This window comes from Mycobacterium sp. IDUB_28 (assembly GCF_055419285.1).
The window spans coordinates 196,767-360,441 of sequence record NZ_JBVAXK010000002.1; the positions used below are offsets into that span (position 1 = coordinate 196,767).

Here is a 163,675-nt window from a genome sequence, read left to right on the forward strand (position 1 = left end):
CGACTTCTCCCGGGCCGCATCGTCACATCGCGCCGACGTGGCCCGCACGATCCGCGGTTGCGGCGCATCGGTGATGACGCTGCGCACCGACCGCGACTGGATCGCCGACATCGTTCGTTTCGTGTCCAATCGCCGACGCGGGGCTGTGGCGGGGCGCCGGTGAACCACACCCATCCCGCGACGGCCACATACTCCACGACGGGTTTGTTATGAGATTGCCCCTGCTCGGGCCGATGAGCCTGTCCGGCTTCGAACACTCCTGGTTCTTCCTGTTCCTGCTGGCCGTGGTCGGCCTGGTTGCGTTGTACGTGCTGTTGCAGCTGGCACGGCAGCGGCGCATGTTGCGGTTCGCCAACATGGAGTTGCTGGAAAGCGTTGCGCCCAAACGGCCTTCGAAGTGGCGGCACGTCCCGGCGATCCTGCTGGTGTGTGCCCTGGTGTTGCTGACCATCGCGATGGCCGGGCCCACCAACGACGTCCGTATCCCGCGTAACCGCGCGGTGGTGATGTTGGTGATCGACGTGTCGCAGTCGATGCGGGCCACCGACGTCGAACCCAACCGGATGGTCGCCGCGCAGGAGGCCGCCAAGCAGTTCGCCGACGAGCTGACCCCGGGTATCAACCTCGGTCTGATCGCCTACGCGGGTACCGCCACGGTGCTGGTGTCGCCGACCACCAACCGGGACGCCACCAAGGCCGCGCTGGACAAGTTGCAGTTCGCCGACCGCACCGCCACCGGGGAGGCGATCTTCACCGCCCTGCAGGCCATCGCCACCGTCGGCGCGGTGATCGGCGGCGGGGACACGCCCCCGCCGGCCCGCGTGGTGTTGTTCTCCGACGGCAAGGAGACGATGCCGACCAATCCGGACAACCCGAAGGGCGCCTTCACCGCGGCGCGCACCGCGAAGGATCAGGGTGTGCCGATCTCCACGATTTCCTTCGGCACCCCCTACGGATTCGTCGAGATCAACGACCAGCGCCAGCCGGTGCCCGTCGACGACGCGACGCTGAAGAAAGTCGCCCAGCTCTCCGGCGGCAACTCCTACAACGCCGCCACGCTGGCCGAATTGAAGGCGGTCTACGCCTCGCTGCAGCAGCAGATCGGCTACGAGACCATCAAGGGCGACGCCAGTGTGGGCTGGTTGCGGCTGGGCGCGCTGGTCCTGACGTTGGCCGCGTTGGCGGCGCTGCTGATCAACCGACGGCTGCCTACTTGAGCTTCAGTTCAACGCGATGACCGCCGACGGCGGGTACGACGCCGGGATCGGGTTGATGTTCTGCACGATCGGCGAGCCCGGTGGCGGCGGCAACACCCGGCTCAGCGTGAAGCGCGCGCCGTCGGCCAATTCCTGACGGGTGCACATGAACTCCTCGGTGGTCCGCAGCCGCCAGCGGTCCTGACCCAGACAGGCGCGGTTGCCGTCGCGGGTGACGGCAAGCGCCATCGCCAGTGCGTCGGCCCACGATTCGTCGGTTCGGGTCTCCAGCACCACCGGGCGGCCGTGCGCGTGGGCGGCGATATAACTGAGCGCTGCCGGCACCCCGGCCAGTTCGTCGCGGTCCCGCCGCAATGCGGGCGTGCTGAGCGCGAGCGTCACCCCGACCGTCAGACCCAGGGCCGCCGCGGCGACCGGCAGTCGGCGTACCCAGCCCTGGTCGCGGGCCGTGGCCAGCAGCACCAGCGCCACCGCGCCCAGCATCAGCAGCGCCAGCGGCAGCGCGTAGGAGAAGATGCCGATGTAGGACGCGAAGAGTTGGTCCACCCCGTACCAGCAGTACAGGCCGAACAGTGCGGTGGCCACGGCGGTCACCCGCAGCAGCTGACGGCAGAAGTCGTGCGGGGTGCCGTCGGGCAGCGTGGCGAGCGCACGGACCAGCAGGACGTTCCCGACGAACAAGACGACCAGGATCACCGCGCCGGCCGCCGGGTTCGGCCCCCAGAACTGCACCAGGAACCGCGCCGTGTCGAGCAGCGGGTTCGGCGTCCGGTGGCCGTAGGAGATGTACTTCGCGATCTCCCCGGGCCAGTGCAGCATCTCGTTGAGCACGATGGGCAGCAGGAACACCGCCAGCACGACCGCGGCGATAAGCAGGTCGCGGCGGTGTGCGAGCAGGTTGCGCCGCTGCGGGAGCAGCGCCGCCAGGGCCAGCAGCGGGACCAGTGCCAGGAACTCGGCGTGCCCGTGCACCAGCAACCCGCCGGCGAGCACCATGATCCACAGGTGGCGCAGCCGGCCGGCCGCGACCGAGGCGACCGCGAACAGATACAGCAGGAAAGGCGCGAAGCAGGCGTGCGGGATCCAGGTCGAGCAGACCAGCTGGGTGTGCTTGGCCAGGAAGATCAGCAGGACGCCGAACGCGGTGAGCACCGCGGGCACCGAACGCACCCAGGTGTAGAGGATGGTCAGCGCCAGCCCGAGCAGCGTCGCATTGAGCGCCATGATCGTCATCACCTGCCCGTTGTAAGGCGCCGGAACCAGGTGAGTCACGTCGTGCAGCAGCCACTCGCCGAAGGCCTGCAGGTAGAAGTAGGCCGGGCCGGGGTGATGGAAGCCGACCCGGGAATAGTGCCCGGTCAACAGGTCGAAGTGCTTGGCCTGGATGGTCAGCATCGAATTCGACGCGGGATCGCCGGCCTCGTAGATGGCCTGGGTGAACAGGTCGGTATTGCGCAGCAGCAGCAGGATGAACAAAGCGCCGCCGCAAGCGGCGAAGATCGCTCGGGCGGGCGGGGTCCGGGAACGGGTCGACGGGTCGGCCATGCGGCCCTGATCCTATGCAGCCGCGTGGCCGCCAGGGTTTGTCGGGGGCACCGGGTTTCGGGCCGGCCGCGGTGAGGCGATAGGTTGACGGGGTGACTGGTGCAGCCACTGAAATTGCCTTCGAACCTCCGGCCGACGGCGGCAAACCGCCGTTCGTGTCGCGATCAGTCCTGGTCACCGGCGGAAACCGGGGTATCGGACTGGCCATCGCCCAGCGGCTGGCCGCCGACGGGCACAAAGTGGCCGTCACCCACCGCGGCTCCGGCGCGCCCGAGGGGTTGTTCGGCGTCGAGTGCGACGTCACCGACAACGCCGCCGTGGATCGTGCCTTCACCGAGGTCGAGCAGCATCAGGGGGCGGTCGAGGTGCTGGTGTCCAACGCCGGCATCTCCGCGGACGCCTTCCTGATCCGGATGACCGAGGAGCGGTTCCAGAAGGTCATCGACGCCAATCTCACCGGCGCGTTCCGGGTGACCCAGCGGGCCTCGCGCAGTATGCAGAAGAAGCGCTTCGGCCGGATCATCTACGTGGGCTCGGTCTCCGGCAGCTGGGGGATCGGCAACCAGGCCAACTACGCGGCCTCCAAGGCCGGCCTGATCGGCATGGCCCGCTCGATCTCCCGGGAACTGTCCAAGGCCGGGGTGACGGCGAACGTGGTGGCTCCCGGGTACATCGACACCGAGATGACCCGCGCGCTGGACGAACGGATTCAGGCCGGGGCGCTGGATTTCATCCCCGCCAAGCGGGTCGGTACCGCCGAGGAGGTGGCCGGAGTGGTCAGCTTCCTGGCGTCCGAGGACGCGAGTTACATCGCCGGCGCGGTCATCCCGGTCGACGGCGGCATGGGCATGGGCCACTAGGTAAAGGACGGACATGGCAGGCTTGCTCGACGGCAAACGGATCCTGGTCTCCGGGATCATCACCGACTCATCGATCGCGTTCCACATCGCCCGGGTCGCTCAGGAGCAGGGCGCTCAGCTCGTGCTGACCGGGTTCGACCGGCTGCGGCTGATCCAGCGCATCGCCGACCGGCTGCCGGAGAAGGCGCCGCTGATCGAACTCGACGTGCAGAACGAGGAGCATCTGGCCAGCCTGGCCGAGCGGGTCAAAGCCGAGATCGGCGAGGACAACAACCTCGACGGCGTGGTGCACTCCATCGGGTTCATGCCGCAGACTGGGATGGGCATCAACCCGTTCTTCGACGCTCCCTACGAGGACGTGTCCAAAGGCATTCACATTTCGGCGTATTCGTACGCGTCATTGGCAAAGGCGTTGCTGCCGATCATGAATCGCGGTGGCTGCATCGTCGGGATGGACTTCGACCCCACCCGGGCGATGCCGGCCTACAACTGGATGACGGTTGCCAAGAGCGCTCTGGAATCGGTCAACCGGTTCGTCGCGCGCGAGGCCGGCAAGGTCGGCGTCCGCTCGAATCTTGTTGCGGCCGGGCCGATTCGGACGTTGGCGATGAGCGCGATCGTGGGTGGCGCGCTCGGCGAGGAAGCCGGCGCACAGATGAAGCTGCTCGAGGACGGCTGGGACCAGCGCGCCCCGATCGGTTGGAACATGAAGGACCCGACGCCGGTCGCCAAGACGGTGTGCGCTCTGCTCTCCGACTGGCTGCCGGCCACGACGGGTGACATCATCTACGCCGACGGCGGCGCCCACACGCAGCTGTTGTAATGGATTTCGACGCGCTCCTGCTGCTGTCCTTTGGTGGTCCGGAAGGGCCGGAGCAGGTGCGGCCGTTCCTGGAGAACGTCACCCGGGGACGCAACGTGCCCCCGGAGCGGCTCGACGACGTCGCCGAGCACTACCTGCATTTCGGCGGGGTCTCACCGATCAACGGAATCAACCGGGCGCTGATCGCCGAGTTGCAGGACCAGCAGGGTCTGCCGGTCTACTTCGGCAACCGCAACTGGCAGCCCTACGTGGAAGACACCGTTGCGACGATGCGCGACAATGGGATTCGCCGGGCGGCGGTATTCACCACCTCGGCGTGGAGTGGCTACTCCAGTTGTACGCAGTACGTCGAGGACATCGCCCGGGCCCGGGCGGCGGCCGGCCCGGATGCGCCCGAACTCGTCAAATTGCGAACATACTTCGACCATCCGCTGTTCGTGGAGATGTTCGCTGAGGCGGTCGCTGCCGCGGCCGGCACCGTGCCCGACGATGCACGGTTGATCTTCACCGCGCACTCCATTCCGATCGCCGCCGATCAACGCTGCGGTCCGAATCTGTACAGCCGCCAAGTGGCTTACGCCGCACGGTTGGTGGCGTCGGCGGCGGGGTACCGCGACTTCGACGTGGTGTGGCAGTCGCGGTCCGGGCCGCCGCAGGTGCCGTGGCTGGAGCCCGACGTCGGCGACCATCTGGCATCGTTGGCGGACAAGGCCGTAATCGTCTGTCCCATCGGCTTTGTCGCCGACCACATCGAAGTGGTCTGGGATCTGGACCACGAGTTACGGCTGCAGGCTGCAGATCTCGGCGTTGCATTCGCCCGCGCCGCCACCTTCAACGCCGACGCCCGGTTCGCCCGGCTGGCCATCGATCTGATCGACGAACTGCGCGACGGCCGCGCGCCGGCACGGGTGTCCGGCTCCCGTCCGGTGCCCGGTTGTCTCGCCAGTGCCAACGGCCAGGCATGCCTGCCGCCGCACTGTGCCCGCGAAATCGCGTAGGGCAGGTTCGGCTGCCGCGCCCCAAGCCGTTTTGGCGGCGGTGACTCCGTTGCCCTGAGCAATCGCGCGACCATCCCCCGGATGGTGACGGATGGGGCGCGCGTGGTCAGGCTGCGCCGATAGTAAGCATGCCGCGACCGGGTCTGACACCGCTACCCGTCGGCGCAGAATTCAGTCGGCCCACGCGGACTGCAGGATCGCGGTGACCGCGGCCATGCGCGCCGAGCGGACCACCGCGCTGAGCGGCCGCAGGGCATTGGAAGCGAGCTGCGTTTCCGAAGAAGATTGCGTACCAGTCAATTCCGGTGCGGCGGTACGGTCGGGCAACCGGCTCAGCCCGGCGCTGACCGCGATGATCGCATCGACATGCGCGGCGTTCTCCAGCACCCGCAGCGCGCGGGTGGGCGCGTGGTCGGGAATCCGGTGTTGCCGTGCGGATTCCAGTATCTGCTCGACGAGCCCGCGCGGATTGTCAACGCCGCTGGCCGATTCCAATCCCATCACGCTCAACGCATCGGCAGCCGACCGCACTGCCGAACGCAGTGTGTATTCGGCGTCGCCCAGTTCGTGGTGGTCGAACACCGGGACGCCGGGCAACGAGTACACCATCCACGTCAGCGCGCACAGTTCGGGTTCGTCGGCTTCGTCGTCGTCGCTGTAGGCGTACTCGGGCACCAGTCCGATCGCGCTGCGCGCATCGTCGGGGTTGGTGACGATCACCGCCTCGCCGGCAGCCAACGCGTCGCGTTCGAACTGGGTGCCGGCGCACAACCCGCGCACATCGCCGGGCACCGGGATCACCACGTTGATGGTGCCGCGCGGACGGTCGGGCGTCTGACGACCGACTGCCGCCCGCAGCGTCTGCAGCAGCGACACCGTCCCGGCGTCGCTCACATCGGGCCACGGCAGTCCGGTGTGGCCCGCCGCGACGGCGTCGTAGGCCGCAACGGATTGCCTTGGCGCCCAGAGGGATAACGCATCAAGGACGTCGTCGGGCGCGGCCTTGCCTGCGAGCCAGGCGTTGGCCCACATCGACAGTGAGACACTGGGGCACCACATGGTCTCGCAGTGTAGTGGCTCGCCGCCACGGGCGTGGATTGTCGGAGATCACGCGTATTCTGTGCCCATGCCCGTCGCACTGATCTGGCTCATCGGAGCTCTGGTGCTGGTCGGTGCGGAGGCCCTCACCGGCGACATGTTCCTGCTGATGCTCGGCGGCGGCGCGTTGGCCGCCGCGGGGGTCAGCTGGCTGACGGACCTGCCGGTCTGGGCGGACGGAGTGGTGTTCCTGGTCGTGTCGGTGCTGTTGCTCACCCTGGTGCGGCCGCAACTTCGCCGGCGGATGACCCCGCAGACCGCGCTGCGGACCGGCGCGGAGGCGCTGGAAGGCAAGCACGCGGTGGTGCTGGATCGGGTCGCCCACGACGCCGGGCAGGTCAAGCTGGACGGTCAGGTATGGACGGCGCGCCCGCTCAACGACGGCGACGTCTACGAACCCGGCCAGTCCGTCACCGTCGTGCACATCGACGGGGCCACCGCCGTGGTGTTCAACAACGCATAGCGACCGACTGAAGGAGTTCCGGTGGAAGGTGCGGTGACCGGCCTGGTCCTGCTGGCCGTCCTGGTGGTATTCGCCATCATCATCGTGGCCAAATCGGTGGCCCTAATACCGCAGGCCGAGGCTGCGGTCATCGAGCGACTGGGCCGGTACAGCCGCACGGTCAGCGGCCAGCTGACGTTGCTGGTGCCGTTCATCGACCGCATCCGGGCCCGCATCGACCTGCGTGAACGGGTGGTGTCCTTTCCGCCGCAACCGGTCATCACCGAGGACAACCTGACGCTGAACATCGACACCGTCGTCTACTTCCAGGTCACCGTCCCGCAGGCGGCGGTCTACGAGATCAGCAACTACATCGTCGGTGTCGAGCAGCTGACCACCACCACGCTGCGCAACGTGGTCGGCGGCATGACCCTCGAGCAGACCCTGACCTCCCGCGACCAGATCAACGCCCAGCTGCGCGGCGTGCTGGACGAGGCGACCGGCCGCTGGGGGCTGCGGGTGGCGCGGGTGGAGCTGCGCAGCATCGATCCGCCGCCGTCGATCCAGGCGTCGATGGAAAAGCAGATGAAGGCCGACCGGGAAAAGCGCGCGATGATCCTGACGGCCGAGGGCACCCGGCAGGCGGCGGTAATGCAGGCCGAGGGGCAGAAGGCGGCGCAGATCCTGGCCGCCGAGGGTGCCAAGCAGGCCGCGATCCTCACCGCTGAGGCCGATCGGCAGTCCCGGGTGCTGCGCGCCCAGGGTGAACGCGCCGCCGCCTATCTGCGGGCGCAGGGGCAGGCCAAGGCCATCGAGAAGACGTTCGCCGCGATCAAAGCCGGCCGACCGACCCCGGAGATGCTGGCCTACCAGTATCTGCAGACGTTGCCGGAGATGGCGCGCGGCGACGCCAACAAGGTGTGGGTGGTGCCCAGCGACTTCAACGCTGCGCTGCAGGGCTTCACCAGGTTGCTCGGCAAACAGGGCGAGGATGGGGTGTTCCGGTTCGAGCCGTCCCCGGTCGACGACGCGCCGCGGCACTCCGCGGACGACGACGACGCAGAGGTGGCGGACTGGTTCACCACCGGCAGCGATCCGGCGATTTCCCAGACGCGCGCCGCCACCGATGTCCTGCCGCTGCAGCCCGGCCAACGCCCGGTGGATGGGCCGCCGGAGCTGCGTCAATAGGATTGCCGGATGAGCACTCTGACTTCACCGAAGACCTACGCCGGACTGGCTGCGTTCCACGCCCTGGACGCGGTGTTGTGCGCGGTCGAGGCGCCGCCCATCAAGAAGGCGCTGGACACCGTCCAATGCCCGGAGAACGTGCGCCCGGTGTTGCCGGTGGTGAAGGTGGCCGCCGCCGTCGGCCTGGCGTCGGTGAACCGGTTTCCGGCGCTGGCCCGGCTGACCACGGCGATGCTGACGCTGTATTTCACGTTGGCGGTGGGCGCGCACCTGCGGGTGCGGGACACGGTGGCCAACACGTTGCCGGCCGCGTCGTTCCTGGCGTTGGTCCTGGCGATGACGGTCAAGGGGCCGGACACCGCCGACGCTTCGTAGCCTCGCGGTGTCCGCGCCCGCGACCGAAAGCCGTGCTAGCGCGGAGCAGTCGGCGATGCGCTGGGCCCCGCGGAAGGCGATGCCGGTGGCTGACCCGGCCCCGGTGGCTGCTGCCCGGCCGGCCCACCCGGCCCAGCAGGTCCCATTGGGGGCGGCCCGCCCGGGAACGGCGGCGGCAGCATGCCGTGCGGACCGCCCATCGGGCCTTTACCGCCGGCCATCGGACCGCCCGGTCCGCCGGGACCAGGGAAACCCATGTGCGCTGCGCCGGGTGGCGGTCCGAAGCCTGGTGGCGGCGGTGGAGGTCCGAAGAAGGTGATCGCCAGCACGGCGGCTCCCGCGGTGAACATCGAACCGATCAGTCCACCCAGCAGTCCGGCGCCGAACAGCGCGCCGAGGGGAAAGCGCCGTTTCTGCGCCGCCGTCGGAGCAGCAGCGGGCGGCGGAGCGACGACTGCCTCGTCGCTCGGTGTCGTGGTGTGGTCGGAGGTCATGGGGACTCCTCGGGTCGTTGGTGCGTTGCTGGACGCGACGGTAGGAGCCGAACTTGAAGCAAAGCTGAAGATTGCCGGAGCCGGCCCGGCGCAGTCCGGACCAAGCAGCGTCGTGTGAACAATGGGGGGCATGACTCGCGCCGATCGCACCGGTAGCAGGACCGGCCAATTCAGCGTCGGCACCCCGCGGGTGTTGGTGGTCGAGGACTCCGAAACGATTCGGGAGATGGTCAGCGAGGCGCTGTCCGACGTCGGCTATCACACCGACACCCGTTGTGACGGAAACGGATTGGAAGAGGTGCTGGAAGGTCTGCGGCCCGATCTGGTGGTGCTTGACGTGATGTTGCCGGGCCGGGACGGATTCGAACTCATCGACGTCGTGCGGCAGTGGGGCGACATCGGCATCGTCTTGATCACCGCCCGTGACGGCCTGCCGGACCGGTTGCGCGGCCTGGACGGGGGCGCTGACGACTACGTGGTCAAACCTTTCGAACTGGCCGAGCTCGTCTCTCGGGTCGGGGCGGTGTTACGGCGACGGGGACGGCTGCCCACCGTGGTCCAGTTCGGTGACGTGATCCTCGACGTCGACGCAGGCGTTGCGGCGCGCGACGGTCACCCGCTGGACCTCACCGCCACCGAGCTGCGGCTGCTGACCTTCCTGGTGGAGCAGCGGGGGCGGATCGTCAACGCCAACCAGATACTCAGTGCGGTGTGGGGATACGACGCCTACGACCCGAATCTGGTGCAGGTGCACGTCAGCGGGCTGCGGCGCAAACTCGAGGCGCACGGCCCGCGGATTCTACAGACCGTTCGCGGCATCGGTTACCGCCTGCAGCCACCGCAATCGTGACGGGCACGGTCACGCCCACCCCGTCGCTGCGGCGACGGGTGGTGCTGCTCGTCGTGGCGCTGCTGGCGGTGCTGCTGGTCGTGCTGGGCGTGACGGTCGATATCAGCCTGCGCGTCCAGGCGCGGCACAACCTGAACGAACGGCTGCTCGCTGCGACATCGCGAGCTGATGCTCTGGTCGCCGCCCACACCGCGCCGGATCTGATGGCCGCGCAGTTGAATGGTGGCAGCGTGCGCGCATTGATCGTGACGGCTGATGGTGTCACCTATGGCGATCCGGGCATCAGCCCCGACACCAGAGCGGGTTCTACTGTGCCGCCGCCCTTTCCGCCGCCGCCGGTGCACCGGCCGGGGCCGCCGCCGTCGGGCAGGCCGCCGCTGCCGCCGGGCATGTTGCCGCCGCCGCCACCGCCTAGCGGCACCCCTGCTGACGCGAGTGCGACCGTGGTGGTGCACCCGCTGCCCGACGGCGCCCGCTTGATCCTGGTCGCCGACACCACCCAAACCACGCAGGTGACCCGTCAGCTGCGCCAGCTGATGATCGGCGCCGGACTGGCGACGCTGGTGTTGGCTGCACTGTTGCTGGTCGTCGTCAGCCGGACCGCGCTGCGGCCGCTGGACGGGTTGACTGCGCTGGCCAAGGACATCACCACCGGTGACCGCGGCCGGCGGCTGCGGCCGTCGCGCACCGATACCGAATTAGGCCGCGCTGCAGACGCTTTCGATGGGATGCTGGATGCGCTGGAGGATTCTGAGTTGCGCGCCCGGCAGGCCGCCGAGGCCGCGCAGCGCGCCGAAACGGCGACGCGGCAGTTCCTTGCCGACGCCGCGCACGAGTTGCGCACCCCGATCGCGGGCATCCAAGCCGCCGCCGAGCAACTCGCCGCCCACGAGACCGGCTCGGAGTCCAGCGCGCAGCTCCGGCGGGCCGCCTTGTTGCAGTCCGATGCCCGACGGGCCGGTCGGCTGGTTGCCGACATGCTGGATCTGAGCCGCATCGACGCCGGCTTGACGCTGGACGTCCGGGAAGCCGATCTGGCCGCGATCGTCGAGTCCGAAGTGCAGCGCGCCGCCATGTTGGCGCCGGCGGTCTCGGTGCGGCGCACCGGGGTATCCGAGCTCAACGTGACGGCGGACCCGACCCGGGTGGCGCAGATCCTGTCCAACCTGCTGGACAACGCGCGGCGGCACACGCCGGCGGGTGGCTCGATCACCGTCGAACTCGGTGCCGATCCGAGCGCGGCGACGGCGACCGTCACCGATACCGGGCCCGGCGTTCCCGACGACGAGCGGAACCGTATCTTCGAGCGTCTGGTCCGGCTGGATGCCGACCGTGCCCGCGACCACGGCGGGGCGGGACTGGGACTGTCGATCGCCCGCGCGCTGGCCCGGGCCCACGGCGGCGACCTGGTGTGCCTGCCCCACGACGGGGGTGCACAGTTCCGGCTCAGCTTGCCGAATTACTTTGTCAGGTCGGAAAATTCAGGTAACCGGGCGGCTATCTGATCCCATGTCAATTGGTTGCCCGCTATCGCAACCACGAATTGCTCGGCGGCATCGACATCCAGGTCAGTCGAAACCCGATAGCCGTTCAGGCCGAGGAGGAGCCAGCAGGCCGCCCAACCAGTGCGCTTGTTCCCGTCGGCCAACGATTGTGTGGTCACCAGTGAGTGCAGCAGCGCTGCCGCTTTATCCCAGACCGACGGATATGCATCTGTACCGAAAACCGTTGCCGCAGGGCGCATCAGACTGGATTCGAACAGACCGGGATCACGCACCAACGGCCGAAAGCCGCAGGCGTACTCCGCTGCGATCAAGACCTCGTCGGTGCTCGGGAAGTCCGTCACGCCAAGCGGCGGTTCAGTTCAGCGGAGCGCTGAGCTATCTCCTGACTCAGAGCACGTATCCGGCCTTCGCGATCGACCGCCTTGGCCAGGATCGCCTGTTTCGCGAACGCCCGCATGGAGGTCCCTGTGCTGCTTGCCGCCGCACGTACGGTTGCCAGTTCCTCTTCGGAGAATTCGACATTCAACGCTGGCATGGTTGACCCCCAATTACTTGGTACTACAAAGGTACCAGATTTGGTACCAAGGCAACGAGCGGCCAAATGGGGGGCTCCAGGCATGGACGGCAGCGGTGGCGCGGGTGGCCAGGGCGGCGCGGGCGGAGCGTTTGCCAGCGGCGGCGCCAATGGAGCGGTGCTCGGCAACGGCGGCATCGGCGGAATGGGTGGCGCCGGTGGCAACGCCGGCTATCTGTTCGGCCACGGTGGGAATGGTGGTGTCGGCGGTGCTGGGGGTGGCGGTTCGGCTGGCGAGGGTACTGGCGGCACCGGTGGCGCGGGAGGTCTGTCCGGGCTCTTTGGTGACGGTGGCGTCGGGGGAAGCGGGGGAACGGCGTTCAGCGTTGCCGGCACGGGAGGCACCGGAGGCAACGGCTGCAACGCTCAGCTGCTAGGCAACGGCGGCAATGCGGGCACCGGACTCTGCCGTCGGGCTCCGGGAGTCGGCGGCAGCGCCGGGCTGCTGTTCGGGATGGCTGGGATCAGTGGCAGCTGACATCGGTTCCCGCTGCCTGCAGCCAGTTAGAGCTGCACCCACTCGCCGCGAGCTGCAGAAGTCAGCACCGCCTCGGTGAGAACCGCTGCGCGATAACCATCTTCGAACGTCGGCAGCCCGTCCGGCGCCCCGCCCCGAATGGCCGAGTGCACGTCGGCGACGAAAGCGTCGAAGCAGTCCTGATATCCCTGCGGGTGGCCGGCCGGAACCGTCGAGAGCCGCACCGCGTCGGCGGCGGAGAAACCGGCGCCGCGCTCCAGCAGCGTCGAACCCTCGGCTCCGCCGACCCAAAGCCGGTCGGATCGCTCCTGCTCGAAGCCGAAGGCAGCGCGTTCGGTGTCGACGTACAACTCGAGTCGGTTCTTGCGACCCCAGGACACCTGGCTGACGTTCATCGATCCGATCGCGCCGTCGGCCGTGCGGAACAGCAGTGCTGCAAGATCTTCCGTCGGCTGCGACGCCTGGCGGTCGTGGACCGTTGACGTCATAGCCGACAACGCGACGATGCGGTCGCCGGTGACGAACTCGGCAAGATCGCACCAGTGGACTCCGATGTCGGCAAACGCCCGCGAGGGTCCCCCCGATGCCGGATCGACGCGCCAGTTGGACGCCCCCGCATCGCCCAGCCAATCCTGCAGGTACCCACCGTGGATGAGAAAGATGCGTCCGCTGTCGCGCAACCTGGCGCGCATTTCCCGCACCGACGGGTAGAACCGATACGCGAACGGCACCGCGTGCACCACCCGTCGCGCCTTCGCCTCGGCAAGCATGGCGGCGGCTTGCGCAGTGGAAACGCCGATGGGTTTCTCGCAGATCACGTTGGCGCCGGCGGCCAGAGCAGATGAAACCTGTTGGGCGTGAACGGCATTCGGGGTGCAGACGTGTACTAGGTCGGCATCGCCGAGTAGGTCGTGCGGCGACGACGACGATGCGGCCACACCCCACGCGTCGGCGGCACGGGCCGCGCCCTCTTCGGTGCGACCCACCACCCCGACGACGACGCCGCCGGCCCGGCGCACCGCCCTGGCGTGAACGGCGCCGATGAACCCGGTCCCGATGATCACCGAACGCAGCATCGAGGCGATACTACGGATGTGCTTGATGCCCGTCCGGTCGTAGTCCTTTCGGCTGCGCCGCGAGCGATCGATCAGCTTTTCCGGCCGGGCAGGTTCGAGGCGCTCGAGGCGGATTTCGAAGTCATTGTCGACGATGGCTTTACCCGGCTCGACGAGTTGCTGCCCGAGGTTTTCGCGATCGTCGGTCAGCCCGACCTGCCCCGGGAACGGCTGGTCCGCGCCGAGAAGTTGCGGGCACTGGTGAACGTCGAGGGGAATTTCTTTCCCAATGTGGACTACCCGGTGTGTTTTGCGCGCGGGATTCGGGTGCTGGGGTGTGGTCCGGTGTACGCGCAGCCCGTCGCCGAGTACGCGCTGGGTCTGGCGCTGGATTTGTGTCGGGGAATCAGCCGGGAGGACCGCGCTTTGCGGGCCGGCACGGAAAGCTGGAGTGCCGAGAGCACCGCGGACTCGATCCTGCTGTCCGGTGCGGACGTCGGCCTGATCGGTTTCGGCTTTCTCGGTCGCGCACTGCGCGCGCTGCTGGTTCCGTTCCATCCGGTGCTGCGCTGCTTCGATCCGTGGTTGCCCGACAGTGTGATCCGCGAGCATCAGATGATTCCGGCCGAGCTGAACGAGGTGCTGGCGCGCAGTCAGGTCATCGTCGTGCTGGCCACGGTCACCAGCGAGAGCGAACATCTGCTCGGCGCGGCGGAGTTGGACACCATTTCGCCAGGTGCCCGGGTCGTGCTGGTCAGCCGCGCCGCCGTCGTCGACCTCGACGCGCTGCTGGACCGCGTGGCGGACCAGCGGTTCCTCGCCGCCGTCGACGTGTGGCCCGACGAGCCGCTACCAGCCGACCACCGCGCCCGCGGCATCGAAGGGCTGGTGCTGTCCGCACACCGTGCGGGCGGGATCGCCAGCGCCTTTCATGACATCGGCGAACTGGTCATCGACGACCTGCGGCTGATCAAGGCCGGCCTGCCGCCGGTACGGTCGCAGCTCGCCGCACCGGAGTTGGTGGGCCGGTACCGCAACCGCCCGGTGGGTTGAGTCTCAGCCCGTCACCACACTGAGACCCCACTGCGCCAGCCACGGCCGCACCAATTCGGCCACCGAAAACGTTGCCGGCGTCGAACATCCGGGATTGGGGTCGTTCTGCCGTCCGCCGCGGATGTGGATGCCGACCGCCGCTGCGCCGTCCCGACGAATGAGGTAGACCGGGCCGCCGGAGTCGCCGCACTGACTGGCGGCCAGGAACACCACCTTGCTGTCGGTGACATCGGTGATCTGTCCGCATTCCACCCGGCCGGTCTTCATGCCGAATTTGCACAGCTGCTGGCCGAGCTGCAGTTCGTCGGCGACGCCACTGACCGGCATCGAGGCGGTGATCGCCGCCGTCTGTGGCACCTTGTCGGCTTCGAGGGTGATCAGCCCGATGTCATGGTCTTCGCCGCGGGTACCTTCGCTGACCGTCTGGGTGAACGTGCCCACGGCCACGTACGACTCGGCGGCGGAATTGATGCTGACTTTGCTTGTCTCGCCGGGCTTGTTGCAGTGACCGGCGGTGAGCAACGCCCGCTGGCCGGTGTTGGTGTGCACCAAAAATCCTGCGGTACAGGCCATTCCGCCGGTGCCGTCGGCGTAGCTGACCGCGATCGCGGTGCCCGGGCCGACGGTGGCTGCGGCCGGCAGCGGGAACGGGATGCGGATGGGCGGCTCGGATGCCCGGAGGATCGGTGTCCTGGGGCCGGGCAGGAACATCGCGCACACGAACGAGGCGGCGCTGAGGAGCGCGAAGAACGACAGTCGCCAGCTGTGGAAGCGCCGGTCGCGGGTATGGCGCCAGGAGGCCAGCACCGGCCAGGCCGCCACCACCAGGCACAGTGATGCTCCGGCGGCGAGAGCGATGGTGCGCACCAGCGATGCCTGTGGTGACAGGTTCGCGAAGGCACCGACCATGACGTCGATCTTTCAGGTAAAGCCGAGCGTGCTCAAACCGAGCGCACCGGCTCCGCGTCGACGGCGGGCGGCGGCGTTTCGAACGCCGGCCCGGGGTGCGCGGCATGCTGCTGGCGGTATTTGCGCACCTCATAGATCAGCCCGCACATGCCCAACGCCCCCGTGCACACCGACACCAGCACCAACAGTGGGTTGCCGTCGCCGGCGAATGCGTTGCCCAGGATCACCACGGCGGCGGTGCCGGGCAACAGCCCGGCGACGGTGGCCCAGGTGTAGGGCAGCACCCGTACCGCGGAGGCGCCGGCGGCATAGTTGATCGCCGCGAACGGCACGGCGGGGATGAACCGCAACGACAGGATGGCCAGCCAGCCTCGTTCGCGCAGGCGCTCATCGAGTCGCGCGATCGCCCGCCGGTGATCCAGCCGCTTCAGCCGCCACCCGGTGGCCCGCACCAGCAGCAGCGCCAGCACAGCGCTGGCGGTGCTGGCGCTCACCGCGATGGCCACCCCGAGCGCCGTCCCGAACAGCAGTCCAGCCGCGATGGTGAACGCGGTGCGGGGAAACGGCGCCACGGTCACGACGGTGTGCACGAGCAGGAAGGCGAGCGGAAACCACGGCCCCACCGATCGCGCCCAGTCGCGCATTTCCAGCGCGGTGGGCAGCGGAACCAGCAACGCCACGGCCACCAGGGCTGTGATTCCCACCACGGTGAAAATCAGCCGCAGCCGCGAGGTCTGCCGCACCGCCTCAGCCATCGCCGTCGCGACACCGCGCACGGTATCGACGGTTTTGCAGATGAGGGGGGCCGGCATGATTTCCAAGGGTACGGGGCGCAGGTGAATACCGAGTTGCCCTCGGCTGGCGTTTCGCGGCACACCGCGGTGCAGATAGTCGCACCACGATTCCTCTTTTGCGGTGCAAATCAACTAGCGTAATTTGCGAGTTGCACCCCCTCAGACAACCCCAACAGTGCTGGGAAAACAGGAGCAATCGGTGTCCATTGACGTACCCGAGCTGGCGGACCTGGAACAGGTTCGCGGCCGTTGGCGCAGTGCCGTCGCCGGTGTGCTCTCCAAGAGCACCCGCACCGACCCGGCCGAGCTGGGTGACGAGCCCGAACAGCGCCTGGAAACACCCACCTACGACGGTTTCGTGATCCGGCCGCTCTACACCGCCTTTGATGAGCTTCCGGAACCGCCGCTGCCCGGACAGTGGCCGTTTCTGCGCGGCGGCGACCCGACCCGCGACGTCAAGTCCGGGTGGAAGGTCGCCGAGGCCTTCCCGCTGCCCGGCCTGGCCGTCGAGGAGGCCAACTCGGCGCTGCTGGCCGCGCTCGGCGAAGGGGTCAGCGCGCTGCTGATCCGGCTGGGGGAGTCGGGGGTGGCTCCGGACCAGCTCGAAGCGCTGCTCGACGGTGTGTACCTGAGCATGGCGCCGGTGATCCTGGACGCGGGGGCTGATTTCGTTGCCGCCGCCGACGTGATGTTGCGACTGGTGGATGCGGTCGACGAGGACCAGCGCGCCACCGTGTCGGTGGATCTGGGCGCCGACCCGCTGACCGCGACGCTCAGCGACCGCACCGCCCCGCCGATCCAGGACGTCGTCACGGTTGCTGGGTGGGCTGCTGGCAAACCCGGGGTGCGGGCCGTCACGGTTGACGGCCCCGCCTTCAACAACGCGGGCGCGACCGCGGCCTGGGAGCTCGCGGCCACCATCGCTGCTGCGGTGGCCTATCTGCGTTTGCTCACCGAATCCGGCCTGTCGGTCCCAGATGCGTTGCGGCAGATCAGCTTCCGGCTCGCCGCCGACGACGACCAGTTCATGACGCTGGCCAAGATGCGCGCCGTGCGTCAATTGTGGGCGCGGGTGGCCGAGGTCGCCGGCGATCCGGACGGAGGCGCGGCGGTGGTGCACGCCGAAACGTCGCTGCCGATGATGACCCAGCGCGATCCGTGGGTGAACATGCTGCGCAGCACGTTGGCGGCCTTCGGCGCGGGTGTGGGTGGGGCGGACACCGTACTGGTGTACGCATTCGACGTGGCCATCCCGGGCGGCTGGCCGGGCACCGCCACCAGCTTCGCGCGCCGCATCGCCCGCAACACCCAGTTGCTGCTGCTCGAGGAATCGCACGTCGGCCGGGTGCTGGACCCCGCCGGCGGGTCCTGGTTCGTCGAAGACCTCACCCAGCAGCTGGCCGAGCGGGCCTGGCAGCACTTCCGGTCTATCGAGTCCGAGGGCGGATTCGTCGACGCCCAGGATTTCCTCAAAGGTCAGTTGGACGAGCTCGCCGCAAAACGGGCCGACGACGTCGCGCACCGCCGCATCGCGATCACCGGCGTCAACGAGTTCCCGAACCTCGGTGAAGCGCCGCTGCCGCAAGGTGACTCGCTGGGGCGCGCCGGTCATGTCGTGCGTTACGCGGCCGAATTCGAGGCATTGCGGGATCGTTCCGACGTTTACTTCGCCGAGCACGAGGTGCGGCCACAGGTGCTGTTGCTGCCGCTGGGGCCGCTGGCCGAACACAACATCCGCACCACCTTCGCCGCCAACCTGCTGGCCTCCGGCGGCATCGAGGCGGTCAATCCGGGACCGCTGGATGCGGCCGGGGTCGCGGGAGCCGTTCAGGAAGTGGGTTCGCTGAAGGCGGTGGTGATCTGCGGCACCGACAAGCGCTACGCCGACGAGGCATCCGAGGTGGTGGCCGCCGCGCGCGACGCCGGCGTCGAGCGGGTGTATCTGGCCGGGCCGGATAAGGCGGTGGCCGAGGCCGAGCACCGACCGGATGAGTTTTTGACTCTGAAAATAAATGCGGTGCAGACACTTTCGGATCTGCTGACTCGATTGGGGGCTTAGCATGACCACGACGGTTCCCTCGATTGGCAGCTTCGCCGACGTCCCACTGGAAGGCGATAAGGACGTACCGAAACCCACCGCGGAGGCGGTGGACGAGTACGTCGAAGCGGCCGCCAAAGCGCACTGGTACACCCCCGACCAACTGCAGTGGCAGACGCCGGAAGGCATCGACGTCAAGCCCGTCTACATCGCTGAGGACCGCCGGGAGGCCGGGGAGGCCGGCTACCCGCTCAACAGCTTCCCCGGTGAGCCGCCATTTGTGCGCGGGCCGTACCCGACGATGTACGTCAACCAGCCGTGGACCATCCGCCAGTACGCCGGCTTCTCCACTGCGGCGGAGTCCAACGCGTTCTACCGGCGCAACCTGGCAGCCGGCCAAAAAGGTTTGTCCGTCGCCTTCGACCTGGCCACCCACCGCGGGTACGACTCCGACCACCCGCGCGTGCAGGGTGACGTCGGAATGGCCGGTGTGGCAATCGATTCCATTCTCGACATGCGGCAGTTGTTCGACGGCATCGACCTGTCGACGGTGTCGGTGTCGATGACCATGAACGGTGCGGTGCTGCCGATCCTGGCGTTGTATGTGGTGGCCGCCGAGGAGCAGGGGGTGCCGCCGGAGAAGCTGGCCGGCACCATCCAGAACGACATCCTCAAAGAGTTCATGGTGCGCAATACCTACATCTATCCGCCCAAGCCGTCCATGCGGATCATCTCCGACATCTTCGCCTACACCAGCGCCAAGATGCCGAAGTTCAACTCCATCTCGATCTCCGGCTACCACATCCAAGAGGCCGGGGCCACCGCCGATTTGGAGCTGGCCTACACGCTGGCCGACGGCGTCGAGTACATCAAGGCAGGCCTGGACGCTGGGCTGGACATCGACAAGTTCGCCCCGCGGCTGTCCTTCTTCTGGGGCATCGGGATGAACTTCTTCATGGAGGTGGCCAAGCTGCGGGCCGGGCGGCTGCTGTGGAGCGAACTGGTCGCCAAGTTCGACCCGAAGAGCGCCAAATCGCTGTCGCTGCGCACCCATTCGCAGACCTCGGGCTGGTCGCTGACGGCGCAGGACGTGTTCAACAACGTGGCTCGCACCTGTATCGAGGCAATGGCCGCCACCCAGGGCCACACCCAGTCGCTGCACACCAACGCCCTGGACGAGGCACTGGCGCTGCCCACCGACTTCTCCGCGCGCATCGCCCGCAATACCCAGCTGGTGCTGCAGCAGGAGTCGGGCACCACCCGGCCGATCGACCCGTGGGCAGGTTCGTACTACGTGGAGTGGCTGACCCATCAGCTCGCGCAGCAGGCCCGTGCCCACATCGAAGAAGTTGCCGAGCACGGCGGCATGGCCCAGGCGATCGGCGAAGGCATCCCCAAGCTGCGCATCGAGGAAGCCGCCGCGCGAACCCAGGCCCGCATCGACTCCGGCCAGCAGCCGGTGATCGGGGTGAACAAATACCAGGTAGAAGAGGACCAGGAGATCGAGGTCCTCAAGGTGGAAAACAGCCGGGTGCGTTCGGAGCAGCTAGCGAAGTTGAAGGATCTGCGGGCGAACCGGGACGCTGAGGCGGTCGAGGCGGCACTGGCCGAGCTGACCCGGGCGGCGTCGGCGTCCGGACCTGCGGGTGAGGACGGGTTGGGCAACAACCTCATGGCACTGGCGATCAACGCGGCCCGGCACAAGGCCACCGTGGGGGAGATCTCCGACGCCCTGGAGAAGGTCTACGGGCGCCACCAGGCTGAGATTCGCACCATCGCGGGGGTCTACCGCGACGAAGTTGGAAAGGCGCCCAACATCGCTGAAGCCACTGAACTCGTCGAAAAGTTCGCCGAGGCCGACGGCCGCCGGCCCAGGATCCTGATCGCCAAAATGGGCCAGGACGGCCACGACCGCGGACAGAAAGTGATCGCCACCGCGTTCGCCGACATCGGGTTCGACGTCGACGTGGGTTCGCTGTTCTCCACCCCCGAAGAAGTGGCCCGGCAGGCTGCCGACAACGACGTGCACGTGGTCGGGGTGTCCTCGCTGGCTGCGGGACACCTGACGCTGGTGCCGGCGCTGCGCGACGCGCTGGCCGAGGTGGGGCGCTCCGACATCATGGTGGTGGTCGGCGGGGTGATCCCGCCCGGAGATTTCGACGAGCTGTACGAGGCCGGGGCTGCGGCGATCTTCCCGCCGGGGACGGTGATCGCGGACGCGGCAATCGGGTTGCTGCAGAAGCTGGGCGAACGCCTGGGATACGAACTAAGCGAATGACCTGAGGATTCCGCTTCGCGCGGTGGCTGGAAGGTGCACTGCCACTTGAGTTTTGGCGAAATTCATACTGGCTCCAGGCAAAGGCGCGCCGAGCGTAACAAGTCGGTCGACGCAGACCGAGCTTGCGCTCTGGACTAGAGCGGGTTTGATATGCGGCGGAGCTGCTTTGACAGCCTGTGCCCACTGTCCGATTCGCGCATGGAATCGCCCACTTGAAGGCCGTTGGTCAATTAGATTGGCTGAATGCGTGCTGCCTTCACCCGCGTCAGCAGGCAGCGCGGAATTGTCGGTGCCGCCGATGGATGCGCGTCGGGGAACCCGACATTGGAAGGCTGCGAGCCTGGTCCGGATGCCACGAGGACGGCGAAGTGGAGACAGCGTGTATTCATACTTCTGACGCTGTGGGTGCTAGCCTGCACAACTTTCCACGTGTTTGTTGTGATGTCGGTCTATTCCAATGTAGTCGTATTGCTGCAGTACTATGCTATCAATTATAAATACGGATTTGTACGCCGTGGTTTAGCCGGTGAGTTGATCCGAATATTTCCTGAGCACAACTACTTTGATGTCGCATATGCGATTCTGTGGGCTTCAGCGATAACGTGGCTGATCTGCTTGGCGTTCTTCGTCTGGCTTGTCTTGAAGCCCAACCCAGGCTCAGAGCGGCGGAGGATGCTGGCTCTACTGGTTCCCGTCCTGCCCTTCTCGGTTTCCTACCTGGTATATAACGCGCATCCCGAAATATGGGGCATGTCTGCTCTCGTGATGTTCAGTATCGCCGTTCGAAGTGCTGGCAGCCGCCGGTCGAGGGTCATCTACTGCGTGATCTACGGTGCGACCGGAGCAGTCTTCACCTTGATCCATGAAGCCATGGCGGTGCAGTTCGCCCTCGGCGCAGTCCTTGCGATAACCGTTCTTGCGAAAGACACTACGAGCGCGGCCAAGCGCCTACTCAGTCTATTAGCCGTAGGACCAGGCCTGTTGGCGCTGATTTTTGTGGCGATGCTGGGTCGTCGTGATACCGCGACGTCTTTGTGTACTCAAATTCCACATGGACTGGTTGATGATCCCGTAGGGACATACGATGCCCCCCATCGAAGCCTGAGTTTTTTATTCGGTCAGTTTCAACATCAGTCGGATTTCCACGACTGGGTGTGTACGAAGACCATGCCGTTTTTTTACATGGATATTTTTGACGGTGCTAGGGTGGTGGCGTCCTATGGACTGCCTAAGCTTTTCGCTTCACTGGTCCTTGGTATCGCTATATTGTTTCTGACATTGTCGGCTGTCCGCTATGTATGCGGAGTTTCTGCCCGTTCATTTGCCCAAGAAATTTGCAATGATCGTCGGATGGTGTTGCTCAGCATAGCACTCCTGCTTTCGCTTTTCGTGACCGCCGTTGATTGGACGCGTTGGTATACCGTCATTGCTCTGGACATAACCACTGTTTATATTCTTTATGCGATTGAGAGACCTGAAATCGATCAGAGGGTGACCCGACGTGACTGGCAGGTATTCGTCGCAGCTGTCGTCGTCTTTGCGGCCATACCTTTCGGCAACCTTAACAACGTTGGCTCGTAGTCAGGCTCAGTGCTCGTAGCTTGTGGCGGGCAGTCTGGGGATCGCACGTGCCCACCCCGGGATGGCCGTCCCGAACCAGCCTCGCGATATGGGATTCTGGAGAACCGACAAGAACCCGTCCAGGCAGTCAGCCGTCGTGGGAAGGCTAAACCGTGACCGTTCCCCATCTCGCTAGCGTCCCGGCAAGTAAGTGATGTCGCCAACTGGCAGCTCCGTGACGGAGCTATCCGAAGCGATCCGAGGAGGCGACCGCGCAGCCCTGCCGCGGGCCATCACACTGCTGGAATCGACGCGCGCCGACCATCGAGAGCGGGCGCAACAACTGCTGCTGGAACTGCTGCCCGATTCCGGCAATGCCCATCGGGTCGGCATCACCGGCGTGCCGGGGGTGGGTAAGTCCACCAGCATCGAAGCCCTAGGCATGCATTTGATTGGACAGGGCCACAAAGTGGCGGTGTTGGCTGTCGACCCGTCCTCAACGCGGACCGGTGGCTCAATTCTGGGCGACAAGACCAGGATGGCGCGCCTGGCAGTGCACCCCGATGCCTACATCCGGCCGTCTCCCACGTCGGGGACTCTGGGCGGCGTGGCAAAGGCGACCCGGGAAACGGTTGTGTTGTTGGAGGCAGCCGGTTTTGACGTGATCCTGATCGAAACCGTGGGCGTCGGCCAGTCCGAGGTCGCAGTGTCTAACATGGTCGACACGTTCGTGTTGCTGACGCTGGCGCGAAGTGGGGATCAGTTGCAAGGCATCAAAAAAGGCGTGCTGGAGCTGGCCGATATCGTGGTGGTCAACAAAGCCGACGGTGCCCACCTCAAGGATGCGCGGATGGCCGCGCGCGAACTCTCCGGAGCCATCAGGCTGATCTATCCGCGCGAAACCCTGTGGCGGCCACCGGTTCTGACCATGAGTGCGATGGAGGAAACCGGCCTGGCCGAGTTGTGGCAGACCGTGGAGAAGCACCGCGACGTACTCACCGAGGCCGGCAAGTTCGAGGCGCGTCGTCGCGACCAGCAGGTGGACTGGACCTGGCAGATGGTGCGGGACACGGTGCTGGACCGGGTTTTGTCCAACCCGGAGGTGCGCAGGATCCGCCCCGACGTCGAGCGGCAGGTGCGCGACGGTGAGCTGACCCCCGCTCTAGCCGCCCAGCAAATACTTGAGATCGCGACGACTTAACAGATCGGTAAATATGTCCGGGTTTGCCGGTGGGCAGTTAGACGGGTGAAGTAAATTCAGATTCGTGACGGTAGACATCGGAGTCGATCGACGCGCTGTTCCTTCCCACGATGCCCCTGACGCAGGGCATGGTGTGTTCGGCGCCGCGGACTCCCACTTCGGATGCGTCGTTCGTGCTTTCTCTACCATGTGGCCCGGTCACCGCTTCGGCGGCGGCGCGTTGGCGGTCTATTTGGACGGGCAACCCGTCGTCGACGTGTGGAAGGGCTGGGCGGACCGGGACGGCAAGGTGCCGTGGTCGGCTGACACCGCGCCGATGGTGTTCTCGGCCACCAAAGGCATGGCCGCCACCGTCATCCACCGACTCGCTGACCGCGGCCTGATCGACTACGAGGCACCGGTCGCCGAGTACTGGCACTCGTTCGGCGCCAACGGCAAGGCCGACATGACGGTTCGCGAGGTGATGAAGCACACCGCCGGCCTGTCGGGCCTGCGCGGAGCCACCCAGGCGAACATCTTCAATCATGTCGAGATGGAGGAACGGCTCGCAGCGGCGGCGCCGGGACGGCTGCTGGGTCAACCGGCCTACCACGCGTTGACCTTCGGTTGGCTGATGTCGGGACTGGCCCGCGCAGTCACCGGCAAGGACATGCGGGCGCTGTTCCGCGAGGAACTCGCCGAACCGCTCGGTACCGACGGCTTTCACCTGGGCCGTCCGCCGGCCGGCTCACCCACCCGGGCCGCCGAAATCATCATGCCCCAGGACATCGCCGGCGCCCCGATCGTCAACTGGGGGATTCAGAAGATCGCCAATCACTTCTCCGGCGGGTACCGCTCCATGTATTTCCCGGGAGTCATCGCCTCGGTGTCGGGGAACATGTCGATGCTGGACGCCGAGATCCCGGCTGCCAACGGCGTGGTCACCGCACGAGCTCTCGCCCGGATGTACGGTGCGATCGCCAACGGGGGAGAGGTCGACGGCACCCGGTTCCTGTCCCGGCGGCTGGTCGCCGGGCTCACTGGTGAGCGGGTCGTGCAGCGGGACCGGAACATCTTCGTGCCCATGGCATTTCACCTTGGATATCACGCACTGCCGATCGGCAACGTGATGCCGGGCTTCGGCCACGTGGGCCTGGGAGGGTCAGTCGGTTGGGCCGACCCGGAATCGGGTCTGGCGATCTCGGTGGTGCACAACCGTCTGCTCACGCCATTGGTGTTGACCGACCACGCTGCGTTCGTCGCTCTGGCGGCGCTGATTCGTCAAGGTGCTGCGAAGGCACGCAAGCGGGGGTATCGGCCGGTGCACGGGTTGGGCGCTCCGTATTCGGAGCCGGGTGCGGTCGCGGGGTAGGGCTACCCGAGGTTTTCGAAGGCGCCGATCTGCTCCAGGGTCACCACAAGCGGGTCGGCGCCGTCGTGTACGCGGCGCTCCCAGTCGATAGTCCAGCCGACAGCGTCGTGGAAGCGGAGCCGGTTGCGCCAGCCGAGTTCGCGCTGCGCCTTGGTCGCGTCGAGGGCCAGCAGATTCGCTTCGTGCGGATGTTCCCCGGGCTGGTTGTCCCAGTGGGCGCCGCCGCCCCACAGTTCGGCGGCGAGGGTCGCAACCTGGCCGACTTCGACGAAGCTGTCCCGGCCGGGGCCGATGTTCCATTGGTCCTGGCCCTTTGCGCCGTCGGACAGCAGGGCATCCGCGATGACCAGGTAGCCATCGAGGCAGTCCAGGACGTGCTGCCAAGGCCGCACTGCCTGGGGGAAACGCAGCAGGGGTGGTCGTCCGCCCGCGTAGGCGCGCACCAGGTCCGGCATCAGCCGTTCGGGGCTGACGTCGCCGCCACCGATTACGTTGCCGCCGCGAGCGATAGCCGTAGGGCAACCGGGATAGCTGCGGACCCATGACTGCGTGAGCAGGTCGGCCATCGCCTTGGAGGCGCTGTACGGGTCATCGCCGCCGAGTGGGTCGGTCTCGACGTAGCCGGCCTCCTGGTTGATGTTGCGGTAGACCTTGTCGGTGGTGACGACGACATGAGCGCGCACCGACGGCGTTTTCGTCACTGCCTCAAGCACGTTGAGGGTGCCCATCGCGTTGGTCTCGTAGGTGTAGCGCGGGTCCCGATAGGACTCGCGCACCTGCGATTGAGCGGCCATGTGTATGACGACATCGGGGGCGGTGGATCGGATCGCGGCGGTGGTTGCCTGCGCATCGCGGATGTCGACTCGGTGATCGGTGAGCAGCTGCCTGGTCAGCGCGGCCTGCTCGAAGAGGCCGCCTGGGGGGGCGTCGAGAGCCAGGCCGGAGACCGTATGGCCGCGGTTGCGCAGCAACAGGATCAGCCATGGACCTTTGAAGCCGGTGTGACCCGTGATCAGGTAGTGCATGCCAGCGAGTCAGCGCCGAGACAAGGACATTGCTGGAGCCTGAGGCGAGGCATCGCGTGGGAATCTGCCTGAATCGGGCATTGCTTGTCTAGAGGTGGCGGATCCTGAAATGACGTTGCCTCCTAAGCACGCTCGTTCACCGTCGCGGACCTACATAGTAGGCGGGCACGGTTGCGGACGAACATCCGATCGGAATTGAAATGCGGCCTCGGGCAAACCTGTGGTATTTGGGCGAAAGGCCGATGCGCAAGGGGTCAATCTCGTACGCTCGTCCCATAGATCTCACCCTGGCTGTTGGGGATGGTCTGGTCTCTCCAGCTGTGGACGAGATCGGGATTTCGGGGAGGTGGCGGTTCGCGTGGTGGCTAAGACTGATAAACGAATCTGCATCGTCGGAGGTGCCGGCCATGTGGGCTTGCCGCTGGCGCTGGTATTGGCGGATGAGGGCTACACCGTCGATATTTTGGATACGAATGCCTTGGCACTGAAGACCATCATGGCCGGCAAGATGCCGTTCATCGAAAATGGAGCCGAGGAACTGCTTAAGCGGCTCTTGCCGACCGGGCGGATATCGGCAAGCACTGATTCCTGGATCGTAAGAAATGCCGACATTGTGATCTGCGTCGTCGGTACACCGGTCGACGAGTTCCTGACGCCCCAAGCCCATACGTTTTTCCGGATCATCAATGAGATCAGCCCGTACTTTCACGACGAGCAGACTCTCGTTCTCAGGAGCACCGTATACCCAGGGCTCACCCAGCGGGTGCACGATATGTTCCAAGAACGTGGCATAGGGGTTCACGTCACGTTCTGTCCTGAGCGCATCGCGCAGGGACACTCGATTCGCGAGTTGCGGATTATTCCGCAGATCATCAGCGGATTCGACGACGAAGGTCGTCGAGTGGTTCGGGAGCTGTTCTCCGGGATCACCACCGACATCATCGAGGTCGAACCGCAGGAAGCCGAGTTGGCGAAGCTGTTCTGCAACAGCTACCGCTACATTCAGTTCGCGGTGGCTAATCAATTTTATCTGCTGAGCCGGGAGGCCGGTGTCGACTACAACCGGGTCCACCACGCTGCGACTTTCAAAAACAGTCGAGTCGACAGCCTGCCGCGAGCCGGGCTGGCAGCCGGCCCGTGCTTGCTCAAAGACACCATGCAGCTGGCCGCTTTCAGCAACAACAATTTCATGCTGGGGCACTCGGCCATGCTGGTCAACGAGGGTCAGCCGCAGTTCATCGTCAACATGCTCAAGCGTCGAGTTGACCTGCGCGACAAGACGGTCGGAATTCTCGGCATGACCTTCAAAGCCGACTGCGATGACACACGCGACTCGTTAAGTTTCAAGCTCCGCCATCTGCTGATGTTGGAGTCCAAAGAAGTGATTCGGCACGACCCGTTCCTGGACGGCCCGGATTACTTCCCGTTAGACACAGTCCTGGAGCGAGCCGACGTCATCGTGGTTGGTGTACCTCACTCTGAGTACCGAGGTCTGCGAATCCCGGAGGGCAAAATCGTCGAGGACGTCTGGGGATGTGTGGAGGTCGGCGACTTCAACGGTCGTGCGCTGGATGAAGCTGAGGTTATGGCGCTTCCAATCGGAGCTGCGGCTCAGTGAGAGTTCTCGTAACCGGCAGTGCGGGCTTCATCAATGGTTATGTCGTCGAGGAGTTGCTGAGCGCCGGGCACGAAGTCGTAGGAATCGACAACTACTCGAAGTACGGCCCGGTTAGGAAGTCCTACGACGATCACCCGAACTACCACTTCGTCGAGGGTGACGTCAAAGATGTCGACTTGATGCTGCGCCTCGTTGAGGGCTGCGAACAGATGGTGGCCAGCGCAGCGCGTATCGGTGGGATCACCTACTTCCACGAATACGCTTACGACCTGTTGGCCGAGAACGAGCGCATTGCTGCGGCCCACTTTGACGCGGCGATCCACGCCTTCAAAAAGGGCTGGCTGAAGAAGATCAACGTGATCAGTTCCTCGATGGTGTTCGAAAACGCGACCATTTTCCCGACGCCGGAGAAGCACATCACCGAATGTCCGCCGCCGACAAGCACTTACGGGTTTCAGAAGCTGGCTTGCGAGTACTTCGCACATGGGGCCTACGAGCAATATGGACTGCCCTACACCATCATCCGCCCCTTCAATTGTGTGGGTACTGGTGAGCAACGCGCGCTCGGAGGTCGTGAAATTCCAAGCGGTAACGTGAAACTCGCGATGAGTCATGTCGTTCCAGACCTGGTTCAGAAGGTAGCGAAGGGTCAAGATCCGCTGCATATTTTGGGAGACGGGACTCAGGTGCGCCACTACACCTACGGCGGCGATCTGGCACGAGGCATCCGCACATGTATGGAGCACCCTGCCGCTTTAAATGACGATTTCAACCTCTCGACTCCCGAAGCAACAACCGTGTTGGAACTGGCTGAGGCAATCTGGCGCAAGATGCGCCCAGACGCACCATTCCGCTTTGAAAGTGATCCGCCGTTCGAGCACGATGTGCAGTTGCGAACCCCAGATGTGACCAAGGCCGCCGAGATGCTCGGTTACTCAGCAACGACGTCACTCGACACCATGCTCGATGAGGTCATACCCTGGATCGTCAACGCCGTCGACGAAGGCACCATCTGAACTGCTTCGTGGCAACTCACAAGGACAATATGCGGATCGCGGGTGATACCGACCTACAGCAGCTGTACCGCAACCGATTCGGTCACGACCGCGAGTCGCGATCAGCACTCTGGGAAGTGCTCGTCCGAGACTTCTTCCAAGCAAGGATCAGACGCAGCGATACCGTTCTGGACCTGGGTTGTGGCTACGGTGAGTTCTTAAATCACGTCATAGCTGAACGCAGAATAGGTGTCGACCCCAATCCGGACAGTGTCGAGATGTTGAGCTCGGACATCGAGTTCTACCCCGGCCGCGCCGACAGCCTGGATTTTTTGGAAGACGATTCAATTGATGTCGTCTTCAGCAGCAACGTACTCGAGCATCTAGAAAGCAAGGCCGAGGTTGAGCGCGCTATCTCCGAGGTGCGGCGGGTGCTGAAACCGGGCGGCCATTTCATCGCCTTGGGCCCGAATATCCGGTTCCTACCAGGCGAGTACTGGGACTTCTGGGACCACGCCGTTCCAATCAGCGATCGCTCACTCAGTGAATTGCTGGAAATCAATCAACTCCACGTCATCGAGGCCTACGAGCGATTCTTGCCGTACTCGACCTACTCGGCATTGCCGAAAACGCCTATCCTTGTCCGGCTGTATCTGCGTTCACGCCTTGCCTGGCCAGTGTTGGGAAAGCAATTTCTGGTCCGTGCGCGAAAAGAGATTTCGTCGGTTGAAGAACGCCAGTTGATCAGCGTCGTCATCCCTGTCTACAACGAAGGGGACAACATTCAGGTCTGCATCCGGCGGCTGACCGAGACGCTGGCCAGCACCGAACATGAACTGATTGTGTGCTACGACTTCGACGAAGACTCGACGCTGCCGGCGATAGCGGCCATGCCAGATTGTCCAGCCACGGTCCGGTTGGTTAAGAACTCGTTGGGTAAAGGCGTTGCCAATGCACTGATTGCGGGTTTCGCGGCGGCGGCCGGTGATGTGATTGTCACTAGCATGGCGGACCTTTCCGATCCACCGGAGGTTATTCCGCTGATGGCGAGGAAGATTCGAGACGAAGGAGTAGATGTCGTCAGCGGCTCACGGTATATGCCTGGCGGCTCGCAGCAAGGCGGACCACGGTTGAAGACGCTGATGTCTCGAACGGCGGGTCTCAGCCTGCGCTACGTGGGTGGCCTGCCTACCCACGATGCGACGACGAACTTCCGTGGCTATAGTCGTCGATTTCTCCGAGATGTCGCGGTGGAGAGCGCACGGGGTTTCGAGGTGGGGCTGGAATTGACCACCAAGGCGCATCTGTTGGGTTACCGCGTCGACGAGGTGCCAAGCAGTTGGCAGGACCGCACCGCTGGCACGAGCAAATTCGATCTGGTCGGCTGGCTGCCGGCGTACCTACGCTGGTATGGGCTGGCGATGCGTCGTCCACTTATTCGGTGGACTGGTGGAGGACTCGCCTCGTTAGGTGGGTTGCGCCTCCTCCGGCGATATCGACGCGCGGACGGGCACACTTTTCGTATTTGAAAGGCGTTGTCTTACAATGAGTTACGCCGATAGGGACGCGGCAATGAATGTCTGAGCAAGAGGAATCCGAAGAGTCTCACGGTGACGGGACCAGTCCAATGCGGGCTGGCCACGTCGCGCCCGATGGCCGCACGGCTTCAACGCCCTCGTTGAAATCACTCCCGGACGATCTGCCGCGCCGGAATGGCGCATTCATATTGCTGACCGCTGTTGCTTGTGTAATTCTCGGCGCCAAGCTGGTCACCCTTTCAGCCCTCAGTTCGCCGATGCCGCTCTTAGACCAATGGGACGGTGAGGCCGGAAATCTATACGTCCCGTATCTGCGCGATGGGTTGTCGTTCGCCGACCTCTTCGCCCGGCACAACGAGCATCGGATCGTAATTTTCCGCCTTCTTGCTCTGATGCATTTGGAATTAGCCGGCGAATGGAACCCGCGCCTCGAGATGATACTTGGTGCAATCGTTCACGTTGCTGCCATTACCTTGCTGGTTGGATTGCTCCTTCCGCTCATCCCAGAACCACGCCGTCTGATTTTCGCATGTTTCGTAGCTTTCGTCTTTGCGTTGCCTATTGGATACGAAAACCTGCTGTGGGGTTTCCAAAGCCAGGTGTATTTATCATTGCTCTTCGGCTTGGCGACCCTCGGTGCTCTGTTGCCTGCGCAACCGTTCTCGCCTCGATGGTTCGGTGGGCTATTTGCTGCCGTGCTGAGCTACTTTTCCTTCGCGACTGGAGTCGCCGCGATTCTAACTGCCGGAATCCTTATTGGCCTGCAGTTGGGGACGGGTGGCAGGAAGCGTTGTCTACGCGAATACGCTGGTCTAATCGGCATAGCCTTCCTTGCGCTTGTAATGGTTCTTTGGGCAGTGTCACGTGCAAGCACAACAACCACCGTCTGGAAGTTTGTAGTCGGCTTCGTAGTACTCGCCGGTCCGACTGTCGTAGCGGCCATTATTATTCAGGCACCCACGATCTGGTTTTGTGTGCACACGGTGGCGAAACGCCCTGCCATCTCAGATCGCGTCTGGGTGGCAGTCGGGATCGCCGTATGGGTGATCCTTCAGCTCGCCTTAATCGCCTACGGTCGTGGGGATGTGTTCGGCGTTCGGTATCTGGATATCCTATTGCCCGTATACCCGGTAGCTTTGCTTGCTGTATTCACATTTGTGGATAAACCCAGAGAGACGAAACATCAGCGGCGCGTGAGACTGGGCGGTGTTGCATGGGTGTTCACAATCGTCACCGCCATTGGGCTACTAGGTTATTACGCCTCTATCCTCCAAGCCATCGATTGGTCTCGATCGGCACACCAGCAGATGTCAAAGGCGCAGGCGTATTTAGCAACCGGAGACGTAAATCGGCTACGACCAAAAGTGGGAGGTGATAATAAGGTAGACGTTTCTTTTCCGAATCACCAAGTATTCGGCTTGATTCTGGAGAATCGCGACGTAAGATCGATCCTGCCACCCGATCTGCGGCCTGCGAGCGCTAACAATTCTGAGGCACGAAAAAGTTTGGCGCTCAAAGGAAGACTGGCGGATGCCACTGCTGCGGCGGTTCGGGTTCTTCTATCTGCGGGGCCAGCATTTCTCGCTCTCGGGGTCGGATTAATTTTTGCTGTTGGCGCACGAGAAAGCATGTGGACGAAAGATGAGAAATAATCAATCGCGATGCATGACATATGCTATGGCCGAGTCGGCCTCGTTGACGCGCTGGTGAGTCCCTGATATTGAATCCACCCGGTCTAGAGCCAGGTTGTCGTAGTTATGGATTCAGTTGATCTCGCAGGCGATGGCGTAGTGGTCATGGCGCAGGCCGCAGCGATACTCGGCCGGCGTGCGGTAGCCCAGGGCCGAATGCCGGTGCCGTGTGTTGTGTTCGTCCTTGAAGTCGCCGATCACCACCCGCGCCTCGAGCAGGGTGTTTTAGTGGTTGCTGTAGAGGCGCTCCTTCCGTAGTTGGTTGTTGAACGATTCGATGTATCCGTTGTTTCACGGGGTGCCGGGTGAGTCTGTCAAGTTTGATCGGACCCATAAGGACACGATTGATTGGCCCCAGCTCGGCGCGTGTTCAGCCGCTTGAGTTCTAGACTCGCTGGGCTCCTGCGTCCCCGGGGACGGTGGGAATCAGGGTCGGTGTTCACCGGTGACGTAAGCGTCGACCTCGATCTCAACCTTGAGGTCAGGGGCAATTAGTGCCGATACCTCGACCATGGTCGCAACCGGGCGGACGTCGCCGAACATCGCGGCGTGCACCGCGCCTATCTCCTGCCACTGTGAGATGTCAGTGACGTACATCCGAGTGCGTATCACGTCGCTGAGTTCAGCCCCTACCTCACGCAACGCGATCTCGATGCGATGCAACGCTTCTCGAGTCTGCGCGGCGACGTCACTACCGCCACCAGTGGTCCCCGCGACCACCACGTGGGGACCGACCCGGATGGCGCGCGAATACCCCACCACCGACTCAAAGTCAGAACTCGACGACACATTGATACGACGTGCGCTCACAGCAGCCAAGTATCGGCTGCAACAGCCACCTAGGCCAGTTCGTACACGACTGAGTTGCACTAATCAGCCGAAACGCTGCCGACCCGAAGTGGTTGAATCGGTCCGTGGTCGCCGAGGAGCGGTCGACGTTAGCGGGACTGCACGAGATTCGCCGCGCTCGTAGCAGCCGGATCGCGGGTTGGATAACACCGGTGGCGTACGCAGTCGGGTTTCGGTGCGGCCAGGACTGGGTTTTCCCATATATCAACCTGCCGGGTGGGACACATGGGTTGCCGGCAGTGATTCTGGCCGAAGTGCTCGGGTACTCCACGGAACGCGTGAAATACCCCTTTCTGCAGCATGTCTGGACCAGGCGATAACCGCGTTGGAACCGGCTGAGGCGGCGACCGATGTGGATCACCCCAATCTGGCAGCGTGGCGCACCATCGCGGCGGCCGATGCGCGCGAGATAGTCGCGATATTCATTGGCTCCCTTGGTGATCCGGCCGCAGGACCAGCCGATGCTGCCCTGCGTACACGGATATCTGCAGGAATTGCCTGATGAGGCCGGGTCGTTTGTCGCGCTGAGCCTTGCGCGGATTCAGGTCGTGGAGGTGTGGGCGGCCTTGGTGTGGGCGAGTCGATAAGATTGGGTGCCGGTTTCGATGATGTTGCCGCCGAACGTGAGTCGGTCCACGATCGCTGCGCATAGGCGTGGGTCGGTGAATGTTTTGGTCCATCCTGAGAACGACTCGTTGGAGGCGATGGCGACCGAGTTCTTTTCCTCGCGCTCAGTCAAAACCTGAAATAGCAGCTCGGCGCCGCGCCGGTCAAGCTCCATGTAGCCCAATTCGTCAACGCAGATGAGATCCACTCTGCCGTAACGGGCGATCGTTTTGGCCAGGATCTTCTCATCGGCGGCTTCGACGAGTTCGTTGACTAGTTTGGTCGCCAGGGTGTATTTCACTCGGAACCCGGCCTCGGCAGCTGCGGTGCCCAACGCGATCAGCAGATGGCTCTTGCCGGTGCCGGAGTCCCCGATCAAACACAGCGGTTGCCCGGCACGAACCCAGGCGCTGGTGGCCAGGGTGTGGATGGTGGCCGGGTTGATGTTCGGGTTGGCCTCAAAGTCGAAGTCGCCCAGCCATTTTTCGCGTGGGAAGCCAGCGGCTTTGACGCGGCGTACTGAGCGTCGTCGGGCCCGGTCATCGCACTCGGCTAGCAGCAGTTCCGCCAAGAACCCTTGGTAGGTGAGTTGGTCTTTTTCCGCGGTGCTCACCATATCGGCGAACAGCGTACGCACCGAAGGCAACCGCAGTTGCCGGCAAGCCTGATCCACCGCCGCATCAGCGGCCTGAGCGCTCAAGCCGCGCCGCCGCCGGCTCGGCGCGCCCATCAGCGGACCCCTCCAGTCACAGACAGCGGTTGCCGCGCGGTTCTCAAGGTGCGGCGAGTGAGCAGCTCGTCGTAGCCGGCCAGCGAGGGCAGCGGCCGGGTATCGGCCGGCAGTCCGGCGATGACCGCGTCGGGGTCGGTGAGTCGCCGTTCGGTCAGGCTGATCACTGGTCGCTGCTGATCAACGGCCTCAGCATCATCGTCACCGGGGCAGGTGTCATGGCCGCGGTGGTGAGCGGTCAGGCGCGCTTCTACGGCTACCACATCAGCACTGGTGGACCCGACTTTTAATGCGGCGGCCAATCCGGCGATGACATGGTCATGGCGCATGTGCCGGTGCAGCAACAGCACGTCGATCAGCGCCCGGGTACCCGCGGCATCGCCGTGCGCTCGACGCGCTGCGGCCCAGAACGCTTCATGGGTGGCGGTGAAGGTGCCGGCCGCGCGTGCCTGCACTAATGCGGTGGCCCCCGGCAGCGCGCCGGGTTTGATCTTCAGCACCTCCAGGTAGTGGTCGAGTTCGAGGATTTGGGCGCCTTTACGAATCGAGCGCTGGTGATGCGCAATCAGGGCGGTGCCGTCGAAGATCAGCAGCTCGTTGGAGCGCAACCGCACCCGCACGCGGCGGCCGATGAACCGCGCCGGCACCGAATACTGGCTGCTGCGCACCATGATTCGCCCGTGCCGATCCACCCGAGGCTCCAGCATCAGGCCCGGTTCGAACCGTTCAGGCGGCAACGGTCGCAGCAGCGGCTGCTCAAGAGCGAAGTCTTCACCGACGGTGCGGATACGGTGCCCTATCCGGCGGGAGTCGTCATCGCGGTCGGCCTCAGCCAGCCGCTCGTTGAGCTCGGTAAGGGACGCCACTTTCGGAACCGGAACGAGGTGGTTGCGCCGAAAGCGTCCGCCCTCGCCCTCGACACCGCCTTTTTCGTGGGCTCCGGCGATGCCGGGGATGCAGTAGAACGCCTCGAAGCCCTGGTGTGATCGGAACAAGACCCAGCGTTGGTTTTCGATCCGGCCGCGATCACCGAACAACACCCGCGTCACCGCGGACTTCAAGTTGTCGTAGCGGATATGGCCGGTGGGGATGCCGCCGAATTCGTCGAACGCCGCCAGATGCCCTTCCAGGAACGCCTCCTGGGACTGGGTCGCATACACCCGGTGCACCGCCTTGCCCGACATCGACAGCCGCATCGTGAACAGAAAGCACTTCGTGCGCCCCTCGGGCAGATCGACATACAGTTCCGCGAAATCGACCTCGGCCTCACGCCCCGGTTCATGGGTTTGCGGCACGAACGCCTCAACGAGGTGATCACCTGTCTCAGCGGCGATTTCGGGCCGCCGCCAGGCTACGTAGTCGCGCAGCGTCGAATACGACAGCAGGCCTGAGGCGTCGTGTTCGTCGATCAGCCGGGCCAGAATCCGGCGGACAGTATGTCGCTGCTTGCGCGGGGCATCACGATCAGCCCGCAACATGTCATCGATTGCGGCGGTGAACGGATCAATCTTGCGGGAGCGCCACCGCCGTGGCGCCGGCGCGGGTGGCTGCGCCGAAGTCAACGCCTGCCGAACGGTACGACGATGCACCCGATGCCGCTTGGCCAGCGCCCGCACCGACAACCCATCCACCCGGCAATCGCGTCGGATCTGTTCGAACAATTCCACCCTGAACCCCACTCTGGCTCCTGTCGTCGTCCCATGACGGCGACGATGAAGTGGGGCCACTCAAACCTGACAGAACCTGCCCGGCGAGTCGCGGTGGAGCCAACCAAACCTGACACTCGGCGATCAAACGGGGCCAACCAAACCTGACAAACTCAGCCGGGCAGGATGTAAGACATTCCGACCTTGTTCTCGCAGAACGGTTGTAGCGCATGAGAAACGAACTCAGGACCGTTGTCCATCCGCAACACCCGCGGCGCGCCGCCGGCAGCGGCGAACACCTTCTTGAGTTCGCCGACGAGCCGCTCGGCGGTGATCGGGCGCTCCACCAGATGCAGCAGCGACTACCGGGTGTGTTCGTCGACCATCGACGCGATCTTGACGGCCTGCCGTCAGTGGTGGAGTCGAACTGGAAGTCGATCGCCAAACCACCTTCGGTGCATCGGCGATCACCTCCGGGAGCACCGAGGACGTCCCGGTCCGCTTACGCGGGCTGTGGATCCGCCGCTGCAGTCCCTCTGCGCACCACAGCCGGTGCACTTTTCACGTTGATCACGGCCCTCATCGTGCCGCCACGCCGTCCACGCACGCCCGAAAACCGTGGCACTGGTGTTTGACGGCGTAGGCGCGTAGCCAGGCCCGCAGATTGGCGTCAGGATCCGCCGGCGTCGTTGCCACAGGCGGGGGCGTGTCTCATTGACTGTGTAAGGGGTTGGGCCTAAGTGGTGGTCAGGCATACTGACTGCCGGACAGGAGTGAGCGTTGTCCAGATCTGATTCACGTCATGAAACCGCAAAGACCCACGCGTCAAGCATCAATGTTTGTAGCATTATCGATTTGTGGTATCGCATCACAGCACTGTGTAGCTACACGGTGACCTGATGGATCGTGGTCGTTGGTCCTAAGGCCCATCAAAGCCGGAGTCGAGGTGGATCCTCGAAGTCTGGTCACGCGCCTTGGTCTGTGAAGCGCGCAAATCCCGATTCCGGATCTGCAGGGCGTGTTTGAGCTCACGAAACGGCGCAATGATGAGGGTTCGCGTGCGTAGCAGCCTGTCCGGCCCGTACAACGCAACCTGGCAGCCGAGCCTGAACCATGCAGGAAACCACCATATTCCGGCGGCCAGGCGAGTCGCGTGGGGTGACATGGGATCCACGATCATCCACGTGAGGACGCGTAGTTGATCGAGCCACCACTTTCGCGAAGCCAGGATGCGTTTGGTTTCTGTCTTCGGGGTGTGGGTGCGAACTGAAAACGGCTGAGTCAGGAAACATACCGACGATCTAAGCATCAAGCGCAGCCAAAGATCCAAATCGACGAGCTGATAGATATCGGTTCGAAATCCTCCAGCCCTCAATGCTAGTTCGCGACGGAACATTACACATGTCGGTTCGCCTACCCAGTTATCCAATCCCCTCCCTCGCAAAATCATCTGCTTGGTTAGTGAGGGCCCGTTATTGTACTCCGTAAGCTGTCGGAAATGATGATGAAGCGTCCCGAATCGCCGCTGCCATTCAGCGTCGTCGCTCTCGACGTGCCGAGGAGAAAATGCCATGCCTACGGCAGGATCGTCGAAGTAGCTGCTGAGCGCGCTCAGTGCTCCAGGGAGTAACCAATCATCGCCGTGTACGAATTGGATGCAAATTCCTCGGGCCAAGCTCAAACATTTGTTGTGATTCTCGTTCAGGCCCAAGCGGCTCGTATTGCGGACAAGTCGGTCTCCCGATCTCAGCAACCTTGCGGCGATAGCGGCACTGTCATCGGAAGAAGCATCGTCGACCACGACGATCTCGAACACAACTCCTTCTTGTTGCAAGATGCTTTCAAGACATCGAAGGATCGTGGCTTCGTTGTTGTACATTGGTACGCATACCGAAACCTGTGGCTCGCTTAGCGATCCTTGGACTTCCTGATGGTTCACCGCTGAGCACTCTCCTACTCTCATGGCATTCGGCCGACCCAACCATAGCGTTTCGTCGGTTGGTAGAAATGAAGTATATGAGGTTCGCCGGACTTGTCAGAAACCCTCTCGACAACCACAATTTTGCTCTTGTCAAAGGAGCGCCATGCGTCGTTGAGGAATGCGCGTGGCCAGTGCACTGAGCGCCATGCTGGTCATGTCCCCAAATCCATGTTGTCGAGCGAAATCCGTGCCGGTGGATTCGTTTTCAATTATAACTCTGTCAGATCTATGGATAAGTTTGACGCTAATGCAACTGTGCCGGAAATTATAATCTTTGCTGGCGTCGTCACTGGGCCATCTACTTGGACGCATGCGTTGAAATCTTGATGACAAATGATTTCGAAATTGCAAGTGTGCTGACTGATGAGCTGATTCGTGGCATAACAATTGGTTAGTTGTCGCGCCGGCAAGATTCGACACCAGATGCTCCGCGAAGTTGAGACGCGATTAGTTGCTCGTCGACGGCTCAGCATATCTGAATCCGCCATCAGGACAGCCACAACCTGTACCGTAATGTTGTGTCATTACTGATCGCCGTGCCGGTCTACGGCCAGCACGAGTACACGCACGCTCTCATCGCCGATCTCGAGTGCGAGGGTGCCGACTACCTCATCATCGACAATCGCGGCGACTATCCGAAGATCGGCAGCGAACGGGTCGTCACACCCGGTGAGAATCTTGGTTGGGCCAAGGGCAGCGACCTGGGCTTCCGCACCGCGTTCGACGAGGGCTACACCCATGCGATGACGCTTAACAATGACACGCGCTTGTCGAAAGGGTTCGCGGCCGGCCTGCTCGATCCAAGCCTGCCAAAGGATGCGGGGATTGTCGGCCCGATGATCGACCAAGGCTTTCCCTGCGCAATACCGGACCTACAGCCGGCCGCCGCGGATTACGTCCCGCGACCGCGATATCGCGCCGTTCCCGCGGTGGAGGGTACGGCGTTGATGATGTCCCGCGAGTGCTGGGATGCGCTGGGCGGCATGGATTTACACAGTTTTGGTCGCTACGGGTGGGGGATCGACCTGGATCTGGCTCTGCGTGCCCGTAACGCCGGATACGGCGTGTACGTCACCGAAATGGCCTACATCAACCACTTCGGTGGCAAAACAGCCAAGGCTAATTTCGGCAGCTGGCGATACGAGTGGAACGCCAATTACGCGCTGGTGCGCGGATTGGGCCGCGTGCATGGTCGCAAGTGGCGCGACAAGTTCGACGGCGCGCTGATGGGCGGCGGCCCGGGCCCCTCCGGATGGCGCGCCAGGGCCTTGCTGACAGCGGCAATGGCCGGTGAGGCGGGTGCCTTCGTCGACCGTCGCAGAAGCAAATCAGGGAAGCGGTAACCGCGCCCTCGAAGCTTTGACATACTCACCCAGTGAGTCTTCGCGCGCGAGTGAGATCCAGCCCGTTCGTCATGAAAGCCGTAGCGAAATACGGCTATCCGATAGGGACCCGCCTGATGGGTCGTGACGAGATGCTGTTCATCAACTTCGCCTACGAAGAAGACCCGCCGTTGGGAATTCCTTTGTCGGATACCGACGAACCCGACCGGTACTGCATCCAGCTCTACCACCAGACCGCGATCCAAGTGGACCTCACCGGAAAGCGGGTGTTGGAAGTCAGTTGCGGCCACGGTGGCGGCGCCTCGTACATCACCAGGACTTTCAAACCGGCCGCGTACACCGGCCTGGACCTCAACTCGGCTGGTATCGCGTTCTGCCGCAAGCGGCATCAACTGCCTGGACTCGACTTCGTACACGGTGACGCCGAGAATCTGCCCTTCGACGACGAATCTTTCGACGCCGTAATCAATGTCGAGGCCTCTCATCACTATCCGCACCTGCCGCGCTTTTTTAACGAGGTGACCCGCGTACTGCGTCCGGGAGGGCACCTTCTCTACACGGATTTCCGCGTGTCTCACCTGGTGGATGAGTGGGAGGCGGTGCTCGCCGACATCCCGCTGCGGCTCGTCTCCAAGAGGGTGATTGACGAGGAAGTCAAGCGGGGGATGAAGGAGCGTTCTCCGCGCATCGAAGCGGTGATCAGTCGCCGTCTGCCGGGGTTCCTACAGCGCTACGCGCGCGACCAGGCCGGCATCCCCGGGGGAAGCCTCTACGACTGGGCACAGGCCGGGGTGTTATCCTACCGCATCTATTGCTTCGTCAAAGACTGAGCACTGTTAACACGATTGTTGTTTTTGTCCTGCGTGCTTACGTACAAGTCATCGGTAAGTTGGTGACGATGTAGACCGTGTGATTCACGGCGGCAGTGGATGTAGCGGTTCATACTTAACGCGCGAAACAGCCTTTGGGAAAATTCTTTATAGATCGGACGGGAAGACCGCGGAGATGTCATCAAGAAAACTAGCGGATTCCTTAGCGATAGCCTCACGGTAAGAATCGAAACGAACTTGTTGTTGATGAAAATCGCGCATCAGCAGTCGAATCTTTTCCACGGCCACATGTTCAAACCCGTCGAGTCGATCGTCGATCTTGAATTCTTCTGCGATCGCCACGTCGATTGAGTTACCGGCGCTACCCCGGCGATTTACAAGAACGCACGCGCCGAGCGCCGCGGCTTCGCGCGGTATCCTGTCCTTTCCGGGATGCTCTCCGAAATCGATATATACCTTCGCTCGCCTTAAAGTGTCTCGCACCTGATCAGGTCGCATATTTTGTATGGGGACGATACTAGGCGCAGGCCCGTCACTGTCGCTGAGCAGTTTTATAATTGGCTCTGTCCGACTGAAACCCTTCACCGGATTGTAGACAAGAAGATCTTCTCGAGTGTCGTTGTTTGGTCTTGCGATTGCTTCCAAGAATACGTCTGCGAGGTTATCCGACAGCTTGCATGCTGGTCCGAGATGTGCGCTATCCAGAAATTGACGGGCATAGTCGCTTTGATACAAGTGTTTATCGACTCGGCGACGCAACGCTCGAAGTTGTATTTTCGCTGCGCGCTGTGTCCCTAGTAATCTTCCCAACTGAGTATTTCCCACGCTGACAAAGAAGTTGTCTACGCTTAGCCACCAAAAGTATATGTGCGCTTTCGGGAAGAATTTCATTAGCGGGCCATAGACTTCTGGAAGGACCACTATAGACCCTGGGTCGATATCGCGCAGGCGCGCCACGCGAACATTATATTTCTGGTAGGGCTGTGGGATTTCGTATTCCTGATCGAATGAGTGGTACAGCATAAATGCGCGCTCAACATCCTGATTTAGAATATGCGCAAGCTGATGACAAAGTTCGGGGCCGCCCGTTGTAATGTCGCCAGGGGCAGCGATAAATATCTTTTTCATAAGTCATCCAACGAGTAGTGAGAGAGTGTTTGGGGGTTGGGAGTGCGAAAATCGAATGTAGAAGACGGATGCCACTGACGTGCTCGGACGCGCGACCAAGTGCGTGGGGCAGGTTTCAGTGTGCGAGAAGCAGCTGTGTAGGGGCCGTTACAAACTCTGAACGGCTCCCCAAGTGGACTGAAGTCAGCGCACCCGCGGAAGCAAAGAGGTCCCGCTCGCAACGCGGAGGCCCCCCTAACTCACGCGCTGCACTCAGCGGCAACCCGGTAACCGCGCACCGCAAGCGGAATGAAGAGCCCGATCAACGCGATCGCCCAGCCGAGCGTCAGCGCCAAGGGCAGCAGGACGGGGCCTTCGTGGGCCAGAGCGCGCATGACTTCGATCGGCGGTGACATGGGCTGCACCCGAACCACCGGCTGGATCCAGTGTGGAAACAGCGCGACAGGGGTGGTCCCTGAGCTGATGAACACCAGCGAGGTGATCGCAGCGGCCAGGTACGTCACGATGGCGCGTCCGTTGCTGCGCACCGCCAGGGTCAGCACCAGAGCGGTGAAGCCGACCACCACGAGCGGCGGAATGACGATGTACGCCAGCGCGGTGTGCCAACCGTGCGCAAAGCGCAGCCCCATCGCCGTTCCGACGGCAGTGATCAGGATCGTGCCCATCAGTGCGCGTGCCGCTTCGGCGATCAACCGTCCGCCGATCGCGCTGGCCCGGTGCACCGGCAGCACCCACATGCGGCTGAGCAACCCCGACGACCGCTCCATCGGGATGCCGACGGCGCCACCCAACGCACCGAACATCCCGGCCAGAACCGCGCACATCGGGACCAGGCCGTAGATGCTGTCGACGCCGGTGACTTTATGGATCTGCTCACCGAGCACGGCCTTGTAGACCACTAGCAGGCAGATCGGCAGAATCACCGTCGCCAGCACCGCCGCTGGTTCGCGACGCCACCGGATCATGATCCGACCGGCGTGCAGCCAGCTCTGACTCAACAGAGCATTCAACGAGCCGACCTGCGAGCTCATCGTCCACGCCTCTGCATCCGCAGGGTGATTGCGCCGAAAATCAAGAACATGCCCAAACACCATCCCAAGGCCGCCTTCGCATGGTCGACAGGTACTTGTCCGCTCGCCAACCCGCGCAGCGTTTCCGCGGTCTGGGACACCGGCTGGTTGCGCACGAACGGCCGCACCCACTCGGGGAAAGTCTTCTCCGGTGCCACTCCAGTAGACAGCAGAATCAGCATCAACTGGGGGATCAGCAGCAGTTGACTCGTTGTTTCGATGCTGCCCCCGCTGGACCCCAAGGCGTCAGCACCCAAGGACACGGCCAGGCAAAGGACCAGGGCGAGCAGGATGAAAGCCAGTCCATAGACAGGTCCGCCGGCCATCCGGAAGCCGAATGCATATCCGGCGATCATGGTCGCGGTGAGGGCTATCGACGCCCGCACCAGCGTGGCTGTGATGCGCGCGCCAACCGGTGCCATGGCGGTGATCGGCATAGTCCGCAACCGTGTGCCCAGCCCGAACCAGCGATCGCGGCCCGCACGGTCTGCGGTGAGCGCTGCGGCCATGATCATCGACTGAACCACCACTGCGGGTAACACGTACTGCGGGTAGGTCAGACGCCCGGTATCGATGAGGCCGTGGGTGGCCATCGTCAGCCCGACCAGGCTGATGATGGGCACGAATATCTCGAAGATGATTCCGGCATCGCGCAGCGTAGTGCGCAGAGATCGCTCGGTGAGGGCAACCAGCGCTGTCATGATTGCGGGACGGTCTGATTGGTCAGGTGCAGGAATGCTTCATCGAGCGAAGGCTTGCGAAGCGAGATGTCGGCGATCTCGATTCCGATCGAGTCGAGCCGGCGAAATACCTCGCCCAGAGTGGCCACGCCATCGCGGGCAAGCACTGACACCGAGTTGTTATCGGCATCGAGGTCGATGCCGTCGAGCCCGGCCAGCGCCTCAGCAACCTGGGGCAGATCAGAGGGGTTGGCGGGCGTCACCTCGCAGTAGCTCATGCCCACCTGGCGCTTGAGTTCCGCGGCGGTCCCATTGGCGATCACCTGTCCGTGGTCGAAAACCACGATGGAATCGCTCAACACGTCGGCCTCTTCGAGGTACTGCGTGGTGAGCAGCACCGTGACATCCTGCTCGGCCAGCGAACTGACGATGCTCCACACGTCGCGCCTGCTACGGGGGTCAAGGCCCGTGGTGGGCTCGTCGAGGAACAGCACTTTGGGTGTGACCACCAACGCACTGGCCAAGTCGACACGTCGCCACATGCCGCCGGAGAAGGTCGATACCCGCCGGTCGGCAGCCGCGACGAGGTCGAATTGACCGATCAGCTCGTCAGCGCGGGCTTTGGCTTGCTTACGGCCGAGTCCCCGCATCCTGCCGAACAGAACCAGGTTCTCCCGGGCGGTCAACATCGGGTCCACCGCGGTGAACTGCCCGGTGATCCCGATCTCCGAGCGCACCTTGGCCGCCTGCCGGGCGACGTCGTACCCGGCGACCATTGCGCGGCCCGATGAGGGACGCAGCAGCGTGCACAGGATGTTCAGGGTAGTTGTCTTGCCGGCGCCGTTATGGCCCAGGATCGCGCACACCGACCCCGCGGGAACGGAGAAATCCACCCCACGCAGCGCGTAGGCGTTACCTCCGAATGTCTTTGTGAGGCCATCGACCTCGACCGCAAGTTGGCCCACCGGCCGAGTATTTCATGACCGGTAGTCCCACGCTGGATTATCGCCACAATCGTCAAAATTCCGGCCGTCCCGCAGGTCGGCGGTATCGCTGGCCAGCGGGGCGGGGAAAAGTTGCACGCTAGTGCCTGAAATCGCCCTGCCACCAGCGGCTGGACTGATACTCTACGACCTTCACTGCCCAGCGAATGGAACGACATGACCGCGCTGCAACGCTCTTTCACCGAGGATGGTCCGCGGCTGGACCGCCGCGCCAGATTGCGACGCGCCGGGCGGCGAGCGCAGGCCACACTCATGCCGTGGTCCCCTCGGGTGCTGGGAAAGCGGCTGGAAAGCCAGGCCCGGACGCTGGGTGACCACATCAACCGGGGCGACACGGTCCTGGACGTCGGATGCGAGACGGGGCACCTGTGCAAATACCTCGCAGAGATGCACGGGGCGACCGCATCCGGCATCGACGTCCACGACGCGACGACGATCCCGATCGACTTCAGTGTGTTCGACGGCAGATCAATACCTTTCGAGGACAATGCGTTTGACCACGTTGTGCTCAGTTTCGTGCTGCACCACGCAAACGACCCGATGGCGTTGATCAAGGAATGCCGGCGAGTGGCACGACGCAGCATCATCGCGTTTGAGGATCTGCCCGAGACGAGGGTGGAAAAACTGCTGACCAAAGGCCATATCGGCTTGTTCAGAGTGGCTTACCGACTGGAAGCTGCCGGCGACTACCGCACAGCGCTCGAGTGGATCGAAAAAAACGCCCTCGAAGTCTCCGAAACGCCGCTGCCGCTGGACTGGTTCGACGTGCTGTACCGGGTTCCGCACGTCATGCTGGTCTACAAACTTGCGAATGACTGAAGGACGATGAGATTCGTCCTTGCCAGCTGCGGGACGCGGGGCGACGTCGAGCCCTGCGCAGCGGTGGGTCTTGAGCTGCTGCGTCGAGGGCATGACGTCGTGATGGCCACTCCGCCTGATCAAGTCGGCTTCGTTCAGAAAATGGGGCTGGCCGCGGTTCCCATGGGTCCGCCCACTGGGGACATACCAGATGTTTTCGTCACCCCGTGGTCTGTCAAAGACCCCATCAAACCCGTTCGCGATGCGATGGAACACATCCACCAGCGGTGGGCCGATGTGAGTGAGACATTGAAATCGCTGGCCGCCGGGGCCGACCTGATCTTCACCGGTGTCTCTTATCAGGAATCCGCCGCCAACGTCGCTGAGTATTACGACATTCCGGTTGCTGCATGGCATCACGTCCCGATGCGGCCCAATGGCCACCTGATCTCTGTGGTGCCGGCGCCGTTGCTCAGATCCGCGATGCGGGTGACCGATTGGGCGCAGTGGCGCTTGATCAAACGCCCAGAGGATGCGCAACGGCGCGACCTCGGCCTACCGCACACCACCGCGCCAGCATCACGGCGGATGGCGCAGCGCGGATCGCTGGAGATACAGGCTTACGACGCGCTGTGTTTTCCCGGCCTGAGTGAGGAATGGACTGCACAGCGCCCGTTTGTCGGGGCACTTACCGCAGAGTTGCCAACGGACTCGGACGACGAGACGCTGGCGTGGATTGCCTCGGGCACCCCACCGATCTACTTCGGATTCGGCAGCATGCCAGTGGAATCGCCGGCCGACATGGTGCGCATGATCACCACGGCCTGCGCGGAACTCCACCAGCGCGCTCTAATCTGTTCTGGCGCAACCGATTACACCGACCTGCCCAATTCGGATCGGGTCAAGGTCGTACGCGGTGTGAGCCATAGCGTCGTTTTCCCCAAATGCCGGGCAGTAGTCCATCACGGCGGCGCCGGCACTACCGCTGCGGGACTGCGCGCCGGAGTGCCGACCCTGATCCTGTGGGTTGCTTCTGACCAACCGATATGGGCGACGGTGGTGCGGCGGCTCAAAGTTGGTAAAGCTCGCCGCTTTTCACGCACGACCGCGAAAACTCTGACGAAAGATCTGCGGCGGGTCCTGAGCGCGCAGCCGGTTGGCCGAGCCCGCGACGTTGCCGCAGAGCTGACGAAAGCCACTACCAGCGTCGTGACTGCGGCCGACCTGCTCGAGCAGGCCGGTCGTGGTAAACGATTCCGCTGATATGAGTCCCGTATCCGTTCCGCTCGGTCTGCTATGCCGGCCCGGAGTGGTTACCGTCAATGTACGGTTGCTGGCGTGTCGGTTCTGATCACCGTCCCGGTCTTTGGGCAACACGAGTACACGCACGCCTTGGTAGGCGATCTGGAACGCGAAGGCGCCGACTACTTGATCGTCGACAATCGAGGCGATTACCCCCGGATCGGCAACGAACGCGTAGACACACCCGGGGAGAATCTCGGCTGGACGGGCGGTAGTGAATACGGCTTTCGAATTGCCTTCTCAGAGGGTTACTCCCATGCGATGACCCTCAATAACGACACCCGGATCTCGAAGGGCTTCGTCGCCGGCTTGCTCGATCCGAGGCTGCCCGACGACGCCGGGATCGTCGGCCCGATGTTCGACCACGGGTACCCGTACGCGATGGACGAGCAGAAGCCCCACGCCGCGGATTACCGGCCGCGGCCGCAATATCGCGTAGTGCCCTCCGTGGAGGGAACCGCCCTGGTGGTCTCCCGCGAATGCTGGGAGGAAACCGGCGGTATGAACCTGGTGGACTTCAAGCAGTACGGGTGGGGGCCCGACCTCGACCTCGCGTTCCGGGCACGCCGGGCCGGATTCGGGGTGTACACCACGGAAATGGCCTATATCAACCACTTTGGACGCAAGACCGCAAACGCGCACTACGGCGCGTGGCGGTATGAGTTGTGGGCAAATATTGCGATGCTGCAAGGGTTGCGGCGGCTGCACGGCTCGGGCGCTGCGCTTAATATCATGCGCCAGATCGGCCTGGCTCACGATCGCAAATGGCATAGACCAATCCCGCTGAGTAACCCCACTGGCCAGGCGGCCGACTGATCTGGATACCTTGACGGTTCCTGAACGGAAACCAACGGGTCGAAGGTAACGTGATGTCCGTGGTTGAGTCCTCCCTTCCCGGCGTGCTGCGTGAGCGCGCCAGTCTGCAGCCCAACGACACGGCGTTCACATATGTGGATTACGAGCAGGACTGGGACGGCGTTCGTACCTCGTTGACGTGGGCGCAGTTGTACCGGCGAGTGTCGAACCTGGCCGAAGATCTCAAGGCTTACGGTTCGACGGGCGATCGGGCTCTCATTCTGGCGCCACAGGGGCTTGAGTACCTCGTCAGTTTCTTGGCTGCGATGCAGGCAAACCTGATCGCGGTTCCGCTGTCGGTACCTTACGGCGGTGCCCACGACGAGCGGACCGTTTCGGTTCTGGCCGACACCTCGCCGGCCGTCATCTTGACGACCTCAACCGTGGCGGAGAACGTCCGAGAGGTGGTGGAGGCAAACGGACCGGCTACCAAACCGGCGATTGTCGAGGTTGACGGGCTGGACTTGGATTCACGGCGGAGACCTTCGGGGCCACGGTCACGGTCCGCGCGGAATGAACAACCGGATTTTCTTTACCTGCAATACACGTCCGGATCGACCCGTACGCCTGCCGGCGTCATGGTCAACAACCGAAACGTCTTCGCCAACTATGAGCAGATCATCGGGGACTTCTTCAAGGCTCGGGGCGGTGTCGCGCCCCCGGGCCTGACGATTGTGTCCTGGTTGCCCATGTATCACGACATGGGACTGCTGCTGGGGATCGTCATGCCGATCCTGGGTGGCTTCACAACGGTGCTTTCCAGCCCGGTGGGCTTCCTGCAACGGCCGCTGCGTTGGTTGCAGCTCATGGCCGAGCCTGAGTGCACCGTCTCGGCAGGCCCCAACTTTGCCTTCGAACTAGCCGTGCGCAAGACGAGGAACGAGGACCTGTCCGGACTCGATCTCGGGGGACTGCACAGCATTCTCAATGGCAGCGAACGGGTGCAACCGGCGACGCTCAAGCGATTCACGGACCGATTCGCACCGTTCAATTTTCCGCCGGAGGCACACCGTCCGTCTTATGGGATGGCCGAAGCCACCGTGTACATCGCCACCCGCGAACCTGGAAATCCGCCAGAAATCGGCTACTTCGACAGCGACAAGTTGCCCGAGGGTACCGCGGTCCGGTGTGAGATCGGGTCGGGCACACCATTGGTGAGCTACGGTTCACCCCAATCCATGGACGTTCGCATTGTGGACGCCGACACCGGTCGGGAATGCCCAGAGGGAACCGTCGGTGAAATCTGGGCGTCCGGCGACAATGTCGCAGCCGGATACTGGCAGAAACCTGAAGAGACACAACGTGTTTTCGCGGCAAAGATCGTTGACCCGGCACCGGAAACGCGCGAAGGTCCCTGGCTGCGGACCGGCGACTCCGGGTTCGTCTCTGACGGTGAGCTTTTCATCATTGGCCGCATCAAGGATCTGCTGATCGTCTACGGCCGCAATCATTCTCCCGATGACATCGAAGCGACCATCCAGGAGATCACCTCGGGCCGCTGCGCCGCGATAGCCGTTCCCGACAAGGGCATCGAGAAGCTGGTTGCCATCATCGAACTCAAGAAGCGCGACGACAGCGCGGAATCGGTGGACCGCCTGCACGACGTCAAACGTGAGGTAACATCAGCGATTTCGAAGTCTCATGGACTGAAGGTCTCGGACCTGGTGCTGGTGTCGCCCGGCTCGATTCCGATCACCACAAGCGGCAAGATCCGGCGATCCCAATGCGTCGAGTTGTACCAACAGGACGTATTCGCCCGCCTGGATGCCTAGCCGGCATTACGTCAGAGGCGCGCTTCCGCTGCCATTCGATTCGCCGTTGCCGGCGCCATTGCCCACCGTCGCTGCGACGACCGGTTGTTGGGGGATAACGCTGTAGCCGAACAGCGGCAGTGAATGACCGAGGAATTCGTCCTCGTGCTTCTTTTTCTTCTTGCCATTGGAATTGACCGGGGCTGAAGCTCCCCACTGCAGATCATCGGTGAGTTGTTTGCGCACCCCGGTGAGGTCGAACAGCGGAAGCGAGTGGCTGGGTTCGAAGTGCCCCGGCCGGCGGTTCTTGGTAGCGGCGCCCGCCGGTCGCTTCCGCCGGTTGGCGGGCGCGGTGGCGCGGGTGCGTGTTTTCGGCGGCGGTCTCCGCTTGGCCGGGTCCGGAATCAAATGAAGCCTGATCAGATGGGGGGAGATCTTCTTCCACGTCTGCTGCAGCTTCTCGTTGAGCACGTCGTTTCCGGAGCCGTCCAATTTCGACGGCCACCAGTTTTTCTGACCGATCATGGCGGCCAAGGCCGGTACGGTAATGGTCCGCACCAAGAAGGTGTCGATCACAATGCCGATGCCGATGATGAAGCCGGCTTCCTGCATGGTGCTGATGCTGGCGGACAGCAGGCCGAACATCGATGCCGCGAAGATCAGCCCTGCCGAGGTGATCACGCCACCAGTGGTTCCCACGGTGCGGATGACGCCGAAGCGCACCCCGTGCGGCGACTCGTCGCGTATTCGCGAGATCAGCAACATGTTGTAATCCGCACCGACGGCGACGAGCAGGATGAACGAGAGCCCGGGCAGACTCCAGTGCAGTTCCTTACCCAGTAGGAACTGGAATACCAGAACGCCGATGCCCAACGCCGACATATACGAAAGCAGCACTGAGGCAATCAGATACAGCGGTGCGACAATAGCGCGCAGCAGAAGCACCAAGATCAGGAACACGATGACGATGGTGGCGATGATGATGAAGTTCATGTCGGCGTTGTAATAGTCGCGAGTGTCCCGAAGTCCCGTCGGAACTCCCGCGACCATGATTTTCGCGTCCGACAACTCGGTGTTCGGTGTCGCTGCGCGCGCTGCCTTCTCGATCGCGGTGATCTGGTCCATCGCGGCAGTGCTGAACGGACTGAGCCCGCTTTGAATGAAGTATCGCGCCGCGTGACCGTCAGGCGAGATGAACAGCTGGGCGCCCTTCTTGTACTCCTCCCTGGTCGTGATCTGCGGGGGGAGGTGGAAGCCCGCCATGGACGGCTTGCTGGCGTCGTGCTTCATCTCCAGCAGGAACCCGGACGCTTCATTCAGACCCGACCCGATCCGTCGGGTCTGATCTACCAGCTCCTTGACTCCGAAGGCCAAGGCACGGCTACCGTCTGCGAGGGCATTGGAACCTGCTTGGGCCTGGTTCATGGTGGACTGCAGGTTCTTGATGGTCTTGAGGGCGTCGGAGGCTTGAGTCAGCATCTGCTGAATCTTGGCCAGCGTTTGACCAATAGTCGAAGCTTGTTCCGCCGCTTGCAGATTGCGCGCCATCGCCTTGATGGACAGCAATGTTCCGTTGTCATCGGCGGAAACCATTGCCGCCAGGCCGGCGCGTGAATTCACACACGCCGGATCGATATTGCAATCGGGGCTGGCATAGAGCGCTCGGACCATCGGTCCGGCCCAAGCGGCCACGTTCTCCGCATTCGTGGTCGAGGCGTTCAAGCTGTCGCTGAGGTTCTTCATCTGACCGGTGAACCGTGCGCCCTGCTCCAGCGCGCTGATGGCTTTGTCGCCGCCCAGCATCTGCTCCATGGCGGTCAGTGCCGCGACTGTTCCGCTGAGGCTGGAGACGGCGCCGGTGACTTGGTCGCGAAGCTGGGAGAGAGCGTCCGCCAATTGGTTCGCGCCGCCGACCAACCGGTCCAGGTCACCCCCGTGATTCTCGATCTGGTTGGAAGCTTCGTCGAGTTTGCCACCGACTTCACCGGCCTGCCACGACACCTTCATCTGTTCCAGCGGTTCCCCATTGGGCCGCGTCAGGCCGCGCACCATCGTGATGTCCGGGACTTGACTGACCCGACCGGCCACCTGCTCCAGATCCGCCAGCGCCGACGGTGTCCGCAAGTCGTGGGATGACTGGATGAACAACATCATCGGAGTCATCGCGTTCATCGGGTAGTGCTTGTTCATCGCCTCGTAGCCCTTGGAGCTGTCGACCTCGTCCGGCAACGATTTGAGGTCGTCGTAGTTGTAACGCACGGCTCCCATGCAGGCGGCGAGGGCAATGAGCACGACAAGACTGGCGGCCAGATGGATGCGCGGCTTGCGCACGATGCGGATTCCCGAGCGCCGCCACAGTTGGGTGGTGAGGTCGCGGCGCGGCTTGATCCAGCCACGCCTGCCCGCGAGTACCAGCACGGCGGGCAGGAACGTCACTGCCGCCAGCAGCGACACCACGATCGAGATCGAAATTGCCGGACCGATCGCGGAGAACACTTCGAGTTTGGTGAACACCATCGCCAGGAAGGTGACCGCGACGGTGGCGGCGGACGCGGCGATCACTTTGCCGATCGACATCAACGCCTTCTTGACCGCGATGTCGGAATCGTCGCCGTGCCTCAAATAGTCGTGATACCGACTGATGAGGAAGACGGCGTAGTCCGTTCCGGCGCCCATCATGACCGCGGTCATGAAGACGATGACCTGCAAATTGGTGTCCAGGCCGAGTTCAGCCGCGCCAGAGAGCACGCCCTGGGCGGTGGCCAGCGAAATGCCGATCGTCGCAAGCGGAATGAACATCGTCACGATGTTCCGATAGATCACGATCAGGATGATCAGCACACTGAGGACGGTGGCGATCTCGATGAAGTGAATATCTTCCTGACCGATGTCGGTGATGTCGGAGATGGTGGCCAACGGCCCGCTGAGGTCGGCGTGCAGTGTCGTGCCGGCCACGGTTTGTTTGACGATCGCAGCTACCCGCTTGTAGGTGGCCAGGGTGGCCGGATCGTTCTGGTCCCCAGGAACATTCACCGGCAGGATGAACGCTTTGCCGTCCTTGGCGACCAATAGCTTGCGCATCTCCGGGTCGTCGAGGGCGTTCTGCACGGACATCTTGTCCTGCGTGTCTTCGTTGAGTTTGGTGACGAGTTTTCGGTAGGTGGCGTCGTCGTCGGGGGTCAGACCCTTCTCGTTGGTCAAGACAACCATCAGCAGGGCAGTGGGCGTCGCCGCTGCGGCGGTCGAATCGCTTTTCTCTTCTTGCTTGCCGTCGGGTGTCGTGCTCCACGCCTTGGCCATCTCTCTGGCGACGACCATCGTCGGGGCATCGTCAGGGAACGGACTGGGCGGGTGTTTTCCCGCTTGTACCTGCAGCGGCGGGAAGGAAAGGAAGAGCACCACCGCCACGGCGATCCATGCTCCGATGGTGAGCCACGGATACCGCACCACGAACTGACCTAGGCGGTCGTAGATCCCCCCGACCTTGGCAGCCTCACTAGAACCGCTCGACACCCCTACAAACCTACAAGGTCATTCCGGTCTCGGTGGGGTAACGAGGTGCCGCCGTCAATCGTGACGTTAGCGTTACACCTGTCGCGGTCATGAGAGCTTTCCGCTCCCGCGTACTGGTACTGCCGAGCCAGATTGACGAACCTTCTCCTCGATCAGATCCGCGGCCTTCTGCACGCTGACCGCTGTCGGGGTCATGCGTTTCGCCATCTCGCGAGCGCGATTGACGTACTTGGGCTCGAGAATTTTGCGCAGATCTTTCAGCAGTGATTGTTTGGTGACGCCGGCGAATCGTCGCGCTTTGCCGATCCTGAGCTTGACCACCTGGGCTGCCCACAGGGGCTGTTCGGCGCTGATCCAGAGCACCAGGGTGGGCACGCCGGCTTTCATCCCGGCCGCGAGAGTGCCGGGGCCACCGTGGTGAACAACGGCGCGACACTTCGGAAAGACGGCGGCGTGGTTGGCGTCGGCGACGAGTTTGACGTTGTCGGGAACCGGGATGTCACCCAGATCGGTGACACCGCCGCAAATCAGAGCGCGAGTGCCCAATTCGGCACAGACTTCGCTGATCAAAGCGACTGTGTTCTCGGGGGTTTCCACCCGCATACTGCCGAAGCCGAAGTAGATCGGTGGTGTGCCGTCGGCGATCCAGGACAGGACTTCGTCGTCGGAGGAGGTCGGCAACTCCAGCGTCAGCGCGCCGACGAACGGACGCTGGTCACCCCACTCTTCCTTGAGCCCGGGAAAGAACACGTCGTCGTAGCCCTGGATCTCCAACCATCCGTGCCGGCCGATCCGCTTCGCGGACGACACCTTGGTGGTCGGCATGCCCAGCGCGCGGCGCTGCTCGTTCTCGGGCCCCTTGGTCATCAACCAGTACAGGCCGTAGACCCCTCGCATCACGGTGCGGATTGCCGGCGGCGGAAGCAACGGAAGGATGTGTCCGTGTACGCGCTGCGGAAAGTAGTGCAGTGCGGCCAACGGGATATCGAGGTATTCGCAGACGTTCGCCGGAACACCCTGATAAGTCTGGCCCGAGACGATGACGTCGGCATCCTTGGCCAGTGCCACCAAGGTTTCGCCCATCTCAGCCCAGCCCCGGGTGAGGTACTCCGCGCCCGGACGTAGCACACCGAGCGGATTGCGGACCCGCCAGAAGCTGCGGAAGATCTCTTCCTCTAACTGCGCATGCGAATCCGGGCCATAGGCAACGGCTTTCAGGCCCGCCGACTCGACGAAGCGAACGAGATTCGGCGGCACCGCCATCTGCACTTCGTGCCCCCGACGCTGAAGCTCTGCACCGACCGCAGCGCAGGGTTCAACGTCGCCGCGGGTGCCATGGACGGCGAGGACAGCTTTCATTGCCGGTAATCAACTCCGTTAAATCTCTTCGCGTAGCGAAGGTGAGCCGTGTCGACTCTATTGCGCCACCCGAACGGGAGTGTTCGCCAACGTGCCGGCCACCACCCGCTGGAACACCGACTTCAGCTGGTCGGTGAAGCGGGTCACCGATTCCCGCGCGATCGGGTTGTTCGGGTAGGACACCATGATCGAGACCTCGTCGAACAGGCGGAACACCGTCGAGTACTTGTACGCCGGGCTGCGTCCGTCGGTGTATGCCGCTGCGTTCACCCCGTCCAGCGCGGTCGCGACGATGCCGGACAGCGGCGGCAGGCCGGCATCCATGTAGCTCATCATCGTGAACTGCGGGCCGGGCTTGCGCAGCCACGGGGCCAATTCCAGGACGCGATCGAAGGGCACCTCTTTGACGTTCATGTTGGCGTCGAAGGATGCCTGGGCGGCGCGCGCCGTCTCCTCGAAAGAGTTCGGGTCGATCGGCACGGTGAAGGGCACGATCCCGGTGAACCAGCCAACCGTCATGTACTCCGCCGGAGTCTTGCGCTTGTCGGTGGGGGTGAGCCCGTAATACGTGAGCTCGCCGGTCATTTCGTAGTACGCCAGGGCGGCGCACGCGAACAGCCCGCCGCTGAACCGGGCATCTGCCTGGCGGCACATGTCCTCGAACTTCGCCGTCTGGTCGGCGGCCAGCAACTGCTCCACGCGGACGTCACCGCCGCACGCGATCGACTGGTCGCCCAAGGGCAGCGGGAAGTCGGGCAGCGTCCCACCGTTGGCTTCGGCGAACTCGACCCAGGTCCGCACCTCCGGCGACTCCAGCGTCATGGACGCAATGGTTTCGGCTTCGCGGATGCAGAAATCGTCGTAACTCGCCGCCGGCGGCATGGTCATCGGGGCTCGGCCCTCGACCAGCGCGTTGTAGTTCATCACGATCTCCACGTACAACCCGGCGATCAGCATCGGATCGCAGTGCAGGTGGTCCACCACCGCGTACAACGCGAATTTGTCTTCGTATTGAATGATGCCGTACCGGAAGCAGTCCCACTGCAACGGATCCGGGGTGGCCATCACGTGGGCTTCCCAGTCGGGCTGCGTCATCGTGCCGTACGTCTTGGCGACGAAGTTGATGTCACGCGGGTTCTTCAGGGTGTGGCGGACGATGTTGTCCGGATCCTTGAACTCGAACCAGCTGTGGTACGTGCCGTGGCGGCGCAGGTGCGTGTTGATGACGTACGTCATGGCGCGAATGTCGCAGCGCCCGGGCACTTCCCACGAGCCCATGATCGCGCGCGAGTAGTCGAGCCCCTTGTCGCGGAACTCGACGTAACCGCGAAGGTGACCCGCCTGCATGCAGCTCGGAGGCACAGGAGTAGCTGGAGCTTGCTGTGCCTTCGCGAGGCACCCGGCAGTCGGCTCCCACGCGATGACGGTGCCCTGACCCGGGTCCCAGTCGTACGCGTTACCGACACGCAAGCTGTCGTGCTCAGACCCTCCGCCTATGAACACGCTTCCTCCTATGTTAGAAGTCCTGCAGGACAAGTCATTTCGCGATCACATCAAGTCATGCGGACACACCTTCTTTGGGTGCCATCTTGTCGACCAGGTGATCCGCCAATCCTCGGACGGTGGTGATGTCCGCGGAGGTGATGCGTACGCCGGTCTGAGCCTCGATGTGCGTGCGCAACTCGAGATTGCCCAGCGAGTCGAGGCCGTACTCCGACAACGGGTGATCGGGGTCGATGTTGCGACGCAGGATCAGCCCGATCTGCTCGGACAGCAGCCGGCGCAACCGGCCGGCCCATTCCTCCAGCGGCAGCTCGGACAACTCGGCGCGCAACTTGCTCGAGCCAGAACGCTTGTCGCCCGCGGTCTTGAACATCTCGAGGAACTTGCTCCGCGCAGCGAACGACGCGATCCACGGTGTCCCGATGAGCGGGGTGTAGCCCGAGTACGCCCGGTCGTGGCGCAGCAGCGCCTCGAACGCGTAGGCACCCTCATCCGGAGCGATCGCGGCGCCGCTGTCCTCGGCGAAGTCCGCGCCGCGGCCGATCTCACCCCACGCGCCCCAAGCGATCGCGGTGGCGGGCAGGCCCTGTGCGCGCCGCCAGGCGGTGAACGCGTCCAACCAGCTGTTGGCCGCCGCGTACGCGCCCTGACCCGGCGAGCCCAGCAACGCGGCCGCTGAGGAGAACGAGCAGAACCAGTCCAGCTCCGCCGTGGCGCACGCCTCGTGCAAGTTCCACGCGCCGTACACCTTGGGAGCCCAGTCCCGGTCGATCAGCTCATCGGTGATGTTGGTCAGCACGGCGTCCTCGACCACCGCGGCGCCGTGCAACACGCCACGCAACGGCAGCCCGGTGGCCGTCGCTGTCGCCACCAACTTGTGGGCCGTGTCGAGCTGCGCGATGTCGCCGCACATCACCACCACGTCGGATCCGATCGAACGGATGAGTTCGATTGTCTCCAAAGCCTTTCGCGTCGGCTGCGACCGCGAGCTCAGCACGATCCGGCCGGCTCCGGCCGCGGCCATCTTCTCGGCCAGGAACAATCCCAGACCGCCCAGGCCACCGGTGATGATGTACGAGGCGTCCCGCAGGAACGTCGGCGCCTGCTCCGGGGGCAGGACCACGCTGCTGCGTCCGGCCTGCGGAATGTCCAGGATCAGCTTGCCGGTGTGTTGCGCACCGCTCATCACCCGGATCGCCGTTGCCGCCTCGGCCAGCGGGTAGTGGGTGGCCTCGGGCATCGGCAACTTGCCCTCGGCGGTCAACCGGTACACCGTGCTCAGAATCTCGCTGACCTGCTGCGGGTGGCTGACGGACATGATGCCCACATCCACACCCCAGAACGCCAGGTTCCGGCGGAACGGGAACAGGCCCAGCTTGGTGTCGCCGTAGATGTCACGCTTGCCGATCTCGACGAACCGCCCGCCCAGCGCCAACAGCTTGAGGCCGGCGAGTTGAGCTGCCCCGAACACCGAGTTGAGCACGATGTCGACGCCGTAGCCGTCGGTGTCGCGCCGGATCTGCTCGGCGAAGTCGATGGTGCGGGAGTCGTACACATGCTCGATTCCCATGTCACGCAACAGCTGTCGACGCTGCTCGCTGCCGGCGGTCGCGAAGATTTCCGCACCGGCCATCCGGGCGATCGCGATCGCGGCCTGCCCCACACCGCCGGTCCCCGAGTGGATCAGCACCTTGTCGCCGGCCTTGATGCGGGCCAGGTCGTTCAAGCCGTACCAGGCGGTGGCGTGGGCGGTGGTCACAGCCGCGGCCTGCGCATCGGTCATCCCGGCCGGCAGTTTGGTGGCCAGGCGCGCATCGCAGGTGACGAAGGTGGCCCAGCAGCCGTGCGGAGACATGCCACCGACGTGGTCACCGACCTGGTGGTTGGTGACGCCGGGGCCAACCGCGGTCACCACACCCGCGAAGTCGGTGCCCAGCGCCGGCAGGATCCCGTCGAGGCTCTGGTAGCGGCCGAAAGCGTTCAGCACGTCGGCGAAGTTGATGCTCGACGCGGTGACCGCGACCTCGATCTGCCCGGGCTCCGGGGGAACCCGGTCGAAGGCGGCGAACTCCAGCGTCTGCAGATCACCCGGCGTGCGGATCTGCATGCGCACCCCGTCGCTCTGATGAGACGCGACGGTGGTCTGCCGCTCCTCGGGGCGCAGCGGCGCGGGGCACAGGCGAGCGGTGTACCACTCGTCGTTACGCCACGCCGTCTCGTCTTCGTCGGTGCCGGCCAGCAGCAACTGACGCACGACCTGCTCGGCGTCGGTCTGCTCGTCGATGTCGATGTGGGTGGTGTGCAGGTGCGGGTGCTCGGCGCCGATGACCCGCAGCAACCCGCGCAATCCGCCCTGCTCGAGGTTCGGGACGTCTTCGGTGAGCACGATCTGCGCACCCCGGGTGACGACGAACAGCCGCGGCGCCTCACCCTGGACCTCCGCCAGCTCCGTCGCGATGCGAACCAGGTGGTGGACGTAATCGCTACCGCGGCGCGGTGATTCGCTGTCCGGGGTGCCGTTGCGCGGCGCGGTCAGCACCACCAGTCCGGTGAAGCCGCCACGGTTGAGCTGGTCGCGCAGCCGCTCGGCCATCGCGGCGTGGTCGCCATCCAGATGCCAGGACAACGTCGTCGACTCCGCCTCGTGCAGCTTCATCGTGTCGGTGAGCGACGTCGCCATCAGATCGGCGGCTTCAGAGGTGCTGACGATCAGCCACGAGCCAGGCTCGGTGGCGGCCACGTCAGGCAGTTGCCGCTGTTGCCATTCGACGGTGAGCAGCCGCTCGCCCAGCACGCGAGCCCGCTCGCCACTGGCCGATACACCGGTGCCCATCTGCAGTCCACGGACGGTCAGCACCACGGCGCCGTGCTTGTCGAGCAGGTCGAGGTCGGCCTCGACCGCTCCGCCGGTCGCCGAAGTCACCCGGGAGTGGCAGTACTTGGCGGTGTGGACGGGTCCGTGCAGCCGGAGCTCACGAACGCCCAGGGGAAGCAGCAAACCGCCGAGACTGGCGATCGCGACGCTGGGGTGCGCGGCCACCGACTGGAAGCACGCGTCGAGCAGTGCCGGGTGCACCCCGTAGTTGGTCTGCTGGGTGCGGATGACGCTGGGCAGGGAGATCTCGGCCAGCACCGAGGTGCCGGTTTCTTCCGCGGTGTGTGCGACCGACAGGCCGGTGAAGGCGGGCCCGTACTGGATGCCGCACAGGTCCAGGGCGTCGCGCAGGTCGCCGCCCTGCACGGCACTCGGGTGCACCGACTGCAGGGCCTCGATGTCCTGCGGTGCCGGCGCGGGGTTTTCGTCGGCGGCGTGCAGCACGGCGGAAGCCCGGCGCGCCGAGACGCCGTCCTCGTTGGTCTCGACAGCGAAGTTCAGCTCGTCGGGCACCTCGGCCGTCGCGGTGAGGGTGACCTGAGTTTCCTCGTCGAGCAGCAACATCTGCTCGAACCGGATGTCGCGCACCACGGCGCCGTCGCCGAAGATGGTGCGGGCCGCGGCCAGCGCCATTTCGCAGTAGGCGGCACCGGGCAGGGTGGCGGTGCCGTGCACCTGGTGGTCGCCCAGCCACGGCAGCGCGTCGGTGCCGATCTCGGCCTGCCAGACGTGTCGCTCGGGGTCCTCCGGCAGCCGCACGTGCTGACCCATCAGCGGGTGCACGGCGACGCTTGAACTCAGCGCGCGCGAGCTGTGCCCGTCGCGGCTCAGCAGCAGCGTGCGGTGAGTCCACGCGGGCAGCGGAGCATCGATGAGGTGGCCGTAGGGGTACACGACGGAAAAGTCGACGGTCGCACCCGTCGCGAACAGGTCGCCGACGAAGCTGCGCAAGCCGAACGGCAGCGGCTGCTCGCGCCGCATGGCGGCCAGCGCTGCGGCCGTCATGTCGAGGCTGCGTGCGGTCTGGTCCACGGCGTGGGTCAGCAGCGGGTGCGGCGACAATTCACCGAAGACGCGGTAACCGTCCTCGAGCGCCGCCTGCACCGCCGCCGAGAACCGGACGGTGTGGCGCAGGTTGTCCACCCAGTAGTTGGCGTCGCAGTACGGCTCCTCGCGCGGGTCGAAGGAGGTCGCGGAGTAGTAGGGGATCTCCGGGGTCAACGGCTCGATGTCGGCCAGCGCGTCGTACAGGTCATCCAGAATCGGATCGACCTGTGGCGAGTGCGACGCCACGTCGACGGCCACTTCGCGGGCCATCACGTCGCGGTCCTCCCACGTTGCGATCATCTCGCGAACGCTCTCGGTGGCACCGCCGATCACGGTGGACTCCGGCGAAGCAACCACCGCGACCACCGCGTCGTTGATGCCACGGGCCATCAGCTCGGAAAGCACCTGCTGGGCAGGCAACTCCACCGACGCCATGGCTCCGGAACCGGAGATCTTGGTCATCAGCCGGGACCGGCGGCAGATTACGCGTGTGGCGTCTTCCAGGGACAGCGCCCCGGCGACAACGGCCGCCGCGCACTCGCCCATCGAATGGCCGACGACTGCAGCCGGGTTCACACCGTAGGACTTCATCGTCGCCGCCAGCGCCACCTGCATGGTGAACAGGGTCGGCTGCACGCGGTCGATGCCGGTCACCTTGTCCGGCGCGGTCATCGCTTCGGTCACCGAGAAACCGGACTCGGCGGCGATCAACGGCTCGATCTCGGCGACCTTCGCCGCGAAGACCGGCTCGTTCGCCAGCAGATCCGCACCCATGGCGGCCCACTGGGATCCCTGACCGGAGAAGACCCAGACCGGACCGCGTTCCTCCTGACCCACCACTTCTGGGTAGAGCGCTTCGCTGTCGGCGACCTCGCGCAGCGCGGTCACCATCTCCACGGTGTTCCGGGCCAGCACGGTGGTCCGCACCGAACGGTGACCACGGCGGCGCGCCAGGGTGTATGCCAAGTCCCGCGCGGCGAATTCGGTCGCGTGCGCCTCGACCCAGTCGGCCAGCCGCGAAGCGGTCTGGCGCAGGCCGTCTGCAGAGGAAGACGACAGGGGGAGCAGCAGGGTGTCATCGCCGGCCGGGGTGGTGGCGATGCCATTGGGCGAGGTCGGAGCGGGTGCCTGCTCCACGATGGCGTGCACGTTGGTGCCGGAGATTCCCCACGCCGACACGCCTGCGCGGCGCGGACCATCGCCGGCCAGCGGCCACTCGGTGTTTTCCACCGGCAGGAAGAGGTTGGTGTCGATCTGCGCCAGCTCGTCCGACAGCGACTCGAAGTGCAGGTTCTTCGGCACGATGCCGTGCTGAAGGGCGAGGACCGTCTTCATCATCCCGAGTGCGCCGGCAGCCGCCTGGGTGTGCCCGAAGTTGGTCTTGGACGCGCCGATGGCGACCCTGTTGTCTTTGGCGTACACCTTCGAGAGGCTGGTGTACTCGATCGGGTCACCGACCGGTGTGCCGGTTCCGTGCGACTCGACCATGCCGATGCTGCCGGCGTCGACACCCGCGGCCTGCAATGTCGTCTGGTACAGCGCTGCCTGCGCTTCCCCGGAGGGCATGGTGATGTTCGGGGTGCGGCCGTCCTGGTTGGCCGCCGTCGCGCGAATGACAGCCAAGATCCGGTCCCCGTCGCGCTGCGCATCCGAAAGACGCTTGAGCAGCAACAGCACGCAACCCTCGCCGGAAACGAAACCGTCGGCGTTGGCATCGAAGGCGTGGCAACGCCCGGTCCCGGACAGCATGCCGCCCGCTGAGGCCGATGCCGACCTGCGCGGCTCCAGCATCACGTTGACGCCGCCCGCGAACGTCATGTCGCTCTCGCCGTCGCTGATGCTGCGGCAAGCCTGGTGAATTGCGAACAATCCGGAAGAACACGCAGTATCGATCGTGGATGCAGGCCCTGCGAGGCCCAGGGCATGGGAGATGCGCCCGGATGCCATGCTGAACAGCGATCCCGGGTTTCCGTACGGACCGTCGAAGGCGTCCGAGGCCATCTGAACTTGCTGATAGTCGGCATAATTCACGCCGACGAAGACACCGGTCTGTTTGGCGATGGTGTCCTTGGTGAGGCCGGCATGCTCCATTGCTTCCCACGCGGTCTCCAGCAGCAGGCGGTGCTGCGGGTCCATCGCAGTGGCTTCTTTTTCACTGATGCCGAAGAATTCGGGATCGAAATCGCCGACGTCTTTCAGGAACGAGCCCCACTTGCAGACCGAGCGTCCGGGCACTCCCGGCTCGGGGTCGTAATAGTAGTCGTTATCCCAACGGTCGGCAGGAATCTCGGTGACGAAGTCGTCGCCGCGGAGCAGTGCGTCCCACAGCAGGTCTGGTGAATTGATGCCCCCCGGCATCCGGCAGGCCATCCCAATGACAGCTACCGGAGTGACGCCCGTCCTAGCCACTAACCCTCCACCTCTCTGCCTATCCCCAAGTTCCTATCACCGCCGCACGCTCTTATCAGCGCTTCGGTAAATTTCGCTGGACCTTTAATGGGCCTGCAACATTGCAGTGCCGCAATCCAGCCACCTATCGACCCCCGCAGCGAAGCAGCCTGAAGAACTTGATGCGTCCAAAGCGTAGCTGGTTCGTTGCGCACGCGTGGAAAAATCGTGCGATCGTACAAAAATTTTATGTTGCAGTGCACGTGGGCACCTGACCTTCGTCCGGATCTGGACGCTTCTCGGCGGCCTGTCGCCGGCCAGGTGCGGACATCGACCGGCTGAGCTGGGGCTTTCATACTTGTTGTGCGACAGTGCAGTACGGCGTGTGTACAGGTCAGCGCGCTCGAGAACCGGGATTTGGGCCCGCAGGTGGGGTGGCGGACGCTCACCAGCCCAGACATGTGATCTACAACACATCGTAATGAGGAAGGCCGCATACGCCGAGTTTGCTCGGACCCGGGCGGCCGACTGGTTCGCCCCCAGCGGAGGGGCTGCGGGCTACAGCGGGTTGAGCGCCGTAGAGGTGCAGTCGGTGAGGCCATATTAGGCGTTGTTGCAACAGCGTGTGCGGCTTTTGGAAGATTTTCATCGGCTATCTGCGGGGAGGTGAAGAGGGCGAAGACAGGGCGCTAAATCCAGATCAAGCTTTGCCCTCCCCGGCCAAATCATCACGGTATCGTCGAGCCGTGTTCGAGCCCTCCATCCCCGTTCTGCTGCGCGAATATGCCGAACTGCGGCCCGACGAGCCGGCGTTCACTTTCGTGGATTACGAGCAGGACCCGGAAGGCAGCCCAGAAACTCTGACCTGGTCGCAGTTGTATCGGCGGATCCGCAATGTCGCGCGGATCTTGCGGACCTATGGGGCGACCGGCGATCGCGCGGTGGTGTTGGCGCCGCAGGGAATGCATTACGTCGTCGCGTTTCTCGGCGCACTGGAAGCCGGTCAGATCGCGGTACCGCTGTCGGCTCCGCAAGGTGGCGCCAGCGACGAGCGGGCCAGTTCGGTCCTGGGCGACGCGTCGCCGACTGCGATTCTGACCACGTCCTCGGTGGCCGGCAGCATCGCCGAACACGTCGAGCCGGGGGACACCGCTCCGGCAATGATCGAACTCGATTTGCTGGATCTCGACACCGCTGATCCAGCCCCACACGAGATCCCCGATCTGCCCGACATCGCCTATCTGCAATACACCTCCGGATCCACCCGCACCCCGGCGGGCGTCGTGATTTCGCACCAGAACATGGTGGTCAACACCCAACAGATCATCGCCAGCTACTACCGGGAGGACGGCGGGATTGCGCCGCCGGATACGACGGTCGTGTCGTGGCTGCCGTTCTTCCACGACATGGGTTTGATTGTGGGCATTAGCATTCCGATCGTTGCCGGGGTGCACGGTGTGCTCTCCAGCCCGCCCGCGTTCCTGCAGCGACCGGCACGCTGGATGCAGTTGTTGGCTACCCACACCCAGCCATTCACCGCGGGCCCCAACATCGCTTTTGAATTGGCGGCGGCGAAGACGTCGGACGACGACCTGGCGGGACTCGACCTGGGTCACGTGCGCAACATCCTCAACGGCGCCGAACGCGTGCAGCCTGCCACGCTGCAACGCTTTGCTGAACGATTTGCCCGATTCAATCTGCAGCCCAAGGCGCTGCGGCCGTCCTACGGTCTTGCCGAGGCCACCGTGTACGTGGCGACCCGTGAAGCAGTCGGGCCGCCGGAAATCGTGTATTTCGAGTCCGAACAACTGACGGCCGGTGTTGCGAAGCGCTGCGCACCCGGCGAGGGCACGCCGCTGGTCAGTTACGGCACGCCCCAGTCGCCGATCGTGCGCATCGTGGACCCCGAGACCGGCATCGAATGTCCGGCGGAAACGGTCGGGGAAATCTGGACGCACGGCGAGAACGTCGCCGACGGTTATTGGCAGAAGCCCGACGAGTCGGCACGCACGTTCGGTGCAACACTGATCGACGCCGCCGCCGGCACCCCGGCCGGACCCTGGCTGCGGACCGGGGACCTGGGCTTCTTCTCCGGTGGCGAGATGTTCATCATCGGCCGCATCAAGGATCTGCTGATCGTCTACGGGCGTAACCACTCTCCCGACGACATCGAGGCGACGATCCAGGAGATCACCGCCGGTCGCTGCGTTGCGATCTCGGTCACCGGCGATGACGGCGTCGAGAAACTGGTCACCATCGTCGAGTTCAAAGTGCGCCCGGATGCCGAAGACGCCGCCGCGCGGGTGGGGGCCGTCCGACGCAAAATCACGTCGGCAATAGCAAAAGCGCACGGTCTGAGTGTGGCCGATCTCGTTCTGGTGCCGCCTCATTCCATTCCGCTGACCACGAGCGGCAAGGTCAGGCGGAGGGAGTGCGTGCAGCGTTACGGGCGCGATGATTTCACCCGCTGGGACGCGCTGATCGCACGTCCGGAGCCGCACCCGGCCGCCGAGACTGACGTGCGCCCCGCCGCGGACGCGGGTTTGCCGCAACGGCTGCGCGCGCTGCGACATCAGCAGCACGAGCTGCTGGTGGGGCTGGTCTGCGAGCAGGCGGCTGCGGTACTGGGTCATTCCAGCACCAGCGACATCGATGCCGAATCCGCTTTTCAGGACCTCGGCTTCGACTCGGTGAAAGCTACTTATCTGCTGGACCGCCTCAAAGCCGTCACCGAGTTGCCGTTGTCACCCACCCTGGCCTTCGACTATCCGACCCCGGCGGCGTTGGGCGCCTACCTCGGGCAGCTGTTCGGCGGTTCGGTCGCGGCGGGTTCGCCGGTGCCCGCGCAGACGGCGTCGGACGAGCCGATAGCAGTGGTAGGCATGGCCTGCCGGTTTCCCGGGGGAGTGGACTCGGCCGAGGCGTTGTGGGAGCTGGTGGCTGGCGGCACCGACGCAATGGTGGGTTTCCCGACCGACCGCGGTTGGAATCTGACGGATTTGTTCGACTCCGATCCCGACGCCGTCGGCAAGACCTATACCCGTGCCGGCGGGTTCCTGGCCGGGGCGGCCGGATTCGACGCGGAGTTTTTCGGCATCTCGCCGCGCGAGGCCCAGGCCATGGATCCCCAGCAACGGTTGCTGCTGGAAGTGTGTTGGGAGGCCCTGGAAACCGCCCGACTCGACCCGGCCTCGTTGGTTCGTTCGCAAACCGGCGTGTTCGTCGGCACCTGGTCGCAGCCGTACGGCGCGGAGGCTGCCGGCGGCGCGGAGGGGTACGCGTTGACCGGCCAGTCCACCAGTGTCGCGTCCGGGCGAGTGGCCTACGCACTGGGTCTGCAGGGTCCGGCCATCACGGTGGACACCGCGTGCTCCTCGTCGCTGGTCGCCACCCATCTGGCGTGCCAGTCGCTGCGCAACGGCGAGAGCACTCTGGCGCTGGCGGGTGGGGTCACGGTGATGACGACGCCGCTGATCTTCACCGAGTTCGCCCGGCAACGGGGCTTGGCGGTGGACGGGCGATGCAAAGCGTTCTCCGCCGACGCCGACGGCACGGGCTGGGGTGAAGGCGCAGCGGTCCTGGTCTTGGAGCGGCTCAGCGACGCCCGACTCAACAACCATCCGGTGCTGGCGGTGATCGCGGGATCTGCCATCAACCAGGACGGCGCCTCCAACGGCCTGACCGCACCCAACGGTCCCGCGCAGCAGAACGTGATCCGCCAGGCGGGCGCCAACGCCGGCATCGGCTTGGATCAGGTCGACGTCGTGGAGGCCCACGGTACCGGCACCACCCTCGGCGATCCGATCGAGGCGGGCGCACTGATAGCCACCTACGGTGCCGGCCGCGACCCCGAGCGTCCGCTGTGGCTGGGGTCGATCAAGTCCAACATCGGGCACACTCAGGCCGCGGCGGGCGCCGCCGGGCTGATCAAAATGGTTCAGGCGCTCAATCACGACGTACTGCCCGAGACGCTGCACGTCGATCAACCCAATCCACGTGTCGACTGGTCCGGTGGAGCGGTCCGGCTGCTGACCGAGGCGGTGCCATGGCCGGTCACGGATCATCCCCGTACGGCTGCGGTGTCCTCCTTCGGCATCAGCGGCACCAACGCGCACGTCATCGTGCAGCAGGCCCCTGACGCCGCAATAGAATCCGACGCGTCGGCCAGTGCGGCACCCCCGGTACTGGTGTGGCCGGTCTCGGCGCGCAGTCCGCGGGCACTGGCCGGTCAAGCCCACCGGTTGCGCGACTACCTGCACGATCACCCCGAAACCGGACTGACCGATCTCGGCTTCAGCCTGGCCACCACCCGTACCCACCACCCGTACCGGGCCGCCATCACCGCAAGTGGCCTGGGCGGAGATCCCCGCCGCGAACTGGTGGAGGGCCTGGAAGCGCTGATTGCCGACCTGCCCCATCCGCACGTGTCGCGCCACCACCTCGCCGCGCACCACCAACCGCCGGAGACGGTGTTCGTTTTTCCCGGCCAAGGCGCCCAGTACGCCGGCATGGGCTTGGAGCTGTACCACCATCACCGCGAATTCGCGCGCAGCCTCGACGAGTGCGATGCAGCTCTGCGCCCCGCCACCGGGTGGTCGGTGCTCGGCGTCTTGCGTGAGGAGCCCGACGCGCCGTCGCTGCAGCGGGTGGACGTTGTCCAACCCGTCCTGTTCGCGATCATGGTGTCGCTGGCCGAATTGCTGAAGTCCTACGGGATCGTTCCGGATGCGGTAGTGGGGCATTCGCAGGGCGAGATCGCGGCGGCCTACGTTGCCGGTGCGTTGTCGCTTGCCGACGCTGCCAAGATCGCGGCGCTGCGCAGCCAGGCGCTCACCACACTGTCCGGCAGTGGCGGGATGGTCTCCATTGTGCTTCCCGCGCAAGAGCTTCAGCCCCGGCTGCAACGTTGGGACGGAGCTGTCAGCATCGCCGCGATCAACGGGCCGTCGCACACCATTGTCAGTGGCGACCCCGTCGCACTCGAGCAACTCACTGCGGCGTGTGAACGTGACAATATTCAAATCCGTTCCATCGCAGTGGATTACGCGTCGCACGGCAGCCAGGTGGAGCGGCTGCGGGACCATCTGTTGACGGAGCTGGCCGGGGTGTCCGCGTCGCCGGCACGCATCCCGCTGTATTCCACCGTGGACAGCGCGCGATCGGGTCAGCCGCTCGACACCACCGAGATGAACGCCGACTACTGGTATCGCAATCTGCGGGAGCCGGTTCGGTTCCACGACGTGGTCGCCGAGTTGCTGGGCCAGCGCGAGCGCTTGTTTGTGGAATTGTCGCCGCACCCGGTGCTGGCTGCGGCGATCACCGACACACTGGCCGGCACCCCCGAGCGGCCCGGCTCGGCGGTGCTCACCATGCTGCATCGCGACCGGTCGGACCTGGACACCGTGGCTGCCGCGCTGGGTCAACTCCACAACCACGGCAAATCGCCGTCCTGGGCGGCGCTCTACCCCGACGCCCGAGCCGTTGGGCTACCCACGTATGCCTTCCAGCACCGTTCCTATTGGGCGACGCCCACTCCGGTGTCCGGAGCCGCCGGCCTGGACACCAGTGTTGAAGGCGCGCTGTGGCAAGCCGTCGACGCCGAGGCGGTTGACGCCTTCGCTGAGGTATTGGGCTTGGGCGACCAGGTAACCGGGTCGTCCCTGGAAGCTGTCGTGCGCGCCCTGCGGCAGTGGCGCGGCGACGTCGGCGTTCGGTCAGCGGCGAACACATTGCGCTACCGCGTCGACTGGCGCGCAGTGACCCCGAACACTTTCCCGACCACTCGTCGTCGCTGGCTGGTGCTGGCGTTCCCGGAACAAGCCCACGATGCCTGGGTCGCCGGTATCGCCGAGAAATTCGCGACCGACGTGCTCACGGTAGATCTGAGCGAACTCGGCCGAGAGTCGTTGTCCGCCTTGTTGAAGACGGCCAGTGCGCGGGCCCACTATGACGGGATCGTCTCGTTCCTGGCCACCGACGAACGACCACACCCCGACTTCTCGGGCCTATCGATTGGTCTGCTCTCCACACATTCTCTTGCGCAAGCACATTGCGATTCCGGTCTCGGAATTCCGTTGTGGGTCATCACCCAGGGCGGTGCGACGGTATCCACCGACGATGACCCGCCGAGTCCGAGCCAGGCCGCTGCGTGGGGGCTGGGACAGTCGGTGTGCCTCGAGCACCCGGACCTGTGGGGCGGATTGGTTGATCTCCCGCCGAGCGCGACACCGCGCGACATCGCCCACCTGTACGCGATTTTGAGCTGCGTGCAGGACGAAGACCAACTCGCGATCCGGCAACAGGGCGTGAGCGCGCGTCGATTGGTCGCGGCGCGGTTGGTGCAAGAACGTGCCGGCAGCTGGACGGCTTCGGGAGCGGCTCTGATCACCGGTGCTACCGGGCGACTGGGTAAGCACCTGGTCGGTTGGCTCGCCGAGGCCGGCGCCAATCCCATTGTGCTAGTAAGTCGCAACGCTACCGAACACCCGCAGACCGCTGAACTGGCCCAGACATTGCAGGCCCGCGGGGTGACTGTCGCAGCGTATTCGGTGGATGTGAGCAACCGGACGGCGTTGGCGGCCGCGCTTGCCGACATCCGCGCCGCCCACGGTCCGCTGCGGACCGTCGTGCATGCGGCGGCAGCTATCGGATGGAACTCCATCTCCGACACGACCGCTGAGGAGCTCGCCGACAGTTACGCCGCGAAGGCGGTCGGTGCGGACAATCTGGTTGAACTGCTGGAGAAAGACCCACCCGAGACCTTCATCCTGTTCTCGTCTGCGGCTGCGACTTGGGGCGGCGCCCAGCAAGGTGCCTACGCCGCCGCCAACGCTCACATAGATGCGCTGGCAATTCGGTTGCGCTGCAATGGAATCAGGGCAGTGGCACCGGCTTACGGCCTGTGGGCGGACGAGGCCAGCAGTATGCCCGCCGAGGTGCTGGACATCTTCCAGCGAATCGGTGTCAATCCGATCCCACCGACGACTGCGCTGGCCGGACTGCGGCAGGCCATCGACGCCGACGACACCTTGATCACCCTCGCGGATGTGACATGGGATCGGTTCCTGCCCGCGTTCACCGTACGTCGCTCACATCCGTTCCTGACCGAATTGACGGCACGCGCGAGTGGCAGCGAAATCGACCGGGTGACGCCTGAACCCGGGGTCCGGGATCAGCTGGCCGGCCAAACCGCGGAACAACAGCTCGATACGCTGACCGCGTTGGTGACCAACGCCACCGCCGCGGTGTTGGCCCACCACGATCCGGAAGCCCTCGACATCGGGCTTGCGTTCAAAGATCTCGGCATCGACTCGCTGACCGCACTGGAACTGCGCAATACCCTCGGCGCGCAAACCGGGCTGACCTTGCCTGCGTCCCTGGTCTTCGAGCACCCGACCCCGTCGTCGCTCGCCGGCCACTTGCGGGAACTGCTCACCGATGCCGCTGCGCCGGCCGCTTCGACACTTCAGCCCACCACGGTCGAGGACCAGCCCGCGGACAATCTGCTCGAATACCTCGACCAGGCAGCATTTCTCGCAACCCGGGCGGTGCACGGTGCCCTGATTCAGGTGACCTGGATTTACAACCGCGGTGCTGACCTCGACGCGCTGCGGCGCTTCCACCAGAACCTCGGATCGGGGATGTTCGGTCGCCTGGTCGAGCGGTCGCCATTGCCGTTCGCGCGCGACCGCTGGGTGTTGGCGCCGGCGCCGCAAGACATGGACGTCGTCGCTACGCCGCGGCGGCGCGCCGACGTGAGCGAGTGGGCCGACGAGCGGGCGCGGCTACCCATCGACCCGGAATGGGGTCCCGGCTGGCATCTCGGGGTCCTGCCGCTCGAGGACGGCGGCACGGCCGTCAGTCTGGTGGTTTCCCATGCTGTCGTCGACGCCATCGCATTCGGCCAGGCGATCGCTGATGCCGCCGAGGGCAGAACACACGACCTGGGGTATCCACCCGCGGGGTCGCGTCCCCGCAGGCGCGCGCTGCGCGAGGACTTCCGGCAAACCGTCAAAGAACTCCCCGATGTCGGTCATGCGCTGGTGGCGGTGGCGCGACGGGCGCGGCGTGACCGCAAGGAACTGACATCATCGATCAAAGCTGCGCCGCCTGCCCAGCTCTCGGCCGATGCGGATCAGACTATCGAGATGCCTGCCCTGACGGCGTACATCGGGCTCGCGGAGTGGGATAACCTCGCGAAAACCCTTGGTGCCAGCAGTCATTCGCTGGTAGCGGGGGTCGCATGCCGACTCGCGGTGCGGGTCGGACGGGTGAATGACGACGGAGCGGTCACGCTGCGGCTGGTGGCGAACCTGCGAACCAACGGAGACATCCGCGGCAACGCGATCACAGCTGTGGACGTCGCCGTCGATCCCACACCCGTGGCGACGGACCTTCGGGACCTGCACCTCAAGATCACCCAAACCATCCTCGAGGCGATGGACAATTCCGACAACGAATGGTTGGCGCCCCTCCCGCTGACACCGCTGACACCGAAGCGGGTGGTCCGGCGCCTGGCGGGGGTGGCAGCCGGTGGCGCCACGCTGCCGGTGACTGTCTCCAACATCGGCGAATTGCCCCCGGCGCTGAACCGGCCCGACGGCACCGACGCCGACGAAGCGCACATGCGACCGTTCGAACCTGGCATGAAGAAGAGCACACTCGAGCGCATGGGGGGACAACTGCTGCTGGTTTCCGGGCGGGACCGCGGCAAGATCTTCATCAGGATTTCCGCGTACCTGCTCGGTCAGCCGAACACCAAAGACGTTCTGCGCGATCTCATTGTGAGTACGTTCGCCGAATTCGGTCTGACGCCGGAGCTCGACTGGTAGCCCCCGTCAGGGCCGCTGCGACCGCAGCTGGACAGGGCTGCGGGGCACCGCGAATTCGCGGCCCTCGGCCACCCGCAGGTAGACCTGCTTCAGCGTCTGCAGATACCGATCGATGGACTCATAGGCCACCGGGTTGCTGGGAAATGACGCCGTCACGGTGGTTTCCTCATGAAACTTGTTGACCCACATGCATACTCGTGCCGCGATTCGACCGTCGCTGAACGCCTGGATGTTCATCCGGTCCAGTTGGGTAGCGATGACTGCGGACAGCGGCGGTACGCCGGCATCCAGGAACGACAGCATGGGAAAGCTGCCCTGCGCGGGCGGTCGGCGCAACCAGGGGGCGAGTTCCAGGACACGCTCGAACGGCACTCGGGCCAGGTGGGTGCCGGAGTCGAAAGCGGTCTGGGCGCTGCGGGCGGTCTCGCCGAAGGAGTCGCCGACGTGGACGGCGAACGGGACGTGGCCGATGAACCATCCGGTGGTCATGAACTCCGCGGCGGTGCTACGGGTGCCGACCGGGGTGACGGCGCAATACCTCTCCGAGCCGGTCAGCTCGTATTCGCAGAGTGCGGCGCACGCGAACACGCCGCCGCTGAACCGCGCGCCGGCCGCGGTGCATGCGGATTCGAACCGGGCGGTCTGCTGAGCGTCCAGCAGTCGCACCGTGAGCAACTCACCGCTGGTGAGCATCGTTGTGTCGCCGAGCGGTAGCGGGAAGCTCGGCAGCGTTCCGTCGTTGTCGTCGAAGAAGTCGATCCACTGCCGGATTTCGGGGGAGCGCAGGGACAGCCCCGCGGTGTAGGCGCTCTCGCGCACGCAGTAGTCGGTGTAGCTGCCGGCCGGCGGAAAGGCGATGGGACCGTCGCCGTCGATCAGTGCGTAATACATCTCCCTGATCTCCCAGAAGATGCCGCCGATGAACATCGGGTCCACGTGCAGATGGTCGACGCTGATGCAGACGGTGAAGTGGTCGTGGCGCTGGATGACCGCGAAGCGGAAGCAGTCCCACTGCAGCGGATTTGGTGTCGCCAGCACCTGGTCCTGCCACTGCGTCGCCGACATTTCGCCGTGTTGTTCAGGCGTGAGCTCGATGTCCGCGGGGTCGGCGATGGTGTGCCGGACGATGTGGTCTCGGGCGGTGAACTCAAACCAACTGTGGTAGGTGTCATTTCGGCGTAGGTGGGCGTTGAGCACGTAGGTCATCGCGCGGATGTCGCACTGGCCGCCGATGTCGAAGGCGATCACCAGTAGCCGCGACATGTCCAGCCCGCGCTGCTGTTGTTCCCGGAAGCCGCGCAGATGTCGAGCCTGGATGTAACTGGGCGGGACGGCACTCGTCGGCGCCTGCCGTGCCGCTCTCACCGAAGCCGGCGCGGGACGCCACCACCAGACCGAACCCGGAGCCGGGGCCCAGTCGCGGACTGTCCCCAGACCCAGCTGACCCATCACCACCACCGCGCGCTCCTGTCAGTCCGGCGAATTCTCAGGGTATTTCGTATCCGCCGGGGAACCCTCACATTGACACCGGAGCGTCCTGCACCGGGGCGAGTTTTCCGTACAGGCGATCGGCCAGGTCGCGCACCGTGGTGATATCGGTGGAGCGCAACCGTATTCCGGTGTCGGTCTCCAGTCGGGTACGCAACTCGAGATTCCCCAGTGAATCCAGGCCGTAGTCCGATAACGGCCGGTCCGGATCGACACTGCGGCGCAGGATCTGGCCAAGCTGATCGGACACCAACCGTCTCAGCCGGCCCGCCCACTCATCGGCCGGTAACTCCAGCAGCGCGGTGCGGAACTCTGATCCGTCGTGTCGCCGCCCGGCAGCACTGAACATCTCGGCGAATCGGCTGCGTGCCGCGAGCGCGGAAAGCCACGGTGAACCGGTGGTGGGGATGTAGCCGGAGTAGCAACGGGTATGGCCCAGCAGAGCTTGGAAGGCGTACGCGCCGTCGTCGGGGGCGATCATCGTGGTGCCCGTATCCGCCAGCGTTGCGCCACGGCCGATTTCGGCCCACGCGCCCCACGCGATCGCGGTGGCGGGCCGACCGTGCGCCCGCAGCCAGTGCGCGAAGCCGTCCAGCCAACTATTGGCCGCCGCATACGCGCCCTGCCCCGCAGAGCCCAACAGCGCCGCCGCCGACGAGAATAGGCAGAACCAGTCCAGCGGGGCTGTTCTGCTCGCCTGGTAGAGGTTCCACGCACCGCGGACCTTGGGCGCCCAAACGCGTTCCAGCAGGTCGTCGGTGATGGTGGTCAACGTCGCATCCTCGACCACGGCGGCCGCATGCAACACACCGCGCAAGGGCAGGCCGGTGGCCGTTGCCGCGGCGACCAGGCGGGCCGCGGTGGCGGGGTGGGCGATATCGCCGCACACCGTCACCACGTCCGCGCCGCTAGATCGGATGAGTTCGATTGTCTCCAGCGTTCCTTGAGAGGGCAGCGTCCGTGAATTGAGCACGATGCGACCCGCGCCGGCCATCTGTTCGGCGAGAAACAAGCCGAGCCCACCGAGTCCGCCGGTGATCAGGTAGGCGCCGTCGCGCCGGAACACCGGTGCCTGTTCCGGCGGCACTCGGGCAGCGCATTTCGTTGCCCCGGGAACGTCAAGGATGAGTTTTCCGGTGTGCTCGGCGGCGCTCATCGTCCGAATCACGTTGCCGGCGTCGGCAAGTGGATAGTGGGAGCGCTGCGGCTGCTTCAGACCGTCCGCGACGAGCCGGTAGACGTCCGATAGCAGCTTCTGGATGCGCCACGGCTGGGTGGCGGTCATCAGAGCCAAGTCGACGGCGTGCAGCGACAGGTTGCGCCGGAGCGCGTAGAGCCCCAACCTCGTGTCGGCGTAAATATCGCGCTTGCCGACCTCGATGAACCGGCCGCCGAAGGCGAGCAGGTCTATGCCGGCGCGCTGCGCGGTACCTGTCAGCGAGTTGAGCACGACATCAACACCGTAGCCGTCGGTATCGGTTCGGATCTGCTCGGCGAAATCCGTGCTGCGCGAATCGTAGACATACTCAATCCCCATGCCGCACAGAAATTCCCGGCGTTGTGGGCTGCCGGCCGTAGCGAAGATCTGCGCTCCGGCAGCACGGGCGAGCGCCATCGCGGCCTGGCCGACACCGCCGGTGGCGGAGTGGATAAGCACCTTATCGCCGGCGCGCACGCGAGCGAGTTCGTTCAGACCGTAGAACGCGGTGACATAGGCGGTGGTGACGGCAGCGGCCTGGCCGTCATCCAGGCAGGGCGGCAGTTTCGCGGCGAGCCGGGCATCGCAGGTGACGAAGGTTCCCCAACACCCGCCCGGCGCCATACCGCCGACTCGATCACCGACCTCCAGGTCGGACACTCCGGCTCCGACCGCACTCACCACGCCGACGAAGTCGAGACCTAATTCCGGCTGCTCGCCGTCGAAAGACGGATAACGTCCGAACGCCGCCAGCACGTCGGCGAAATTGACGCTGGACGCGCGGACCGCGACCTCGATCTGCCCGGCTCCCGGCGGTCTGCGGTCGTCTTTGACGCACTCGACGGTTTGCAGGTCGCCCGGGATGCGGACCCGCAACCGCATGCCGTCGTGCCGCGGGTCGATCACCGTCGTCATCCGCTCGTCCGGGCGCAGCGGCGCCGGGCACAATCGTGCCGTCAGCCATACGTTGTCCCGCCACGCGGTCTCGTCTTCGGTTGTGCCCGAGAGCAGTTGACAGGCAACCAGGTCCGCAGCGGTCTTGTCGTCGAGGTCGATCTGGGTGGGGTGTAAATAAGGGTGCTCGGCGCCGATCACCCGCAGCAACCCGCGCAGGCCGGCCTGAGCGAGGTTGACGGCGTCGTCGTCCAGAACCGGTAGGGCATTCCGGGACACCACATAGAGCCGGGGCGCAGCACCGCGGACCTCAGGGAGTTCGCGGGCGACGCGGACGAGCCGGCGGACGGGTTCGGTCTTCAGCGGGCCGGTGGTTTCAGGTCCGGCGATCACCACGACACTGCGAGTTTCTTCGGCGGCCAACTCACTGTGCAGTGGCGCGGGGTCGTCCGTCCATCGGCAGACGGTGCATCGCGCTCCGCGATGTCGCAAGGTGTCGGCCAACTCGCTGGGCAGCGGGTCGTCGTCGGAAAAGCTTAGGAGCAAATAAGTTCCACCGGCGCCTGCGGGTTCGGGCAGTTTCTGTCGTTGCCAGTCGATGGCCAGCAGTCGCTGGTCGAGCAACCGGTCTCGGTCGGCGGCCGCCGAGTTTCCGGTGCCCATCAGGAGCCCGCGGACCACCAGCAGCACAACGCCGCGGTCATCCAGCACGTCGATGTCGGCCTCGACACCGCCGACGCAGGTCGTCACCGTGGTCAGGCAATACCGCGGCATCGAAGACGAAGCGTAACCACGCAACCGGCGTACCCGCAGCGGCAGCAGCAGCCCGCCAGAACCCATGCCGTACACGGCGGGATGCGCTGCCACCGACTGAAAGCAGGCATCCAGCAAGGCGGGATGCATCGTGTATCCCGCTTGCCGCGTGCGGATCGGATGGGGCACGGCGATCTCACCCAGGACGGTGCCGACGACACCCGCGGCGACGTGTGTCACATCCAAACCGGTGAATGCCGTGCCGAACCGAATCCCTCGCTCGCCGAACCATTCTCGGAGTTTGGTGCCCTCGACCCGTTGTGGGTGGGCCGCGAGCAGCGCGTCGAGGTCGTGCGGTTGCGGTGAGTCGTCCTCGGTACGGTGCAGGGTCGCGGTGGCCCGTCGGGACTTGTCACCGCCCGACTCCGTTTCGACGACGAACGTGACAGCGCCGCCAGGTTCCACGGTCGCCGAAGTTCCGACGGGTGTCACGCCGTCCAGCAACAACATTTGCTCGAAGCGGATGTCACGGACCTCGGCCCGCCCACCCAGCACCGCGGCGGCCGCGGCCAAAGCCATCTCGCAATACGCCGCACCCGGCACGGCCGCCACGCCGTTGATTCGATGATCACCCAGCCACGGCAATGCGTCGGTGCCGAGTTCTGCCAGCCACGCGTGCCGTTCCGGTCTCTCCATCAGGCGCACGTGTGCACCCAGCAGGGGATGTGCGGCAACGGTGTTGGCGGCTGGTTTCGCGGCGGTGATGAGCAAACGCCGGTTGCTCCAGACCGGCAGCGGCGCGTCCACCAGACGCCCCTCGGGGCACAGCGTTGCGAAATCCACTGCGGCGCCCGCGCCGTGCAGATCGGCCAGCAGGCCGCGTAACCCGTCGGGCATGGCCACTTCACGGCGCATCGCCGGGATCACAGCCACGGGCATGTCGAGACTCTGCGCGGTTTGCTCGACGGCTCGGGTCAACAGTGGGTGCGGTGAGAGCTCGCCGAATACCCGGTGCCCATCGGCGAGCGCAGCCTTGACCGCGGCGGAGAACCGCACGGTGTGACGCAGGTTGTCCACCCAGTAGCGCCCGTCGCAGCTGGGGCGTTCGCGTGGGTCGAAGGAGGTCGTCGAGTAGTAGGGGAGCTGCGGTGGCTGCGGATTCAGCTCGGCCAGTGCCTCGGCCAGTTCGTCGAGGATAGGGGTGACCTGCGCAGTGTGCGAGGCCACGTCGACGGCGACCTCGCGGGCCAGGATGTCGCGCTGTTCCCACCCCGCGACTAGTCGACGCACCACGTCGGTAGCGCCGCCGATCACGGTGGACTGCGGTGCGGCCACCACGGCGATCACCACATCTGTGATGCCGCGGTGGGCAAGCTCTTCGCGGACCTGCGGCGCGGGCAACTCCACCGCTGCCATCGCGCCCGCACCCGCCAGCCGCATGCACAGCCGCGAGCGGCGACAGATGACGCGGACCCCGTCCTCGAGCGAAAGTGCCGCTGCGACAACGGCGGCCGACACTTCACCCAACGAATGCCCGATCACCGCACCCGGCCGGACACCGTAGGCCTGCATCGCCGCGGACAGCGCGACCTGCATGGTGAACAGGGTCGGCTGCACCCGGTCGATGCCGGTCACCTTGTCTTCAGTCATGGCCGCGGTCACCGAGAAACCCGCTTCGGCGGCGATCAGCGGTTCGGCGGCGGCCACCGTCGCCGCGAAAGCCGGTTCGGTAGCCAACAGGTCCGCGCCCATCGCCGCCCACTGCGAACCCTGCCCGGAGAACACCCACACCGGACCGCGGTCATCACGGCCCACCGCAGGTCGCAGCGGGTCATCGCGACCGGCCACGGCACGCAGCCGCGCGACCAATTCGGCGTTGTCGGTGGCCGACAGCAGGGTGCGCACCGTGCGGTGCGCGCGCCGCCGCGCCAGCGTGTAGGCCAAGTCCGTGGCTGAGGGTTGCTGCGTCGCCACCCAATCCGCGGTCCGGCGCGCTGTCTGGCGCAGCGCGTCGGGTGAGCTGGCTGACAACGCGAAGATCCGCGAGCGTGACTCCTCCCGAGCAGGGACCGAAACCATAGGCGCTTGCTCGAGGATGGCGTGCGCATTAGTTCCCGACATGCCGTACGACGACACCGCGGCCCGCCGTGGCATACCGCCGGGCCACGGCGTAACATGTTGTGGCACAAACAGTCCGGTGTCAATAGCAGCCAGGTCGTCGGGCAGTGCGGTGAAGTGCGCCATCGGTGGCACCACTGCGTGCTGAAGAGACAGCACCGCTTTGAGGACCCCCACCACGCCGGCGGCCGCCTCGGTGTGCCCGAGGTTGCTCTTCGCCGAACCCAGCGCGCACCGATGCCCGTCAACCCCGTACACGGTTGCCAGACTGCGGTATTCGATCGGATCTCCGACCGGTGTGCCGGTGCCGTGCGCCTCGATCAGCCCGACGGTGCCCGGGTCGACGCCGGCCGCCGACAATGCCGCGCGGTACGCCGCGACCTGCGCGTGCAACGACGGCATCGTGATCGTCTCAGTGCGGCCATCCTGATTCGTCGCGGTGCCGCGCACTACGGCCAGGACCCGGTCGCCGTCGCGCAGCGCGTCGGGCAGCCGTTTGAGCAGCACCACCGCACACGCTTCGGAGCGGACGAACCCGTCGGCGCCGGCGTCGAACGGACGGCACCGTCCGGTGGCAGAGAGCATGCCCTGCCCGGAGGCGGAGGCGAACATCTGCGGTTCCAGCATCACCATGCACCCGCCGGCCAGGGCCAGGTTGCTCTCGTATTCGTGCAGACTGCGGCACGCCATGTGCACCGCAACCAGACTCGACGAGCACGCGGTGTCCACCGTGATCGACGGCCCCCGCAGACCCAGGGCGTAGGACACCCGGCCCGAAGCCATGCTGAACGCGGTGCCGGTGAACCCGTACGCGTCGCCCAGGGCGCCGGCCGCGTCGGTGACGTGGGCGTAGTCGTCGTGACACATCCCGATGAAGACGCCGGTCAGCGAGTCTGCCAGCGACGTCGGGGGCAGCCCGGCGTGTTCGACAGCCTCCCACGAGGCTTGCATCAGCAGCCGGTGCTGCGGGTCGATCGCAGTGGCCTCGCGTTCACTGATGCCGAAGAACTCTGGGTCGAAACCGCCGACGTCGTCCAGGAAGCCACCCCAGCGCGACACCGACCGGCCGGGCACCCCCGGCTCGGGGTCGTAATAGGCGTCGGCGTCCCAGCGGTCGGCGGGCACCTCGCCCACCAGGTCGTCGCCGCGCAGCAGCGCGTCCCAGAACTTGGCCGGGGAATCGATGCCGCGGGGGAGTCGGCAGGCCATGCCGATGACAGCCACCGGAGTGACCTGTCTGGGCTCCATCGTCGTGCCACCTCGCCGTCCTGCACCGGGCTTCGTGGCCATCTTCCGTGCGCAGGGACCTCGTCGTCGGGATCAACGCGCCGATGGTTTGATTCGCGCACCGCGTCACTTCGGGCGAGTAGTGTTCCAGCCGTGGTTGGCGCTGCTGTCCCCGCTGAATACGTGAAGTTCAGATGACCCGCGCCGACAAGCCCGCCCGCATCCCCCTGCTGCCCGTCGACGAAGCCAAAGCCGCCGCCGACGAGGCGGGCGTACCCGACTACATGGCCGAACTCAGCATCTTCCAGACGCTGCTGAACCATCCGCGGCTGGCGCGGGTATTCAACGACATGCTGGCCATGATGCTGTGGCACGGCGACCTGGACCGCCGACTGCGTGAGCTGGTGATCATGCGTATCGGCTGGCTCACCGGATGCGATTACGAGTGGACCCAGCACTGGCGGGTCGCCTCCCGCCTGGGAGTGTCGCCCGAGGATCTGCTCGGCGTCCGGGATTGGCAGGCCTACAACGGGTTCGGGCCCACCGAGCGGGCGGTCCTCGCCGCCACCGACGACATCGTGACCGACGGCGTGGTCAGCGAATCCAGCTGGGCGGCCTGCGAGGCCGAATTGAGCACCGACAGAACGGTTCTCATCGAACTCGTGACCGCCATCGGCGCATGGCGGATGGTTGCCTCCGTCCTGCGGAGCCTGCAGGTGCCCCTGGAAGAGGGCGTGGCCAGCTGGCCACCGGACGGCGTAGCGCCCTCGAACGGGTAGTGGTCGCGGCGTAGCGTCGGCGGCATGCGAACCAGGGTTGCCGAGATGCTCGGCGTCGAGTTTCCGATCTGCGCCTTCAGCCACTGCCGCGATGTGGTGGCCGCGGTGACCAATGCGGGCGGGTTCGGCGTCCTGGGCGCCACCGCGCACAGTCCCAGACGTCTGGACAGCGAACTCACCTGGATCGAGGAGCAGACCGGCGGCAAGCCCTACGGCGTCGATCTGTTGTTGCCGCCCAAGTACGTCGGCGCCGACACCGGTGGGATCAACTCCAGGCAGGCCCAGGACCTGCTGCCCGAGGAGCATCGCGCCTTCGTCGACGAGCTGCTGAACCGGTACGAGGTAGGTCAGGCCGCCGACGACGAACCGGTGCGTGGCGGTCTGAACATCTCGCCCAAGGGCTACGAGCCTCTGCTGGAGGTCGCGTTCGCCCACAACATCCGGTTGATCGCCAGCGCGCTCGGGCCGCCGCCGCGCGACCTTGTCGAGCGGGCGCACCGCCACGACGTGCTGGTCGCTGCGCTGGCTGGAACGACCGAACATGCGCGCCGGCACGCCGCGGCCGGGGTAGACCTGATCGTTGCCCAGGGCACCGAGGCCGGCGGACATACCGGTGACGTGGCCACCATGGTGCTGGTGCCCGAAGTGGTCGACGCGGTGGCGCCCACTCCGGTACTGGCCGCGGGTGGCATCGCCCGGGGCCGCCAGATCGCCGCGGCGCTGGCCTTGGGCGCCGAAGGCGTGTGGTGCGGATCGGTGTGGCTGACCACCGAGGAAGCTGAGACCGCGCCGGTGGTCAAGGACAAGTTCCTGGCCGCCACCTCCTCGGACACGGTGCGGTCGCGCTCGATGACCGGCAAGCCGGCGCGGATGCTGCGCACCGCCTGGACCGAGGAATGGGAGCGGCCCGACACCCCCGCGCCGCTGGGAATGCCACTGCAGACCGCCCTGGTCACCGATTCGCAGGTGCGGATCAATCAGGCCGCGACACATCCGGGCGCCAAGGCACGCGAGTTGGCGACCTACTTCGTCGGACAGGTGGTCGGTTCCCTGGACCGGGTGCGGCCCACCCGCGCGGTGGTGCTGGACATGGTCGAGGAGTACATCGACACCGTCGGGCGGCTGGAAAGCCTGGCCGACTGACCCCATCCTTGCCGCGAGCGTCCCTCGAATGCCGCTGATTGCGGGCGTTGAGCGCACATATGGGGTCGCTCGTGGCCTGACACGGGGCGCTCACCCGCTCAGCGCGAGCGTCCCCGAAATGCCGCAAAGTGCGGCCTCTGACCGCACATCTGAGGGCGCTCGCGCCCAACAGGGACCCGCACTGTGACATTGAACACGTCACAGTCGCCCCAGGTCAGGGCGCCTCAAGGCTGCGAGACAGCTGTGTGCCCGCATGGAGATGACATAAAGATCGCGAAACTGCGGGATGGCGCGTTGACCGGGCAGGGCCTGTGGTGCATTATCGGTCAGGCAAGCACCTCGTTAGGTGAGGCGGCTACACGAACATAGGCCACTGACCCCGAACGTCGAAAGACGCCCCGGGTCAGGACAGCTCTTCCCGGCTTAAGGGTTGAGCCCAGGTGGCTTCCGGTTTACCGGACACGTCGGGTAGTGCCAAAGCTCTGACGAGAGGGGTGCGGATATCCGGCGATGGTCGGATTCTGTTCTCCTTCGTGCACCCAGACAACATGTGTGTCGTGGCTGAGAGGAGGTGAGGGACGCATGAGTTCCAGTGGCAGTCCGGGTCGAGATCCGGATGTTTCGTCCCTGACCGGTCTTCGGCGCGACGTGTGCGGCTGAGTCGCTCACTTCCTCCGACCGGAACCGTTGCGGGACGGGACTTACCAAGATTCCTTTGAGGTCCACCTGTCAACGTTTGGTCAACCGCTAGGAGGCGATCATGACCGCTGCACTGTACGACGAAGTCACCACCCTCACCGCCGCACCACGGCTGCACGTTGTGCGCGACGTACCCGCGCCCACGAAGCCGGCCCGCCGCATCGAGGTCGCCGCCGCCGGCAACGACCCACTGGTCGACGGCGCCGCCCGCCTGCTCACCGTGCCGCTGCGGCACGTCTACGCCGCACTGTGGCGCATTGGTGTGCTCGAAGTCCAGGCGTGACGCATGGATATCGACCAACCGCGGACTCCGAGGGACTAGCCGACTGCAGGCGCGTCCTGCGGTGAGCCAGTCCCTCGGAGTCGTGCAGTTCCATTCGCCATTAGAATCCAATTGGCGTTGATCCGGCCATCACCGGGGAGCCTTCGGAAGAACAGCCGGTACGGCCCAGTAGAACCGAACGGGTGGGCCCGTCACAGCCCTCTTGAGCGGTCACGCGCCAGCGTGGCAAGCGGGGTGGTACCGCGGCGCTTGCGCACCAGCGCATCGTCGTCCCCGGCCAGAGGTGGCTAGAGGGAGACGACGTACGTGACCGATCGGGTTTATCCGAAACTCGCTGCCGGGGCGCCTGATTTTCCGGCCCTCGAACTCGAGGTGCTCGACTACTGGTTCCGCGACGACACCTTCCGTGCCAGCATCGCAAATCGGGACGGCGCAACCGAATACGTGTTCTACGACGGTCCGCCGTTCGCCAACGGTCTGCCGCACTACGGACACCTGCTGACCGGCTACGTCAAAGACATCGTGCCCCGCTACCGCACCATGCGCGGCGACAAGGTGGAGCGCCGATTCGGTTGGGACACCCACGGATTGCCCGCCGAGCTGGAGGTTGAGCGACAGCTGGGCATCACCGACAAGTCCCAGATCGACTCGATGGGGATCGCCGCGTTCAACGACGCCTGCCGCGCGTCGGTGCTGCGCTACACCGACGAGTGGCAGCAGTACGTCACCCGCCAGGCCCGCTGGGTCGACTTCGACAACGACTACAAGACACTGGACCTCAGCTACATGGAGTCGGTGATCTGGGCGTTCAAACAGCTGTGGGACAAAGGCCTGGCCTATGAAGGCTACCGGGTGCTGCCGTACTGCTGGCGCGACGAGACCCCGCTGTCCAACCACGAATTGCGGATGGACGACGACGTCTACCAGAGCCGGCAGGACCCGGCTCTGACGGTCGGGTTCCGCGTTCAGGGTGGCCCGCTGGACGGCACCTATCTGTTGATCTGGACGACGACGCCGTGGACGCTGCCTTCCAACCTCGCGGTAGCGGTGCACCCGGACGTGACATACGTGCATGTGCAGGCCGGCGAGCAACGCTACCTGCTGGCCGAGCCGCGGCTGTCCGCCTATGCGCGCGAACTGGGCGAGGAGCCCGAAGTGCTTGGGACACTGCGTGGCTCGGAGCTGCTCGGCACCCGCTATCTACCGCCGTTTGCCTATTTCCTGGACTCGCCCAACGCCTTTCAGGTCTTGCCGGCCGACTTCGTCACCACCGAGGACGGCACCGGTCTGGTGCACATGGCTCCGGCGTACGGCGAGGACGACATGGCGGTGGGGGATGCGGCCGGGATCAGGGCGGTCACCCCAGTCGACGCCAAAGGCCGATTCGATGCGACCGTGCCGGATTACCAGGGCCAGCACGTCTTTGCCGCCAACCCGCAGATCATCCGCGATCTGAAGAACCAGAGCGGGCCCGCTGCGGTGAATGGCGCGGTGCTGCTGCGGCACGAAACCTACGAGCACCCCTACCCGCACTGCTGGCGCTGCCGTAACCCGCTGATCTACCGCGCGGTGTCGTCGTGGTTCGTGCGGGTGACCCAGTTCCGGGACCGCATGGTCGAGCTGAATCAGCAGATCACCTGGTACCCCGAACACGTCAAGGACGGCCAGTTCGGCAAGTGGCTGCAGGGCGCGCGCGACTGGTCGATTTCCCGAAACCGCTACTGGGGCACCCCGATTCCGGTGTGGAAGTCCGATGACCCGGCCTATCCCCGCATCGACGTCTACGGCAGCCTGGATGAGCTGGAACGCGATTTCGGGGTGCGGCCGTCGAATCTGCACCGCCCGTTCATCGACGAGCTCACCCGACCCAATCCCGACGACCCGACCGGGCAATCGACGATGCGCCGCATCTCCGATGTGCTCGACGTGTGGTTCGACTCCGGTTCCATGCCGTATGCGCAGGTGCATTACCCGTTCGAGAACCAGGACTGGTTCGACGGTCACTATCCCGGTGACTTTATCGTGGAATACATCGGGCAGACCCGCGGCTGGTTCTACACGCTGCACGTGCTGGCCACCGCGCTGTTCGACCGGCCGTCGTTCAAAACCTGCGTGGCACACGGGATTGTGTTGGGCTCCGACGGCCAGAAGATGAGCAAATCGCTGCGCAACTATCCCGACGTGACCGAGGTGTTCGACCGGGACGGCTCCGACGCGATGCGGTGGTTCCTGATGGCTTCGCCGATCCTGCGGGGTGGCAACCTGATCGTCACTGAGCAGGGTATCCGCGACGGGGTGCGCCAGGTGCTGTTGCCGTTCTGGAACGCCTACAGCTTCTTGGCGCTGTACGCGCCGAAAGTCGGTGTCTGGCGCACTGATTCGGCGAATGTGCTGGACCGCTACATCCTCGCCAAGCTGGCGGTGCTGCGCGAGGACCTGACCGCGGCGCTGGATGTCTGCGACATCTCCGGCGCCTGCGAACAGTTGCGCCAGTTCACTGAGGCGTTGACGAATTGGTATGTGCGACGGTCGCGTTCGCGGTTCTGGGTCGAAGAGGCCGATGCGATCGACACGCTGCACACGGTGCTGGAGGTCACCGCGCGGTTGGCCGCGCCGCTGCTGCCGTTGATCTCCGAGATGATCTGGCGAGGCGTGACCGGCGGGCGCTCGGTGCACCTGACCGATTGGCCGCAGGCCGGTGAGCTGCGCGCGGATCCGGACCTGGTCGCGGCGATGGACCAGGTCCGGGAGGTGTGCTCGGCGGCGTCCTCGCTGCGCAAGGCCAAAAAGCTGCGGGTACGCCTGCCACTGCTGAAACTGACCGTGGCAGTGGAGCATCCGGAGACCCTGGCGCCGTTCACCGACCTGATCGGCGACGAGTTGAACGTCAAACAGGTCGAGCTCACCGACGCGATCGACACCTACGGACGGTTTGAGCTGACCGTCAACGCCCGGGTGGCCGGACCTCGTCTGGGCAAGGACGTGCAGGCTGCGATCAAGGCGGTCAAAGCGGGCCAGGGCGTGGTGAACCCGGACGGCACGCTGACGGCGGGTCCGGCGGTGCTGCAGCCTGAGGAGTACAGTTCGCGCCTGGTCGCGGCCGACCCGGAATTCACCGCGGCGCTGCCCGGCGGCGCCGGCCTGGTGGTGCTCGACGGGACCGTGACCCCGGAGTTGGACGCCGAGGGTTGGGCCAAGGACCGCATCCGGGAACTACAGGAGTTGCGCAAGTCGACCGGGCTGGACGTGTCCGACCGGATCAGCGTGGTGATTGCGGTACCTGCCGAGCGCGAGGAGTGGGCCGCCACGCACCGGGACCTGATCGCGGGCGAGATCCTGGCTACCAGGTTCGAATTCGGTGAGCCCGCGGATGCGACGGAAATCGGCGACGGGGTGCGGGTGGCGATAACCCGCGCGACCGGATAGGTTCCGCGCCGGCGCGGGGGGCGTGTTAGCCGAGGAGGCCGAGCAGGCCGCCCCCGCCCGTCTGGCCGCCGGTCCCGAGCAGGCCACCGCCGCCGAGCAGGCCACCGGTTCCGAGCAGGCCACCGCCGCCGAGCAGGCCACCGAGGTCTGGCAGGCCGCCGAGACCCGGTAGCAGGCCGCCGAGACCGGGCAGCAGGCCGCCCAGGTTTGGCAGGCCACCGAGACCCGGCAGCAGGCCTCCCAGCCCACCGAGCAGCCCGCCCAAGTCCGGCAGGGCGACGTCGGGCAGCAGGCTGCGCACCCCGTCCAGTAGACCGCCCAGGTTCGGCAGGGAACCGATGCCCGGCAACACGACTTCCGGCAGGGGCACCAGCGGACCGCTGATATGCGGTGCGCCGATGGCTTCGGCCAGTTGTTGCGGTGCGTAGAGCAGCAGACCGGGCAGGATGCCGCCGGTCGGCGTCCCGCCGAGGGGCACCGACAGCAGCGGGGTCGGACTGCCCAGCGGATTCACCACAAGCGTCGTGACGTCGAGGGGGGTCAGGATTCCGCCGAGCGGAATCTGCGCGGTCAGCGGCACAGTCACGCCGCTAAGCGCACCGAGCCCGAGCGGCAGGGTGACCCCCGGTAGGCCGACACTCCACATCACCTGACCATTGAGGAAGCCGTCGGTGACGACCGCCGGGGCGGTGAGGACCGCAACTAACGCCCCGAAACCGTCGCCGCTCTGTATTGCACTGCCGAAGGCCGACGCGACGGAATACATCGCGTTGGCCGTGGTGATTGGTGAGCCGATGAGATCTATACCCAGCGCGATCGGGAACCCGAAGAACGCGGCGCCAAGCTCCAACTGGCTGAGGGCGATCGGTGATGTCAACGGGTTGATATTGGTTCCGACGGAATACGAGAAGTCGGTAAGCGTGCCCAGCACATTCACGAAGTTCTGCCCGATTCGTGCCGGTATCGACGCGATGGGTGCCAGGTCCGCCAAAACCATATTCGCGGCCCCGCTGCTCAAGTGCTGCCCGGCATTGGCAAACGCGGTGGAGATTATCTGGCCGTAGCTGATCTGATTGGCGATGAATTGGCGCAAGAACGGGAACGGGTTGGCGGCCAAGCCGTTTCCGAGACTCTGCAGGTTGGCGATCGTGTTGGCGAACAGTCTCTCGTACGGTCCGGTGATCGCCGCCAGGCTCACCGGCGTCGGACCGGGCGTCGGTCCGAAAACGCCGGGCAGCAGCGCATTGAGCGACGGCAGACCAAGACCACCGAGTAACCCGCCCGGGTTGAACAGACCGAGTCCGCCCAGCAATCCGCCGGAGCCGCCCAGCAGCGCGGCGGGGTTGCCCAGCGCACCGGTCAGGCCATCCAGAATGGACGCTGCCGGCAACGCGGCGGCTGCGGCAGCTTCGGTACCCAGGTAGGCGCCGACACTCGCGTTGAGCACCCGGACGAACTCCGCGTGGAACGCGCGCGCCTGGGCGCTGACCGCCTGGTATTCCTCGCCGAATTCGGCGAAGAGCGCGGCGACCGCACCTGATACTTCATCGGTGGCCGCGGGCGCGATATTGGTCGTGAAGCCGGCCAGCGATTGGGAGACTTCGGATAGTGATCCGTTCACGCCTGCGAGATCTTGAGCGGCGGCTTGGACCCATTCCGGCACAACGACAAGTGACATAGCGATCTCCCTCGACCCGTGTCAACGTTAACCGGCATCCGCTGAGGGGGGATCACCATCGATAAAGCCAATTAAACATGCGTTTAATATTATATTTTAGGTTAACTAAAGACATCCCGGCACCGCGGCCGCGCCGAGCCGTTCTGAGCGCTCGCGCTCGGCCCCATAGCATCGACAACCGTGGAGTCCCGATGGGTGCTGCACCTGGACATGGATGCGTTCTTCGCATCGGTGGAGCAGCTGACCCGGCCGACCCTCAAGGGCCGGCCGGTACTGGTCGGCGGGCTGGGCGGTCGGGGAGTGGTGGCCGGTGCCAGCTACGAGGCGCGGGTGTTCGGCGCGCGCTCGGCGATGCCGATGCATCAGGCTCGCCGGCAGGTCGGTGCGGCCGCGGTGGTGCTGCCGCCCCGCGGCGTGGTGTACGGCGTGGCCAGTCGCCGTGTCTTCGACGCGGTGCGCAGTCTGGTTCCCGTCGTCGAGCAACTGTCGTTCGACGAGGCGTTCGGCGAACCGCCCCAGCTGGCCGGTGCGTCGGCCGACGAGGTGCAGACGTTCTGTGCAACGCTGCGCCGACGGGTGCGTGAGGAGACCGGTCTGGTCGCCTCGGTGGGTGCTGGGTCGGGCAAGCAGATCGCCAAGATCGCTTCCGATCTGGCTAAACCCGACGGTGTCCGGGTGGTCCGCCGCTCCGAGCAGCAAGAGCTGCTGAGCGGATTACCGGTGCGGCGGCTGTGGGGGATCGGCCCGGTCGCCGAGGAGAAACTGCACCGCCTGGGCATCGAGAAGATCGGGCAGCTCGCAGCGCTGGCTGACGCGGAGGTCGCCGACATCCTCGGTGCCACCGTGGGGCCCGCGCTGCACCGGTTAGCGCAGGGCATCGACGACCGTCCCGTCGCCGAGCGTGCCGAGGCCAAGCAGATCAGCGCCGAATCCACCTTCGCGGCCGACTTGACCACGCTGGACCAGCTGCGCGACGCGATCGAGCCGATCGCCGAGCACGCACACCGTCGGCTGCTCAAAGACGGTCGCGGCGCCCGCACGGTCACGGTGAAGCTGAAAAAGTCGGACATGAGCACGCTGACCCGCTCGGCGACGCTGCCCTACGCGACGACCGAACCCGGTGCGCTGGTGTCGGTGGCCCGCCGGCTGCTGCTCGATCCGTTGCAGATCGGGCCCATTCGTCTGCTCGGTGTGGGCTTTTCCGGCCTCAGCGACGTGCGCCAGCAGTCGTTGTTTCCCGACCTGGACCTGCCGCCGGAACCGGCTGAAGCGCACCAGGATTTCGAGACCCTGCGTGCGGTGCTGCTGACCGGGCAGGACGGCGGGTCCTGGCGGATCGGTGATGACGTCGCGCACCGCGACTTCGGGCACGGCTGGGTGCAGGGCGCCGGCCACGGCGTCGTCACCGTCCGGTTCGAAACGCGCGGCACGGGACCGGGCCAGGCCAGAACTTTCCCCCTCGACACCGCCGACCTGGCGGCCGCCAACCCGGTCGACAGCCTGGACTGGCCCGACTACGTCGAGGCACTGCGCGAGCACGTTCGGTCAACCCCAGCGGTCGAGGATGTCGCCCACGGGTAGGCCGGCGGCCAGCGTCGCCATCAGCAGCACCCGGGCCTGCGGCGGTGCCAGCCGCGGCACCAGCACCGCGCCGGCCTGCACCAGATCGTGGCCGGGGCCGTAACCGGCGCTCACCCCGCCGTTGGGCACCCGGGTGGACACCGCGACCGTCACCCCGGCGCGGCACAGGCGCCGGACACCGTCGACGACCGCGCGTCCGGCGTTGCCGGATCCCAGCGCCTGCAGCACCACCGCGCGGGCACCCGCGGCGGCGAAGGCGTCCAGCGCCACCGCGTCGCTGCCCAGGTAGGCCGCCGCGATGTCGACGCGCGGCGCGTCAGCAGCCGACAGCTCGCCGAGAAACGTCCGCTGCTTGGGGTGCGTCAAAACCAGATCGTTGTCCAACACGGTGCCGACCAGCTGCCCGGCGAAACCGCTCAAATCCTGGGTGACCTCCTTGCGCAAACCCAGCGGCTGCAACACCCGGCCGGCGAAGCACACCAGCACCCCCAGGTCGCGAGCCACCGGGCTGGCCGCCACCGCGACGGCGTCGCGCAGATTGGCCGGGCCGTCGGCGTCCGGCGCGTCCGCGCTGCGCATCGCGCCGGTCAGTACCACTGGGACGGGGCCGGCGTGGGTCAGTTCGAGCCACAGCGCGCTTTCCTCCATGGTGTCGGTGCCATGGGCGACGACGATCCCGTCGGCTCCACTGGCGACCGCCCGATGCATGGCCGCGCGCATCAGATCCCAGTCCGGCGGAACGAGTTCGGAACTGTCGACCGCCAGCACGTCGACGACGTCGAGGTCGATATCGACGTCGAATCCCGACAACAGTTGCGCGCCCGAGCGGGCGGGCCGGCGCACCCCGTCGGCGCCGGTGCTCGTCGAAATCGTCCCTCCGGTGGTGATCACGGCGACGCGCCCCATCCCGGCATCATCCCGCACGCCCGGCCCGGCACTGCTGGGGGATGATGGTGAGGTGCCTGACGAACCAACCGGATCCGCAGATCCGCTGACTTCAGCCGGTGACGCCGAGGAACCGCGCGCACCCGGGGCTGCCGCGCCGCGGCGGTTGCGGCTGCTCGTCTCGGTTGCGGCTGTGGTGCTCGCGCTGGACGTGGTGACCAAGGTGTTGGCGGTCAAACTGCTGCCTCCCGGTCAGCCGGTGTCGATCATCGGTGACACGGTGACCTGGACGCTGGTGCGCAATTCCGGTGCCGCGTTCTCGATGGCGACCGGATACACCTGGGTGCTCACCTTGATCGCGACCGGTGTCGTGGTCGGCATCTTCTGGATGGGCCGGCGGCTGGTCTCGCCCTGGTGGGCGCTGGGGCTCGGGATGATCCTGGGCGGTGCGATGGGCAACCTGGTCGACCGCTTCTTCCGGGCGCCGGGCCCGCTGCGCGGACATGTGGTGGATTTCCTGTCGGTGGGCTGGTGGCCGGTGTTCAACGTCGCCGACCCGTCGGTGGTGGGTGGCGCCATCCTGCTGGTGGTGCTGTCCATCTTCGGCTTCGATTTCGACACCACAGGTCGACGGAAAGTCAACGGCGACAACGCTATTCCGCCGGAACCCGAGAACGCGGGTGACTGAGCGCACGTTGCCGGTCCCAGAAGGATTGGCGGGCATGCGCGTCGACGCCGGGCTGGCCCGGCTGCTGGGACTGTCGCGCAGTGCCGCGGCGGCCATCGCCGAAGACGGTGGTGTCGAACTCGACGGCGTACCGGCCGGGAAATCCGACCGACTCACTTCGGGTGCCTGGCTGCAGGTGCGGCTACCCGAACCGCCGAAACCGTTGGAGAACAGGCCCGTTGACATCGAGGGCATGACAGTGCTGTATGCCGACGACGACATCGTGGCCGTCGACAAGCCCGCCGCGGTGGCCGCCCACGCCTCGGTCGGTTGGACCGGGCCCACCGTGCTGGGCGGCCTGGCCGCCGCGGGCTACCGCATCACCACCTCGGGGGTGCACGAGCGGCAGGGCATCGTGCACCGTCTGGACGTCGGCACATCCGGGGTGATGGTGGTGGCGCGCTCCGAGCAGGCCTATACCGTGCTCAAGCGCGCGTTCAAACAGCGCACCGTCGACAAGCGGTATCACGCACTGGTGCAAGGACATCCGGACCCTTCCAGCGGCACCATCGATGCGCCGATCGGCCGGCACCACGGCCCGGAGTGGAAGTTCGCGGTCACCAGCACCGGCCGGCACAGCATCACCCACTACGACACCGTGGAAGCACACGTGGCCGCCAGCCTGCTCGACGTGCACCTGGAAACCGGCCGCACCCACCAGATCCGGGTGCACTTCGCCGCGCTGCACCACCCCTGTTGCGGTGACCTGGTTTACGGCGCCGATCCGAAACTCGCGAAAAAGCTTGGCCTGCAACGTCAATGGCTGCATGCGCGGTCGTTGGCTTTCGCGCATCCGGCCGATGGCCGGCGTGTCGAGATCGTCAGCCCCTATCCGCCCGACCTGGAACACGCGTTGAGCGTGTTACGCGCTGAGGGCTGACACGTCCCCGCTCACTGGGTGTGGCACACGAAGTTGATGCCGTTGAGGTTCAGCGTGACCTCGCCCTGGTGCTCCCAGTACTCGGAGCCCTGCCGGCCGTAGCGGGCGCCGCTGCCCGACGGCTGGACGAACAGGATGATCCGGGTGCCCTTCCAGTTCAACACCGCCGCCTTGGGATCCAGATCGTTGTAGAACTGTGCGGTCAACGGACCGTCCCCGGGCGGACAGTTGTAGGTCACGACCGGCGGGGCGACCGTGGCCGGGTCAGCGATCGCCAACTCGACCAGCCGCGTCTGGTAGGCCTCCACCAGGCAGGTCCGGACGTCGACGCGGTCGGTGCAGCCGTCGCGCACTGTCATGAAAGCGTTCTGCGCGGTCGCGAGCGTGGACTGGTCAGCCCCGGGGCGTGCCAGTGCCTGCTGATACGCCGTCTGCGCCCGGCGGTCCAGGACGGTCAGTTCCGGGTCGTTACACACCAGCTGCTGGGCTTTGACGGTGGATCGGGCGCAGTCCAGGGCCGGTGTCGGCGAGGTGGTGGTGATGCTGGCCGACAGGCCCGGTGCGGCGCTCGCGGTCGACGAGTCCGGGTGCGACGGTCGCGAACCGCACCCGCCGAGCAGCACGGTGGCCGCGATCACGGCGACGACTGAGACGAGCTTGCCCGACATCGGCATTCGGTACCTATTCATCGGTCGATATCCTAGGTTGGCTTTATGACCTGTGTCACACCGTCCACACTGCCCTCAGGAGCAACTGTCAATGAATCTCGGTGATCTCACGAACCTGGTTGAAAAACCGTTCGCGGCCGTGTCGAACATCATCAACACGCCGAACTCCGCCGGGCGATATCGGCCCTTCTACTGGCGGAATCTGCGCGACGCCGTGCAAGGCCGCACACTCGAAGAGGCGGTCGATGGAAAGATCGCGCTGATCACCGGCGGGTCCTCGGGCATCGGCGAGGCGGCCGCACACAAGATCGCCGAGGCGGGCGGCATCGTGGCGCTCGTCGCGCGCACCAAAGAGAACCTGGACAAGGTCGCCGACGACATCCGCGCCAATGGCGGTACCGCCCACGTCTACCCGTGCGACCTGTCCGACGTCGACGCCATCGCCGAGATGGCCGATAAGGTCATCGAGGACCTCGGCGGCGTCGACATCCTGATCAACAACGCGGGCCGGTCCATTCGGCGATCGTTGGCCCTGTCGTACGACCGGATCCACGACTACCAGCGCACCATCCAGCTGAACTACCTGGGCGCGGTGCAGCTGATCCTCAAATTCGTCCCAGGGATGCGCGAACGCGGCTTCGGGCACATCCTCAACGTGTCCTCGGTCGGCGTCCAGACCCGGGCACCGCGGTTCGGCGCCTACATCGCCAGCAAGGCCGCGCTGGACAGCCTGTGCGACGCGCTGCAGGCCGAGACCGTCAGCGACAACGTCCGGTTCACCACCGTGCACATGGCGCTGGTGCGCACGCCGATGATCAGCCCGACCAAGATGTACGACAAGTTCCCGGCACTCACGCCGGACCAGGCCGCCGGCGTGATCACCGACGCGCTGATCCACCGGCCGCGGCGGGCCAGCTCGCCGTTCGGGCAGTTCGCCGCCGTCGCCGACGCCGTCAACCCGGCCGTCATGGACCGGGTGCGCAACCGCGCATTCGGCATGTTCGACGACTCGTCTGCTGCCAAAGGCAGCGAAAGCGATACCGACACAAAGGATCTCGACAAACGCAGCGAAACGTTCCTGCAGGCCACCCGCGGAATCCACTGGTGATGTCGTGAGCCTTCCCAAACCGAGCAAGCAATCGACCGTCGTCATCACCGGCGCCTCCTCAGGCATCGGCACCGAACTGGCCAACGGGCTGGCCCGCCGGGGCTTTCCGCTGATCCTGGTCGCGCGGCGCCGCGAACGCCTCGACGAGCTGGCCGAAAAACTGCGTGCGGAACACAGCGTCGACGTGGAGGTCTTCCCACTTGACCTGTCCGACAACGAATCCCGCGCAAAGCTGGCCGAACGGCTGCGCAACGAGCCGATCGCCGGGCTGTGCAACAGCGCGGGCTTCGGCACCAGCGGGCGCTTCTACGAGCTGCCGGAGGAGCGGGAAAGCGAGCAGGTCACCCTCAATGCACTGGCGTTGATGGAGCTGACCCGTGCCGTGCTGCCCGGAATGGTCAAGCGGGGCGCCGGTGCGGTGCTCAACATCGCCTCGATCGCGGGCTTCCAGCCGATTCCGTTCATGGCGGTGTATTCAGCGAGCAAGGCGTTCGTGCTGACGTTCTCCGAGGCCGTGCAGGAGGAGCTGCACGGTACCGGCGTGTCGGTGACCGCCCTGTGCCCGGGCCCGGTTCCGACCGAGTGGGCTGAAATCGCCAGCGCCGAGCGGTTCAGCATCCCGATCGCGCAGGTGTCCCCGAAGGACGTCGCCGAGCAGGCCATTGCGGGCATGCTCGCCGGCAAGCGCGGGGTGGTGCCCGGTGTGGTGCCCAAGATCGTCAGCACCGGCGGCAGGATTCTGCCGCGCAGCCTGCTGCTGCCCGGCATCCGGATCGGCAACCGGCTGCGCGGCGGCCCGAGTCACTGACCGGGCGTCAGCCCTGTCGCCACGGGTGGGCGTCCAGCCAGTTGGTGACCGTCGAGATCACCTCGGCGTTCGCGTTCTCGTCCTGCTGGCGTAGCTGGTCGACCAAAACCGAAATGCGTTGCAGCAGAGCACCATAAGCTGCGGCTGCGGCGCCTGCGTACTCTTCTGCCGCCTCGGCCTGCCAGGACGCGGAGTAGTGCGAGGGCAGGTTGTGCAGTTGCTCGGCGAGGTCTCGTGCCTCCGCCTGCGCCGTATCCACCAGGTTGCGCACCGTCTCGACATCCTCGGCCGGGCCCGCTTCCAGAATGCGGTCGAGTTCGCGCACGGTGGCCAGCGCCAACTCGATGGACCTGGTGTGGGTGGCCACCCCCAGCGGGGGCACCGGAAGCGCCAACAGGTTCGCCGCCGCCACACCGGGCTCGCGCACCCGCGCCGCTTCCTGAGCAGCGGCGGCCTGCTCGCGGGCCGCCGCCAGTTCGGTCGCCGATGTCGCGCGCAACTGCTCGATCTCGCTGTAAGCGCGGGCCACGGCCGCGCCGGCATTCTCGGCCTCGGCGCGGGCACGCGCCACCTCGGCCTGCGCTGCTTCGCGCAGGGCGGCGAGCTGCTGGCCGGCTTGCGCGCGCGCCTCCGTCAACTCTGCGGCCGACGCTGTGCGCACCTGCTCGGTCTCCGCTTTGAGCCGGGTCATCTCGGCCGCGGCGGCGGTGCGGAGCTGCTCGAGCTCTGCCTTGGCTCGGGCCACCTCAGCTTCGGCTGCCCGGTGCGCGGCGGTGATCGCACCGGTGGCCTGCCCGCGGGCCGAGGCGACTTCGGCCGCGGCATCGGCCCGGATCTGGTCGAGTTCGCGGCGCACTTCCTCCAACGCGCGCTCGGCGCTTTCCCGGGCAGTCGCGCGCTCGGCGATGCGCTGCTCAGCACGGGCTTCGGCGGCTGTGGCCCGCTCGTTGGCTGCGGCGATCTCGGCCGCGGCATCGGCGCGCACCCGTTCCAGCTCGGCGCGCACCTGCTCGAACGCCTGGCGCCCGGTCGCCCGGTCCGCGGTGCGCTCGGCGATGCGCTGTTCGGCGCGGCTTTCCGCGGCGGTGACCTGCTCGGTGGCCGTGGCGAGTTCGGCGGCCGTGTCGGCGCGCACCTGAGCGAGTTCGGCGCGTACCTGTTCCAGGGCCCGCTGCGCGGCGGCCCGCTCGGCGGCGCGTTCAGCCTTTGTTGTTTCCAATGTTGTTTCGAAGGCCTGCTGCGCGGCTTGCCGCTCGGCCGCCCACTGCTCTTCCTGCCGCGCGGCCTGGGCCTGCACTTCGCGTGCCCGCTCGCGCGCCGCGGTGGCCACCCGCGCCGATTGTTCAGCCTGCGCCCGGGCCATCGCCACGGCCGCCTCGGCGTCTTTGCGGCCTTGCTGCGCCTCCCGCGCGTGCGCCTCGGCCGCGACCCGCATGTGGTCGGCCTCGACCAGTCGCATCACCGGCGAGAGCCGCTTGCGTGCCGGGCCGGATCGATTTCGGTGCTCGACGAGGTCGCGCTCGCTCATCGCCGCCAGCGCCAGCAATGCCGCGGGCGGTTGCTGTCCGAGCCGCTCGGCGGCGGCAACCGAATCCGCGGCGGCGCGCAGCGTCAACGCCGCCCACTCCGCGGGGTCGAGATCCTCGATGTGTTGTCGTGTGGTGCTCACCCGTGCCGGCGCCTTCCTTTGCCGGCCGGTTCGATAGCGGCCTCATCGGTGGGTGCCGGGGGCTGGTCGGGGGCGGGGGGCTGGTCAGCGGGCGGGACCGACGGCTGGGATTCCCGGGGCTCGCGGGCAGCCGGCGCGTCCCGTCGCGGCGGAGATTGCCGCGCCGCGAGCTGAGACAGCGGTCCAGCCTGCTGCGCCAACACCAGGGAGAACTGGTTGAGGTACACCGTCACCGACCGGGCCAGCGTCTCGTCCCCGAGGAACTCGGCGTCACGCAGCAGCCCGCGCAGCATCTCCAGTGCCAGCTCGGGCCCCAGACCCAGGGTGGCGTTCTCGTGTGCTGCCGGTTCGATCCCCGCGGTCTCCACCACCCACACCAGCCGTTGCCAGCAGCGGTCCAGGGCCGCGCTGCGCTGCGCGTCTTCGCGAAGCTCCTGATGATGCCGGTCACGCTGGTCCTGCTGCAGCGCTTCACGTTTGGCGGCCCGGCGCGCGGCGATGAATGCGATGACCGCCAGAATGATCGCCACCGTCAGGGCAGCCACACCGCCGAATCCCGCCGACGTCAGGAAGTCGCGCGCGGGAGGGAGGGCCCCTTCCGCCACAAAATGACGCTCGTGCAAGCTCATGGCTCGGACCGTATCAAACGGGCCCGGATAAAAATCGCGGCAAAAATCGCGGTGAGAGCGCAGCGGCTATCGGTCCGGCACGATCTTGAGCACCTGTCCGGGTTTCACCAGCTGATCGGACCGGTTCGTGCGCGCCGCGGTCAGCGCGTAGACCGCACCTGCGGAATCCACCGCCACACTCATGGCATGAGAACCCAGCGCCACCTGCACCGGATCGCGTCCGGGCGGCAACTGGAAGAAACCCTTGCCGAAGCCGTCGCCGACGAAGATGTCCCCGGCGTCGTCGAACGCGATGTGATTCGGCTCGATGAGTCCGGGGATGGGCACCACGACGGCAGCGGTGGCGCCGACGGGGAGTTTGAAGACCTGGCCACGTCCGGTACCTCTGATATTCGAGGACACGTAGACGGTGCCGTCTTTGGCGACCGCAATTCCACGGGGCAGATGGAGCCCCTCGATTGACAAGTCGGTCGGTCGGTTTTGTCCCGGTGCGAGCTTGCGCGCCCCGTACTTCACATTCGGGCCCTCGTCCATGAGTGCACCGACTGCGTAGGTGTTGCCCGCATCGTCGACCGCGATGCCACTGACCGAGGTGAATCCCCGAAACGGCAACCGAATCGGGCTGGATTTGCCCGCCTCCAACAGGTAAACCTGGGCGCCTTCGCTGTAGAAAAGATTGCCGGCCTTATCGACCGCCAGGTCCGTCGCGGAGCGAAAATTCACCCCGGGAATTTCCACCGGGGACGCCGCGCTGGCCCCCGGCGCCAGCTTCCAGAGCTGCAGCGGGCCGGGTTCGAACATGCTGATGCCCGGATGCGGGATCACCGCGGCCAGCGCGTAAATGTTGCCGGAGCCGTCGACAGCGACACTTTTTGTCGGGAACATCTCGGGAAATGGCAGCACAGTCGGCTGCGCCGTGTAGGTGCGCCGCGGCGGGGCGGCCTTGGTGGTGGATGCCGTCGAGTCGTTGCGGTGCACGACCTTGGGGATCACGATTGCGCCGGTCACCACCACGGCGATCACGGCGACGAGGGCGACAGCCGGGCCGATGTAGCGGCGCCGTCGTGGTGGCGGTATCGGCAGCTGCATCGGCCGGGAGTGCGGAAACGATACGGTAGGTGACTGTCCGTACATCGGAATAGGTTGCGGGACATAATTATTGGATGACTGGCCAGGAGGCGGGAGGGTGAACGTGCGGGTGGCCGCCGCGGACGGCGGTGCCGGGTTGCTGTTCGGCGGCGCAGGGGGCGGGATCGGCGGGTGGGCGCGCTGCGCGGCAGCGGCGAATTCGCCGGCGCTGCGGTACCGGTTGGCGGGATCGGCTGCCGTTGCGCGCTCGATGACAGCGTCGAACTCAGCCGGGATTCCGGCTCGCCGCTCGACCGGCGTCGCCGGGTCGAACGGTTGCCCTGTCAGGCACTCGTAAAGCACCCCGGCCAGCGCGGCGATGTCGGCGCGGTAGACCGCGTCGGTGTCGGTGACCAGCACCCGGGTCCGGTCTGCCGAGGGCGTCGCTCCGCCGAGGTCGGCCAAATAGGCTGCACCGTCGCGCGCCAGCAGAATGTTGGCGGTGCTCACGTCGCGGTGGATTCTGCGGTGGGCGTGCGCATCGTCGATCGCCGCCGCGACTTGGCCTACCAGGTGCACCGCACGGACCGGATCGAGCGGGCCACCTTGTGCCAGTAGCGATTTCAGATCGCTGGGCTCCGTCATCAGCCCACCGCGACTTTGAGCAGCCGGTTGTTCTCGGTCACGTAGATGCCGCCCGCCGCGTCGATCGCCATACCACCGAAGGACTGATTCTCCGGCGCGAACAGCAGGGTCGGGGACGAGGCACCCGCGGACAGCTTGATCAGCCGACCCATGTTGTCGGCGTTGTCGGCCACGTATACGTCGCCCTTGGCGTCCACCACGACGATTTGCGCCCTGCCCAGCTGCCCGAACGGCAGCTGGGTCGGGTTGCTCTCGCCTAGGGCCAACTTCAGCACCCGGCCCGCCTGCAGGGCGTAGACGTTGCCGGCGCCGTCCGTCGCCACGTCCTCGAAAATGCCGGTACCGAACGGCAGCGTGGTGGGGGTCGCGGCACCCGGCGCGAGCGCCAGCACCCGGTCGTTTGCGGCAACGTAGACAGTCCCCGCAGCATCAGCTGCGACGCCATGGGGAAGCATGCGGCCGAAGGGCAACTCGACCGGATCACCGGCGCCGGGCCCCAATTTCAGAATCCTCCCGGCGCCGTCCCGGGGGACATCGGCGACATAGACGTTGCCGGCTGCGTCCACGCTCACTCGTTTGGGCCGGACCAGTCCGCGAAACGGCACCTCGGCGGGCGCATCGGAGTCGGCGGTCAGCTTGTACACCCTGGGGCTGCTGGTGTCGACGACGTAGATTTCCCCGGCCGGGCCGATCGCCACGCCCGCGAGCTGACCGGTTCCGATAATCGGCAATCGGGTGGCGTTCAGGGCGGGGGCGGCGCTGGTGGACGGCGAGCCGGAGCCGCCGGGCGTTGGCGATGCGCTGGTGGTGGCGGGCGCAGCATGCCGGGTCGTGTCGGGCGTGGCCACGACCGCGACGACGCCGACAATGGCGGCGACCAGCGCGATCACGCCCACGGCCAGCACTGCACGGCGACGGGGCTTGCGGCGCAACTTCATTGGCGTGCGCGCAGTGGGCGCGCCGGGGTGTGTCCACGGTTGGGTGGGGACCGCGTGCGGCGGAGTCCAGGGCTGCACCGGGGTGCTCAGCGCGTGCTGAGCGGCCGCACCCAGTTCACCGGCGCTGCGAAAGCGAACCTGCGGGTCCTTGGCCATTCCACGCGCGATCACCTCGTCGAACCCGATCGGGATCCCCGGGTGGTCCTGGCTGGGGCGCGGCGGCGGGGAGGTCAGGTGCGCGGCGACCAGAGCGGGTATTTCGGTGCGACTCTCATACGGTGCGGCCCCGGTCAGGCATTCATACAGCACACAGGCCAGTGCATAGATGTCCGCACCCGGCGTGACCTGGCCGGACGCCAGACGTTCCGGTGCCAGGTAGGCGAACGATCCGATGGTGGTGCCCTCGCTGGTGAGCTTGGTGTCGGTGGCGGCATTGGCCAGGCCGAAGTCCACCAGGCAGGCGAAGTCGTCGGGACCGAGCAGAATGTTGGCCGGCTTGACGTCGCGGTGAATCACCGTTTCGGCGTGCGCGGCATCCAATGCCGCGGCGATCTGCCGCACCACGTGCACCGCCCGGGCCGGGCTGAGCGCGCCGCCACGTTCCAGGGTGCTCTGCAGATCCGTACCGTCGATCAGGCGCATGTCGATGTAGAGCTGACCGTTGATCTCCCCGCAGCCGTGGATGGGCACCACGTGCGGGTCGTGCAGCCGTCCGGCGGTGCGGGCCTCCCGGAACAGCCGCTCCCGGAAAGCCGGGTTCTGCGAGTAGCTGCTGGACAGCAACTTCAGCGCCACCACCCGGTGCATGACCGTGTCCTCGGCTTCGTAGACCTCACCGAATCCGCCGCTGCCCAGCAGCCGGCGCAGCTGATACGGGCCGAACCGCGACCCCGGGAGGAAGCTGGCAGTCATTGCGCGGCACCCAATTCGAGGACTTTGCCGGTCGCGCAGTCGTCGCCGCGGTGACAGTCGACGACGAACAAATCGCCGGCGTCGTCCACGGCGATACCGAACGGGTAGTTGAGGGTGGGAAAGGCGACCTGGGTGGCAGTGCTCGCACCGCTGGCCAACTTGAAGACCCCGCGGCCGTCGATGTCGGTGACGTAGACGTTGCCGTTCTTGTCCACAGCCACACCGTACGGTTGCTGCAGGCCGGGAAACGGCAGTTCGGCGGGGGTGTCGGCACCGGCAGCCAGCTTCAACACCCGCCGCTCCTCCACATCGGCGATGTAAAGGTTCCCGGTGCTGTCCACCGCGATTCCGGCTGGCATGTTCAGCGGTGTGGTCGGCATCAGGGCGGTGGCACTCGTCGCGCCGGGGGCCAGCTTCAGCACCTGCCGAAGCGTGGCGTCGGTGGCATAGACGGTGCCGTCGGCGCCGACCGCCACCCCGACCGGTCTGCCCAGGTGCCCGAACGTCAGCGGAGCAGGCCCACGACCGCCCGGCGCCAACTTCCACACCGCGGATGCGTGGAAGTCGGCGACGTAGACCGCACCCGCCGGGTCCACCGCGACCCCCTCGCCGTACAGCTCACCGAACGGTAGCTCGGTAGGCGAGGGCTGGCCGGGGGGCAACCTCAGCACCCGGCCATTGGGGGAGTGGCTGCTCAGCTCGACCGCGTAGACGCTGCCGTCGTGACCGACGGCCACCCCGCGGGCCTGCACCAGGTCCGGGAATTTCAGCACCGTCGGGACCGTCGAGGACGGCCGCGGCGTGCTGGTCGCCGCGCGCCCGGTGGCAGCATCCCGGCGCGTGACAACAACGACGGCCGCCGCGGCCGCCACCGCGACGATGATGGCCGCCGCGACGGCAATCACCCTGCGACGGCGCGGTTTTCGGCGCTCGGGTGGCACCCACTGCGGTGGCGCGGCCGGCACGGGCGGGGGCAGCGGCACCGGTGGCGGCGCGGTGGTCCACTCGCGGGTGGTCGCGGCCGGACCCAGTGCGTTGTGCGCGGCGGCGGCCAGCTGACCCGCGCTGGAATAACGGTCGTCGGGATGCTTGGCCATGCCCCGCGCGATGACCTCGTCGAACCCGGCGGGGATGCCGGCCCGCTGCTGGCTGGGCCGCGGGATCGGGGCGGTCAGCTGGGCGTTGATCAGCGCGGTCAGATCCTGGTGCTGGGCAAACGGTGGTGCCCCGGTCAGTAGTTCATAGAGCACGCACGCCAGCGAGTACACGTCGCAGCGCGGGTCGATCACTGGATTCTCGCAAAGCCGTTCCGGCGCAACGTAATCGAACGTGCCGACCGCCTTTCCGGTGCCGGTCAGCCGGGCGTCGCCGGCCGCGCTGGCCAGGCCGAAGTCGACCAGGCTGGCGAAGTCGTCACCGGAGAGCAGGATGTTCGCCGGTTTGACGTCGCGGTGTAACACCGTCTCGGCGTGCGCGGCGTCCAGGGCTGCCGCGACCTGGCGCACCAGATTCACTGCCCGCGCCGGCGGGAGCGGGCCGTCCCGGCGCAGCACGGTGTCCAGATCCACGCCGCGCACCAATCGCATGTCGATGTAGACCTGGCCGTCGATCTCGCCGCAACCGTGGATCGGCAGCACGTGTGGTTCCCGCAGCCGGCCGGCGGTGCGGGCCTCCCGGAACAGCCGCTCGCGGAACACCGGGTTTTGCGAATAGGTGCTGCTCAGCAGCTTCAACGCCACCACGCGGTGCATGGCGGTGTCCTCAGCTTCGTACACCTCGCCGTAACCGCCGGCACCCAGCAGCCGCACCAACCGATACGGCCCGAACTGCGACCCCGCCCGATTCTCGACCACCGACCTGCCCTCCGCTTCGCCGCTGAGCGTATCCGGGGTGGAGGGCCGCCGGTTGCGCTGGCGTTACGCTCACCGCTATGGCATCCGTTGACCTGACCCTGGACGTACCGATGACCCCGCAGGAAATGTGGGAGCACGTCTCGGACCTGTCGACCCTGGGCGACTGGCTGGTCTTGCACGAGGGCTGGCGCAGCGAGTTGCCCGACGTCGACGACATCACCGAAGGCACGCAGGTGGTGGGCGTCGCGCGCTCCAAAGGCCTGCGCAACCGGGTGACCTGGACGATCACCAAGTGGGATCCGCCGCACAAGGTCGCGATGGCCGGGGACGGCAAGGGCGGAGCAAAGTACAAGGTCACGCTGACGGTGACGCAATCCAAGGACGGCGCCACCCTTGGCCTGTCCGTTGACCTGGGCGGCCCCGCGCTGTTCGGTCCGATCGGCAAAGTCGCGGCCCGCGCGGCCAAGGGTGACGTGCAAAAGTCGCTCGACAACTTCGTCGAGTTGTACGGCTGAAACAGGCCAAGACACGTGCTGCGACACGCCGGGACCGTGTCGGTGCGCGGTCATAGACTTGCCTCCCTATGAGTGAGTCGTCGTTCGTGCACCTGCACAACCACACCGAGTATTCGATGCTCGACGGTGCCGCGAAGATCTCCCCGATGTTCGCTGAGGCCGCCCGGCTGGGCATGCCCGCGATCGGCATGACCGACCACGGAAACATGTTCGGCGCCAGCGAGTTCTACAATTCGGCGTGCAAGGCCGGGATCAAGCCGATCATCGGGGTCGAGGCCTACATCGCGCCCGGCTCGCGCTTTGACACCCGTCGCATCACCTGGGGCGATCCCGGGCAGAAGGGCGACGACGTATCCGGCAGCGGGTCCTACACCCACATGACGATGATGGCCGAGAACGCGACCGGCCTGCGCAACCTGTTCAAGCTGTCGTCCCTGGCGTCGTTTGAAGGCCAGCTAGGCAAATGGTCGCGCATGGACGCCGAACTCATCGCCGAGCATGCCGAGGGCATCATCGCCACCACCGGTTGCCCGTCCGGCGAGGTGCAGACCCGGTTGCGGCTGGGCCATGACCGCGAAGCGCTGGAGTCCGCCGCCAAGTGGCGCGAGATCTTCGGCGCGGACAACTTCTTCCTCGAGCTGATGGACCACGGAATCTCGATCGAACAGCGGGTCCGGCAAGGTCTGCTCGACATCGGCCGTCAGCTCGGTATCCCGCCCCTGGCCACCAACGACTGCCACTACGTCACCCGTGACGCCGCGCACAACCACGAGGCGCTGCTGTGCGTGCAAACCGGCAAGACGCTCTCGGACCCCAACCGGTTCAAGTTCGACGGCGACGGCTACTACCTCAAGTCCGCCGCCGACATGCGCCGACTCTGGGACGACGAGGTGCCCGGGGCCTGCGACTCCACCCTGCTGATCGCCGAACGGGTCCAGTCCTACGCCGACGTGTGGACGCCGCGGGACCGGATGCCGGTCTTCCCGGTGCCCGAGGGGCACGACCAGGCGTCGTGGCTGCGCCACGAGGTGATGGCCGGCCTGCAGCGGCGTTTCCCGGCCGGCGTGGGCCAGGACTACCTCGACCGGGCCGACTACGAGATCAAAGTCATCTGCGACAAGGGCTTTCCGGCTTACTTCCTGATCGTCGCGGACCTGATCAACTACGCGCGGTCGGTCGACATCCGGGTCGGGCCGGGCCGTGGTTCGGCGGCGGGTTCGCTGGTCGCCTACGCGATGGGCATCACCAACATCGACCCCATCCCGCACGGTCTGCTGTTCGAGCGGTTCCTCAACCCCGAGCGCCCGTCGGCGCCGGACATCGACATCGACTTCGACGACCGGCGGCGCGGTGAGATGGTGCGCTACGCCGCCGACAAGTGGGGTCAGGACCGGGTCGCCCAGGTCATCACCTTCGGCACCATCAAAACCAAAGCGGCGCTCAAGGATTCGGCGCGAATCCACTACGGGCAGCCCGGATTCGCGATCGCCGACCGGATCACCAAGGCACTGCCGCCGCCCATCATGGCCAAGGACATCCCGCTGTCGGGCATCACCGACCCGGCCCACGAGCGGTACAAGGAGGCCGCTGAGGTCCGCAGCCTGATCGAGACCGACCCCGACGTGCGCACCATCTACCAGACGGCGCGCGGCCTGGAGGGGCTGATCCGCAACGCCGGGGTGCACGCGTGCGCGGTGATCATGAGCAGCGAGCCGCTGACCGAGGCGATTCCGCTGTGGAAGCGACCGCAGGACGGCGCCATCATCACCGGCTGGGATTACCCGTCGTGCGAGGCCATCGGCCTGCTGAAGATGGACTTCCTGGGCCTGCGCAACCTGACGATCATCGGCGACGCGATCGAGAACATCAAGGCCAACCGGGGCATCGACCTCGACCTGGAAACGCTGCCGCTGGACGACAAGCTGACCTACGAACTGCTGGGCCGCGGCGACACGCTCGGCGTGTTCCAGCTCGACGGCGGCCCGATGCGCGACCTGCTGCGCCGCATGCAGCCCACCGAGTTCAACGACATCGTCGCGGTACTGGCGCTGTACCGCCCCGGACCGATGGGCATGAACGCGCACAACGACTACGCCGACCGCAAGAACAATCGGCAGGCGATCAAACCGATCCATCCCGAGCTCGAGGAACCGTTACGCGAAATCCTCTCCGAGACTTACGGTTTGATCGTCTACCAAGAGCAGATCATGTTCATCGCCCAGAAGGTCGCCTCCTACACGATGGGCAAGGCCGACGCGCTGCGCAAAGCGATGGGCAAGAAGAAACTCGAGGTGCTCGAGGCCGAGTACAAGGGTTTCTACGAAGGCATGACCGCCAACGGTTTCTCCGAAAAAGCGGTGAAAGCGTTGTGGGACACCATCCTTCCGTTCGCCGGGTATGCCTTCAACAAGTCGCACGCCGCCGGCTACGGATTGGTCTCCTACTGGACCGCTTATCTCAAGGCCAACTATCCCGCCGAATACATGGCGGGTCTGCTCACCTCCGTCGGCGACGACAAGGACAAGGCCGCGGTCTACCTCGCCGACTGCCGCCGGTTGGGCATCACCGTGCTGCCGCCCGACGTCAACGAGTCGCTGGTGAACTTCGCCTCGGTCGGCAAGGACATCCGCTTCGGGATGGGCGCGGTGCGCAATGTCGGCGCCAACGTCGTCGGCTCACTGATCAAGACCCGCAACGAGAAGGGGAAATACACCGACTTCTCGGACTACCTGAACAAGATCGACATCTCGGCCTGCAACAAGAAGGTCACCGAGTCGCTGATCAAGGCCGGCGCGTTCGATTCGCTCGGGCATGCCCGCAAGGGCCTTTTCCTGGTGCACACCGACGCCGTCGACAGTGTGCTGGGCACCAAGAAGGCCGAGGCGATGGGCCAGTTCGACCTGTTCGGCGGCGCCGACGGCGACGGTGCCGGCGACGCCGTCTTCGCCATCAAAGTGCCCGACGACGAATGGGAAGACAAACACAAGCTCGCGCTGGAGCGCGAAATGCTGGGGCTCTACGTGTCCGGCCACCCGCTCAACGGGGTGGCGCACCTGCTGGCCACCCAGGTCGACACCGCGATCCCGGCGATCCTGGACGGCGACGTCCCCAACGACGCGCAGGTGCGGGTCGGCGGCATCCTGGCGTCGGTGAACCGACGGGTGAACAAGAACGGAATGCCCTGGGCATCAGCACAATTGGAGGACCTGACCGGCGGTATCGAGGTGATGTTCTTCCCGCACACGTACTCTAACTTCGGCGCCGAGATCGCCGACGACGTGGTGGTGCTGGTCAGCGGCAAGGTCGCGGTGCGTGACGACCGGATCAGCCTGATCGCCAACGAGCTGGTGGTGCCCGACTTCTCGAACGCCCAACCCAACCGGCCGCTGGCGGTGAGCCTGCCGACCCGGCAGTGCACGGTGGACAAGGTCAGCGCGCTCAAGCAGGTGCTGACCCGCCACCCCGGCACCTCGCAAGTGCATCTGCGGTTGATCAGTGGCGAGCGGATCACCACGCTGGAACTGGACCAGTCGCTGCGGGTGACGCCGTCGCCGGCGTTGATGGGGGACCTCAAGGAGTTGCTCGGCCCCGGTTGCCTGGGTGGTTAGACCGACCCCGGGACACGCCTTGACGCGTCGCGGGGTACGCACTCGGCGGGATGATTGAGCCCCTATTCGGCGGGCCACGGACGTACGCTCACCGTTATGACCGCGCCGCAACCGGCCTGACAGCGAGGGAGTAAGAGTGACTGCACGCGAAGTCGGTCGCAGCGGGGTGCGAAAGCTGTTGCAGCGCACCGGGCTTGTCGACGAAGCCACGACGCCGCTGGCGACCGACCCGGACGCGGTTACCCAGCTGTTGGATGCGCAGTGGTTCGGCGAGCGGCTCGACGCGTTGGCCGGCGAGCTGGGCCGCGACCCGGAGAGCGTGCGGGTGGAGGCCGCGGGTTACCTGCGCGAAGTGGCGGCGTCCCTGGACGAGCGCGCGGTGCAGGCCTGGCGGGGATTCAGCCGCTGGCTGATGCGGGCCTACGACGTGCTGGTCGACGAGGACCAGATCGCGCAGCTGCGCGCTCTGGACCGCAAGGCCACGTTGGCGTTCGCGTTCTCGCACCGCTCCTACCTGGACGGCATGCTGCTGCCGGAGGAGATCGCGGCCAACCGGTTGTCGTCGGCCTTCACCTTCGGCGGCGCCAACCTCAACTTCTTCCCGATGGGCGGCTTCGCCAAGCGCACCGGCACCATCTTCATCCGCCGGCAGACCAAGGACATTCCGGTCTACCGGTTCGTCCTGCGGGCCTACACCGCGCAGCTGGTGCAGAACCACACCAACCTCACCTGGTCGATCGAAGGTGGACGCACCCGCACCGGCAAGTTGCGCCCGCCGGTGTTCGGCATCCTGCGCTACCTCACCGACGCCGTCGACGAAATCGACGGACCCGAAGTGTATTTGGTGCCGACGTCGATCGTGTACGACCAGCTGCACGAGGTCGAAGCGATGACCACCGAGGCCTACGGCGCGGCGAAACGTCCCGAGGACTTCCGGTTCCTGGTCCGGCTGTCCCGCCAGCAGGGCGAACGACTGGGCCGGGCCTATCTCGACTTCGGCGAACCGTTGCCGTTGCGCAAGCGCCTCGAGGAGCTGCGGGCGGACCCGTCGGGCACGGGCACCGTCGTGGAACGCATCGCGCTGGACGTCGAACACCGGATCAACCGCGCCACCCCGGTCACACCGACTGCGGTGGTGAGCCTGGCGCTGCTGGGCGCGGACCGTTCGCTGTCGATCAGCGAGGTACTCGCCACGGTGCGGCCGTTGGCGAGCTACATCGCCGCCCGTGAATGGGCGGTGGCCGGGGCGGCGGACCTGACCAACAAGTCGACGATCCGCTGGACCCTGCACCAGATGGTGGCTTCCGGCGTGGTCAGCGTGTACGACGCCGGCACCGAGGCGGTGTGGGGGATCGGCGCCGACCAGCACCTGGTCGCGGCGTTCTACCGCAACACCGCCATCCACATCCTGGTCGACCGGGCCATCGCCGAGCTGGCGTTGCTGGCGGCCTCGGAATGCCCGACCGAGGGCACGGTTTCGCCGGCATCTGTCCGCGACGAGGCGCTGCAACTGCGCGAGCTGCTGAAGTTCGAGTTCCTGTTCTCGGCGCGCGCGCAGTTCGAGATGGAACTCGCCGCCGAAGTGCGCCTGATCGGCCCGGTCGAAGACACCACCAAAGCGGTCAGCGCCGCCGAGGTACGGCACTTGCTGGAGTCGGCGGATCTGCTGTTGGCGCACCTGGTGCTGCGCCCGTTCCTGGACGCCTATCACATCGTCGCCGACCGGTTGGCCGCCCTCGAAGACGAAGCACTGGACGAGGATGCGTTTTTGACCGAATGCCTGGAGGTGGGCAAGCAGTGGGAACTGCAGCGCCGCATCGCCAACGCCGAGTCCCGGTCGATGGAGCTGTTCAAGACCGCACTGCGGCTGGCGCGGCATCGGGAGCTGGTGGACGGTCCCGACCAGGCCGACCTGGCCAAGCGACGCCGGGAGTTCGCCGACGAGATCGCCACTGCGACCCGGCGGGTCAACGTGATCGCCGAACTGGCCCGGACGCGCTGATCGTCCTGCGCTCTCGTCAGCAAGGTGGCAGGGAACCCGCAGGCGATCCCCAGTTGGCGGTGAGTCGTGCGTCGATCTATCGAATGGTGCTGCGGTGCAACGTAATTGAGCAGGCAAACCCGACGAGCGTCGGAACTGTCCGCGGGGAATCCCGCTGGTAGTCTCGCGGCAACAGCAGTGGTGAAAGCCGCCAGTAGCACATGAACGGCAAAAGCTAACGCCTGCAGCGTAATCGAAGCGGAGCCACTCGGATCTCGGTACATCTCGCGCGACGATGAGCCAGGCCGACGCGTCGAGGAGGTTCCCATGCACGAGCTCGTGATCGTCAGCGGCGACGACGCGCTGGCTACGACGGTCATCGACGAACTGGTGCGCGCGGGTGCCAGCGTCGTGCGGCTCAGCGCTGCAGATCTGGCCGGTAAGCAGGTCAACGGTGAACTGGCCAGGGCCGGAATTGCGACGGCCACCGCCGTGGTCTGTGCAGGTGACGACGACGCGATCAATCTGGAAATCGCGCTGCTGGCCCGCCGGGCCAATCCCGACGTACGCGTGGTGGCCCGGCTGACCAACGACGTGCTGCGCGAAGCGGTGGCCGCCGACGAGGGGCCGAGCGCGATCTTCGACGTCGCGACCCTCACCGCACCCGCGGTCGTGGAAGCGTGCCTGGCGCGCACCACACATGCCCTGCAGGTGGCCGGTATCGACTTCGTTGTGTTCGGCGCCGACGCGACCCGCGACGCGACCATCCGCGACATCTTCGGGCAGTTGGCGCCCGTCGCCGTCGTCCGCGGCGAGAACAGTTGCACCCCGGGCGATGTCGTGGCCTGCCCGGGCCGCGATTTGACGGTGCGTGCCGGCGACTGGATGTCGATGATCGGCACCCGGGACGATGCGGCCGCCTATGGCATCCGGGTGCCTCGGACCGAGACGACACGTACCCGCCCGTCGCGCCTACGGCGGTCGCTGGCGTCGCTGCGCGCTCTGCCCAGCGACGTCAACCCGGCGTTCTACCCGGTGATCGCGGCGCTGGTCTGCTTGATCGCCGGGTCGACGACGCTGTTGCACTTCTCCTACACCCATCCCGGAATGTCGTGGGTCGACGCCTTCTACTTCACCAACGAGACCATCACCACCACGGGCTACGGGGACTTCAGCTTCGCGCAGCAGCCCACCTGGTTGCGGATCTTCGCCGCCATGTTGATGTTGGGCGGCGTGACGACCACCGCGTTGCTGGTCGCGTTCGTCGCCGATGTGCTGCTGTCGCGCCGCTTCGTGATGGCGTCCGGGCGGCCGCGGGCCCGGCATCTGCGCAGCCACGTCATCGTCGTCGGGTTGAGCGGGCTCGGGATGCGGGTGGTCAGCGACCTCACCGCGGCCGGTCACGACGTCGCGGTGATCGAACGCGACCCCGGTAACCCGTATCTGTCGGCGATGAACGAACTCGACGTGCCCGTCATCTTCGGCGACGCCACCATGCCGAAGGTCCTGGCTGCGGCGCGTGCTGATCGCGCCCGTGCGGTGGCGGTGTTGACCCGCAGTGACATGATCAACATCGAGACCGGGATTGTGCTGCGCGGGTTGTTCGGCTCGCAGGGGGAGGGCGGGCGAAACCGCTGGGGCGGAGTACCTTTGGTGCTCCGCGTCTACGACCACGAGCTCGGGTCTGCGGTGGCGCAGCGTTTCGGTTTCGAAAACGTCAGATCCACCGTCGAAGTGGCGGTGCCGTGGTTCGTCGGCGCAGCGATCGGCCTGCAGGTGCTGGGCACGTTCTCGGTCGGCAACCGGTCGTTTCTGGTCGGCGCAATGCACGTGCAGCCGGGCAGCGAACTCGACGGTCAGCAGATGTTCGAGATGTCGAACCAGATCCGCGTCATTGCGATCACCCGGGACGACGCAGCGGCGCAACTGTTGCCGCGCCGCGACGCCCGGCTCATCGCCGGCGACACCGTGTACCTGGTGGGGCCCTACCGGGAACTGCTGGCCACCCTGCGCAAGGCGCAACCCGATCGAGTCGCTGCCGCGGCGCGACCGGCGACCCGTGCCGAGATGGCCGGGGTGCGCAGTCTGCGATGACGGTCGGGCGCGGGCCTAGAGTAGGTGCATGCCGTTAGAAGGTGAATACGAACCCAGCCCCTGGGATTGGTCCCGCGAGCAGGCCGACAAGATCGCCGAATCCGGCGGAACCGAAGGCACCGAACTCAAGGGCATGAAAGTCGTCCTGCTGACCACGGTCGGCGCCAAGACCGGCAAGCTGCGCAAGACTCCGCTGATGCGCGTCGAGCACGACGGCGAGTACGCGATCGTCGCCTCGCTCGGCGGCGCCCCGAAGAACCCGGTTTGGTACTACAACGTCAAGAAGAACCCCCGGGTCGAGTTGCAGGACGGCACCGTCACGCGCGACTACGACGCCCGCGAGGTTTTCGACGACGAGAAGGCCGTCTGGTGGGAGCGTGCCGTCGCGGCGTACCCGGACTACGCGGACTACCAGACCAAGACCGACCGCCAGATTCCGGTGTTTGTGCTCACCCCGGTGAACTGAGCTGGCGTTGCCGTGGCATGGCACCATTGACCGGTGTCCGCCGAACTGAGCAGGAGCCTGTCTGACCCCACCGGTCTGCCGCTGTGTGCGGCCGACATCGACGGCGCGGCCAAGCGGATCGCGCCGGTGGTCACACCCACTCCGTTGCAGCTCAGCGACCGGCTGTCCCAGATCACCGGCGCCACGGTCTTTCTCAAACGCGAAGACCTGCAGGTGGTCCGCTCGTACAAGCTGCGTGGGGCCTACAACCTGCTGGTGCAGCTGTCCGAGGAGGAGCTGGCCGCCGGCGTGGTGTGCTCGTCGGCCGGGAATCACGCCCAGGGCTTTGCCTTCGCCTGCCGGTCACTGGGGGTGCACGGCCGCGTCTACGTACCCGCCAAGACGCCCAAGCAGAAGCGCGACCGGATCCTCTATCACGGCGGCGAGTTCATCGAGCTGATCGTCGGCGGGTCCACCTACGACCTGGCCGCCGAGGCCGCCCGCCTGGACGTGGCCCGCACCGGCGCCACGCTGGTGCCGCCGTACGACGATCTGCGCACCATGGCCGGCCAGGGCACCATCGCCGTCGAGATCCTGGACGCGCTGGGAGTTGAACCCGACCTGGTGGTGGTTCCGGTGGGCGGCGGCGGCTGCATCGCCGGCATCACCACCTACCTCGCCGAACGCACCACCACCACGTCGGTGCTGGGGATCGAGCCGGCCGGTGCCGCTGCGATGATGGCCGCGCTGGCCGCGGGTGCGCCGGTCACGCTGGATGCCGTCGATCAGTTCGTTGACGGCGCTGCGGTGGCGCGCGCGGGCGCCCTGCCGTATGCGGCTCTGGCGGCGGCCGGCGACATGGTGTCGATCACCACCGTCGACGAAGGCGCAGTGTGCACCGCGATGCTCGACCTGTATCAGAACGAAGGCATCATCGCCGAGCCCGCCGGCGCCTTGTCGGTGGCCGGCCTGCTGGAGGCCGACGTCCCGGCCGGCTCGACGGTGGTGTGCCTGATCTCCGGCGGCAACAACGACGTCTCCCGATACGGTGAGGTGCTGGAGCGTTCGCTGGTCCATCTCGGTCTCAAGCACTACTTCCTGGTCGACTTCCCGCAGGAACCCGGGGCGCTGCGGCGGTTCCTCGACCAGGTGCTCGGCCCAGGTGACGACATCACCCTGTTCGAGTACGTCAAACGCAACAACCGCGAGACGGGTGAGGCGTTGGTCGGCATCCAGCTGGGATCGGCCGCGGATCTGGATGGTCTGCTGGCGCGCATCCGCGACACCGAGATGCACGTGGAAACGCTGCTGCCCGGTTCACCGGCTTTCCGCTACCTGGTGCACTGAGGCCGTTCCGGCGAGTCCGCGGGCGTGACGATCAGTCCGCGGGTGTGACGACGCCGCGGACCACGGCGACGCACAGATCGGCGCAGATCGTCGCCAAACCGTCGGTGCTCTCGACCGGCTCGCGCAGCCAGGCATCGATGATCTGATTGACGCCGCCGACCATGAACTGGGCGCCGCGGCGCAATTGGTCAGGCGGGGGCGGCTGCGTGGCGAGCACCCGCGGAGCCTGCTCGATGACCGAATCGGTGATCATCTCCAGGATGCTGGTGCGGTGTTCGGCCAGCCCGGCGACGGTGCTCACGTCGCCGGTGGCGATGCGGTGGATGTGCGGGTCGGCGGCAATGATGTCGAGGAAGGCCTGCAGCGCGGACCGCAGTTTGTCCGTCAAGGTGCCGGGATTGGCCACGCCGGCCAGGAGCAGCGCATCGAGGAGCTGATCGCGCACGTCGTCGGACACGGCGAACAGCAGTGCCTCCCGGTTGCTGAACTGCTCGTAGAAGTAGCGGGGGATGAGGCCGGCCGCGGTACACACGCCGCGCACGGTCACCTCCGCGACTCCCGATTCACCCCAGATCTGCCGGCCTGCTGCCAGCAGTTTGCGACGGCGTTCGGCGCGACGGTCGTCGGCGCTGATCCCGCCGTAGTCGCGAACCACCCCCGCGCGCTTCATTGACAGCACCTTACCCGCGCTCTACATTCGGATCACAGCCGTTATCCAAAACTCGGTTTCCCTCAGGAGGGGCGAAATGACTGCCCAGACGCCCATTCCCACCCGCCACCCCGACCGGCCCCGAAGTGTCCCCGCGGCCGTTCGGTTGTTGGCGATGGCGCTGGGAGTGCGGGGGCCGTCGCCGCAGCAATGGCGCCATCTCGGTGAACGGCTGACCGTCGGTGACCCGCCGATGGACCGCTTGGTCGACTGGATGGCGTCGACGGATCTGACGCACGGGCGCTCGCTGTTCGAACGTGCCCTCACCGAGGGCATCGCGAATGTGCCGCAAGCACCGGAACCGTTGCGCGACTTCTTTTTTCAGGTAGAGGCGACACCGGACTGGGTCGACTGGGAAGTGATGCGCCGTGGGCAGCGCGCGCTGCGCCGAGGCGGCGCCGACGGCATGTACATCGCGCGCGACGTCTCGCTGCTCGGCGGGTACCAGTTCTCGGGATTCAATAAGACTCTGGTGCGCACCGGCGCGCTGGAGAAAGGCTCGAACCGGCGCTTCGCCGAGACGATGCGGTGGGCCATCGATGTCATCGCCGACGCAGAAATGGTCCCGCACGGTGTCGGCTACTGCTCGACGCTTCGGGTCCGGTTGATCCACGCCCTGGTTCGTCGACACGTGGCGGCGATGCCGGACTGGCGCGCAGCGGACTGGGGATTGCCGGTCAACCAGACCGATATGGCCGCCACGCTGGTGGGCGCCCTGATCGCCCCGACTGCCGGTGCCCTCGGCATGGGCATTCTGCAGACGCCGGGTGACCTCGACGCGATCGCGCATCTGACCCGCTACGCCGGCTGGCTGATCGGGGTCGACGACGACTGGCTGCCAAGGAATTTTCGCGATGGGATCCGGGTGCTCTTCCACACCCTGACGGCGCTCTCCGATCCCGACGAGTCCACCAAACAGCTCGCGGTCCCGATGGTCGATGACCCGCTGGCCTGGCACTATCGCACGTTGCCGGGCCTGCGCCGCCGCTTGGCCTGGGCCCAACACCTGTCGCTGACGAGCGGGTTCCTGGGGCCGCGCGCCATGCGCGCGCTGGGTTTGCCGGTGTACATGCCGCCGTGGTTCCCGCTGTTGCGGCTGCCGGTCAATCTGGTCCGCAGTGTCGTCGCCCTGACCCGGCCGGACGGCCTCGACCGTGCGGCCGCCCGCGGCCAGCGCGAGCAGGAAGCGTTGTTGCGCACCATCATCGGTGACGGCGGGGTCACCATCGGCGGAGCCGCCGCGCACCTGACGGCCGGGGTCAGGGCCGCAGATACGGCGGCAGTGGGGTAGCCGGATCGAGTTCGGCGGCCGGTACCGGTGTTCCGGTGGCCAGGCACAGTGGTATCACCCCGGCCCAGTGCGGCAGGACCAGATCTTCCGGCTCGTCGGCCACTCCGCCGGCGCGCACTTTGGCCGACACCTCGACCAGGTCGAGGGCCAGCACCGCGGTGGCGGCGAGTTCACGCGCGTTCGGGGGCCGGCAATCCGCGGCCCTGCCGCGTCGGATGTGGTCCAGCAGTGCGGTCAGGGCGCGTGCTTTCTCTGCCGGGTCATGCACCAGGCGTGCGGTGCCCATCGCCACCACCGAGCGGTAGTTCAGCGAGTGGTGCATCGCCGACCGGGCCAGCACCAGCCCGTCGACCACGGTGGCGGTGACGCAGACGCCGATCCCGGCCGTGCGGGCGGCCAGCATGGGACCGGCACCGGATGACCCGTGCAGGTAGAGGGTCTGTCCGACCCGCGCGTGGGTGGTCGGCAGCACCACCGGACGGCCGTCGGTGACGTAGCCCAGGTGGCAGATCAGCGACTCGTCCAGGATGCGGTGCACGGTCTCGTGGTCATAGCGGGCCCGATCCCGGTACCGGCTGGGGGTTGTGTGCGGAGCAGGTTGATATGCGGTGGCCATTGGCTTGCCTTTGATGTTGTACTAGTACATAATGGTTAACGTGCCAGTACGATACAACATATCCGGAACCGGCGCCGACTCGATTGCCGCAAGCGTCGAAGAGGGCATCTCGCAAGGCGCCCTGGCCCCCGGCGACACCTTGCCGTCGATCCGGGAAGTCGCGACCCAGTTGGGCGTGAACCCCAACACCGTGGCCGCCGCCTACCGGCTGCTGCGCGATCGCGGCGCGATCGAGACCGCGGGGCGGCGCGGCACCCGGGTGCGGCACCGTCCCGCGACCACCTCCCGTTCGTTGCTCGGCATCGAGGTTCCCGACGGCGCGCGCGACCTGTCCAGCGGCAACCCCAGTCCCAAGCTGCTGCCGATCGCCGCGGCCCAGCTGGCCCCGCCGCCGGGTGCACCGGTGTTGTACGGGAAGCCGGCCATGTCGAGCGCGTTGCTCGATCACGCCCGCGCCGACCTGTCCGCCGATGGTGTCAGCGCCGAGCACCTCGCGGTCACCAGCGGTGCGCTGGACGGCATCGAGCGGGCGCTGACCGCTCATCTGCGCCCGGGCGACCGGGTTGCCGTCGAGGATCCGGGGTGGGCCAACTTGCTCGATCTGATTGCAGCCCTTGGTCTTTCGGCCGAGCCGGTGCAGGTCGACGACGACGGGCCACTGGTGCTGAGCATGGCGCGCGCGCTGCGCCGCGGGGTGCAGGCGGTCATCGTCACCCCCCGTGCGCAGAACCCGACCGGGGCGGCGCTGTCCAAGGAGCGTGCCGCCGCACTGCGCCGGTTGCTGGCGGGCAAGACCAGCGACGTGCTGGTGATCGAGGACGACCATTGCGCCGGCATCTCCGGTGCCCGGTTGCACCCGCTGGCCGGTGCGACGCGCCGCTGGGCGTTCGTGCGGTCGACGTCGAAGGCGTACGGGCCGGACCTGCGCCTGGCGGTCATGGCGGGGGACCGCCGCACCGTCGAACGGGTGCATGGGCGGCTTCGGCTGGGGCCGGGCTGGGTCAGTCATCTGCTGCAGGACCTGGCCGTGCGCATGTGGCTGGACGAGGAGGTGACGGACCTGGTGATCGCCGCCGGGGACCGGTACGCCAACAACCGCAACGCCTTGTGCGACGCCCTGGCCGAGCGCGGCGTAGCCGCGCAGGGGCGATCGGGGCTCAATGTCTGGGTGCCGGTTCCGGACGAGACGGCGGCCATCACCCGGCTACTCAGTGCAGGCTGGGCGGCGGCTGCGGGCACCCGGTTCCGGATCGACGCGCCACCGGGGATGCGCGTCACCATCGCCGAGCTGAGCCATGACGACATCGAGCCGCTGGCGGATGCCATCGCCGATGCGGTCCAGGGCACCGGGCGACCCAGCGTGTGACCGATCAAGTGAGCAGCAACCACACGAATACGAACGCGTAAACAGCGAATTGGGCCGCCGACAGCGTGATGCCGGCGATGGCGAACCGGCGCCCGGTGCGGTCGCTTACGTCGGTCTCATACAGCGCGTTCACCCCGAAGGGGATCGTCACCAGCCAGCACGGAATGAACAGGAAGAAGTACTGCAGAACGCCGAAGGCCAGGCTGAGGATGGCCAGGTTGCTGGTCTTGCACCGCTTGCTTGAGCGGGTCTCGAACGTGGCGGTGGCCGGTTGCGGGGCGATCGTCGTCATGCCAATAGCGTCGGGCACCGCGCTTGGTAGATCCTTGGCGGTTTCGCACCGTCGCGGGCAACGCGTGCGGTGCATTGGGGCCGATGGGGGCGACCGTCGACGGCGGTCGGTGGTCGGCTCACTGTTCCCACGCGCCCCAGCCGTCACCGCGCCGGGAATGGGCTCGTCTTCGCCCAGCTCCGAGCGACAATCCCACCTCACAGCGACAATGCGCCGTCCTGGCCTGACTGCGGGACCATCCGCACAACCGCGACCGGCACACTTTCGGACGCGAAACGTCGCTGGTAGGTGAGAAAGTCGCGATGAGGTGGGCAAAGATGTGTTGCCCGCGAAATCCGCTGCGGCGGGCGGGCAGAGTCATGCCCAGATACCCTGCTTGTAGCCGCAGTTCCATACTTCGGTGATCCGGCCGTCGACGACCCGGAAGATTTCGATGCTCCCGATGTCCACCGCGGTGCCATCCTTCAATGTCATCGGGGACTGGTACACCACCGCGACGTGTTCGCCGTCGTCACCGGCGATCACCAGGTTCAGGTCAAAGCGAATGGTCTCGAACATCGCCCAGTGTTCGACGATCCGGTTGACCGCCTGCTCGTGAGTGAGGGTGGTCGCCTCACCCACGTCGTGGCGAATCACCGTGGCGCCCATCAGCTCTTCGGCCAGCGCGAAGTCACGCTGATTCCACACGACCAAGTTGTACAGCTCGACTACCTCGCGCGCGGTGCGGGTGTTCATGGACAGCGCAGCACTGCCACCGAATGACCGGGTAGCCGGGTCGCGTCGGTGCCGACGTCAGGCGTGTCCCAGGCCAACACTGGTTCGCCCGTCACCGGCACGCTCACCGGCCCGGCACTGAGGTTGCAGGCGATGGCCAACTGGTTGCGGCGCAGCACGATCCACTGCTGTTCTTCGTCGTAGTCGGTGACGAGATGATCGAGCTGCGCGTCGGACAGATCGGCCTCGTTGTGCCGCAACGCAATCAGCTCTCGATAGAAATCCAGCAGCCGTGCGTGCTGCTCGGAGGTGACTTCGGCCCAATCCAACTTCGAGCGCAGGAACGTCTGCTGATCCTGCGGATCGGGGATGTCGTCGGCGTCCCAGCCGTGTTCGGCGAACTCCGCCTTGCGGCCGTCGCGGGTGGCCTGCGCGAGCTCGGGTTCGGGGTGCGAACTGAAAAATTGGAACGGAGTCGACGCTCCCCACTCCTCACCCATGAAAAGCATTGCCGTGTACGGCGACCCGAGCACCAAAGCGGCCTTGACGGCGAGTTGCCCCGCGGTCAGGTTCTGCGAGGGACGGTCGCCCAGCGCACGGTTGCCCACCTGATCGTGGGTGCAGGTGTAGGCCAACAGTCGGGTTGCCGGCACCTTGGCCGGGTCGAGCGGGCGGCCGTGCCGGCGGCGACGGAAAGACGAATACGTGCCGGCGTGGAAGAAGCCGTGGCGCAGGGTCTGCGCCAGCGTGGCCACCGCACCGAAGTCCGCGTAGTAGCCCTGCCGTTCCCCGGATACCGAGGTGTGGATGGCGTGGTGGATGTCGTCGGCCCACTGCGCGGTGATCCCGTAACCACCCTGATCGCGCGGAGTGATCAACCGCGGGTCGTTGAGGTCGCTTTCGGCGATCAGTGCCAGCGGACGCCCCAATTGCTGTGACAGCCAATCAGTTTCGGTGGCGAGCTCCTCCAGGATATGCAGCGCGGTGGTGTCCACCAGTGCATGCACCGCATCCAGCCGCAACCCGTCGGCGTGGAAGTCGCGCATCCAACGCAGCGCACAGCCGATGATGTAGCGGCGCACCTCGTCGGAGTCGGCGTCGGCGATGTTGATGCCCTCACCCCAGGGGTTACTGCCCGACGACAGGTACGGGCCGAACCGCGGCAGGTAATTACCGGACGGCCCGAGGTGGTTGAACACCGCGTCGATCAGCACCCCCACGCCCCGCGCGTGACAGGCGTCGACCAGCCGGACCAACCCGTCGGGCCCCCCGTAGGGTTCGTGCACGCTGTACCACAGGACGCCGTCATAACCCCAACCATGGGTTCCGGCAAAGGAATTCACTGGCATCACCTCGACGAAGTCCACGCCGAGATCGACCAGGTAGTCCAGCTTGTCCACCGCCGAGTCGAAGGTGCCACCGTCGGTGAAAGTGCCGATGTGCAGCTCGTAGATCACCGCACCCTCGACCCGTTTGCCGGCCCAGTCGCTGTCCGTCCAGACCGCCGTCGCCGGATCCCACAACTGGGAGCGTTCGTGTACCCCGTCGGGCTGGCGTGGTGAGCGCGGATCGGGCAGCACGGTGGGGTCGTCGTCGAGTAGGAAGCCGTAGCGCGCTTCCGGTGGCGCGGCTACGTCGGCGTGCCACCATCCGTCGTCGGAACGGGCCATGTCGTGCACGGCACCGTCGACGTCAAGTCGCACCTGCTCGGGAATGGGCGCCCAGACCCGGAATTCAGCCACGGTCACGCTCCAGCAGGACGAGCGGCAGGTCCGCGAACAGTTCACCGGCCGACGTCGGACCGCTGGCCATGGCGCCGGTCAGCCGATCGGTCCAGGAACCGTCGGGCAGCGGCAGGACCGTGTCACCCCAGCCGGTGTCGGCCAGCCGCACCGTCCAGCGGGTCACCGCAACCAGAATGTCGGGGCCACGGCGAAACGCCACCACGTGGTCGCCGGCCTGACCGACCGGCAGCACCGGTACGTAGTCACCGTCCACAAAGCAATCCGGCCGCGTGCGCCGCATCCGGAGCGCGGTGGTGACAACCCGAATCTTGGGATGTTGCAACTCTTTCAACGCAGCACGGCGGGCCGTGTAATCGACCTCGCGACGATTGTCCGGATCCACCAGGCTGTCGTCCCACAATTCGGTGCCCTGGTAGATGTCGGGTATGCCGGGCACGGTGAGCGCCAACAGCTTCTGGCCCAGCGCGTCGCTGGCGGCGTGCGGATTGAGCTGGACCACCAGTTCGGTCAGCGCGCCGGCCACCGGACCGTCCAGGACGGTGTCCACCCACCGGTGCACGGCGTCTTCGAATTCGGTGTCCGGATCGTTCCACGTCGTATGCCACGCTGCTTCGCGGATCGCTTTTTCGGCGTAGCCGTGCAGTCGGTCGCGAAGTTCGTCGGTCACCTCGCCGGTCACCGGCCACACCCCGAAGATGTTCTGCCACAGGAACTGTCCAGTCGCCGGCTCGGGCGACGGGGCCTGGACCTCCCAGCGTCGGACGAACTCCGTCCACAGCGAGGGCACCTGGGACAGCACGCCGATCCGGGCCCGGACATCCTCGCCTCGTTTGGTGTCGTGGGTGGTGAGCGTGGTCATGGCGCGTGGCCACAGCCGAGCGCGGGTCGCGGCGCTCTGGTGGAATTCGGCGGCGCCGACGCCGAATCGGTGCGGTTCGCCGCCGACTTCGTTCAGCGACACCAGCCGCGCATCGCGGTAGAACAGACAGTCTTCGACCGCCTTGGCGGTGACCGCGCCACACAACTGCTGCAGCCGGGTGGCGGCCTCACCGCCGTCGGCGAGTGCGGCGGCCAGCACCTGCAGCGCCGGGCCGAACTCCGGTCGCCCGGCTTGGGTTTCGGCCAGCGCGGTGGGCAGCAGAGCGGCCAGCCCGCGGTAGTCGCACCGGTAGACGTCGATGTGGGTCAGCAGCGCCGCCACCGCGTCGGACAGCAGCGGATCGTCCGCCCCCGCGGTCGCCACGATGCTACGCCGCAACCGGGCCAGTTCACTGGCCAGCGTGTCGGTGGCGGCCCGGATTTTGAGGTCGGCCAACATCTGGGGCATGTCGGCGTAGGACATCCCGGCGGATTCGACGAGCGCGGTGAGCGCCGGGGCACCGGTGGGGTCGACGAACACACCGCCCACTTCCCGCAGCACGTCATATCCGGTGGTGCCGGCCACCGGCAGGGTCGGCTCCAGCGCCTCGTCGACCCCCAGGATCTTCTCGATCACGATCCACGCCTCGGGCCCTACCAGCGTGCGCAGCCACGCCAAATATCCTGCCGGATCGGCCAACCCGTCGGGGTGGTCGATCCGTACCCCGTCCACGAGTCCGTCCCGGAACCAGCGGGCCACCTCGGCGTGGCTGGCGTCGAATACCGTCTGATCCTCCTGGCGCAACCCGGCCAGCGAGGTAATCGAGAAGAAGCGGCGGTAGCCGACGACGCCGCGCCGCCAGCCCACCAGGCGGTAGTGCTGCCGGTCGTGCACGTCCGGCCCGTTGCCGTCGCCGGTGCCGGGGGCGATCGGCAGCGCCAGGTCGCCCAGCCGCAGCAGATCGCCGTCGACACTCAAGTCGGCGACGTCGTCGTCGGAACCCAACAGCGGCAGCACAATTCGGCCGGCATCGTCCAGCGACCAGTCGATGTCGAAGTAGGAGCTGTACGGCGAATCTTTCCCGTGCCGCAACACATCCCACCACCAGTCGTTCTGCTGCGGATCGTCGATGCCGACATGGTTGGGCACAACGTCGACGATCAGTCCCATGTTGCGTGAGCGCGCCGCCGCGGCCAGCCGGGCCAGGCCCTCCGGCCCGCCCAGCTCCGCGGACACCGTCGTGGGATCGGTGACGTCATAGCCGTGCGAGGAACCGGTGGCTGCGGTCAGGATGGGGGACAGGTACAGGTGTGACACCCCGAGTTCGTCGAGGTAGTCCAACAGGTCCTCGGCGTCGGCCAGGGTGAACGCAAAACCGCTGGATTCGCCGCGCAACTGCAACCGATACGTTGCCGAAATTGGAAAAGGCATGCGTCACAACGTCTTACGCAGCACGAACATGGATCGTCCGGGGGCTACCAGCTCTTCGCCATCTCGGAACACCCGCTCGGACGCGCCGGTAGGACAGGTCGTGTCGAGTTCCACGATCCACTCTCGGGCATATTCTTCGCGGGGCATTACGAAGGTCACCTCTTCGTGATAAGCGTTGAAGCACAACAGAAATGAGTCGTCGACCACCCGTTCGCCACGACGGTTGGGTTCGGCCAGCGCCTGACCGTCCAGAAACACCGCGATCGATTTACCGAAGTCGTTGTCCCAGTCCTGGGCGGTCATCTCCTGCCCGGACGGCGTCAGCCAGTTGATGTCGTGCACTCCGGTACCGCTGCGGATCGGCTGTCCCTTCAGAAAGCGTCGGCGCCGAAACACCGGGTGTCTCTTGCGCAGCGTCGTCGCTTTGCGGGCGAACGCCAGCTGGTCGGCGTTGTGTTCCACCAATGACCAGTCCATCCAGGACAATTCGGAGTCCTGGCAGTACACATTGTTGTTTCCCCATTGGGTTCGACCGATCTCGTCGCCGTGCGAGATCATCGGCGTACCCTGGCTGACCATCAGCGTTGCCCAGAAGTTGCGCATTTGACGACACCGCAACTCGGTGATCTCCGGGTCGTCGGTAGGGCCTTCCACGCCGCAATTCCAGGACCGGTTGTGGCTTTCACCGTCGCGGTTGTCTTCGCCGTTGGCGGCGTTGTGTTTCTCGTTGTACGACACCAGATCATGCATCGTGAAGCCGTCGTGCGCGGTGACGAAATTGATGCTGGCCGAAGGGCGCCGCCCCGTCGCCTCGTACAGGTCCGACGAACCCGTTAGCCGGGAAGCGAACTCACCCAGGGTTGCGGGTTCGCCCCGCCAATAGTCGCGCACAGTGTCGCGGTATTTCCCGTTCCACTCGGTCCACAAACCTGGGAAATTGCCGACCTGGTAACCGCCTTCACCGACATCCCACGGCTCGGCGATCAACTTGACCTGGCTGACCACCGGGTCCTGCTGTACCAGGTCGAAGAACGCCGACAACCGGTCGACGTCGTAGAACTCGCGGGCCAGCGTGGCCGCCAGGTCGAACCGGAAGCCGTCGACATGCATCTCGAGCACCCAGTAGCGCAGCGAGTCCATGATGAGCTGCAGGGTGTGCGGGTGGCGCATGTTGAGGCTGTTGCCGGTGCCGGTGAAGTCCTTGTAGTGCCGCAGATCTCCGTCGACCAGCCGGTAATAGGCGGCGTTGTCGATGCCTCGGAAGTTGATGGTCGGTCCGAGCTGGTTGCCTTCGGCGGTGTGGTTGTAGACGACGTCGAGGATGACTTCGATGCCGGCCTCGTGGAAGGCGCGCACCATCGACTTGAATTCGGCGACCGCGCCGCCCGGCTTGCGGGTCGCCGCGTACTGGTAGTGCGGGGCGAGAAAGCCGAATGTGTTATAGCCCCAGTAGTTTCGCAAACCGAGATCGACCAGCCGGTGATCGTGCAGGAACTGGTGCACCGGCATCAACTCGATGGCGGTGACGTTGAGCGACTTGAGATGCTCGATGATCACCGGGTGCGCCAGCCCGGCGTAGGTGCCGCGCAGTTCGGCGGGGACGCCGGGATGGGTTTGCGTCATGCCCTTGACGTGCGCCTCGTAGATGATGGTCTCGTGGTACGGCGTGCAGGGCGCGCGGTCCGATGCCCAGTCGAAGAACGGGTTGATCACCACACTGGTCATCGTGTGGCCGAGCGAGTCGACCATCGGCGGAATTCCGGTCTCCGACGGGTCCTGGGCCGCGACGGCCAGATCATAGGAGTACAGCGCCTGGCTGAAGGTGAAATCGCCGACGAACGCCTTGCCGTAGGGGTCGAGCAGCAGCTTGCTGGGATCGCAGCGATGGCCCGCCGCCGGATCGAACGGTCCGTGTACGCGAAATCCGTAGCGCTGCCCGGGTGTAACAGTCGGCAGATAACAATGCCAGAGGTAGCCGTCGACCTCGTCGAGTTCGATCCGGGTCTCGGTGCCGTCACGGGCGATCAGGCACAGTTCGACCCGGTCGGCAACTTCGGAGAACAACGAAAAGTTCGTGCCGGCACCGTCATACGTGGCGCCGAGCGGAAACGGCGCGCCGGGCCACACCATCTTCACCGACGGCGACTCGTCGGCGCCGTCAAACGCGAAGTCGGTCCCGGCCATCACTCGACCTTAACGGTGTCGGGGTCACACCGGACGGTATGCGGGAAGACCCCTCACCACCAGCCGGTGACCGCCGCGATCTGCCGGCCCAGCTCGGGCGCCAAAGTGCGCATGTACGTCGGGGTCAAGTGATGCGGATCACGGTAGATCAGCACGTTGCCCTCGACCGCTCGGCAGGTGTCCGGCTCGCATATCGCGTCGGACAGATCCAGAGGCTTCAGCAGCGGGAACTGCCCGACGAAGTCCAGCGTGCTGTTGCGCTCGGAAAGCAACTCGGAGCGTTTGATCTCGCACGAGTGCGACCCGGTGGCCTTGGCCAGGCAGTCGGCCGGGTTGAACGGCTGTCCATCCTTGACCAGCCAGGGGGTGTCCCGCACGCCCAGGATCGGAATGTTGTTGTCGGACAACGTCTGCCAGATGCCGATGTAGGTGGCGGGCATCACGTCGCCGGACTTGATATTCCAGGGGCGCGTGGTGGTGGTGAACACGTAGTCGGGACGGTCGGCGACCAGCTTGGCCATCGTCGTCTCCACCCATTGGCGGCACTGCGGATACGGCGCGTTGTTGCCCATGATCAGTGGGACCTGCTCGGTGGACAGCGCGCAACCCATCTTCAGGTAGGTCACCACCCGGAAGTGGTGAATGCGGCCCAGCAGGTCAAGCGCGGTGAGCCAGTGTTCAGCGTGCGACCCGCCCGCCAGCGCGATGGTGCGGGGCGCGTCGGTGTCGCCGTAGGTGCAGTTCACCACCGCCGGGTTGACGAAATCGCTGATGCAGCCGTCGCGGGTGGAGGCGGGCAGGTCCTCCTTGACCTCCAGCACAGTGGGCCGCATCCGCAGACTGGGCACCCGGACGTGTTCGGTCAGGGCCCGGGCGCCGGGGTAGTCGGCGGCGCTGAGCCCGCTGAGTTCCTTGCCCGAGGCCCGCTCGACGACCAGGTGCTCGCGCCAGGTGAACGACGTGGCGGTCAGCGTCACGGCCAGCAGTGCCACGACCGATCCCAGCGCGATGGTCGGGCGGCGCAGTCGAACCTGCCAGGTGGCCTCGTGAGATGGCTGAGGAGATGCCCGGTAGCGCAACGGATCCTCGATGTGCCGGGAAGTCAGGTACGCCAGGACCCCGGACACCAGCAGCACGGCCAGGCCCTCGACGAAGTTGGCGTGCTTGTGGCCGGTGTAGGACAGCCAGAAGATGAGCAGCGGCCAGTGCCACAGGTACAGCGAGTAGGCCATCGCGCCCAGCGTCACCAGCGGCCGTGCCGCCAGCAGGCGGCTGGGCAGCGGCATCTTGCCGCCGGTGGCGGGATCGGCGGCCAGGTTGGCCCCGGCCAGGATCATCAGCATCGTGGCGCCGACCGGCACCAGCGCCCACGGGCCGGGAAATTCCTTGACACCGTCGATCAGGGCGCCGCAGGACAGAATCGCCGCCAGCGCCGCGGTGGCGACACCGGTGCGCAACCACATGGGCCAGCGCAGATAGGGCACCAGGGCGCCGACCAGCACGCCCAGCAACAGTTCCCACGCGCGGGCGAAGCTGTTGTAGTACGCGGTCGACTGGTTCGCCTGATGAGCGACGACGGCGAAGACGAACGACGCCACCGTCAGCGCGCTCAGCACCACCACGAACAAGGTCCGCAGATGTCTGCCCAGCGGGGCTCTGAACAGATAACCGCAACCGGCGATCAGAATCAGGAACGCGACGTAGAACTGGCCCTGCACCGACATGGACCAGATGTGCTGCAACGGGCTGACAGCCTCCCCGGCACGCAGATAGTCCGAGGCCGAATTGGCCAGCTCCCAGTTCTGGTAGTAGCCGAGGCTGGCCAGGCTCTGGTCGGCGAAGGTCTCCCACCGGGTCTGCGGCTGCACCAGCACAGTGAGCAGCGCACACGCGGCCAGCACGACGATCAGCGCCGGCAACAGCCGGCGCACCAGTCGGACGAACTCGGTCACCGGCGACAGCGACCCGCCCAGCCCGGCGCGCAGCACCTTGCCACCGAAGAAGAACCCGGACAGGGCCAGAAAGACGTCCACGCCGCCGGACACCCGGCCGAACCAGACGTGGAACACGGCAACCAGCGCGATGGCTATGCCGCGCAGACCGTCGAGATCGTGGCGGTAGAACCCCGACGAACGGGTGCCCATCGCGCCCGACGCCGGGTCGGCGGCCGGTGCGCTAGGCGGGGTCGAAGTCTGCATGATCACCGCTAACTTACCGAAAACCGCCACTTGCTCCTGCCGGAGCAAGTGGCGGTCGCCGGGAGCCTGCCGGGAGAGGGGAGGCTACCGGGCGGGCGCAGCCGGCACCAACTGCAAGGGCGGCGTCGGTACCGGCTGGCCAGGCACCTGCTGGGCGGGCAGCTGCTGCTGCGGAGCCTGCTGACCGGGCAGCTGTTGCACGGGGGCCTGCTGTAGCGGGGCCTGCTGCCCGGGTAACTGCTGGGCGGGGGCTTGTTGCAGTGGCGCCTGCTGCGCGGGAGCCTGCAGCAGTGGCGCTTGTTGGCCGGGCAGCTGCTGCACCGGGGCTTGCTGCAAGGGCGCCTGCTGCCCAGGCAGCTGCTGCACCGGCGCCTGCTGCCCAGGCAGCTGCTGGACCGGCGCCTGCTGCAGCGGTGCCTGCTGGGCGGGCAACTGCTGTTGCTGCAGCGGAGCCTGTTGCGCCGGAGACTGGGCCAGCGGCGCCTGCTGGACGGGTGCCTGTTGCGCGGGGGCCAACGGCGCCGGGGCCGTTTGCGCACCCAGAATCCGGACCAGGTAGGGCGCCATGCCGCTGCTGCGCACCGGGGAAACCTGGACAACGTCGCCGACCTCGAGCATCTGGCCGTTGCCCAGGTACATCGCGACGGCCTGGGTGCCCTCAGGGCCGTAGAAGATCAGGTCACCCTTGCGGGCCTGCTGCGGCGCGACCCTCTCGCCGACCCGGTACATCTGACCCGAGGACCGGGGCAACTTGAGCCCTGCACCGGCGTAGGCGTACTGCATCAGACCGGAGGCATCGAAGCCGACGGTGTTGATCCCGGAACCGGTGCCGCGGGTGGGCCCGGTGACACCGCCGCCGGCCCAGGAGAACGGCACGCCACGCTGCGAAAGACCGCGGGCGATCACCGTGTCGACGGCCTGCTGGGAATCGGCCGGCCTGGTATACGGATCAGCGGACGCGAGTCCTGCTGTGGTTGCCATCGGCGCTCCCAGCATCATCAGGCCGATCGCGAAGGCGTAAACGCGTTTCATCTCGTTGCCTCTTTTCTGGGGCCCGTTGGCCCCTCGGTGCCTCAGCGCGGTGACCGCGCGCATCCGCCGTCGTTCCCCGACGGACGCGATCCGGCCGCCACGTCGGGGCCGAGCGCCGCTGGATGACACTTGGTGCGGTGAACCAGTCGGTAAGCCCGTTGTATTCACACCAGTCACTACAGCCACTTTGACAACAGAGAAGAGTGTTGGCCAGGGAGCCGAAAGAGAATTTGTGAGAACGTGACCAGACGGTGACGGGACCGGCCAATCTCGTAATAGCCGTGAGGATTTCGCTGGCAGATGTGTTGCCGGGGCGTGATGTTGCCGTCGGGAACTCAGCGCCCGAAGGTGGCGCTGAAATCGGTCAGAGCCCGGCCCAGGACCGACGCCAGGCTGAGGACGCCGACCGCAACGATCGGCCAGAACGACATGAACCAGCCTTTCACCAGCGACACGAAGGGACCGACCAACGCCGCGGTACCGGCTGCGCCGATGCCACCCCACACCAGCGGGAAAATGTAGTAATTCACGCCGAACGGCACCGGCGGGCAGTCCTCGCCCTGGCAGACGTTGTCGGTGAAGGCGAACAGCCGCGTCGGCCAGGTGGTCATCGTGAGAGCGGCGATCAGCAACGCCAGCAGCACGAACATGGTGGCCACGTCCCAGGGGGCCAAGCGCAGCCGGATGACGCGGGGGCGTGATTCGTCGTACGACTGCGGCGCGTCGTCGCCCGTGTCGAGGGATTCATTCGGTGCAGCCACGCCAAGCATGCTTCCCGATGGCCGGGCATATCGCGACTCCACGCGGGGAGTCCGGTCACGTGTTGAGTGTGAATCAGGGCTTTGCCAGCGAGGTGACGGCGGAAAAATCGGACATTCTGCGCCCTGACTTCACTACCGAAGCCGTGGCCGCACACCAGACGAGAAACCCGGCGGGACTGCTGGACTACTGTCGATCTCCGTGGCAGCGGCCGATTTTCCCGGCCCGGGGTTGACTCCCGAGCAGATCAGCGCGATCGACGCAGCTCATCTGTGGCATCCCTACAGCACCATCGGCAGCGAAGCGATCCCGCCCGTCGTCGCCGTCGCCGCCCGCGGCGCCTGGCTGACGTTGATCCGGGACGGCCGCCCGATCGAGGTGCTCGATGCCATGAGTTCCTGGTGGACCGCGATACACGGCCACGGCCACCCGATGCTCGACACGGCCATGACCGCCCAGCTGCGCACGATGAACCACGTCATGTTCGGTGGCCTGACCCACGAACCGGCGGCCCGGCTGGCCCGGCTGCTGGTGCAGATCACCCCGCCGGGACTGGAAACGGTGTTCTTCAGCGATTCCGGTTCGGTGTCGGTCGAGGTCGCTGTGAAGATGGCGCTGCAGTACTGGCGCAGCCGAGGCCGGCCGGCCAAACACCGGCTGATGACCTGGCGCGGCGGCTACCACGGCGACACCTTTACCCCGATGAGCGTCTGCGACCCGGACGGCGGGATGCACTCGCTGTGGACCGACGTCCTGGCCGACCAGGTGTTCGCCCCGCAGGTGCCACGCGACTACGACGCCGCCTACAGCACAGCGTTTGAAGAGCAGCTCGTCGCGCACGCCGCCGAGCTGGCCGCGGTGATTGTCGAACCCCTGGTGCAAGGCGCCGGGGGTATGCGGTTTCATGATCCGCGTTACCTGGCAGACCTGCGCGACATCTGCACCCGTCACGACGTGCTGCTCATCTTCGACGAGATCGCCACCGGATTCGGCCGCACCGGCGCACTGTTCGCCGCCGACCACGCCGGTGTCAGCCCGGACATCATGTGCGTGGGCAAAGCCCTCACCGGCGGCTACCTCAGCCTGGCCGCGACACTGTGCACCACCGAAATCGCGCACACCATCAGCACCGGGTCGACGGGTGCACTGATGCACGGGCCCACCTTCATGGCCAATCCATTGGCCTGCGCGGTCTCGGTGGCCAGCGTCGAGCTGCTGCTCGCCCAGGACTGGCGGTCCCGAGTCAACGAGCTCGCCGTCGGCCTCACGGCCGGGTTGGAGCCGGCACGGGCGCTGCCCGGGGTGGTGGACGTGCGGGTGTGCGGCGGAATCGGAGTCATCGAGTGCGCCCGGTCCGTGGATCTGGCGGTGGCCACGCCGGCGGCGCTGCACTGCGGGGTGTGGCTGCGCCCGTTCCGCAACCTGGTCTATGCCATGCCGCCCTATATCTGCGGCCCCGCCGAGATCGAGCGAATCACCTCGGCGATGGTGCAGGTCGCGGGCCTCGTAGGCTGAACGCCATGCAGGCCCCCATCGAGACCTCGCCGCTGGCCTGGCTGGCGGCGGTGGAAACGCAGCGCCGCGCGGCCGGGCTGCGTCGCTCGCTGCGTCCCCGCCCCGCGGTGGGCACCGAGCTCGATCTGGCTTCCAACGACTACCTCGGACTGTCCCAGCACCCGGCGGTCATCGACGGGGGCGTGCAGGCGTTGCGAATATGGGGTGCCGGTGCGACGGGATCCCGCCTGGTCACCGGGGACACCGAATTGCACGCGCAGTTCGAGACCGAGCTCGCTGAGTACGTCGGCGCAGCTGCTGGATTGGTGTTCTCCTCGGGGTACACCGCCAACCTGGGAGCCGTGGTCAGCTTGTCCGGCCCGGGGACATTGCTGGTCTCCGACGCCTACTCGCACGCCTCCCTGGTGGACGCCTGCCGGTTGTCGCGGGCGCGCGTGGTGGTCACGCCCAGTCGCGACGTCGCGGCGGTGGATGCAGCGCTGGGGTCGCGCACCGAGGAACGCGCTGTCGTCGTCACCGACTCGGTGTTCAGCGCCGACGGGGCACTGGCCCCGCTGCGCGAGCTGCACGCGGTGTGCCGGCGGAACCAGGCGCTGCTGATCGTCGACGAGGCCCATGGGCTCGGCGTGCGGGGCGGGGGCCGCGGGCTGGTGCACGAGGTCGGACTGGCCGGTTCGCCCGACGTCGTGGTGACCACGACGTTGTCCAAGGCACTCGGCAGCCAGGGTGGGGTGGTGCTCGGTCCGGCCGAGGTGCGCGCACACCTGATCGATGCGGCGCGTCCGTTCATCTTCGACACCGGCCTGGCGCCGGCAGCGGTGGGTGCTGCGTTGGCGGCATTGCGACTCCTCAAGACGGAAACCTGGCGACCAGACGCAGTGCTTGCTCATGCAGCAGAGCTGGCCCGGGTCTGCGCTGTCCAGCAGGTCCCGCAGTCGGCTGTGGTGTCGGTGATCCTGGGCGATCCGGAGGTGGCGGTGGCCGCGGCGGCGGCGTGCCTGGACGCCGGGGTCAAGGTGGGCTGCTTCCGGCCGCCGACGGTGCCGGCCGGCACGTCGCGACTGCGACTGACCGCCCGGGCGTCGCTGAGCGTCGAGGAATTGGAGTTGGCGCGGCGCGTGCTCGCCGATGTGCTGCAGGCGCGCGCTTGACCGTTCTGGTCGTCACCGGGACCGACACGGGTGTCGGGAAAACGGTTGCCACCGCCGCCCTGGCGTCGCACGCCCGCCAGGCCGGTATCGATGTCGCGGTGTGCAAGCCCGCCCAGACCGGCATCCGCGACGGTGACGACGACCTCGCGGAGATCCGCAGGCTGTCCGGGGTGACCGAACTTGCCGGGCTGGCGCGCTACGAGTTGCCGATGTCACCGATGGCCGCGGCCCAGCAGGCGGGTCTGCAGTTGCCCACCCGTGACCAGGTGCTGCGTCTGATCCGCGACCTGGACCGCCCCGGACGTCTGACCCTGGTCGAAGGCGCCGGTGGACTGCTCGTTGAACTCGCAGCCGGTGGCGTCACCCTGCGCGACCTCGCCGTCGATCTGTGCGCCGCGGTCCTGGTCGTGGTCCGCGCCGGTCTGGGCACCCTAAACCACACCGCATTGACGTTGGAAGCGCTTGCGGCACAGCATATTTCGTGCGCTGGTCTGGTGATCGGCAGCTGGTCGGCGCAACCGGGGCTGGTGGAAACAACCAATCGGGAAGCGCTGAACCAACTGGCTACTGTTCGCGCGGTGCTGCCCGCCGGAGCCGCGTCGCGCGCCGACTTCGCCGCCATCAGCACTACCGCGTTCGATGCCGCATGGGTACGAAATCTGTTGCGCTGATGGCCCATTCGATCGAGCTGCTGTTCGACCCCGACACCGAGGACGTCCTCCGCAGGATGTGGGACGACCTGGCGGCCTCGAGCGTCGACGTCCGCATCCCGCCGGGCCGTCCGCATGTCACCGTGGTGGTCGCCGAACGCATCGACCCCATCGTCGACGAACTGTTGCGACCCGTCGCGCGGCGGTTGCCGTTGCGCTGCTTGATCGGTGCGCCGGTGTTGTTCGGCGGGGACCCGGTGGTGCTGACCCGGCTGGTGGTGCCCAGCCGGGAGCTGCTGCGGCTGCATGCCGAGGTGCACCGGTTGTGCAACGCGCACCTGATCCCGATGCCCAACAGCCTGCCTGGACAGTGGACCGCGCACGTCACGTTGGCCCGCCGGGTCGGTAGCGCCCAACTGGGGCAGGCGCTGCCCCTGGTGACCCGGCCACCGCAGCTGGTCGGTCAGTTCGCCGCGCTACGCCGCTGGGACGGCGACCAGCGGGTCGACTACCTGCTCGGTTAGCGGACCGTCCGCGATCGTGGGGCTCCTGCGTCAGGCGTACTCGTCCCGAAGCCGGGTATCCGCGAGGCAGGTGGTACGGCAGTCCGGAATGTCAGGACCACTCAGCCCTCGGCGGTCCTGAAACCGGCTGCCGGGGGCGCTCCAGGCGACGTTCTACGACGCGGATTAGGGTTTTTGGTATGGCCGGAGAAGCTGCGCAGGATCTCGCGTCGCTTCTCGGCGACCTGGCGGTCCACATGCAGGGTCAGACCGACGTCGGTGAGACCCTTGCCGCGATCGTCGAGGGCGCGGTCGCGCTGGTGCCGGGCACTCGGTGGGCCGGGATTTCACTCATCGAGGCAGGCGCGGTGCGCGCTGAAGTTCCGACCGATCCACGGGTCGCCGAACTGGACGAGATGCAGACCGCACTGAATGAAGGACCGTGCCTGGACGCGCTACGAGAGCACCACACAGTGCTCGTCGACGATTTGAGCAGCGAGAAACGGTGGCCGCGCTACGCCCGGGCGGCACGGGACCGGGGCATGGGTAGCGTCCTGTCGTTCCAGCTGTTCGTCAACCAGCAGAACCTGGGCGCGCTCAATCTGTACGCCGCCGAAGCCGGAGTGTTCGGCGAAGATTCGGTCCACATAGGACTCGTGCTGGCCCAGCATGCCTCGATAGCGCTCGCCGGCTCCGCCGCCGCCACCCACTTCGACGCGGCCTTGACCACCCGTGACATCATCGGCCAAGCCAAAGGCATCATCATGCAGCGGATGAATCTCACTGGCCTGCAGGCATTCAACTTACTCATCAAGACGTCGCAGCGCGGAAACATCAAACTCATCGAGATAGCGCGGTGGATCGTCGAACAGCACGAGGCGGGACTGGACCGTCCGTCCTGAGGCGTCCGCGGCAGCGGCATGATCGTGACAGCGATCGCGCGTTACGCCTGCGCGCACGCCTGTTCCACTCTGGCGCGCCGATTCTCGATGGCGCGGCCCAGCTCCTGCTGCAGCACCGGCCTGCCCATCACGAATTGAGCGAGATGCTCGCGATCTAGTTGCAGCGCGGTCACTTCGCCGATCGCCCGTGCGTCGGCCAGATTGGGCTGACGGGTCAGCGCGGTCGCACCGAGGAACGAACCTTCGTCCATGGTGCCGATCACCACGGGCGATCCGTCGTCGGCGACCGCGGTCAACCGCACGCTGCCCTCGATAAGGAACGTCATGCTCGACGGCACCCGATCAGCGTGTTCGACGATCTCGTCGGCCGCGTACCGCACGATCCTGCCGTACGTGCCCAACGCCTGCCGGTCGTTCTGGGTCAGGCGCAACGCAGGTGCCACCACCGTGCGCAACGCCCAGTCGACCCTTTCCGGCGTCGAATAGTCGTCGTCCTGTTCGTCGAGGCGCAACCCCTCGCGGCGGGCGGCGTACCACAACCAGCGCAGAAAGGTGGCTTGCGCTGCGGAGTCGTCGGCCGGTGAGCGCAATCCGATGGTGACGCGGTACTGGCCGGTGCCGATGGGCAGGGCGGTGCTGTCGAAGTCGGTCCGGCGCTGCGGCAGCGCATCGGCGGTCCGGGTCAGCAGCGCGCACACCCGTTCCGGCGGGTCGGCCGCCGCGAACGCGGCGGTGATGACCAGCATGTGAGCACCGGCCGGCCGGCTCAAATTGGTGAACGACGTCGTGGCCAGCACCGAGTTCGGAGTGATCTGCAGTCCCTGGCCGGTCTGGATGTGCACGGAACGCCAGTTTGCCTCGATGATGCGCCCGCGCGCGGCCGGGGTGTCCAGCCAGTCACCGATGCGGAACGGCTGTTCGAACAACATGAACAGACCCGACACGATCTGGCCGACGGAATTCTGCAGCATCAGGCCGATGACCACCGACGTCACGCCCAGCGCGGTGAAGATACCGCCGACGCGCACTCCCCAGACGTAGGAAAGGATGACCGCCAGCCCCACGCCGATCAGCAGGAATCGGGTCACGTCCAGGAAGATGTCCGGCACCCGCCTGCGCCACGACCCCTGCGGGGCCCCCTCGAACACGGTCGCGCTGAGCCCGGAGAGCAGCAGCACCAGCAGTACGAAGCCGAAGACCGTGGCCAGCAGTCGAACCGAGGGGACGTCGGCGGGCAGCTTCGCGACCTGGACCAGCAGCACCAACAGTGCCCCCAGCGGCACCAGGTAGCTGCGCAGCAGCAACACCGGCCGGGCCAGTGGGCTGGCGCCGCGGACCAGGCTGTGGTGCCACTCGGTCAGTGCGATCAGCAGCAGCGGAAGACCGACCACCAGTGCGGTGGCCCACCAGAGGAATGACGTGTCAGTGCTGGTCATCAGAGTCCTCCGACAATTTCCAGATCTGCACGTCCCGGCCGCCGACGCTGACCACGCCGGCTTCGGTGAACTGCCGGATGTCGCGCATCGCCTCGTACACCTGAGAGGTCACGTAGATCCCCGACCGTGTGGTGCTGCCACGCACGCTGTGGGCCAGATTGACCGCCGCGCCCCACATGTCGTAGACGATGCTGGACCGCCCGACCAGCCCGCTGATGACGTGACCGGTGTTGATGCCGGCGCGCAGCGACACGTGGTAACCGGTCTTGCTGTTGAACCGCTCGATGATGGCCTGCATCTCCACCGCGAACTCGACGGTGCGGTGCACGCTGTCCAGTCGCGGGAAATTCAGTCCGCAACTGGCCAGGTAACCGTTGTGCAGTGTTCGAATCGGTTCCACGCCAAGCGCTTCCGCTGCTGCATCGAGCTCCTGGATGAGGTCGTCGACGATGCCGACCAATTCGTTTCCGGACAGGTGGTTGGAAACTTCGTCCAGTCCGACGAAGTCGGCGAAGATGACAGTGACGTCCTGATGTTCCTGCGCGATGGTCTGTTCGCCCTCGCGGTATCGCTGGGCAACCGGCTCGGGCATCAGCGACCCCAGCAACCGGTCGTTCTCCTTGCGCTGCTCCGAGAGCAGCTCTTCCTTGATCTGCAGGTTGTGGCTCATGTCGTTGAAAGCCTCGGTCAGTTCGCCGATCTCGTCGCGTGATGTCACCGGTATGGCGACGTCGTAGTTGCCTGCGCTGATCTGATGGGTTCCGGCCTGCAACCGCCGGATGGGTCTCACGAAGATCTGGGCTACCAGCAGTGCCCCCACGCATATCACGAAAACCATTGCCGCAGTAGCGATTACGATTGTCTTGGTGAGCGAGAGGAACCGGGCGTTAGCTTCGGAGGTCTCTCGCGACGCGAGTATCGTCCAGTGCAGGTCGGAATTCGGCAGCGAGAGCGGGGCGTACGCGACCAGTTCGCGCCGGCCCAGATAATCTCTGTCAATCATGGTGCCGGTGTCGCCGCGCTGCGCGGCACGCACCGCGTCGGTCGCCACCGGCTGAACCAGTGTCGTTCCGCGCCAACGCATCGCCTCTTCGATGGTGTCGGGCCGCGTGCCTGCCGCTATCGCCTCGGTCTGGTACTGCTGCGGGTCTTCCAGGAACAACCGCGAGTCCGAGCGCATCAGGCTGTCCGGGCCGGCGAGGTAGGTTTCACCGGTCTTGCCCATTCCGGCGGCCAGCCAGTTGCGGTCGGCGGTCATGATGCGGTTCACCTTGGCGATCGGGAGCGGCAGCGCCAGCACCCCCGCGGCCTTACCGGGCGTTCCGATCGGCGCCACCAGCCATGCGACGGGTTGGCCGAGTTGCGCCGCATAGGGTTGAAAGTCGGTGATCCACACGAAATTCGATGAGTTCGCACCCATCGCCCGCTCGAAGGCGCCGCGCAGATTGGACTGACGGTACGGGCCGGTGGCGATGTTGCTGCCGAGCGAGGGATTCTTGCGCACGCTATAGACGACATTGCCGCGCGCGTCGAGCAACAATGCATCCCGGTACTCGAAGCGGGTTGCGATTTCGCGGAAGTACTCGTTGAAGCGGGCGTTGGCCGCCGACCAGGCGCTGCCGTCGCCGGCGTCGTCGAGCGCTGAGGCATTCGGCGCCACCGTGTAATGGGCCTGCAGGTACCGCTGTGCGTTGCTGGCGGGCAGCAGGGCATCGAGGTCCAGTTTGGTGCCGGTCGCGCTTTCGACCGGCTTGATCACCCGATCGTTGTAGTAGGTGACCAGTGCCTGCTGCTGTGCGGGATCCACGGGTGCGTTCGCGAGTTGGTCGAAACCCGCGGTGAACGCCTGAACCGCCTCCAGTGCCGTCGTCCCGCGGCTGTAGATCACCAGCGAATTGGCCAGATCGGAGAACAGCGTCTCCACGGCTCGCTTCTGCGACTCGCGCAACTGTGTCATCCGGTCCGAGGCCGACGGTAACAGCGCGTTGCGCGCGGCGATGTATCCGACCACCCCGATCACGCCCAACGACATCAAGCTGGCGACCAGCAACATCGCCATCACCTTGGATTGCAGACTGAACCACGACGCGACGTGCGGGCGCCGCCATCGTCGGCCGGTCGGGGGCGGGTCGCCCGCAGCAATCTCTTCGGTCGAACTCGGCGAGGTCAATGAGGTTCCTTTCCCTTGCCGCTCACCCTCTCAACCACCAAACAGCAAATACAAGCCCATGAAGGTGTAACCAACCATGACCAGCATCATGGTGAGCTGACCGGTGAGCTGGTGGTCTTTGGGGAGCAGACGTAACGCTTTGTCGTGCGCTGCGATGACCGCCACGATGTGACCCGTGACCACGCACGCCACCTTGATCGTCGACAGCACCGCCGGATGCATCGACAACACGTAAGCGACGTGCTGGTCGGCCAGCCCGAACGGATTCCAGCCGCGTCCCAGCGGATCGGCGAGCGCGATGACGGCCTGCTGTCCACGCTCCACCAGGTAAGTGAGGTAGTGCGCAAAGATATAGCCCACCACGATCGGGATCAACGAGTGCGCCAGCTGCCCGGGCAACTCGCGGCGCTGCCCGGCGTCCACCCCGCCGGTCGCGCGTGCCGCCAGCGAAAAGGTAAGCGCGACAATCGAAATGAAGATGATCAACCCGGCTGTCCGCAGCGCGGAGGAGGTCAGCGTCTCCGGCACGCCGTGCATACCGCGGGCGATGCCGTCCGCGAAATTCCGCCAGGCCGGCGCCGCCGAGAAACTGTCGAAGGCGGTGGAGCCGAGCAACACCGACAGCACCATCACCACTCCCGGGCGCACCGGCAGTGACGGCAGGTGGTCGAACGGGTTGCCGATCACGATCTTGCCGGTTTCGGTGTTGCGCCAGAACGGGCACAGTCGCGACACCGCCATGCTGTACACGCCGAACGGGTCGGCCCGGGCCAGGAAGCGCTGCCCGCACAGCCACGCCCCGACGAACAGCACCACCGCATAGATCAGCAACCATGTCTTCACCGCGGTCAACGAAGCTGGATCCGGGCTCGCCAGTTCCATCCAGACGAATGCGAACAACCCGATCGCGGCCGGACGGTACCCCCAGCTCTCCGGATAAGCCAGTCGGGTTCGACGCAGGCGCTCCGGCAGGCAGCGTCGCACCAGCAGATACACCGTGCGCACCGGGGAGACAACTCGCCAGACCGGGCCGAAGGACAGCGACAGCGCGACCAACCCGACCCACAGCAACACATAGAACGCCCCGAGCAGGCCGTTGGCCTGCGTCTGCGGACCCCACAGCCCGGAGGCCAGCACCCAGCAGGCGAACAGCAACGCCAGACCGGCAGCCACCCACCGGGTGATGCGGGCATCGACCACGGCGGTCACCGCATCCGGTAACGGACGACCCGGTTTGGCCGGATCGAACCGCGGCCGCTTCCAGGCCAGCGCGACCAGGGCGAAGGTGAACGTCAGCGCCCAGGCCGCGCCGATGAGGGCGAACGTGTACGGAACCGGGAGATCGTTGGACCCGCCGAGGCCGTGCGCGAGCACCGACGCCGAGCGGCTGTCGGTCACGGTTGGACTTGGATGGTCGCGATCGTCTTGTGCAGGTGGTGTGACTCCACGTCGACGCTGCCGGGCACGTCAACGCTGAACTGGAACGTCTGGTTCGGCGCGGCCGCGACCTGGAACCTGTGGTCGGGGACCGAGTGGACGTGCAGCTCGTCGGTGGCGTCACTGGTGACGTGCAGGGTGATCTGCTGCTTGACCTTGGCCTGCAGGGTGGCGTTGGTCGGGGAGATCTGTCCGTTGGCGATGGTCACGTTGAGTTCCAGCGCCGCCGGGGCGGAATTGCTCGTCGAATTGCCACCGCAGGCGATCAGCGCCGACATGAGCAACCCCGCCCACGCCGCGGCGAGGGCACGCTTGACTGTCATCGAGCTATGCCGCTTCAGGAAGGGGGTGCTTTTCCTCTTCCGGCTGCCGGGGCTTGGTGGTCTCGTTGTTGATCCGGCCGGCGCCCCACGTCAGCGCCGTGATCACCATCAGGGTGAAGATCAGCACCAGGATCGAGCCTCCGGTGAACAGCCATTCGGGCGCGTTCGGGTCGCGTTCGCGCTGCAGGATGGTGTTCTCCAGGACGAACGGCCGGGTGATGACCGGCTGGGCGGGCACCTCCGGTGCAGGAATCGCCTCGTCGGCCGGTTCATAAATCGGCACCGCGGTCATGGTGTAGCCGTCATGCACGCGCAACAGCGTCTTCCACGAACCCCATACCGGGATGGGTTTGGTGGTGCGGTAGTGCCCGGGACCCACCTTCTCGAGCCGGTTGATGACCAGACCGCGGTCGTTGACCATTTTTCCCTGCCACGATGTGGTCGACAGCCAATAGGGCTCGTCCTGGATCAGGTCCGGCGGGTTGATCAGCACGTCCGCCGAAACCATCCGTTTGCCGGGTTCGCCGGGCAGGTCGGTGAGCGTGATGGTCGCGGTGTTCTGGCTCGGGATGACGATGTGCAACCCGTTGGCCACCGCCACTCCGATGACCAGAACCGTGGCGGCGACGAATCCGATGCCGATGGCACGGCCGGGCAGTTTCTGCCCGGTCAGCACCATTCCGGTCATCGCTCCGCAGACGCCCATCAGCACCGCGACCGGCACTGCCATCGCCAGGGCCTCGCCCCACATGCTGACCGGCCACGGGTAGTGATAGACGGCGCCGATCCAGAGCGACTCCAGCCACAGGCCCACGGTGCCCACCAGCAGGCCGGTGACCGCGCCGAACACGATGGGACGCTTCAACAGCGGGGTGAGCGCCAGGATCTCGACCACCAGCGCGGGGCCGAGGTACAGCGGGAACCAGTTCAGTGGTGCGCCAAGGACGGGACCGACCGTGAAGGCCACCGCGCCGCGCAGCGCGATCGCGAACAGCGCTGCGATGATCGCCGCGCCCTTCCCCAGCGTCATGCGCGCCACGATCAGCGCGAGCGCCGCGACGCCGGCGATCATCATCGGTTGGAATACCAGGCGGAACTGCGGGACGCCGAAGTCGAACTCGATCTGATACACCGACAGGCCGATCAGCAGTCCACCGCAGGACAGGTAACGCAGGAACCGGACGAACGGCTTCTCCGGCGGCGCGTCGGGCAGCGCCCGCCCGCCTTCGTACTCGAGCATGAGCACGGAGAACAGGGACAGGCCCGCCCCACCGATCATCATCAGGTGGGTGGGACCCCACAGAGTGACGTCCTGGCCGAAGATGCGGTGCCAGATGTCGTCAAGCGGAAAACCGAACAAGGCGTACATGCCACAACCGGCCATCAAGATGCCGCCGACGGGGGCGTGCCAGTGTTCGGTGATCCGCACCGGGGCGGGACCGGGCTTGTCGAACGGGAGCGCGATCGCGGTCATGCCGGCCAGGAAGATGCCGAACAACCCGATAATGATGAAGTAGTGCGCCGGGTTTGCCAGCGGACCGGGGTCGCGACCTTCACCGATGTGCCAGCTGACGTCCCAGATGAAGCCGAACAGCGCGCAGATGATGGACGTGGTGTATACCAACACCGGCAGTGCCACCCAGGCCGGACGCTTGAACTTGACGCCGAGCCAGTTGGCGAACTTGTCCAGCCAACTGATCCGGTGGGTGCGATGAGCCCAACCAATACCCAGCATGATCAGCGTGATCACCAGTGCGGCAACTGACAGGCCGATGACCTGATTCAGTTCCGCACCGCGTGCTGCCGGCGCCTCCGCCACAACTGCCATTTCCATCGCGATCGCCTCCCGTTTTGCGCCGCTGATTAGGACGAATCTTTAATGCCCCATTGCAACACTGGTCAATCCTGCTTTTCGCTCGAGCTTCGCCGGTTCCGCATTGCGATATACAACACCACGCCTACGACAATCAACGCAGGAGTCAGTGCCGGAATCGCCAGCCAGACCCCGTGGTCAGCCAGGTAGATGACGTTTTCGTCGGTCATAGTGGTTCTCTACCCTGCCGGATGGACTTGTATCCCGGCAACTGTGTCAGTGCGGCACTGCGAGCCCGCTCCGGGTCCGCCGGGGCCGGGACCGTTAACCTAGCCTGAACATCTTTCGATTCGGGCCGCCGCGGCCGGAACGCGCGCGGGCCCGATCAAGAAGCAGGGGAGTACCTGGTGACCCAAGCGCCAATTCGACCGTCTACCGAGGCCGGCCTGGATCGCGACGCCGACGCGGACATCCTGGCCGTCGCCCGCCGGCAGGTGCTGGAGGGCGGTGCGGGGCTCAGCAAGGACCAGGTGCTGCAGGTGCTGCAGTTGCCCGATGACCGGCTCGAGGAGCTGCTGGCCCTGGCTCACGAGGTGCGGATGCGCTGGTGTGGTCCCGAGGTCGAGGTGGAGGGCATCATCAGCCTCAAGACCGGCGGCTGCCCGGAGGACTGCCACTTCTGTTCCCAGTCGGGTTTGTTCAAGTCGCCGGTGCGCAGTGCTTGGCTGGACATCCCCAGCCTGGTGGAGGCCGCCAAGCAGACCGCGAAGTCCGGGGCCACCGAATTCTGCATCGTGGCCGCGGTGCGCGGACCCGACGAGCGGTTGCTCGCCCAGGTCGCAGCCGGCATCGAGGCGATTCGTAACGAGGTGGAGATTCAGATCGCCTGCTCGCTGGGCATGTTGACGGCCAAGCAGGTGGATCGGTTGGCGGCGATGGGGGTGCACCGTTACAACCACAACCTCGAGACCGCACGGTCGTTCTTCACCAATGTCGTCACCACCCACACCTGGGAAGAGCGCTGGCAGACGCTGTCGATGGTGCGCGACGCCGGCATGGAGGTGTGCTGCGGCGGGATCTTGGGCATGGGCGAAACGCTGGAACAACGCGCCGAGTTCGCCGCCGACCTGGCCGAGTTGAACCCCGACGAGGTGCCGCTGAACTTCCTCAATCCGCGGCCCGGCACGCCGTTCGGTGACCTGGAAGTGTTGCCGGCCAGCGAAGCGCTCAAGGCGGTCGGTGCGTTCCGGCTGGCGTTGCCGCGCACGATGCTCCGGTTCGCCGGCGGCCGCGAGATCACTCTGGGCGACCTCGGCGCCAAGCAGGGCATCCTGGGCGGGATCAATGCGGTGATCGTCGGCAACTACCTGACCACGCTCGGCCGGCCCGCTGAAGCCGACCTCGAGTTGCTCAACGACCTGCAGATGCCGCTCAAGGCGCTCAACGCAAGTCTGTAATGGGCCGCGATCTGCCGGACCCGGTGGGGGCGGGCGTCTACAACGTCTATACCGGTGTGCAAGCCGGCACCGCGGTGCCCACCGCAGCCGAACTGGGCCTGGAACCGCCCCGGTTCTGCGCCGCGTGCGGGCGGCGGATGATCGTGCAGGTTCGGCCCGACGGTTGGTGGGCCAAGTGTTCGCGGCACGGACTGGTGGATTCTGCCGACCTGGACGTGCAGCGCTGACAGCTCACATGGCTCTGGCTGTGCCGGCGCAGCCGTGGGCCGGCGTCACCGACGCACTGTGGCCCGCAATCGGTGGCGTCGTCGACGGTGCCGCCCCCGGGCGCAGAGGCGCTCGCCTCGCGCGACCGTCCCCGAAATGCCGGCAAATGGGGCTGATGAGCGCACATATGAGGGCGCTGGGGACCGGCAAAGGCCCGGAGCCGACGACGCCGCGCCCCCAGGCTGATACCGCGACAACGATATGCTCGCGGGGCGTCTGCGATCGGAGGTGAGTGCAGGTGATGGACGGAGTGGCGGTGACGCCGCAGCAGCCGTCGGGTGCGGATCCCGGCCGGGTCGCGCCGCGGACCACGCGCCGGCGCGCGCTGCTGACCGTGGTGGCTGTCCTGACGGCGGCCGGCGTGCTCGTCGGCGCGCTGTGGGCGTGGATTGCTCCGGCTGTCCACGCCGTGGTGGCCGTCACCCGCAAGGGCGAGCGGGTGCACGAATACCTGGGCGGCCTGGACGGTGAGCCGCGGAACTTCTTCATCGCGCCGATGCTCTTGGTGAGTTTGCTGGGGGTCGTCGCGGTAGTGGCCGCGGTGGCGGCGTGGCAGTGGCGCGACCATCGCGGTCCGCAGATGGTCGCCGCGCTGTGCCTCGGACTGGTCGGCGCGGCCGCGGTCGCTGCCGGGGTCGGGGCGCTGCTGGTCCACGTGCGTTACGGTGCGTTGGATTTCGACAGTGTTCCGTTGTCGAAGGCCGACCACTCGCTGACCTACGTGACGCAGGCGCCCCCGGTGTTCTTCGGCCACTCGGCTGCGCACATCGTGGTCACCCTGCTCTCACCGACCGCGACGGTGGCCCTGGTCTATGCGGTGCTGGCGGCCGGGACGATCCGCGACGACCTGGGCGGCTACCCGCCGCAGCACCGGGTGCACTGGGTTGCGCCGATGCCCCCGGCGGGACCCCCGCCCGCTCCGAAGCCGATGACCCCGCAGGGCCCGCTGACGTAAGAACTAGAGCGGCCGGCGGTGGATCTTGCGGCCGGTGATCACTTTGGCCGCGATCACACCGAGCCGCGCCATGCCGGCATAGGTCATCGGGTTGAACATCGTGGGCCACGTCGTACGCACCAGGTGGTCGGTCAGCGGCCGGTCGGCGAACCGGTCGATCAACCAGCGCAGTGCCATGGGCGCCGACAGCGGGTGTAGGAACATGTGCTCGTTGAACGCATCCCGGTGGTAGGTGACGCTGGCGCCACCGGCGATGTAGGTCTCGGCGAGCTCGTCGATGTCGTCGACGGCGATCAGATAGTCGTGGACGGCCTGCACGATCAGCACCGGCGGGGTGGGGATGGCCGCCCCGAGCTTGATGTTGTCGAAGACGTGCACCACCGCCGGTCTGGACAGTGTCTGTTCCAGCGGTTCGTCGAGGTAGTCGCCCATGTTCTTGTGCGCCATCTTGACGACGGCTTCCACCGTGGTCATCGTCTCCAGCCGGTCGAGCAGGGCACGTCCCTCTTCGCTGGTGTGCTCCTTGATCACCGCGTCCAGACCGGGGTAGGTGTGCGTGAGCGCGGCGACCACCAGGGAGGGCAGACCGGCGAACAGGCCACCGTTGAGCCTGCGGAACGTATTGCCCAGGTTGCCGACGGGGGAGCCCAGGACCGCCCCGACGATGTTCAACTCGGGGGCGTATTCACCGCACATCTCGGCTGCCCACGCGCTGGCCAGCCCGCCGCCGGAGTAACCCCACAGGCCGATCGGCGCCGACGGCGACAAACCGAGCCGCTCGGTGTTCAGCGCCGCGCGCAGCCCGTCCAGGATGCGGTAACCGGGTTCGAACGGCACGCCCCAGGCGCCGCGCAAACCTTCGTGGTCGGGCACCGAAACCGCCCAGCCTTCTGCCACAGCCGCGGTGATCAGCAGCAGCTCGAGTTGACTGATGGATCCGAGCGCCTTCGCCCGCCGCCGCAGCGCATACGACGGAAAGCAGCGCGACGCCACCGCGTCGATGGCGCACTGGTAGGACAGCACCGGCGTCGTCTTGCCGGGCGCCACCTCCGCCGGGACGAGCACCGTGGTCACCGTCGCCTCGGGGTTGCCGTTCAGATCAGTGGTGCGGAAGAGCAACTGGACAGCCGTCATGGACTGCGGGATCAGGCCCATGAAGGCCAGTTCGACGTCGCGCGAACGCAGCACGGTCCCGGGTTCGGCGTGCTGGAAGCCGGGGGGCGGCTGATAGAACGGGTCGTCGGACGGCAGCAGCGGGCGGGTCTTGCGCTGCAACTCCTCGTGCGGAGCGCGGCCGATCCATTCCGCACCCGTTGCGCCTGCCACATTGGCCAGCTCCACCATCAAGGCTCCCTTCGAGGCCGATCGGCTTCGGTGTACGCGTGCCACCGGCCCCGATACCGCGGGATGGGCGCGCCGTCAGCCTGTCGAAGCGCAGCGTTGATGCTCACTCTGCGCCAGTAGCTTCTTAAACAACTCTTAAAGACAGTACAGGCCGGTTACGCCGATCCGAAGTCAGCACGCCGTGGTGCCCGTCACAAGGCTGCTCAGCCGGGCGGCCGCAGCGCGGCGAACTCGTCGGTGACCCGCAGCCGGGAGTCGGTGAATCGGTACAGCGCCGCTGGGCGGCCGCCGCTGCGTCCGGACTGGGCGATGGTGCCGGTCTGGGTGATGACCTTACGGCGGGCCAGCACCCGCTGCAGGTTGGTCGCATCGACCTGATGGCCCAGGGCGGCACCGTAGATATCGCGCAAGGTGGACAACGCGAATTCCTTCGGCGCCAGGGCAAATCCGATGTTCGTGTACGACATCTTGGCCACCAGTCGGGTGCGGGCGTGCGCCACCATCGGGCCGTGGTCGAACGCCATCTCCGGTAACGAGTTGACCGGGTGCCAGCGGGTGTCGGGCGGCAGTTCCGGCGTGGCAGGGGAGGGCACCAGACCCAGGAAGGTGGAGGCGATCATCCGGGTGCCCGGCACGCGCTCGGGGTCGGAGAACACGGCCAGTTGTTCCAGGTGCGAGATTTCGCGCAGATCCACTTTCTCGGCGAGTTGGCGACGAACCGAGGTGGTCATGTCCTCGTCGTTGCGCAACCGGCCGCCGGGCAGTGACCACGCACCCTGTTGCGGTTCCTGTGCGCGCTGCCACAGCAGGACGTTCAACTGCGGTTTTTGTGCCTGTAACCCCTTTGCAGTGCTGCCGGCACCCAGTGAAACCTGGAACACGACGGCAAGCACTTCGTGTGCGGTGCTACCATGAGGCATGTTTTCGATTATAAGTCGAAAACCTCCGGGTGCGAAAGGAGCCCCCATGACGGTCTTGAATCGCATGGACATCGCCGATGAGCTGGCAGCCCGCATCGTCAGCACGGCGACCGGCTACACCGGGATCGAGGGCGACGCGCAGTGGGCTGCCGAGATCCGCCGCCTGGCGCGGCTGCGCGGTGCGACCGTCCTGGCCCACAACTACCAGCTGCCGGCGATCCAGGACGTCGCCGACCACGTGGGGGACTCGCTGGCCCTGTCCCGCATCGCGGCCGACGCGCCTGAGGACACCATCGTGTTCTGCGGGGTGCACTTCATGGCCGAGACCGCCAAGATCCTGAGCCCGGCCAAGACGGTACTCATCCCGGATCAGCGCGCCGGGTGCTCGCTGGCCGATTCGATCACCGCCGACGAACTGCGCGCCTGGAAAGCCGACCATCCCGGGGCGGTCGTGGTCTCCTATGTCAACACCACCGCAGAGGTCAAGGCCCTCACCGACATCTGCTGCACGTCGTCCAACGCGGTCGAGGTGGTGGCCTCCATCGACCCCGACCGCGAAGTGCTGTTCTGCCCCGACCAGTTCCTGGGCGCCCACGTGCGCCGGGTGACGGGTCGGGAGAACCTGCATGTGTGGGCCGGCGAATGCCACGTGCACGCCGGGATCAACGGTGACGAGCTCACCGAGCAGGCCCGCGCCAACCCGGACGCGGAGCTGTTCGTTCATCCCGAGTGTGGTTGCGCCACTTCGGCTTTGTATCTGGCCGGGGAAGGAGCTTTCCCGGCCGACCGAGTCAAGATCCTATCCACCGGCGGAATGCTGGACGCCGCCCACCAGACCCACGCCCGCAAGGTGCTGGTGGCCACCGAGGTCGGCATGTTGCACCAACTACGCAGGGCCGCACCGGAAGTCGAGTTCCAGGCGGTCAACGACCGCGCGTCGTGCAAGTACATGAAGATGATCACCCCGGCCGCACTGTTGCGCTGCCTGCTGGACGGCGCCGACGAAGTCCACGTCGACCCGGACATCGCGGCGGCGGGGCGCCGCAGCGTGCAGCGGATGATCGCGATCGGCCAGCCGGGCGGTGGCGAATGACGACTGGCCCGGTCTGGCAGGACTCCGCCGACGTCGTGGTGATCGGCATGGGCGTCGCGGGACTGGCCGCCGGGCTGGCCGCGCACCGCGCGGGAGGCCGCGTCGTGGTCCTCAACAAAGCGACGCAGACGCGGGCGGTGACCGCCACCCACTACGCCCAGGGCGGCATCGCGGTGGTACTGCCGGACAACGACGACTCGGTCGACGCCCACGTCGCCGACACCCTGGCCGCGGGCGCGGGCCTGTGCGACCCTGAGGCGGTGTATTCGATCGTCGCCGACGGCTACCGGGCGGTGACCGAATTGGTCTGCGCGGGAGCACGATTCGACGAGGTGGTGCCGGGCCGGTGGGATGTTACCCGCGAAGGCGGGCACTCGCGACGACGCGTCGTGCATGCCGGCGGGGATGCGACCGGCGCTGAGGTGCAGCGCACCCTCGATCATGCGGCCCGCCTGCTGGACATCCGCAACGGCCACGTCGCACTGCGGGTGCTGCACGACGGTGACGCGGTCACCGGGGTGCTGGTCGGGCGTGCCGATGGTTGCGGCATCATCCATGCGCCGTCGGTGATATTGGCCACCGGTGGCCTCGGGCATCTCTACAGCGCGACCACCAACCCGGTCGGTTCCACCGGTGACGGCATCGCATTGGCATTGTGGGCCGGCGCGGCGATCGCCGACCTCGAATTCATCCAATTCCACCCGACGATGCTCTACACCCCCGACGGCGGGGGCCGGCGACCGCTGATCACCGAGGCGATCCGCGGTGAAGGCGCGAAACTGATTGACAAACAAGGCAATTCGATCACCGCCGGTATCCACCCGATGGGCGACCTGGCCCCGCGCGACGTCGTCGCCGCGGCCATCGACGCGCGGCTGAAAGCCACCGGCGAGCCGTGCGCCTACCTCGATGCCCGAGCCATCGCCGGCTTCCCGGCACGGTTCCCGACGGTCACCGCCGCGTGCCGCGCGGCCGGCATCGACCCGGTGCGCCAACCCATCCCGATCATTCCGGGCGCACACTACAGCTGCGGCGGCGTCGTCACCGACGTCTACGGCCGGACCGAACTGCCCGGATTGTTCGCCGCCGGGGAAGTGGCGCGCACCGGCATGCACGGCGCCAACCGGTTGGCCTCCAACAGCCTGCTGGAAGGTCTGGTGGTCGGCGCACGGGCCGGCACTGCCGCCGTCGCACACGCGGCGGCAGCGGGGCATCCGCGCGCGAAGCTGCCCGCACCGATCGTCCACACCGCGCCCGAGCGCGCCGACCTGCAGCAGGCGATGAGCCGGGATGCCTCGGTGGTCCGCGACGCCCCCGGGCTGCAGGCGCTGGCCGGGAAGCTGGGCGCCGCACCGGTCCGGGATGTGACAGACCGGCGCGGCGCCGAGGACGTCGCCCTGGCGCTGGCCGCCCGGACGGTCACCGCCGCCGCGCTGGCCCGCGCCGAAAGCCGCGGATGCCACCACCGCGCCGAACATCCGTCGGCCGCCACCGAGACCGGGCGCAGCATTCTGGTCCGGCTGGCCTTCGACGGCGAGCAGCCGACCGATTCTGTCCAGGTCGAAGCGTTGGCGGCGGTGGGCTGATGATGCTGGACGACGCCGAGCTGATCGACGCTCGGGAGACCATCCGACGGGGCCTGGTCGAAGACCTGCGTTACGGCCCGGACACCACCACGTTGGCCACCGTGCCGGCGAACGACGTGGCCACCGCGTCGATGGTGCCCCGGGAGCCCGGCGTGGTCGCCGGGGTGGACGTGGCGCTGCTGGTGCTCGACGAGGTGATCGGCAGCCGCGGGTACCAGGTGCTGCACCGGGTGGAGGACGGGGCGAAAGTCAACGCGGGCGAGCCGTTTCTGACGGTGCGGGCCGAGACGCGGGGACTGCTGACCGCCGAACGGACCATGCTGAACCTGGTCTGTCACCTGTCCGGGATCGCATCGGTGACGGCAGCGTGGGTGGAGGCCGTCAGCGGCACCAAGGCCAAGATTCGCGACACCCGCAAGACCCTGCCGGGTCTACGGGCGTTGCAGAAGTACGCGGTGCGCGTCGGCGGCGGCGTCAATCACCGGCTCGGTCTGGGCGATGCGGCGCTGATCAAGGACAACCACGTCGCAGCGGCCGGATCGGTGGTGGAGGCGTTGCGCGCCGTGCGGGCCGCCGCACCCGAGATGTGCTGCGAGGTCGAAGTGGATTCCCTCGAGCAACTCGACGAGGTGCTGCCCGAGAAGCCCGAGCTGATCCTGCTGGACAACTTCCCGGTGTGGCAGACGCAGACGGCGGTGCAGCGTCGCGACGCCCGCGCGCCAGAGGTTCTCCTCGAATCCTCCGGTGGGCTCAGCCTGGAGACGGCCGCGACGTACGCCGGCACAGGCGTGGATTACCTCGCCGTCGGGGCGTTGACGCATTCGGTGCGCGTGCTGGACGTCGGCCTGGACATGTAGCGCCGGGCATGGGCTTCAGCGCATGAGGTGACCGGGCAAGGATGGTGCGATGCGGCAATTGACACATACGGAGCCCGGGCACTACGCGTGGCGCGAGGTCGCCGACCCGGTGCTGGCAGCGCCCGGACAGGCCTTGGTACGTCCGCTGGCCGTCGCCTGCTGCGACCTCGACGTCGCTGTCTGCGCTGGTCGGCTCCCGCTTCCGCCGGGTTACGCGGTGGGTCATGAAGGCGTGGCCGAGGTCGTCGCGGTGGGTGCGGAGGTGTCCAGCGTGCGAGTCGGGGACCGGGTGGTGGTCCCTTTTCAGATCAGCTGCGGCACCTGTCGGGAGTGTCGCCGCGGGGCGACCGGCTCCTGCGGTTCGCTGCCGCTGATGGCGATGTACGGGATGGGACCGATCGCCGGCCTGGACGGTGGCGGGTTCATGTCGGATCTGGTGTTGGTGCCCTACGCCGATGCGATGCTGATCCCGGTTCCGGCCGGGGTCGATCCGGTGGCCGTCGCCTCGCTGTCGGACAACATTCCCGACGGCTGGCGCACAGTCGGTCCCTTCGCCAGCGAACTGGCCCTGCTGGACCAGGCCGACCGGCGAGTGCTGGTGGTCGGCCGGTTGTCCATCGGGTTGTATGCGGTGGCGTTCGCTTCAGCGCTCGGCGCCCAGGTGGACTACGTCGACACCGACCCGCAGCGGTTGAGCGCGGCACAACAGCTTGGCGCGACTACGCACGACCGGCCGAAACCGGCCAAAGAGTGGGATCCCTATCCGGTGACGGTGAACACCTCGGCCGATCCGGAGCTACTTGCCGCTACGTTGCGCGCGACGTGGGCGGACGGCGTGTGCACCGACACCGGCATCTATCACCAGAACGTCGAGATGGCGCTGCTGCACCTGTATACCCGGGGCGTCAGGTTCGTCACCGGCCGGGTCAATGCGCGCGCGGCCATCCCGTCCGTGCTCGGGCTGATCGCCGACGGATGTGATCTGTCGGCGGCCGTCGACCGCGTGGTGCCGTGGGAAGAAGCCGCTGCCGCGTGGCCCACCATGACCGGCAAGACGGTCTTCACCAGGATTTGACTCGCGGCCTTCGGCACTTGCGGCTCAGGCGACGTCGCCGACCAGGACCGCCATCCGGCGCAGTTGCAGTCGCGCCAACCAGGGCAGCCCGGCCGCCTCGGAACCGGCGGGCAGGATCCGGGGATTGGTGATGTGCACCACCCGACGGGTGTAATGCACGTCGGCTTCACCGGCGGCCAGCACGTTCTTCACCCAGTCGGTCTTGCCGTGACCCAGCGCGACCGCCAACAGACCGCCTTTGCGGTAGGTGGTGACGATGGTCCGGTACGGCTTGCCGGACTTGCGTCCGCGGTGCTCGATCGTCGCCGTGCCGGGCAGGTAGCGGACGATCGGTTTGAGCGCCGGGTTGAGGTATCTGACTTGGAGGTTCTCGAACCACACCGGGTAGATCATCGGGACGCCGGGGGCGTTGTTGGGGTGTTGATCCCGACCGGGCATGGCTGGCTCCCTCCGCTACCGGGCCTGACTTCCACTGGGCACACTACCGGTGGAATATCGATGTGAGCTGCTCTGGGACAATGGTGGGCGTGACAACTACACCGACCGGCGAGCCTGCGCTGCTGTCCCGTATCGATCTGCGGGGTGTGGAGCTGACGGCCGCGCGGCTGCGGGCCGAGCTGCCGCGCGCCGGGGTGGACGTCGAGTCGGTGCTGGACCGGGTGCGCCCGATCGTGCAGGCGGTCGCTGAGCGTGGTGTCGAGGCGGCCCTGGAGTACGCCGAGCAGTTCGACGGCGTGCGACCTGCGGCGGTCCGGGTACCCGAAGGTGCGCTGGAAGCCGCGATCGTCGGACTCGACGACGATGTGCGCGACGCGTTGCAGGTGATGATCGAGCGGGCGCGTGCCGTGCACGCCGACCAGCGCCGCACCGACACCACCACCACACTGGGTCCGGGCGCGACGGTCACCGAACGCTGGGTCCCTGTGGAGCGGGTCGGCTTGTACGTGCCCGGCGGAAACGCGGTCTACCCGTCCAGCGTGGTGATGAACGTGGTGCCGGCGCAGGCGGCCGGGGTCGACTCGCTGGTGATCGCCAGCCCGCCCCAGGCGGAGTTCGGCGGGCTGCCCCACCCGACCATCCTGGCTGCGGCCGGGCTGCTGGGTGTCGAAGAGGTGTGGGCGGTCGGCGGGGCGCAGGCCGTGGCGTTGCTGGCGTACGGCGGCCTCGACACGGGTGGACCGGAGCTCGTTCCGGTCGACATGATCACCGGTCCCGGGAACATCTATGTCACCGCCGCCAAACGGTTGTGCCGGTCCCTGGTCGGAATCGACGCCGAGGCCGGGCCCACCGAAATCGCGATCCTGGCCGACCAGACGGCCAACCCGGTGCACGTCGCCGCCGATCTGATCAGCCAGGCCGAACACGACGAGATGGCCGCCGGCGTGCTGGTCACGCCCAGCGTCGAACTGGCCGACGCCACCGACGCCGCACTGGCCAACCAGCTGCAGACCACCGTGCACCGGCAACGCGTCGAGGCGGCGCTGTCCGGGCCGCAGTCGAAGATCATCCTGACCGACGACCTCGACGCCGCCGTCCAGGTCGTGAATGCCTACGCCGCCGAGCATTTGGAGATCCAGACCGCCGACGCAACGGCAGTGGCAAGCCGAATCCGTTCCGCCGGAGCGATTTTCGTCGGGCCTTATGCCCCGGTCAGTCTCGGTGACTACTGCGCGGGGTCCAATCACGTGCTGCCCACCGCGGGTTCGGCACGGCACTCCAGCGGCCTGTCGGTGCAGACCTTCCTGCGCGGCATTCACGTCGTCGACTACACCGAATCAGCTCTGAAGGATGTTGCCGGGCACGTGGTCGCGCTGGCCCAGGCCGAGGATCTGCCCGCCCACGGCGAGGCCGTCCGGCGACGGTTCGAGTCATGAAGCCGACCCTGGACGACTTGCCGCTGCGCGCTGACCTGCGCGGCAAAATTCCCTACGGCGCACCGCAATTGGAGGTACCGGTACGGCTGAATACCAACGAGAACCCGCACCCCCCCACCCGGGCGCTGGTCGATGACGTCGTAGCATCGGTGCGTGCAGCGGCCGCCGATCTGCACCGGTATCCCGACCGCGACGCGGTGGCGCTGCGCACCGATTTGGCCGCCTACCTCAGCGCCCAGGTCGGTATTCCGGTCGGCCCCGAAAGCGTCTGGGCGGCAAACGGATCCAACGAGATCCTGCAGCAGCTGCTGCAGGCCTTCGGCGGCCCCGGGCGCAGCGCGATCGGATTCGTGCCGTCGTACTCGATGCATCCCATCATCTCCGACGCCACCCGCACCGAATGGCTGGAAACCGCCCGCGCCGACGACTTCAGCCTCGATATCGAAGCCGCCGTCGCCGCGGTCACCGACCGCCGACCCGATGTGGTGTTCATCGCCAGCCCCAATAATCCGTCCGGACAGAGCATCACACTGCCGCAACTGCGCCGGCTGCTCGATGCGGTGCCCGGGATCCTGATCGTCGACGAAGCCTATGGCGAGTTCTCCGCGCAGCCCAGCGCGGTGACGCTGGTCGAGCAGTACCCGACCAAACTCGTCGTCACCCGCACCATGAGCAAGGCATTCGCCTTCGCCGGCGGCCGGCTGGGTTACCTGGTGGCCACACCCGCCCTGGTCGAGGCCATGCTGCTGGTGCGCCTGCCGTATCACCTGTCCTCGGTCACCCAGGCCGCCGCGCGGGCCGCCCTGCGGCACGCCGATGACACCCTGGGCAGCGTCGCCGCCCTGATCGCCGAACGCGAGCGGGTGTCGACCGCGTTGGCCGGCATTGGTTTTCGGGTGATCCCCAGTGACGCCAATTTCGTGCTGTTCGGTGAATTCGCCGACGCGCCGGCCGCGTGGCAGCATTACCTGGATTCCGGCGTGCTGATCCGCGACGTCGGCATCCCGGGTTATCTGCGCGCCACCACGGGGCTGGCCCACGAGAACGACGCCTTCCTGGCGGCGAGCGCCCGGATCGCCGCCACCGAACTGGCCCCGGCCCCGCAGCCTTGTATAGGAGCATCGTGACAGTCCACGAACCTCGGCGCGCGCGTATCGAACGCCGCACCAAAGAGTCCGACATCGTCATCGAGCTCGACCTAGACGGCACCGGCCAGGTCGACATCGACACCGGCGTCCCGTACTTCGACCATATGCTGACCGCACTGGGCAGCCACGCCAGCTTCGACCTGACCGTGCGCACCAAGGGTGACGTCGAGATCGAGGCGCACCACACGGTCGAGGACACCGCGATCGCCCTGGGCCAGGCGCTGGGGGAGGCGTTGGGCGACAAGAAGGGCATCCGCCGGTTCGGTGATGCGTTCATCCCGATGGACGAGACGCTGGCGCACGCGGCTGTCGACGTGTCGGGCCGCCCGTACTGCGTACACACCGGTGAGCCGGATCATCTGCAGCACTTCACGATTGCCGGCAATGCGGTGCCGTACCACACCGTCATCAACCGGCACGTGTTCGAATCGCTGGCCATGAACGCCCGCATCGCGCTGCACGTGCGGGTGCTCTACGGTCGCGACCCGCATCACATCACCGAGGCCGAATACAAGGCGGTGGCCCGCGCGCTGCGTCACGCCGTCGAGTTCGACTCCCGGGTTTCGGGCGTGCCATCTACCAAAGGTGTTCTGTGACAGCGCAAGTCGTTGTTCTCGACTACGGTTCGGGCAACCTCCGGTCGGCTCAGCGGGCGCTGGAGCGCACCGGCGCCCGGGTCGAGGTGACCGCCGACGCCGAGGAAGCGCTGGCCGCCGACGGACTGGTAGTGCCCGGCGTCGGGGCATTCGAAGCCTGCATGGCGGGGCTGCGCAAAGTCGACGGGGAACGCATCATCGCCGAGCGGGTCGCGGCCGGACGCCCGGTGCTGGGTATCTGCGTGGGCATGCAGATCCTGTTCGCCCGCGGCGTCGAGTTCGGCGTGGAGACCACGGGTTGCGGGCAGTGGCCCGGCGCGGTGACCCGGCTGGACGCCCCGGTGATCCCCCACATGGGCTGGAACGTCGTGCAGGCCGCGCCCGGCAGCACGCTCTTCAACGGTCTGGCCGAAGACACCCGGTTCTATTTCGTACACTCCTACGCCGCACAGCGGTGGGAAGGATCACCCGCAGCGATGTTGACCTGGGCGACACATCAGGTGCCTTTTCTAGCCGCGGTCGAGGACGGGCCGTTGTCGGCGACCCAGTTCCACCCGGAGAAGAGCGGCGATGCCGGCGCGGCCGTGCTGGGTAACTGGGTCAAGGGGCTGTCGCGATGACGCTGATCCTGTTGCCCGCCGTCGACGTGGTCGAGGGCCGAGCCGTGCGCCTGGTCCAGGGCAAAGCCGGCAGTGAAACCGAATACGGCTCCGCGCTGGATGCCGCGCTGGGCTGGCAGCGCGACGGCACCGACTGGATACATCTGGTCGACCTCGACGCCGCGTTCGGTCGCGGCTCCAACCGGGAGTTGCTCGCCGACGTGGTGGGCAAACTCGATGTGCAGGTGGAGCTTTCCGGTGGTATCCGCGACGACGACTCGCTGGCGGCGGCGCTGGCGACCGGTTGCGCGCGGGTCAACCTGGGCACCGCGGCGCTGGAGAACCCGCAGTGGTGTGCGCGGGCGATCGCCGAGCACGGCGAGAAGGTCGCCGTGGGCCTGGATGTTCAGATTGTGGAGGGCGAGCACCGGTTACGCGGACGCGGTTGGGAGACCGACGGTGGCGACCTGTGGGAGGTGCTGGACCGCCTGGACAGCGAAGGATGCTCGCGCTACGTGGTCACCGATGTCACCAAAGACGGAACGCTGGGCGGGCCGAACCTGGAGTTGCTGGCCCGGGTCGCCGAGCGCACCGACGCGCCGGTGATCGCCTCCGGCGGGGTGTCCAGCCTGGATGACCTGCGTGCCATCGCGACCCTGACCGATCGGGGCGTCGAGGGCGCCATCGTGGGCAAAGCGCTCTATGCCGGTCGTTTCACGCTGCCACAGGCGCTGGCCGCGGTAAAGGATTGACTCGCAATGGATCTGGACGCGTTGGTGGTTCAAGCGTCGGCCATCCTCGACGACGCGGTCGAACCGTTCCTGGCCGGCCACCGTGCCGATTCGGCAGTCGCCAAGAAGGGCAATGACTTCGCCACCGAGGTGGATCTGGCGATCGAACGGCAGGTGGTCGACGCGCTGGTCGCGGCCACCGGGATCGAGGTGCACGGCGAGGAGTTCGGCGGCGCGGACTTCGACTCGCCGTGGGTGTGGGTGCTGGACCCGATAGACGGGACGTTCAACTACGCCGCGGGGTCGCCGCTGGCGGGGATTCTGCTGGGGCTGCTGCGCGAGGGTGAGCCGGTGGCGGGGCTGACCTGGTTGCCGTTCACCGGCCAGCGGTATACCGCGGTGGCGGGCGGTCCGCTGTTGCGAAACGGAGTGCCGCGGCCCCCGCTGGCGCACTCCGAACTGGGCGACGCGCTGGTTGCCGCGGGATCCTTCAGCGCCGACTCGCGCGGCCGGTTCCCCGGCCAGTACCGTCTGACCGTGCTGGAGAACCTCAGCCGGGTGTCCTCCCGGTTGCGTATGCACGGCTCCACCGGGCTCGACCTCGCCTACGTCGCCGACGGAATACTCGGCGGGGCAATAAGTTTCGGAAGCCATGTGTGGGATCACGCGGCGGGCGTCGCGCTGGTGCGGGCCGCGGGCGGTGTCGTCACCGACCTGGCCGGCCAACCGTGGACCCCGTCGTCGCGGTCCGCCCTGGCCGCCGCACCGGGTGTGCACGGGGAGATGCTGGAGACCCTGCGCGGCACCGGCGAACCGGAGGACTTCTGATGCCGAGCAGACACAAAAGTCCCCGACACGCCGATGAAAATGGAGCTTTTGCGTCTGCTCGCGAGGGGACAGGTGGCCTTGCGGTGCGGGTAATCCCGTGCCTGGACGTCGACGACGGTCGTGTCGTCAAAGGCGTCAACTTCGAGAACCTCAGGGATGCAGGTGATCCCGTCGAACTGGCGGCCGCCTACGACGCCGAGGGCGCCGACGAACTGACTTTCCTCGACGTGACCGCTTCCTCGTCGGGACGGGCCACGATGCTCGACGTGGTGCGCCGCACCGCCGAGCAGGTGTTCATCCCGCTGACGGTGGGCGGCGGCGTGCGCGCGGTGGCCGACGTCGACATGTTGTTGCGCGCGGGTGCCGACAAGGTGTCAGTCAACACCGCCGCCATCGCCCGGCCCGACCTGCTGGCTGAAATGTCGAGACAGTTCGGCTCGCAGTGCATCGTGTTGTCCGTCGACGCGCGCACGGTGCCGGCCGGATCGGCACCTACGCCGTCGGGTTGGGAGGTCACCACGCATGGCGGGCGCCGCGGCACCGGCATCGATGCCGTGGAGTGGGCGACCCGCGGTGCGGAGTTGGGTGTGGGCGAGATCCTGTTGAACTCGATGGACGCCGACGGCACCAAAGCCGGATTCGACCTGCCCATGCTGCGCGCGGTGCGCGCCGCGGTCACCGTGCCGGTGATCGCCAGCGGCGGCGCCGGAGCAGCAGACCACTTTGCACCCGCGGTCGCCGCAGGTGCCGATGCGGTGTTGGCGGCCAGCGTCTTTCACTTCCGGGAGTTGACCATCGGCCAGGTGAAGGCCGCGATGGCCGAGCGGGAGATCACGGTGCGATGACCCTGGACCCACGAATCGCCGCGCGGCTCAAGCGCAACGCCGACGGACTGATCGCCGCAGTGGTGCAGGAACGCGGCACCGGCGATGTGTTGATGGTCGCCTGGATGGACGACGACGCGCTGGCCCGAACTCTGAAAACCCGTGAGGCCACCTATTTTTCGCGATCGCGCGGTGAGCAGTGGATCAAGGGCGCGACATCGGGGCACACCCAGCATGTGCACTCGGTGCGTTTGGACTGCGACGGTGACACCGTGCTGTTGACCGTGGACCAGGTGGGCGGCGCGTGCCACACCGGTGACCACACCTGTTTCGACGCCGAAGTGCTGCTGGAATCCGATTAGCGGGAGCCGACGTTCAGGCCCGCGGTGGCCTCGAGTGCAGCCTTGGCCCACTTGCCTTGCGCCACCGCGGGTTTGATGCGCTCCTGACGAATCTCGTCAACATTGATGGCGCCTTTGCTGACCGCCGGTGGGACCTGGAAGGCGAAACTCGCCGATTCGGTGGCGATGGCGAGGATGGCGTCATGGTCCTGGAAGTTGTTGCTGCGCATGATCCGTGCCGCCCACTCATCCGGGGCAACACCACCGAAGTTGCTGACGTACACCACATAGAGCATGGTGCCGCGCTGGGCGTGGAGCTGGTCGAGGGCGACCTCCACCGAGAAATGCTCGCTCTTGTTCAAGACGTGGTTCTCGTCGGTGACCTGGCCGGTCAGATGCGGCACCTGTTTGGCCGCCGTTGGTACCGGACTGCCGGGCGGGGCCGGTGGTCGCGAGGTCACGCTGGTCTGACTGGACGCATCGGCCCCGCGGCTGCCGGGCTTCTCGGTCATCACGAACACACCGAGGATCACCGCAATGCCGACCAGGGTGATGGCCGCCAGCGTCACGATCAACGTCGCGTGCCCGCCGCCGCGCGGGGGCGGGGGCATCATCGGCACCGGCGGGTTCATCGCCATCGGAGGCACCGGCACCAGGCCGGGCGGGGCGCCGAGTGCGGCCGCGAACTCCGTGCACGAGGCAAAGCGTGCCGCCGGGTCCTTGGCCATCGCCCTGACGATGACGCCGTCGAGGTAGGCGAGGTCGGGCCGTCGCGCACCGAGCAACGGCGGCGGCGCGGACAGATGCTGGCTGATGATCACCGCCGAACTGGTGTGGTCGAACGGTGCAACACCGGTGAGCAGCTGGTATGCGGTGCACCCCAGCGCGTACTGGTCGACGCGCCCGTCGAGGTCCAGACCCTGCAGCTGCTCCGGCGAACAGTAGGCAGTGGTGCCCATCGTGATATTGGTGGCGGTCAGATTGCTGCTCGCGCCGAGCTCGCGGGCGATACCGAAATCGGCGAGCACGATCCGTCGTCGTGGTTGGGCGTCACCGAGCAGGATGTTGGCGGGTTTAACGTCGCGGTGCAGCAAGCCGCGGGAATGCGCGTAGTCGAGCGCGTCGGCCACGGCCGAGATGATCTGCACCACCTCCGGCAGCGGCATCCCGTTGGGGTAGTGCTCGTGCAGCAGTCGCGCGGCGTCGGTGCCCTCCACATAGTCCATCGAGAGCCACAGCTGCCCCTGGTATTCGCCGCGATCGTGGATGCCGACGATGTGCTGGTTGTAGAGGCTGGCTGCCAACTCGGCCTCGCGGTTGAAACGCTGGCGGTACTCCGAATTCGAGGTCAGCTCGGCGGGCAGGATCTTCAGCGCGTCACGTCGCGGCAAGCGGGGGTGTTGAGCCAGGTAGACCTGGCCCATGCCGCCGGCGCCCAGCCGTCGCACGATGGTGTATCCGGCGAACAGCTCACCCGCTGTCAAGCCCTCGCCGGGACCGTCGCTTGTCGGCATGTGAGCATGCTACTGAGCGACCCGGCCCGTTCGCCGGGCAATGCCCGCAGCGGTGTGCCCCGTTTCGGCGCGCGGAAGATCGTCGCAGCTCCGCTGGTAGGATCGGGGGCGCCGTGAGTTGCACCGATGCGCGCGTCGATGGGGCGGTGACATGCCTTTCATGGGGTGAAATCTGTTCTGTTCGTCAGTGATTCGAACGAGGCGGACGGTGTTGCGCTGATGCGCAGTGCGCCCCAACGTGATTCCGTGACGTGAGTGGGTCCACCCGGCGGTCTCAGGGCTGATGACGTTCTGCAGCAAGCACTTTGATTGCACTGACGAGAGGATGGTAGATGCGCAGATTGGTGTCCTGGAACGTGCTGACGCCGCTGATCGCCGTCATCTCGCTGGCCCTCACCTGGGGTGAGGATATTGGGCCGCTGCTGGGCGCGGTGGAGGCCGTGTTGCTCGGCGGTGCTGTACTGACCGCCGTCCACCACGCCGAGGTCGTCGCGCACCGGGTCGGTGAGCCGCTGGGGTCGCTGGTGCTCGCGGTCGCGGTGACCGTCATCGAGGTGGCGCTGATCGTCACGCTGATGGCCTCGGGTGGGGACAAAGCGGAGACGCTGGCCCGCGACACCGTCTTCGCGGCGGTGATGATCACCACCAATGGCATCGCCGGCTTGTCGTTACTGGTCGGCTCCCGACGCTACGGCGTGACGACGTTCAACGCCGAGGGCAGCGGTTCGGCGCTGGCCACCATCGCGACACTGGCAACGCTCGGTCTGGTGCTGCCCACGTTCACCACCAGTCATCCCGGCCCGCAGTTCTCCGCCGGCCAACTCGCCTTCGCCGCGGTCGCGTCACTGGCGCTGTATCTGATGTTCGTTTTCACCCAGACCGTGCGGCACCGCGACTTCTTCCTGCCGGTGCGCCAGCAGGGTGCCGACGAGCGTGACGACCACAACGAGCACGCCGATCCGCCGAGCACCAAGGCGGCGCTGGCCAGTCTGGGCCTGCTGCTGGTGGCGCTGGTAGCGGTGGTGGGCCTGGCAAAGGTGGAGTCGCCCATCATCGAGCGGATGGTGGCATCGGCGGGTTTTCCGCATTCCTTCGTCGGCGTGGTGATCGCCACGCTGGTACTGCTGCCGGAAACCCTCGCCGCGGTGCGTGCGGCGGCGCAGGGCCGGCTGCAAATCAGCCTGAACCTGGCCTACGGGTCGGCGATCGCCAGCATCGGGCTCACCATCCCGGCCATCGCGCTGGCATCGATCTGGATCCGTGGGCCGCTGGTGCTGGGACTGGGCGCCACCCAGCTGGTGTTGCTGGCGCTGACCGTCGTGGTGAGCGTGCTGACGGTGGTTCCCGGCCGGGCGACGCGGTTGCAGGCCGAGGTGCATCTGGTGCTGCTGGCCGCGTGCTTCTTCCTCGCGATGAGCCCGTAGCGGCAGGCGTCAGCGGCCGCGCAGCGTCTGCAGCGCTTTGTCGGCGTGACTGTCCATGCTGATCTCACTGGCGATCACGTTGAGCACGGTGCGGTCGGTGTCGATGACGAAGGTGGTGCGCTTGACCGGCATCAGCTTGCCTAGCAGGCCCCGCTTGACGCCGAACTGGGTGGCCACGGCGCCGTCGGCGTCCGACAGCAGCGGGTAGTCGAACCGCTGGGAATCAGCGAACTTGGCCTGCTTCTGCACCTCGTCGGTGCTGATGCCGACGCGGTTGGCGCCGAGTGCGGCGAACTCGGCGGCCAGGTCACGGAAATGGCAGGCCTCCTTCGTGCACCCCGGCGTCATGGCCGCCGGATAGAAGAACAGCACCACCGGCCCGTCGGCGAGCAGCTCGCTGAGCTTGCGCGGCGTACCCGTCTGATCGGGCAGCTCGAAGTCGGCCACGGTGTCACCAATTTTCATGACCGTCACGCTACGCGGGCCGTCGGCCCGGGGTCTGAGCCACCTCATCTGATTGGATGGTTCGGTGCACGCCAACCTCGCAGCCACCACCACTCGGGAGGACTTCCGCGTGCTGGCGGCAGAGCACCGGGTGGTTCCGGTGACTCGCAAAGTCTTGGCCGACAGCGAAACTCCGCTCTCGGCGTACCGCAAACTCGCCGCCAACCGGCCCGGGACCTTCCTGCTCGAATCCGCTGAGAACGGTCGGTCGTGGTCGCGCTGGTCGTTCATCGGTGCCGGCGCGCCCACGGCGTTGACGGTGCGAGACGGGCACGCGGTCTGGCTGGGCGCCGCACCCAAGGACGCGCCCACCGGGGGCGACCCGCTGGATGCGCTGCGCGCCACGCTGGAGGTGTTGGCCACCGCCGCTCTGCCGGGTTTGCCGCCGCTGTCGGGCGGCATGGTCGGCTTCTTCGCCTACGACATGGTGCGCCGGCTGGAGCGCCTGCCGGAGCTGGCCGTCGACGACCTGGGGCTGCCGGACATGCTGCTGCTGCTGGCTACCGACGTCGCCGCCGTCGACCACCACGAAGGCACCATCACCCTGATCGCCAATGCGGTCAACTGGAACGCCACCGACGAGCGGGTGGACGAGGCCTACGACGACGCGGTGGCGCGGCTGGACGTGATGACCGCGGCCCTGGGTCAGCCGTTGCCCTCGACGGTGTCCACTTTCAGCAAGCCCGAACCGCGGTACCGCGCCCAGCGCACGGTCGAGGAGTACAGCGCGATCGTCGAGCACCTGGTGGAGCAGATTGCCGCCGGGGAAGCGTTCCAGGTGGTGCCCTCGCAGCGCTTCGAGGTCGACACCGACGTCGACCCGATCGACGTGTACCGCATGCTGCGGGTCACCAACCCCAGCCCCTACATGTATCTGTTACAGGTCCCCAATAGTGAAGGGGCAGTGGATCTTTCGATCGTCGGATCGAGCCCGGAGGCATTGGTCACCGTGCAGGACGGCCGTGCCACGACACATCCGATTGCCGGCACCCGGTGGCGCGGACAGACCGACGAGGAAGACGTCCTGCTGGAAAAGGAACTGCTGGCCGACGACAAGGAACTCGCCGAACACCTGATGCTGGTCGACTTGGGCCGCAACGACCTGGGCCGGGTCTGCACCCCGGGCACCGTGCGGGTCGAGGACTACAGCCACATCGAGCGCTACAGCCACGTGATGCATTTGGTGTCGACGGTGACCGGGCAGCTGGCTGAGGGTCGGACCGCGCTCGACGCGGTGACGGCGTGTTTCCCGGCCGGCACCCTTTCGGGCGCGCCGAAGGTGCGGGCGATGGAGCTGATCGAGGAAGTCGAAAAGACCCGCCGCGGCCTGTACGGCGGCGTGGTGGGGTACCTCGACTTCGCCGGCAACGCCGACTTCGCGATTGCCATCCGCACCGCGCTGATGCGGCACCGGACGGCATACGTGCAGGCCGGTGGCGGCGTGGTGGCCGACTCCAACGGCGAGTACGAATACAACGAGGCCAGGAACAAGGCCCGGGCGGTGCTCAACGCCATCGCAGCCGCCGGGACGCTGACCGTCCCCGACACGACGCCCGACCCGGGTAGCAGTGACTGAGACCGCCCGCCGCGCCCGGTTGACGACTGGGATCGCCCAACTGCTGCTGGTGGTCGCCGCCGCAGCGCTGTGGGCGGCGTCTCGGCTGACGTGGGTGGTCATCCGTTCATTCGACGGGCTGGGACAGCCCCGCGACGTCGCGCTGACCGGCGCTACCTGGTCGACCGCGCTGCTGCCGTTGGCGATCGTCAACCTGGCCGCCGCGGCCGCGGCACTGGCGGTACGGGGCTGGCAGCTGCGGGCGCTGGCGGCGCTGCTGGCGATATCCAGCTTTGCCATCGGCTATCTCGGCGTCAGCTTGTGGGCGGTTCCGGATGTGGCGGCGCGCGCCGCGGATCTCGCGCACGTACCGGTGGTCACCCTGGTGGGCAGCTCGCGTCACTACACCGGTGCGGTGATCACGGTTCTGACCGCGGTGTGCACGCTGATTGCGGCCGCGTTGTATCTGCGCGCGGCCAAGACCGCCGGCCCGACGCCCGCAGGCGGCACAAAATATCTGGCGCCCGGCGCCCGTCGGTCGATCGCGCGGCGCGACGCCGCGCAGCCCGATGAGACGCCGCTGTCGGAACGCATGATCTGGGACGCCCTCGACGAAGGTCAGGACCCCACCGATCGGCCCGACGGGCCGGACACCGAGGGGCGGTGACGGACCCTGTCCCGACGGTCGCTACCCTTTGTGCACGTCGGCGAAACGTGCTGGCGAGCGTTGGGTCACGGGGAAAGGAACACGGCAGGCATGAGTCCGGCATCCGTGCTTGACTCCATCCTCGAGGGAGTCCGGGCCGACGTTGCCGCGCGCGAAGCCCGGGTGAGTCTCTCCGAGATCAAGGCCGCCGCCGCCGCCGCGCCGAAACCACTTGATGTGATGGCCGCACTTCGCGAACCGGGCATCGGAGTCATCGCCGAAGTCAAGCGCGCCAGCCCGTCGAAGGGGGCGTTGGCGCCCATCGCCGATCCGGCCAAGCTGGCCCGCGCCTACGAGGACGGCGGCGCGCGGATCATCAGCGTGCTGACCGAGGAACGACGCTTCAACGGCTCCCTCGACGACCTGGACGCGGTGCGTGCCGCGGTGTCGATTCCGGTGTTGCGCAAAGACTTTGTGGTGCAGCCCTATCAGATCCACGAGGCGCGCGCGCACGGTGCCGACATGTTGTTGCTGATCGTCGCCGCACTGGACCAGTCCGCGCTGGTGTCCATGCTCGACCGCACCGAGTCGCTCGGCATGACCGCGCTCGTCGAGGTGCACACCGAAGAAGAGGCTGACCGCGCATTGAAGGCCGGGGCCAACGTAATCGGCGTCAACGCCAGGGATCTGGCGACCTTGGAGGTCGACCGGGACTGCTTCGCGCGCATCGCCCCAGGGTTGCCCAGCAACGTGATCAGGATCGCCGAATCCGGTGTGCGTCATACCGGTGACCTGCTTGCATACGCCGGAGCGGGCGCCGACGCCGTCCTGGTCGGCGAGGGCTTGGTCAAGAGTGGTGACCCGCGCGCGGCGGTCGCCGACCTGGTGACCGCGGGTACCCATCCGTCCTGTCCGAAACCGTCTCGCTAGCCGTTGATGTGCCGCGGGCGCACTGAGTCTTTGTGATGGCAGATTTGTCCAACCCGGATATTCCGCGCACCAGTGCGGCCGTCGTCGAACGCACCCATCACGACCCTGATCAGGGTGGGCATTTCGGCGTATACGGTGGCCGCTACGTGCCCGAAGCGTTGATGGCCGTCATCGAAGAGGTCACGGTCGCTTACGAAAAGGAGCGCGTGGACCAGGATTTCCTGGACACGCTGGACAAACTGCAGGCGCACTATGCGGGTCGCCCGTCGCCGCTGTATGAGACGGCCCGACTCGGCGAGCACGCCGGGTTCGCCCGAATCTTCCTGAAGCGAGAAGACCTGAACCACACCGGTTCTCATAAGATCAACAATGTCCTGGGTCAGGCGCTGTTGGCGCGCAGGATGGGTAAGACCCGGGTGATCGCCGAGACCGGCGCCGGCCAGCATGGTGTGGCCACCGCCACCGCGTGCGCGTTGCTGGGCCTGGATTGCATCATCTACATGGGCGCGGTCGACACCGCGCGCCAGGCGCTCAACGTGGCACGGATGCGACTGCTCGGTGCGCAGGTGGTCTCGGTGGAGACCGGATCGCGAACCCTCAAGGACGCCATCAACGAAGCGTTCCGGGACTGGGTGACCAACGCCGACAACACTTATTACTGCTTCGGCACCGCCGCTGGACCGCACCCGTTCCCCACCATGGTGCGCGATTTCCAGCGCATCATCGGGTTGGAGGCGCGCGTCCAGATCCAGCAGCAGATCGGCAGGCTGCCCGATGCCGTGGTGGCCTGCGTCGGCGGGGGATCCAATGCGATCGGCATTTTCCACGCTTTCCTCGACGATCCGGGCGTGCAGCTGGTGGGATACGAAGCGGCCGGTGACGGCGTGGAGACCGGACGGCACGCGGCGACATTCACGGGCGGTTCACCCGGCGCGTTCCAGGGCTCCTACTCGTATCTGCTGCAGGACGAGGACGGCCAAACCATCGAATCGCACTCCATCTCAGCAGGATTGGACTACCCGGGCGTCGGCCCGGAACATGCATGGCTCAAGGAGATCGGCCGTGTGCGCTACGACCCGATCACCGACACCGAGGCCATGGAGGCGTTCGGCCTGTTGTGCCGCACCGAAGGCATCATCCCGGCCATCGAATCCGCGCACGCGGTAGCTGGTGCCCTCAAGCTGGGTGCCGAATTGGGAAGGGGCGCGGTCATAGTGGTCAACCTGTCCGGTCGTGGCGACAAGGACGTGGAGACCGCCGCGAAGTGGTTCGGCCTACTGGACACGTGATGACGGTGGAACAGAGCGAAGCAAGCAGACTGGGTCCGCTGTTCGAGGCGTGCCGCGCGGACGCCCGGGCGGCGCTGATCGGCTACCTGCCCACCGGCTATCCCGACGTGCCGACGTCGGTGCGGGCCATGACCGCGTTGGTCGAATCCGGTTGCGACATCATCGAAGTCGGGGTGCCCTATTCGGATCCGGGGATGGACGGGCCCACCATCCAGCGGGCTACCGAGGTGGCGCTCAGCGGGGGAGTGCGGATCAGGGACACGTTGGCCGCAGTCGAGGCGATCAGCGGAGCGGGCGGTCACGCGGTGGTGATGACCTACTGGAATCCGGTGTTGCGCTACGGCGTTGACGCGTTTGCGCGAGACCTGGCGGCAGCCGGCGGCCATGGCCTGATCACCCCGGATCTGATTCCCGACGAGGCGCAATCCTGGCTTGCGGCGTCTGACGAGCACGGACTGGACCGCATCTTTCTGGTCGCGCCGTCGTCGATGCCCGAACGGTTGGCGAACACCGTCGAGCTCTCGCGGGGGTTCGTCTACGCGGCGTCGACGATGGGCGTGACCGGCGCACGTGATGCGGTATCGAACGCCGCACCTGAACTGGTGGGGAGGGTGAAGGCGGTGTCGGACATACCGGTTGGAGTCGGTCTGGGTGTGCGCTCGGGCGAGCAGGCCGCACAGATCGGCAGCTACGCCGACGGCGTCATCGTCGGTTCAGCGCTGGTTTCTGCACTGGCCGAAGGTCTGCCGACATTGCGCGGGCTGACCGAGGAACTCGCCGCCGGCGTGCGCAGCGTGGCACGGATATGACGACTGCTATGTCCGAGAAGCTGCTGGCCTACTTCCCCAGCCCGCCGCGCGGGGTGTGGCACCTCGGCCCGTTGCCGATTCGCGCCTACGCGTTTTTCATCATCGTCGGGATCTTGGTGGCGCTGTTGATCGGGGACCGGCGCTGGGTGGCCCGCGGCGGTGAACGCGGCCTAATTTACGACATCGCTTTGTGGGTGGTGCCTTTCGGCCTGATCGGCGGACGGTTGTACCACCTTGCGACGGACTGGCGGACGTACTGGGGTCCGGGCGGCGCCGGGTTGAGTGCGGCGCTGCGTATCTGGGACGGTGGGTTGGGAATCTGGGGTGCGGTCGCACTCGGTGTGTTCGGTGCCTGGCTCGGGTGCCGGCGCAACGGAATTCCGTTGCCGGCCTTCCTCGACGCGGTCGCGCCCGGAATTGTGTTGGCGCAGGCCATCGGCAGACTCGGCAACTACTTCAACCAGGAGCTCTACGGGCGCAAGACCACGCTGCCGTGGGGTTTGGAAATTTTTTACCGCAAGGACCCCGCCGGGTTCCAGGACCCGCATTCTCTCGACGGCGTCTCCACGGGTGAGGTTTTCGCCGTCGTACAACCCACGTTCCTCTACGAATTGATCTGGAACGTCCTGGTATTCGCTGCGCTGCTCTACCTGGATCGTCGCTTCACGCTCAGCCACGGGCGGTTGTTCGCCAGCTACGTCGCGCTGTACTGCGTCGGGCGATTCGGCGTGGAGTTGTTGCGCGACGACACAGCGACGCTGATCGCCGGCATCCGGATCAACACGTTCACCTCCACTTTCGTATTCATCGGTGCGGTGGTTTACCTGATCGTGGCGCCTAAGGATCGCGAAGATCCGTCCTTGCTGCGCGGCTTCGGTGACGACGAGGAGTCGTCGACACCGGAACCGGCCGAGGAGCTTGCGGCGGTAGGTACGGGATCGGTGGTGATGGTCAAGGGCGCGGCCGGTAAGGGCGGAAGCGCTGGTGCGGAGAAGGTCGAGACTGCTGAGCCTGAGGCAACCGAGTCGGTCGATGCTGTCGGCGACGAGGCGCTGGACGAGGATCTCGAGTCTGCTATCGCTGAAGCCGATCCACTGGTCGCCGAGGGGGAGGTTGGCGACGAGACGATGGACGCCGCCGCGGATGAGTCGGTAGCCGGGGCACCCGATGGCGAGGCTGACGAATCAGCTGAGTCGGATGCGGAGTCGGTTGATGCCGTCGCGGATGAGGCGTTGGACGAGGATCTCGAGTCTGCTATCGCTGAAGCCGACCCGTTAGTCCCACAGGTTGTGTCTGATGCGGAGTCCGCCGATGCTGTCGCCGATGAGGCGTTGGACGAGGATCTCGAGTCTGCTATCGCTGAAGCCGACCCGTTAGTCCCACAGGTTGAGTCTGATGCGGAGTCCGCCGATGCTGTCGCGGAGGAGGCGGTTGCTGAGGAGCCTGCGGCTGAGGAACTGGCGCCCGAGGCTGAGGTCGCTGAATCCACTGAGTCTGATGCTGAGTCGGTTGAGGTGGGTGCTGAGGAGTTGGCGCCTGAGCTTGCGGTCGCTGAATCCACTGAGTCTGATGCTGAGTCGGTTGACGCCGCCGCGGAGGAGGCGGTTGCTGAGGAGCCCGCGGCGGAGGAACTGGCGCCCGAGGCCGAGGTCGCTGAATCCACTGAGTCTGATGCTGAGTCGGTTGAGGTGGGTGCTGAGGAGTTGGCGCCTGAGCTTGCGGTC

124 protein-coding genes, 2 pseudogenes and 1 riboswitch (1 of these 127 running past the window's edge) are annotated in these 163,675 nt (G+C 66.3%); of the genes and pseudogenes, 72 read left to right on the top strand and 54 right to left on the bottom strand.

The features are described from left to right. Together ACZYZ9_RS04955 and ACZYZ9_RS04960 are read left to right on the top strand one after the other, a co-directional pair. On the top strand, positions 1-163 hold the 3' end of the coding sequence (locus ACZYZ9_RS04955; RefSeq protein ID WP_463825451.1) for a DUF58 domain-containing protein. Its footprint begins 749 nt before the window's first position; the window shows 163 of its 912 coding nt (coding positions 750-912); its start codon lies beyond the left edge, outside the window; its stop codon occupies positions 161-163. 46 nt (positions 164-209) lie between these two features. Continuing rightward, positions 210-1,217, top strand: coding sequence for a VWA domain-containing protein (locus ACZYZ9_RS04960; RefSeq protein WP_463825091.1), 1,008 nt, complete (start codon positions 210-212; stop codon positions 1,215-1,217). 3 nt (positions 1,218-1,220) lie between these two features. Here ACZYZ9_RS04960 and ACZYZ9_RS04965 read toward each other — a convergent pair whose 3' ends face one another. Then, positions 1,221-2,762 (bottom strand): hypothetical protein, encoded by a 1,542-nt coding sequence (locus tag ACZYZ9_RS04965; RefSeq protein WP_463825092.1) that lies wholly within the window; start codon positions 2,760-2,762, stop codon positions 1,221-1,223. A 92-nt stretch (positions 2,763-2,854) separates the two neighbouring features. Between ACZYZ9_RS04965 and fabG1 the strand changes: the two genes are divergently transcribed. The 3 genes from fabG1 to ACZYZ9_RS04980 are packed head-to-tail and all read left to right on the top strand — an operon-like array spanning position 2,855 to position 5,443. Further along, positions 2,855-3,622 (top strand): 3-oxoacyl-ACP reductase FabG1, encoded by a 768-nt coding sequence (gene fabG1, locus ACZYZ9_RS04970; RefSeq protein ID WP_463825093.1) that lies wholly within the window; start codon positions 2,855-2,857, stop codon positions 3,620-3,622. 13 nt (positions 3,623-3,635) lie between these two features. Then, positions 3,636-4,445, top strand: coding sequence for an NADH-dependent enoyl-ACP reductase InhA (gene inhA / locus ACZYZ9_RS04975; RefSeq protein WP_463825094.1), 810 nt, complete (start codon positions 3,636-3,638; stop codon positions 4,443-4,445). Continuing rightward, positions 4,445-5,443 (top strand): ferrochelatase, encoded by a 999-nt coding sequence (locus tag ACZYZ9_RS04980; protein ID WP_463825095.1) that lies wholly within the window; start codon positions 4,445-4,447, stop codon positions 5,441-5,443. The genes inhA and ACZYZ9_RS04980 overlap by 1 nt, the downstream gene beginning before the upstream one ends. Positions 5,444-5,614: 171 nt before the next feature. Here the strand turns inward: ACZYZ9_RS04980 and ACZYZ9_RS04985 are convergent, their stop codons facing one another. Then, the gene (locus tag ACZYZ9_RS04985) at positions 5,615-6,502 is read right to left on the bottom strand and encodes a hypothetical protein (protein WP_463825096.1); all 888 of its coding nucleotides are present in this window, start codon (positions 6,500-6,502) and stop codon (positions 5,615-5,617) included. 67 nt (positions 6,503-6,569) lie between these two features. On the opposite strand from ACZYZ9_RS04985, the gene ACZYZ9_RS04990 reads away from it, so the two are divergent. Genes ACZYZ9_RS04990 through ACZYZ9_RS05000 form a run of 3 tightly spaced genes read left to right on the top strand, consistent with a single transcriptional unit; the run spans position 6,570 to position 8,546 of the window. Beyond that, entirely contained in the window at positions 6,570-7,004 is a 435-nt protein-coding gene (locus ACZYZ9_RS04990) for an NfeD family protein (protein WP_463825097.1), read from the top strand. Between the two features lie 21 nt (positions 7,005-7,025). Beyond that, entirely contained in the window at positions 7,026-8,171 is a 1,146-nt protein-coding gene (locus ACZYZ9_RS04995) for an SPFH domain-containing protein (RefSeq protein WP_463825098.1), read from the top strand. 9 nt (positions 8,172-8,180) lie between these two features. Then, on the top strand, positions 8,181-8,546 hold the full coding sequence (locus ACZYZ9_RS05000) for a DoxX family protein (RefSeq protein WP_463825099.1): 366 nt from the start codon (positions 8,181-8,183) through the stop codon (positions 8,544-8,546). A gap of 35 nt (positions 8,547-8,581) precedes the next feature. Here ACZYZ9_RS05000 and ACZYZ9_RS05005 read toward each other — a convergent pair whose 3' ends face one another. Further along, entirely contained in the window at positions 8,582-9,040 is a 459-nt protein-coding gene (locus ACZYZ9_RS05005) for a hypothetical protein (protein WP_463825100.1), read from the bottom strand. A 130-nt stretch (positions 9,041-9,170) separates the two neighbouring features. Between ACZYZ9_RS05005 and ACZYZ9_RS05010 the strand changes: the two genes are divergently transcribed. After that, on the top strand, positions 9,171-9,890 hold the full coding sequence (locus tag ACZYZ9_RS05010) for a response regulator transcription factor (RefSeq protein ID WP_463825101.1): 720 nt from the start codon (positions 9,171-9,173) through the stop codon (positions 9,888-9,890). Then, complete coding sequence (locus ACZYZ9_RS05015) at positions 9,887-11,395, top strand: HAMP domain-containing sensor histidine kinase (protein WP_463825102.1); 1,509 nt, start codon at positions 9,887-9,889, stop codon at positions 11,393-11,395. Before ACZYZ9_RS05010 ends, ACZYZ9_RS05015 begins: the two co-directional genes overlap by 4 nt. Here ACZYZ9_RS05015 and ACZYZ9_RS05020 read toward each other — a convergent pair. Together ACZYZ9_RS05020 and ACZYZ9_RS05025 are read right to left on the bottom strand one after the other, a co-directional pair. Next, complete coding sequence (locus ACZYZ9_RS05020; RefSeq protein WP_463825104.1) at positions 11,350-11,736, bottom strand: type II toxin-antitoxin system death-on-curing family toxin; 387 nt, start codon at positions 11,734-11,736, stop codon at positions 11,350-11,352. The two genes, ACZYZ9_RS05015 and ACZYZ9_RS05020, sit on opposite strands and share 46 nt — an antisense overlap. Beyond that, entirely contained in the window at positions 11,733-11,930 is a 198-nt protein-coding gene (locus tag ACZYZ9_RS05025) for a hypothetical protein (RefSeq protein WP_463825105.1), read from the bottom strand. Before ACZYZ9_RS05025 ends, ACZYZ9_RS05020 begins: the two co-directional genes overlap by 4 nt. A gap of 82 nt (positions 11,931-12,012) precedes the next feature. Here ACZYZ9_RS05025 and ACZYZ9_RS05030 point away from each other — a divergent pair, with 82 nt between their 5' ends. Continuing rightward, positions 12,013-12,447, top strand: a complete 435-nt coding sequence (locus ACZYZ9_RS05030) for a hypothetical protein (protein WP_463825106.1) — start codon at positions 12,013-12,015, stop codon at positions 12,445-12,447. A gap of 26 nt (positions 12,448-12,473) precedes the next feature. On the opposite strand, the gene ACZYZ9_RS05035 is transcribed toward ACZYZ9_RS05030, so the two are convergent. Next, complete coding sequence (locus tag ACZYZ9_RS05035) at positions 12,474-13,523, bottom strand: Gfo/Idh/MocA family protein (protein ID WP_463825107.1); 1,050 nt, start codon at positions 13,521-13,523, stop codon at positions 12,474-12,476. 18 nt (positions 13,524-13,541) lie between these two features. On the opposite strand from ACZYZ9_RS05035, the gene ACZYZ9_RS05040 reads away from it, so the two are divergent. Continuing rightward, complete coding sequence (locus tag ACZYZ9_RS05040) at positions 13,542-14,555, top strand: NAD(P)-dependent oxidoreductase (RefSeq protein ID WP_463825108.1); 1,014 nt, start codon at positions 13,542-13,544, stop codon at positions 14,553-14,555. A gap of 3 nt (positions 14,556-14,558) precedes the next feature. On the opposite strand, the gene ACZYZ9_RS05045 is transcribed toward ACZYZ9_RS05040, so the two are convergent. Together ACZYZ9_RS05045 and ACZYZ9_RS05050 are read right to left on the bottom strand one after the other, a co-directional pair. Beyond that, positions 14,559-15,464, bottom strand: a complete 906-nt coding sequence (locus ACZYZ9_RS05045) for a S1 family peptidase (protein ID WP_463825109.1) — start codon at positions 15,462-15,464, stop codon at positions 14,559-14,561. A 32-nt stretch (positions 15,465-15,496) separates the two neighbouring features. Next, entirely contained in the window at positions 15,497-16,276 is a 780-nt protein-coding gene (locus ACZYZ9_RS05050) for a TVP38/TMEM64 family protein (protein ID WP_463825110.1), read from the bottom strand. A 181-nt stretch (positions 16,277-16,457) separates the two neighbouring features. On the opposite strand from ACZYZ9_RS05050, the gene mutA reads away from it, so the two are divergent. From mutA to lipL, 5 genes and pseudogenes are all read left to right on the top strand, one after another. Then, entirely contained in the window at positions 16,458-18,317 is a 1,860-nt protein-coding gene (gene mutA / locus ACZYZ9_RS05055; RefSeq protein ID WP_463825111.1) for a methylmalonyl-CoA mutase small subunit, read from the top strand. A gap of 1 nt (position 18,318) precedes the next feature. Further along, a complete protein-coding gene (gene scpA, locus ACZYZ9_RS05060; RefSeq protein ID WP_463825112.1) occupies positions 18,319-20,574 on the top strand; it encodes a methylmalonyl-CoA mutase in 2,256 nt (751 codons plus the stop codon). Positions 20,575-21,003: 429 nt separating this feature from the next. Continuing rightward, the gene (locus ACZYZ9_RS05065) at positions 21,004-22,155 is read left to right on the top strand and encodes a hypothetical protein (RefSeq protein WP_463825113.1); all 1,152 of its coding nucleotides are present in this window, start codon (positions 21,004-21,006) and stop codon (positions 22,153-22,155) included. Between the two features lie 193 nt (positions 22,156-22,348). Continuing rightward, positions 22,349-23,346 (top strand): annotated as a pseudogene (gene meaB, locus ACZYZ9_RS05070) (methylmalonyl Co-A mutase-associated GTPase MeaB). A gap of 53 nt (positions 23,347-23,399) precedes the next feature. Continuing rightward, the gene (lipL, locus tag ACZYZ9_RS05075; protein WP_463825114.1) at positions 23,400-24,686 is read left to right on the top strand and encodes an esterase/beta-lactamase LipL; all 1,287 of its coding nucleotides are present in this window, start codon (positions 23,400-23,402) and stop codon (positions 24,684-24,686) included. A 2-nt stretch (positions 24,687-24,688) separates the two neighbouring features. Here the strand turns inward: lipL and rfbG are convergent, their stop codons facing one another. Beyond that, positions 24,689-25,711: a CDP-glucose 4,6-dehydratase gene (rfbG, locus tag ACZYZ9_RS05080; protein ID WP_463825115.1), complete on the bottom strand. Its 1,023-nt coding sequence runs from the start codon at positions 25,709-25,711 to the stop codon at positions 24,689-24,691. A 361-nt stretch (positions 25,712-26,072) separates the two neighbouring features. Here rfbG and ACZYZ9_RS05085 point away from each other — a divergent pair, with 361 nt between their 5' ends. Genes ACZYZ9_RS05085 through ACZYZ9_RS05100 form a run of 4 tightly spaced genes read left to right on the top strand, consistent with a single transcriptional unit; the run spans position 26,073 to position 31,514 of the window. After that, complete coding sequence (locus ACZYZ9_RS05085; protein WP_463825116.1) at positions 26,073-27,329, top strand: nucleotide sugar dehydrogenase; 1,257 nt, start codon at positions 26,073-26,075, stop codon at positions 27,327-27,329. Further along, positions 27,326-28,345 carry an NAD-dependent epimerase/dehydratase family protein gene (locus tag ACZYZ9_RS05090; protein WP_463825117.1) on the top strand — a complete coding sequence of 340 codons (1,020 nt, stop codon included), beginning with the start codon at positions 27,326-27,328 and terminating at the stop codon, positions 28,343-28,345. Before ACZYZ9_RS05085 ends, ACZYZ9_RS05090 begins: the two co-directional genes overlap by 4 nt. A gap of 8 nt (positions 28,346-28,353) precedes the next feature. Then, positions 28,354-29,853 (top strand): glycosyltransferase, encoded by a 1,500-nt coding sequence (locus ACZYZ9_RS05095; protein WP_463825118.1) that lies wholly within the window; start codon positions 28,354-28,356, stop codon positions 29,851-29,853. 47 nt (positions 29,854-29,900) lie between these two features. Next, positions 29,901-31,514 (top strand): hypothetical protein, encoded by a 1,614-nt coding sequence (locus ACZYZ9_RS05100; RefSeq protein ID WP_463825119.1) that lies wholly within the window; start codon positions 29,901-29,903, stop codon positions 31,512-31,514. 111 nt (positions 31,515-31,625) lie between these two features. On the opposite strand, the gene ACZYZ9_RS05105 is transcribed toward ACZYZ9_RS05100, so the two are convergent. The 6 genes from ACZYZ9_RS05105 to ACZYZ9_RS05130 all read right to left on the bottom strand — a co-directional run bounded on the left by ACZYZ9_RS05105 (position 31,626) and on the right by ACZYZ9_RS05130 (position 37,347). Further along, positions 31,626-31,772: an integrase core domain-containing protein gene (locus tag ACZYZ9_RS05105; protein WP_463825452.1), complete on the bottom strand. Its 147-nt coding sequence runs from the start codon at positions 31,770-31,772 to the stop codon at positions 31,626-31,628. Between the two features lie 207 nt (positions 31,773-31,979). Continuing rightward, a complete protein-coding gene (locus ACZYZ9_RS05110; protein ID WP_463825121.1) occupies positions 31,980-32,363 on the bottom strand; it encodes a RidA family protein in 384 nt (127 codons plus the stop codon). A 580-nt stretch (positions 32,364-32,943) separates the two neighbouring features. Continuing rightward, positions 32,944-33,738 carry an IS21-like element helper ATPase IstB gene (gene istB, locus ACZYZ9_RS05115; RefSeq protein WP_463825122.1) on the bottom strand — a complete coding sequence of 265 codons (795 nt, stop codon included), beginning with the start codon at positions 33,736-33,738 and terminating at the stop codon, positions 32,944-32,946. Then, the gene (istA, locus tag ACZYZ9_RS05120; protein ID WP_463825123.1) at positions 33,738-35,417 is read right to left on the bottom strand and encodes an IS21 family transposase; all 1,680 of its coding nucleotides are present in this window, start codon (positions 35,415-35,417) and stop codon (positions 33,738-33,740) included. Before istA ends, istB begins: the two co-directional genes overlap by 1 nt. A 140-nt stretch (positions 35,418-35,557) precedes the next feature. After that, positions 35,558-35,731, bottom strand: coding sequence for an integrase catalytic domain-containing protein (locus ACZYZ9_RS05125; RefSeq protein WP_463825124.1), 174 nt, complete (start codon positions 35,729-35,731; stop codon positions 35,558-35,560). Between the two features lie 572 nt (positions 35,732-36,303). Continuing rightward, complete coding sequence (locus tag ACZYZ9_RS05130; protein ID WP_463825125.1) at positions 36,304-37,347, bottom strand: glycosyltransferase family 2 protein; 1,044 nt, start codon at positions 37,345-37,347, stop codon at positions 36,304-36,306. A gap of 521 nt (positions 37,348-37,868) precedes the next feature. Between ACZYZ9_RS05130 and ACZYZ9_RS05135 the strand changes: the two genes are divergently transcribed. Together ACZYZ9_RS05135 and ACZYZ9_RS05140 are read left to right on the top strand one after the other, a co-directional pair. Further along, the gene (locus ACZYZ9_RS05135) at positions 37,869-38,708 is read left to right on the top strand and encodes a glycosyltransferase family protein (RefSeq protein WP_463825453.1); all 840 of its coding nucleotides are present in this window, start codon (positions 37,869-37,871) and stop codon (positions 38,706-38,708) included. Between the two features lie 71 nt (positions 38,709-38,779). Continuing rightward, positions 38,780-39,538, top strand: coding sequence for a phthiotriol/phenolphthiotriol dimycocerosates methyltransferase (locus ACZYZ9_RS05140; protein ID WP_463825126.1), 759 nt, complete (start codon positions 38,780-38,782; stop codon positions 39,536-39,538). A gap of 147 nt (positions 39,539-39,685) precedes the next feature. Here ACZYZ9_RS05140 and ACZYZ9_RS05145 read toward each other — a convergent pair whose 3' ends face one another. From ACZYZ9_RS05145 to ACZYZ9_RS05160, 4 genes are all read right to left on the bottom strand, one after another. Next, complete coding sequence (locus ACZYZ9_RS05145) at positions 39,686-40,666, bottom strand: hypothetical protein (RefSeq protein WP_463825127.1); 981 nt, start codon at positions 40,664-40,666, stop codon at positions 39,686-39,688. 239 nt (positions 40,667-40,905) lie between these two features. Beyond that, positions 40,906-41,697 (bottom strand): ABC transporter permease, encoded by a 792-nt coding sequence (locus ACZYZ9_RS05150; protein ID WP_463825128.1) that lies wholly within the window; start codon positions 41,695-41,697, stop codon positions 40,906-40,908. Beyond that, a complete protein-coding gene (locus ACZYZ9_RS05155; RefSeq protein WP_463825129.1) occupies positions 41,694-42,437 on the bottom strand; it encodes an ABC transporter permease in 744 nt (247 codons plus the stop codon). Before ACZYZ9_RS05155 ends, ACZYZ9_RS05150 begins: the two co-directional genes overlap by 4 nt. Then, positions 42,434-43,381: an ATP-binding cassette domain-containing protein gene (locus ACZYZ9_RS05160; protein WP_463825130.1), complete on the bottom strand. Its 948-nt coding sequence runs from the start codon at positions 43,379-43,381 to the stop codon at positions 42,434-42,436. The genes ACZYZ9_RS05155 and ACZYZ9_RS05160 overlap by 4 nt, the downstream gene beginning before the upstream one ends. A gap of 195 nt (positions 43,382-43,576) precedes the next feature. On the opposite strand from ACZYZ9_RS05160, the gene ACZYZ9_RS05165 reads away from it, so the two are divergent. The 4 genes from ACZYZ9_RS05165 (at position 43,577) to ACZYZ9_RS05180 (ending at position 48,147) form a co-directional block, all read left to right on the top strand. Then, entirely contained in the window at positions 43,577-44,239 is a 663-nt protein-coding gene (locus ACZYZ9_RS05165; RefSeq protein ID WP_463825131.1) for a class I SAM-dependent methyltransferase, read from the top strand. Positions 44,240-44,245: 6 nt separating this feature from the next. Beyond that, a complete protein-coding gene (locus ACZYZ9_RS05170; protein ID WP_463825132.1) occupies positions 44,246-45,481 on the top strand; it encodes a glycosyltransferase in 1,236 nt (411 codons plus the stop codon). Between the two features lie 75 nt (positions 45,482-45,556). Beyond that, on the top strand, positions 45,557-46,336 hold the full coding sequence (locus tag ACZYZ9_RS05175; RefSeq protein WP_463825133.1) for a glycosyltransferase family protein: 780 nt from the start codon (positions 45,557-45,559) through the stop codon (positions 46,334-46,336). A 53-nt stretch (positions 46,337-46,389) separates the two neighbouring features. Further along, positions 46,390-48,147, top strand: a complete 1,758-nt coding sequence (locus tag ACZYZ9_RS05180) for an AMP-binding protein (RefSeq protein WP_463825134.1) — start codon at positions 46,390-46,392, stop codon at positions 48,145-48,147. 6 nt (positions 48,148-48,153) lie between these two features. On the opposite strand, the gene ACZYZ9_RS05185 is transcribed toward ACZYZ9_RS05180, so the two are convergent. The 4 genes from ACZYZ9_RS05185 to pks2 (ACZYZ9_RS05200) all read right to left on the bottom strand — a co-directional run bounded on the left by ACZYZ9_RS05185 (position 48,154) and on the right by pks2 (ACZYZ9_RS05200) (position 60,832). After that, positions 48,154-51,639, bottom strand: coding sequence for an MMPL/RND family transporter (locus tag ACZYZ9_RS05185; protein ID WP_463825135.1), 3,486 nt, complete (start codon positions 51,637-51,639; stop codon positions 48,154-48,156). Positions 51,640-51,726: 87 nt separating this feature from the next. After that, positions 51,727-52,998, bottom strand: a complete 1,272-nt coding sequence (locus tag ACZYZ9_RS05190; protein ID WP_463825136.1) for a glycosyltransferase — start codon at positions 52,996-52,998, stop codon at positions 51,727-51,729. A 57-nt stretch (positions 52,999-53,055) separates the two neighbouring features. Beyond that, the gene (locus tag ACZYZ9_RS05195; protein ID WP_463825137.1) at positions 53,056-54,345 is read right to left on the bottom strand and encodes a condensation domain-containing protein; all 1,290 of its coding nucleotides are present in this window, start codon (positions 54,343-54,345) and stop codon (positions 53,056-53,058) included. A 211-nt stretch (positions 54,346-54,556) separates the two neighbouring features. Then, positions 54,557-60,832: a sulfolipid-1 biosynthesis phthioceranic/hydroxyphthioceranic acid synthase gene (gene pks2 / locus ACZYZ9_RS05200; protein ID WP_463825138.1), complete on the bottom strand. Its 6,276-nt coding sequence runs from the start codon at positions 60,830-60,832 to the stop codon at positions 54,557-54,559. A 725-nt stretch (positions 60,833-61,557) separates the two neighbouring features. Between pks2 (ACZYZ9_RS05200) and ACZYZ9_RS05205 the strand changes: the two genes are divergently transcribed. Next, positions 61,558-69,642: a type I polyketide synthase gene (locus tag ACZYZ9_RS05205; RefSeq protein WP_463825140.1), complete on the top strand. Its 8,085-nt coding sequence runs from the start codon at positions 61,558-61,560 to the stop codon at positions 69,640-69,642. Between the two features lie 6 nt (positions 69,643-69,648). Here ACZYZ9_RS05205 and ACZYZ9_RS05210 read toward each other — a convergent pair whose 3' ends face one another. Together ACZYZ9_RS05210 and pks2 (ACZYZ9_RS05215) are read right to left on the bottom strand one after the other, a co-directional pair. Further along, positions 69,649-71,091 (bottom strand): condensation domain-containing protein, encoded by a 1,443-nt coding sequence (locus ACZYZ9_RS05210; protein WP_463825454.1) that lies wholly within the window; start codon positions 71,089-71,091, stop codon positions 69,649-69,651. Positions 71,092-71,158: 67 nt separating this feature from the next. Further along, positions 71,159-77,341, bottom strand: coding sequence for a sulfolipid-1 biosynthesis phthioceranic/hydroxyphthioceranic acid synthase (pks2, locus tag ACZYZ9_RS05215; RefSeq protein ID WP_463825141.1), 6,183 nt, complete (start codon positions 77,339-77,341; stop codon positions 71,159-71,161). Between the two features lie 173 nt (positions 77,342-77,514). Between pks2 (ACZYZ9_RS05215) and ACZYZ9_RS05220 the strand changes: the two genes are divergently transcribed. From ACZYZ9_RS05220 to ileS, 4 genes are all read left to right on the top strand, one after another. Beyond that, positions 77,515-78,099 (top strand): carboxymuconolactone decarboxylase family protein, encoded by a 585-nt coding sequence (locus ACZYZ9_RS05220; RefSeq protein ID WP_463825142.1) that lies wholly within the window; start codon positions 77,515-77,517, stop codon positions 78,097-78,099. Between the two features lie 24 nt (positions 78,100-78,123). Continuing rightward, positions 78,124-79,242: a nitronate monooxygenase gene (locus ACZYZ9_RS05225; RefSeq protein ID WP_463825143.1), complete on the top strand. Its 1,119-nt coding sequence runs from the start codon at positions 78,124-78,126 to the stop codon at positions 79,240-79,242. A gap of 331 nt (positions 79,243-79,573) precedes the next feature. Beyond that, a riboswitch (M-box (ykoK) riboswitch) is annotated at positions 79,574-79,743 on the top strand. A 259-nt stretch (positions 79,744-80,002) separates the two neighbouring features. Beyond that, positions 80,003-80,224: an Rv1535 family protein gene (locus ACZYZ9_RS05230; RefSeq protein WP_463825145.1), complete on the top strand. Its 222-nt coding sequence runs from the start codon at positions 80,003-80,005 to the stop codon at positions 80,222-80,224. 306 nt (positions 80,225-80,530) lie between these two features. Beyond that, entirely contained in the window at positions 80,531-83,650 is a 3,120-nt protein-coding gene (ileS, locus tag ACZYZ9_RS05235) for an isoleucine--tRNA ligase (protein WP_463825146.1), read from the top strand. A 25-nt stretch (positions 83,651-83,675) separates the two neighbouring features. Here the strand turns inward: ileS and ACZYZ9_RS05240 are convergent, their stop codons facing one another. Beyond that, a complete protein-coding gene (locus ACZYZ9_RS05240) occupies positions 83,676-85,328 on the bottom strand; it encodes a PE domain-containing protein (RefSeq protein WP_463825147.1) in 1,653 nt (550 codons plus the stop codon). 180 nt (positions 85,329-85,508) lie between these two features. On the opposite strand from ACZYZ9_RS05240, the gene ACZYZ9_RS05245 reads away from it, so the two are divergent. After that, on the top strand, positions 85,509-86,909 hold the full coding sequence (locus ACZYZ9_RS05245) for a DNA polymerase IV (RefSeq protein ID WP_463825148.1): 1,401 nt from the start codon (positions 85,509-85,511) through the stop codon (positions 86,907-86,909). Here ACZYZ9_RS05245 and ACZYZ9_RS05250 read toward each other — a convergent pair. Next, positions 86,874-87,815 carry an asparaginase domain-containing protein gene (locus ACZYZ9_RS05250; RefSeq protein WP_463825149.1) on the bottom strand — a complete coding sequence of 314 codons (942 nt, stop codon included), beginning with the start codon at positions 87,813-87,815 and terminating at the stop codon, positions 86,874-86,876. The genes ACZYZ9_RS05245 and ACZYZ9_RS05250 overlap by 36 nt on opposite strands. A gap of 52 nt (positions 87,816-87,867) precedes the next feature. Between ACZYZ9_RS05250 and lspA the strand changes: the two genes are divergently transcribed. Together lspA and ACZYZ9_RS05260 are read left to right on the top strand one after the other, a co-directional pair. Further along, on the top strand, positions 87,868-88,482 hold the full coding sequence (gene lspA / locus ACZYZ9_RS05255; RefSeq protein WP_463825150.1) for a signal peptidase II: 615 nt from the start codon (positions 87,868-87,870) through the stop codon (positions 88,480-88,482). 34 nt (positions 88,483-88,516) lie between these two features. Next, entirely contained in the window at positions 88,517-89,401 is an 885-nt protein-coding gene (locus ACZYZ9_RS05260; RefSeq protein ID WP_463825151.1) for an RluA family pseudouridine synthase, read from the top strand. Positions 89,402-89,412: 11 nt separating this feature from the next. On the opposite strand, the gene ACZYZ9_RS05265 is transcribed toward ACZYZ9_RS05260, so the two are convergent. Then, positions 89,413-90,090 (bottom strand): MliC family protein, encoded by a 678-nt coding sequence (locus ACZYZ9_RS05265; protein ID WP_463825152.1) that lies wholly within the window; start codon positions 90,088-90,090, stop codon positions 89,413-89,415. A 70-nt stretch (positions 90,091-90,160) separates the two neighbouring features. On the opposite strand from ACZYZ9_RS05265, the gene ACZYZ9_RS05270 reads away from it, so the two are divergent. Together ACZYZ9_RS05270 and ACZYZ9_RS05275 are read left to right on the top strand one after the other, a co-directional pair. Beyond that, positions 90,161-91,177 (top strand): SDR family NAD(P)-dependent oxidoreductase, encoded by a 1,017-nt coding sequence (locus ACZYZ9_RS05270; RefSeq protein ID WP_463825153.1) that lies wholly within the window; start codon positions 90,161-90,163, stop codon positions 91,175-91,177. A 4-nt stretch (positions 91,178-91,181) separates the two neighbouring features. Further along, positions 91,182-91,985 (top strand): SDR family NAD(P)-dependent oxidoreductase, encoded by an 804-nt coding sequence (locus ACZYZ9_RS05275; RefSeq protein WP_463825154.1) that lies wholly within the window; start codon positions 91,182-91,184, stop codon positions 91,983-91,985. A gap of 7 nt (positions 91,986-91,992) precedes the next feature. Here the strand turns inward: ACZYZ9_RS05275 and ACZYZ9_RS05280 are convergent, their stop codons facing one another. From ACZYZ9_RS05280 to ACZYZ9_RS05300, 5 genes are all read right to left on the bottom strand, one after another. After that, positions 91,993-93,654, bottom strand: a complete 1,662-nt coding sequence (locus ACZYZ9_RS05280; RefSeq protein WP_463825155.1) for a coiled-coil domain-containing protein — start codon at positions 93,652-93,654, stop codon at positions 91,993-91,995. Next, a complete protein-coding gene (locus ACZYZ9_RS05285) occupies positions 93,651-94,283 on the bottom strand; it encodes a hypothetical protein (protein ID WP_463825156.1) in 633 nt (210 codons plus the stop codon). The genes ACZYZ9_RS05280 and ACZYZ9_RS05285 overlap by 4 nt, the downstream gene beginning before the upstream one ends. A 66-nt stretch (positions 94,284-94,349) precedes the next feature. Continuing rightward, positions 94,350-95,996 carry a protein kinase gene (locus ACZYZ9_RS05290; protein WP_463825157.1) on the bottom strand — a complete coding sequence of 549 codons (1,647 nt, stop codon included), beginning with the start codon at positions 95,994-95,996 and terminating at the stop codon, positions 94,350-94,352. Further along, complete coding sequence (locus tag ACZYZ9_RS05295; protein ID WP_463825158.1) at positions 95,996-97,846, bottom strand: serine/threonine-protein kinase; 1,851 nt, start codon at positions 97,844-97,846, stop codon at positions 95,996-95,998. Before ACZYZ9_RS05295 ends, ACZYZ9_RS05290 begins: the two co-directional genes overlap by 1 nt. Further along, positions 97,843-99,699, bottom strand: coding sequence for a serine/threonine-protein kinase (locus tag ACZYZ9_RS05300; RefSeq protein ID WP_463825159.1), 1,857 nt, complete (start codon positions 99,697-99,699; stop codon positions 97,843-97,845). Before ACZYZ9_RS05300 ends, ACZYZ9_RS05295 begins: the two co-directional genes overlap by 4 nt. 77 nt (positions 99,700-99,776) lie before the next feature. Here ACZYZ9_RS05300 and ACZYZ9_RS05305 point away from each other — a divergent pair, with 77 nt between their 5' ends. From ACZYZ9_RS05305 to ilvA, 6 genes are all read left to right on the top strand, one after another. Further along, complete coding sequence (locus ACZYZ9_RS05305) at positions 99,777-100,214, top strand: type II toxin-antitoxin system Rv0910 family toxin (protein ID WP_463825160.1); 438 nt, start codon at positions 99,777-99,779, stop codon at positions 100,212-100,214. Between the two features lie 68 nt (positions 100,215-100,282). Beyond that, positions 100,283-103,822, top strand: a complete 3,540-nt coding sequence (gene dnaE, locus ACZYZ9_RS05310; RefSeq protein WP_463825161.1) for a DNA polymerase III subunit alpha — start codon at positions 100,283-100,285, stop codon at positions 103,820-103,822. A 136-nt stretch (positions 103,823-103,958) separates the two neighbouring features. Continuing rightward, positions 103,959-105,824, top strand: coding sequence for a lysophospholipid acyltransferase (locus ACZYZ9_RS05315; RefSeq protein WP_463825162.1), 1,866 nt, complete (start codon positions 103,959-103,961; stop codon positions 105,822-105,824). A 306-nt stretch (positions 105,825-106,130) separates the two neighbouring features. Continuing rightward, positions 106,131-107,897 carry an NAD-binding protein gene (locus tag ACZYZ9_RS05320; RefSeq protein WP_463825163.1) on the top strand — a complete coding sequence of 589 codons (1,767 nt, stop codon included), beginning with the start codon at positions 106,131-106,133 and terminating at the stop codon, positions 107,895-107,897. A gap of 28 nt (positions 107,898-107,925) precedes the next feature. After that, positions 107,926-108,363, top strand: a complete 438-nt coding sequence (locus ACZYZ9_RS05325) for a nitroreductase family deazaflavin-dependent oxidoreductase (RefSeq protein ID WP_463825164.1) — start codon at positions 107,926-107,928, stop codon at positions 108,361-108,363. Between the two features lie 33 nt (positions 108,364-108,396). Next, positions 108,397-109,689 (top strand): threonine ammonia-lyase IlvA, encoded by a 1,293-nt coding sequence (gene ilvA / locus ACZYZ9_RS05330; RefSeq protein WP_463825165.1) that lies wholly within the window; start codon positions 108,397-108,399, stop codon positions 109,687-109,689. A gap of 31 nt (positions 109,690-109,720) precedes the next feature. Here ilvA and ACZYZ9_RS05335 read toward each other — a convergent pair whose 3' ends face one another. Beyond that, a complete protein-coding gene (locus ACZYZ9_RS05335; RefSeq protein ID WP_463825166.1) occupies positions 109,721-110,359 on the bottom strand; it encodes a TetR/AcrR family transcriptional regulator in 639 nt (212 codons plus the stop codon). 76 nt (positions 110,360-110,435) lie between these two features. Here ACZYZ9_RS05335 and ACZYZ9_RS05340 point away from each other — a divergent pair, with 76 nt between their 5' ends. Further along, positions 110,436-111,689 carry an oxygenase MpaB family protein gene (locus tag ACZYZ9_RS05340; protein WP_463825167.1) on the top strand — a complete coding sequence of 418 codons (1,254 nt, stop codon included), beginning with the start codon at positions 110,436-110,438 and terminating at the stop codon, positions 111,687-111,689. Here the strand turns inward: ACZYZ9_RS05340 and ACZYZ9_RS05345 are convergent. Continuing rightward, a complete protein-coding gene (locus tag ACZYZ9_RS05345; protein WP_463825168.1) occupies positions 111,658-112,305 on the bottom strand; it encodes a pyridoxamine 5'-phosphate oxidase family protein in 648 nt (215 codons plus the stop codon). The two genes, ACZYZ9_RS05340 and ACZYZ9_RS05345, sit on opposite strands and share 32 nt — an antisense overlap. 40 nt (positions 112,306-112,345) lie before the next feature. Between ACZYZ9_RS05345 and ACZYZ9_RS05350 the strand changes: the two genes are divergently transcribed. Next, positions 112,346-113,671, top strand: a complete 1,326-nt coding sequence (locus ACZYZ9_RS05350) for an aminotransferase class I/II-fold pyridoxal phosphate-dependent enzyme (protein WP_463825169.1) — start codon at positions 112,346-112,348, stop codon at positions 113,669-113,671. A gap of 4 nt (positions 113,672-113,675) precedes the next feature. Here ACZYZ9_RS05350 and ACZYZ9_RS05355 read toward each other — a convergent pair whose 3' ends face one another. The 8 genes and pseudogenes from ACZYZ9_RS05355 to ACZYZ9_RS05390 form a co-directional block, all read right to left on the bottom strand. Continuing rightward, positions 113,676-113,963: a DUF4190 domain-containing protein gene (locus ACZYZ9_RS05355; protein ID WP_463825170.1), complete on the bottom strand. Its 288-nt coding sequence runs from the start codon at positions 113,961-113,963 to the stop codon at positions 113,676-113,678. A gap of 357 nt (positions 113,964-114,320) precedes the next feature. Then, entirely contained in the window at positions 114,321-114,698 is a 378-nt protein-coding gene (locus ACZYZ9_RS05360; RefSeq protein WP_463825171.1) for a nuclear transport factor 2 family protein, read from the bottom strand. Next, entirely contained in the window at positions 114,695-116,419 is a 1,725-nt protein-coding gene (gene treZ / locus ACZYZ9_RS05365; RefSeq protein ID WP_463825172.1) for a malto-oligosyltrehalose trehalohydrolase, read from the bottom strand. Before treZ ends, ACZYZ9_RS05360 begins: the two co-directional genes overlap by 4 nt. Next, positions 116,412-118,712 (bottom strand): malto-oligosyltrehalose synthase, encoded by a 2,301-nt coding sequence (treY, locus tag ACZYZ9_RS05370; protein WP_463825173.1) that lies wholly within the window; start codon positions 118,710-118,712, stop codon positions 116,412-116,414. Before treY ends, treZ begins: the two co-directional genes overlap by 8 nt. Before the next feature lie 3 nt (positions 118,713-118,715). Further along, positions 118,716-120,896 (bottom strand): glycogen debranching protein GlgX, encoded by a 2,181-nt coding sequence (glgX, locus tag ACZYZ9_RS05375; protein ID WP_463825174.1) that lies wholly within the window; start codon positions 120,894-120,896, stop codon positions 118,716-118,718. Between the two features lie 53 nt (positions 120,897-120,949). Continuing rightward, on the bottom strand, positions 120,950-123,094 hold the full coding sequence (locus ACZYZ9_RS05380; protein WP_463825175.1) for an acyltransferase family protein: 2,145 nt from the start codon (positions 123,092-123,094) through the stop codon (positions 120,950-120,952). Positions 123,095-123,445: 351 nt separating this feature from the next. Continuing rightward, positions 123,446-124,126 (bottom strand): annotated as a pseudogene (gene ripD / locus ACZYZ9_RS05385) (NlpC/P60 family peptidoglycan-binding protein RipD); the annotation flags it as partial. A 335-nt stretch (positions 124,127-124,461) separates the two neighbouring features. Further along, positions 124,462-124,896, bottom strand: a complete 435-nt coding sequence (locus ACZYZ9_RS05390; protein ID WP_463825177.1) for a hypothetical protein — start codon at positions 124,894-124,896, stop codon at positions 124,462-124,464. 190 nt (positions 124,897-125,086) lie between these two features. Between ACZYZ9_RS05390 and ACZYZ9_RS05395 the strand changes: the two genes are divergently transcribed. The 5 genes from ACZYZ9_RS05395 to ACZYZ9_RS05415 all read left to right on the top strand — a co-directional run bounded on the left by ACZYZ9_RS05395 (position 125,087) and on the right by ACZYZ9_RS05415 (position 129,606). Further along, the gene (locus ACZYZ9_RS05395; protein ID WP_463825178.1) at positions 125,087-126,400 is read left to right on the top strand and encodes an adenosylmethionine--8-amino-7-oxononanoate transaminase; all 1,314 of its coding nucleotides are present in this window, start codon (positions 125,087-125,089) and stop codon (positions 126,398-126,400) included. A 5-nt stretch (positions 126,401-126,405) separates the two neighbouring features. Further along, complete coding sequence (locus ACZYZ9_RS05400; RefSeq protein WP_463825179.1) at positions 126,406-127,551, top strand: 8-amino-7-oxononanoate synthase; 1,146 nt, start codon at positions 126,406-126,408, stop codon at positions 127,549-127,551. Beyond that, on the top strand, positions 127,548-128,222 hold the full coding sequence (gene bioD / locus ACZYZ9_RS05405; protein WP_463825180.1) for a dethiobiotin synthase: 675 nt from the start codon (positions 127,548-127,550) through the stop codon (positions 128,220-128,222). The genes ACZYZ9_RS05400 and bioD overlap by 4 nt, the downstream gene beginning before the upstream one ends. Then, complete coding sequence (locus ACZYZ9_RS05410) at positions 128,222-128,725, top strand: 2'-5' RNA ligase family protein (protein WP_463825181.1); 504 nt, start codon at positions 128,222-128,224, stop codon at positions 128,723-128,725. The genes bioD and ACZYZ9_RS05410 overlap by 1 nt, the downstream gene beginning before the upstream one ends. A gap of 179 nt (positions 128,726-128,904) precedes the next feature. Continuing rightward, on the top strand, positions 128,905-129,606 hold the full coding sequence (locus tag ACZYZ9_RS05415; RefSeq protein WP_463825182.1) for a GAF and ANTAR domain-containing protein: 702 nt from the start codon (positions 128,905-128,907) through the stop codon (positions 129,604-129,606). A gap of 41 nt (positions 129,607-129,647) precedes the next feature. Here the strand turns inward: ACZYZ9_RS05415 and ACZYZ9_RS05420 are convergent, their stop codons facing one another. The 6 genes from ACZYZ9_RS05420 to ACZYZ9_RS05445 all read right to left on the bottom strand — a co-directional run bounded on the left by ACZYZ9_RS05420 (position 129,648) and on the right by ACZYZ9_RS05445 (position 137,015). Further along, on the bottom strand, positions 129,648-131,042 hold the full coding sequence (locus tag ACZYZ9_RS05420) for a mechanosensitive ion channel domain-containing protein (RefSeq protein ID WP_463825183.1): 1,395 nt from the start codon (positions 131,040-131,042) through the stop codon (positions 129,648-129,650). After that, complete coding sequence (locus ACZYZ9_RS05425; protein ID WP_463825184.1) at positions 131,029-133,212, bottom strand: adenylate/guanylate cyclase domain-containing protein; 2,184 nt, start codon at positions 133,210-133,212, stop codon at positions 131,029-131,031. The genes ACZYZ9_RS05420 and ACZYZ9_RS05425 overlap by 14 nt, the downstream gene beginning before the upstream one ends. A gap of 30 nt (positions 133,213-133,242) precedes the next feature. Continuing rightward, a complete protein-coding gene (locus tag ACZYZ9_RS05430; protein WP_463825185.1) occupies positions 133,243-134,610 on the bottom strand; it encodes a hypothetical protein in 1,368 nt (455 codons plus the stop codon). After that, positions 134,607-134,972: a hypothetical protein gene (locus tag ACZYZ9_RS05435; RefSeq protein WP_463825186.1), complete on the bottom strand. Its 366-nt coding sequence runs from the start codon at positions 134,970-134,972 to the stop codon at positions 134,607-134,609. Before ACZYZ9_RS05435 ends, ACZYZ9_RS05430 begins: the two co-directional genes overlap by 4 nt. A 4-nt stretch (positions 134,973-134,976) precedes the next feature. Next, complete coding sequence (locus ACZYZ9_RS05440) at positions 134,977-136,806, bottom strand: hypothetical protein (protein ID WP_463825187.1); 1,830 nt, start codon at positions 136,804-136,806, stop codon at positions 134,977-134,979. A gap of 65 nt (positions 136,807-136,871) precedes the next feature. Then, positions 136,872-137,015 (bottom strand): hypothetical protein, encoded by a 144-nt coding sequence (locus ACZYZ9_RS05445; RefSeq protein ID WP_463825188.1) that lies wholly within the window; start codon positions 137,013-137,015, stop codon positions 136,872-136,874. Positions 137,016-137,192: 177 nt separating this feature from the next. Between ACZYZ9_RS05445 and bioB the strand changes: the two genes are divergently transcribed. The 3 genes from bioB to ACZYZ9_RS05460 all read left to right on the top strand — a co-directional run bounded on the left by bioB (position 137,193) and on the right by ACZYZ9_RS05460 (position 139,464). Then, the gene (gene bioB / locus ACZYZ9_RS05450; RefSeq protein WP_463825189.1) at positions 137,193-138,242 is read left to right on the top strand and encodes a biotin synthase BioB; all 1,050 of its coding nucleotides are present in this window, start codon (positions 137,193-137,195) and stop codon (positions 138,240-138,242) included. Then, positions 138,242-138,469: a biotin synthase auxiliary protein BsaP gene (bsaP, locus tag ACZYZ9_RS05455; protein WP_463825190.1), complete on the top strand. Its 228-nt coding sequence runs from the start codon at positions 138,242-138,244 to the stop codon at positions 138,467-138,469. The genes bioB and bsaP overlap by 1 nt, the downstream gene beginning before the upstream one ends. Positions 138,470-138,750: 281 nt before the next feature. Then, the gene (locus ACZYZ9_RS05460; protein ID WP_463825455.1) at positions 138,751-139,464 is read left to right on the top strand and encodes a DUF2567 domain-containing protein; all 714 of its coding nucleotides are present in this window, start codon (positions 138,751-138,753) and stop codon (positions 139,462-139,464) included. Positions 139,465-139,467: 3 nt separating this feature from the next. Here the strand turns inward: ACZYZ9_RS05460 and ACZYZ9_RS05465 are convergent, their stop codons facing one another. After that, a complete protein-coding gene (locus ACZYZ9_RS05465; RefSeq protein WP_463825191.1) occupies positions 139,468-140,808 on the bottom strand; it encodes a lipase family protein in 1,341 nt (446 codons plus the stop codon). Positions 140,809-141,011: 203 nt separating this feature from the next. Next, entirely contained in the window at positions 141,012-141,728 is a 717-nt protein-coding gene (locus ACZYZ9_RS05470; RefSeq protein WP_463825192.1) for an NUDIX hydrolase, read from the bottom strand. A gap of 46 nt (positions 141,729-141,774) precedes the next feature. Here ACZYZ9_RS05470 and nadA point away from each other — a divergent pair, with 46 nt between their 5' ends. From nadA to ACZYZ9_RS05490, 4 genes are read left to right on the top strand one after another with little or no spacing between them, the layout of a single operon-like run. Then, entirely contained in the window at positions 141,775-142,821 is a 1,047-nt protein-coding gene (nadA, locus tag ACZYZ9_RS05475) for a quinolinate synthase NadA (protein ID WP_463825193.1), read from the top strand. Further along, positions 142,818-144,407: an L-aspartate oxidase gene (locus ACZYZ9_RS05480; protein WP_463825194.1), complete on the top strand. Its 1,590-nt coding sequence runs from the start codon at positions 142,818-142,820 to the stop codon at positions 144,405-144,407. The genes nadA and ACZYZ9_RS05480 overlap by 4 nt, the downstream gene beginning before the upstream one ends. Next, positions 144,407-145,264 (top strand): carboxylating nicotinate-nucleotide diphosphorylase, encoded by an 858-nt coding sequence (nadC, locus tag ACZYZ9_RS05485; RefSeq protein ID WP_463825195.1) that lies wholly within the window; start codon positions 144,407-144,409, stop codon positions 145,262-145,264. Before ACZYZ9_RS05480 ends, nadC begins: the two co-directional genes overlap by 1 nt. Positions 145,265-145,313: 49 nt before the next feature. Beyond that, a complete protein-coding gene (locus tag ACZYZ9_RS05490; RefSeq protein WP_463825196.1) occupies positions 145,314-146,339 on the top strand; it encodes a zinc-dependent alcohol dehydrogenase in 1,026 nt (341 codons plus the stop codon). Positions 146,340-146,363: 24 nt separating this feature from the next. Here ACZYZ9_RS05490 and ACZYZ9_RS05495 read toward each other — a convergent pair whose 3' ends face one another. Beyond that, the gene (locus ACZYZ9_RS05495) at positions 146,364-146,777 is read right to left on the bottom strand and encodes a nitroreductase family deazaflavin-dependent oxidoreductase (protein WP_463825197.1); all 414 of its coding nucleotides are present in this window, start codon (positions 146,775-146,777) and stop codon (positions 146,364-146,366) included. A gap of 119 nt (positions 146,778-146,896) precedes the next feature. Between ACZYZ9_RS05495 and hisD the strand changes: the two genes are divergently transcribed. The 8 genes from hisD (at position 146,897) to hisI (ending at position 153,301) form a co-directional block, all read left to right on the top strand. Further along, positions 146,897-148,213: a histidinol dehydrogenase gene (gene hisD, locus ACZYZ9_RS05500; protein WP_463825456.1), complete on the top strand. Its 1,317-nt coding sequence runs from the start codon at positions 146,897-146,899 to the stop codon at positions 148,211-148,213. After that, complete coding sequence (locus tag ACZYZ9_RS05505; protein ID WP_463825198.1) at positions 148,210-149,340, top strand: histidinol-phosphate transaminase; 1,131 nt, start codon at positions 148,210-148,212, stop codon at positions 149,338-149,340. The genes hisD and ACZYZ9_RS05505 overlap by 4 nt, the downstream gene beginning before the upstream one ends. Further along, a complete protein-coding gene (gene hisB, locus ACZYZ9_RS05510; protein WP_463825199.1) occupies positions 149,337-149,957 on the top strand; it encodes an imidazoleglycerol-phosphate dehydratase HisB in 621 nt (206 codons plus the stop codon). The genes ACZYZ9_RS05505 and hisB overlap by 4 nt, the downstream gene beginning before the upstream one ends. Further along, complete coding sequence (gene hisH, locus ACZYZ9_RS05515) at positions 149,954-150,577, top strand: imidazole glycerol phosphate synthase subunit HisH (protein ID WP_463825200.1); 624 nt, start codon at positions 149,954-149,956, stop codon at positions 150,575-150,577. The genes hisB and hisH overlap by 4 nt, the downstream gene beginning before the upstream one ends. Further along, the gene (gene priA / locus ACZYZ9_RS05520; RefSeq protein WP_463825201.1) at positions 150,574-151,308 is read left to right on the top strand and encodes a bifunctional 1-(5-phosphoribosyl)-5-((5-phosphoribosylamino)methylideneamino)imidazole-4-carboxamide isomerase/phosphoribosylanthranilate isomerase PriA; all 735 of its coding nucleotides are present in this window, start codon (positions 150,574-150,576) and stop codon (positions 151,306-151,308) included. The genes hisH and priA overlap by 4 nt, the downstream gene beginning before the upstream one ends. Before the next feature lie 6 nt (positions 151,309-151,314). Continuing rightward, complete coding sequence (locus ACZYZ9_RS05525; RefSeq protein ID WP_463825202.1) at positions 151,315-152,115, top strand: inositol monophosphatase family protein; 801 nt, start codon at positions 151,315-151,317, stop codon at positions 152,113-152,115. An 83-nt stretch (positions 152,116-152,198) separates the two neighbouring features. Further along, positions 152,199-152,960: an imidazole glycerol phosphate synthase subunit HisF gene (gene hisF, locus ACZYZ9_RS05530; RefSeq protein WP_463825203.1), complete on the top strand. Its 762-nt coding sequence runs from the start codon at positions 152,199-152,201 to the stop codon at positions 152,958-152,960. Beyond that, a complete protein-coding gene (gene hisI, locus ACZYZ9_RS05535) occupies positions 152,957-153,301 on the top strand; it encodes a phosphoribosyl-AMP cyclohydrolase (RefSeq protein WP_463825204.1) in 345 nt (114 codons plus the stop codon). Before hisF ends, hisI begins: the two co-directional genes overlap by 4 nt. On the opposite strand, the gene ACZYZ9_RS05540 is transcribed toward hisI, so the two are convergent. After that, positions 153,298-154,794, bottom strand: a complete 1,497-nt coding sequence (locus ACZYZ9_RS05540) for a serine/threonine-protein kinase (RefSeq protein WP_463825205.1) — start codon at positions 154,792-154,794, stop codon at positions 153,298-153,300. The genes hisI and ACZYZ9_RS05540 overlap by 4 nt on opposite strands. A 332-nt stretch (positions 154,795-155,126) precedes the next feature. Here ACZYZ9_RS05540 and ACZYZ9_RS05545 point away from each other — a divergent pair, with 332 nt between their 5' ends. Next, complete coding sequence (locus tag ACZYZ9_RS05545; RefSeq protein ID WP_463825207.1) at positions 155,127-156,218, top strand: calcium:cation antiporter; 1,092 nt, start codon at positions 155,127-155,129, stop codon at positions 156,216-156,218. A gap of 9 nt (positions 156,219-156,227) precedes the next feature. Here ACZYZ9_RS05545 and ACZYZ9_RS05550 read toward each other — a convergent pair whose 3' ends face one another. After that, positions 156,228-156,683, bottom strand: coding sequence for a peroxiredoxin (locus ACZYZ9_RS05550; protein ID WP_463825208.1), 456 nt, complete (start codon positions 156,681-156,683; stop codon positions 156,228-156,230). 64 nt (positions 156,684-156,747) lie between these two features. Between ACZYZ9_RS05550 and ACZYZ9_RS05555 the strand changes: the two genes are divergently transcribed. The 6 genes from ACZYZ9_RS05555 to ACZYZ9_RS05580 all read left to right on the top strand — a co-directional run. Next, on the top strand, positions 156,748-158,298 hold the full coding sequence (locus tag ACZYZ9_RS05555) for an anthranilate synthase component I (protein ID WP_463825209.1): 1,551 nt from the start codon (positions 156,748-156,750) through the stop codon (positions 158,296-158,298). Beyond that, positions 158,291-158,944 (top strand): TIGR02234 family membrane protein, encoded by a 654-nt coding sequence (locus ACZYZ9_RS05560; protein ID WP_463825210.1) that lies wholly within the window; start codon positions 158,291-158,293, stop codon positions 158,942-158,944. Before ACZYZ9_RS05555 ends, ACZYZ9_RS05560 begins: the two co-directional genes overlap by 8 nt. Positions 158,945-159,034: 90 nt before the next feature. Further along, positions 159,035-159,853, top strand: a complete 819-nt coding sequence (gene trpC / locus ACZYZ9_RS05565) for an indole-3-glycerol phosphate synthase TrpC (RefSeq protein ID WP_463825211.1) — start codon at positions 159,035-159,037, stop codon at positions 159,851-159,853. A 35-nt stretch (positions 159,854-159,888) separates the two neighbouring features. Beyond that, positions 159,889-161,142: a tryptophan synthase subunit beta gene (trpB, locus tag ACZYZ9_RS05570; RefSeq protein WP_463825212.1), complete on the top strand. Its 1,254-nt coding sequence runs from the start codon at positions 159,889-159,891 to the stop codon at positions 161,140-161,142. Further along, positions 161,139-161,951 (top strand): tryptophan synthase subunit alpha, encoded by an 813-nt coding sequence (gene trpA / locus ACZYZ9_RS05575; protein WP_463825213.1) that lies wholly within the window; start codon positions 161,139-161,141, stop codon positions 161,949-161,951. Before trpB ends, trpA begins: the two co-directional genes overlap by 4 nt. An 8-nt stretch (positions 161,952-161,959) precedes the next feature. After that, a partial coding sequence (locus ACZYZ9_RS05580; protein ID WP_463825214.1) for a prolipoprotein diacylglyceryl transferase occupies positions 161,960-163,675 on the top strand: 1,716 nt, incomplete at its 3' end.

What these genes read in the sequence shown, in the direction of transcription:
- ACZYZ9_RS04960 (WP_463825091.1), top strand. Translation starts at nt 210, where the DNA reads ATGAGATTGCCCCTGCTCGGGCCGATGAGCCTGTCCGGCTTCGAACAC.
- ACZYZ9_RS04965 (WP_463825092.1), bottom strand. Translation starts at nt 2,762, where the DNA reads ATGGCCGACCCGTCGACCCGTTCCCGGACCCCGCCCGCCCGAGCGATC.
- inhA (WP_463825094.1), top strand. Translation starts at nt 3,636, where the DNA reads ATGGCAGGCTTGCTCGACGGCAAACGGATCCTGGTCTCCGGGATCATC.
- ACZYZ9_RS04980 (WP_463825095.1), top strand. Translation starts at nt 4,445, where the DNA reads ATGGATTTCGACGCGCTCCTGCTGCTGTCCTTTGGTGGTCCGGAAGGG.
- ACZYZ9_RS04985 (WP_463825096.1), bottom strand. Translation starts at nt 6,502, where the DNA reads ATGTGGTGCCCCAGTGTCTCACTGTCGATGTGGGCCAACGCCTGGCTC.
- ACZYZ9_RS04990 (WP_463825097.1), top strand. Translation starts at nt 6,570, where the DNA reads ATGCCCGTCGCACTGATCTGGCTCATCGGAGCTCTGGTGCTGGTCGGT.
- ACZYZ9_RS05000 (WP_463825099.1), top strand. Translation starts at nt 8,181, where the DNA reads ATGAGCACTCTGACTTCACCGAAGACCTACGCCGGACTGGCTGCGTTC.
- ACZYZ9_RS05005 (WP_463825100.1), bottom strand. Translation starts at nt 9,040, where the DNA reads ATGACCTCCGACCACACCACGACACCGAGCGACGAGGCAGTCGTCGCT.
- ACZYZ9_RS05010 (WP_463825101.1), top strand. Translation starts at nt 9,171, where the DNA reads ATGACTCGCGCCGATCGCACCGGTAGCAGGACCGGCCAATTCAGCGTC.
- ACZYZ9_RS05025 (WP_463825105.1), bottom strand. Translation starts at nt 11,930, where the DNA reads ATGCCAGCGTTGAATGTCGAATTCTCCGAAGAGGAACTGGCAACCGTA.
- ACZYZ9_RS05030 (WP_463825106.1), top strand. Translation starts at nt 12,013, where the DNA reads ATGGACGGCAGCGGTGGCGCGGGTGGCCAGGGCGGCGCGGGCGGAGCG.
- ACZYZ9_RS05035 (WP_463825107.1), bottom strand. Translation starts at nt 13,523, where the DNA reads ATGCTGCGTTCGGTGATCATCGGGACCGGGTTCATCGGCGCCGTTCAC.
- ACZYZ9_RS05045 (WP_463825109.1), bottom strand. Translation starts at nt 15,464, where the DNA reads ATGGTCGGTGCCTTCGCGAACCTGTCACCACAGGCATCGCTGGTGCGC.
- ACZYZ9_RS05050 (WP_463825110.1), bottom strand. Translation starts at nt 16,276, where the DNA reads ATGCCGGCCCCCCTCATCTGCAAAACCGTCGATACCGTGCGCGGTGTC.
- scpA (WP_463825112.1), top strand. Translation starts at nt 18,319, where the DNA reads ATGACCACGACGGTTCCCTCGATTGGCAGCTTCGCCGACGTCCCACTG.
- rfbG (WP_463825115.1), bottom strand. Translation starts at nt 25,711, where the DNA reads ATGCACTACCTGATCACGGGTCACACCGGCTTCAAAGGTCCATGGCTG.
- ACZYZ9_RS05100 (WP_463825119.1), top strand. Translation starts at nt 29,901, where the DNA reads ATGTCTGAGCAAGAGGAATCCGAAGAGTCTCACGGTGACGGGACCAGT.
- istB (WP_463825122.1), bottom strand. Translation starts at nt 33,738, where the DNA reads ATGGGCGCGCCGAGCCGGCGGCGGCGCGGCTTGAGCGCTCAGGCCGCT.
- ACZYZ9_RS05130 (WP_463825125.1), bottom strand. Translation starts at nt 37,347, where the DNA reads ATGAGAGTAGGAGAGTGCTCAGCGGTGAACCATCAGGAAGTCCAAGGA.
- ACZYZ9_RS05140 (WP_463825126.1), top strand. Translation starts at nt 38,780, where the DNA reads ATGAAAGCCGTAGCGAAATACGGCTATCCGATAGGGACCCGCCTGATG.
- ACZYZ9_RS05145 (WP_463825127.1), bottom strand. Translation starts at nt 40,666, where the DNA reads ATGAAAAAGATATTTATCGCTGCCCCTGGCGACATTACAACGGGCGGC.
- ACZYZ9_RS05150 (WP_463825128.1), bottom strand. Translation starts at nt 41,697, where the DNA reads ATGAGCTCGCAGGTCGGCTCGTTGAATGCTCTGTTGAGTCAGAGCTGG.
- ACZYZ9_RS05155 (WP_463825129.1), bottom strand. Translation starts at nt 42,437, where the DNA reads ATGACAGCGCTGGTTGCCCTCACCGAGCGATCTCTGCGCACTACGCTG.
- ACZYZ9_RS05165 (WP_463825131.1), top strand. Translation starts at nt 43,577, where the DNA reads ATGACCGCGCTGCAACGCTCTTTCACCGAGGATGGTCCGCGGCTGGAC.
- ACZYZ9_RS05170 (WP_463825132.1), top strand. Translation starts at nt 44,246, where the DNA reads ATGAGATTCGTCCTTGCCAGCTGCGGGACGCGGGGCGACGTCGAGCCC.
- ACZYZ9_RS05180 (WP_463825134.1), top strand. Translation starts at nt 46,390, where the DNA reads ATGTCCGTGGTTGAGTCCTCCCTTCCCGGCGTGCTGCGTGAGCGCGCC.
- ACZYZ9_RS05190 (WP_463825136.1), bottom strand. Translation starts at nt 52,998, where the DNA reads ATGAAAGCTGTCCTCGCCGTCCATGGCACCCGCGGCGACGTTGAACCC.
- ACZYZ9_RS05195 (WP_463825137.1), bottom strand. Translation starts at nt 54,345, where the DNA reads ATGCAGGCGGGTCACCTTCGCGGTTACGTCGAGTTCCGCGACAAGGGG.
- ACZYZ9_RS05210 (WP_463825454.1), bottom strand. Translation starts at nt 71,091, where the DNA reads ATGGGTCAGCTGGGTCTGGGGACAGTCCGCGACTGGGCCCCGGCTCCG.
- pks2 (WP_463825141.1), bottom strand. Translation starts at nt 77,341, where the DNA reads ATGGAGCCCAGACAGGTCACTCCGGTGGCTGTCATCGGCATGGCCTGC.
- ACZYZ9_RS05220 (WP_463825142.1), top strand. Translation starts at nt 77,515, where the DNA reads ATGACCCGCGCCGACAAGCCCGCCCGCATCCCCCTGCTGCCCGTCGAC.
- ACZYZ9_RS05225 (WP_463825143.1), top strand. Translation starts at nt 78,124, where the DNA reads ATGCGAACCAGGGTTGCCGAGATGCTCGGCGTCGAGTTTCCGATCTGC.
- ACZYZ9_RS05230 (WP_463825145.1), top strand. Translation starts at nt 80,003, where the DNA reads ATGACCGCTGCACTGTACGACGAAGTCACCACCCTCACCGCCGCACCA.
- ACZYZ9_RS05240 (WP_463825147.1), bottom strand. Translation starts at nt 85,328, where the DNA reads ATGTCACTTGTCGTTGTGCCGGAATGGGTCCAAGCCGCCGCTCAAGAT.
- ACZYZ9_RS05250 (WP_463825149.1), bottom strand. Translation starts at nt 87,815, where the DNA reads ATGGGGCGCGTCGCCGTGATCACCACCGGAGGGACGATTTCGACGAGC.
- ACZYZ9_RS05260 (WP_463825151.1), top strand. Translation starts at nt 88,517, where the DNA reads ATGCGCGTCGACGCCGGGCTGGCCCGGCTGCTGGGACTGTCGCGCAGT.
- ACZYZ9_RS05265 (WP_463825152.1), bottom strand. Translation starts at nt 90,090, where the DNA reads ATGAATAGGTACCGAATGCCGATGTCGGGCAAGCTCGTCTCAGTCGTC.
- ACZYZ9_RS05270 (WP_463825153.1), top strand. Translation starts at nt 90,161, where the DNA reads ATGAATCTCGGTGATCTCACGAACCTGGTTGAAAAACCGTTCGCGGCC.
- ACZYZ9_RS05285 (WP_463825156.1), bottom strand. Translation starts at nt 94,283, where the DNA reads ATGAGCTTGCACGAGCGTCATTTTGTGGCGGAAGGGGCCCTCCCTCCC.
- ACZYZ9_RS05290 (WP_463825157.1), bottom strand. Translation starts at nt 95,996, where the DNA reads ATGACGGAGCCCAGCGATCTGAAATCGCTACTGGCACAAGGTGGCCCG.
- ACZYZ9_RS05295 (WP_463825158.1), bottom strand. Translation starts at nt 97,846, where the DNA reads ATGACTGCCAGCTTCCTCCCGGGGTCGCGGTTCGGCCCGTATCAGCTG.
- ACZYZ9_RS05305 (WP_463825160.1), top strand. Translation starts at nt 99,777, where the DNA reads ATGGCATCCGTTGACCTGACCCTGGACGTACCGATGACCCCGCAGGAA.
- dnaE (WP_463825161.1), top strand. Translation starts at nt 100,283, where the DNA reads ATGAGTGAGTCGTCGTTCGTGCACCTGCACAACCACACCGAGTATTCG.
- ACZYZ9_RS05320 (WP_463825163.1), top strand. Translation starts at nt 106,131, where the DNA reads ATGCACGAGCTCGTGATCGTCAGCGGCGACGACGCGCTGGCTACGACG.
- ACZYZ9_RS05325 (WP_463825164.1), top strand. Translation starts at nt 107,926, where the DNA reads ATGCCGTTAGAAGGTGAATACGAACCCAGCCCCTGGGATTGGTCCCGC.
- ACZYZ9_RS05335 (WP_463825166.1), bottom strand. Translation starts at nt 110,359, where the DNA reads ATGAAGCGCGCGGGGGTGGTTCGCGACTACGGCGGGATCAGCGCCGAC.
- ACZYZ9_RS05340 (WP_463825167.1), top strand. Translation starts at nt 110,436, where the DNA reads ATGACTGCCCAGACGCCCATTCCCACCCGCCACCCCGACCGGCCCCGA.
- ACZYZ9_RS05345 (WP_463825168.1), bottom strand. Translation starts at nt 112,305, where the DNA reads ATGGCCACCGCATATCAACCTGCTCCGCACACAACCCCCAGCCGGTAC.
- ACZYZ9_RS05355 (WP_463825170.1), bottom strand. Translation starts at nt 113,963, where the DNA reads ATGACGACGATCGCCCCGCAACCGGCCACCGCCACGTTCGAGACCCGC.
- ACZYZ9_RS05360 (WP_463825171.1), bottom strand. Translation starts at nt 114,698, where the DNA reads ATGAACACCCGCACCGCGCGCGAGGTAGTCGAGCTGTACAACTTGGTC.
- treY (WP_463825173.1), bottom strand. Translation starts at nt 118,712, where the DNA reads ATGCCTTTTCCAATTTCGGCAACGTATCGGTTGCAGTTGCGCGGCGAA.
- glgX (WP_463825174.1), bottom strand. Translation starts at nt 120,896, where the DNA reads ATGGCCGGGACCGACTTCGCGTTTGACGGCGCCGACGAGTCGCCGTCG.
- ACZYZ9_RS05380 (WP_463825175.1), bottom strand. Translation starts at nt 123,094, where the DNA reads ATGCAGACTTCGACCCCGCCTAGCGCACCGGCCGCCGACCCGGCGTCG.
- ACZYZ9_RS05390 (WP_463825177.1), bottom strand. Translation starts at nt 124,896, where the DNA reads ATGCTTGGCGTGGCTGCACCGAATGAATCCCTCGACACGGGCGACGAC.
- ACZYZ9_RS05400 (WP_463825179.1), top strand. Translation starts at nt 126,406, where the DNA reads ATGCAGGCCCCCATCGAGACCTCGCCGCTGGCCTGGCTGGCGGCGGTG.
- ACZYZ9_RS05410 (WP_463825181.1), top strand. Translation starts at nt 128,222, where the DNA reads ATGGCCCATTCGATCGAGCTGCTGTTCGACCCCGACACCGAGGACGTC.
- ACZYZ9_RS05415 (WP_463825182.1), top strand. Translation starts at nt 128,905, where the DNA reads ATGGCCGGAGAAGCTGCGCAGGATCTCGCGTCGCTTCTCGGCGACCTG.
- ACZYZ9_RS05420 (WP_463825183.1), bottom strand. Translation starts at nt 131,042, where the DNA reads ATGACCAGCACTGACACGTCATTCCTCTGGTGGGCCACCGCACTGGTG.
- ACZYZ9_RS05435 (WP_463825186.1), bottom strand. Translation starts at nt 134,972, where the DNA reads ATGACAGTCAAGCGTGCCCTCGCCGCGGCGTGGGCGGGGTTGCTCATG.
- ACZYZ9_RS05440 (WP_463825187.1), bottom strand. Translation starts at nt 136,806, where the DNA reads ATGGAAATGGCAGTTGTGGCGGAGGCGCCGGCAGCACGCGGTGCGGAA.
- ACZYZ9_RS05445 (WP_463825188.1), bottom strand. Translation starts at nt 137,015, where the DNA reads ATGACCGACGAAAACGTCATCTACCTGGCTGACCACGGGGTCTGGCTG.
- bsaP (WP_463825190.1), top strand. Translation starts at nt 138,242, where the DNA reads ATGGGCCGCGATCTGCCGGACCCGGTGGGGGCGGGCGTCTACAACGTC.
- ACZYZ9_RS05460 (WP_463825455.1), top strand. Translation starts at nt 138,751, where the DNA reads ATGGACGGAGTGGCGGTGACGCCGCAGCAGCCGTCGGGTGCGGATCCC.
- ACZYZ9_RS05465 (WP_463825191.1), bottom strand. Translation starts at nt 140,808, where the DNA reads ATGGTGGAGCTGGCCAATGTGGCAGGCGCAACGGGTGCGGAATGGATC.
- ACZYZ9_RS05470 (WP_463825192.1), bottom strand. Translation starts at nt 141,728, where the DNA reads ATGCCTCATGGTAGCACCGCACACGAAGTGCTTGCCGTCGTGTTCCAG.
- nadA (WP_463825193.1), top strand. Translation starts at nt 141,775, where the DNA reads ATGACGGTCTTGAATCGCATGGACATCGCCGATGAGCTGGCAGCCCGC.
- ACZYZ9_RS05480 (WP_463825194.1), top strand. Translation starts at nt 142,818, where the DNA reads ATGACGACTGGCCCGGTCTGGCAGGACTCCGCCGACGTCGTGGTGATC.
- nadC (WP_463825195.1), top strand. Translation starts at nt 144,407, where the DNA reads ATGATGCTGGACGACGCCGAGCTGATCGACGCTCGGGAGACCATCCGA.
- ACZYZ9_RS05490 (WP_463825196.1), top strand. Translation starts at nt 145,314, where the DNA reads ATGCGGCAATTGACACATACGGAGCCCGGGCACTACGCGTGGCGCGAG.
- ACZYZ9_RS05495 (WP_463825197.1), bottom strand. Translation starts at nt 146,777, where the DNA reads ATGCCCGGTCGGGATCAACACCCCAACAACGCCCCCGGCGTCCCGATG.
- ACZYZ9_RS05505 (WP_463825198.1), top strand. Translation starts at nt 148,210, where the DNA reads ATGAAGCCGACCCTGGACGACTTGCCGCTGCGCGCTGACCTGCGCGGC.
- priA (WP_463825201.1), top strand. Translation starts at nt 150,574, where the DNA reads ATGACGCTGATCCTGTTGCCCGCCGTCGACGTGGTCGAGGGCCGAGCC.
- ACZYZ9_RS05525 (WP_463825202.1), top strand. Translation starts at nt 151,315, where the DNA reads ATGGATCTGGACGCGTTGGTGGTTCAAGCGTCGGCCATCCTCGACGAC.
- hisI (WP_463825204.1), top strand. Translation starts at nt 152,957, where the DNA reads ATGACCCTGGACCCACGAATCGCCGCGCGGCTCAAGCGCAACGCCGAC.
- ACZYZ9_RS05540 (WP_463825205.1), bottom strand. Translation starts at nt 154,794, where the DNA reads ATGCCGACAAGCGACGGTCCCGGCGAGGGCTTGACAGCGGGTGAGCTG.
- ACZYZ9_RS05545 (WP_463825207.1), top strand. Translation starts at nt 155,127, where the DNA reads ATGCGCAGATTGGTGTCCTGGAACGTGCTGACGCCGCTGATCGCCGTC.
- ACZYZ9_RS05550 (WP_463825208.1), bottom strand. Translation starts at nt 156,683, where the DNA reads ATGAAAATTGGTGACACCGTGGCCGACTTCGAGCTGCCCGATCAGACG.
- trpC (WP_463825211.1), top strand. Translation starts at nt 159,035, where the DNA reads ATGAGTCCGGCATCCGTGCTTGACTCCATCCTCGAGGGAGTCCGGGCC.
- trpB (WP_463825212.1), top strand. Translation starts at nt 159,889, where the DNA reads ATGGCAGATTTGTCCAACCCGGATATTCCGCGCACCAGTGCGGCCGTC.